General features: G+C 68.6%; 151 protein-coding genes, 3 tRNA genes, 1 other RNA gene and 1 pseudogene (1 of these 156 cut by a window edge). 83 read left to right on the top strand and 73 right to left on the bottom strand.

The window, feature by feature from the left end; translation table 11 throughout:
- Positions 1 to 119: 119 nt before the first annotated feature.
- Together ACWDOP_RS08145 and ACWDOP_RS08140 are read right to left on the bottom strand one after the other, a co-directional pair.
- The gene (locus ACWDOP_RS08145; protein WP_456344482.1) at positions 120 to 1,115 is read right to left on the bottom strand and encodes an alpha/beta hydrolase; all 996 of its coding nucleotides are present in this window, start codon (positions 1,113 to 1,115) and stop codon (positions 120 to 122) included.
- Between the two features lie 121 nt (positions 1,116 to 1,236).
- Positions 1,237 to 1,857, bottom strand: a complete 621-nt coding sequence (locus tag ACWDOP_RS08140) for a TetR/AcrR family transcriptional regulator (protein WP_454201348.1) — start codon at positions 1,855 to 1,857, stop codon at positions 1,237 to 1,239.
- 170 nt (positions 1,858 to 2,027) lie between these two features.
- On the opposite strand from ACWDOP_RS08140, the gene ACWDOP_RS08135 reads away from it, so the two are divergent.
- Both ACWDOP_RS08135 and ACWDOP_RS08130 read left to right on the top strand, forming a co-directional pair.
- Complete coding sequence (locus tag ACWDOP_RS08135) at positions 2,028 to 2,963, top strand: metal-dependent hydrolase (protein ID WP_454201349.1); 936 nt, start codon at positions 2,028 to 2,030, stop codon at positions 2,961 to 2,963.
- Positions 2,963 to 4,120, top strand: a complete 1,158-nt coding sequence (locus tag ACWDOP_RS08130; protein WP_456344481.1) for a hypothetical protein — start codon at positions 2,963 to 2,965, stop codon at positions 4,118 to 4,120. Before ACWDOP_RS08135 ends, ACWDOP_RS08130 begins: the two co-directional genes overlap by 1 nt.
- Positions 4,121 to 4,159: 39 nt before the next feature.
- Here the strand turns inward: ACWDOP_RS08130 and ACWDOP_RS08125 are convergent, their stop codons facing one another.
- A complete protein-coding gene (locus tag ACWDOP_RS08125) occupies positions 4,160 to 6,208 on the bottom strand; it encodes a M3 family metallopeptidase (RefSeq protein ID WP_456344480.1) in 2,049 nt (682 codons plus the stop codon).
- A 119-nt stretch (positions 6,209 to 6,327) separates the two neighbouring features.
- On the opposite strand from ACWDOP_RS08125, the gene ACWDOP_RS08120 reads away from it, so the two are divergent.
- The 8 genes from ACWDOP_RS08120 (at position 6,328) to ACWDOP_RS08085 (ending at position 14,202) form a co-directional block, all read left to right on the top strand.
- Positions 6,328 to 6,750 carry a hypothetical protein gene (locus tag ACWDOP_RS08120; protein WP_456344479.1) on the top strand — a complete coding sequence of 141 codons (423 nt, stop codon included), beginning with the start codon at positions 6,328 to 6,330 and terminating at the stop codon, positions 6,748 to 6,750.
- A 179-nt stretch (positions 6,751 to 6,929) separates the two neighbouring features.
- Positions 6,930 to 8,315 (top strand): sensor histidine kinase, encoded by a 1,386-nt coding sequence (locus tag ACWDOP_RS08115; protein WP_454201353.1) that lies wholly within the window; start codon positions 6,930 to 6,932, stop codon positions 8,313 to 8,315.
- Positions 8,312 to 8,758, top strand: a complete 447-nt coding sequence (locus ACWDOP_RS08110) for a roadblock/LC7 domain-containing protein (RefSeq protein ID WP_454201354.1) — start codon at positions 8,312 to 8,314, stop codon at positions 8,756 to 8,758. Before ACWDOP_RS08115 ends, ACWDOP_RS08110 begins: the two co-directional genes overlap by 4 nt.
- Positions 8,755 to 9,099 (top strand): DUF742 domain-containing protein, encoded by a 345-nt coding sequence (locus ACWDOP_RS08105; protein WP_454201355.1) that lies wholly within the window; start codon positions 8,755 to 8,757, stop codon positions 9,097 to 9,099. The genes ACWDOP_RS08110 and ACWDOP_RS08105 overlap by 4 nt, the downstream gene beginning before the upstream one ends.
- The gene (locus ACWDOP_RS08100) at positions 9,074 to 9,700 is read left to right on the top strand and encodes a GTP-binding protein (RefSeq protein WP_454201356.1); all 627 of its coding nucleotides are present in this window, start codon (positions 9,074 to 9,076) and stop codon (positions 9,698 to 9,700) included. Before ACWDOP_RS08105 ends, ACWDOP_RS08100 begins: the two co-directional genes overlap by 26 nt.
- The gene (locus tag ACWDOP_RS08095; protein ID WP_456344478.1) at positions 9,697 to 10,923 is read left to right on the top strand and encodes a cytochrome P450; all 1,227 of its coding nucleotides are present in this window, start codon (positions 9,697 to 9,699) and stop codon (positions 10,921 to 10,923) included. Before ACWDOP_RS08100 ends, ACWDOP_RS08095 begins: the two co-directional genes overlap by 4 nt.
- Positions 10,924 to 10,935: 12 nt before the next feature.
- Positions 10,936 to 12,156 carry a cytochrome P450 family protein gene (locus ACWDOP_RS08090; protein ID WP_456344477.1) on the top strand — a complete coding sequence of 407 codons (1,221 nt, stop codon included), beginning with the start codon at positions 10,936 to 10,938 and terminating at the stop codon, positions 12,154 to 12,156.
- Positions 12,157 to 12,510: 354 nt separating this feature from the next.
- A complete protein-coding gene (locus ACWDOP_RS08085; RefSeq protein ID WP_456344476.1) occupies positions 12,511 to 14,202 on the top strand; it encodes a tetratricopeptide repeat protein in 1,692 nt (563 codons plus the stop codon).
- Positions 14,203 to 14,293: 91 nt separating this feature from the next.
- Here the strand turns inward: ACWDOP_RS08085 and ACWDOP_RS08080 are convergent, their stop codons facing one another.
- The 4 genes from ACWDOP_RS08080 to ACWDOP_RS08065 form a co-directional block, all read right to left on the bottom strand.
- The gene (locus ACWDOP_RS08080; protein ID WP_454201361.1) at positions 14,294 to 14,641 is read right to left on the bottom strand and encodes a hypothetical protein; all 348 of its coding nucleotides are present in this window, start codon (positions 14,639 to 14,641) and stop codon (positions 14,294 to 14,296) included.
- A 179-nt stretch (positions 14,642 to 14,820) separates the two neighbouring features.
- Positions 14,821 to 15,516, bottom strand: a complete 696-nt coding sequence (locus tag ACWDOP_RS08075; RefSeq protein WP_456344475.1) for an isochorismatase family protein — start codon at positions 15,514 to 15,516, stop codon at positions 14,821 to 14,823.
- A gap of 51 nt (positions 15,517 to 15,567) precedes the next feature.
- Positions 15,568 to 16,707, bottom strand: coding sequence for an isochorismate synthase (locus ACWDOP_RS08070; RefSeq protein ID WP_456344474.1), 1,140 nt, complete (start codon positions 16,705 to 16,707; stop codon positions 15,568 to 15,570).
- A 9-nt stretch (positions 16,708 to 16,716) separates the two neighbouring features.
- Complete coding sequence (locus tag ACWDOP_RS08065; RefSeq protein WP_456344473.1) at positions 16,717 to 17,547, bottom strand: SDR family oxidoreductase; 831 nt, start codon at positions 17,545 to 17,547, stop codon at positions 16,717 to 16,719.
- A gap of 100 nt (positions 17,548 to 17,647) precedes the next feature.
- Between ACWDOP_RS08065 and ACWDOP_RS08060 the strand changes: the two genes are divergently transcribed.
- Positions 17,648 to 19,294, top strand: a complete 1,647-nt coding sequence (locus ACWDOP_RS08060; RefSeq protein WP_456344472.1) for a (2,3-dihydroxybenzoyl)adenylate synthase — start codon at positions 17,648 to 17,650, stop codon at positions 19,292 to 19,294.
- Positions 19,295 to 19,356: 62 nt separating this feature from the next.
- Here the strand turns inward: ACWDOP_RS08060 and ACWDOP_RS08055 are convergent, their stop codons facing one another.
- The 8 genes from ACWDOP_RS08055 to ACWDOP_RS08020 all read right to left on the bottom strand — a co-directional run bounded on the left by ACWDOP_RS08055 (position 19,357) and on the right by ACWDOP_RS08020 (position 33,724).
- The gene (locus tag ACWDOP_RS08055; protein WP_454201366.1) at positions 19,357 to 19,590 is read right to left on the bottom strand and encodes a phosphopantetheine-binding protein; all 234 of its coding nucleotides are present in this window, start codon (positions 19,588 to 19,590) and stop codon (positions 19,357 to 19,359) included.
- 2 nt (positions 19,591 to 19,592) lie between these two features.
- A complete protein-coding gene (locus tag ACWDOP_RS08050) occupies positions 19,593 to 20,429 on the bottom strand; it encodes a siderophore-interacting protein (RefSeq protein ID WP_456344471.1) in 837 nt (278 codons plus the stop codon).
- Positions 20,429 to 21,658, bottom strand: coding sequence for an enterobactin transporter EntS (gene entS / locus ACWDOP_RS08045; RefSeq protein ID WP_456344470.1), 1,230 nt, complete (start codon positions 21,656 to 21,658; stop codon positions 20,429 to 20,431). The genes ACWDOP_RS08050 and entS overlap by 1 nt, the downstream gene beginning before the upstream one ends.
- Entirely contained in the window at positions 21,655 to 22,635 is a 981-nt protein-coding gene (locus tag ACWDOP_RS08040) for an ABC transporter substrate-binding protein (RefSeq protein ID WP_456344469.1), read from the bottom strand. Before ACWDOP_RS08040 ends, entS begins: the two co-directional genes overlap by 4 nt.
- A gap of 66 nt (positions 22,636 to 22,701) precedes the next feature.
- Positions 22,702 to 30,666, bottom strand: coding sequence for an amino acid adenylation domain-containing protein (locus ACWDOP_RS08035; protein WP_456344468.1), 7,965 nt, complete (start codon positions 30,664 to 30,666; stop codon positions 22,702 to 22,704).
- 149 nt (positions 30,667 to 30,815) lie between these two features.
- Positions 30,816 to 31,652 (bottom strand): ABC transporter ATP-binding protein, encoded by an 837-nt coding sequence (locus ACWDOP_RS08030; protein WP_456344467.1) that lies wholly within the window; start codon positions 31,650 to 31,652, stop codon positions 30,816 to 30,818.
- A gap of 12 nt (positions 31,653 to 31,664) precedes the next feature.
- On the bottom strand, positions 31,665 to 32,714 hold the full coding sequence (locus tag ACWDOP_RS08025) for a FecCD family ABC transporter permease (protein WP_456344466.1): 1,050 nt from the start codon (positions 32,712 to 32,714) through the stop codon (positions 31,665 to 31,667).
- Positions 32,711 to 33,724 carry an iron chelate uptake ABC transporter family permease subunit gene (locus ACWDOP_RS08020; RefSeq protein ID WP_456344465.1) on the bottom strand — a complete coding sequence of 338 codons (1,014 nt, stop codon included), beginning with the start codon at positions 33,722 to 33,724 and terminating at the stop codon, positions 32,711 to 32,713. The genes ACWDOP_RS08025 and ACWDOP_RS08020 overlap by 4 nt, the downstream gene beginning before the upstream one ends.
- Before the next feature lie 246 nt (positions 33,725 to 33,970).
- Here ACWDOP_RS08020 and ACWDOP_RS08015 point away from each other — a divergent pair, with 246 nt between their 5' ends.
- Together ACWDOP_RS08015 and ACWDOP_RS08010 are read left to right on the top strand one after the other, a co-directional pair.
- Positions 33,971 to 34,678: a hypothetical protein gene (locus tag ACWDOP_RS08015; RefSeq protein WP_456344464.1), complete on the top strand. Its 708-nt coding sequence runs from the start codon at positions 33,971 to 33,973 to the stop codon at positions 34,676 to 34,678.
- A 152-nt stretch (positions 34,679 to 34,830) separates the two neighbouring features.
- Positions 34,831 to 35,535, top strand: coding sequence for a respiratory nitrate reductase subunit gamma (locus tag ACWDOP_RS08010; protein ID WP_456344463.1), 705 nt, complete (start codon positions 34,831 to 34,833; stop codon positions 35,533 to 35,535).
- Positions 35,536 to 35,559: 24 nt separating this feature from the next.
- Here ACWDOP_RS08010 and ACWDOP_RS08005 read toward each other — a convergent pair whose 3' ends face one another.
- Positions 35,560 to 35,940, bottom strand: coding sequence for a DUF1801 domain-containing protein (locus ACWDOP_RS08005; protein ID WP_454201376.1), 381 nt, complete (start codon positions 35,938 to 35,940; stop codon positions 35,560 to 35,562).
- 63 nt (positions 35,941 to 36,003) lie between these two features.
- Positions 36,004 to 36,912 carry a 4-hydroxy-tetrahydrodipicolinate synthase gene (dapA, locus tag ACWDOP_RS08000; protein WP_456344462.1) on the bottom strand — a complete coding sequence of 303 codons (909 nt, stop codon included), beginning with the start codon at positions 36,910 to 36,912 and terminating at the stop codon, positions 36,004 to 36,006.
- A gap of 313 nt (positions 36,913 to 37,225) precedes the next feature.
- Between dapA and helR the strand changes: the two genes are divergently transcribed.
- Positions 37,226 to 39,424, top strand: a complete 2,199-nt coding sequence (gene helR / locus ACWDOP_RS07995) for an RNA polymerase recycling motor ATPase HelR (RefSeq protein ID WP_456344461.1) — start codon at positions 37,226 to 37,228, stop codon at positions 39,422 to 39,424.
- Positions 39,425 to 39,504: 80 nt separating this feature from the next.
- Positions 39,505 to 40,332, top strand: coding sequence for an NADPH-dependent oxidoreductase (locus tag ACWDOP_RS07990; RefSeq protein ID WP_456344460.1), 828 nt, complete (start codon positions 39,505 to 39,507; stop codon positions 40,330 to 40,332).
- A 103-nt stretch (positions 40,333 to 40,435) separates the two neighbouring features.
- On the opposite strand, the gene ACWDOP_RS07985 is transcribed toward ACWDOP_RS07990, so the two are convergent.
- Complete coding sequence (locus ACWDOP_RS07985) at positions 40,436 to 41,035, bottom strand: class F sortase (protein WP_456344459.1); 600 nt, start codon at positions 41,033 to 41,035, stop codon at positions 40,436 to 40,438.
- Positions 41,028 to 42,815 (bottom strand): hypothetical protein, encoded by a 1,788-nt coding sequence (locus ACWDOP_RS07980; RefSeq protein WP_456344458.1) that lies wholly within the window; start codon positions 42,813 to 42,815, stop codon positions 41,028 to 41,030. The genes ACWDOP_RS07985 and ACWDOP_RS07980 overlap by 8 nt, the downstream gene beginning before the upstream one ends.
- Before the next feature lie 705 nt (positions 42,816 to 43,520).
- On the opposite strand from ACWDOP_RS07980, the gene ACWDOP_RS07975 reads away from it, so the two are divergent.
- The 7 genes from ACWDOP_RS07975 (at position 43,521) to ACWDOP_RS07945 (ending at position 52,965) form a co-directional block, all read left to right on the top strand.
- Positions 43,521 to 43,973, top strand: a complete 453-nt coding sequence (locus ACWDOP_RS07975) for a hypothetical protein (RefSeq protein ID WP_454201382.1) — start codon at positions 43,521 to 43,523, stop codon at positions 43,971 to 43,973.
- Entirely contained in the window at positions 43,973 to 45,349 is a 1,377-nt protein-coding gene (locus ACWDOP_RS07970) for a hypothetical protein (RefSeq protein ID WP_456344457.1), read from the top strand. Before ACWDOP_RS07975 ends, ACWDOP_RS07970 begins: the two co-directional genes overlap by 1 nt.
- Positions 45,346 to 46,725, top strand: a complete 1,380-nt coding sequence (locus ACWDOP_RS07965) for a vWA domain-containing protein (RefSeq protein ID WP_456344456.1) — start codon at positions 45,346 to 45,348, stop codon at positions 46,723 to 46,725. The genes ACWDOP_RS07970 and ACWDOP_RS07965 overlap by 4 nt, the downstream gene beginning before the upstream one ends.
- A 10-nt stretch (positions 46,726 to 46,735) precedes the next feature.
- The gene (locus ACWDOP_RS07960) at positions 46,736 to 47,854 is read left to right on the top strand and encodes an ATP-binding protein (RefSeq protein WP_454201385.1); all 1,119 of its coding nucleotides are present in this window, start codon (positions 46,736 to 46,738) and stop codon (positions 47,852 to 47,854) included.
- On the top strand, positions 47,851 to 50,655 hold the full coding sequence (locus ACWDOP_RS07955; RefSeq protein WP_456344455.1) for a DUF5682 family protein: 2,805 nt from the start codon (positions 47,851 to 47,853) through the stop codon (positions 50,653 to 50,655). Before ACWDOP_RS07960 ends, ACWDOP_RS07955 begins: the two co-directional genes overlap by 4 nt.
- Before the next feature lie 206 nt (positions 50,656 to 50,861).
- The gene (locus tag ACWDOP_RS07950) at positions 50,862 to 51,659 is read left to right on the top strand and encodes an LLM class flavin-dependent oxidoreductase (protein WP_456344454.1); all 798 of its coding nucleotides are present in this window, start codon (positions 50,862 to 50,864) and stop codon (positions 51,657 to 51,659) included.
- A gap of 340 nt (positions 51,660 to 51,999) precedes the next feature.
- Positions 52,000 to 52,965, top strand: a complete 966-nt coding sequence (locus ACWDOP_RS07945; RefSeq protein ID WP_456344453.1) for an LLM class flavin-dependent oxidoreductase — start codon at positions 52,000 to 52,002, stop codon at positions 52,963 to 52,965.
- 90 nt (positions 52,966 to 53,055) lie between these two features.
- Here ACWDOP_RS07945 and ACWDOP_RS07940 read toward each other — a convergent pair whose 3' ends face one another.
- Complete coding sequence (locus tag ACWDOP_RS07940; RefSeq protein ID WP_456344452.1) at positions 53,056 to 54,357, bottom strand: acyltransferase family protein; 1,302 nt, start codon at positions 54,355 to 54,357, stop codon at positions 53,056 to 53,058.
- 153 nt (positions 54,358 to 54,510) lie between these two features.
- Between ACWDOP_RS07940 and ACWDOP_RS07935 the strand changes: the two genes are divergently transcribed.
- Positions 54,511 to 55,506, top strand: a complete 996-nt coding sequence (locus ACWDOP_RS07935; protein WP_456344451.1) for a hypothetical protein — start codon at positions 54,511 to 54,513, stop codon at positions 55,504 to 55,506.
- Between the two features lie 10 nt (positions 55,507 to 55,516).
- On the opposite strand, the gene ACWDOP_RS07930 is transcribed toward ACWDOP_RS07935, so the two are convergent.
- Positions 55,517 to 56,659, bottom strand: a complete 1,143-nt coding sequence (locus ACWDOP_RS07930) for a TY-Chap domain-containing protein (protein WP_456344450.1) — start codon at positions 56,657 to 56,659, stop codon at positions 55,517 to 55,519.
- A gap of 206 nt (positions 56,660 to 56,865) precedes the next feature.
- Between ACWDOP_RS07930 and ACWDOP_RS07925 the strand changes: the two genes are divergently transcribed.
- Positions 56,866 to 57,636, top strand: coding sequence for a hypothetical protein (locus ACWDOP_RS07925; RefSeq protein WP_456344449.1), 771 nt, complete (start codon positions 56,866 to 56,868; stop codon positions 57,634 to 57,636).
- Between the two features lie 291 nt (positions 57,637 to 57,927).
- Here ACWDOP_RS07925 and ACWDOP_RS07920 read toward each other — a convergent pair whose 3' ends face one another.
- A complete protein-coding gene (locus ACWDOP_RS07920; protein WP_456344448.1) occupies positions 57,928 to 58,071 on the bottom strand; it encodes a hypothetical protein in 144 nt (47 codons plus the stop codon).
- A gap of 151 nt (positions 58,072 to 58,222) precedes the next feature.
- Between ACWDOP_RS07920 and ACWDOP_RS07915 the strand changes: the two genes are divergently transcribed.
- Positions 58,223 to 58,621 (top strand): YunG family protein, encoded by a 399-nt coding sequence (locus ACWDOP_RS07915; RefSeq protein ID WP_456344447.1) that lies wholly within the window; start codon positions 58,223 to 58,225, stop codon positions 58,619 to 58,621.
- Between the two features lie 54 nt (positions 58,622 to 58,675).
- Here ACWDOP_RS07915 and ACWDOP_RS07910 read toward each other — a convergent pair whose 3' ends face one another.
- The 3 genes from ACWDOP_RS07910 to ACWDOP_RS07900 form a co-directional block, all read right to left on the bottom strand.
- A complete protein-coding gene (locus ACWDOP_RS07910; protein ID WP_456344446.1) occupies positions 58,676 to 59,248 on the bottom strand; it encodes a GNAT family N-acetyltransferase in 573 nt (190 codons plus the stop codon).
- Positions 59,245 to 59,511, bottom strand: a complete 267-nt coding sequence (locus ACWDOP_RS07905; RefSeq protein ID WP_456344445.1) for a hypothetical protein — start codon at positions 59,509 to 59,511, stop codon at positions 59,245 to 59,247. Before ACWDOP_RS07905 ends, ACWDOP_RS07910 begins: the two co-directional genes overlap by 4 nt.
- 91 nt (positions 59,512 to 59,602) lie before the next feature.
- Positions 59,603 to 60,829, bottom strand: a complete 1,227-nt coding sequence (locus ACWDOP_RS07900; protein ID WP_456344444.1) for a helix-turn-helix domain-containing protein — start codon at positions 60,827 to 60,829, stop codon at positions 59,603 to 59,605.
- 182 nt (positions 60,830 to 61,011) lie between these two features.
- On the opposite strand from ACWDOP_RS07900, the gene ACWDOP_RS07895 reads away from it, so the two are divergent.
- The 4 genes from ACWDOP_RS07895 (at position 61,012) to ACWDOP_RS07880 (ending at position 62,912) form a co-directional block, all read left to right on the top strand.
- Positions 61,012 to 61,188 carry a hypothetical protein gene (locus tag ACWDOP_RS07895; RefSeq protein WP_456344443.1) on the top strand — a complete coding sequence of 59 codons (177 nt, stop codon included), beginning with the start codon at positions 61,012 to 61,014 and terminating at the stop codon, positions 61,186 to 61,188.
- A gap of 6 nt (positions 61,189 to 61,194) precedes the next feature.
- Positions 61,195 to 61,452, top strand: a complete 258-nt coding sequence (locus ACWDOP_RS07890) for a helix-turn-helix domain-containing protein (RefSeq protein ID WP_456344442.1) — start codon at positions 61,195 to 61,197, stop codon at positions 61,450 to 61,452.
- On the top strand, positions 61,449 to 61,775 hold the full coding sequence (locus tag ACWDOP_RS07885) for a hypothetical protein (RefSeq protein ID WP_456344441.1): 327 nt from the start codon (positions 61,449 to 61,451) through the stop codon (positions 61,773 to 61,775). The genes ACWDOP_RS07890 and ACWDOP_RS07885 overlap by 4 nt, the downstream gene beginning before the upstream one ends.
- 312 nt (positions 61,776 to 62,087) lie before the next feature.
- Positions 62,088 to 62,912 carry a hypothetical protein gene (locus ACWDOP_RS07880; protein WP_456344440.1) on the top strand — a complete coding sequence of 275 codons (825 nt, stop codon included), beginning with the start codon at positions 62,088 to 62,090 and terminating at the stop codon, positions 62,910 to 62,912.
- 656 nt (positions 62,913 to 63,568) lie between these two features.
- Here ACWDOP_RS07880 and ACWDOP_RS07875 read toward each other — a convergent pair.
- A tRNA-Ala gene (locus ACWDOP_RS07875) sits at positions 63,569 to 63,641 on the bottom strand.
- 139 nt (positions 63,642 to 63,780) lie between these two features.
- Here ACWDOP_RS07875 and ACWDOP_RS07870 point away from each other — a divergent pair.
- The 7 genes from ACWDOP_RS07870 (at position 63,781) to ACWDOP_RS07840 (ending at position 72,187) form a co-directional block, all read left to right on the top strand.
- Positions 63,781 to 64,575 (top strand): phosphatase PAP2 family protein, encoded by a 795-nt coding sequence (locus ACWDOP_RS07870; protein WP_456344439.1) that lies wholly within the window; start codon positions 63,781 to 63,783, stop codon positions 64,573 to 64,575.
- A gap of 147 nt (positions 64,576 to 64,722) precedes the next feature.
- On the top strand, positions 64,723 to 65,817 hold the full coding sequence (locus ACWDOP_RS07865) for a serine/threonine-protein kinase (RefSeq protein ID WP_456344438.1): 1,095 nt from the start codon (positions 64,723 to 64,725) through the stop codon (positions 65,815 to 65,817).
- 3 nt (positions 65,818 to 65,820) lie between these two features.
- A complete protein-coding gene (locus ACWDOP_RS07860; RefSeq protein WP_454201412.1) occupies positions 65,821 to 65,964 on the top strand; it encodes a hypothetical protein in 144 nt (47 codons plus the stop codon).
- Between the two features lie 10 nt (positions 65,965 to 65,974).
- Positions 65,975 to 67,165: a hypothetical protein gene (locus ACWDOP_RS07855; protein WP_454201413.1), complete on the top strand. Its 1,191-nt coding sequence runs from the start codon at positions 65,975 to 65,977 to the stop codon at positions 67,163 to 67,165.
- Positions 67,162 to 69,369, top strand: coding sequence for a GAP1-M domain-containing protein (locus tag ACWDOP_RS07850; protein WP_456344437.1), 2,208 nt, complete (start codon positions 67,162 to 67,164; stop codon positions 69,367 to 69,369). Before ACWDOP_RS07855 ends, ACWDOP_RS07850 begins: the two co-directional genes overlap by 4 nt.
- Positions 69,370 to 69,611: 242 nt before the next feature.
- Positions 69,612 to 71,627 carry a TerD family protein gene (locus tag ACWDOP_RS07845; protein ID WP_456344491.1) on the top strand — a complete coding sequence of 672 codons (2,016 nt, stop codon included), beginning with the start codon at positions 69,612 to 69,614 and terminating at the stop codon, positions 71,625 to 71,627.
- A gap of 125 nt (positions 71,628 to 71,752) precedes the next feature.
- Positions 71,753 to 72,187, top strand: a complete 435-nt coding sequence (locus ACWDOP_RS07840; protein ID WP_456344436.1) for a hypothetical protein — start codon at positions 71,753 to 71,755, stop codon at positions 72,185 to 72,187.
- Between the two features lie 85 nt (positions 72,188 to 72,272).
- Here ACWDOP_RS07840 and ACWDOP_RS07835 read toward each other — a convergent pair whose 3' ends face one another.
- Entirely contained in the window at positions 72,273 to 73,451 is a 1,179-nt protein-coding gene (locus ACWDOP_RS07835) for a cytochrome P450 (RefSeq protein WP_456344435.1), read from the bottom strand.
- Positions 73,452 to 73,504: 53 nt separating this feature from the next.
- Here ACWDOP_RS07835 and ACWDOP_RS07830 point away from each other — a divergent pair, with 53 nt between their 5' ends.
- Positions 73,505 to 74,299, top strand: a complete 795-nt coding sequence (locus ACWDOP_RS07830) for an SAM-dependent methyltransferase (RefSeq protein WP_456344434.1) — start codon at positions 73,505 to 73,507, stop codon at positions 74,297 to 74,299.
- A gap of 25 nt (positions 74,300 to 74,324) precedes the next feature.
- On the opposite strand, the gene ACWDOP_RS07825 is transcribed toward ACWDOP_RS07830, so the two are convergent.
- The 3 genes from ACWDOP_RS07825 to ACWDOP_RS07815 form a co-directional block, all read right to left on the bottom strand.
- Complete coding sequence (locus tag ACWDOP_RS07825; protein ID WP_454201418.1) at positions 74,325 to 74,762, bottom strand: hypothetical protein; 438 nt, start codon at positions 74,760 to 74,762, stop codon at positions 74,325 to 74,327.
- A 32-nt stretch (positions 74,763 to 74,794) separates the two neighbouring features.
- Positions 74,795 to 75,604, bottom strand: a complete 810-nt coding sequence (locus ACWDOP_RS07820; RefSeq protein ID WP_456344433.1) for a hypothetical protein — start codon at positions 75,602 to 75,604, stop codon at positions 74,795 to 74,797.
- A gap of 240 nt (positions 75,605 to 75,844) precedes the next feature.
- On the bottom strand, positions 75,845 to 76,939 hold the full coding sequence (locus tag ACWDOP_RS07815; protein WP_456344432.1) for a polyprenyl synthetase family protein: 1,095 nt from the start codon (positions 76,937 to 76,939) through the stop codon (positions 75,845 to 75,847).
- 497 nt (positions 76,940 to 77,436) lie between these two features.
- Here ACWDOP_RS07815 and ACWDOP_RS07810 point away from each other — a divergent pair, with 497 nt between their 5' ends.
- The gene (locus ACWDOP_RS07810) at positions 77,437 to 78,645 is read left to right on the top strand and encodes a UDP-N-acetylglucosamine--N-acetylmuramyl-(pentapeptide) pyrophosphoryl-undecaprenol N-acetylglucosamine transferase (protein ID WP_456344431.1); all 1,209 of its coding nucleotides are present in this window, start codon (positions 77,437 to 77,439) and stop codon (positions 78,643 to 78,645) included.
- A gap of 22 nt (positions 78,646 to 78,667) precedes the next feature.
- Here ACWDOP_RS07810 and ACWDOP_RS07805 read toward each other — a convergent pair whose 3' ends face one another.
- Positions 78,668 to 79,198 carry a PaaI family thioesterase gene (locus ACWDOP_RS07805; RefSeq protein WP_454201422.1) on the bottom strand — a complete coding sequence of 177 codons (531 nt, stop codon included), beginning with the start codon at positions 79,196 to 79,198 and terminating at the stop codon, positions 78,668 to 78,670.
- A 54-nt stretch (positions 79,199 to 79,252) separates the two neighbouring features.
- On the opposite strand from ACWDOP_RS07805, the gene ACWDOP_RS07800 reads away from it, so the two are divergent.
- On the top strand, positions 79,253 to 79,711 hold the full coding sequence (locus ACWDOP_RS07800) for a winged helix-turn-helix transcriptional regulator (RefSeq protein WP_456344430.1): 459 nt from the start codon (positions 79,253 to 79,255) through the stop codon (positions 79,709 to 79,711).
- A gap of 167 nt (positions 79,712 to 79,878) precedes the next feature.
- Positions 79,879 to 80,232: a ribosomal subunit interface protein gene (locus ACWDOP_RS07795; RefSeq protein ID WP_454201424.1), complete on the top strand. Its 354-nt coding sequence runs from the start codon at positions 79,879 to 79,881 to the stop codon at positions 80,230 to 80,232.
- 90 nt (positions 80,233 to 80,322) lie between these two features.
- On the opposite strand, the gene ACWDOP_RS07790 is transcribed toward ACWDOP_RS07795, so the two are convergent.
- A complete protein-coding gene (locus ACWDOP_RS07790) occupies positions 80,323 to 81,186 on the bottom strand; it encodes a LuxR C-terminal-related transcriptional regulator (RefSeq protein WP_456344429.1) in 864 nt (287 codons plus the stop codon).
- A gap of 61 nt (positions 81,187 to 81,247) precedes the next feature.
- On the opposite strand from ACWDOP_RS07790, the gene ACWDOP_RS07785 reads away from it, so the two are divergent.
- The 6 genes from ACWDOP_RS07785 to ACWDOP_RS07760 all read left to right on the top strand — a co-directional run bounded on the left by ACWDOP_RS07785 (position 81,248) and on the right by ACWDOP_RS07760 (position 88,479).
- The gene (locus ACWDOP_RS07785; protein ID WP_456344490.1) at positions 81,248 to 82,897 is read left to right on the top strand and encodes an AMP-binding protein; all 1,650 of its coding nucleotides are present in this window, start codon (positions 81,248 to 81,250) and stop codon (positions 82,895 to 82,897) included.
- Positions 82,894 to 84,603, top strand: a complete 1,710-nt coding sequence (locus ACWDOP_RS07780; RefSeq protein ID WP_456344428.1) for an AMP-binding protein — start codon at positions 82,894 to 82,896, stop codon at positions 84,601 to 84,603. Before ACWDOP_RS07785 ends, ACWDOP_RS07780 begins: the two co-directional genes overlap by 4 nt.
- Before the next feature lie 41 nt (positions 84,604 to 84,644).
- The gene (locus ACWDOP_RS07775; protein ID WP_454201427.1) at positions 84,645 to 84,836 is read left to right on the top strand and encodes a hypothetical protein; all 192 of its coding nucleotides are present in this window, start codon (positions 84,645 to 84,647) and stop codon (positions 84,834 to 84,836) included.
- Positions 84,837 to 85,115: 279 nt separating this feature from the next.
- Positions 85,116 to 87,281, top strand: coding sequence for a hypothetical protein (locus tag ACWDOP_RS07770; RefSeq protein ID WP_456344427.1), 2,166 nt, complete (start codon positions 85,116 to 85,118; stop codon positions 87,279 to 87,281).
- Positions 87,282 to 87,553: 272 nt separating this feature from the next.
- Positions 87,554 to 87,745, top strand: coding sequence for a hypothetical protein (locus tag ACWDOP_RS07765; RefSeq protein ID WP_456344426.1), 192 nt, complete (start codon positions 87,554 to 87,556; stop codon positions 87,743 to 87,745).
- Between the two features lie 20 nt (positions 87,746 to 87,765).
- On the top strand, positions 87,766 to 88,479 hold the full coding sequence (locus tag ACWDOP_RS07760) for a phosphoribosyltransferase (RefSeq protein ID WP_456344425.1): 714 nt from the start codon (positions 87,766 to 87,768) through the stop codon (positions 88,477 to 88,479).
- Positions 88,480 to 88,503: 24 nt separating this feature from the next.
- On the opposite strand, the gene ACWDOP_RS07755 is transcribed toward ACWDOP_RS07760, so the two are convergent.
- Together ACWDOP_RS07755 and ACWDOP_RS07750 are read right to left on the bottom strand one after the other, a co-directional pair.
- Entirely contained in the window at positions 88,504 to 88,674 is a 171-nt protein-coding gene (locus ACWDOP_RS07755; RefSeq protein ID WP_454201458.1) for a hypothetical protein, read from the bottom strand.
- A gap of 422 nt (positions 88,675 to 89,096) precedes the next feature.
- On the bottom strand, positions 89,097 to 89,459 hold the full coding sequence (locus ACWDOP_RS07750; protein ID WP_454201431.1) for a MerR family transcriptional regulator: 363 nt from the start codon (positions 89,457 to 89,459) through the stop codon (positions 89,097 to 89,099).
- A 65-nt stretch (positions 89,460 to 89,524) separates the two neighbouring features.
- Here ACWDOP_RS07750 and ACWDOP_RS07745 point away from each other — a divergent pair, with 65 nt between their 5' ends.
- Positions 89,525 to 90,748, top strand: a complete 1,224-nt coding sequence (locus tag ACWDOP_RS07745) for an MFS transporter (protein ID WP_456344424.1) — start codon at positions 89,525 to 89,527, stop codon at positions 90,746 to 90,748.
- A 12-nt stretch (positions 90,749 to 90,760) separates the two neighbouring features.
- Here ACWDOP_RS07745 and ACWDOP_RS07740 read toward each other — a convergent pair whose 3' ends face one another.
- Positions 90,761 to 92,110, bottom strand: coding sequence for an MFS transporter (locus ACWDOP_RS07740; protein ID WP_456344423.1), 1,350 nt, complete (start codon positions 92,108 to 92,110; stop codon positions 90,761 to 90,763).
- 322 nt (positions 92,111 to 92,432) lie between these two features.
- On the opposite strand from ACWDOP_RS07740, the gene ACWDOP_RS07735 reads away from it, so the two are divergent.
- Positions 92,433 to 94,694: a CocE/NonD family hydrolase gene (locus tag ACWDOP_RS07735; protein ID WP_456344422.1), complete on the top strand. Its 2,262-nt coding sequence runs from the start codon at positions 92,433 to 92,435 to the stop codon at positions 94,692 to 94,694.
- 107 nt (positions 94,695 to 94,801) lie between these two features.
- On the opposite strand, the gene ACWDOP_RS07730 is transcribed toward ACWDOP_RS07735, so the two are convergent.
- A complete protein-coding gene (locus tag ACWDOP_RS07730; protein WP_454201435.1) occupies positions 94,802 to 95,881 on the bottom strand; it encodes an LLM class flavin-dependent oxidoreductase in 1,080 nt (359 codons plus the stop codon).
- A gap of 472 nt (positions 95,882 to 96,353) precedes the next feature.
- Here ACWDOP_RS07730 and ACWDOP_RS07725 point away from each other — a divergent pair, with 472 nt between their 5' ends.
- From ACWDOP_RS07725 to ACWDOP_RS07710, 4 genes are all read left to right on the top strand, one after another.
- On the top strand, positions 96,354 to 97,463 hold the full coding sequence (locus ACWDOP_RS07725) for a tetratricopeptide repeat protein (protein WP_456344421.1): 1,110 nt from the start codon (positions 96,354 to 96,356) through the stop codon (positions 97,461 to 97,463).
- A gap of 225 nt (positions 97,464 to 97,688) precedes the next feature.
- Complete coding sequence (locus ACWDOP_RS07720) at positions 97,689 to 97,841, top strand: hypothetical protein (protein ID WP_456344420.1); 153 nt, start codon at positions 97,689 to 97,691, stop codon at positions 97,839 to 97,841.
- Between the two features lie 107 nt (positions 97,842 to 97,948).
- On the top strand, positions 97,949 to 99,193 hold the full coding sequence (locus ACWDOP_RS07715; protein ID WP_456344419.1) for an FxsB family cyclophane-forming radical SAM/SPASM peptide maturase: 1,245 nt from the start codon (positions 97,949 to 97,951) through the stop codon (positions 99,191 to 99,193).
- Between the two features lie 45 nt (positions 99,194 to 99,238).
- The gene (locus tag ACWDOP_RS07710; protein ID WP_456344418.1) at positions 99,239 to 100,555 is read left to right on the top strand and encodes an MFS transporter; all 1,317 of its coding nucleotides are present in this window, start codon (positions 99,239 to 99,241) and stop codon (positions 100,553 to 100,555) included.
- A 242-nt stretch (positions 100,556 to 100,797) separates the two neighbouring features.
- Here the strand turns inward: ACWDOP_RS07710 and ACWDOP_RS07705 are convergent, their stop codons facing one another.
- The 3 genes from ACWDOP_RS07705 to ACWDOP_RS07695 all read right to left on the bottom strand — a co-directional run bounded on the left by ACWDOP_RS07705 (position 100,798) and on the right by ACWDOP_RS07695 (position 101,634).
- Positions 100,798 to 101,241 carry a PIN domain-containing protein gene (locus ACWDOP_RS07705; RefSeq protein WP_456344417.1) on the bottom strand — a complete coding sequence of 148 codons (444 nt, stop codon included), beginning with the start codon at positions 101,239 to 101,241 and terminating at the stop codon, positions 100,798 to 100,800.
- Positions 101,238 to 101,468 carry a ribbon-helix-helix domain-containing protein gene (locus tag ACWDOP_RS07700; protein WP_456344416.1) on the bottom strand — a complete coding sequence of 77 codons (231 nt, stop codon included), beginning with the start codon at positions 101,466 to 101,468 and terminating at the stop codon, positions 101,238 to 101,240. Before ACWDOP_RS07700 ends, ACWDOP_RS07705 begins: the two co-directional genes overlap by 4 nt.
- 93 nt (positions 101,469 to 101,561) lie before the next feature.
- A tRNA-Ala gene (locus ACWDOP_RS07695) sits at positions 101,562 to 101,634 on the bottom strand.
- A gap of 127 nt (positions 101,635 to 101,761) precedes the next feature.
- Between ACWDOP_RS07695 and ACWDOP_RS07690 the strand changes: the two genes are divergently transcribed.
- Positions 101,762 to 103,576: a DUF222 domain-containing protein gene (locus ACWDOP_RS07690; RefSeq protein ID WP_456344415.1), complete on the top strand. Its 1,815-nt coding sequence runs from the start codon at positions 101,762 to 101,764 to the stop codon at positions 103,574 to 103,576.
- A 412-nt stretch (positions 103,577 to 103,988) separates the two neighbouring features.
- Here ACWDOP_RS07690 and ACWDOP_RS07685 read toward each other — a convergent pair whose 3' ends face one another.
- The 3 genes from ACWDOP_RS07685 to pgm all read right to left on the bottom strand — a co-directional run bounded on the left by ACWDOP_RS07685 (position 103,989) and on the right by pgm (position 107,720).
- Positions 103,989 to 104,729 (bottom strand): DsbA family protein, encoded by a 741-nt coding sequence (locus ACWDOP_RS07685; protein WP_456344414.1) that lies wholly within the window; start codon positions 104,727 to 104,729, stop codon positions 103,989 to 103,991.
- 152 nt (positions 104,730 to 104,881) lie between these two features.
- The gene (locus ACWDOP_RS07680) at positions 104,882 to 106,087 is read right to left on the bottom strand and encodes an MFS transporter (RefSeq protein ID WP_456344413.1); all 1,206 of its coding nucleotides are present in this window, start codon (positions 106,085 to 106,087) and stop codon (positions 104,882 to 104,884) included.
- On the bottom strand, positions 106,080 to 107,720 hold the full coding sequence (pgm, locus tag ACWDOP_RS07675) for a phosphoglucomutase (alpha-D-glucose-1,6-bisphosphate-dependent) (RefSeq protein WP_456344412.1): 1,641 nt from the start codon (positions 107,718 to 107,720) through the stop codon (positions 106,080 to 106,082). Before pgm ends, ACWDOP_RS07680 begins: the two co-directional genes overlap by 8 nt.
- A 777-nt stretch (positions 107,721 to 108,497) precedes the next feature.
- Here pgm and ACWDOP_RS07670 point away from each other — a divergent pair.
- A complete protein-coding gene (locus tag ACWDOP_RS07670) occupies positions 108,498 to 109,670 on the top strand; it encodes a lipase family protein (protein WP_454209160.1) in 1,173 nt (390 codons plus the stop codon).
- A 150-nt stretch (positions 109,671 to 109,820) separates the two neighbouring features.
- Here ACWDOP_RS07670 and ACWDOP_RS07665 read toward each other — a convergent pair whose 3' ends face one another.
- Positions 109,821 to 111,320 carry an MFS transporter gene (locus tag ACWDOP_RS07665; RefSeq protein WP_456344411.1) on the bottom strand — a complete coding sequence of 500 codons (1,500 nt, stop codon included), beginning with the start codon at positions 111,318 to 111,320 and terminating at the stop codon, positions 109,821 to 109,823.
- A gap of 118 nt (positions 111,321 to 111,438) precedes the next feature.
- Between ACWDOP_RS07665 and ACWDOP_RS07660 the strand changes: the two genes are divergently transcribed.
- The 7 genes from ACWDOP_RS07660 (at position 111,439) to ACWDOP_RS07630 (ending at position 118,357) form a co-directional block, all read left to right on the top strand.
- The gene (locus ACWDOP_RS07660) at positions 111,439 to 112,113 is read left to right on the top strand and encodes a TetR/AcrR family transcriptional regulator (RefSeq protein ID WP_456344410.1); all 675 of its coding nucleotides are present in this window, start codon (positions 111,439 to 111,441) and stop codon (positions 112,111 to 112,113) included.
- A 125-nt stretch (positions 112,114 to 112,238) separates the two neighbouring features.
- Positions 112,239 to 113,537 carry a D-arabinono-1,4-lactone oxidase gene (locus tag ACWDOP_RS07655; protein ID WP_456344409.1) on the top strand — a complete coding sequence of 433 codons (1,299 nt, stop codon included), beginning with the start codon at positions 112,239 to 112,241 and terminating at the stop codon, positions 113,535 to 113,537.
- 182 nt (positions 113,538 to 113,719) lie between these two features.
- A complete protein-coding gene (locus tag ACWDOP_RS07650) occupies positions 113,720 to 113,968 on the top strand; it encodes a CsbD family protein (RefSeq protein ID WP_456344408.1) in 249 nt (82 codons plus the stop codon).
- 8 nt (positions 113,969 to 113,976) lie between these two features.
- Entirely contained in the window at positions 113,977 to 114,246 is a 270-nt protein-coding gene (locus tag ACWDOP_RS07645) for a hypothetical protein (RefSeq protein WP_454209155.1), read from the top strand.
- Positions 114,247 to 114,369: 123 nt separating this feature from the next.
- Positions 114,370 to 115,968 (top strand): BCCT family transporter, encoded by a 1,599-nt coding sequence (locus ACWDOP_RS07640; RefSeq protein WP_456344407.1) that lies wholly within the window; start codon positions 114,370 to 114,372, stop codon positions 115,966 to 115,968.
- Positions 115,969 to 116,150: 182 nt separating this feature from the next.
- Complete coding sequence (gene mscL, locus ACWDOP_RS07635; protein ID WP_456344406.1) at positions 116,151 to 116,678, top strand: large conductance mechanosensitive channel protein MscL; 528 nt, start codon at positions 116,151 to 116,153, stop codon at positions 116,676 to 116,678.
- A 128-nt stretch (positions 116,679 to 116,806) separates the two neighbouring features.
- Positions 116,807 to 118,357 (top strand): MFS transporter, encoded by a 1,551-nt coding sequence (locus ACWDOP_RS07630; protein WP_456344405.1) that lies wholly within the window; start codon positions 116,807 to 116,809, stop codon positions 118,355 to 118,357.
- 10 nt (positions 118,358 to 118,367) lie between these two features.
- Here the strand turns inward: ACWDOP_RS07630 and ACWDOP_RS07625 are convergent, their stop codons facing one another.
- Both ACWDOP_RS07625 and ACWDOP_RS07620 read right to left on the bottom strand, forming a co-directional pair.
- Positions 118,368 to 118,943 (bottom strand): GAF domain-containing protein, encoded by a 576-nt coding sequence (locus ACWDOP_RS07625; RefSeq protein ID WP_456344404.1) that lies wholly within the window; start codon positions 118,941 to 118,943, stop codon positions 118,368 to 118,370.
- A gap of 272 nt (positions 118,944 to 119,215) precedes the next feature.
- On the bottom strand, positions 119,216 to 120,574 hold the full coding sequence (locus tag ACWDOP_RS07620) for an ABC transporter permease (protein WP_456344403.1): 1,359 nt from the start codon (positions 120,572 to 120,574) through the stop codon (positions 119,216 to 119,218).
- A gap of 121 nt (positions 120,575 to 120,695) precedes the next feature.
- Here ACWDOP_RS07620 and ACWDOP_RS07615 point away from each other — a divergent pair, with 121 nt between their 5' ends.
- Positions 120,696 to 121,289: a TetR/AcrR family transcriptional regulator gene (locus ACWDOP_RS07615; protein ID WP_454208827.1), complete on the top strand. Its 594-nt coding sequence runs from the start codon at positions 120,696 to 120,698 to the stop codon at positions 121,287 to 121,289.
- 113 nt (positions 121,290 to 121,402) lie between these two features.
- A complete protein-coding gene (locus ACWDOP_RS07610) occupies positions 121,403 to 122,026 on the top strand; it encodes a TetR/AcrR family transcriptional regulator (RefSeq protein ID WP_454208826.1) in 624 nt (207 codons plus the stop codon).
- 9 nt (positions 122,027 to 122,035) lie between these two features.
- Here the strand turns inward: ACWDOP_RS07610 and ACWDOP_RS07605 are convergent, their stop codons facing one another.
- Positions 122,036 to 124,150, bottom strand: a complete 2,115-nt coding sequence (locus tag ACWDOP_RS07605) for a prolyl oligopeptidase family serine peptidase (RefSeq protein ID WP_456344402.1) — start codon at positions 124,148 to 124,150, stop codon at positions 122,036 to 122,038.
- Positions 124,151 to 124,292: 142 nt separating this feature from the next.
- Here ACWDOP_RS07605 and ACWDOP_RS07600 point away from each other — a divergent pair, with 142 nt between their 5' ends.
- The gene (locus tag ACWDOP_RS07600; protein WP_456344401.1) at positions 124,293 to 126,944 is read left to right on the top strand and encodes a DUF4132 domain-containing protein; all 2,652 of its coding nucleotides are present in this window, start codon (positions 124,293 to 124,295) and stop codon (positions 126,942 to 126,944) included.
- Here the strand turns inward: ACWDOP_RS07600 and ACWDOP_RS07595 are convergent.
- From ACWDOP_RS07595 to ACWDOP_RS07580, 4 genes are all read right to left on the bottom strand, one after another.
- Positions 126,920 to 128,377: an FAD-binding protein gene (locus tag ACWDOP_RS07595; protein ID WP_456344400.1), complete on the bottom strand. Its 1,458-nt coding sequence runs from the start codon at positions 128,375 to 128,377 to the stop codon at positions 126,920 to 126,922. The genes ACWDOP_RS07600 and ACWDOP_RS07595 overlap by 25 nt on opposite strands.
- On the bottom strand, positions 128,374 to 128,865 hold the full coding sequence (locus tag ACWDOP_RS07590) for a VOC family protein (RefSeq protein WP_456344399.1): 492 nt from the start codon (positions 128,863 to 128,865) through the stop codon (positions 128,374 to 128,376). Before ACWDOP_RS07590 ends, ACWDOP_RS07595 begins: the two co-directional genes overlap by 4 nt.
- Positions 128,866 to 129,003: 138 nt before the next feature.
- Complete coding sequence (locus ACWDOP_RS07585; protein ID WP_456344398.1) at positions 129,004 to 129,660, bottom strand: VC0807 family protein; 657 nt, start codon at positions 129,658 to 129,660, stop codon at positions 129,004 to 129,006.
- A gap of 118 nt (positions 129,661 to 129,778) precedes the next feature.
- Positions 129,779 to 131,107 (bottom strand): MFS transporter, encoded by a 1,329-nt coding sequence (locus tag ACWDOP_RS07580; protein WP_456344397.1) that lies wholly within the window; start codon positions 131,105 to 131,107, stop codon positions 129,779 to 129,781.
- A gap of 216 nt (positions 131,108 to 131,323) precedes the next feature.
- Between ACWDOP_RS07580 and ACWDOP_RS07575 the strand changes: the two genes are divergently transcribed.
- Entirely contained in the window at positions 131,324 to 131,740 is a 417-nt protein-coding gene (locus ACWDOP_RS07575) for a nuclear transport factor 2 family protein (RefSeq protein WP_454208819.1), read from the top strand.
- A gap of 37 nt (positions 131,741 to 131,777) precedes the next feature.
- Here the strand turns inward: ACWDOP_RS07575 and ACWDOP_RS07570 are convergent, their stop codons facing one another.
- Positions 131,778 to 132,671 (bottom strand): bile acid:sodium symporter family protein, encoded by an 894-nt coding sequence (locus tag ACWDOP_RS07570; RefSeq protein WP_456344396.1) that lies wholly within the window; start codon positions 132,669 to 132,671, stop codon positions 131,778 to 131,780.
- A 183-nt stretch (positions 132,672 to 132,854) separates the two neighbouring features.
- On the opposite strand from ACWDOP_RS07570, the gene ACWDOP_RS07565 reads away from it, so the two are divergent.
- Positions 132,855 to 133,067 carry a DUF5302 domain-containing protein gene (locus tag ACWDOP_RS07565; protein WP_454208817.1) on the top strand — a complete coding sequence of 71 codons (213 nt, stop codon included), beginning with the start codon at positions 132,855 to 132,857 and terminating at the stop codon, positions 133,065 to 133,067.
- 194 nt (positions 133,068 to 133,261) lie between these two features.
- Here ACWDOP_RS07565 and ACWDOP_RS07560 read toward each other — a convergent pair whose 3' ends face one another.
- Entirely contained in the window at positions 133,262 to 134,221 is a 960-nt protein-coding gene (locus ACWDOP_RS07560) for a DNA polymerase domain-containing protein (protein WP_456344395.1), read from the bottom strand.
- A gap of 46 nt (positions 134,222 to 134,267) precedes the next feature.
- A complete protein-coding gene (locus tag ACWDOP_RS07555) occupies positions 134,268 to 135,578 on the bottom strand; it encodes a class I SAM-dependent methyltransferase (RefSeq protein WP_456344394.1) in 1,311 nt (436 codons plus the stop codon).
- 168 nt (positions 135,579 to 135,746) lie between these two features.
- On the opposite strand from ACWDOP_RS07555, the gene ACWDOP_RS07550 reads away from it, so the two are divergent.
- Positions 135,747 to 136,430, top strand: coding sequence for a DUF899 domain-containing protein (locus ACWDOP_RS07550; protein WP_456344393.1), 684 nt, complete (start codon positions 135,747 to 135,749; stop codon positions 136,428 to 136,430).
- A gap of 252 nt (positions 136,431 to 136,682) precedes the next feature.
- A complete protein-coding gene (locus ACWDOP_RS07545) occupies positions 136,683 to 137,099 on the top strand; it encodes a hypothetical protein (RefSeq protein WP_456344392.1) in 417 nt (138 codons plus the stop codon).
- A 118-nt stretch (positions 137,100 to 137,217) separates the two neighbouring features.
- Here ACWDOP_RS07545 and ACWDOP_RS07540 read toward each other — a convergent pair whose 3' ends face one another.
- Both ACWDOP_RS07540 and ACWDOP_RS07535 read right to left on the bottom strand, forming a co-directional pair.
- A complete protein-coding gene (locus ACWDOP_RS07540; RefSeq protein ID WP_456344391.1) occupies positions 137,218 to 137,634 on the bottom strand; it encodes an NUDIX hydrolase in 417 nt (138 codons plus the stop codon).
- Between the two features lie 192 nt (positions 137,635 to 137,826).
- Positions 137,827 to 138,126, bottom strand: coding sequence for a hypothetical protein (locus ACWDOP_RS07535; RefSeq protein ID WP_456344390.1), 300 nt, complete (start codon positions 138,124 to 138,126; stop codon positions 137,827 to 137,829).
- Between the two features lie 1,040 nt (positions 138,127 to 139,166).
- Here ACWDOP_RS07535 and ACWDOP_RS07530 point away from each other — a divergent pair.
- Entirely contained in the window at positions 139,167 to 141,512 is a 2,346-nt protein-coding gene (locus ACWDOP_RS07530) for a hypothetical protein (RefSeq protein ID WP_456344389.1), read from the top strand.
- A 485-nt stretch (positions 141,513 to 141,997) separates the two neighbouring features.
- On the opposite strand, the gene ACWDOP_RS07525 is transcribed toward ACWDOP_RS07530, so the two are convergent.
- On the bottom strand, positions 141,998 to 142,132 hold the full coding sequence (locus ACWDOP_RS07525; protein ID WP_456344388.1) for a hypothetical protein: 135 nt from the start codon (positions 142,130 to 142,132) through the stop codon (positions 141,998 to 142,000).
- Between the two features lie 56 nt (positions 142,133 to 142,188).
- Between ACWDOP_RS07525 and ACWDOP_RS07520 the strand changes: the two genes are divergently transcribed.
- On the top strand, positions 142,189 to 142,311 hold the full coding sequence (locus ACWDOP_RS07520) for a hypothetical protein (RefSeq protein ID WP_456344387.1): 123 nt from the start codon (positions 142,189 to 142,191) through the stop codon (positions 142,309 to 142,311).
- A gap of 46 nt (positions 142,312 to 142,357) precedes the next feature.
- On the opposite strand, the pseudogene ACWDOP_RS07515 reads toward ACWDOP_RS07520, so the two are convergent.
- Positions 142,358 to 143,185: pseudogene (locus ACWDOP_RS07515) on the bottom strand (IS3 family transposase); the annotation flags it as partial.
- 43 nt (positions 143,186 to 143,228) lie between these two features.
- Between ACWDOP_RS07515 and ACWDOP_RS07510 the strand changes: the two are divergent.
- Both ACWDOP_RS07510 and ACWDOP_RS07505 read left to right on the top strand, forming a co-directional pair.
- Positions 143,229 to 143,441, top strand: a complete 213-nt coding sequence (locus tag ACWDOP_RS07510) for a hypothetical protein (protein ID WP_456344386.1) — start codon at positions 143,229 to 143,231, stop codon at positions 143,439 to 143,441.
- A 108-nt stretch (positions 143,442 to 143,549) separates the two neighbouring features.
- Positions 143,550 to 144,059 carry a hypothetical protein gene (locus ACWDOP_RS07505; RefSeq protein ID WP_456344385.1) on the top strand — a complete coding sequence of 170 codons (510 nt, stop codon included), beginning with the start codon at positions 143,550 to 143,552 and terminating at the stop codon, positions 144,057 to 144,059.
- 1,077 nt (positions 144,060 to 145,136) lie between these two features.
- Here ACWDOP_RS07505 and ssrA read toward each other — a convergent pair.
- Positions 145,137 to 145,508: a transfer-messenger RNA gene (ssrA, locus tag ACWDOP_RS07500) on the bottom strand.
- A 136-nt stretch (positions 145,509 to 145,644) separates the two neighbouring features.
- Positions 145,645 to 146,121 (bottom strand): SsrA-binding protein SmpB, encoded by a 477-nt coding sequence (gene smpB / locus ACWDOP_RS07495; RefSeq protein ID WP_354985538.1) that lies wholly within the window; start codon positions 146,119 to 146,121, stop codon positions 145,645 to 145,647.
- Positions 146,122 to 146,373: 252 nt separating this feature from the next.
- Between smpB and ACWDOP_RS07490 the strand changes: the two genes are divergently transcribed.
- Positions 146,374 to 146,835 (top strand): hypothetical protein, encoded by a 462-nt coding sequence (locus ACWDOP_RS07490; RefSeq protein WP_456344384.1) that lies wholly within the window; start codon positions 146,374 to 146,376, stop codon positions 146,833 to 146,835.
- A gap of 81 nt (positions 146,836 to 146,916) precedes the next feature.
- Here ACWDOP_RS07490 and ACWDOP_RS07485 read toward each other — a convergent pair.
- The 9 genes from ACWDOP_RS07485 to ACWDOP_RS07445 form a co-directional block, all read right to left on the bottom strand.
- A tRNA-Glu gene (locus tag ACWDOP_RS07485) sits at positions 146,917 to 146,989 on the bottom strand.
- A 152-nt stretch (positions 146,990 to 147,141) separates the two neighbouring features.
- Positions 147,142 to 147,501, bottom strand: coding sequence for a hypothetical protein (locus ACWDOP_RS07480; protein ID WP_454208807.1), 360 nt, complete (start codon positions 147,499 to 147,501; stop codon positions 147,142 to 147,144).
- A gap of 456 nt (positions 147,502 to 147,957) precedes the next feature.
- Positions 147,958 to 150,081: a DNA helicase RecQ gene (recQ, locus tag ACWDOP_RS07475; RefSeq protein ID WP_456344383.1), complete on the bottom strand. Its 2,124-nt coding sequence runs from the start codon at positions 150,079 to 150,081 to the stop codon at positions 147,958 to 147,960.
- Positions 150,082 to 150,245: 164 nt separating this feature from the next.
- Positions 150,246 to 151,148 carry a permease-like cell division protein FtsX gene (gene ftsX / locus ACWDOP_RS07470; RefSeq protein WP_454208806.1) on the bottom strand — a complete coding sequence of 301 codons (903 nt, stop codon included), beginning with the start codon at positions 151,146 to 151,148 and terminating at the stop codon, positions 150,246 to 150,248.
- Entirely contained in the window at positions 151,148 to 151,837 is a 690-nt protein-coding gene (ftsE, locus tag ACWDOP_RS07465; protein WP_354991224.1) for a cell division ATP-binding protein FtsE, read from the bottom strand. Before ftsE ends, ftsX begins: the two co-directional genes overlap by 1 nt.
- 56 nt (positions 151,838 to 151,893) lie before the next feature.
- Complete coding sequence (locus ACWDOP_RS07460; protein WP_454208805.1) at positions 151,894 to 152,061, bottom strand: hypothetical protein; 168 nt, start codon at positions 152,059 to 152,061, stop codon at positions 151,894 to 151,896.
- Complete coding sequence (locus ACWDOP_RS07455; RefSeq protein WP_456344382.1) at positions 152,048 to 152,911, bottom strand: mechanosensitive ion channel family protein; 864 nt, start codon at positions 152,909 to 152,911, stop codon at positions 152,048 to 152,050. The genes ACWDOP_RS07460 and ACWDOP_RS07455 overlap by 14 nt, the downstream gene beginning before the upstream one ends.
- A gap of 251 nt (positions 152,912 to 153,162) precedes the next feature.
- Positions 153,163 to 154,278 carry a peptide chain release factor 2 gene (prfB, locus tag ACWDOP_RS07450; protein ID WP_454208803.1) on the bottom strand — a complete coding sequence of 372 codons (1,116 nt, stop codon included), beginning with the start codon at positions 154,276 to 154,278 and terminating at the stop codon, positions 153,163 to 153,165.
- Positions 154,279 to 154,559: 281 nt separating this feature from the next.
- A complete protein-coding gene (locus ACWDOP_RS07445; RefSeq protein WP_456344381.1) occupies positions 154,560 to 155,486 on the bottom strand; it encodes a helix-turn-helix domain-containing protein in 927 nt (308 codons plus the stop codon).
- A gap of 247 nt (positions 155,487 to 155,733) precedes the next feature.
- Here ACWDOP_RS07445 and hisN point away from each other — a divergent pair, with 247 nt between their 5' ends.
- On the top strand, positions 155,734 to 156,519 hold the full coding sequence (gene hisN, locus ACWDOP_RS07440; protein WP_456344380.1) for a histidinol-phosphatase: 786 nt from the start codon (positions 155,734 to 155,736) through the stop codon (positions 156,517 to 156,519).
- Between the two features lie 504 nt (positions 156,520 to 157,023).
- Here the strand turns inward: hisN and ACWDOP_RS07435 are convergent.
- Positions 157,024 to 157,251: a hypothetical protein gene (locus tag ACWDOP_RS07435; RefSeq protein WP_454208800.1), complete on the bottom strand. Its 228-nt coding sequence runs from the start codon at positions 157,249 to 157,251 to the stop codon at positions 157,024 to 157,026.
- A gap of 268 nt (positions 157,252 to 157,519) precedes the next feature.
- On the opposite strand from ACWDOP_RS07435, the gene ACWDOP_RS07430 reads away from it, so the two are divergent.
- The 4 genes from ACWDOP_RS07430 to ACWDOP_RS07415 all read left to right on the top strand — a co-directional run bounded on the left by ACWDOP_RS07430 (position 157,520) and on the right by ACWDOP_RS07415 (position 162,490).
- The gene (locus ACWDOP_RS07430) at positions 157,520 to 158,914 is read left to right on the top strand and encodes an acyl-CoA dehydrogenase family protein (RefSeq protein ID WP_454208799.1); all 1,395 of its coding nucleotides are present in this window, start codon (positions 157,520 to 157,522) and stop codon (positions 158,912 to 158,914) included.
- Positions 158,915 to 158,941: 27 nt separating this feature from the next.
- Positions 158,942 to 160,168, top strand: coding sequence for an acyl-CoA dehydrogenase family protein (locus ACWDOP_RS07425; protein ID WP_454208798.1), 1,227 nt, complete (start codon positions 158,942 to 158,944; stop codon positions 160,166 to 160,168).
- A 587-nt stretch (positions 160,169 to 160,755) separates the two neighbouring features.
- On the top strand, positions 160,756 to 161,361 hold the full coding sequence (locus tag ACWDOP_RS07420) for a hypothetical protein (RefSeq protein ID WP_456344379.1): 606 nt from the start codon (positions 160,756 to 160,758) through the stop codon (positions 161,359 to 161,361).
- Positions 161,351 to 162,490: a DUF262 domain-containing protein gene (locus ACWDOP_RS07415; RefSeq protein WP_456344378.1), complete on the top strand. Its 1,140-nt coding sequence runs from the start codon at positions 161,351 to 161,353 to the stop codon at positions 162,488 to 162,490. Before ACWDOP_RS07420 ends, ACWDOP_RS07415 begins: the two co-directional genes overlap by 11 nt.
- A gap of 113 nt (positions 162,491 to 162,603) precedes the next feature.
- On the opposite strand, the gene ACWDOP_RS07410 is transcribed toward ACWDOP_RS07415, so the two are convergent.
- The 3 genes from ACWDOP_RS07410 to ACWDOP_RS07400 form a co-directional block, all read right to left on the bottom strand.
- A complete protein-coding gene (locus tag ACWDOP_RS07410) occupies positions 162,604 to 163,104 on the bottom strand; it encodes a DoxX family protein (RefSeq protein ID WP_456344377.1) in 501 nt (166 codons plus the stop codon).
- Positions 163,105 to 163,115: 11 nt separating this feature from the next.
- On the bottom strand, positions 163,116 to 163,406 hold the full coding sequence (locus ACWDOP_RS07405) for a hypothetical protein (RefSeq protein ID WP_456344376.1): 291 nt from the start codon (positions 163,404 to 163,406) through the stop codon (positions 163,116 to 163,118).
- Between the two features lie 64 nt (positions 163,407 to 163,470).
- Entirely contained in the window at positions 163,471 to 165,300 is a 1,830-nt protein-coding gene (locus ACWDOP_RS07400; protein ID WP_456344375.1) for a sensor histidine kinase, read from the bottom strand.
- 54 nt (positions 165,301 to 165,354) lie between these two features.
- On the opposite strand from ACWDOP_RS07400, the gene ACWDOP_RS07395 reads away from it, so the two are divergent.
- From ACWDOP_RS07395 to ACWDOP_RS07375, 5 genes are all read left to right on the top strand, one after another.
- Complete coding sequence (locus tag ACWDOP_RS07395; protein ID WP_456344374.1) at positions 165,355 to 165,984, top strand: response regulator transcription factor; 630 nt, start codon at positions 165,355 to 165,357, stop codon at positions 165,982 to 165,984.
- A gap of 98 nt (positions 165,985 to 166,082) precedes the next feature.
- Positions 166,083 to 167,471 carry an allophanate hydrolase gene (locus ACWDOP_RS07390; protein WP_456344373.1) on the top strand — a complete coding sequence of 463 codons (1,389 nt, stop codon included), beginning with the start codon at positions 166,083 to 166,085 and terminating at the stop codon, positions 167,469 to 167,471.
- A complete protein-coding gene (locus tag ACWDOP_RS07385; protein WP_454208791.1) occupies positions 167,468 to 168,178 on the top strand; it encodes a cysteine hydrolase family protein in 711 nt (236 codons plus the stop codon). The genes ACWDOP_RS07390 and ACWDOP_RS07385 overlap by 4 nt, the downstream gene beginning before the upstream one ends.
- A 35-nt stretch (positions 168,179 to 168,213) precedes the next feature.
- Positions 168,214 to 169,998 (top strand): regulator, encoded by a 1,785-nt coding sequence (locus tag ACWDOP_RS07380; protein WP_456344372.1) that lies wholly within the window; start codon positions 168,214 to 168,216, stop codon positions 169,996 to 169,998.
- A 271-nt stretch (positions 169,999 to 170,269) separates the two neighbouring features.
- Positions 170,270 to 171,727 (top strand): AIM24 family protein, encoded by a 1,458-nt coding sequence (locus ACWDOP_RS07375; protein WP_456344371.1) that lies wholly within the window; start codon positions 170,270 to 170,272, stop codon positions 171,725 to 171,727.
- Between the two features lie 44 nt (positions 171,728 to 171,771).
- Here the strand turns inward: ACWDOP_RS07375 and ACWDOP_RS07370 are convergent, their stop codons facing one another.
- Positions 171,772 to 171,943, bottom strand: the end of a protein-coding gene (locus ACWDOP_RS07370; protein WP_456344370.1) for an SDR family oxidoreductase. Its footprint extends 641 nt past the window's final position; only the last 172 of its 813 coding nucleotides appear in the window; the start codon falls outside the window, past its right edge; the stop codon is at positions 171,772 to 171,774.

Below are 171,943 nucleotides of genomic sequence, written 5' to 3'. Positions count from 1 at the left end.
TTCGGCTCCACCGACCGCGATGCCCGGGTCGAACACGCCTGGGCCGACACGCACTCGACGACGCGCTCCCGCGCCGGCGGGGCCGCCACCGAAGGAAAGACGATGCGCGCGTGGGCGAATCAGCTCAGACGCAGTGCGTCCAGGATCATCGGCCGCGACGTCGCCAGCGCCTGCTGCCAGTACGGCCAGGTGTGTGTACCCTGCCCGATATCCACCCGCGCGCCGATACCGAGCGCGTTCGCCCGGCCCCGGAAGATCTGGGCCGCGGCCATGGTCATGGTCTCGAGTCCCATGGCGTTGATGGTGTTGCCGAATCCGAAGCGCAGATCCGCGGGCCCGGGCACGCCGTTGCCGGACCAGACGTAGGTCGGCAGTCCGCGTAGCCGCTCGGCCTGCACGGTGGCGTCGTTGCGCGCCCACGCCGGATCACCGGCCGGGCCCCACATGTCGTCCATGTTGAACCGGCCCTCGTCCCACATGGCCGCGCGCATGCCTTCGCTCCAGGCCGGGAAGGTCGGATTCACGTATCCGGAGAACGATCCCGCGAACTTGAACTGATCGCGATGATTGGCCGCCAGGATCAGGGCGGCATTACCGCCCATGGACGCGCCCACAATGGCGTTATTGGTGCGCGAAACCCCGTACTTCGCCAGGAAATTGGGGAGTTCCTTGGTCAGGAACGTCTCCCACCGATAGGTGGCGCCCTGCTTGTTCGTGCTGCTCGGGCGGCGCCAATCGGTATAGAAGCTGGAGTGGCCGCCGACCGGGAAAACCAGGGTGACATTGTCGCCCGCGAATTGGCGCAGGGCGTCGGTGTCGCTTACCCATTGGCTGTGGTCACCGGGCGCGCGCAGGCCGTCGAGCAGATACAGCGCCGAACTGCCGCCGCGCGCGGCCCACTGCACCTGCACCTTGATCGAGCCCATGCTGGAGGGAACCCAGAGTTCCTCGTAACCACCGGCCGGGGTGCGCAGCACCGGTCCGTGCGCGGGTGCGGCCACCGCCGTGCCGATTCCGGCCGAGGAGACGAGAACGCCCGCCGCGAGCACGGTTCCGGCCCGATACGCCCACCCCCGGCCGCCGCGTGCCTTCCCGTTCCGAGTTGTCGTTCCCACCGGATTACCTCCTGCGTTATCCCCCGGTAAAAATACCGAATCCGACCGAATTGCGCTGTCGCTCAGCCCAATCTGTCTACTACACGCCAGAATTCGATAGTCCGGGGGTACCGCGGCGGCGCTATTGCACCGAGCGCTCCGACATTTGCGCCATGATCGCTGTCCCCACCCAGCGGCGCAGATATACCCGGAGTTCGTCATCGGTGCGCGGTGGATTTCCCGGGGAGACGAAGAAGGACTGCATGGTGCGCAGTGCGAATTCGACCAACCCGTTCAGCGACGGTTCGTCGTAGCCGAAACGTTCCCAGTCCACATCGAAGCGACCGATCATGTTCATGCCGAACTGCTGCGCCGCCTCGGAGGTCATCTCCTCGGGGTGCGCATTGACCGAGGTTGGCGAGAGCACGATGCCCAGGTGCGGGGTGCGGCGCACTTCGGCGAGGGTGAAGACGATCGCCTCGGTCATGGCCTCGGCGGGATCGGAGATGCCGCGCACCTGCGCGGTGAGCCGGTCCAGGAAGCCGCTGACCGAGGCGATCGCCGAAGCCTGCATGAGCGCGGCGGCACTCGGGAAGTACCGGTACACGGTCTGCCGGATGACCCCGAGCGACTCCGCCACGTCGGCGATGCTGATCTCGGCCCCCGTGCGGCCGATCAATTCCACTGCCGCAGCGACGATTCGGCGTGATGCCTCGTCGTCGTTCTCCGGCGGACTCCCGCCCCACCCGCGCCTTCTCGCCACTGCCCGACGCTACCAGGGCCGATGCCGTTCGCGGTGTCGGGGATTCTGCTCGGCCGCGCCGATTGTTATCATACACATGAGACGTTCCGTGTATGGTCGCGTTGATTCGGAGCATCCGAGCCGAACCAGCAGCCCCAGCCCACGTCGGGAAAGACGAGGTACCGCCGACAATGACCGATCTGATAGTGCGCAAGCTGACCTTCGCGTTCGAGGACCACGACGTGCCGTTCCTGTGGAATCAGGAGAACCCGGCCTTCTCCGCCATGGCGAACGCGGTCTCGTTCCTGGCCATCGGCTTCGAGAAGATGATCGTGAAGACGATCCTGCAGGCCAAGCCCAAGTTCACCGACGCCGAAGTGGCCGAGGAGGCCGATGCCTTCATGCGTCAGGAGGGCCAGCACTCGACCGCGCACCGCGGGCACGTGCGCGGGCTGATCAAGCGCTGGCCGGGCCTGCAGGAAACCCTCGACGAGGTGGTCGGCGAATTCGACCTGCTGGTCAAGAACACGCCGCTGGAATACCGGCTCGCCTACACCGCGGACCTCGAGGCCACCTTCACCTCGGTCTTCAAGCTCATGCTCGACAACGACTCGACGCTGTTCGCCCCCGGCGACGACCGCGTGTCCTCGCTGTTCATCTGGCACTTCGTCGAGGAGGTCGAGCACCGCAGTTCCGCGCTCATCATCTTCGACTCGCTGGTCGGTAGCGACGTCTACCGCATGCGCAAGGCGCCGTCGATCTTCAAGCACGTCATGGACGTCATCCGCATCGCCTGCGAGGGCTTCAACAAGCATGTGCCGCTGGAGGATCGCGGCGTCGACGCCATGGCCATGTTCGCCTCGTACCGCCACATGCAGCGCCTGCGCCGGGTGGTGCCGTGGCTCGAGGCGCACGACAACGGCCCGATGCCGCGCGCGTTCGACGACCTGAACCTGCGCGAGCAGCTCATCGCCCTGCGCGGTGTCATCCGCAGCCAGCTGCCCAAGCACAACCCCAAGTACGAGGCCCTGCCCGCGCTCGCCGACGTGTGGTTCGAGCGCTACGAGGCCGGATACGATGTGACGCAGTGGTATACGGCCGATAGCACCAAGTCCGAGGTGCGCTGATGTCCGATCGCTGTACCCCCACCTTCGACGAGCTGTCGAAGGCCCTCGGCTTCACCTGCGAGGAGGCCGGCGGGCTCTTCGAGCTGCGCAGCCCGCTGCACCTGGAGAACTGGACGCTCCCGGTGCTGGAGCTGCTCATCGTGGTCGGCTCGATCCTGGCGCTCGCGCTGGCCGTGGTTCGCCTGCGCCGCAACGGCGATCCGACCAACCTCGTGCTCTGGTTCGGCGCCACCGCGTACCTGTTCATCATCGAGCCGCCGCTGTACTTCCCCGCGGCGTTCGGCATCGAAGAGCACGTGGACACGATGTTCGCGCACAACGTGTTCACGGTGGAATTCATGTGGGGCCGACTACCGCTCTACATCATCGCCATCTATCCGTTCATGGCGACCGTGGCGTACGAGATCGTGCGCATGCTCGGGGTCTTCCATCGCTACGGCGCGTTCCTGGGCGCGGCCTGCGTCGGTTTCGTGCACCACGCGTTCTACGAGATCTTCGATCACATCGGCCCGCAATTGCGCTGGTGGGAATGGTCTCTCGACAACCCGATCAACGCGCCGTTCTTCGATTCGGTGCCGCTGCCGAGCGTGGTGGTCTTCGCCGCGCTGTGGCCGATGTCGCTGGCATTCTGCGTGCGCTGGTTCGTCGGGCGGCAGGTGGACGCGGGTCAGCACTTCACCGGCGTGCAATTGGTCTGGCGCACAGTGGTCATCGGGCTGCTGGCCTCGCTGGGCACCTTCATCCTGCCGCTGCCCGCGACGGTGCTCGGCATGGGCAGCACCACGGTCCGCGGGGTCATCTACGCGGCGGAGCTGGTGCTGATCGCGGTCGTCGCCATTCCGATCCTGTTCCGGCAGTGGCGGATTCTGCGCGGCGGCGAGTCCGGCATCCCGCCGTACACCAACCGTTTCGTGCAGGTCTACAGCGCGCTGTACCTGGTCGTCTTCGCGATCTTCTGGATCACCGCGCTGCCGGACTTCTTCGACGCGGTCGACGGCCGGACCGCCAACGGCGATCCGATCGGCAACCTGTGGTTCACCCTCGCCTGCTTCGTGGTGGCCATCGGATCCGTCGTCGCGGTGTGGACGATTCCCCGGGAGCAGACCCCCGGGGCGGTCACCGCGACGCCGGACGCCGAAAGCTCCAGCGTGGCTTGACAGTACGACCGGGCCCGGCCGTGTGCCGGGCCCGGTCGGTCAGACCGTGAGCCCGCGCCGGACCAGTAGGGGCTCGATCTCGGGCGCCCGGCCCCGGAAGGTCTCGAACGCGGCGAGCGGATCGACCGAGCCGCCGCGCGCGAGCAGTTCGCGCCGGAAGCTCTCGCCCTTCTCGCGCAGGGTGGCGGCGCCGTCCTCGAACCACTGGACGGTGTCCGCGTCCAGCACCTCGCTCCAGATGTAGGAGTAGTAGCCCGCGCCGTACCCGCCGGCGAAGATGTGCGCGAAATAGCCGGTGCGGTAGCGCGGCGGAATCGTCGAAAGCGCCAGTCCCGCTTTACGAAGCGCCTGCTCCTCGAAGGTCTCGGCGTCGATGCCCGCCTTGGCGTCGGCCTCGGGCAGCCGGTGCCACGCCCAGTCCAGCAGGGCGGCGGCGAGGTATTCGACGGTCCGGAAGCCCTCACCGAAACGCTCGGCCGCGGCCAGCCGCTCGACCAGGTCGGCCGGGATCGGAGCACCGGTCTCGACGTGCCGGGCGTAGTTGACCAGCACCGTCGGATGCGACATCCACATCTCGTTGACCTGCGACGGGAACTCGACGAAGTCGCGGGGCACCTCGGTGCCGGAGAAGAACGGGTACCGGACGTCGGAGAAGAGCCCGTGCAGGGCGTGCCCGAACTCGTGGAAGAGCGTGCGCACGTTGTCCCATGTCAGCAGTGCCGGTTCGCCTTCCGGCGGCTTGACGATGTTGAGGTTGTTCACCACGACAGGGCGCTGGTCGAGCAGTCGCGACTGGCTCACGAGCTCGTTCATCCAGGCCCCGCCGCGTTTGGAGGGCCGGGTGAAGAAGTCGCCCAGGAACAGCCCCAGCGGGGAGCCGTCCGCGTCGAACACCTCGAAAACCCGGACCTCCGGGTGATATCCGCGCAGGTCCGGACGCTCCCGCACGGTGATGCCGTAGGCGAGCCCCGCGGCGAAGAACACCCCGTCCCACAGCACCCGCTCGAGTTCGAGGTAGGGCCGCAGCGCCTCGGCGTCGACCGAGAACCGCTCGGCCCGAACCTTTTCCGACCAGAACTGCCAGTCCCACGACCGCAGCTCGGCCCGCTCGTCCGCATCGGCCCGCATGGCCGCGGCCAGGTCCCCCGCCTCCCGTTCGGCGTTGGCAACCGCCGGCGGGACCAGCCGCGCCAGCATCTCCTCGACGGCCGGGGCGGTCTTGGCGGTCTGGTCGGCGACCGCGTACGAGGCGTGGTCGCCGTACCCCAGCAGCGCGGCCCGCTCCGCGCGGATGGCGGCCATCCGGACCGCGAGCCCCGCGTTGGCCCCGTGCTCCCCGAACCCGCGCCCCAGCGACGCCGACATGACCCGCTCCCGCACGCCCGGGTCGGCCAGCTCGGCCAGGATCGGCTGGTTGGACACGTTCTGCAGGCTCAGCGCCCACTTGCCCGCGTGCCCGAGCGACCGCGCGTTCTCCGCCGCCGCCGCGACCGCCGCCGCGCCCAGTCCCGCCAGCTCCGCCTCACTGTCCAGGACGAGCGTCGCGGCGTTGGTGGCGGCCAGGTTGTTCTGCCCGAATTCGGTACTCGCGGCCGCCAATTCGGCGTTCAGCTCCCGCAACCGAGCCTGCTGCCCGGCGTCGAGGCGTGCTCCGGCCCGCACGAACCGCAGGTGATACTGCTCGATCAGCCGTACTTCCTCGGGCCCCAGCCCGAGCCGGTCCCGCTCGGCGTACAGCGCCTCGATCCGCGCGAACAATTCGGGGTCCAGGTGGATGGCGTCCCGGTGCGCGGCCAGCAGCGGCGAGATCTCCGCCTCGATCTCCTCGATACGCGGGCTCGAGTCGGAGGACGATCGGTTGAAGAACACGTTGGCCACCCGGGTCAGCACCGCCCCCGACCGCTCCAGCGCCTCGATCGTGTTGGCGAAGGTGGGCGCGTCCTCGGTCCGGGTGATGGCCGCGACCTCGACCAGCTGCACCGCCATTCCCCGCTCGAACGCGGGCAGGTAGTGCTCCTCGTCGATCACCGCGAAATCCGGAAGCTCGTACGGGAGCGTGCTGCGCTCGAAGAACGGGTTGATCGTCATGGTTTCCACCTTAGGGTGCGAGTGGGGCGCGGCCGGGACAGTGATAACGGCGGCGGGGTAATCGCCCATACCAGTTGCGGGCGTCGATCGCCGTCAATTCACCCGAAGTCAGGAGCATCGTGCACAGACCGTTCGAACTCTGCTCGATCGACATCGCGGTCGGAAAGCTCAGTCTGCGAGAGATCGAAATCGGCATGACCTACGGCGGCCTGATCGAAGGCCGGCCCAGCCGAACGGTGAACGACAGCTTGATCGAACGGCTGGCTCGGTCGAGGAGTCACCGGGAGGACAGAATTCACGTCGTGCCACCCGAGCGGACAATCGAGGACGGCCGGGAGTATCTGCCGCCCGTGCGCTGCGTGGCCTACTTCGAGGGGCCCTGTACCTCGAACAACACCGAAGATTGGGTCTACAGCCACCTGACGGTCGGCTGGTTCCAGCAACCGTGCGGCACAGCGCTGATCAGTCCGGAGGCCGTCACCCGGATGTACAACCTGCCGTGGCTCACGCTGGCGACCGATGTGCTGTGGCACGACCTGTAGCCGCGCCCCGCGACGCGACTCCGGTACCCGATCCACGTGCGTCGCGAGGCCCCACTTTGCGGGGGTTGCATTTGAAAGTGTCGCTTGGATAACGAAATAGGTATGTTGTCAGCTACGGTCGCCCTGCGAAGTGGGCGCGTCCGCCCCCGGTATAGCCGACAGGATTGACGAAAACCTCTATGGCCGTGTTGTTTCTATGGATTTTGGCGCCTCTGCTAGTACTCGCCGTCGGGGCGGCGGCCTATGTGGCGGTGCGATGGCGTGGTGAGACGGCGCGCGCGGATGAACTGGAAGCGCGTACCGCTGAGTGGGAAAATCTGCTGGATCAGGTTGCCCGCAAGACTCTTCCGTCCGTCACCGAGGCCATCCGCCGCCCGGGTCTGCCGATCACCGCACCGGAAATCGGTCCCAACCTGGAGAATTCCACCTTCATCGGCACGCTGCGCCAAGCCGTGCAGTATCACGCCGATGACCTCCGTATGCTCTGCGCCGAAGTCGCCGATCAGGCGCGGCGCGAGATCGAAGTTCAAGCTCAGCAAGCCATCACCAACGCCGAGCACTCCGTTCGCGCTCAGGCGCAGCAGGCTTCGCAGGATGTGACGGGCGCCGCCGTGCGCTCGTTCGGCACGTCCGTCGTGAGCCTCGGCGCCGACGTCGGCAAGGTGGTGAGTGCCGCGCTGCGCGAACACCGTGATGACGCGGTGTACGAGACGCTCATTCGCATCGATCACAGTGTGCAGCAGATGATTCGCCAGGCGCAGTCCTACGTGATCGTCAGCGGTGGTCTCCCCGGCCGGCGCTGGCCGCAGCAGTCCGTCACCGATGTCGTCGGCGGCGCGACCGGTCGCGTACGCGATTACCTGCGTGTACGCACCGCGCATGCCGATCGCGTGGTGGCGAGTCGCGTGGTCGAACCGCTGGTGCACACCGTGGCCACGCTGCTCGACAACGCGCTGCGCTATTCGCCTCCGACGTCGTTCGTGGACGTCAGTTTTCAAGAAGGCCACCACGGCGTCACCATTCTGATCGACGACGCCGGCGTGCGCATGAATCCCGAACAGCTCGAGGATGCCCGCCGCGTGCTCGCGGGCGAACGGGCCGTGGACATTCTCGAATTGGGCCCCGCGCCCAAGATCGGTTTCCCCAGCATCGCGGCACTGGCGCGACGCTATGGATTCAACGTCTACGTGGACGCCCCCAACGCGTACGGCGGTGTGCGGGCGATGGTCTACATCCCCGAAACCCTGTTGGTGGCACCGCAGGACGTCAAGGAGCAGCCGGTGGCGATCCCGCAGGCTGCCGTGCAGGTGGACGAGCAACTCGTCGAGGATGCCGAGATCGCGGCGGCGCTGACCGCCAGCGGGCTGACTCGCCGGCGGCGGCGCACGGTGGTGCAGTCGGGTACCCAGACGCCCGTGCTGCATTCCGCTCCCGCTCCCGCGCCCACTCCCGCTCCCACCTTGCAACTCGCCCGGCCCGATATCGCGGTGGCGTGGCACAACGGTTCGGTCAGCGGCCGGGTCGCCGCGGCCGAAGCCGACCAGACCGAAGGGAAGATCTCGTGAATTCACCGATAGTGACCGATGCGCACGCAGTTGTCGCGGACCCCGTCGACGGCTCCAATCGGCTGGGCTGGCTACTAGCCGAACTCGATATCCCCGGTGTGCGTTTCGGGGTGCTGCTGTCCGAGGACGGCCTGCGCATCGCGCACTCGGGCAATATCACCAAGGACAATGCCGAGCGCTTCGCCGCCGCGGCGTCGGGTCTGCGGTCGCTCGGTAAGGCGCTCTCCGAATTCTGCGGTGGCCCACAGGACAACGTGCGCCAGAACGTCACCGAGTACGACGAGGGCATGATCTTCATTACCGCTGCCGGCGAGGGCGCGGTCATCGGCGTTTCCGCCACCCTCGAAGTCGATGTGGCGCTGGTCGCCCACCGGCTCAACGAGCTCGCCGCGCGGGTCGGGCACGAGCTCGGCGCGATACCGCGCGGCGCCGCCCGGCCATGACCGGATCGCGGCGTGATCCGGATCTGGTCCGGGCTTACGTGCGCACGGGTGGGCGCTCGCGTCCCACCCGGGTCCTGGACCTGGTGACGGTGATCGTCGCCGCCGACAGTCCCCTGCAGGGCGGTTCGCCCGATGCCCGGCGCATCTTCGCGCTGTGCCGCAGTGCGTTGTCGCTGGCGGAGATCGCCGCCCATCTCGACCTGCCGCCCTCGGTGGTGAAGATCGTCGTCGCGGATCTGCTCGACAGCGGTCACCTGATAACCCGGACGCCCGCACACACCCTGCCGGACGTCAGCCTTCTAGAAGAGGTACTGAATGGGCTTCGCGCCCTTGCGGTCTGAGTCCGCTCAACCGCACGAGTCGGGCATTGATTATCTGCCCAGCACCGTCGTCAAGTCGGTGAAGCTCCTGGTGGCAGGAAGCTTCGGCGTCGGCAAGACGACCTTCGTCGGCAGCGTGTCGGAGATCAAGCCGCTACGCACCGAGGAGACCATCACCGAAGCCAGTGTCGGCGTGGACGATCTGGCCGGACTACGGAACAAGTCGACAACGACGGTGGCCATGGATTTCGGCCGCGTCACGCTCAATCCGCAACTGGCCCTGTATCTCTTCGGTACGCCGGGCCAGCAGCGCTTCGTCCCGCTCTGGGAGGAATTGGCCCTCGGCGCGCTCGGCGCGCTGGTGCTGGTGGATACCCGGCGCATCGAACAGTCCGACGAGGTGCTCTCGGTGCTGGAACAGCGCGGGGTGCCCTACGCGGTGGCGGTCAATCAATTCGAAGGCGCACAGCGCTTTCCGCTCGCCGAGGTGCGCGACGCGCTCGATCTCGCCGATGAAACTCCGTTGACCTCGCTGGATGCCCGCGATCGGCGCACCTGCGTGGAGGCGCTCATCACCCTCGTCGAATACCTGTTCCACTCGCGTCAGGAGTCACGCATTTGACCACGTCGACCGGTCCGGCCCCGCTCATCGACGGTGCTCGTTTCGCGCTGTACGACCCGGAGTTCGCCGCCGATCCGCATCGCTGGTACCGCGAAATGCGCAGTCGCTTCGGCTCTCTGGTGCCGGTGGAATTGGCGCCCGGAATCACCGCCACGCTGGTGATCGGCTATCACGACGCGGTCCGGATTCTCAACGATCCCGATCACTTCCCCGCCGATCCACGCATCTGGCAGCAGGACATTCCCGCGGACTGCCCCGTCAAGCCGATGATGGAGTGGTATCCCAACGTGCTGCGCAATGCCGGTGCGGCGCACTGGCGTTACCGCCAGGCCAATGTAAGCGCCGTGGACGGCGTGGATCTGCACGGCCTGCACGCCATCGTCGAGCGCGAGGCGATTCCGCTCATCAATACCTTCTGCGAGACCGGCGCAGCCGAGTTGATCAGCCAGTACGCCTTCCCGCTGGTGTTCGCCGGCTTGAACGAAATGCTGGGCTGCCCACCGGAAATCGGTCAGCGGGTGGCGGCGGGCATGGCGGCGCTGTTCGATTCGGTGGACGAGAACGCCGAACTCGGTATGCAGATGCTCAGCGGGGCGCTGCTGGAACTCATCGATCTCAAGCGCCGCGAGCCCGGCAACGACATGGTGACCCGGCTGCTGCAGCACGACGCCGGTCTCGACGACACCGAGATGCTGGCGAACATCATCAGCATCTACGGCGCCGGCCTCGAGCCGCAGCAGAATCTGATCATCAACACCCTGCGCCTGATCCTCACCGACGACCGCTTCGCCGGTGACGTGCTCGGCGGAAGTCTCTCCACGCGTGACGCTTTGGACGAGGTGCTCTTCAACGATCCGCCCATGGCGAACTTCGCCATCTCCTATCCGCGCCAGCCGATGTTGGTCAACGGCATCTGGCTGCCCGCGCACCAGCCGGTCGTCATCAGTCTCGCCGGATGCAACAACGATCCCGCCATCGCGGGCGGTGAGCGCATCGGAAATCGCTCTCATCTGGCCTGGAGCCTGGGAGCGCATGCCTGCCCGGCGAAATCGGTGGCGTCGCTGGTCGCCCAGGAGGCCATCGATCAGCTGCTCGATGCGCTCCCCGAGTTGCGCTTGGCCGTTCCGGTTGATGAATTGTCTTGGCGGCCCGGTCCTTTCCATCGGGCGCTGGCGGGTCTGCCGGTCACGTTCCCGGCGTGCCCGCCGTTGAACGTGAAGTAGGAGAACAACCTAGTGACGATCGAACCCCTGGCGCTGGATCTGACCGGTGTCGACATTCAAGGCGAGAACGCCCGCATTCGTGCGCGCGGACCGGTGACCCTGGTCGAGCTCATGGGCGTGCCCGCCTGGTCGGTGACCGATGCCGATATCCTCCGGCGCCTGCTGGCCGATCCCCGCGTGTCCAAGGATCCGGCGCAGCACTGGGCGGCGTTCATCAACGGCGAGGTCACCCCGGAGTGGCCGCTGTTCCCGTGGGTGGCCGCGACCAACATGTTCACCGCCTACGGCGCCGATCATCGTCGCCTGCGCAAGCTCGTGTCCCCCGCGTTCACGCACCGCCGCACCGTGGCGCTGCGCCCGCGCATCGAGGAGCTGGTGACCACGCTGCTGGATCGGCTCGCCGAGACGCCCGCCGGTGAGATCGCGGATCTGCGTGAGGGTTTCGCCTACCCGGTGCCGATCCAGGTGCTCACCGAGCTGATGGGCGTGCCCGAGGATCGCGAGCCCGCGCTGCGCGTCTGCGTGGCGCGCTTCTTCGACACCGAGATCACGCCCGAGGCGGCCGGGGCGAACTACGTCGAAATGTTCGGTCTCATCGAGGATCTCGTCGCGCACAAGCGGGACAATCCCGGTGACGACATGATCAGCGTGCTGATCGCGACGCGGGACGAGGACGGCGAGCGGCTGACCGAGAAGGAGATGGTCGACACGCTCATGCTCGTCATCAACGCCGGGCACGAGACGACGGTGAATCTGCTCGATCAGGCGATCTATTCGCTGCTCACCCATCCCGAGCAACTGGCCGCGGTGCTGGACGGCACGGTGAGCTGGGACGACGTCATCGAGGAGACCCTGCGCTACGAGTCCCCGGTGGCGCACCTGCCGCTGCGCTACGCGGTGGAGGACATCGAGATCGACGGGTTCCACATCGCCAAGGGCGAGGCCATTCTCGCCTCCTACGCCGCGGCGGGCCGCGATCCGAAGGTGCACGGCGACAGCGCAGAAGCCTTCGACATCACCCGGGTGAACAAGGATCACGTGGCCTTCGGGCACGGCGCGCACCACTGCATCGGCGCGCCCCTGGCGCGCCTGGAGGCGGCCATCGCGCTGCCCGCGCTCTTCGCGCGCTTCCCGGAGTTGCGCTTCGCCACCGATCCGGCCGAACTGGCCCCGGTGATCGGCTTCATCTCCAACGGTCACCGCGCATTGCCGGTGCACCTGAGCGCGAACTGATCCGCGTGATCGACCGCTGACGCGACTCGGGCCCGGCAACCTGCCGGGCCCGAGTCGTCTGCGCGGGTGGTGCGTCAGGCCACGAAGAGCTTTCCGATCAGGGAGTTCACGGCCGAGACGAGGTCACCGATGAAATTCGGGATCATGTTCTGCTCCTTCACGACGAGGGGTACGGGTTACGAACGACGTGGCCCGGCGATGGCGACATCACCGGACCGACTGTTTCCTATTCGTTGCCGAACCCGGGAAGGATGTCGGTCGGTTCGCACACCCGGTGTGCTAGCCGATACCGCTGGTCAGCGGGGTTTCGGATTACCAGCGCGGCGTGCGCGCGCTGATGGCACGATTTCGACCATGACCGTGGACTACTACGACCTCGGGAACTATTCACGTCCGGTGACCACCACCGCCCCCGGCGCGCAGCTCTGGTTCGATCGCGGCCTGGTGTGGACCTACGCCTTCAATCACGAAGAGGCCGTGCGCTGTTTCGAGCGCGCCCTCGATCACGATCCCGGCTGTGCCATGGCGTACTGGGGCATCGCCTACGCGTCGGGACCCAATTACAACAAGCCGTGGGAATTCTTCGACGAGAAAGAACTCGCCGATACCGTCGAGCGCACCCACGCCGCTGCACAGCGCGCGGTCGCGCTGGCGGCCTCGGCGGCTCCGGTGGAGCGCGCGCTCATCGGCGCGCTGGCCGCGCGCTATCCCGGTAGCGTGCCCGAGGGCGACGGCTCGGTGTGGAATCTCGGCTACACCGATGCCATGCGCACCGTATACCGGGAATTCCCGGACGATCTCGACGTGGCCGCGCTGTTCGCGGACGCGCTGATGAACCTGACGCCGTGGGGCCTGTGGGTACGGGACGCCGGCGCCGACCCGGGCCCACACACCCTGGTCGCGGGCCCGAATACGCTGGAGGCCAGGGCCGCCCTCGACGCGGCGCTCGCCACCGCGGCCGGGCACACCCATCCCGGCGCGCTGCACCTGTACCTGCATCTGATGGAGATGTCCCCGATGCCGGAAGCCGCGCTCACGGTGGCGGATCGGCTGCGCGGGCTGGTGCCCGATGCCGGTCACCTCGAGCACATGCCGTCGCACCTGTACGTGCTGTGCGGTGATTACCGAGCGGTGGTGGCGGCGAACGAGTCGGCCTACCGCGCGGACGAGAAATTCGTGCGCGCGGCCGGGGCGGTCAATTTCTACACCCTCTATCGCGCGCACAATCTGCACTTCCAGATCTACGGCGCGATGTTCCTGGGGCAGTCGGCGACCGCGCTGGCCGCTGTCACACGGCTCGAGGACGCCATCCCCGAGGAGTTGCTGCTGGTCCCCTCGCCCCCGATGGCGGATTGGCTCGAGGGCTTTCTCGGGATGCGCGTGCACGTGCTGATCCGGTTCGGGCTCTGGGAGCAGCTGATCGACCTGCCGCTGCCCGCCGATCCGGACCTGTACCGCGTGAGCACCGCGATGCTGCACTACGGCAAGGGAATCGCGTACGCGGCCACCGGCGATCTGCCCGCCGCCCTGGACCAGCAGCGGCACCTGCGCGCGGCCACCGCGCGCGTCCCCGCCACCCGGACCCTGTTCAACAACACCTGCCAGGATCTGCTCACCATCGCCGCCGCCATGCTCGAGGGCGAACTGCGGTACCGGGAAGGCGACCACGACAGCGCTTTTCGCGCGCTGCGCCGTTCGGTCGAGCTCGACGACGCCCTGCCGTACGACGAGCCCTGGGGCTGGATGCAGCCGACCAGGCATGCCCTGGGCGCCCTGCTCCTGGAACAGGGCCACGTCACCGAGGCCGAGGCGGTCTATCGCGCCGATCTCGGCCTGGACGACACCCTGCCCCGCGCCTGCCAGCATCCAGGCAACGTCTGGAGTCTGCACGGATATCACGAATGCCTCACCCGCCTGGGCAAATCCGGTGAAGCGCGCATAGTCGCCCAGCAACTGCGACTGGCCGCCGCGGTGGCGGATGTCCCCATCGAGGCGTCCTGCTTCTGCCGCACGGCCGACCCCGGCGAACCCTGCTGCTCGAGCTAGCACCGGTACCGCGTGTGTTCCACGTGAATCCCCAAGGCCCGCCGCGCTCGACGAGTGCGGCGGGCGGGTGGGGTGGTGTGGGGGCCGGCGGTCAGGCCGCCGCGGCGGACTTCAGGGCGCGCAGGGCCTCGTCCGGATTCTCGATGTCGATGACCAGGCGGGTGAACTCGTTGCCCGCCAGATCGATGCGCAGGGCGTGGCCGCCGAAGAGGGTGTCCCAGAACTCCTTGCGGCCCTTGCCCCGGAAGGTCCCGGCGGCGATGACGCCGGGGAAGAAGGCGCCGACGCGGAACCACGGGGGCCGCATGTCGACGCCGGCCAGGTCTATCGAAGTGATCTGCGAGAGGTCGAAGGTGACCTCTTCACGGAGCGCGAGCACGCGGTGGGCTCCGGTTACGTGGACCGTCACGGTGGTTCCGGTGAGTTCCAGCTCGACCATGTCGCAACCTCTTTCGCCGACGTCTTCAACCTCCCTCCACAGTGCCGTGCGGTCCTTGTCAAAGCCTGAGCGTTTACTGGGAGTTCTCTCAGGTTCGGCACGGATTCGGGCAAATCCACCGTCGCAGTGCCCGAATCCGACTGATCGGTCGCTGAAAATGCTCGGTCGCCCGGGCGTGTTCACCCGTGCCGAGCGGTCTCGGATTCGCGTGCGGAATCCACCTCTGCCAGCGGTAACGGCGCGCCGCCCAACTGCCGCAACAGATCCGCCGTGGTTTCCACGGTGCCGCAGCGGCGGGCCACGTAGTTCAGGGCCATGAGGTGTTCGTCACGGCTGAAATCGGCGGTCGCGTCCAGGGCCAGGAACGGGCGGACATCGGTCATGAACGCCTCGGCGGCGCTGAGCATGCACCCCATGTGGGTGTACACGCCGGTGATCATCAGGTGGTCGCGGTGGTAGTAGCCGAGCAGCTCGCGCAGATCGGTGCGCTGGAACGCGGAGTACCGCCACTTGGTGACCTGGATGTCGCGGGGGTCCGGCGGCAGCTCGGCCACCACCTCGGTCTCCGGGCCGTCGCTCATCCCGCTGCCCCAGAAGTCGGCGAGAATGCCGCGCCGCGAAGGGTGCTGATCACCGGGCTGCATGGTGTACACCACGGGAATGCCCAGCTCGTGACAGCGCCGGCGCAGCGCGTCGATATTGCGGACGAGGGTGCTCGCCGGTTCCTGGTCGGCGTCGTAGGCCGAGAGGAAGTACTGCTGCATATCGTGAATGAGCAGGGCCGAGCGGGTGGGATCGAGGAGCCAGTCCACCCGGTTGGGTTCCACCTCGTCGGCGGTGGGCATGGCGTAGGGCGCGATCGGTGGGATGGGCAAGACAGCCTCCGGGTCGTCGGGTGCGTGCGTGCTGGTGACTGATGCGCGGGGTCAGGCGACGGACAAGGGCAGATCCGAGATGCCGAGCGGGCCCAGGATGCGCCCGAATTTGCCGGTGGTCTCGGCCAATTCGGCGGCCGGATCGGATTCGGCGACGATGCCGCCGCCCGCGTGCGCGAGCAGGCTGCGGCCGTCCGCGGCCAGTTCCGCGCAGCGAATGCTGACCATCCACTCGCCGTCGCCGGCGGCGTCGCACCAGCCCAGCGTTCCGGCGTAGAAGCCCCGATCGCCTTCGAGTTCGGCGATCAGCCGGGCGGCCGGCGCGGTGGGGGTGCCGCAGATGGCGGGGGTGGGATGCAGGGCGGCGGCCAGCTCCAGCGCGGAGGGACCGTCGGCGGGGACGACGGCGGTGATCGGGGTGCCCAGGTGCCACATCTCCGGGGTGCCGGTCAGTTCGGGCGTCTCGGGGGTGTGCACGGCGGTGCAGCGGTCGCGCAGGACACCACCCACCTGGTCCACCACGTAGCGATGCTCGTGCCGATCCTTCGACGAGGCGAGCAGGGTGTCGGCCGCGATCCGGTCGGCGCCGGGATCGCCCGCGCGCCGGGCGGATCCGGCCAGCGGGTGACTCAGGACGGCATCGCCGACGCGTTCGATGAGCACCTCCGGGCTCGAGCCCACCAGGTGCCTACCCCGGTACGCCGCCCCCGCCGCGGACAGATCCACCAGGAAGCCGTTGCCCACCGGATCGGTCGACACCAGCAGGTCGAGCAGTTCTCCCGGCGTGATCGGCCGGTCCGAGCGTGCGCGAATCGCCCTGGCCAGCACCACCTTCGACAGCGGATGCGCGGGATCGGCGAGCAGCCGCACGGCCGCGGCCACATGCCGCACATGGGTCTCCGGCGACGGGAAGGCGGCGTCGATCTCGAAGTCCGGCAGCGCGTTCGGGGCCTGGGCCGGATACGGGGTCGCGGTGATCGAGATCGATTCCGGCGCGAACAGCGCGGCGGGCGCGCCCACCGCGAACGGCAGCGCGCCCACGATATGACTCACCTCCCCCGCGCGCAGTGCCGCCGCCGCGTCGCCCGCCGTGTGGAACACGCGGCCGACGCCGTGCGCGATCACCGTGCGATGTGGTCTGGCCAGCACGAAGGCGGGCTCCGAAGCTGAGATGGCAGAAATGGCAATCATCCTCTCGAATCACATGTCGAGCGTGGCTCCGCCGTCGACCCGCAGGTCGTGCATGGTGATGTGGCGGGCGTCCTCGGAGACCAGAAAGCGGACCGCCGCGGCGATATCGGCGGGTGCGGCGATGCGCCGCAGGGGAATTCCGAGGCGGTAGGCCCCGGGATCGCCGTCGAGCAGGCTCGCTCGGGCGGCAGTGCTCAGGGGGGACGGGCCGGCCGGGGCCGCCGGATCGAGCGGGTCGCCCGGATACAGCCCGCGCAGCATGTCGGTGTCGGTGGAGCCCGGGGAGACCAGATTCACCCGGACGCCGTGCGGGGCCACCTGCAGGGCCAGGGCCCGGGTGAAGGCGGTGGCCGCGGCCTTGGACGCGCAGTAGGCGGCCATGCCCGACCGCGGGGTGCTCGCGGCGTTGGAGGACACGACGACGATGGAACCGCGCCCGGCGGCGACCATCTCGCGGGCCGCGCGCTGGGTGACGTGCACGGTGCCACCGGCGTTGACCGCGAGCGAGCGCTCCCAGTCCTCGGGTGAGATGTCCAGTGCGGAACCGGCGTGCATGACTCCCGCCGCGTGCACGAGAACGTCGGGCACCCCGACATCGGCGATCAGCCGATCGAAGGCCACGCCCACCGCCGCGCGATCGGTGATGTCGATCCGCGCGGACCGCACGATCGCCTCGTGCGCGGCGTCCAGATCACCGGCGATCTCGTGCACGCGGGCGTCGCGGTCCCACAGCGCGATGGCCCGGGCCCCGGGCGCGAGCGCGGTCGCCACGGCCGCCCCGATACCCGCCGCGGCGCCGGTGACCACGACCAATGGCGCACCCGATTCGATCATGAACATAAGGTTAGCCTAACCTGATAAGAATGTGGGGCGCTCGTCTTCGGTGCGCTCCGGGCCACCCGGCGCACCGCCCGTTCTTCACGAAAAGAGGTGCACCACAATGCCATCGACCGTGCTCAACGGCTTCACCCCGTGGCCTCCGGCCGCCGCGCACCGGTACCGGGAACAGGGTTGCTGGACCGGCGAGACCTTCGGCGACGTGCTCACCGCCCGCGCCGCCGCCACCCCGGACGCCGTGGCCGTACTCGATGCCGGCAATCGCTGGACCTACGCCGAACTCGACCACCGGTCGCGCACGCTGGCGACGGGCTTGGCGCGTCTCGGAATCGCCCGGGACGACCGGGTTCTCGTGCAGCTGCCGAACCGCGCCGAGTTCGTGGAGGTGATCTTCGCGCTGTTCCGGCTCGGCGCGCTGCCGGTGTTCTGCCTGCCCGCGCATCGGCAGGCGGAGCTGACCCCCATCGCCGTCGCGAGCGGCGCGACCGCCATGATCACCGCCGGTACCCACCAGCGTTTCGACCATGCGGCCCTGGCGGATTCGATCCGCGCGGAGGTCGGCACCCTGCGTCACGTCCTCGCGGTCACCGACGAGTCGGACACCCTGCCCGCCGGGGTACACGACCTCGCCGACTTCCGGGACGAACCGGGCCCGCTGCCCGTACTCGACGCGAGCGCCGTCGCCTTCCTGCAGCTCTCCGGAGGTAGCACCGGGATTCCGAAACTCATCCCGCGCACCCACGACGACTACCTCTACAGCGTGCGGCGCAGCGCCGAGATCTGCGAACTCGGTTCGGACACCGTGTATCTCGCCACCCTGCCGGTGGCCCATAACTTCCCGATGAGCTCGCCGGGCATCCTGGGCGCGCTCTGGGCGGGCGGCGCGGTGGCCATGACGCCCGACCCCACCCCCGCCACCGCGTTCGCGGCCGTCGAACGGTTCGGGGTGACCATCACCGGCCTGGTCCCGCCGCTGGCGCGGCTGTGGGTGGAACGGGCCGAAGCCGGTGCGACGCCCGAACTTTCGACCTTGCGGGTGGTCCAGGTCGGCGGCGCCCGCTGCCAGGAGGAGCTGGCCCGGCGTATCGGGCCCGCGCTGGGGGCGACCCTGCAGCAGGTCTTCGGCATGGCCGAGGGGCTGGTCTGCTACACCCGCCTGAATGATCCGATCGACGTGGTGATCGGCACCCAGGGCCGGCCGATGTCCGAGCTCGACGAGGTGCGGGTTGTCGACGAGTCCGGGGCCGACGTCCCGGCGGGCACCGACGGACATCTGATCACGCAGGGGCCGTACACGATTCGCGGCTACTTCGACAACGCCGACGCCGATGCCCGAAGCTTCACCCCCGACGGCTGGTACCGCACCGGCGACGTGGTGCGACTGCGGCCCGACGGCAACATCGTCGTGCAGGGCCGGGCCGGCGACTGGGTCAACCGGGGCGGGGAGAAGGTCTCCGCGGAAGAGCTCGAGGCACAGCTGCTCGACCATCCGGGAATTCGCGATGCCGTGATCATCGGCATGCCCGATCCGGTACTGGGACAGCGCATCTGCGCGTTCGTGCGACCGGCCGACCCGGAGCGGGCGCCGTCGCTGCTGTCGGTGCGATCGTTCGTGCGCGAGCGCGGCGTGGCGGCCTGGAAGATGCCCGACGCCGTGGTGGTGGTCGAGGACTTCCCCGAGACCGGCGTGGGCAAGACCAGTCGCAAGGAACTGCGGCGGCTGCTGGCCGAGGGCGCGCGGGGGCGGTGAGCCGGGCGGTGGCGCGGAACGCCCGGCTCGGTGACCGAGCCCGGCCACCGCGCCGCCGGCGTTCACGACAGGGCTTCGAACCAGGACGCCAGGACCGGATCCGAAGCGAGCGTGGGGAAGTCGATGTGCGCGTGCCCGTCCGCGCGCCACTTCTCCACCAGCGACATGATCCGCACCGAATCCAGGCCGGCGTCCAGGAGATTGGTCTCGGGGGTCAGCTCGGCCGGGTCGATGCCCAGTACCGTTGCCACATCGTCGATCACGTACTGCCGCAGGGCGGTCGTCTCGTTGGTCATCGTCACTCGTCCCGGTCGTAGTCGGCCACGCCGCGCTTCCAATAGCCGGCGATGAGATAATCCTTCGGTCCCACGGTCAGTTCGGTGCGCACCCAGCGGCGCAGCGGGCGCAGGACGCCCGACTCACCGGCCAGCCAGAGGTAGAGCCGTTGTCCGGCGGGCACTTTCACGGTGCGCAGCGCCTGTTCCAGGGCGTCCCCGGTACCCGGCTCGGCCGCGCCGCGATGCACCCAGGTCACCCGCACACCGGCGGGCGCGTCCAGGGGAATCTCCTCCTCGGGGCCGGTGACCTCGATGAAAGCCCAGCCGGTCGCCGCGCGCGGCAGCCATTCCAGCCAGCGGGCGATGGCGGGCAGCGCGGTGATGTCGCCCGCGAACAGGTAGGCGTCGTACGTCTTGGGCACCACGACCCCGCCGGGCGGGCCCGCGATGTGCATGGGCGTGCCCGGGGTGGCGGCCAGCGCCCACTCCGAGGCCAGGCCGCCGGGGTGAACGGCGAAGTCGATGTCGAGTTCGCGGTCCGCGGCGCTGAAGCGGCGCACCGTGTACTCGCGCGAGACCGGTCGCGGGTTGCCCCATTCCAGGGACAGCCCGTCCCGGTTCGGCAGCCGCAGCTCACCGGTCTCGTCCGGGAAGATCAGGCGCACGTGCTCGTCCGGCACGTAGCTGTGGAATCCGGCGAGATCCGCGCCGCCGAAGGTGATGCGGAGCAGGCCCGCGCCCACCGGCGCCGTGCGGATCACCTCCACCGCGCACAATCCGATCGGGTAGCCGACCTTGGCTCCGTGTTCGCCCGCGAGCACCTCGTCGATGCGTTCGGCGTAGGCGGCTCGATCCATCAGCTCGCCTCCTTTCTCCACAGGGGCGCGGCGGCCAGGGCCGTGACCGCGCCGAGTACCAGTACGACGAGCCCGTACACCACGAGAGCGGTTCCGGGCGTCCAGAATTGGCCGGCCACACCGGCCGCCATGGACCCGATGGCGGTGCCGGTGACGGCCTGCACCATGAGCAGTCCGGACAGCCGCCCGCGCAGTTCGTCCGGCGCGTGCTGCTGCAGGACGGTGAACCGCAGCACGATGCCGATCGCGCGGGCCATACCGAACGCGGCCAGGCCGAGGAACACGCCCGCGACGTGCGGGAACAGTCCGGCGGCGATCACGCCGAGGGGCATGAGCGCCAGCGTGATCAGCAGGCCGCGGCCCGGCGTGCTCGTTCGCCCCATCCAGCCGCTGGTCAGCGAGCCCAGCACCGCGCCCGCGCCGGGCGCGGCGTACAGGATGCCCAGGGTGCTTGTGCTGCCGTCGAATTCGTCGGCGACGAGGGCCGGGAGCAGCACCAGCGGGCCGCTAACCAGCATGGCGATCACACCGGTGAGCAGGGTCGCGCGAATGACGCTGTGCCGCAGAGCGAAACGTATCCCCTCGCCGAGTTCGCGCAGGGGATTGCGGATCTCCCGGGCCGGGACCGGTTGCGGGCCGATCGCGCGAATGAGGCTGACGGTCGCCACGGTCGCGGCGGCGGTGAGGAAGTAGGCCGGGCCGACTCCCGCCTGCGCGATGAGCACCCCGGCCAGGGCGGGGGTGATCATGGTGCCCAGGTCGGTGGTGAGCGCGGTGAGAGCGCCGGCGGCCGCCATCTTCTCCCGGCCGACCAGCGCGGGAATCAAGGCCATGAGCGCGGATCCACTCACCCCGCCCGCCAGGCCGTCCACGACGCCCGCGGCGTAGATGACGGCCAGCAGCGGATCCGGGAGCAGGGCGTTCACGCCGAGCGCCAGGAAGCCGACGCCCGCCGCGGTGCGGGCCCACCCGATGGTGTCGCGCCGGTCGTACCGGTCCGCGATCACCCCGCCCGCCAGGCTTCCGGCGAACAGGGCGACCGCGGTGACCGTGGTGACGCCGGCGACGTGCAGGGAGGATCCGGTGAGCTGGTAGACCTGCACCGGCAGGGCCACCATGAGCAGTCCGATCCCGAGCACCGAAATCAGCCGGGCCGCGAAGGCGCAGCGGAATTCCCGGCTCGCCCGCAGGGGTGAGAGATCGATGAGCAGGCCGCCGACGGCTGTCACTTGAAGGTCGCTCCCAGCAGGTCGAGGGTGCTCATGGCGTTGCGGTAGTCGGGCCGCTGGGCGGTGGCGGGCAGGTCGTAGACCTTGCCGGCCTGGAAGGACGGCAGCTTGGAGAGCATGGCGTCCTCCTTGAGCTGGGCGATGGTGCGCCCGCCCTCGAGCTGCACCACGAACAGCACCGGGGCGTCCACGACGGTGGTGGTCACCTCGGGGCTGAAGGACACCCAGTCGGCGGCGGCGGGCCGGGAGAGGTTGCCCGCCTTGGCTTCCACCTTGTCGTCGATGGTGAAGCCGACCGCGCTGAGCAGCGAGGCGATGGGGGTGCCGGGCGCGATGACGGACGGCTTCTGGTCCTTGCGGGACTGGAACACCGCGACGGCGCCCTGCGGCACCTTGATGGTGGACTTCACCTGCGCGACCTTGTCGTTGTACGAGGTGATGATGGCGTCGACCCGGTCGGCCCGGTCGACCGCGTTCGCGACGGCCTTCAGGTGGTCCTGCCAGTTCGAGCTGTTGGAGGGGATCAGCACGGTCGGCGCGATGGCGGCGAGCTTGTCGTAGGCGTCGATGGACTGCTGGCCCGGGTAGCCCTGGCCGCCGCCGATGATCAGGTCCGGCTGTTGCGCGGCAATGAATTCCAGGTTGATGTTGTCGCCCGACGGCAGCACCTCGGTGCCCTGCTTCTTCGCGTCCTCGGACCAGGCGGCCGGGAACTCGCCGGGCTTCAGGGTCACCCCGAGTACGCGCGGGTCGGCGGCCTTCACCTTCGCGCCCAGATCGAAGAGGTATCCGGCGAGTGAGCCGTTGACCACCACGATGCGCTGGGGGTCGGCGGGCACGGTGATCGCGCCCTTGTCGGTCTGGACCTCGCGGGTGCCCGATCCGCTCGCGTCGTCGGAGCCGGAACTACAGCCCGCGACGAGCGCGACCAGCGCCAGGACGAGCAGGGCGACGGCGGCGCGCAAACGGGCCGTCATGCGGTACAGCGTCATTGGATGGGTGTTCTTTCTTCTTCGGGGGGTGGGTCTGTTCGGGCACGGGGGTCAGCCGCGCAGCGCCGGGTCGGCGTCGAGCAGCGCGGCGACCTCGGTCCAGCCGGGCGGGGACACGATGTCGAAGTGCGAATAGGGCAGGCGGCGCACGGTCACCCGGGCCCCGGCCGCCCGCCAGCCCGCGATCTGGGCGTCGGTACGGGCGGGTTCGGCCCCGGTGTCGGCGGCGTACAGCGCCATCTCTCCGCCGTAGTGCGGGGCGGTGGATCGGGTGACCATGCCGAGCAGCCCGGTGGCCGAGGTACGGATGGCGTGCGCGAGTTCCGGTGCGTCCCTGGGCAGTTCGGGAAGCAGCCGGTCCAGTTCGTCGGGATCGGCAAGTGCGCGGGTGGCGCGGTCGACCAGGTTCGCGAGCGGATGGGAGTCGATCAACCCGACGTAGGCGATGGCCTCCCCTGACCGCTCGAGCAGCGCGGCGACGGCCTGCGCGATCACTCCGCCGAGGGAGTACCCCAGCAGGTGGTACGGGCCGTGCGGCTGGACCTGGCGGATGGACGCGAGGTAGTGCCGCGCCAGCTCGTCGAGCGTGTCCGCCCGGAACTCGCTGTCCCGCAACGTCGGACACTGCACGCCGACGATCGCGCGGTCGGCCCGCAGCAGCCGGGCCAGCGGCCCGAACTGCCAGGCGGTGCCGCCGACGGGGTGGATGCAGAACAGCGGCTCGGCGTTCCCGGCGCCGCGCAACTCGAGCACGTGGTCGAGACGGCTGCCGAGCATGGCGAGCCCTGTGCCGGAGGGCTCCGGTTCGCTCGCCACCGGTGCGCCGGTTCGCGTCACCCCGGCGTCCATGGCGACATGCCCTGTCCCGGGGACGAGTCGCGGTCGCTCGTCATCGGCACCGTCAGCGGTGGTCACTGCCGGTACGTGATCGGCAGGACCCCTGTCGGCGGCGGGGCCGCCCCGGCCGGGCGCAGCGGAGCGTGAATCACGCTGCGGTGACCAGGTTTCGATGTGCTCGGCATCGGATGCCGCCGGTAGCCGGGCACCGAATGCGGCCCGCTCCTCGACGAGCGCGGCCAGTCCGACGGCGGTGGGCGCGGCGAAGATGTCGTCCAGCACGACGTCCAAACCCGCGCGGCGCAGCCTGCCGGTCAGCCGGACCGCGGTGAGCGAATGCCCGCCGGTGGCGAAGAAGTCCGCGTCCGGCGCGAGATCGGTGAGCGAGAGCACAGTGGCCATAGCGGCGCGGATATCGGCGACGGATCGGCCGGAAGACCCCGTGCCCGCGGACTGTGGCTGGGTCCGCGCGGCGTCCGATCCGATGCCGGTCGTGTCCGTACAGGCCGCGCCTTCGTCGGGTTCCCCGGCAGCTGCCGAGGCGGGGGTCACGGTGCCCGCGTACGCGTTACCGGTTTTCGCCGAGTCCGACGCGGCGGCAGATGCCCCCGCCGCGAGGCCGTCGGCCGGGCCCGCGGCGGTGTCGGCCGGGTTCTCCTGCGGGACTTTCGAGGGCGTCTCGTGGGCCGAGGCGGCATGCGCGGAAGGGGCGGGCAGGGCCTTGCGGTCTATCTTCTCGCTGGGGGTGCGGGGGATCCTGTCCAGGACGACGTAGGCGGCGGGGAGCATGTGAGCGGGGAGCACGGTGCGTAGGCGAGCGGCCACCTCGTCGATGTCGAGAGTTGTTGCGGCGGCGGGGATCAGGTAGGCGACCAGGCGTTGGTCGCCGGGGGTGTCCTCGCGGAGCAGGACCACGGCCTGGGCCACGCCGGGGCAGCGCAGGAGGGCGGACTCTATGTCGCCCAGTTCTATGCGCTGGCCGCGGAGTTTGATCTGGGTGTCGGACCTGCCCAGGTAGTCGAGTTCGCCGTGCGGGCCCCAGCGCACCAGATCGCCGGTGCGGTACATGCGGTCGCCGACGCCGGCGGGATCGGCGACGAACGTGGCGGCGGTCAGGCCGGGGCGGGCCAGGTAGCCGCGGGCCAGTTGGACGCCGGTCAGGTAGAGGTCGCCGAGGGTGCCGGGCGGGACCGGGTGCAGGGTCTCGTCGAGAACGCGGACCCCGGCGCCGGTCGCGGGGACGCCGATCGGCACCGAATCCACGTCGGCGTCGGCGGTTTCGTGATGGGTGATGCAGACGGCGGCCTCGGTGGGGCCGTACAGGTTGAACACCCGCGTGCCGGTCAGCGCGCGCATGCGATGGGCGGTTGCGGGCGGGAGCGCCTCACCGCCGGTCCAGACGCTGCGCAGGGTCGTCGCACCGGACAGGTCGGCTTCCTCGCTCAGGACCGTCAGCATGGAGGTCGTCATCTGGATGGCGTTCACCCGCTCGGCGCGAATGAGCCCGGCCTGGTAGTACGGGTCGCGGTGCCCGCCGGGCCGGGTCAGCACGATGCGCGCGCCGACGAGCAGCGGTAGATAGAGCTCGAGGAGCGAGGCGTCGAAGGTGGGCGGGGTGCGGTACAGCACGGTGTCCCCCGCGCCGAAACGCTGTTGGCGCTGCAGCCATTCGAAGGTGTTCACGATGGCGGCGTGCGGAACGGTCACGCCCTTGGGGACGCCGGTCGAGCCCGAGGTGAAGAGGAGATAGGCGGCGTTGCTCGCGTGCAGTGGCGCGCGGCGGTCGGCATCGGTGATCGGGGAGGCCGCGAAACCGGCGGTATCGAGGGTGTCCAGCGTGACGACGGGCGCGCGGCCAGTCGTGAAGTCGTCGGCTCTGCGGGTGAGAACCAGCGCCGGACCGGCCGTTTCGAGAATGACGTCGATGCGCTCGGCCGGTTGCGTGTGGTCGATCGGCAGGTAGACGCCGCCGGAGCGGCTGATGGCGTGGGCGGCGATCACGGACTCCACGCCGCGTTCCATGGCGACCACGACCACCGTCTCGGGCGCGACGCCGCGCCCGATGAGCCAGCGCGCCAGGCGATTGACGCGCGCGTGGAACTCGCCGTAGGTCAGGGTGTGGTCGCCCGCGGTGACGGCGGGTTCGTGCGGGCCGATCGGTGTCGTGGACTCCCAGCAGGCCAGGGTCGACCCGCGGGTGTCGGAGGCGGGTGCGGACTCGAGGATCGACGCGACCGTCGCCGCGGAGTTCAGGGTCAGCGCGGTGAGCATTCCGCTCAGCCGGGCGGCCAGATGCGTTGCCAGGGACGCGGATACCGCCGCCGGGTCGTGGTGCAGCACCAGTTCGAAGGCGTCACCGGGAAGTGCGGTGACGATGACCGGGTAGTGGGTGAGGCTGTGCACCTCGACGTCCGCGACTCGCAGATCGTGGGATTCGGGTTGGCGCAAGCCGGTTTTGGGGAAGTTCTGATACACCACGAGGCTGTCGAAGAGCTGTCCGAGCCCGGCGGCGCGTTCGAGCGTGGCCAGGCCGAGGTGGCCCAGGGCCTGCATGTCGAAGCTGTCGCGCTGGAATTCGGCGAGCTGGGCGACGGGCGGCCGGTCCGAGTCCCAGTGCAGCCGAACCGGAACCGTGTTGCTGAACAGGCCGACGGTGGACTCGACGCCCGGCAGTTCGGCGGGGCGGCCGGACACCACCGTGCCGAAGACGACGTCGTCGCAACCCAGGTGCTCCGCCAGGGTCAGGGCCCACGCGGCCTGCAACAGGGTGTTCATCGTCAGGCCGTGTTCGCGGCCCAGCGCCTTCAGGGCGGCGGAGACGTTGTCCGGCAACGGCACTCGCAGCGCCACGGGTTCCGAGCGCTGTCCGGGCCGGCCCAGGAGCGATCCCCGCGCCAGGCCGCCCAGGTAGGTCCGCCACCGTTCGATGGCGCCCGCGGTGTCGCGGGCGGCGAGCCAGGCCAGGTAGTCGCCGTAATAGTTTGGCGCGGTGAGCTTTTCGCTCTCGTTCGCGTGGTAGAGCGTGAGCGCTTCGCGCAGGATGATCGGCACCGACCATCCGTCCGTGAGCAGATGGTGGGCGGTGAGGATCAGCCGATGCGCCGAGTCGGTCAGGTGGATCAGCTGGACGCGCAGCAGCGGCGGCCGGGCGATGTCGAAGGGTTCGACTCCGGCCCGGCGGGCCAGCTCCGCGGCCTCCTGCTCGGCTTCGACCGGCGCCAGGTCACGCAGATCCGCGGTACGCCAGCGCACGCGCGGGTCGCGCGGAATCACCTGCACCGGTTGATCGAACCGCTCATAGCAGAACGCCGCGCCCAGGTTCGGATGCCGGGTGAGCACCCGGTCGAACGCCGCCGCCAGCCGCGCCGCATCGGCCGGACCGGCCAGGTCGAAGCGCGCGGTCATGGTGTAGACGTCCGCCGCGCCGTCCCGGAGGGCATGGTAGAGCAGGCCCTCCTGGAGCGGAGACAGCGGCAGCACGTCGGCGATCGGGCCGTATTCGGCGGTCAGGTCATCGATCTCGCGCCGCGATAGCGCGATCGAAGCGGAGCGGTGGTCGTCAGGCGCGGTGGAGCGTTCGGTGAACCGCCCGTCCGTGCTTGCGACGGGCGCCGCGCCAACCCGGTCCCGGCCGACATCGCGCCCGTTCCAGGGCTGTGCCTGCGCGGTGGCGACAGCACCGGCCCCCGGCAGCGAACTCGTCTCGGGCGTAATCGGATTCGATTCCCCGCCGCCCGCTGCAGCCACCGCCGCCGACCCGGCCAGGGCCGCCAGCTCACCCAGCCCGCGCCGGGTCAGCAGTTCCTGCGGGGTCAGCAGCAGCCCGCGCTCACGCAGGCGGCTGCTGACGGTGATCGCGGTGATGCTGTCGCCGCCGGCCCCGAAGAAGTCGTCGTCGACACTCACCGCGTCGTGACCCAGTGCGGCGGAGACGATCTCGCAGAGCACGGCCTCGGCCGGGCTGGTCGCCGCACGTCCGGCCGCGAGCGCATCCGGCTCCGGCAGCGCCGCCCGATCCACCTTGCCGTTGACGGTGAACGGCAGTGCGGCGAGCACGACTACCCGCGCGGGCACGAGGTGATCCGGCACCGAATCGGCCATCCGCGAACGCAATTCGAGCACATCGGGTTCACCGCTCCGCTCGGCCACCACGTAGCCGACGAGCGTGGCCCGCCCCGCGATCTCGCGAATGTCCGCCGCGGCGGCCCGGACCCCCGGCAGCGCGCCGAGCGCGGCCTCCACCTCGCCCAACTCGACGCGGTGCCCGCGGATCTTCACCTGGTTGTCGACCCGGCCCAGGTATTCGTAGCCGCGCCCGGCGATCCAGCGGGCCCGGTCACCGGTGCGGTACATGCGCGCACCCGGCGGGCCGAACGGGTCGGGCACGAATCGCTCCCCCGTGGCCCCCGGCCGCCCGAGGTAGCCCCGCGCGATGTTCGGCCCCGCGAGGTACAGCTCCCCCACCCGCGCGTTGTCGACCACCTGCAAGGCGTTGTCGAGCAGATACATTCGCGTACCCGGCAGGGGATGCCCGATCACCGGCGCGTCTCCGGCGACGACCGCCCGGCTGGCGTCCACGGCGCCCTCGGTCGGCCCGTACAGGTTGACCGCGTTCACCCCCTCGGCCCGGATTCGCCGCCACAGCTCCGGCGGGCACCCCTCGCCCCCGAGCGCGACCAGTCGCGGCGCGATGTCCGCCAGCCCGTGTTCGAACAGGGCCCCGGCGAACCCCGGCGTCCCGTCGACGACGTCGATCCCGTCCCGCTCGAACGCGGCGACCAGCGCTGCCGGATCCCGCCGGATCACGCTGTCGTACAACCGAACCCGATGACCGTCCAGCAGCCACAGCAGCGGGTCCAGGGCGGCGTCGAACGCGAACGACGTGGTGTGCGCGACCCGCAACGGCCGGTCACACCCCCGCGCGGCCGCGAACATCCCGTCCCGGTGCGCGGCGAGCAACTGCCCCAGGGCCCCGTGCTCGACCAGCACGCCCTTGGGCCGGCCGGTGGATCCCGAGGTGTAGATCAGGTACGCGCCACTGTTCGACTCGTCCACCGCGCCGAGGTCCCCCGCCGCACCGTCGTGCCGCGCCAGTTCGGCACCGAATTCCGGCCCGTCGACGGCGACCACGTCCGGCCAGGCCCGACCTGCCGTCGCTCGCACAACCTGCGGCAACGGCGCTGAATCCGGCTCCCTTACACAGCGAACCGGCTCGGGCCCCATCGCCTCGTGGCCGGTCCTTGTCGCAACACCTGCGATCTCCGGCGGGGTTGCCACGACGTCGGAATCGCCGTATCGCAGCGGGTCGGCGATGAATCCGGGGTGGGCATCGGCGAGCGTCGATCCATCGCTCGACCTTGAATTGGACTGCTTTACAGCGCGATTCGCCGGGTCTTCCAGATCGCCCACCTGCGATATGGCCCTCAAGGCCGGGAAATCCGCCTCGCCACCGGCGGTCTCAGCCGCTCGAGCGGCTGTATTCGTGATCAGTTCGGAAGCTGTGTCGCCCGTGCTCAACACCAACAACGGTGCGGCATCGGCGATCATGTCGCGCAGGCGGGCGGCCGGATACTCGGGATCGAGCGGCAGGTAGATGCCGCCTGCGCGCCAGATCGCGAAGGCGGCCATCACGAACTCGGCGGTGCGCGGGAGGGCTACGCCGACGACGACCTCGGGGCCGACGCCGCGTGCGCGCAGCAGGTGGGCGAGCTGGTTCACGCGGGCGTCGAATTCCGCCGCGGTCCAGCGCACCCGGTCGTCCTCGAGGACGACCGTGTCCGGCTGGGAAGCGGCCAGGCGGGTGAGGGCGGCGGGGACCGACTCGGGGCGTCCGGGCGGGGGCGGGACGGATCGAGCCGTCAGGAGGTCGGACCGGCGCCGGTGATCCAGCAGTTCCAGTGCGCCGACCCCGGGCTTGTCCGGCCCCGTAAAGGCTTCCAGGACCCGGACCAGGCCGTCGAGGCGGGCGCGGACCGACTCCGGATCATTGTTCCGCGCATCGGATTCGAAGCCGAGCAGCAGCGTCCCGTCGGCCAGCGGGGTCACCGTCAGGCCGAGATCCTCGGGCGGTCCGCCCGCCACATTGCGCAGAATGCCCTGCGCGCCATCGAAATCGAGGGCGAAGTCGAAGACCTTCAGGTTGACCCCGACACCGTGCAGCAGCTCGCCCGCGCCCCGGCCGTGGAAGTCGCGGGCCAGATCGTCACCGCTGTAGCGCTGATGCGCGCGTATCTCGCCCAGGGTGGCGGCGACGCGCGGGCCGAGTTCCTCGAGGCGGTCACCCGCGGCGACCCCGACCCGCAACGGCAGGACGTTGACCGCCATGGCCGGGGTGGTCAGGGCGGCGCGGCCGACGCGGCCCATGAGCAGCATGGAGATCACCACATCGGAAGTACCCAGGTGCCTGCTCAGGAACGCGGCGTAGGCGGCGACGAAGACATCGGCCCAGGTGATGCCCAGCCGTTCGGCGCATTCCCGCAGGGCGGCAAGGGTTTCGGCCGGCAGCGCGGCCTCGGCGCGAATCGTGCGCTCCACCGCACCGCCCACGTGGGTGCCGCGCCCGTCCAGATCCGGCCACGGCGTGAGCTGCGCGCGCCAGAAGTCGCGGTCACGGGTGAACTGCTCCCCCGCGCGATACTCCCGTTCCTCGGCGACCAGCGCCTCGATCGTGCCGAAGGTGTTCCCGCGCACCGCCGTTCCGCGCCGCAGCGCCGTGTAGTGCGCCGCGACCCGGCGCGAGAGCAGCGCCGCGCTGTACCCGTCCACGATGAGGTGGTGATAGAGCTGCACGCACCAGACCCGGTTCTCGCCGAGCCGGATGATCGTGTAGCTGTAGAGCTGCCGATCCACCATGCCCCGGCAGAACTCCGCGGCCCGCTGCCGCTCGAGCGCGACGGCCTCGTGGGCCAGCGCCGTCGGATCCGCCGCGGCCCGCAAGTCGATCAGGGGCCGCAGTTCGCCCACGCCGTCGAGCACGGACTGCCGCGGGCCGTCCCCGGTGTCGTGGAACCGCAGCCGCATGTTCTCGGCTTCAGCAATTGTTCGGCGAATGGCCCCGGCCAGCGCATCCACCCCGATCGGCGCGGTTCCGGAGATCTCCAGCACCTCGCCGACCAGGTAGCGGCCCGACTCCGGATCGAAGCGCTGTGCGTTCCAGATGCCCAGCTGTGGTCCAGTCAACGGCAACACGGCAACTCCCCTCACCTACAACGAGATTCGAATTCGGTGGCGGGCGTATCCGGTTCGACCGGAGACGCCGGCGCAGCAGAAGGTAGGTTAGCCTACGTTTACTTAGCGTGGGGAACCTTCGATTCGCGCCGGTCAGCGCCCTACCCGGCCTGCGCCGCGTTCTCGGCCCACGGAATCACCAGCGGTGCACCGGTTTCCGGATCGTCGATGATCCGGCAGCCGAGCGCGAACACCTCGCTGACCAGTTCGGCGGTGACGATGCGCCGCGGCGGTCCGGCCGCGACCACGGCGCCGTCCTTCATGGCGATGAGGTGATCGGCGTACCGGAACGCGTGATTCAGATCGTGCAGCACCGCGACAACGGTCCGCCCCGACTCCCGATTCAAGTTCCGGCACAGATCCAGCAACTGGATCTGGTGGGCGATGTCCAGGTACGTGGTGGGTTCGTCCAGCAGCACCACGGGCGTGTCCTGCGCCAGCACCATCGCGATCCACACCCGCTGCCGCTGCCCGCCGGACAGCTCGTCCACCGCCCGCGCGGACAGCTCACCGACCCCGGTGGCCGCCATCGCCGCGGTCACCGCCTCCTCGTCGGCCCGCGACCACTGGCGCAGCAGCGACTGGTGCGGATAGCGCCCGCGCGCCACCAGATCCGCCACCCGAATCCCCTCGGGCGCGGTGGAAGTCTGTGGCAGCAAACCGATTCGGCGCGCCACCTCCTTGGCCGGATACGAGCCGATCGCCTTCCCGTCCAGCAGCACCGTGCCGCTCTCGGGCGCGAGCAACCGGGCCAGCGCGCGCAGCAGGGTCGATTTGCCGCAGGCGTTCGGCCCGATGATTACCGTGAACGCGCCGTCCGGCACGTCCACCGAGAGCTGATCGCTGATCGTGCGCCCGCGATACCCCAGCCGCACCCGGTCCGCGCGCAATCGCGCGCCGGCGACCGCTTCCGCGACGGCATCCTGTTTGTCGAGCATCGTCCCGTCCTCCTAAGTCCGCCGGGCCTCGGCCAGCAGCAGATACACCAGATACAGCCCACCGATCGAGACGGTGACCACGCCGACCGGCAGCGGGGTGGGCGCGAACAAGCGCTGTGCGATCCAGTCGCAGGTCACCAGCAGCAGCGACCCCATGGCGGCGGCCGGGGCGAGCGCGACCGAGGGCGTACGCGCCAGTTTCCGGCCCAGTTGCGGTGCGGCCAGCGCCACGAACGCGATCGGCCCGGCGACAGCGGTGGCCACGGCGGTGAGCGCGACGCTCAGCACGATGAGCGACAGGCGGGCCCGCCCCACCCGGATGCCGAACGAACTCGCCTGATCGTCACCGAGTTCCAGCACCGGCAGCCACCGCACCACCGGACCGAGCGTCAGGGCGAGCAGCGCGAGAATGATCAGCGCGGGCGCGACCTGCGGCCAGGACAGCCCGTTGAGCGACCCCGCACCCCAGGCCGCGGCCGACATGGCCGCGTGCAGATCCGCCCGCAGAATCAGCCAGGTGTTGACCGCCGACAGCATGGCGCTCACCCCGATACCCACGATGATCAGACGGAAGCCGGAGACGTTGTGCCGGAACGCCAGCAGCTGGATTGCGAGCGCGGTCACCACGCCGCCGACGAAAGCGCCGGTGGCGGTTTGGAATCCACCGCCGCCCAGGCTCAGCATGACGATCAGGGCCCCGGTGTAGGCGCCGGTGTTGAAGCCGATGATGTCGGGGCTGCCCAGCGGATTGCGGGTCACCGACTGCAGAATGGCGCCGCTCACCCCGAGCGCGGCGCCCAGCGCCAGTGCCAGGATCACGCGCGGAAAACGCCACTCCCACACCACGAGTCGATCGAAGCGGTGATCGCCGACGAACAGCGCCCGCACCACCCGGTCGGGGGCGATGGCGTAGTCGCCGGTGCCCAGCGCCACCACGCCCATGAGCAGGGCCGCGATCACCAGCACCGCGCACACCACCGTGGTGCGCAACCCCACCCGCGCGGTCACCCGCCGGGTGCGCACCGTCAGCAGCGACCGGCCGAAGTCGATGGTCGAGCTCATGCCGCACTCACCCGGTCCCGGCGCGCCAGCCAGATCAGCACGGGTGCGCCGAGGAAGGCGGTGACCAGCCCGGCGGGTACCTCGTCGGGCCGAATGAGCAGGCGGCCGATCACATCCGAGCCCAGCACCAGAATCGGCGCGAGCAGCATGGAGTAGGCGACGATCCACCGCTGGTCCGGCCCGACCAGCCGGCGCGCGATGTGCGGCACCGCCAGGCCGATGAAGGTGATCGGGCCGACCGCGGCGGTCGCGGTACCGCACAGCAGGGTGAGCGCGGTGGCGGTGAGCAGGCGGGTGCGGCCCACGTGCACGCCCAGCGCATGCGCCAGGTCATCGCCGAGCGCCAGCGCGTTGAGCGAGCGGGCGGCGATCACCGCGAGCACCAGACCGAGTCCGATGAACGGCGCGGCGCCGGCGATGACGTCGTAGCCGCGGCCGGTGAGCGACCCCGAATCCCACTCCCGCATCTCTTCGAAAGCCTTGGTGTTCAACAGGATCAAACCCTTGGTCAGGCCGGTGAGAACCGCGGTCACCGCGACCCCGGCGAGGGTGAGCCGAATCGGATCGGCACCCTGTCTACCCGCTGTACCGAGCCGGTAAACCATGAGAGATACCACCGCGGCTCCGGCGAAGCCGAACCAGACGTACGAGGTGATCTCGGTCGCGCCGAGAAAAGCGACCGCGAGCGCGATGGCGAAAGCGGCTCCGGCGTTGATGCCGAGCAGGCCCGGATCAGCCAGGGGATTGCGGGTCAGGCCCTGCATGAGGCAGCCCGCGACGCCGAGCGCGAGGCCCGCGAGCAGGCCGAGCAGGGTGCGCGGCACCCGGTACCCGGTGATGATCAGATGGTCCGGTGAGCCGTCGGCCCACCACAGCGCCTGCCAGACCTCGCCGACCGGAATAGATTTGGCGCCGATCAGCAGGCTGAGCAGGCATGTTGCCGCCAGTATCACCACCGTCAGCAGCCAGCCCGGCCAGTGCCGGGGCCGTGCGCGCGGGCTCGCATCCATGTTTTCGTTCTCTCCGGATTTCTCGTGAGGGACGGTAACGAAGGTCTTGAAAGGTAAGGCTTGCCTACCCTAGTGTGTCGCTTGTCCGATTCACAGCAACTGCTCAGGAAATTCGCAGCAGTCGCGAGTGTTGAGATCCGGTCGGACGAGATCGAAATATGCAGCCCCGCAACGCAATCGAACGCGTCCGTGCCGGGGCTGACCCGAGCACGCCCTGATGAGGGAATGGAAAGAGGTTCACCCGCAGTGAGATTCACCAAGGTCGCCCTACTCGCCGCCACCCTGAGCACCGCATCCGTGATCGCGGCGGGAACGAGTAGTGCTGCACCGCAGGCAGATTCGACCGAGTCAACCGCGATCAACTACACCACTACCACCACCCAGACCAATACCGTCATCACCACCGATGCCGGCTCCATGGTCGTCGAGGATGGTGTCTTCAAGGTCAAGGCCGCCAATGGCGTCACCGTCGCGGGCACCGAACTCGCCTTCCGCGTCGACGATTTCGTGTTCCCGATCGCCGCCGACATCACCGACCGCACCGCGACCCTGACGCCCCGATTCGATCTGGCGCACGCGGTCTACCAGCCGGTCGCCCTGCCCTACGAGAACCAGGCGCCCTGGAAGACCGAGTACGACCGCGAGGTCGCGGCCTGGAGCCGGCTGGGCTCCACCATCAGCCTCGGCGCCAGCATCGCCACCGTCGTCGGCGGCATCGGCGGCGCGGCCTTCGGCTGCCTGGTCGGCGCCGGCGTCGCCTTCGCCGCGACGACCCCGCTGCTCGCCCTGTTCGGCGCGGGACCGCTGGGCGGCTGCATCGTCGGCGCGAGCCTGGTCGGCTTCCTCGGCACGCTCGCCGGTCAGATTCTGATCACCGCCCCGGTCGCCATTCTGGCCGCGGTGCAGTACTTCACCACCATCAACCAGCCGTTCACTCCCCCGGCCACCAAGTAACCTCGCGCAGGACTCAGACATAAAGGTCAGGCCCGGCTTTTCAGTCGGGCCAGGCTTCGTGCGGACACTCCCGCTGCCCTCTTTTCCCGGCACCGCGTTCGTGCAAGAGTGGTGCGACAACGCGGTAGCTGCTCGGGCAAGGAAGTCACGCCATGATGTACCTGGTATGGGTCTTCCTGCCCTGTGCCGCTTTGCTTTCCTGCGTCGCGGGCCATATCTGGCGCTATCGGCGCGATCGTTTCCTGGCCTACCTGTACGGGCCCCGGATCGATCGTGCGCAATGGCTGGGCAGCTTGGCATTTCGCACCGGGGTGCCGCTGCTGGCCGCGGTGCGATTCGTCGAAATGGTTGTCTCCGGTCCGCATTCACGGCCGGAGGGGACGGTGTACGTGATTCTGATGATCGGTCAGTTCGTCGCCGTTCCGCTCGCGATCGTGGGCGCCGGACTGATTCTGGTGCCGCCGCTCATCGCGGCCGAATCCCGGCCGCGGGTGACCCCGATCGATCGGATCACGCTGCCGGTGCTGGTCGCCACCATGGTCAGCGCGGTGCTGATCACCTTCGATCCGAACTCGAGCGATGACCGGTATCGCACCGCCGAAACGCTTTTCACCTGGATACGCTCGCTGCTGACGCTGCAGCCCAATCCCGAGGTCATGCAGCACGCGCCCGCGCTCTACCAGATTCGCGGGCTGATCGTCATGATGCTCATCGCGATCTGGCCGTACACCCGGCTCGCCGGGATCTTCACCGTGCCGGCGCTGCGACTGCTGCGGGGCACGGTCCGCGCGGTCCGGACGCTGCCGGTCCCGCCGCGCCGCGAACTGCGGCCGGACCGCGATCTCACCTCGCGGTAGGGAAACGTCCCGGATAAACCGAACCTATCGGGCGGTATTGAGCGCGACCGCGGCCGCGATCAGCGCTTTGAACGCATGCTCGTCGAGGGTGTCCTCGGCCCGAATATCGATGGCGCGCCGGGTATTGCCGTCGAGGCTGGAATTGAACAGCCCCTGCGGGTCGGGCAGCAGCGCGCCTTTGGCGAAGGTGACCTTCACGTAATCCTTGTAGGTCTCGCCCGTGCAGATCATCCCGTCGTGCGACCACACCGGAACGCCGCGCCACTTCCATTCCTCCACGACCTCCGGATCGGCGCGCCGCACCAGGGCGCGAATCCGAGCCAGGGTCTCGCCACGCCAATCGCCCAATTCCTCGATCCGCGCGTCGATCAGTCGCGACGGCGAATTCGCATCATCGGTGGCCATTCCCGAATTCTTACCGACCGCTCGGTTCTCATCGGGAATTGCCAGCGCGTACTGCGTGTCGCGTCAGACGCGAACGCCGATGGTGGACAGGGCCGCACCCAGGGCGAGCAGATCCGCCGCCGGCGCTTCGACCAGCGGGAGCCGCACGGTCGGGTGCTCGATGATGCCGAGTTCGGACAGCGCGGCCTTGGCCATGATCGCGCCGCCGGTGGTCCGCATCAGCGAGTCTATGATCGGGATGAGCGAAACATGCAGGGCGCGAGCGGAATCCAGATCGCCGCGGCGAACCGCCGCGATGAGTTCGGCGTTGCGGTCGGCGACGGCGTTGCCCACCACGCTGAGCACACCGGCCGCCCCGGCCGCCAGGTACGGCAGATTCAGCTCGTCGATGCCGCAGTAGTAGGCCAGCGAGGTGCGGTTCATCACCGTCATCGCCTCGTACAGATCGCCTTTCGCGTCCTTCACCGCGCGGATCCGCGGATGGCCGGAGAGCTCGACGATCGTGGCCGCGGTCAGCTCCATGGCGGTGCGCGCGGGGACGTCGTAGAGCATGACGGGCAGTTCGGTGGCGTCGGCCACCGCCAGGCAATGCCGGATCACGCCGGCCTGCGGCGGGCGGGAGTAGTACGGGCACACCAGCAGCAGCGCGTCCGCGCCGGCCGCCTCGGCCTCGCGGGCCTTGCGCACGGTCGAGGCCGTGTCGTACGTGCCGACACCGGCGATCACGCGGGCGCGGCCCCCGGCTCGGTCCGAGACCGCGCGCACGAGGCCTGCCACTTCGGTGTCGGTGAGGGTCGGTGATTCGCCGGTGGTGCCGCCGACGACGAGTCCGTCACAGCCGGTGGCGAGCAGGTGGTCGACGAGGGTGTCGAGGTCGGGTCGGCTGATCGTGCCGCCGGGCTGCATGGGGGTCACCATCGCGACCAGATTGGTGCCGAAGAGCAGCTCAGCGGGGTGCAGGGGCGCGGTCATGGTTCTATGGTGCGCGGCCCGATAGACCGGGTCCAGCGATGGTTTCTTGCCGATATTGCGAAACAGCGCTTAATGGTCGAGCGGGGCGGGGCACGTGCTCGGCGAGCGAGCGGCTCTCTCTTCCCCTTCCAATCTATAGCGCACCCCGGGGCTTGCGGCAAGGCCCGGGGGCGGGGGCATACTCGCTCACCTGAGCCTGGAACCAGCGAAAACAGGAGACGACACGATGCGTGGACCGAGACCGGCGGGCGGTCCGGTCCGCGCCGACGGGACGGTGGTGGCCGCGATGCCATCGCCCGGAAGGCAGGGACGAATGTCGGTACGGGGATATGACGAGGAACTGCGGTCCGAACGCGAGTACGTGACCGGGCTGTACGCGCGACTCGACGCCGAGCGCGCACGGGTGAAAGGACAGTACGCGGCGGCACTGCGGGGCGAGGCCGGATCGCCCATGGAACGGGAATTCGAGGTGCGCGCACTGGCCAAGCAGGCCAAACGGCTCGACGTGGCCGACAACGGCCTGTGCTTCGGGCGACTGGACACGATCGACGGCGAGCACTCGTACATCGGCCGCATCAGCATCCTGGACGAGAACGACGAATTCGAACCGCTGCTGCTGGATTGGCGGGCGCCCGCGGCGCGCGCGTTCTACACCGCCACCGCCGCGACCCCCGAGAACATGAGCAGGCGTAGGCAATTCCACACGCGCGGGCGCATCGTGACGGATTTCACCGACGAGGTGCTGGGGCGTCCGGACGGCGCCGAACGCGGTGACGCCGCACTGCTCGCCGCGGTGAACGCCCCGCGCGGCGACGGCATGGGCGACATCGTGGCGACCATCCAGTCCGAACAGGACGAGATCATCCGCCTCGATCACCCGGGCGTCCTGGTGATCGAGGGCGGCCCGGGTACGGGCAAGACCGTGGTGGCCCTGCACCGCGTCGCGTACCTGCTGTACACCAAACGCGAGCAGATGGAACGGCACGGCGTGCTCGTGGTCGGCCCCAATCCCGCGTTCCTGCGCCACATCAGCCGCGTGCTGCCGTCGCTGGGCGAGACGAACGTCGTGTTCACAACCACCGCGGACCTGCTCCCCGGCCTGCACGCCACCGCCGAGGACGCCCCGGACGCCGCGCGGCACAAGGGTTCACTGCGCATGCTCGAGGTGCTCGCGGCGGCGATCGCCGACCGGCAGCGGGTACCGCTGGATCCGATGCCCATCGATCTGGCCGACGTCACCGTGCGCATCGACGCCGAGATCGCCGGCTGGGCCCGGCAGGAGGCGCGCGAGAGCGGACGCCCGCACAACGAGGCGCGGGCGGTCTTCCTGGAGATCCTCACCTGGGCGCTGACCGAACGGGCGATCGCGCGGATCGGCAAGGGCTGGTTGACCCGATCCGATCGCGAAGCCTGGGAGCAGCTGCGCACCGACCTGCTCGAAGAACTCGCCGAGCACCGGCCGTTCCAGGCCGCCGTCGATCAGCTCTGGCCGGTGCTGACGCCGGAAACGCTGCTGTCCGAGCTGTATTCGTCACCCGAACGATTGGCGGCGGCGGGGGGCGACCCCGCGCTCGGCCGGGACGCGGACGCACCCTGGACGGTGTCGGACGTTCCGCTGCTCGACGAGCTGGTGGATCTGCTCGGCCCGGACAAGCCCGCGGACGACGGCGCCGAACGCGAGCGCCGGGCGGAGGCGGCCTACGCGGCGACGGTGCTGGAGAACATGGTCAGCCGCGAGGACATGATGGACGACGAGGACCATCTGTTCGCCACCGACATGCTCTACGCCGAGGATCTGGCCGATCGCTTTCTCGAACGCGATACCCGGGAGCTGGCCGAACGCGCCGCGGCGGACCGGGAATGGACCTACCGGCACATCGTGGTCGATGAGGCGCAGGAACTCTCGGCGATGGACTGGCGAGTTCTCATGCGCCGCTGTCCCGGTCGTTCCTTCACCATCGTCGGCGACCTCGCGCAGCGCCGATCGGCGGCGGGCGCGAGGACCTGGGGCGAGATGCTCGAGCCGTACGTGCCCGGCCGCTGGGTCTATCGCTCGCTGACCGTCAACTACCGCACCCCGGCCGAGATCATGGCGGTCGCGGCGGCGGTGCTCGCCGAGTTCGCACCCGATGTCCGGGCGCCGGAATCGGTCCGAGCCTGCGGTGTCGAACCCTGGTCCCGGCAGCTCGAGGTCGATGAAATTCCCGGCGCCATAGCCGAATTCGTGCGCGACGAGGCGGGCCTGCCCGGCACCAGCATCGTGATCGGGCCGCCCGGCGTGCGGGGAACCGTCCCGGCCTCGGACACCAAGGGGCTGGAATTCGACGCGGTGCTGGTGGTGGATCCGGAGCGGATTCTCACCGACGGCCCGCGCGGCGCGGCCGAACTGTATGTCGCGCTGACCCGCGCCACCCAGCGTCTCGGCGTGCTGCACACCGCACCGCTGCCGCCGGTGCTGTCCGGACTCACCCCGGTCGGCGCGCATCCGGCCCCGGCCGAGTCGGTGCGGTAACCGAGAGACGGCGCCCGCAGTTCGGCTCGAGCTGCGGGCAATACCTGACGCGGCGCGGCGGGGCGGCGACGATGGCGGGCATGACGCAGACCGTTTCCGCCCCCGATCAGATCGTGGCCCAGCGCTACCGCGACCCCGCGCCGTCCGCCCCGGCGGCGTGGAACTCCGTCCTGCGGGTGCTGCACGAGCATCGATCCGTGCGCCGGTACCTGCCCGATCCGGTGTCCGATGAGGTGCTCTCGCTGCTGGTTTCGGCGGCGCAGTCCGCACCCACCTCCTCGAACCTGCAGGTGTGGAGCGTGGTCGCGGTCCGCGATCCCGAGCGCAAGGCGCGCCTGGCGGCGCTGGCCGGGGACCAGGAGCACATCCGCCAGGCCCCGGTCCTGCTGGTGTGGACCGCGGACGTGGCCCGCCTGCGCGCACTGGCCGCCGACCGCGACACCGAACTCACCGGAGCGGACTACCTGGAAACCAGCTACGTCGCCTTCCTGGACGCGGCGCTGGCCGCCCAGAACGCGCTGGTGGCCGCCGAATCCCTGGGCCTGGGCACCGTGTACATCGGCGCGATCCGCAACAATCCCGAGCAGGTCGCCGCCGAATTGGGCCTTCCCCCGGGCGTTTTCGCGGTCGTGGGCCTGGTCGTCGGTGTACCGGACCCGGCCGAGGACGCCCGCGTCAAGCCGCGCCTGCCCCGGGAAGCGGTGCTGCACAACGAAACCTACGACGCGACAGGACAACTGGGCCACATCGCCGAGTACGAGACCCGGATCGCGGAGTTCTACGCCGAGCAGAACCTCGCGCACTCCTGGACCGAGCGCGTACTGGGCCGGCTGCGTTCGGCGGCCGCCCTCAACGGCCGCCACCGGCTGCGCGAGCAGCTCGCGGCGCAGGGCTTTCCGCTGCACTGACGTACTGAAATGCCTTGAAAGCACTGTGGCACAACGACATCGCGGGCACCCGGCGTAACGAGGAAGCCGGGTGCCCGCGATCCGCGGCGGTCGCCGATCCGGTTCAGCTCGCGGGCCGTTCCAGCTGGGCGATCACCAGGTAATTGTTGTCGGTCGGTTCACCGTCCACGACATCGCAATTGGCCAGTATCAGGCGACCGGGAACGTGGTCGCGCAACTCGTTCTGGCTCAGCAGCGATCCCTTGGGCAGCGGGGTCGTGCGCTCGACCGTGTACCGCAGCACCCCGTTCGGCGTGCTCAACAGCACCAGGTCACCGGGTTGCACCACGCGCAGCGACCGGAACGGGGCGACGCGTTTGCTGTAGTTGTGTCCCGCGACCAGAACCGTCTCCTTGGTGTCGGTCCCGGGTACGCCGCTCTCGCCCCACCACACCGGCAGCTCGTTGACCGGATTCAGGCGCTGTCCCACCCGCATGAGCTTCTCGGCGTTGAGCGGGCTGCTCAGGTACGTCTCCCCGGCCGGGGAACGCAGTTCGATGGCGGTCGGCTCGGCGGGCGCGATGACGCCCGCCGCGGCGGTCGCTTCGATCCGGGACGGCACCGGCGAACGATCCGGCGGCGGCAGCGTGGCCGACTCGCTCGAGCATCCGGCGATGAGCGCGATCGCGGCCGCGCCCACCAGCCAGAGCCGTGCCCTAGGCAAGGGCGTCGTGGGTCGCACCGCGCCGGCGCCGGATGACCAGCGTGCCCGCGCCCACCGCCGCGACCAGACCGAGCGCCCCCGCGCCCAGCAGGGCGAACGGCACGCCCGAGTCGTCGGCGGGACCGTCGCCCAGCGCGAGTTCCACCGGCGGCAGGCCACCGGCGAGGGTCTCCACGCCGTTCTCACCGGTGCGGTAGTAGTCCACGACGGTGAAGGCCCCGTCGCCGTCGAAGATTCCGACCAGCTTCACCCCGGTGTCGGCGACGATCGCGGTCGTCGAGTCGATCTTGGTGATGCCGATGGCGTCGAACAGCTGTCCGCCCAGGTTCAGTGCCACCACCAGGGCGACACCGGCGGCGAGCGCGGCCGCCGCGGCGGCGGTCAGCGCGGCCTGGGCGCTCAATGCGGCGGCGAGGCCCGCATTGGCGGCGTCCAGTTGCAGCTGCAGACCGGTCACGACGCCCGCGGCGGCGTCGGCGGCCAGCTTGGCCTGCAGGGCGGTGTCCAGCAGGGCCTGCATCTGGGCGTTCGCGGCGACCACGGTGGACAGGTCCACGCCGGCCTGGACCCCGGCGGCCAACTGCGCGGCCAGCGCGGCGTCCAGCGCCGTCTGCGCGTCGAGCTTGGCGTCGTTCAGCTTCGCGGTCAGCCCGGTGGTGAGGGTCTGGGCCGCGGTGACGTCGGCGGCGAGCTTGGTCGCCAGCGCGAGGTTCGCCGCGGCCGAGGCCTGCGCCGCGCCCTTCTCGATGGTCAGCTTCTGCGCCAGCGCGGCGTCGAGCGAAGCCTGTGCGGCACTTGCCACCTGGGCCGCGGCGTCGGCCGCCAGCTGCGCCTTGGCGGCCGCGTCGGCGAGCGCCTGGGCGTCCAGCCGCGCCTGGGTGGCCAGCTGGAGCTTCGCCGAGGCTTCGGCCCCGGTGGCGGCCGCGGCCTGGGCCTCCAGGGTGGTCGCCTTGTCCGCGGCGGCGCGCGCGGCCGCGGCGGCATCGGCGGCGGCGGTCTTGGCGGCGTCGGCCGCGGTGCGCGCGGCGGTGGCGTCGGCCTGCAGCTTGGTCACGGTCTGCGCCGCGATGACGAGGTTCTGATCGGCCTGCGCCGAGGCCGCGGATGCCTGTGCCGCATCGACTTTCGCCTGTGTCGCGGCCACGGTGGCCTGGGCGGCCGCGTCATTGGACTGCGCGGCGGCGGCGACGGCGGCGTCGTGATCGCGCTGGGCGCTCGCGACCGCGTCGACGGTCGTCTTCGTGGTGGCCTCGGCCTGGGCCCGCGCCTGGATATCGGCGTCGGAGAGCGCTGCGGTCACGTCGGCCTGCACCCCGGCGGCGGCATTGCCCGCCGCCGCGGCGGCGCCGTCCACCCGCACCTCGGGCACCTGCACCTGCGGAACCTGGACCTGGGGCACCTGCACCTGGGGGACCTGCACCTGCGGGACCTGCACGTTGACGACCGGGGCCTGGACGTTCGGCGCCGCGACCGTCGGCGCCGACGCTTCGGGGATCTGCACCGGCGGCACGTTCACCTCGGGGGCTTTGACCGGGGGCACCGCGACCTCGGGCGCCCTGGTCGGCACCGCGGGCACCGCGACCGAGGGCACCGTGATCGGCGGCACCTGTACGTTCACGTTCACATCCGCCTTGGCATCGGCCGTGGCCGAGGTCGATGGCGCCGGATCGGCCGCAGCCGTGGCCGCGATGGGCCCGGTCACCGCGAGCGCCAGGGCGACCACGGCCCCGGCGGCGGCTAGTCGAGATCGCCGAGAGTTGGCGATTGAATAGTCCGACATCAGATTTCGACCTCTCATTCATCAACTTCCACCGCCGCGGGGAAGCAGTGCGGCCCGGTGCCGACGCAAAGAATCGACAGCGAACAGCCGGTGTCAACGGTGCCGTGTAGACGACTCGTCAAGTGCTTGAATGGGTGTCGCCGGTTCGCGAGGAATTGTTACGGGTGCCGGTCGGCCGTCCCGGCATGCGAGATAAACGCCGTCCACGAATCCGGGCAACATCTCACGAAGAGCACCCTGAACAGGGCTTATCTTCTTGAAAACGCGAGCATTTCAAAAATTTCAGATGGACGGATGACCAGATTTCGGCGGCGTTCGACCGGCCCCTAATCCCCCTATTGCCCCTAACCGGCGCCCGACTCCGTAGCCCGATCCCCTAACGGGATTGGCTTCGCAATTACTCCGGGAACACATCACCACTCGAACACCGGCGAAGCGTTTCCGACACCGCACAATTGCGCTGCGAGTACGAGAAATCCAGGTGGCTCACCGGTTGCCCGAGGGCTCCGCGAGCATGCGCGCGACCCCGCCCCCGCCACCGCGGGTGAGCCCGGAACCCGCCGTCCCCGTGCACTTTCCGACCCGCCCGCGGCTTGTCGGTGGGGTCACATACCTTGGGCGCATCGTGATCGACCGGGAGGGAGAACGATGGCCTCGAATACGAGTGCCACGCCGGAGGAACCGGCTTGGGAAAATGCTTCTGTAGTGCGGGTTCTGCCCGCAGTCGCACCGCGCAAGCTGAACAAGGTGCCGTTCGTGGAACTGGCCGACGGCCGGCTGCAGGGCGTGGTGTCCAGCGGCTCGGACATCGCCCGGGTCTACGTGGCCTCGGTGACCGCGGGCACGCACGGGCTCAGCTGCAGCACCAACAACAATCGGCCGTGCGGCGGGTTGAACCAGGGGTGGGCCTGCAAGCATCTGGACGCGCTCATCAGCGAGGCGGTGCTGCAGTACGGCCAGGATCGAGTGGCCCGGTACCTGCGCGTCGAGGTACCCGAGGGCGAGCGACTTTCCCGGTATCTCAACGGAACTCGCGATCCCGCGCCCGCCGCGGCGGTGTTCAGCCGCTTCCTGCGCCATCTGACCTACCTGGAACTGCCGGGTAGCACGGCGCCGATTCCGGAGCTGCACTGGTTCCCGGCGGGGGTGGGTCGCTGATGCAGGCCGTACAACTGTCCGCGCTGGCGGAGACGCCGGCCGGTGTCACCGCGGCCTTGGACGCGGTGCGCGGTTTCGACACCGCGCTGATCAACGGGCTCGCCCGAGTGTCCGAACCGCAGCACGCGGCGCTGACCGCGCTGGCGGCGGGCGTCGCGGGATCGCCTCTGGCAGAAGCGGTGTCGAACGCCGTCGCCAAGGTGAGCGCCGGGGCCATCGGTCCAGACGAACTGTCGGCGCTGGCCGCCGCCCGCGCCGCGCTGCTGGGCGCGGTGCACGACGCCCTGCTCGAACAGGCCGACAAGGCGCTGGGCCGCAACCGATCCGAGTGGACCGCCGCGGCCACGGCCGGGACCCCGAGCGCGCTGGCCGCGGGTTCGCGCGCCTGGCTCGGCGAACTCGCCATCGCGGGCTGGCGGGGTGTGGACCACGACCTGGTGTCGGCCGCCGATCGCACCGTCGAGGCCCTGCTGGCCGAACCGGCGCTGCGCCGCCTGGCGGTGCTGCTGGACGGCTTCACCGCCGAACTCGCCGCCTCGTCCCCCGTCGCGACCATGGACCGGGTGCCGGCGCGGCGCTGGGCCGACCTGTGGGCGCGCGCCCTGCTGCTGTCCTGGCGCGGCACGGAATCCCTTGCCGCCGAGACTGTTTCGGGTCGGCTTCTGCCCCTGGGCGTGGACGTGCACGAGCACGGGACCGCGGTGCAGATCCAGGTGCACGGCGTCCTGGAGGTGACCGACGCTCCGGCCCGCCTGGTGCGGGTCTCGGTGGCCGCCGCCAAGGTGGACACCATCGTGGGCCCGGCCGTCTGGCAGCTGCTGGGCACGCATCGGCAACTGCTCACCGCGCTCGCCGAGCACCGCGCGCTGGATCTCACCGAGATGGCGCTGACGGTCACCGGCGACCTGCTGTGGGACGACAATCACGCGAAGGCGGGTACGGACGCCGATCCGTTCGCCACCGCCGCCGTGCAGCTGCCGCAGGCCACGGCCCAGGCGGTGGCGCCGCTGGATCGCGACCCCGTGCACGTCGCCGTGCCGGTGCTGTTCGAGGGCTACCGAATCCACGAGGGCGCACTGGAATCGGGCGACCAGCGCATCGCGATCGATCTGGACGCGCTGCCCGCGGCCGGTCCGCTCACCGCCGCCGCGGTGACCGGCTCCGCGCTGCTGATCGGTCTGCTGCGCTGGGACGCGAGCGGCTGGTCGGTCCGGCCGCTCGCCGTGCAGCGCAAGGTCAAGACGACGCTGACCGCCCTGCACAACGGTGACTGGGCGCTGGGTCCCACCGACCCGAAAGTCGCGAAGGCGCAGGCGAAGTCGGGTGACGCCGTCGCGGTGTTGCGCGAACGCGCGGGACGGTTGCTGCGCAAATGACCGAACCCAATCACGAGGCGCGCCGCCAGGTGCTCTACTGGCGACTGCTGGCCGGGGTGTTCGCCGGTGATCAGCAGCCGACCCTGGAGCAGGCGAGCGCGGGGATCGTCGACGATCTGGGACTGCCGCTGGCCGTGCTGGATCCGGGCATCTCGATCGACAATGTGGTGCAGCGGTATCCGGACATGCGGGCCGAGTTCGACGGGCTCGATTTCACGGAGAACACCGCCGGCACGGATACGCCCGGCGGCGAGGCGGATATCACCGGCGAGACCGGCGGCGCCGAGACCGCCGAGGACGCGACCGAGCTCGTCGCCGACGCACCGGCGGCGATCGGTGCGGCCGATGTCCGCACCGCCGCACTGGTTTCCAAGCTGCTGCTCAACGTGTTCGCCACCGGCACCGGGCAGGTCAGCGCCACACAGCTGTCGGGCTGGCAGTCCGACGCCAACTGGCTGCGCCGCTGCCTCGGCGAGGAGGCCGGCAGCGTGCACGGCGTGCTGACCGGGCTCGAAGGTGAGCTGGTGTCCCGCATGCGATTGCGCGAGGTGCTGGCCGATCCGCAGCTGGCCGCACAGCTCACCCCGAGCATGTCGCTCATCGAACAACTGCTGCGGGACAAGCACAATCTGTCCGGGGTCGCGCTGGCCAACGCCAAACGCCTCATCCGCCGCTACATCGACGAGGTGGCCGAGGTGCTGCGCACCCAGGTGCAGCAGACCAGCGTCGGCACCGTCGATCGTTCGGTTCCGCCGAAGCGCATTCTGCGCAATCTCGATGTGGACCGGACGATTTGGAAGAATCTGCCCAACTGGAATCCGCGGGACGAACGGCTGTACGTCGATCGGCTCTACTATCGCCAGACCGCCAAGCGCACCGTGCCCGCCCGCATGATCGTGGTGGTGGATCAGTCCGGATCGATGGTCGACTCCATGGTGAACTGCACCATTCTGGCGTCGATCTTCGCGGGCCTGCCCAAGGTGGACGTGCACCTGATCGCCTATGACACCCGTGCCCTGGATCTGACACCGTGGGTGCACGATCCGTTCGAGGTGCTACTGCGCACCAATCTCGGCGGCGGCAACGACGGGCCGATCGCCATGGCCATGGCCCAGCCCAAGATCACCGACCCGAAGAACACGGTGCTGGTGTGGATCTCGGACTTCTACGAGTTCGACCGCTCGCAACCGCTGTTCGAATCCATGGAGGCCGTGCACCGTTCGGGGGTCAAGCTCATCCCCGTCGGCTCGGTGAACAGCTCCGGCCACCAGAGCGTCAACCCGTGGTTCCGCGAGCGCTTCAAGGCGCTGGGCACCCCGGTGCTGTCCGGACGCATCCAGAAGCTCGTGCACGAGCTCAAGAACTTCCTCGACTAGGAGACCTTCCATGAACGACGTTTTGCGCGCCCCCGCCGAGATCAAGTACGCCGAGGAGCTCGACTGGCTCGAATCCATCGACGACGGCCCCAAGCCCTTCGCGTGGCGGTTGAGCCCGAAGATGGTGCGGCTGTTCATACTCGGTTCCGAACGCGCCGACGGCCTCGATCGCGAGATCGACCAGAAGTGGTTCGGCGACCGGAGTTTCGTCGAGCGCAGCATCGTCACCCTGGCCTCCGATCGCGGGCTGCTGCTGATCGGCGATCCGGGTACGGGCAAGAGCTGGCTGGCCGAACTGCTCTCGGCGGCCATCAGCCGCAACTCCACGCTGGTGGTGCAGGGCACCGCGGGCACCACCGAGGACCACATCAAGTACTCGTGGAACATCTCCATGGTCATCGCCAAGGGGCAGTCGCGGGAGTCGATGATCCCCTCCCCGATCATGACCGCCATGGAGCAGGGCGTGATCGGGCGCTTCGAGGAGCTGACCCGGTCCACCAGCGACGTGCAGGACGCGCTGATCTCCATCCTGTCGGAGAAGTACGTCTCGATTCCCGAACTCGATGACGACAACGTGGTTTTCGCCCAGCCCGGCTTCTCGATCATCGCCACCGCCAACAGTCGCGACCGCGGCGTGAACGATCTGTCCTCGGCGCTCAAGCGACGGTTCAACTTCGTCCGCATCCCGGTGGTGTCCAACAAGAAGAGCGAGGCGGAGATCGTGCGCTTCCGCACCGCCGAACTGCTGCGCCGCCATTCGATCGAGCTGGAGGTGCCGCCCACGCTGCTGGACATTCTGCTCGAGAGCTTCGCCGATCTGCGGGCCGCCGCGGCCGCCGCCACCAGCGATGACGACAAACTCGAGTCCGCGCTGTCCACCGCCGAGCAGATCGGCGTCCTCGAGGACGCCATCCTGCACAGCCAGTTCTTCGGGGCCAGTGCGCTGAGCGCGCAGGACCTCGCGGGTTCGCTGGTCGGCTCGCTGGCCCGGCGCGCGCCCGAGGACCTGGCGATTCTGAACAAGTACCTGCACGGGGTGGTCGAGCCGCGCACCAAGGACAAGAAGGGCAAGGCGCCCTGGGGCGAGTTCCTCGAGGGCGGGCGGGCCGCGATCGCGAGGCTCTCGTGACCGTCTCCGAGACTCGGCGCGCGCCGAATACCTTTGCCGCACTGCGTGATCAGCTGACCGACGCCGCCGTGGCGTTCGCCGGCGCGCCCGGGGCGGCGGGCGACATCCTCGCGGGCATCGTCGACGACGTCGACCGGGCGCTGTCCGAACGCCTGGAGATCTTCCCGGTCTGCCACCACTCGCCCGCGTCCGGACTGGCCATGGTGCGGCGGCTGCGTGAGAAGCAGCCCGCCGTCATCTATCTGGAGCTGTGCGAGGACATGCGGCCGCTGCTGGACGAGCTGCGCAACTGCCGTCTGCCGGTGGCGTTGCAGGCGTTCGCCACCGACACCGCGGGCTTCCCGGCGGAGTGGGCGCCGCTGTCGGTGGTCGCGCCGATCACCGAGGCCTCGGCCGAGTACCAGGCCATCGCGTACGCGCTCGAGACGCCGGATGTCGAACTGGTGCTGGTGGATCGGTCGACCGATCACGTCTTCCAGTGGGCGCCGCGGGAATCCGAGGAACCGGGGTTGCCCGCAGAGAGCGAGCGTCCGGAGGAGGACGGCCTGCACGGCGCGGCGGTCGGCATCGAGATCGGCGACCTGCGACCGCGTTTCGCCGAACTGGAAGAGCATCTGCTGCATCACGGCAAGGTCCGGCACTGGTCCGAGTGGTGGGACCAGTACGTGGAGCAGCCGCTCGCGGGCGCCGACTACGACACCTACCGCCAGGTCATGGTGATGATCGGCAGCCTGTTCCGCCGACTGCGGCGCGGGAGCACGGTGGAGGACGAGGACCGCGAGCGGTACATGTGGACCCGCATGCGGGAACACCTGTCCGCCAACGCGATCGACCCGGCTCGGGCGCTGTACATCTGCGGCGCCGCGCACGCGGCGAGTCCGGTGGAGCAGTTCGGCGTCGACTCGGACGCACCGTTCGAGATCTCCCCGCGCTCGGCCACCGCCTGGCACTACGGGCTCATTCCGTCGAGCAATTCGGCGATCGAGGCGCAGTTCGGGCTGGCCGGCGGCGCGGTGTCGATCGCGGCGGCGACCTGGTCGAAGGGGTTGCGGCGCGGGAAGTTACAGCCCTTCCAGCTGGCCGGGCAGCCCGGTGCGAAGCCGCGGGCGAGCAAGCTGCCCGTCCTCGCGGGCGAGACCGAAGCGCAGGTGCGGGATCAGCTGTCGGGGTTCCTGTCCCGGCCGTCGGCGCTGGATCCGCTCGACGAGGCCGAACTGCTGGAATGGTCGGTGGACATCGTGCGGCTGGCGCGGCGCAACGGCTACCTGGCCAGCACCGCCGACGCCATCGCGATCTTCGAGACCTCGATTCTGCTGGCGGGCCTGCGCAATCGAGCGCGTCCGACCCCGTACGACTTCCAGGACGCGGCGGTCACCTGCATCGAGAAGGATCGGGTGCCGGGGCGGCGCGATGTGCGCAGGCTGTGCGAGATCTTGCTCGGCGGTGACCGTATCGGCCAGGTCGGCTACGCGGCCCTGCCGCCGCTGGCGCGCGATGTGCTGGATCGGCTGGCGCCGCTGGGTCTGGATCTGTCCAAGCGGACACTGCAGCGCGCGCTGCTGGACGTGAAGGCCACGCCCGACCTGCGGCCGTGCTCGGATCTGCTCTGGCTGCTGCGGCGGTTGCTGCCGCAGGACGCGGTGCGGCCCATCATGGGTTCGCGCGGGCTCGGCGAGACCTCCATCCAGGAGAGCTGGGATATCGGGCTGGGCAAGTACCAGCGTTCACTGGTCGAACTCGGCTACGAGGGCGTGTCGGTGGAGCAGGTGCTCGAGCAGCGGTTGCGCCGGGCGGTCTCCGCGCCGGACGCGACCGCGGCGGTGGCGCTGGGCGCGGTCGAGGACGCGCTGGTGTATCTGGGCTCGGTGCGCCTGGCGTCGGAGCTGGGCAATCGCGCGGTCGAACTGCTGGCCGCCGAACGCACGGTGGACGACGCTCCGGTGGTGCTGCGGCGTATTCGGCTGCTGCTCAACTACTTTCGGTCGACCGAGGAGGGTTTGCCGGCCTGGTGCGAGCGGTTCGTCACCGCGGGCTATTCCCACTACTGCACCCTGCTGCCCACCGCGTTCGCCGCCGAGGAGACCGGTCCGGCTCAGGTCACGGCCATGCTCGGGTTCCTGTTCGGCATGGAGAACCTGGCCCTGTCCCTGGGCTGCGATCACACGCAGCTGGAATTGGCCGTCCTGCAGTCGCATCCGGAGGCGCCGGCCAAGGTCGCGCTGCTGTGGGCGGCCCGGTTCCAGCTCGGGCTGCTGAGCCTGGCGGACCTGCGCGAGCGCTGCGACGCGATGCTCGCCAATCCCCTCGTGCTGCCCACGGTTCCGCAGTACGTCAGCGGTTTCGTCCAGGCCATCGACCCCGCTCCGGCCCTGAAACCCTTTGTGGTGGAGCTGTTGTCGAAGGCGTTCGGGTCGCTGCCGGACACGGTGCTGCTGCCCTGGCTGCCGAAGCTGATCACCACGCTGAAGGAGCAGACGGCCGACCTGATTCCCGGGCTGGTCCGGGAAGCGGCCCGCACGTTCCCCGGCGCGCTACCGGCCGTGGACGCCTTCACGCCCCCGTGGTCGGTGGAGTTCGCGACCCCTGCCGCACCGGCGTCGGCCGCACTCCCCCAGGGACCGGCCGCGGAACTGCTGGCGGCCCACCCCGCCGCCTGCGACGCGCTCGCCGCGCTCCTGGGCGTCGAGGGCGCGTGGCGGGAACTCGGTCCGGTCGGTGACCGCGAGCTGACCGAGCTGCTGGACCGTTTCCCGGCCACCGCGAGCGCGCTGGCCGAACAACTCGGCGCGGCGGCGCGCTGACGCGATACCCATCGGGCCGGACCGGGCGAACTCGCCGGGTCCGGCCCGATGCGTTGTCCGGGCTTCCCGCCGCGCCGTTGTCGACCGCCCGGAGCGGGCGGTGCGCGTTCCGGGCATGGGCCCGAGCGCATCGCACATTGGAACGGTCCCCGCGGCGTCCTAGCGTTGGTGGCACACCACTCGCTACGACTTCGGAGGTCATCCCGATGCCCGTTCAGATCGGCGTCTTCCTGCCCACCTCGGGACCGCACCACACCGGCGCCGAGCTCCGCGCCGCCGCCCGGGCCGCCGAGGATGCCGGGCTCGAATCCCTCTGGGCCACCGATCATCTGATCGCGAGCCAGCCGATGCTGGACAGCACCGTGGCGCTGACCACCGCGGCGGCGGTCACCGACCGGATCAAGGTCGGCTTCGGCGCGCTGCTGGTGGCGCTGCGACCCGTGGCCTGGGCGGCGAAGGAGATCGCCACCCTGCAGCAACTCTCGGACAACCGGGTGCTCCTGGGCATCGGCACCGGTAACCCCGCGCACGGTGACATCGGCTGGCGCGCGGCGGGCGTGCCCTTCGCCGAACGCGGCCCCCGCACCGATCGGGCCCTCACCCACCTGCCCGCCCTCATCTCGGGCGCCCCCGCACCCCTGGCCGACGATCTGCACCCCGTCCTGTCCCCGCCGTCCCCCGTTCCCCCGATTCTCGTCGCGGGCAACAGCTCCCGCGCCCGGGCCCGGGCCGCCGCCCACGGCGACGCCTGGATGCCGATCGATCCGCCCCTGGCCGACCTGCCCGCCCTGCTCACGGACCTGAAGACCCGTGCGGCCCAGCACAACCGCCCCACCCCCACGATCACCGTCGTCGCCCCCACCCTCCCCGCCGACCCGCATGCGGCCGCCGACCTGCTGACCGCCTACGAGTCCGCCGGCGTGACCCGTGTGGTCCTGGCCCCCACCCAGGAAGGCTGGCGGACCGACTACGCGAACGCCGCCGCCCTGCGCGCCTCGCAGTAGGACTGCCGTTCCGGTCGGAGCCGGGGCGCACGCCGCCCCGACGCGGCGCGAAGCCTCACATCCGAAGTGGCTGGCAAAGAACCACAGCCGCACCCAGGTAGGCGACGCGGCTGTCCACCCGGCATCCGGGAGACGATGTGGCCCGAGCCGCGCCGGCGCATCTCCGGCAGCAGGTACAGCACGAGCCGGACGGGGCCTCGCGACGCAGGCGTACTCACCCCTGCCTCTGCCGGCAACGGGGATACCGACGCGCAACGGCCGGCACCGCTCCCCGCAGGCCCGAACGCGGCGCGGTCTACGGTGGACGCGACCGAGGCAGCGGTGAGGGGATGGGTTGCGTATGAGATTCGGGTTCATCTCGCATGTGGTGAGCGACGGCGACTCCGCGACGGCATTGCGGGAGGTGGTGGAGCTCGCGGTACTGGCCGAGGAGTGCGGATTCGACTCGTTCTGGCTGGCACAGCACCACTTCGGGGCGTGGCGGGCGCACTGCCCGTCCCCGCTGGTGGTGCTGGCGGCCATCGCGCAGCGGACCGAGCGGATCCGGCTGGGGACGGCGGTGATGATCGGGTCGCTGGAGGATCCGATCCGGCTGGCCGAGGACGCGACCACGGTGGACGCGCTCAGCGGCGGCCGGGTGGAGTTGGGGCTGGGGGCGGGGGCGGATGCCGGGACCGCCGCGCGGTTCGGGCGCGAGCACGAGGAGCGGCACGCGCGGTTCGCCGAGAACCTGGCAGAGCTGTGCGCGCTGCTCGGGCAGGACGGCGATCTGGTGCCGGCGGGGAACGGGCTGCGCGAACGACTGTGGATCGGCACCGCGTCCGACGCGGGATTCGAGCTGGCCGCGGAGTTCGATCTCGGGGTGCTGACCGGCCGGACGTCGTCACCGCAGGGGCCCAGGGACGAGATCGCGGCCGAACGGGTGGCGAAATACCGTGCGGCGCAGGAAGCCGCGGGCCGGGAGCCCAGGGTGGGACTGTCCAGATCGGTCCTGTGCGCCGAGAGCGCGGCGGCGGCGTTCGAGCACATGCGACCGGGGATCGAGCGCTGGGTGTCGACTTCCATTGCGGCGGGCCGCTTTCCGGCCGGGTTCAGCGCACTGGACTACGTGGACACCGGGCACGGATATCTGGGGACGGGTGCGGCGGTGGGCGCCGCGATCCGCCGGGACCCGGGACTGCCGGGGGCGACGGAGTTCCTGTGCAACGTACAGCCGGCCGGGCCGGCCCCCGCCGCGGTGCGGATGAGCCTGCGGATGTTCGCCGACGAAGTCATGGCGCCGTGGACCGATTCGGATCGAGCCTGACAACCGCGTCGGCGAGATCGGCGAGCAGTCACTCGGAGTGCGAGACCAGGACGACGGCCACGCCTTGTCGGCCAACCGGTTTCGATACGTCTACACGGCTGCGGCAGCGGGCCGTTCGGCCGAAGGCTTGCGCGAGTCGATCCTGGCGATCACGCGGTGACCGAGAGTGTGACAGGGCTTCTCGATGAAACGGTAGGTGAGCGCGGAGATCAGCAGCGCCGACGTCACCCAGGTCAGCAGGGTCAGCCACTGAGCGGGAACGCCCAGGACCGACGTGTTCCAGCGCGGGATGGCATCGAGGATCAGCGCGTGAACCAGGTAGAGGGAGTAGCTGATTCGGCCCAGGTAGAGCAGCGGGCGGGGGAACGAGTAGCGGCGCAGCAGCAGGAAGGCCGCGAACATCACGTAGGCGGGCAGGATCGTCAGGGGCTGTTTGACCCAGGTGACCCACACGCCGGTAATCGGATCGACGACGGCCGGAACCAAGGTGCTGACGCCGAAGATCAGGCACATGGCGAAGGCGAACACCAGCCACCCGCGCGGCGCGGTGATCTCGCCGGCGGTCATGCGGTAGAGCACCGTGCCGACGAACATCGTGGCGAGGTAGCCGAAGGTCAGCACCGAGGCGCCGGGCTGATTCAGGAACAGGGGCACGGCGATCACCGAGATCAGGATCGCGGCGAGCGCGGCGCGGCGGTCGGTCGCCAGGCACGCGAAGACCGTCGCCGCGGTGATGGTCGCGACGACCACGATCGAACGGGTCAGGGCGCCGGCGTCCGCGCTCGTGAGCAGTGCGGGCGGCAACAGCGCGCCGGGCACGATCAGGACCAGCGCGCCCACCGCCAACGGCACCGACCGGCGATTGAGCCGGGCGATGAGCAGCAGCGACAGGATCAGATAGAACACCAGCTCGTAGGACAGCGACCAGGAAGCGCCGATGATCTGGATGTCCCAGCCGCCGATGAAGAACTGCATCATGGTCAGGTTCGCCAGGAAGTTCAGGACCGGCTGATCCCAGAACGGATCCGGCAGTTCATATCTGCCGAACGAGTTCAGTAGCATCGCCGCGACCAGGCAGGCCCAGAACAGCGGGAAGAGCCGGAAGAACCGGCCGGCCCAGAACGCGCCCAGCGAGCGGCCGCGTTCGAGCGAGGCCGGAATGATGAATCCGCTGACGATGAAGAAGACGAACACACCGAACTCGCCGAGTCCGAAATACGCCTGCGAGAAGCGGAAATACTCGGGCCAGAGCCGCTCGGAACAGTGCTGGACCACCACCGCCAGAGCCGCCAGGCCGCGCAACGCGTCGAGAAACTCGAATCGCCCGGAGCGACCGCGCGCCACTGGTTCCACGGGGGCGACCGCGGGCGCGATGGGGCTGTCGACTGTCATGAGGGAAAGCCGCCGAAATGTCGGGACATATTCAACGAGCTGGAACCGGGGCGGCGCACAGCTGAGATTAGTAGCACGCTGGTCGCGGTTGCACCAATCCAGACGAGACGGACATCAAATCGGGCTGCCGAACCGGCGCACACGGACGGTGGAGTGGCCGAACGTGTTCCAATCCGGGCCGGGTACTGTCTGGCATTTATGGGGTATGACGTTAGTTTTCATGCGATCGACATGCGGATGATCGAGAGCAGGGTGCTTCCGTACATCGCGGGGTACGGGGATGAACGCGATCTGGATGATCTGATCAGGTTCGGGGTGGAACAGGCGAAGGTCCGATTCCGGGCGAACGGGTGGGCACTGGGCGCTATGCAGGCGCTCGGCGGCAATGACGGCTTCGACCCGCACCTGTACGTGTGGGGCCGCCCCTATTTCATTACCGCGCAGTCGCCGGAGGATGTCGCCGAGGCGGTGCTGCAGTACAACCGGTGCACGGTCGATCAGGTGGATCAGCTCGCGACGCATCAGCTGTCGCTGCTCGATCGGCGGCTGCCCGGCCACGTGCGGCCCGATACGGAGGGCACGCTGCCCGCGGATCACCACCTCGCCGAAGAGGTCGGCGGCCATATCGTGCTGCTGCGCAACGCTGTTCGCGCACTGCGGTCCGGGCAGCCGTTCGTCAAGCCGGACGGCGAGCGCGCCGATCCGGGCGACATCCTGGTCGGGAACCTGCAATTCGTGCTGGTCGAATTTCTCTCGTACATCCTGCCCGGCTGGATTCAGCGCGGAAAGGCGTGGCCGACACTGCTCGAGCGCACCGCCGAATTGGACGGCTACTCCGGCCTGGTCGACAACTCGGCGTTGCTCGGCATGCTGCAGTCGGAATTCCCATCACTCGAATGGCAAGCCAACTACACGATTCCGGCCAACTACGAGGTCGGCGGATACGTCAGCCCCGCCGCGGTGAAGTTGACCCGCCAGTGGCTGGCGCGCAATTCCGACGAGCTGCTAGCCGAGGAGGAGGACGGCGACGATTACCTCCGGACCGCGCTGCGCAAGACCGACGAGGCTCTCGCGCTGGCGGCGCGGATCGGCGGCGGGTTCGTGGAAGCGGCGGAGATCTATATTCCGATGCAGGGGAAGATGAACTGAACCGCCGGGTCTAGAGGTACCTGTAGACCGAGTAGTCGCCGTCCTCGCGGACGGCGATCAGTTCGTATCCGATATCGACCGTCCCGGCCCGCATCGCCGCCGCCAAGGCGGGCCGGGTTTCGAGCGCGGCGGCGAAATCCGGGTCGGCGGCGAGCATCCCGTCCAGGTATTCGCGTGAGCCCTGGTAGGCGCTGTCCTCACCGAACTCCCGGAGAACCAGGTGGTCGCTCACGTCGGCGTCTGCGGGTACGTCGAGCACCACGTCCACGGCGAGCAGGCTCGCCGGGCCGGTCTGCGCGATCAGGTCCAGGGTCCGCTCCCGCGCGGCGGGCCAGCGATCGCCTTCGGCGAGTACCAGGACTTCCGCGTGCTCGGCCCGCGAGCGCGCGACCTCGATCCGGAGGTTCTGCCCGGCGGCATCGGCGGCGAGGACAACCTCCACTATCTCCCGATGGATTCCGAGTAGATTTCGCAATCGCTCCTCGGGCAGATTCGCGATGATCTCGCCGTCGACGGGCTCGGCGTCCAGCAGCCGAGTCTCGATGTCCGCGTCCGTCTCCAGATCGAAGGCGGCGCACGCGAGTTCCTGCGGCCATTCCGCGGAACTGACGAATCGGAACGCCTCCACGGTGGCGGCGGCGACCGCGCGGAATTCCGCGTACGCTCCCGGCCACGGGATCATGCGGAACCAGTTGTCCATGCCCTCTTCGGGCTGCGGTTCGGCCCATTCCCCGAAGTTCCACATGTCGACGCTCCCCCGCCGCCGCTGCGGGTCCGACTGGGCACTGTCTGCGGCCAGCGCGGTTTCGCACATCAGGAATTCGTCGAACCTGAGGAACCGCGCGAACCTGTCGGTCTCGCCGCCGACGACGTTCCCGATCATCAACCGGCTGTTCGCCGGCAAGGTGAACAGGGTGTAGGCGAGGGCGTCGGTGAACCACTCCCACAACTCGTTGCGCACCCCCGCGGTCTCCGCCATCGGGCTGCCCCCGGACGATGAGAACAGGTCCTCCATCGACATCGTCTCGACAACCGTCCGCCCGTCTTCGAAAGACGTACGGGTGACGGTGAATTGCGATGGATCGAAGTCGCTCACGTCGAAGGCTTCCTGTGCTCGAGCCTCGCGCAGGTCGTGCTTCCAGTACTTGCTCATGAACCCTCCCCGGTTCGAACCCTTCACCGACCGAGGGGTTCTCGGCATCGGTTATAGCAGGGCTCGGCAAGCCTCCCCGGAGGTACCTCGGCGGCGCCCTACGGCTGCGACTCGGCCCAGTTAACCGGGCGACGGCTGCGTCCGCCCACCGCTTCGGGGCATCCGAAGTTGACCATGGTCGGGCACCCGATGATGCTGTACGCGTTATGGATTCGACAATTGAACCGGTCCGGCGGACCCAAGAGCGCATTCATCGTCGTCGCCGGGTGATCTTCGGTGAGCTGCCCGAGCGGGAGCGGGAGGCGATCGTTGACGAGACGTTCGAAGTCTGGTCGGAGCATGTCGTCGGGAACACTCGCGCCGAGTTTCGCGAGCACCGCCTGTTCGATGACACGCGGCTGCACCTGTTCTATGGCGCCTCAGGCGAACTCGCGGCCTTCCTGAACTTCACGGTCGATCCGATACCGGTGTCGGGACGCAAGCTGCTCGTGGTGTCGTGCGCGGTGATGAGCAGACTGCACTACCGGGCCATGGTGCCGCTCGCGACCGCTCTCACGCAGGAGATACTGCGAACGCGTCTTACCTTCGCTCGCCACGAGCTCGCCTACAACGCGGTCGCGTCCTCGCCGATTTCCTTCGGTACCCTCACTCGTTTCACACCGGAGTACTACCCTCACGTCGACGGCCGGGTCGCTCCCGCATACATACTCGACGCGCTGACCGAAGTGGCACACCGCCGAGACTTGGTGATCGACGACGACGATCCGTGGATCCTGCGCAGTGATGCCGTCATCCGGCATCCGGACCGTATTCGTGCGTCCCGCACAATGCAGAACCCCGACCGATACATCCGATGGTTCCTGGATCGCGCACCCAACTGGGATACCGGCGAGCTCCTGATGATGTGGATCCCACTGACATTCGGCAACGTCTGCACGGGCCTGATGAACCTGGTGCGCCGCCGCCCGATCGGCTGATTCTCGGGCACGAGCCCCTTGCCGCTCGATCCCCGCGCACATCCGGTCGCGTCCCGAATTGGACGCGCTGCGTAATCTCCTCATGCCGGACGACCCGGCGGACCTGCGGGAGAAGAGTACAGACGTCGGGTGGCCACCCGATGGGCGATTCGACCGGTCGGTCACGGAACCGGCGGAAAGGTCCGGAAACGCAGAGACTGCTCCCCGACAGTCCGCCCGGGGGAATGTGGATTGCCGCCGAGCAGCGGCCGCTACTCGGGCAGCGGGCGCTGCCCAACGGCGGCCACCGCGCTATTTGGCGGCTTTCAGAACCGCGTTGGTGCGCGAAGGTTTCCGCTTCAGCATCTTCTCGACTTCTCGACGGCGCTCGGCGATCTGCTCCGACGTGAGTGTCACCCGCGTGACGCGGCTGGGTCCCTGTATCAACACGCCCATCACTCGCCTCCTCGCACAATTGCTCTATTGCGGGACATATTACGCGTGTCGGGGCGTCCGACACCAACGATGTGTGCGGTGGGCGCGTCTGTAACCAAAAATTCTCCAATGCCTTTCGTCGCCACGGTTCGACCGAGCTACCGTTTCGGGCATGGGAGCGGCATCCCTCGAAGCCCTGAGAAACGCTGTAGAGCAGTCGTGGTCGGCTGACACGGCCGCCGGGTCCGGCTGGTCCGAGGTCAATCGCGCGAAGGGCCAGTGCGCGGTCACCGCCTGCGTGGTTCAGGACTACCTCGGCGGAGAGATCCTCCACACAACTGCGACATTGCCCGGTGGCGAGCAGGTTTCGCACTATTTCAATAGTGTCGCCGGCAGGGTCGTCGACCTGACGCGAGCGCAGTTCCCCACGGGTACCCGGTTTTCGGATCCAAGGCCGAAAACGAAGGAATTCGCCTCGACTCGCGAGTACTGCCTGTCTTACGACAGCACGAGACGGCGGTATGAGGCGTTGCGTGAGCGCGTCACGGGCCATCTCCCCCGGCAGGATTAGTTCGGACATCCACATCCTGAGCAACTCCGCTGCCTCCGGAACGAACGAATGCGGCTACAGCTCGCGAATGAGCACGTCGAAATGCGGCGCATCAGGCCAACTCGGGCGCAAAGCACCGACCTTCCGCCACCCCCACTTGCGATATGCCTGGTAGGCGCGCTCGTTGGCCGGCTGGACGAGCAGCGTCGCACGGCGCTCCGACCGCGCAGCGAGCAGTTTGTCGTGCAGCACGCGAGCAAGTCCATGGCCGGTGTACTCCGCGCACACCATGATCTCGCTGAGGGCGAAGGTTCGTGTTCCGTCCTCGGCGATGAACTCGTCGTGATCACCCTCGTCGAGCACGAGCCCCGACCACCACCGCGCATTTACTCCGAGTGGCCAGCCCCAGGTCTGGCCCGCAGGCGCACCGTTGACATATGCGAGGACCAGTTCGAACCCGCTGCCGCGGGCGGGGTCGGTATAGGCATCGAACCTGCGCATGAATTCGGCTGGTGATTCGAACGAGTCGCCCGATGCGATGGCGTCAACGTACGACCGGCGGTAGATATCCTCGACGACCTCTCGGATTTCGCGTGCCCTCGTGGCCGAGCAGTGTTCGAATGTCAGCCCGGCCAGTGGTGTACTCATGATGCGATCGCCTTTGTGAGAGAGTCGAACCGGCCGCGGAACTCGTCACCGAGCGCGAGCCCGTCGACTGCCGATCGGACGGGCTCGAGAACCTTCAGGGTTCGCGTGGACGACACGGATGCAAGGCTCGCCAGGACCGGCAATCCCTCATCAACCGCGCCGCCGACATCACCGATCTGCGCCCGCGCTGCGGCCGACCACGCGCTGAGATGAATCGCATTGCGTGTGCTCGCTTCCTGATGGGACGCGGCACCGTAGAGCACGTCACTGTGGTTGAGAGCTGGTACCGATTCAGCCTACTCAGCTTGTGGCAGGTACCGCACCTGCCCTGACAGCTCGCTATTGCAGCCAGATTCAGGTACGGATGCCCACGCGCTGACTCAGGTCGCGAACATCGCTGCGCATACCCGTCGGCGGCTTCTTCAACAGCTCCCTAAGCATGTCGCGGGCGAAGCCGTTGTATCGGATCGTTTCGGGCGCAGTCTGTTCCGACTTCACCAGCATCGTGAGGGCGGCGGTGTCCTCGTCGCGTTGCATGTGGGCACGGGCGACCTCGATGAGGTGGCGGCCACGCCGTGGCACCGAGACTATGTGGTCGGGGGCGATCGAGCGGGACGCGCGCAGGGCCTCGCCGGGCTGGCGGAGTTCGACGCCGAGAGTTGTTGCGTGTGCGGCCATTACCGGCTGGGAGAAGCTGGTTTGTACGTGGCGGTAGGTGGGGCCGAGCTGCTGGGCAATGTGGCCGGCCTGCTCGAGGGCATGCCAGGCGTCGCCGGAGCGGCCTCGGCGGCCGTGGACGTGGGCGATCTCGAACTCCAGCGCTCCGGCTATGCCGTGCCAGTCGTCGGGGGTTTCGGGGCGGGTCAGGTAGGGAGCGAGTTGGTCGATCGCGTTGCGGGCCAGTGCGATTGCCTCCTCCCACCGGCCGGATTCGCGAAGCGCCTGCACCATCGCCCACGCGCTGCAGGCGATCACGTAGGGGTCGTCGGCCTCGTAGCCCTCGTTCACCGCGCGGTCGGCGACCATCCAGACCAGCTCGGGGGCGGGCTGGTAGGCGACGTAGAAGTCGGCCAGCTGATAGACGCCGGCCAGGGTTCGGCGGGCGGCACGACGGTCTTCGACTGTACGCGCGGCCGTCTGGGCATCTCGGATCAGGCCGGGCAGCAGCGCACCGAGTTGCGAGCGGTGGTCGGGGCTGGAGTGGCGGATCCGCCACGCTTTGCGGAGGCGCTCGGCAAGGTGCTCCGCATTGATCGGCCGGTCATCGGGGGTGATGCGGTAATCGGTCAGGGCGGCCTGTACATCGGAGAGAGCCGAATGCCGTTCCCCCGCGAAGACGGTGACCGGTACGGCGTGATCATCCCCGGTAAGGGTGGCGAGGTCGTCCAGATCGAGGACGCGCGCGACGCGCAACAGCAGTTCGAGGCTCGGCGTCCGTTGAATTCTGCCGTTCTCCAAGGCTTTCAGCCATTCGGCGGACCGGCCGATCTGCGCGGCCAGTACCGGCCGCGCCATTCCGGCGCGCTCCCGGTACAACCGGACTCGCTGACCAATTTTCGAAGGACCTTCGGAACCACTCACGGGGACCACCTCCTGGTCGTGTTCTCACGACAATCGCCAGCGTAACGGCATTGGGGGTACGTTCGTACCCCTTCGCGGCGTCGGCCGGGCATACGTTCCACAGTGCCCGACGTCGGTCAGATCACCGGTCCCCGGCGCCGGGTGCACTCCAACACCTTCCAGGGACATGGAGAACACCCGACATGGAAATCATCGTTGTCGCCACCGTCATCGCGCTAGTGCTGGTTTCTCTCCGGAGCCGAGCGCTACCCGACACCGATCGCGCTCACCGCTCGAAGCGGTTGACCGTCGCCGGTATTCAGGCAGGGCTCGCCGCCGAATCGGCACGCAACTACGTCCCGGTCTACAGGGCCGGGTGAGAATCAATGGCCTTCACCGAGCCCGAAGCGAAAGTACTTGGCGCACTCTCGATCCTGGACTCGTCACATTCACTGACGGTGCGGCAACTCTGCCGCGCGACTCAGTTGCCCGAAACATCGGTGCACCGGGCACTGCTCCGGCTGTCGCGTATCGGACTGGTGTTGGGCACCTCCCAGGGCTCCACTCGATGGCGCTGCACCGACCGCGGCCGGCGCGCGATCACGCGACCCGTCTACAGCGACTACGCGGGGACACGACCATGACCGGCTACGCGATCGGATTCCTCCGTCCTGACCTGTGCGGACCGGTACGACCCGAAGACGAGGCGCGCATCCACGCGCTTGCCGCCGAGTTCGGGCGGTCACTGATTCTGATGTACTACGGAGACCCAGGCCGACCGGGCGGCGCGATGGTCAACCGCCTGATGAATCTCGCCTACGCCGTGGACGCCAACGAGGTGATCGCACCGAGCGCGAACCACTTCACGCCCGGTGACATCGCGGCACTGGTCAAGATCACCGACGTGGTCTGCGTGGACACCGGCGCCAGATACACCGCTCGCAACACCCGTATCCCCGCCGAATGACCGACCCCCGAAACGACGTTGAGGCTGGAATCGCCTGTGCGATTCCAGCCCCAACGGAGTCGGTTCGTGTAGATACACGAGGAGTGGAGCTAAGGGGATTCGAACCCCTGACCCCCACACTGCCAGGGCGTAATCCGCTGTATCACACCGTCTAGACCGTATTGAATTGTCGACGCACACAATGCATTACGTCCAATATGTCCAATGCGTGCGAACGAGTGATCGAACGTCCTAGAACACTTCTAGGACACGGTCGAACGCTTGTTCTCCCACGTCAGACACATGTCGGACGCCCGGAATAGGGTGTGATCTGTGACGGACGAACATGGCGGCGCGACTGATGGCGGACAGCGCGTGACGCGGGGAATCACCGTCACCGACGGATCGGACCTGCGGATCGGCCCGTTCCACATCGAAGTCAACATTGACACCGGCGAGACGACCGCTGCGCCGGTCGATGTCCACCTACGAACGGACATGTGGCCCTACTGGCTCGCCGAGGGAATCGAGGCCGTGATCGACGTCCGTCAGTACGCAGCCCTGATCCCGGCGGCGGTAGCCGCCGACGACGGCCCGGCGATCGACGCCGCAATGATCCGTGAACTCCGGTCCTCCATGCGTGCGGTGTGCGCCGCAGCGTTCGCGGTGGACTCGTTCTACGCGTCAGTGAAGGCGCGGTCGCCGCAGCACCCCGACGCCGACCGATGGCGGACTAACCGGACACCCCGCCACTCGCAGGTGTTCGAGACGTTCCGATACCACCTGAAACTCGACAACGCGACGTCGAAGGAGACGAAGAAGCGGATCACGCAGCTGTTCACGATCCGGGACGCGGCGGTTCATCCGGGATCGGAGTTCAAGGAGCCGGTGTACCGCCCGGACGTCAACGCGTCCGTCGACTGGCACTTCGGGGTGTTCACCGCTGACAACGCCGTGGCGTGCGTCGCGATGATCGTTCAGATGATCGACCGGTTCGAGCCACGTCTCCAACGCGGCAGTGCGGAACTGGCCGGGTTCCGGTCGAAGGTGCGGCCCGCGATGGACCGGGTTCTCGATCAGTACGAGGCCGTGGACGGCCTTCCCGCAATCGGGCGTGCGGTGCCCCCGACAGTGGAGCCGGTACCCGCTGACGCCTGACCCGTAGACGACGGACGTCGCCCGGGCGAGTTCCGCGTCACCAGGGCGGCGTCCACCATCGGGAACACAACACCGGGATCGAGCGTACTGATCGGCCGGTGTACGTCGGTCTTCTGAAAATTCGGTCAAATTCCCTGGCGTGTCGAATTCGGATAGTGCAGGTCGTGATCGTGGCAGGGTGCGTCAGACGGACTAGCGCAGCGTCCGGCGATCGAGGGCGTTCCCGCAGCGGTGGGTCCGGGGAAGCCGCCAACCCTCGATGTCCACAACATCGCCCGTGTCCGATTCAGGTTGCAACGCCGACACCGATCCCAAGGATTGCGGGCCCGCACCCGCCGCGTTAGGAGCAATCGCGGCGGGCTGTTCGAGCCGGGCTACGGACCATCCCGCTGCGGAACGTCCGGCATTCGTCGGTGTCGCGGATGCGGCAGATGGGCGTTGCGTCGGACGTCGTGGCGGCATGGCACGGGCATTCAGAACGGATGACGCAGGCGGTCTACGGCCGCGTATCCGACGACCGACTCGCAGCCGCCGCGCTCACGATGTCAGCGGCCGTTGGTAACCGCTAGGACACATCTAGGACAAATGGTTTCGTCAGGACATCCGCCAGAACGAGAAAAACCCTGAATCCTGTTGGGATTCAGGGTTTTTCGTTGTGGAGCTAAGGGGACTCGAACCCCTGACCCCCACACTGCCAGTGTGGTGCGCTACCAGCTGCGCCATAGCCCCGAACTCTGCGCTCGGTGTCCGAGTGCGGGGATGAAGTTACACCATGACCTGGGGGTCAGGGCAAATCGCGTGGACCCGGGTGCCGGCCGTGGGGCGAGACCGCGAGCACGAGCCGGCGAGAGGGTTAATGTTGGGCTACATGGGACACGGTTGGGGCGAGAAGGTCGTGGGGGGCATTCTGCGACTGCGGTGGGTGCTCATGGGGGTCGGGCTCTTCGTCATCGTCGCCGCGCAGGTGGTTGCGGGCGGGTGGCTGACCAGGTGGGACGTGGGGGTTTTGGAGTGGTTCGTCGCGCACCGGAGTGACGGGTGGAGTACCGCGGCTCGGGAGTTCACGTTCTTCGGGAACCCGGGGCGGGCCACCGTCGTCGCAGCAGCGGTTGCCGTATTCGTGGGGTGGCGAGCCAAGGACTGGCGGGCGGCGGTCTTGATCGGAGGCACCGTCGCGGGGGCGGCGTTCGCGGGGGCGATGCTCAAGCAGGTGCTCGACCGGTCGCGGCCGCCGGCCGACACCCGGATGACGGTCGTGACCAACATGTCGTTTCCCTCGGGGCACGCGGGGGCCACCACCGCGCTGGTGGGCGTGGTGCTGCTGACGTACCTGAGCACCCGGCCGGGGCGGTTGCGGGCCTGGGGCGCAGTCGCATTGGGGGTGGTGTTGGTCATCACCATGTGCCTCACTCGGCTATACCTCGGGGTGCACTGGCTCACCGATGTGGTGGGCGGCACCATTCTCGGCGGCACCGCGGTCGCCATTGCCGCGGTGGCGCAAGCCCATTGGCGGCCGCGATACACCGCCGTGCCGGACAAGGGCGGTGCCGGAAATTCCGCAGCGCTGGAGAAACCGCAGGCCCGAACCGCGCCGAACGATGTTCGAGGCACCCGCGGGGACGATGACGCGACCAACCAAACAGACGGTTTCAATCGTCGCTGAATGGCCGTCAGATGACTTGGGGCGGAAGAAAATATCGGGGCGGCCGTTCTGACGCCCGCGTACACTCGGCGGTGATTCTGGTTCGTCCGACAAGCCGTCCAAGGAGGCCGGCCGGCGAACCATCCGGGGTGGAGGGATCGCACGCGCTTGAGGCTGATCAATAACCGTTACGAGCTCCGCGAACTCGTCGGCCGAGGGGGAATGGCCGAGGTCTGGGGAGCGTGGGACAGACAGTTGCGCCGCCAGGTCGCGGTCAAGGTGCTCGATTCCGGGAGTCTGCCGCCGCTCGAACGAGATGAGCGAATACAGCGGCAGCGCTTCGAACAGGAAGCCCATATCGCCGCGCAGATGAACTGCCGCAATATCGTGATGGTCCACGATTCCGGCATCTTCACCGAGAACGGCAGACGCTACCCGTTCCTGGTCATGGAATTCATCCACGGCAGAAACCTGCGCCAGTATTTGCGGGACCAGCAAAACACTTCCCTGCCCGCGCTCTTCCGCATTCTCACCGACGCGCTCGAGGGCCTGGTCTACGCGCACGCCAAACACGTCGTGCACCGCGACATCAAACCCGAGAACATCATGATCTGCCGCGACGGCCCGGCCAAGCTCGCCGACTTCGGCATCGCCATCGAGATGCGCGCCACCATGCGCAGACTCACCCACGATCAGCGGGCCCTGGGCACCCAGCCCTACGCCGCCCCGGAATACCTGCACCACGGCGAGATCACCCACCTCAGCGATGTCTACTCCTTCGCGGTGGTGTGCGCCGAGGCCCTCGAATTCGCCTACGGCGGTGAGCCCCTGCCCACCGATCTGCGCTTCGAACTCGATCGCGCCCGCTCGCTGGACCCGGCGCTGCGGCATCGCTCGGCGGCCGAGTTCCAGCACCTGTTCCGGCAGGCGATCGACCGGGCCATGCGCCCGGTTCGCAATCCCCCGCCCGAACTCGAGACCACCAAACGCATGCAGACCACCCTGCTGACGCCCGGCGACACCGGCCATCTCGACCCCGAGCCGCCGGCCCCGGCGCTGCCGACGCACACCACCTGGCAGTTCCTGACCGCGCCGATGATCGAATCCCGCCAGCGGATTCTCGCCGGGCTGCATCGCGACGACTTTCGCATCATCGGCGGCGTGCTGGCCACCGCCGTCACCGTGGGAATCCTCACGGGCGGACTGGCTTTCATCCTGCTCACCTGGGTGTGCGTGCAGGTCGTGAACTTCGTGGGAGGCTGAGCAGTGAATCGACCGACCGGCGCCGGGTGGCAGCTCTACGTATATCCCGGCTCCCGGGCCTCCACCTGGCTGCGCCGCGCGTTCCGCGTCGGCGCTGTCGCTTTCGGCTGCACGATCGTGCTGCTCACCATCGCCGTGCTGAGCTGAGGTGCGGCCGATGCGAACCGTGTGCCTGAACTGTCTCACCGAGTTCAAGTACGACCGCGAGCACAACCGCTGGTACACCGTGATCCGCCAGCGCAACAGCGGGCACGCCAAGCAGATCGAAACCTATTTCGACAAGCTGAATCTGCGCTGCCCGCGCGGGTGCGAACTCGATCCGGTGACCCTGGACCACCCGACGAAGGTGATCGGCTTCGTGGGCGAATCCGCCTCGTCGAAAAGCCATCTCATCGTGTCGATGATCCACTCGATGATGAACGACCCGAACCTCGCGAGCCGGTACTCGTTCATCGTCTCGCCCAAATCCGCGAGCCTGTGGACCCAGCTCGAAGCGCGGCTGCTGGACCGGCGCGCGCTCGACGCCACCGGGCCGCGGCGCATGACCATGGACATGACCCAGCGCTCGGACGGCATCACGGTGCAGACCCAGCGGCAGACCCAGGGCCACGTGTGGGCCGGGCTCGAACAGCGCAAACCCATTCTGGTGACGGCGTATTCGCTGCACTCGGCGCGCGCGGTGAACCTGGCGTTCATCGACGTCGCGGGTGAGGACATCGCCGACGGCGCGGTGGCGGCGCGGGTGAGCCCGCATCTCACGGTGGCGGACTTCCTGTGGTTCGTGGTGCCGTCCACGCTCAACAAGCAGTACCTCGCGCTCATGCGCGAGCACGCCGGCGACGAGGATCAGGAGAGTCTGACCAACGCCGTGGAGCATTCGCAGACGGTCGGGCGCACGACCCTGATGATCGATCAGATAGCCAAGCTGTGGCGGGCGGCGAACTCGTTCCCCATCGACCGCCAGATCGAACCGCCGCGCGTGCACGTGTCCACGATTATCGCCAAAACCGATCTGCTGTCGCTGATTCCGCTGCCGGAGATCAACATGGTCGCGCCGCCCGCTGATTGGGCGGACAGCCCGATCAGCGCCAACGGCGCGGGTAACTCCTACGACCCGGCGCAGATCACCCATCGGGCCGAGATCACGCGCGGGCTGGTGCGGCGACTGTTCCCGGCGGTGGATTCGGCCTTGAGCATTCACTTCCCGTGGAACATGTACTTCCCGGTGTCGGCGGTGGGCTGCGGAAAGCGCAGCGACGGAACCTATCCCGTGTTCAAGCCCTACGGAGCGGCCGACCCGGTGGTATACATGCTCGACATGATCGACGACCTGCGGATCCGCGCATGACGGGTTACGCGCAGCTGGTGTGCGGCTGGGCCCTGGTGAACCTGGAGTCCTCGGGCGCGGGGGTCGGGGTGGTCGCGCGGTCCGGGAACTGGCCCGCGGCATTGGGATCCACGGTTCGCGAGCTCGGCCAGCTGGTGTCGCCGGTCGAGAACGCGCCGGGATTCGTGCTGGAGTTCACCCTCGCGCGCGGGATCGCGGTGGCCGGGCTCAAGACGCCCTCCGAGGTGCGGCCGGGGACCTGCGTGACGCACCTGGTCGCGGGTGAGCGCGGAGCGTTCGACGGCGGTGTCGCGTTGCGGCTCTTCGAATCCGGGGCGCTGGTCACCTCGCTGCAGGACGGGGTGTCGCCGACCGAGCATTGGCCCGTGGCCGCGGCGGAGCCGGACGAGGCGTTGTTCGAGGGCGCCGCGGCGGCATCGCAGGAGCAGCCGTGGCTGCCGGTGCTGGTCGGGGCGGTACTCGCGCGGCTGGCCGGGCAGGGGCCGCCGATCGCGCTGCACGTCGAGCAGGTGCGCGACTCGGTGACGATGCTGAAGGCGCTGTACGGGGTGCTGCCGCGACATCTGCTGCGGGAGTTGACGTTCTCGACCGGGCCCGAGTATTCGCCGGAGGCGCCGACGATCAGCACGGTGGTCGGGTGGGACACGCCGCTGCCCGCGGGCCGCCATGCCATCAATCCCGACAGTTACGTGGAAGCGGACGCCGAGACCTATCCGCGCCTCGGCCGCGATATCGTCGCGCACCGCCGAGCCGGGCTGGCGGTGCCCGCGACGCTGCGCAGCGTGCACGACGTCCGGCAGTGGTGCTACCAACAGCATTTGCGCACCGTCGAACCCGCGCTGCTGGACGACGGGCAGTTGGTGCGGGTGATCACCGATCCGACCCTGGGCCCGGACTGGTTCATCGAGCAGGCCGTGGCGCGCCGGGCCGTGACGCTGGCGATCGACAACCCGGAAGTGGCCGCGGCGCTGGCCGCCATCGACCATCACACGGTGGTGCTGAACACCTTCGAGAAGACGCTGACCGACTACGTGCTGGCCGACGCGCGCGGGCACGCGCGCGCGACGCGGGTCGCCGAGCAGCTCGGGTTCGATATCAGTGCGGTGGTCGTGGAGTCCTCGTTCCGGCGGCTGGAGAACGGGTCACTGTCCGCGAGCGACGCCAAAGTCGTATGGCCGCAACTGAAGAAGGACTGGGCCACCGGGGAGACCGAGGAGCGCAACCGGATCCTGGACCAGGTGCGGCGTCATCGCGCGCTCCGTGAGCACGCCATCGCCTCGCCCGACCGTTTCCTGGTGTACGAGACCATTCGGGCCGAGATCAGCGATCCGGCGGTGCACACCGGGTCGAGCCAGCTGCTGCGCTCGGCCATGCACTCGCACCTGGCGATCGTCGCCCAGCTCCTGGTGAACGTCTCCTGCAACAGCCGTGATCGCTATGTGCTGGAACAGATCCTGGCGTGCGCCCCCGACGATCAGCTGCCCCGGCTCGTCGCCGAATGCGCCAAGTACCAGGCCGTGGACGCCTTCGAACTCATGAAGGCCGTCACCCTGGTCAAGGCCGAACCCGAGGAGCTCGTCGCCGCCCTGAAGCCCGCCTGGCGCCGGCTGCGCGGCTGCCTCGGCCTGCCCGAGGCCCTGGAGGCGGTAACGACGCTCGACGCCTCGCCCGCCGCACCCGCTGCCACCGCGAACCGATTCGGCTTGCGGCTCAACGTGTTCAACCGCAATCGCACCGACGGCCTGTGGAGCAAGGCGGAGGTGGCGGGCATCCTGCGCGCCGCCGTCGACGACCGCCTGGTCATCGAGGAGCACTTCGAGATCCTCAACGCAGCGATCGCCGCCGACATCGACTACGTCGCCGGCTGCATGGCCGAACGCTCCCAATCCACCAGCGGCGCCGCGATTCTCGCCCAGGTCCTGACCTGCGCCCCCCACGACCGCCTCCCCGCCCTGGTGACCGCCTGCGCCCGCCACGAGAACATCAATCCCCACGCCCTGATGCGCGCCACCTGCGCCCTGGACCTGGACTCCCCCGCCCTGGTGGACCTCCTGACCCCCGCCTGGCCCCACCTCCGCCGCCACCTCAACCTCCCCCACCGCGTGGCCGACATCCTGACCCTCGACCCCGCCGCCGCCCACCCCCCACGCCTCCAGCCCCTCCCCACCCCTCCCAAACCTCGCCGCAAACGCTTCAGCTTCTGAGACCGCCCGACGGAACGCTCGCCGCAGGCACACCCATCCCGGCCCGTTTTGCCCGAATCCCTTGTGCGCGAACCGGACCGGATGTGACGCCTGTAACACGCGGACGGCGGGCGTCGAAGAACAGTGCGGTGCCGCGCTCGCGCGTGGCACAGACAATCGGGGGCGGTACGGGAACCGGTCGGTTCGTCATTGCCTGCGGTTCCGAGTACCGAATTGCCGGGAGGGCGAGCGCTGTGACGTCGATGTTGGTCAAGGGTCAGAATCTGCCGCTGCCGGACGATGCGCTCCGCATCGACGTCGTGCTGGGCTGGACCGAATCGGAGATCGAGGTCGACGCCTCCGCGCTGCTGCTGGGAGCCGATCGCACGGTCGGGTCGGACGAGGATTTCGTCTTCTACAACCAGCCCGAATCCCCGGACGGCTCCGTGCGATTCCTGGGCCGCAGCGCCACCGAGGAGGGCGCCCAGGCCAGGATCTCCATCGATCTCTCCGAGGTGCCGGACAAGGTGCACACCGTCGCCCTGGTCGGCAGCCTGACCACCGGAACCTTCGGAGATCTGGGCAAGCTCGCCCTGCGGGTGGTGGACGCGGCGGGCGATTCGCTGGCCGAGTACGCCACGGCCGATGCCACCGTCGAGTCGGCCTTTCTCTTCGGTGAGGTGTACCGCCGCGACGGGGCCTGGAAGATCCGCGCCGTCGGACAGGGCTGGGACTCCGGGCTCGCCGGACTGGCAACGGATTTCGGCGTCACCGTGGACGACGACGGCGAGGAACAGGCCGAGATCACCGGCGACACCGCGAACCTGATCAAGTCGGCCGTGATCGAGGCCGGTGACACGATCGCCGCGGAACCCGTTGCGAGGCAGCCGGAGCAGCCGAGTGCTCGACCCGCCGCGAAGCCGCGCGGTGTGCGCACCGCCAAGCAACCGCCGAAGAAGGTCAAGCCGATCGAGTTCAAGTTCGCCGAGCTCGAATCCTGGCAGCCCGCCCGGCTGTTCTCGGTCGTCGGTGTCGGCGCGGGTGAGGAGCAGGAGGGACGCGCGACCTCCGCGCTGATCGCCACCATGCAGGCGGTGCGTCCCTTCGCCCGCGCGGTGTGTGCTCGAATCGGCGCTCCGGCAGGGTCTTTCGAGGGCTATGTCGAGGTTCAGTACACCAGGGGCGAATCGAAGGTCATCCCCGACGCGGTGCTCAAGGTATCCCGGGGCAGTCGCATGTGGACCGGCCTGCTCGAGGTCAAGACCGGCAACGGCAAGCTCCGGCGCGAGCAGCTCGAGAACTATCTCGATATCGCGCGCAGGCAGAAGTACGACGTGGTGGTCAGCCTGTCCAACGATGTACCCGCGAGCGCGGGCGAACTGCCGGTCCAGGTGGACCGCCGCAAGCTGACCAAGGTCGCGCTGCGCCATCTGTCCTGGGCGGAGGTGGCGCACGAGGCGCGAATGCTGCAGGCACACGGCGGTATCGACGATCCGCTGCAGGCGTGGATGCTCGGGGAGTTCCTGCGCTACCTCGATCATCCCCGGTCCGGCGCGGTGGAGTTCGTGGACATGGGGCGGCACTGGGTTGCCGTGCGCGACGCCGTCACCGCGGGCACGCTGCGCGGGGGTGATCAGAAGGCGCTCGCGGTCGCCGACACCTGGGTTTCGCTCTCCCGCCATCTGGCGCTGCGCTTGACCGCCGAACTCGGCGTCACCGTCAAACATGTACTGCCCCGCCGGCATCGCGCCGATCCCGTCGCACGCAATGCCGCGGTGGCCGAGCGGCTGGCGGCCGACGGCAGCTTCGAGGCGGTGTTCCAGATCCCCGATACCGCGGGCGATCTGACGGTGTGCGCCGATCTGCGCGTCAACAAGGTGCGCTGCCGGACCACGCTGGACGCACCGAACGAGGGCACCGCGGGCCGCCGGGTGTCCTGGTTGCTCAAGCAGCTCGAGGACGCACCCGCCGACCTGCAGGTCGAAGCGGCGTTCTCGGGGCAGAGCACCCCGGCGTGCGAGCTGCTCGGCACCCTGCGCTCGGATCCGAAGTCGTTGACGGCCGGGCGAACCGGGGACATCACCTCGTTCGTCCTGCAGCAGACCTTCACGATGGGCAAGGGCCGTTCCGGAACGGCGGCGAGCTTCATCACGAGCGTCAAGGCCGCGACCGACGCGTTCTACGGCGCGGTCGTGCAACCGCTGCGCGGGTGGGTTCCCGCCGCACCCAAGCAAAGCGAGCCGCGTGCCGCCGAGTCCGGAGACGACGAAGACGCCTGACGATCCGCCGTTTGCGGACGGTTTGCTCAAAGTTGTTCTGGGGCAGGTGGATTGGGTTGGGCGGTGGTAGAGTCCGGCGGGGTGCCGGTACTTGGGCCGGCGGGTTATCAGGAAGGGGCGGGGTCTTGTCGGACTTTCAGCCGGGCAGTGTCAAGTTTCTCGAGGTTCGGAACAAGTACCGGTCGCTGCAGATCAGGGAAGTGCTGTGGGGGCAGGAGGGGCGTGACGTCGCGTTCGGATTCGGGACCTCGCTGCGGTACGACGTGCGGTACCAGGAGGGGCAGTTCCCGGCGTTCGAGGCCGCGGGCGGACATCTCAAGCAGCTGGACCTGAACGCCGGAGGGTCCTCGGACGACATCAACTTCCCGCAGCCGGGCGATAGCGGGGACGACTCCATCGTCTACGTCGCGGGCTCGGGACGGCGCGGCGCGCTGGTGCGGCTGGCGGCCGGCACCGTCGGGTCGGTCATCGACCTCGACGGCATCGCGGGCGGAGCGCCGGGGCAGGTCGTCGCCGCGGTCGAGGACGAGACGCTGGTCATCACCCTCAGCCTGAAGTAGGCCGGTGTGGGCTCCGGCCGGCGCAGTGTGCCACTGCGCCGAACCGGGCCGTGCCGCAACATCTTCCGGGATCGACGGGCAGCCCTCAGCGCGGGGTGACCGTGGTCGGCAGACTCGCGAAACCGCGATTGTTCGAGGAGTGCACGCGCTGCAACCCGGCGGGGTCGATGTCGTAATCGGCGACCGCCGCCGCGATCTCGCCCAGTGCGATGCGCAGCTCCAGCAGCGCCAGATTCGAGCCGAGGCAGTGGTGCCGGCCGCTGCCGAACACCAGCGACGCGCTCGTGTCCCGATCCAGATCGAAGGCATCGGGGTCGGCGAAGACCTCGGGATCGCGATTCGCGGCGCCGGTGAGCAGCAGAATCCGCGCCCCGGACGGAATCGCGACGCCGTGCAACTCCAGCGCCTCGGTCGTGGTCCGCAACTGGCTCTGCGAGGACGGATCCCAGCGCATCGACTCCGCGATCCAGTCGTCCACCCGCCCGCCGAGGGCCGCCCGCCGCGCGTCCGGATGCAGCCACCCCGCGTGCCAGGTGTTGCCGAAGGTCAGCATGGCGGTCTCGATCCCCGCCCCGACCAGCAGAATCAGAATGCCGACGATCTCCTCCGGCGTGAGCCGGTCCGCCCCGTCGGCCGCGCCGAGCAACCCGGACAGCAGATCCTCGCGCGGGGATTTGGCCCGCTCGATCGTCAATTCGGTGTAGTACCCGACCAGCGCGCCGATGGCCGCCATAGCCTCGGGCCGCAGATCGGTCGACTCGGCGTCGGTGTACATGATCTCCATGCCGAGCTTGCGAATCATCTCCCGATCCGCCTCGGGCACCCCGACCAGCTCGGAGATCACATCGGTGGGGAAAGGACCGGCGAAATCGGTCATCAGATCGAAGCTGCCGCGCTCGAGCAGCGGCTGCAGAATCCCGCGCGCGATCTCCCGTAGTCGCGGCGCCAGACCCTGCACCCGATGCGCGGTGAACGCGCGCAACACCAGCCCGCGCAACCGGGTGTGCTTGGGCGCGTCCATGGCCACGAAGGAGAAGAAGTGCTCGGCCTGCGGACCCCAGAACGCGGGCTCCATTCGGATGCCGTTCACACTGGAGAAACGGTCGGAATCGCGCAGCGCGGCGAGCACATCGGCGTGCCGCGAGAACGCCCAGAAATCGTCGGTCTCGTTACGGTAGACCGGGGCCTGCGAACGGAGGCTGGCATAGTAAGGGTACGGATCGGCGTGCACATCGAAGTCGTACGGGCTGTAGCTCGGCACCATGATCGAAACAGTAGTCCAGATGGATTGGGGGCGTTGTGAACTCGGAGTCCGCAATGGATCGGATCGACACCACCAAACCGCACCCCGCGCGCCGGTACGACTACTGGCTCGGGGGCAAGGACAACTTCGCGGCCGACCGGGAGTCCGCCGACGCGGTCGCCGAGGCCTTCCCCACCGTACGCCTGGCCGCGGTCGAGAACCGCAATTTCCTGCGCCGCGCCACCGCCTACCTGGCCCGCGAGGCCGGCATCCGCCAGTTCCTCGACATCGGCGCGGGCCTGCCTACCGCGGGCAACGTGCACGAGATCGCCCAGGGCATCGCCCCGGAATCGCGCATCGTCTACGTGGACAACGACCCGATCGTGCTGGCGCACGCCCGCGCGCTGCTGCACAGCTCCCCCGCGGGCAAGACCGCGTATCTGGACGCCGATCTGCGCGATCCCGAACGCATCCTCACCCATCCCGACCTGCTGGCCACCCTGGATCTCACCCGGCCGGTGGCGCTCATGCTGGTCGCGGTCCTGCACTTCCTCCCCGACGACCAGCAGCCCTACGATCTCGTCCGGCGGCTCTGCGAGGCGCTGCCCTCGGGGAGCTACCTGGTCATGTCCCACGCGACCAGCGATCACCTCGAAGCCGAGGACCTGGCCCGCACCACCGAGGCCAATCAGCGCAGCGGGGTGCCGTTCCAGCTGCGCTCGAGCGCGGAGTTCGCGAAATTCTTCGCCGGCTTCGACATGGTCGCCCCGGGCATCAGCGCGGTGACCGAGTGGCGGCCCGAGATCTATCGCCCGCATCCGCGCGCCGAGGCCGTCTCGATGCTCGGCGCGGTCGCGCGCATTCCGTAACGCGCGCCCGGCGACACCGAGCGGTTCAGAGCCGCCCGGTGTCCTTGAGCACGCGACGGGTCTGCGCGAACAGCATCCCCACGTTCACCGCCTTGCGGCACACCACCACGATCACCACGTCGTCGCGGCTCTCGGTGCGAATGAACAGGTGGGTGAGGTTGTCGCTGTTGACCAGGATCTCCTGAAAGTAGTGCCGCTCCTGGCGAATTCCGCGGCGCTCCTTCCAAATGTCCTCGATCATCACCACATTGCGGCCCTGGAACAGATCCAGCGTCGCGGCGGCGAGCAGATCCAGCACCTCCTGCGGATGGTTGTCGACGGTCTCGACCGCCAGCAGCATGCCCGTCGACATGTCGATCGCACCCGAGGCCAGGCAATCGGGCACCTCGGTGCGCAAATCCTTGACCAGCACCCCGATTCGATCCGCCAGACTGGCCGTACCGGGTCCGTTGGGAGAATTCATGACGTCCTTTCGGGTTCGCGCGCGGTCCGCGATCAGGCGCCGATCACCGGCTGTGGAGCGCGCGGCAGCAGAGTGTCGTTGATGCCGCTGGCACCCCGCCGGCGACGCGGCAGCATGGAACGGCCGGGACCGCCCCGTGCGGGTTCGGCCTCGCGCGAGGGTTCGCGAGCCGGCGCCCGCACGGGCGGCGCTATGGCGACCAGGTCGTTGTCGAGAAGGCGAACAACTTCGACGGTCACCCCATACAGACTGCGGCACAACAGCATCGCGATATCCCGACAGCTGTGCCTGCCGTTCACCCAGAGCAGGATGTCCGCCCACTGCCCACCGTCCGGGCCGCGGAGAAGGGCGCGGCCCGGATCGGTGAGCACCAGTTGGTTGCGGTGCGGGGAGACCCGGCCGTGCGCCAGGGCGCGCAGCCGCCGCTCGGTCTCCGACAGCAACCAGCCGGGTTCCACACCGGGAACTGGCGGTACAGGGTGGTCCGGCCACCTCTGGCCGGCGGGCAGCTCCTGCCAGGTACAGTCGCCGATCCAGCCAGAGGTGAGTGCGAAGGCGCCGTCGAGCGCGGCCATCAGGGCGACCACGCGCAGGTCGGCGACGCCTCCGCAGGTACGTCCGGGGCGCGAAAGCAATTCGCGCACACCGGGAGCACCGGGTGTTTCGATGGCGACGACCTGGCCGTGCACGATATAGAGGTCGCCACCGGGTTCACCGGAGACGCGCAGAACTCCGGTGCGTGCGGTGGTGGCGGCGCGCACCAGCTCCGCCACCAATTCCCGGGTGGGCTCTCGCCCCAGTGCCAGCAATCGTCCCGACTCGGCGAATGGCCCCGTCGTCATGTTGGCGCTCCTGGGAATAACCGCACTGACACAGGCGTATTCGCGTGGGCACACGTAAGATTGCGAAAGAACTACGCCTGCTTGAACTTTCGGCGGTGTCTCGATCTTCCGAATCACCGCTCGCAAGTAATCCTGACAGCACAGCGGTTTTGGAGCAATGGACTCCGGTCAATTGAGTACCAAAGTCCCTACCGGTACCGGGCGGTCGAATTTCAATTCCGTTTTGCCCGATCTTTGGCGTCAGCACTCCCGGTCTATCGCACTGTCGGCCAGTGCGAACAGCTCACGGGGATCGGCGAATCCGGTAGTTCCGGATAATTCCGACAAATACGCCTTGGCCGCCCGCACGTGCCGCGCCGATTCCGACTGTGCCCAGCCTTTTCCGCCGGCCTGTTCGATGAGATCGGCGGCATGCGCGGCCGTCGAATCGTCCAGCGGCCGATCCGCGAAATAGAGCTCGGCGAACTCGCGGCCCGGCGGGGTGTCGGATTCCAATGCCGCCAGAATCGGCAGGGTTCGCTTGTGCCGCAACAGATCACTGCCCTTCGGCTTCCCGGTGAGCACGGGGTCGCCCCAAATGCCCAGCACGTCGTCGGCCAGTTGGAAGGCCACACCCAACTCGCGGCCGAACCCGTCCATGGCGGCGATCGTCTCCGCCGGCGCCTCGGCGCACACCGCACCCAGTGCGCACGCGCAGCCGAGCAGCGCGCCGGTCTTGTAGCGCAGGGTCTGCAGGCAGTCCTCCACCGTGAGGGCGAAACTCGTTTCGGCGCAGTCGAAATGCTGGCCCAGGCAGAGTTCGATCACCGCCTCGGCCAGGCGGCCCATCCCGGTCTGCGCCGCGCGCGGCGCGTCGGCCAGGGTCCAGATGGCCAGACCGTGCAGGGCGTCGCCGACCAGCACCGCGTCGTCCACACCCCAGACGTGCCACACCGCGGGCCGACCGCGCCGCATGACGTCCCCGTCCATGACGTCGTCGTGCACCAGGGTGAAGTTGTGCACCAGTTCGATTGCCGCGGCGGCGTGTAGCGCCGCGTCCGGACCCGCGCCCAGCGCTCGCGCGGCGGCCAGCACCAGCGCGGGCCGCAGGCCCTTCCCCGAATCCGTGGCGGCCGGAACGCCCTCCGCGTCCCACCAGCCCAGGTGATAGCCCGCCATCAGGCGTAGCTCGGCGGGCAGATTGTCCACCGCCCCGCGCAGAATCGGGGTGGTCAGGCGCTGGGCCCGCACCAGCGGATTCGTTCCCTCGCCCTCCGGGCCGATGATCGTGCCCCACCGGTCTTCCCACTCCGATCCCGAGCCGAATGCGGGATCCGCCGCGGTCGACGAACTCATGGCTACCTCCAGTGACTCGCCGGGCTATGTATCGCGACTATCGGATGCGCGCGGGTGCGCGATACGACGTCGCCAGGGTGCTGAGCACAGGGCCGAGGAGCCCGTCCGGGCCGCGGCGACAGGGCGGCGGCGCGGGGGCTGCGGAGCGGGAGAAGCACTGCCGGACAGGCGAATCGAGCGCCGGAAGGCCAGGGAGCGGCATGGCGGGCCCCTCTCCCCGGTACGACGGCGCGAACGCTCGGCGGCACACCGGTGCATTCGCACCGGCATCGGAACACGCACGGCTGCACGGTGATCCGAATCACAACCATGGTAAAGGCCCATTGGCCGATAGCCAACACCCCGCAATCATCGGCGACCGACCAGTATCGACGGCGCCGAGCCCGCCGAGCGGGCTCCCACGCCCGGCCGGCGGGCGCGCGCTAGCCTGAACCGGGCGTTGCGGCCGGACCAGGCCCCGCCCCGTCAGCCGACCGATCCACCCAGGAGGCTCGCCCATGCCACGTCCCGCCCTCGACCGCGCCACCATCCTGCGCCGGGTCGGCGCACACGCGAAGGTGCGCGTGATCGTCGCCGGCGGCGGCACCGGCGGGCACACCTACCCGGCGGTCTCGGCCATGCGCGCGCTGCGCGACCTGGTCGCCGAGGCGGGCAGCGAGGTCGAGGTGCTGTGGGTCGGTACCCCGGACAGCCTCGAACAGCGCGTGGCGGGCGAGAACGACATCGCCTTCACCGGCATCAAGGCGGGCAAGCTGCGGCGCGACCGCAACCCCCTCAAGATGCTGAACGCGGACAACGCGAAGGACGCGGTGCGGGTGCCGCTGAGCGTGTTCACCGCGCAAGCGGTGGTGCGGCGGTTCCGGCCCGACGCGGTGCTGTGCACCGGCGGCTACGTGTGCGCGCCCATCGGCATGGCGGCCGCGCTGCGCCGCCGTCCCCTGGTCATCCACGAGCAGACCACCGGCATCGGCAAGGCCAACCAGCTGCTGGCGCGCGCCGCGACGCGGATCGCCCTGAGTTCGGACGCCTCGGTCGAACTGCTGCCCGCCCGGGTCCGGGACCGAGCCGTGGTGACCGGCAACCCGATTCGGCCCGCGCTGACCACCGGCCGCGCCGAAGACGCTGTGCCCGCGCTGAATTGGGAGGGCTACACCCCGGGACTGCCGACGGTGTACATCACCGGCGGCGCCCAGGGCGCGGTGCAGATCAACGACCTGATCAACGAGTTCCTGCCCGAGCTGCTGACCGTGGCCAACGTGATTCACCAGTGCGGCGCGCGCTCCTACGACCAGGTCCGCGAGCGCGCGGCCGCGCTGCCCGCCGACCTGCGCCCCCGCTACCTGGTCCGCGATTTCCTCGGCGCCGAGCTCCCGCACGTGCTCGCGCTCACCGACGTGGTCGTATCCCGTTCCGGAGCGGGAACTCTCGCCGAACTGACCACCCTGGGCAAGCCCTCGGTGCTGATCCCCTACCCGCATTCGGTGGGCGGCGAGCAGATCCGCAACGCCCGTATCCTGGCCGAGAACGGCGCGGCCCGCGCGGTCATCGGCGACGACGCCACCGCCCCGAACCTGCGCGCGGCCCTGTTCGAACTGCTCACCGACCCCGAGGCCCGCAAGGCCGTCGGCGCGGCCGCCCACGCCATGGGCCACCCGGACGCCGCCGAACAGCTCGCCCTGACGGTCCTGGACCTCGCGGTGCCCTGAGACCGGCGCCGAGCCGCCGCGCTCAGGCGCCGATGATCAGGCAGGCGCTCGTGGCGGTCGCCAGGAGGACGCCGTCGGCGTCGCGCAGGTCGGCCTCGGCGAAGGCCACGCGTTTGCCGGGCTTGGTGACCCAGCCGTGGGCGGTGAGCTCGCCGGTGTGGCTGTGGATGGGGCGCAGGTAGTTCACCTTGATCTCTATCGAGGTGTAGCCGACGCCCGCGGCCAGGGTGGTGTGGACGGCGCAGCCCGCCACCGAATCGAGCAGGGTGCAGGCGATGCCGCCGTGCACCATGCCGATCGGGTTGTACATGGATTCGTCCGGCGTGCAGACGAATACGACATCACCGGGCCCGGCGCTGACCGGCCGCATGCCCAGCAGCCCGGAGATCGGCGGGCCGGGAATCTCGCCCGCGGCCATGGCGGTCAGGAACTCGAGTCCCGTGCGACCGGGCGCGGACTCGAGGGCGATCTTCGGGTCGTGCCAGTGCACGGTCTTGCTGCGCGCCTCGCCCCAGGATTCGGGCGCACCCGCGGGCTCGGAAGTAATCGTCATGGGCCCGACCCTAACACCCTGAGTTCATATTGTGAATGTAGATAGAATGTCGCCATGGCACGAATCTGCTCGGTGGCGAACGCGCTCGAAGTAGTCGGCGAACAGTGGGCCCTGCTCGCGCTGCGCGAGATCTTCCTCGGCGTGCGCCGCTTCGACGCCATCCAGGCGGCCACCGGCGCACCGCGCGCGGTCCTGGTGCGCCGCCTGAACACGCTCGTCGAGGCCGGGGTGCTCGAACGCCGCGACTATCGCGAGCCCGGCGCGCGCACCCGCCAGGAGTACCGGCTCACCGAGGCCGGGCGCGAACTCCAGCCGGTTCTCACCGCGCTCATGCAGTGGGGGGACAGGCACCTCGCCGGGCCCGCCGGCCCGCCGCTGGCCCTCACGCACACCGACTGCGGGGCGCCCGTGCGCGCGACGCTGTGCTGCGAGCACGGCCATCAGCTCGCGGACTCCGGCCACGAACTCACCGCGACTCCCTCACCGCCGCAGCGCAATACACGGCACGACTGAGCCCGCGCACTCATCCCGCTCTCAGAAACGGCCGCGAACAATACCTTCCGGGGGCATCGAGCGGGGGTGATCTTTCCAACCGGCTTTTGACGAGCCGATCGGTGGGAATACGGGTACTGTCGAGAATGTCAGCAAGTTCTCGGCAATCCCGAGAGATTGGAGATGCCATGCAAATCCAGGTCTTCGCCGACAAGCACGTCGGCGGTGGCGCGGCACTCATCGAGCGGGCGGAGGACGGCATCGCATCCGTCCTGGACCGCTTCGCCGAGCACCTCACACGGGTGGAAGCCCACATCACCGACGTCAACGGCCACAAGAGTGGCCACGAAGACAAGCGCTGTAGCCTCGAGGCCCGCCCCAAGGGCCAGCCTCCGGTGGCCACCAATCACAAGGCCTCCACCGTCGAAGAGGCGTATCTGGGCGCCGCGGAGAGCATGGCGCATCTCCTGGACAGCAAGTTCGGCCGCCTGCACCACGCCAAGGGCGGCGAATCCATCCGGTTCCTGCCCGTCGAAGACTGACTACGCGGTAGTGGGTACGAGAACGGCGGTCGCTCGCGCGGCCGCCGTTCCGCCATCCGAATCGGCTACGGCGCAGAGGGTTTCGAAGACCTAGGGCAGCAAGCCCGCACGACGAGCGCGGACCACGGCCTCGTGCCGGGTGCGCGCGCCGAGCTTGGTCATGGCGCTGCGCAGGTAGCTCTTCACCGTCTCCGCACGCAGCGAAAGCCGCCGGGCCGCTTCGGCATTGGTGCAGCCCAGCGCGATCTGCGCGAGCACGTCGAGCTCGCGCGGAGCCAGGGTCACCGGCGGCCCGGCCGCGGCGATACCGGAGACCAGGCCCGCGAGCCGATCGGTGACCGCGCGCAGCCGATCCCGCACCGCGGCGTCCGGGATGTTCTGGCCGATCTCGCGCAGCTCCGCGTGCATGTCCCGAAGCTGCTCGGTGCCAACGACATCCGATCCGGCCGGCCCGGGATCGCCTGCGGCGCGCAGGCGCAGCCGCCGATCCACCTCGTCCCGGATCGCCAGTTCCGTACTCAGTCGCCGCCCGGCCCGCACCATTTCCTCGGCGATGCGATCACCGATGGGACCGGACTCGCGATTGGCCGCGTACAGCACCGCCCGCGCCTGCCCGGCCACCACGACCGGCACCGCCGTCACCGCCCGCAGACCCTCCCCCAGCACCGGCCCGTCGTAGTGGTGGGTGATCGTGGACGCCGAGCGATAGTCCGCCACCGCCCGCGGCCGCCCGGTGGCCACGGCGCTGCCGCCCAGCCCGGAACTGGGCGCGACGATCAGCCCGCGCATGCTGTTCGTCCGGATCCCCACGAACTCGCTGAGCACCAGGGTGCCCGCGCTCACCTCACCGCCGAAGACCACCGGCAGGCGGGATATCGCCGCGATATGGCGCAGCTCCGCCCGCAGGGCGTCAGCGTCGCGCGGTCGCAGCAGCGGATCGGCCACAGGGGTCATCGGGTACCCCTTTCCGGGGGTAGTCGGCGGCGGGTGTGACCTGGATCCTATCGGTGTGAGCATGAGCATGGACCGGCTCCGGCCGGTGAGCTATTCCTTCGGGGTCTGGGACGCGCCGTTGCTCGGCGACACCATCGGCGCCGATCTGGACCGTACGGCCGCGGCCTTCCCCGATCGCGACGCGCTGATCGACCACCCCACGGGCCTGCGCTGGACCTATCGGGAGTTCGTGGCGGAGGTGGACGCGCTGGCGCTCGGGCTGCTGGCGACCGGGGTCGGCAAGGGCGACCGGGTCGGCATCTGGGCGCCGAACTGCCCGCAGTGGACGCTGGTGCAGTACGCCACGGCCAAGATCGGCGCGGTGCTGGTCAACATCAATCCCGCCTATCGTTCCCACGAACTGCGCTACGTGCTGCGGCAGGCCGGAATTCGCACCCTGGTGGCCGCGCCGGCGTTCAAGACCTCGGACTACGCGGCCATGATCGAGCAGGTGCGCCCCGAGTGCCCGGAACTCGAGCAGGTGGTGCTGCTCGAGAGCGACGAGTGGCGCGCACTGCTCGAGACCGGGCGGGCCGCCGATCCGGAACTACTGGCGACCGCACAGGCCGGACTCTCCGCCGACGACCCGATCAACATCCAGTACACCTCGGGCACAACGGGTTTCCCCAAGGGCGCCACGCTCAGCCATCACAACATCCTGAACAACGGCTACTTCGTCGGCGAGCTGTGCGGCTACACCGAGCACGACCGCGTGTGCGTACCGGTCCCGTTCTACCACTGCTTCGGCATGGTCATGGGAAACCTGGCGGCCACCAGCCACGGCGCGGCGATCGTCATTCCGGCGCCGTCCTTCGATCCGCGCGCGACGCTGGAAGCCGTTGCCGCCGAACGCTGCACCTCGCTCTACGGGGTGCCGACCATGTTCATCGCCGAACTCGCCGAGCCGGAGTTCGACCGCTTCGACCTGTCGAGCCTGCGCACCGGCATCATGGCCGGCTCGCCCTGCCCGGAGCAGGTGATGAAGCAGGTGATCGAGCGCATGGGCATGCGCGAGGTGAGCATCTGCTACGGCATGACCGAGACGTCGCCGGTCTCCACCCAGACCCGCGCGGACGACAGTCTCGTTCAGCGCACCGCCACCGTCGGCCGGGCCGGGCCGCACATCGAGATCAAGATCGTGGACCCGCTGACCGGGCTGACCGTGCCCCGGGGCGAGCCCGGCGAGCTGTGCACGCGCGGCTACTCGGTGATGCTCGGCTACTGGAACGACCCGGACAAGACCGCCGAGGCCATCGACGCCGCGCGCTGGATGCACACCGGCGATCTGGCCACCATGGACGACGACGGCTACGTCGCCATCACCGGGCGCATCAAGGACATGGTGATCCGCGGCGGTGAGAACATCTACCCGCGCGAGATCGAGGAGTTCCTGTACACCCACCCGGACGTGCTCGACGCCCAGGTGATCGGCGTCCCCGACGCCAAGTACGGCGAGGAGCTGATGGCCTGGGTGCGCATGCGCGAGGGCGCGCCCGCGCTCACCGCCGCGGCGCTGCGCGAGTTCTGCCTGGGGCGGCTCGCGCACTTCAAGATCCCGCGCTACGTCCACGTGGTCGACGAGTTCCCCATGACCGTCACCGGCAAGATCCGCAAGATCGAGATGCGCGAGATCGCCGCGCGCCTGCTCGACACCACCGAGGAGCAGTCATGACCGCCACCGCCAACATCGCCGCCTACCGCGCCGCCCGCGACCACCTGCTGGCCACCGCGACCGAGTACGACGCGGCCGTCGCCGGTTTCGAGTGGCCCCGCCTCACCGGCGAATTCAACTGGGCCACCGACTGGTTCGACGGCTTCGCGCGCGGCAACGACAACCTCGCACTGTGGATCACCGAGGAGGACGGCAGCGAGCGGCGCATCACCTTCGACGCCATGGCCACCCGCTCGGACCTGGTCGCGACCTGGCTGTCCGGACTGGGCGTGTGCAAGGGCGACCGGGTGATGCTCATGCTCGGCAACCAGGCCGAACTGTGGGAGGCCATGCTCGCGGTGGCCAAGCTCGGCGCGGTCATCATGCCGACCACCGCCGCCCTCGGCCCGGACGACCTGCACGACCGAATCACGCGCGGCGGTGCGGGTTTCGTCATCGTGAACACCGCCGACACCGCCAAGTTCGAACACGTTCCGGGCGAGTACACCCGAATCGTGGTGGGCGAACCCGTGATCGGCTGGCACGCGTACCGCGCGGCCGACGACGTCGTCTCCGCGGGCCCGTTCACCCCCGGCACCACGGTCGAGGATCCGCTGCTGGTGTACTTCACCTCCGGCACCACCAGCCGGCCGAAGATGGTGCAGCACTCGCAGATCAGCTACCCGGTCGGCCACCTGTCCACCATGTACTGGATCGGTGTCCGGCCCGGCGACGTGCACCTGGCCATCAGCGCGCCCGGCTGGGCCAAGCACGCCTGGAGCTGCTTCTTCACCCCGTGGCTGGCCGAGGCCACCATCTTCGTCTACAACTACGCCCGCTTCGACGCGGCCGCCCTGCTCGGGCAGCTGCGCCGCGCGGAGGTGAACACGTTCTGCGCGCCACCGACGGTGTGGCGCATGCTGATTCAGGCCGATCTCGGCGAGCGTCCGGCGGGGCTGCGCGAAATCCTCGGCGCGGGTGAGCCTCTCAACCCCGACGTGATCGCGCAGGTCGAGAAGGCGTGGGGGCTGACCATCCGGGACGGGTTCGGGCAGACCGAGACGACGCTGCAGATCGGCAATACTCCAGGCCAATCGGTCAAGCCCGGGTCGATGGGCCGCCCGGCGCCGGGAGTGCCGGTGGTACTTGTCGATCCGATCTCCGGAGATGTCGCTGACGAGGGCGAAATCTGTCTCGACCTGGGCTATGATCCGGTCAACCTGATGACCGGATATCTGGGCGATCCGGAACGCAATGCCGTTGTCACGGCGGGGGGCTTCTACCACTCCGGTGATGTGGCCGCCCGCGACGAACACGGATACATCACCTATATCGGCCGCACCGACGACGTCTTCAAGTCGTCGGACTACAAGGTGTCGCCCTTCGAGCTCGAAAGTGTGCTCATCGAACACCCGGCCGTGGTCGAAGCGGCCGTCGTACCGCAACCGGACGACACGCGTCTCGCGATTCCGAAGGCATATGTTTCGCTCGCCGCCGGCTGGGAACCCGATCGCGAAACCGCCCGAGCCATCCTCGAATACGCCCGCGATCACCTGGCGCCGTACCTGCGCGTACGCCGACTGGAGTTCACCGAGCTACCGAAGACCATTTCCGGCAAGATCCGCCGCGTCGACCTGCGTCTCCGTGAGGAGCAGGCGCACGCCGCGGGAACACCCATCTCCACCGAGTTCCGCTACGAGGACGTTTTCACCGATACCGCTTCCTGATTCGCACGCCGCCCATTCCGACGACAGATTGGAGTCCATGCGTGTCCCACACCGTGGAAACCGCCACTGCCTACGTGATCGCCGCCCTGGAGGTCAAAGGCACTGCCTCCCGTGACGATTTCGACGTGCACGGCATCGTCAGCGCGACGCACACCATCGCCGAGACATGGGATTTCCACTCGGTGGACCGCGGTCGTTTCTGGGGCATCGTGGCCAGTTTCCTGAGGCCCTGATCGGCGTCGGCCCCATCGCCACCGGCTCGCCCCGGTGGCACCCGCTGCACTCGGATTCCGGCCCGGCCCACCCCTGCGGGCCCGGCCGGAATCCGCTCGATCCGCCGGACCATTCGACGTCCGGCGGAGCCCGGCGGAAACGGGGCGAAACGGATCCCGTCATGGCAAAGCCTTGTTCCGTTCACCCGCTTGCCCTAGCCTCCGATCCTCGTGAGGACTAGCGCGGAAACCGAACCGCGAAGAGATGTACGCGTCTGGGGGACGGTTACCGCGCTCGGAGTGATCGCCGGTTATCTGGCTGTCCTGCTGGCCGATCCACGTCACTTCTACACCGACGACACCGAAGCCCAGTACGTGCCGATGTGGCAACTGCTCGGCAGCGAATTGCGCGAGGGCCGTTTCCCGGCGCTGGTGCCCTGGGAATGGATGGCGGGCAACTACTCGCTGGAAGAGGCGGCGATCTACAACCCGCCGCAACTGCTCGTGTATCTGCTCGCGCCGTCCGTGGACAACCTGGCCGTGTACGCGACGGTCGTGAAACTGGTGTTCGCGATCATCGCGGCGCTCGGCGTCTACCGCATCTGCCTGGCCTACGGCGCCAAACCCGCCTGGGGCGCGGTCGCGGGCGTGGCCTTCCCGCTCAGCGGCTGGTTCCTGTTCTTCGACCAGGCCAGCTGGTTCACCTCGCAGACCGGCACCGCGTGGCTGTTGCACGCCTGGGCCTCGGCGGTGCTGTACGCGCGCGGGCGCAGCGGACCTGTTCCGGTGTTCGTGTTCCTGTGGCTCGCGCTGACCATCCAATACGTCTTCCCCGCCGTGGAAGCGGGCCTGATGATGCTCGCGGTGATCGCCGGTGAGTACATCTACCAACAGCATTGGGCCGTGGTGCGGCGCCTGGTGCTGGTCTCGGGCTGCGCGGCGCTCGCGGCGCTGGTGGCCAATCTTCCACTGCTGCTGTCCTCCCAGGTCACCTGGCGCGGGGACGCGCGCATTCGCAACGAGCCGTTCCTGACCGTCCCGTGGTCCGAATCGCTCAACGCCAGCCTGCCCAGCACCACGCCGGCCTTCCACGCCTGGTGGGGGTACGTGCAGCCGCTGCCCATGGTCTACGTCGCGTGGTTCCTGATTCCGGCGCTCGCCTTCATCGACTGGAAGGCCGCGCGGCATTCGGTGCGCGAGTTCAGCGGAATGGCGCTGTTCGCGGGCGGCATGCTCATGTGGACCGCCGGACCGGGCGCGGTGGGACCGCTGCGCTGGCCCGCGCGCGTACTGCCCATGGTGGCCATCGGACTCCTGGTGCTGGTGTGCGTACTGCTCAGCAGGCACGGCACATTCGCGTCCTCGCGACGGCGAGCAATCGCCGGGCTGGCACTCACCGGCATCCTGTTCGTGCGCTCGTTCTCGGCCGCACCGGAATTGATCCTGCGCCACCTGCTCGCGGTGGCGACCGTGGTCGGCGTCGGCGCGGGGGTGCTGTGGCTGGCGCGCAATCGCGGTGCGGCGCTGGCCAGCGCGCTGATCATCGTGGCCATGTTCCCGATCGCCTTCGCCCAGGTGAAGGCCGCGCCGTCGACGCCCATGTCGTACAACTTCCCCGAACGCCGCTCGACCATGACCGACGCCTTCCCGCGCTTCCCCGGTCTCACACTGCAATTGGCCGATCGCGCGATCCTGCGTCCGGAGGACAAGAGCATCGAACGGGCCTGGGGATCGCTGGCCATCGGCAGCTACGCCAAGAATCTCGGGCAGCAGTACGTCAACGGGTACACCCCGGTCGGGCACGCGGCCTTCAGCGGGCTGCTGTGCATCGCCTGGGACGGCAGCACCTGCCCGGACGCGTACCGCCGCGTCTTCACCGCCGAACCTTCCACCGGGCGCACGATCGCCGACCTGATGAAGGTGGACCGGGTGGTGCTGCACGTCGCGCAGTACCCGGGCATCGACGCCAATCCGGCGCCGGAGGGCTGGAAATGGGTCGAGCAGCCCGGGCACGAGGAGTACATCCGGGTGCTCGAGCGTGAGGGCGGGCTGGCCTCCATCGTGAACGGGGCCATCGCGGACACGAGGGGCGTGAGCGCGGTGTCGACGATGGTCGACGGGGTGAGCGCCCGGGCCCGGGTGACTTCCGCCGACGGCGGCCAAGTCGTGTTCAACCGGCTGGCCTGGCCCGGTTACCGGATCACGCTGAACGGTCGGGAGCTCGACCACACCGAGATCGCCGGAACGTTTCTGGCGGTCGACATTCCGGCTGGCACCTCCGAGGCCGATCTGGAGGTGAGCTGGATGCCGCCGGGCTGGGAGATCAGCCTGGCCTCGGCCGGCATCGGCGTGACCGGGGTGGGGTTCCTGCACTGGTCGTACCTGCGCAATCGGCGGCGCGACGCCGGCGTACCGCCGTCCGAGCGGCTGCACCCGGCGCGGGATCAGAGCCTCGTCAGCAGCTAGTACGCATTGCGAAGGATGTGCGCGGCGAAAAGCCGCGCACGCCTTCGCGATTCGGTCGTTTGCCGAGCACCGTTCACGGCGAATGACCGTTTTGTCCGATGAATCGGGCGATCGGTCCGGAGATTGCCCGCAATGCGCGGCAGCACAATGGAATCCGCGCGCGACCGATCGGCGAAGCCGCAGGTCGCCCTGGCGTACACTGGTGATCTGCCTGACTGAGACGTTGTGATCAACGCTCATGAACCGCGGCAGCTCAATGGAGAGGGCATGCGATGACGATGGTTGCTGAGCAGATCATCCGTCTCGCCCGCATCCCGCTGGGCCGCCGAACCCGGCCGCACACCCCGGCCGCGCATCACCTCCGCAGCACCCCTGCGGCACTACTTCGAATTACCGGTGAGTGGCCGATGCCCGCGCCCGGCGGCGGGATGCCCGCCGCGCGCGTGCTGTCGACACCGGGCTGACACGCACAGTCGGGGACTGTATGCCGCCTTACTTGGACCGCAATGACGCGGGACGGCAGTTGGCCGGACTGCTGTCGGCCTTTCGCGGCCGCGACGTGGTGGTGCTCAGCCCACCCGGCGCGGGCGTGCCGGTCGCCTACGCGCTCGCCGCCAGGCTGCGCGTGCTGCTCGACGTCATTCTCATCCGGCCGCTGACGGTGCCGCGCCGGCCCGACCTCGTCTACGGACTGCTCGGCGAGGATCGCTCCCTGCTGATCGACACCGCGGCCCTCGCGCACGGGGCCATCGAGGATCCCGAACGCGTGCACACCGAGAAGGAGCAGGAGAACATATTGCGGCACAACGCTTTCGACCTGCGGGGCCATCGGCCGCGGGTCAGCCTGGACGATCGGACGGTCGTGATCGCCGAGGAGTTCGTCACCGACGCCACCGCGCTGCGCGACGCCTGCCGTATGGCGCGGCTGCAGGGCGCGATCCGGATCGCGGTGGCGGTCAGCGTCGGCGACCCGCGCGAGCTGGACACGCTCAGCGTCTACGCGGACAAGATCGTCTGCCTGGAGCCCGCGCCCCGGGCCGCGCCCGACACGATTCGCGAGCTGACCACCACGAACGCCGAGATCGCCGCGATGCTGGCGGACAATCACGCGGCCGAATGGTCCCGGGTCACCGAGGTGCTCGGCGATCGGAGCGTGCCGCCGATCCGGAGCTTCCCGCTGCGCGATCCCTGCGCCTGAACGGGCGTACCGGCCCGTTCGGGCTCAGTCCGCGGCGGGCGGCTCGGCCTGCTCGGGCCGGGGCGCGGGGGCGAGCCGGATCACGCCCGCGTCGAGGTCGAGTTCGACGCGCGGCTTGTGCGTCTGGCCGTCACCGTCCTGGCCGCTCTCGTCGTTCAGCTTCTGGCCCGGAAAGAGTTCACCCATGATGCCCACGCGTCCACGATAGGCGCTCGTGCGGGGTGCGCGCCGCGACGGAATCCCCGCGCGCCTGTTGACCTGGGGAGATTCACCCCCCGGACATGGGCAACGGCCCGGAAGCTGCGGACCTCCGGGCCGTTTCGTACTCCGGGCGCCATGCACGTATCCAATGTCCCGCCGACACCCGACCGGGTACACCCGCGACCGTGACCGAGCTCGAACGCCACGACCGCCGACAATTCCCGCCCGGCGTGCAGTGGCGGTACACCCATGACGCCCGGAGCAGACCGGTGCAGCTTCACGAGGAGCTTGCGAATCTCCGCCGGTCACAGCAAGTGTCGCGCGGTTGAACACACAACGTCGACACGACAAGACCAACTGGCACTCCAGGTCGCCCGGTTGGCACTCCAGGTCCGCCGGAGGGCTGTCCGGCGAGGTCAGGCGTTGGCGCGGACGGCCTCGAGGTACTCCGCGATCGCGCTGCGATTGCGAGCGAGGCAGTCGATGCGATGGGACATGCGGGCGAGTTCGGTTTCCAGGAGCTCGAGCATTTCCGGGGTGGCGTCGTCGAAGACGATGGTGCGGGGCTTGTCGAGACAGGGCAGGATCTGTTTGATGATGCGGGTGGGCAGACCGGCGTCGAGGAGTCCGCGAATCTGGACGACGCGGTCGACGAAGCGCTCGTCGTAGCTGCGGTAACCGTTTCCGCAGCGCTCGGCGGCCAGCAGGCCCTGCTCCTCGTAGTAGCGCAGCAGCCGGCGCGAGGTTCCGGTCCGTTCGGCCAGTTCTCCGATGCGCATATGCCGTACCTCACAGGTTCTCGCGTTGACCTTCACATCAATGTGAAGGTTCGAGCATACCGTTCATGAACACACCGAACACGTTCCCGCCCATCACATCTGCCGCGCCGGAAGCGGCGGCGAAGCTGCCCACCGGCGCGCTGCTGGCCCTGGCAACGGCCGTCTTCGTCACCAGTCTCACCGAGACGCTGCCCGCCGGGGTACTGCCCGCGCTCAGCGGCGACCTGGGGGTCGGCGAATCGGCCGCGGGGCAGTCGGTGACCATCTACGCGATCGGCACCGCGCTGACGGCCATCCCGCTCACCGCCGCCACCGCGGGCTGGCCGCGCAAACGACTGCTGCTGACCGCCATGACCGGATTCGCGGTCGCCAACACCGTCACCGCGCTGTCCTCGAACTACGGGCTGACCATGACCGCGCGCTTCCTGGCCGGGGTGGCGGCCGGCCTGGCCTGGGCGCTGATGGCAGGGTACGCGCGGCGGCTCGCGCCCGAGCACCTGCGAGGCAAGGCGGTCGCGATCGCCATGGCGGGCATTCCGGTCGCGCTGTCGCTCGGGGTGCCCGCGGGCGCGTTCATCGGGCAGGCGGTGGGCTGGCGCGCGGCCTTCCTGTCGATGACGGCGCTCACCGTCGTGCTGCTCGGCTGGATTCGGTTCGGAGTGCCCGATCAGCCGGGGCAGGCGGCCGGGGAACGCACGCCGATCACACGCGCGCTGAGCGTTCCCGGGGTGCGGCCGGTGCTGTTCGTGACGCTGACATTCGTTCTGGCGCACACGATTCTGTACACCTACATCGCGGCGCTCCTGGCCGACGCGGGCATGGCGGACGCGACCGGTGCGGTGCTGCTGGTGTTCGGCGCCGCGTCCCTGGCGAGCCTGTGGTTCGTGGGCGCGCACATCGACCGGCGGCTGCGGGCGCTGACCATCGCGAGCGTGCTGCTCGTCGCGGTCGCGGCGGGAATCCTTGCGGCACTTACGAGCAACCCCGCGCTGGTCTACCTGGCCGCCGTGCTGTGGGGACTCGGCTGGGGTGGGCTGCCGACCCTGCTGCAGACCGCCGCCGCCGATGCCGGCGGGGAGGCGGCCGAATCCGCGCAGGCGATGCTCGTCACGCTGTGGAACGTGGCCATGGCGTTGGGCGGCGGGGTGGGCGGGGTGTTGCTCGGCTGGTTCTCGGCGGGGGCGCTGCCGTGGGGTGTGCTGGTACTGCTGGTGCCCGTCGCGGTTGCGGTCGGAGTGGCTCGGGCGCACGGGTTTCCGGCGCGGAGAGGGGTATCGGCCGCCGCGTGATCGATGCCGAACCTACGTGTTGCGCGATCTCGCGGCGGGCGTGCGCGCGCGGCCGAAGGCGCGCAGGGCGGGGATCGAGACGAGCATGAGGAGAGCGGGGGCGGCGGTGAAACCCAGGAGCATGCCCAGTTTCGCGCCGTCCGACTGCGCCACCGGGGCATCCCAGGTGGTCGCGGCGTACCCGGAGACGGCGAGCGCCACCGAGAAGAGCGCCGGGCCGACGGCCATGCCGGCGGTCTCCCCCGCGGTCCACAGGCCGGTGAACGTCCCCGCCTGCGTCTGACCGGTGCGGTCGGCGTCCGCGAGCACGGTATCGGGCAGCAGCGCCAGCGACAGCAATTGCAGTGCCGCATAGCAGATTCCGAGCAGCGCGATCAGGATCAGCGCCGGAATCGAGCCGCCGAGGGCGACACCCGGCAGCAGCAGGGCCGCGCCCGCCGCGTAGCCCACCGTCGCGACGAGATAGCAGCGAAGCCTGCCGTACCGGCGCGCGAGCCGCTCCCAGACCGGGATGGCCAGCGCGCTCGGCGCGACCAGGCAGACGAACAGGACCGAGGTCATGCCGTGACCGCCGAGCCAGTACGTGGCGATATAGGGCGCCGCAGCCAGCATGACCGCGACCGCGACGGCCTGGATGATGTACACGGTCAGCAGCGCGAAGAAGGCCCGGTTGCCCCGGGCCGCGCGCACCGCCGCGATCAGCCCGAGCGAGTGCCCCGGACTCGATCGCACCCAGCGCGTGCCCAGCGCGGCGGTGAGCAGCGCACCCAGCATCAGCGCGCCGACCACGACGCCCATCAGCAGGTACCCGGCGCGGCCGCCACCGGCGGTGGCCGCGAGCACCGGTGCGATCCCACCGCCCAGCAGAATGCCGATCGTCAGGTAGATGACGCGGCGCGCGGTCACGCTCGTCCGGCCCGCCGCGTCCGAGGCCATCTCCGCGGGCAACCCCACGTACGGAACCTGGAACAGCGCATAGGAACTGGAGGCGAGCACGAACACCACCGCCACCCACGCCGCACCGGCGGCGCCCGTGAACGGCGAGAGGAACATCGCCGCGAACAGCACGGGCAGCGATACCGCGCCCCACAGCAGCAGCACCGTCCGGCGGCCGGTGCGCACGGCTTCGCGATCGCTGGCCGCGCCCACGATGGGATTGAGGACGACGTCCCAGAGTTTGGGCAGCGCGACCACGAGCCCGGCCACGCCCGCGGCGACACCCAGCACGTCGGTCAGGTAGTAGAGCAGCAGCAGGCCGGGAACGGTCGCGAACACCGCGGTGCCGACCGAGCCGACACCGTAGGTCGTCAGCCTGCGGCGGGTCAGGGACTCCGCCCGGCCGGGCGGGCTATCGAGCGACATGATGGCCTCCCGGAACACATTCGGCAGCACCATGCCCCGGAACGCCGCGACCGGACGAGCCGAACATGCTGTGCGACAGGAGAATATCCGGGCCGGCGGTCGGCTGCTCGGTCATCGTCCACTCCCACCCGCGAACGCCGGTCGCCCGAGTGGCGCCGGCCGGCGCCGAACTCTATGCCGGCCCCTCCCGATGACAGCGATATTGACTCAGCGTGATCGCTTCTCCTGTCGCGTCGAGTGAAACTCGATCGGGCCCAGCGGATAAGAACCGCGATGACGAGAACCGGCGTTTCCTGGTCAGTTGACTAATATCGTGTGCACGGTGTCCCCACACCGACGCCTGATCGCACCATTGCTCGCGCTCGTCCTCGCCGCGCTGGGCGCCGCGCCCGCGGCACAGGCGGCACCCGACATCGGAACCGGTCGCGGGTCGGTGACCGCGGCGTACCTCGAAGGAGCGACGCCCGGGGCACGGGTGGAACTGCTCGACGGCGACGCGCGGATCGTGGGGCGCGGCAGCGTCGATCGGCTCGGCTCGTATCTGGTGCGCGATCTGCGGCCGGGTGCGGATTACCGGTTCCGGGTCGATGGGCACAGCGGCAACGAATTTCGGGTGCTGGACGGTACCGCCCCGCCGCAGTCGCACTACGACGAGCAGCGGCTGCTGCCCGGCATGAACTACGTGCGCATGCGGGACGGCATCACGCTGGCGGCGTTCGTGCGTCTGCCGTTCGGGAAGACGCTGGCGGACGGGCCTTTTCCCACGGTGATCGAGTACTCCGGGTATCAGACCGCCGCGCCGAATCCGCTGGTGCTCGGCGCGGCCACCGGACTGCTCAAGGCCCGCGATCCGCTGGCGCCGGCGAACGGACTGGTGCTGGGCGCCGAACTCGCACCCGATATCGGCTTCGCGTCGGTGAGCGTGCAGATGCGCGGCAGTGGCTGCTCCGGCGGCGCCTACGATCTGTTCGACTATCCGACCGTCTACGACGGGTACGACACGGTGGAAACCGTTGCCGCCCAGCCCTGGGTCGCCGGGCACAAGGTCGGCCTGGTCGGCATCTCGTACTCGGGGATCTCGCAGATCGCCGTCGCCGGGACCGAGCCGCCGAGCCTGGCCGCCATCGCGCCGATGAGTCTCACCGATGATCTGCACTCCACCGGATTTCCCGGCGGGATCTTCAATACCGGTTTCGCCGACACCTGGCTCACCGAACGGCAATCCGATGCCGGGCCGGGGCCGGACGGCGGGCAACCCTATGTGCGGCAGCTGATTCAGCGGGGCGACACCGCGTGCGCGGCGAATCAGTCGCTGCGACTGCAGACTCCGAGTCTGCGGCAGCTGGTCGCCGACAATCCCGAACGCAATCCGGACGTGTTCGACCACCGGTCACCCTCGACGTGGGCTCCGAAGGTGCGGGTGCCGGTGCTGCTGACGGGTGCGCTGCAGGACGAGCAGGTCGGGCCGCAATGGACCCGGATCATCGACAGGTTCGACGCGAATCCCGATGTGTGGGTGCGAATCATCAACGGCGCGCACTTCGACTCGCTCGGGCCGCAGATCCTGAGTCAATGGTGGGAGTTCCTCAACATCTTCGTGGCGGATCGGGTTCCACCGCCGTCACCGGCGCTGGAAACGCTCAGCACCGTGATGTACGCGGCCATCACCCGGTCGCCGGCGATCCGGGTCGACAGCGCGCGGCTCTCGGGTGCGTCGTCGGTGGCGGCGGCCAGGGCGGCGTTCGCGAACTCGCCGCGGGTCGAGGTCTTCTACGACAACGGCGCGGGTGCGGCGGGGGTGGGTGGTCTCGCCGCGCCGTGGTCGCTGGGGCTGGATGGGTGGCCGTCGGCGCAGATATCGCCAGCCACATGGCATCTGAGGGACGGCGGCGTGCTGTCGACCACCCCCGGGGCCGCGGGGAGTCTCGACTTCCGGCCCGACCCGGCTGCCCGGCCGGCCGGAACGCTCGATGTGGTCGGGCCGTCCGACATTCCCTGGCAGCCGATTCCGCCGTACAACTGGGCGCCGCTACCGGGTGAGGCCGGGGTCGGATTCACCTCGCCGGTGCTGGACCGGGACGTGGTGACCGCCGGGCCCGCCAGTTTGGATCTGCGGTTGTCGAGTACCGCGCCGGTGACCGATCTGCAGGCGACGGTCACCGAGGTCCGGCCGGACGGCCGGGAGACGTACGTGGCCAGCGGCTACCTGCGATCGTCCTTCCGGGCCGTCGACGCGAATGCGACGGAGCTGCAACCGGTTCGGTCGTTCCGTGATCCCACCGACCTGGCGTCGGGCTTCAGCGAGGCGCGGATCTCGATCGATCCGCTGGCGCACGCGTTCCGCGCGGGCTCTCGAATTCGCGTCACTCTCACCGCACCCGGCGGGGATCGTACGTCGTGGCGGTTCGATACACCCGCGACGGATGGGCTCGTCGTGGACACGATTCTGCTGGGGGCGGGCGGGTCGTCCCTGGTGCTGCCGGTGATCCCGGGGGCCGTCGCGGGAGCGCCGCTGCCCGCCGACTGCGCCGGGCTGCGCGGTCAGCCGTGCCGGGCGTACGTGCCCGCGTTCAACGGCGGCTGATCGCCGCGGAAGTCCTTCCGCCGGTATTGCTTTCGACCGGCGGAAGGAACCGGCGCCGGTCCGATACAGCACCCTCGACGCGCTGTCGGCGAAAGCCGCCGGGCCGGTTACTTCTTGACCAGCGGCAGTACACCTTCGCCGAACCAGTACGCCTCCTCGATGTGCGGCTGCCCCGAGAGGATGAAGTGGTCGACGCCGACGGCGCGGTACTGCTCGATGAGGTCGGCGACCTCGGAGTGGCTGCCGACCAGGGCCGTGCCCGCGCCCGGGCGCACCAGGCCGTAACCGGCCCACAGTCCGGGGTACACCTCGAGGCTGTCGCGGTCGGCGTTCAGTTCGAGCTGGCGACGCTGCCCTTCCGACTCGCCCTGCTGCAGGCGCGCCCGCGCGAGGTCGATGATGACCGGGTCCATGCGGGACAGCAGATTTCGCGCCTCGGCCCAGGCCTGCTCGCGGGTGTCGCGGGTGATGACGTGCGCCCGGATACCGAAAGTCAGTGTCCGGCCGTGCTTCTCGGCCCGGGCACGCACGTCCTCGATCAACGCGCCGACGGCGGCGGGAGGCTCGGTCCACGTCAGATAGGTGTCGACGTTCTTGGCGGCAACCTCACGCGCCGCGTCACTCGCCCCGCCGAAGAAGACCTCCGGCACCGGCGACGGCGCGGGCAGCACCATGGCGCCGGTCACGTCGTAGTACTCGCCCTTGAAGTCGCTCGGCTGCCCGGTCCACGCCTTACGGATGACCTGCAGGAACTCGTCCGTGCGGGCGTACCGCTCTTCCTTGGACAGGTAGTCCCCGAACCGGGCCTGCTCCTCCGCGTCACCACCGGTCACCACGTTCAGCGCGATCCGCCCGCCCGACAGCTGGGCGAAGGTCGCGGCCTGCTGCGCGGCGAGCGTAGGCGTGATCAACCCCGGCCGGAACGCGACCAAGAACTTCAACCGCGAGGTCTCCGGAATCAAGGCGGCCGTGGCGATCCAGGCGTCCGCGCACCACGTGCCCGTAGGCGTCAGCACCGCCTCGAACCCCAGCTGCTCCGCGGTCTTGGCCACCAGCGCCAGATAGTCCAGGCTCGGCGCCCGGTGCGCCGAGGCGGTCCCGATCACCCCCGCCGACTGCAAAGCCCCGATCACTTCCCGCCCGTCCCCCGAAGTCGGTAGATACCAATGGAAGTGCGGATCACCCATACGCCAAACTCCTTCGTGACCGGCCGGCGAAACTCGTTCCGGCCGCAGCCCTACAGGGTTCCACGCGGGGCGTGGGTCCCGAAGGGTTACGGCGGAGCTGATCCGAATTGCGCGGCACGACGAACGATGGGGGAACCATGACGGGTACGGCACTCAGGTCACTGGTGGTCGCGGCGGTACTGATGACCACAACGTCTTGCGGATTCGTGGCGACAAGCTGACCACGGGACCTCCCGTACCGATCAAATGGGAAGAGTGACACGCCGGTCGACGACCCGGGACATCACGAGCGGAGCGGTGGGCACCCGGCCTGGATATCGGTGGTTCAGTCGCCCTGGAGCAAGAGTCGGAACGACGGATGAGCGGGCGTCTATGCCGTCCAAGCCGTAAGACTGCACATCATCCTGGCGAATTCCCACGGCAGAGAGCAACAGCGTACGAAGGCGCGGGATTGCGCCCGCATAATTCGACGATGAATCCTCCCAACGGCCTCGCCAACAGCAATACTCGATCCTCGAGACTTGCTGCCTATTCCGATCTGTGTAGCGATGCCGGTCCGATCCATGCACGAGTAGCGGCCGACCTTGGGGCAAAGCTGCTGGCCGACGAACCGCTGCCGTTCCATCAGGTCGCCTCGCCCACCTTGCTGCGGGTGCTGATCTCGCTGGAAGCTCCGGAGATTCCGTTCTTGAACGATCCGAGAGAACTGGCGCCGGGGCGGCGGTCACCACAATGGGAGTTCCTTTGTGAGCAGGTGGAGAACTGGGATGGTCTGTCTACTCGCCAGCAACTGCGGGTGGTGAAGGTCCTCGCGAAGCTGGCATTCTGGGGGTTGATCGTTGCCCTCGTCGCGCCCGGAAATCGCGATGCTTCGGGGTACGAGACGCGAGCACTGGCATACAGGCGGGACGCCGCGCTTCTGCAGCTCAATCCTGGCGATCGCGACGCCGCCACGGGAGTGCGCGACTTCACTGCTCGTACTGCGCTGGACGAGCACTTACCGGACGCTATGCGCCTCGGAGCGGCAGTGAACCTGGTTGTCCGCTATGCGCTCTCGGGTGGGCAGCTCGCCGACGTCGAGCACTGGGCGACAGTCGCGGAGTCGCTGTTCGGGTCCATTCCGGTCGAGGGTGAGGGTTTGCTGTTACAGAGCTGCTACTGGCGCGGGGTCAGCTTCGTGCCGTATCTCAAGGGCGATCACGACAGTGTCAGACGGATGCTGGACATGGCCGAGGAGGCCGCAGTCCAGGCCTGTGACGAGGCGTGCAACCCGAATTCGCTGCCTGCCCTGGAGAATCTGCATCCGCTGCTGGAGACGCGTGGCCGTGCGGCCCGGGACGCTGGTGACCTGGAGTCGGCTGAGCACTATTATCGCCGCCTCGCCGATCACGATCCACTGGACCCGAAGGGATGTGTCCGGCTGGCGGACTTCCTTTTCGGCGCCGGTCGAAAGCGTGAGGCACGAAACGAATACCTGCGCACGGTCGAACTCGGCGTGCCCATGACAACCTACGCGACGGCACGGGCAGCCCTATGTCTTGCACCGGAACAGCCCGGTGGGGCCACAGACATTCCGATTTGACAAGGCTCACTGCCGAAAGTGGTTGCTACGAGCAGGTTCTCAACGCTGGGAAGCACGATGCGGACACGTTTTCACCGAACCTAATACGATTTGCCTACCGGGATGTCCTCCATACCGGTTGAAGTCTCAAATTCCCTGTGCACCGATAGCCGCGGATAAGTGGCCGGTAGATCTGGGCTGCGCGGTTCCGGGAATCAGGAACAGATCTCGAAAGGTAGATACGTCATGGGTAATCTCCCCGAACTCGCGAACCGCAATTCGGAGGCATTGATGAGCGCCGCCGGACCCGCCCTGCGTGAGGCACTGCAGCGACACCTGCACGAAGCGCGTGCCGGCCGACGGGGCAACTTCAACTCCTTCATCGCCCCCGCCGAGTAGTCCGGACAAGTGCGTGATCCGTGGACGTGCTGACGCGCGGAGCCGTCCACGGGTTCGCCGCACCGAGTGCCAGGGGACCGCGCATCACAACGAGAGGATCAGAACTGATGGAGCAGCATCCTTGTGAATTGCCTTGGCATGGTTGGTCATCGGAGTTCTCCGCGCTACAGAGCGGCGGGTGGCGGCCATTGCCGTTCCACGAGTTCGTTGTCAAGATCCACGGCCGCTGCAACCTGGCCTGTGACTACTGCTACATGTACGAGATGGCGGATCAGAGTTGGCGATCCAAGCCGAAGGCGATGAGCCGGCAAATCTTCCTCGACGCCTGCCGGATGATCAAGGAACACGCGGTCCACTTCGGACTGCCGGTGCTCGACCTCGTTTTCCACGGCGGGGAGCCACTGCTGGTCGGACCAAGCGATCTGGAGTACTTCGCACGGACCGCCCGGGAGATCCTGGAACCGGTTGTTCAGGTGGGCTTGGGAATTCAGACGAATGGAGTCTTGATCGACGACGGTGTTCTGCGTATTTGCGACCGGTGGAACGTCAAGATCGGCGTCAGCCTCGACGGCGGAGAACCGGAGCACGACCGGCACCGGCTCGATCGTGCCGGCCGCGGTAGCTATGCCCGTGTCGTTGCCGGACTGGAGCAACTGATGCCCCCGCACCGGCGGCATCTGTTCTCCGGGCTGCTGTGCACCGTCGATGTGACGAACGACCCCGTACAGACCTACGAGGCCATGCTTCCCTTCTCGCCACCTGTAGTGGATTTCCTTCTGCCCCATGGCAATTGGACGACGCCACCGCCGGGACGCAAACCGGACTCCGCCGAGACGCCGTATGCCGACTGGCTGATCACGGTCTTCGACCGATGGTATGGCGCACCGGTACGGGAAACCAGTGTGCGGTTGTTCGGTGACATCATCGAGTTGCTGCTTGGCGGCAAGGCGGGTTCGGAATCCGTCGGACTCAGGCCGATCCGCACGGCCACCATAGAAACCGATGGCTCACTCGAACAGGTCGACCAGCTGAAGTCGGCGTTCGACGGCGCCGCGCTTATTCCGGTTCGGGGCAGCGGCAACCTATTCGATGCGGCGCTGCATGATCCGTCGATCGTGGCCCGTCAGATCGGCGCCGCCGCGCTGAGCGATACCTGTCTCGCTTGCCCAATCCACACCATCTGCGGCGGTGGGCATTACGTGCATCGCTATCGGGAAGGCGCCGGCTTCCGCAACCCGTCCGTGTACTGCGCGGACTTGACCAAGCTCATCACACACATCGAAGCGCGGGTGCGCGCCGATTTCGAAGCCGCACTGGCGATCAGTGGCACGGAAAGCCACACGCCCGCCTGACACCACCCCCTCGGCCAGCTCTCCGGACCTCACAGGAGCTCGACCATGACTGACCCCGGACTGCGCAGCAATCGGAACTTCGTCCTACTGTGGTCGGGAAACGCGTTGTCGCTGATCGGATTTCACGGGACCCGAATTGCCATTCCGTTGCTGGTCCTGGAGCTCACCCATTCCCCCACCATCGCTGGTTGGGCCGGATTCGCGCTCATTGCACCGAATCTGATCTTCCAAACCGCCGCCGGTGTGGTGGCGGACCACTACGACCGGATCCGCGTACTCCGGATCTGCCAGCTGGTCGGGTTCCTCTCGGCATGCATGGTGACGGCGGCGGTCGCCGCCGATCCACAAGGGCTCGCCCACATGATCATCGTCGCCGCGTTCCTCGAGGGCGCCGTGTACGTCTTCATCGAAGTCTGCGAGGTCGGTGCGGTGCGTGATGTCGTGCCCGAATCACAACGCCCGGCAGCTTTTTCGTTCCTCGAGTCCGAACAGCCGATCGCCTTGCTCGTCGGGCGCGCCGCGGGCGGCGCGATCTACGGACTGGCGCGCTGGCTACCGTTCGCCGTCGATGCGGCCTCCTATCTGTACTGTCTGGTCACCCTATCGTTGATCCGCCGCGAGCAGCCTTCGACGCCGGTGGCGCCCCGGGCGCGGCCGAGCGCAGGCGATATTGCCGCGGGCCTACGCGTCGTATGGAATGAACCGCTACTGCGTCTGACGACGACGGTCGCCGCACTGTCGAACATGATCATTCAGATCGTGCTTTTGCTGATCCTGTTCGAACTGACCCATGACGAACGTCCGGCTTGGACCGCAGGCGTCGTGCTCGCCGCCGCAGGCGTCGGCGGAATCCTCGGCGCTGTGATAGCAGCCCGGATCACCACGCGTTTCCCTGCCGCACTGATCTACCGCAACGGGTTGTGGGTGTGGACGGCGCTGCTCATCCCGATCGCAGTGAGCGACAACCCCTTCCTACTCGCACTGTGCTGGGGCGGCATCGGTGGCGTCGGCGTGGCGGGTAGTGTGGCGTTGACGATCTATCAAGTCGAAGTCATCCCTGAGGAAGTATTCGGCCGAGCCATCGCGGCGATGGGACTGATGACCAACGGCGCGGCGGCATTGGGCGCGCTCGCCGCCGGCTACTTGCTGTCAGTGTTGGGACCTGTTCCGACGGGGTGGATTTCGTTCGCGCTGATGTGCGGACTGGCCGGCATCGTGAACGTGAGTCGGTCTGCGCGTCCGACCGCGCTCCGTTCGGCGAATCAAGACACCACGAAGGCTGGGCGGACGACAGAATTCGGCCGTGGGGCCGATAACGGCGGAGTAGCGCCATGCGCTTCAGAGCCGCTCAGCGACCTATAGCCGTCACCCCGAACGCCGAACACGACTATCGCGTCCGCGCCGCTCAGCACCAGATCAGAGCCGTGGCCGAGACCGGCTACAGAAACTGCGTGAGATGGGCATGCTGTTCGCCTTCCCCGAATCGCTCTACGGAGGCGGCACCAGCCACACCCGCCATGCCCCCGGCTATCTCGGCGCACGCCGGTCGACGGCCCGGGACATCACGAGCGGAGCGGTGGGCACCCGACCTTGATATCGGTGGTTCAGTCGCCCTGGAGCAAGAGTCGGAACGACGGATGAGCGGGCGTCAGCGGCCGCACGGCACGAAAATCCTTCTCATCCAATGTCAGGATGTCGTTGGTGAGGTACCGCTCGGCGAAGACCACTGTGACCGCGTCGGCCAGGTCCAAGCGGAGGCCGCGATACTGCTCGATGATCTTCTGCGCGACTCGGAGATCATCGCGGTCCACCTGCGGCACGAGCACCGTGCCCTCCTCGGCCGAGGTGAGTAAGTCATCGAGTACGAGATCGGCTGTGCGGCGGTCTTTTCCGAACCGTGCCACGAGCAGATGATCGACCTCGTCCAGCACCAAGGGAGAGACAACCGCAACAGAAGTGGAGAGGAACTCGCGCGCTCGCTTGTGCAGTTCCGCGGCACGGTCGTACGCGGCGATGATTGCCGAGGTGTCGGCGATGAAGAAGCTCACTCGCCGTATGCCTCGTCGAGCAAGTCCTTACTGTTGGCGGCAAACCCCGGATCGCCGGAATCGAACGACGGCCACGGACGGGTGCGGCGGACGCGATGCGACCGCAGCAGGACCAGTTCGATCCCCTCACGGATCAAATCGGCTTCCGATCGCCCGGCAGCTTCGGCAGCCTCTTTGAGACGGGCAGCCTGCTCGGGATCCAGGTACACGCTCGTTTTGGCCTTCATAAACGTAGGGTACTACGTAGGGCATCTTCCGGGCCGCGTGTTACCGGAAAACAACAGAGCCGCAGGTCGATGACCTGCGGCTCTGCAGTGAAGTGGAGCTAAGGGGACTCGAACCCCTGACCCCCACACTGCCAGTGTGGTGCGCTACCAGCTGCGCCATAGCCCCGTGTTCAGTTCTCGCTCGCGGGGCGTGCCCCGCTTGCTTGAACGAAGTTACACGAGGTGTGTCGGACAAACCAAATCGCCTGGGTAAAGGCTGGCAATGACGATCTTCCGGGGGTAGCCTCGAACACATGTTCGACAGCAGAGAGGTGGAGGCGATGGGCGACGAAGAGCTGATCGATGCGCTGCGGCGGGCACACGGAGCGGCGGCTTTCGCGCACGCGGCGGAGGTCACGGCGGTGCGGGAGGTGTATCGACGGCATCGGGCCGAGAACGCCGAACCCGGGCCGGGCGGCACGCGGGCCGGGGAGTTCGCGGCCGCCGAGATCGCCGTCGCCGTCCGGGTCTCCGAAGGGGTGGCCGCCGCGCTCATCGACATCGGACTCGCGCTCGACTCGCTACCGCAGACCAAGCTCGCCTTCGCGGCCGGGCGCATCGACCTCTCCCGGGTGCAGGTGATCGTCGAGAGCATGCGCGGACTCTCCCGCGAGGTGCGCGACGCGCTCGAACCTCGGCTGATCGACACCGCCATCCGCTCGGACCCGGCCCGGCTGCGACAAACCGCGCGGCGCTGGCTCATCCGGCTCGACCCCGACGGCGAGCGGCGTCGCCGCGAAGCGCGCGAGGAGGACCGCGACATTCGGATCCGCGCCGTCGAGGACGGGATGGCGGTGTTCGACGGGCTGCTACCCGCGGCCGGCGCGCAGACCCTCGCCATGCGGCTGCGCGAGATGGCGCTGCAGGTCTGCGACCACGATCCGCGCACCATGCCGCAGCGGCGGTCCGACGCGCTCGTCGCGCTCGCCGAGGGCAGCACCCAGCTCGGCTGCCGGTGCGGGCGCGGCAAACTCTGCCCGGCCGCCACCGCGCCGGTCAGCACCCGACGCCCGCTCGTGCAGGTCGGTGTCTCCGCGGACACGCTGCTCGGCCTGCGCGACGATCCCGCGTTCCTCTCCGGATATGGGCCGATCGACCCGGCGCTGGCGCGCACGCTCGCCGAACACGCTCGGTTCCAGGTGATTCCGGAGTACTTCCCGGACGAACAGCAGGCCGGGGCGGAAGAACAGACAGGAGACGCGGGCAGCACACCACCGCGAGCCGATTCCGTTCCACGGCAGCGCAAATCGACCAACGTGGTCGCGGTGCGCGCCGAGATCGAGGAACCACGACCGGTCGTGAACGACACCGCTCCCCGGCCGGGTCAGGTGCATCCGAGTTCGCGGCGGCCGCAGACCGAGGCCGCGCTCTGGGCCAAGGCGAACCGGGAAAGACTGAGCGCGAGACCGATGCTCGACGACTGGTCCCGGCCCGAACGCCTGAACCCGCACGCGCCCGCCGCCCGGATCGACGACCCGGCACCCGCGGAGCCGGCGGATTCGCCACCGGTCGTGGCGTATTCGGTCGACCGGGGAAACCTGGTGCCGCGCGTGCGGCTGCGCCCCTTCACCGCCGCGCCGCCGCGCGAGGTGCGTGCCGTGGACGGACACTGCCGGTTCCCCGGCTGCACCATGCCCGCCGCCGAAACAGTTGTCGCACAGTTCAAACCGGTCCGGGCACTGCGCGCCGTTCCATCCGACCCCGCCGCGAGATCGGTGCTGTGCAGCCACCACTGCCGCCTGAAGCTGCTGGCGGACAGCGGAAAACAGCCCTGGCGCGTCTACCTCTCCGACACCGATCACATGCGCTGGATCGACCCGAGCGGCGAGTCGCACGAAACCATCCGCGAGGGCGCCCGATACCTGTTCCCGCACACCGACATCGACGCGCCCACCTGGCCGAGCGCCCTCCGCCGCGCCCTGCCCCACACCGACCTCCCCATCCCCCGCCCGTTCCCGGTGGACCTCGCCTATCCCCTGGAGTCACACCCCCTGATCCACGCCCAGCTGTCCCGCTGCACGCCGGAGAACGACATCCCCGAGCCGGCCGCCCGCACCGGAACGCACTGACCGCAGGTGACCATCGCGACAAGAGCGTCCGCGACAGCCGACGAGCGGCTGCCCACCGCGCACACGCCCGTCGAATCACCACCGCGCCGGCGGTAGCCCGGTAGCCGTCATCCCGCTCCCCCGAAACCAGGAGCCGATCGGCTACGTCGACCCGAGGTTTGTCCCGACCCTCGGTGCGATGGACGGCCGACGGCTCCCGCCAGGGGTGCGGTCCGTCCGGTGGCCCCACCGGACGGACCGCACTCCGCCTACGTCCCCGGCACTCCGGAAACCCGAGACCACGGGGCCGCATCCCGGTGCGGCCCCTCGCCCGGGGTGCGGCCCTCCTGTCCATTCGATGGGCCGCACCCCAAACGTGTTCGTCCGCAGCGGAATAGCGGCCGAGCCGCCCGCCGCCGCGAGAACCTCGGGACTACTTGCCCGCGTTCAGGACCCATTCGCTGTCGTTGACGTCGGCCTTCTTGCCGTCGACGAACACCGTCGGGGTCGCCGCCTTATCGCTGCCCAGGGCGGACTTCAGGGAGCTGATCGCGGACTCGGCGTGGCCGCGGGCAGTCTCCAGGCGGTCGCCGGTGATGATGCAGCTGACCACATCGGCCGAGGCGCCCGCGTTCTTCGCCAGGGCGGCCAGGGCCGCGTTGTCGTGGTCGGCCGCGCGCTCCTCGGGCTGGTCGGTGGTGAACAGGGCCGTGTGGAACTTCGCGTAGACGGGACCGTCGCCGGCCTGGGCGACGCACTCGTTCGCCGCCACCGCGCGGGTGGAGTAGTCCTTGCTGCGCGAGGCGTCGTCGAGGAAGTTCACGAGGCGGTAGCGCACCGCGATCTTGCCCTCGTCGACCTGCTGCGCGATCTCCTGGCCGTAGCGGCGCTCGAGCTGCCCGCAGGCGGGGCAGAGCGGATCCTCGTAGATCTCAACGGTTTTCGCGACGCCCGACTTGCCGAGCACGATCGCGCCGTCGGAGTCCAGCGCGACGCTCACCTCGGGATTGCGCGAGGAGCCGTAGCCGTCGTTGCGCACCTCGTCCCCACCACCGCTCCACTGCATGACGGCGAAGACGATCAACCCGATCACGACAACGGCGACCGCCGCGAGGGCATAGGTGGTCTTGCTCGAGACCGGCCGCGGAGTGTGTTTCGAAGACGGTGTGCTCACCCCGCCCACTCTGCACCACCGCGCGCCCGAACGCCCACCCACCCCGCCGGGAACGCCCCCACCGTTCCGCGCCCGACGCCCGGCGCCGGCCACGACGGACTCTCCTCACCACGCGAGCAGCGTCACGCCTGCCACATCGGCAAGAGCCCCGCTCACACCACCGGCGTAGGCGCGGACTCCTTGCGATGCAAGGTCTCCGGCACCGCCAGCCACGCCACGGTCGCCGAAGCCAGCAGCACACCCGTCACCCCGAGCGCCAGCCCGTACGACACCTGATCAGCGAGCAGCCCGATCAGATACGGCCCCAGGAACGTGCCCAGGTCGGCGGACATCTGATACCCCGCCAGCACCGGCCCGCCGCGGGTGTTCGGCCCGACGATATCGGCCACCGACGCCTGCAGCGCGGGCGAGAACATGCCCGACCCCAGCCCCGCCACCGCCGAGGCGACCAGGAACCACGGCAGGCTCGGCGCCAGCCCCAGCCCAGCGGTGCCCAGCGCACAGACCAGCGTGCCCGCGATCAGGAACGGCTTGCGCCCCAGCGTGTCCGACCAGCGCCCGGACAGGAACAGCACCGCCGCGTTGCCCGCCGCGAACACCGTCAGCGCCACACCCGCCATGGCCGCGCCCTCGTCGAGCACCTCCACGACGATGAGCGGCACCAGCGCCATGCGCACGCCGAACACCGCCGCGCCGTTGCCGAAATTGGACCAGAGCGCGGCCCGATACGCCGGGTTCGCCAGCCCCTCGCGGAAGGTCATGATCCGCATCGCACCGGCCGTCTCCGGGGTGACCAGCGGGGAATCCTTCAGCGCCACATACACGATCAGCGACGCGATCAGCAGCGCCACGCAGTAGATGAGGAACGGCGCGCGCAAACCCAGGAACGTCAGCGCGCCGCCGACCAGCGGCCCGCTGATCGACCCGATCAGAAAGCTGGTCGAGTACACCCCGGACACCCGCCCGCGCTCGGCGGGCGGCGACATCCGAATCACCAGCGCCAGTGAGGACACCGTGAACATGGTCGACCCGATACCGCCCAGCGACCGCAATACCAGCAGCTGCCAATAGGTCTGGGCGAACGCGCACGCCCCCGTCGACACCGCCACGATGATCAACCCGGTCAGATAGACCGGCCGCTCCCCCAGCCGCTGCATGAGCTTGCCGCTCATGGGCGCGAAGATCAGCCGCATGAGCGCGAAGGCGCTGATGATGAACGAGGCCGCCGCGACCCCGACACCGAAGCTGCGCGCGAACTGCGGCAGCGCGGGCGCGACGAGACCGAACCCGATCGCGATGGTGAACGCCGACCCCACCAGTACCCAGATCTCGACCGGCAGGGCCTTGGATCTAGCCACCGTTCAGGGCCTGTCCCACCATCTCCTCCGCGGCCGCCTGCACCTGCGCGAGATGCTCGGGCCCCTGGAACGATTCCGCGTAGATCTTGTACTTGTCCTCGGTGCCGGACGGGCGGGCGGCGAACCAGGCGTTCTCGGTGGTGACCTTCACCCCGCCCAGCGCCGCGCCGTTGCCGCGGGCCCGGGTCTGAATGCCGGTGATCGGTTCCCCGGCTATCTCCTTCGCGGTAATCATGTCCGGCGTCAACGCCGACAACCGCGCTTTCTGTTCCACGGTGGCGGCGGCGTCGATCCGGTTGTAGGCCGGGCTCCCGTATCGCTTCTCCAGCTCGGCGTAGCGTGTGGACGGGCTCTGCCCGGTGACCGCGGTGATCTCCGCGGCCAGCAGCGAGAGCAGAATCCCGTCCTTGTCGGTGGTCCACACGGTGCCGTCCATGCGCAGGAACGAGGCCCCCGCGCTCTCCTCACCGCCGAAAGCCAGGCTCCCGCTGAACAATCCGGGCACGAACCATTTGAACCCGACCGGCACCTCGTACACATCGCGGCCCAGCACCCCGACCACGCGATCGATCATCGAGGAGGTCACCACCGTCTTGCCGATCTTGGTCAGCGCGTCCCACCCCATCCGGTTCGCGATCAGGTACTCGATCGCCACCGCCAGGTAGTGGTTCGGATTCATCAGTCCCGCATCGGGAGTCACGATGCCGTGCCGATCGGCGTCGGCGTCGTTGCCGGTGGAGATGTCGTAGTCGTCGCGAATAGCCACCAGCGAGGCCATGGCGTAGCGCGAGGACGGATCCATCCGGATCTTGCCGTCGCCGTCCAGGGTCATGAAGCGCCAGGTCGGATCGACGAACGGGTTGACGACCTCGAGCTCGAGGTCGTACCGCTGCCCGATCTCCTCCCAATAGTCCACGCTCGCACCGCCCATGGGGTCCGCGCCCAGCCGGATCCCGGCCCCGCGCACCGCGTCCAGGTTCAGCACGTTCGGCAGATCGCCGATGTACCGGTCCAGGTAGTCGTAGCGCTCGACCTTGCCGGCCAGCGCGGTGGCCAGGCTGGTGCGCTTGACGTCGGCGAGCCCGCCGCGCAGCAGTTCGTTCGCGCGGGCGGCGATGGCGTCGGTGGCCACGGTGTCGGCGGGTCCGCCGTGCGGCGGGTTGTACTTGAACCCGCCGTCGCGGGGCGGATTGTGCGACGGCGTGACCACGATCCCGTCCGCCTGATGCCGGGTGCCGCCGCGATTGTGCCGCAGCACCGCGTGGCTCAAAGCCGGTGTGGGCGTGTACCTGTCCCGTGCGTCGATCATGGTGGTGACGTCGTTGGCGGCGAGCACCTCGAGCGCGGTGGTCCACGCGGGCTCGGACAGCGCGTGCGTGTCGCGGGCCAGGTACAGCGGCCCGGTGATGCCACGACTCGCCCGGTACTCCACGATCGCCTGCGTGATGGCCAGGATGTGCGCCTCGTTGAAGGCGACGTCGAGGCTGGACCCGCGATGGCCCGAGGTTCCGAAGGACACCAGCTGCGCGGGCACGGACGGATCCGGGATGCGGCTGTAATAGGCCGTCACCAGGTGGGCGATGTCCTCGAGATCCGTGGGCCGCGCGGGACGTCCCGCGCGATCGTGAGCCATGCTCGCACCGCCCTTCCGTATCGCCTGCGCCCGGCTGGTCATCAGCATCACGGTTCCACCCGCCACCCGGACCGGGCCGCGACCGGACGTGCCTCGCCGCCGATCACTACGTTCGCCACCGCATAGCTGTCAACGCTCTCCTCAGCCCATCGAATCGTTGCACAGCCGAACGTACCGAGCGCGGCCGGTGCCCCGCGAGACCCGATTCCCGCGGCGCCGAACTCCCAATGATGCGCTCCCACAGCGTCCGGCGGGCCCGCAGCCCCCGATTCGGCGGCTTTCACCCGCGGCGGGCGCGGCGTACGGACGCCGGAGGCTCGCGGAGCCTGCACCCGATCGGGCAGATAGCGGGCCGTCATGCCGACCCTATCGCCCCGTGTCACCGGTGCGGCCGTCATCGCCGAACCTCACCCATCACGTGCCCCCGTTCCGTCGAGCCGTTCCGACATCCACCGTGCCACGCCCGTCCCCGCCACGCGCCCGGCGATATCGACCACCGTCCCCCGAGGTGGCCGGGCGCGGAAGGGATCCGGCCCGTTTCCAGCAGTCTACGAACTTCCGGGCCGTCGCAGCAGGGGCGCGATGCCGCCGGCCGGGCCGAGGCGGTGACCGGCGCGTCCCCGAACTCGCGCCAGTTGTTTGCCATTTCACTGCGAAAGGGTGTGTTGCTGAAGCCGAATGAACGCCCGGAACTGCAAGGATGGGGCGGCTTGCCAGGTGTTGTCCCATCGGCCACGAGGAGAGCCAACTTTGTCGGTACGGCAGTCGATCAGAAGCATGCTGTTCCGAACCTGCGGAATTGCCGCAGTAGCGATCGCGGTGGCGACCAACGCACCCACCGCGCACGGCGCGGTGTACCCCGTTCCCGAAGCGGACGGTTTCTACTACGCCCCAGGCGATCTCGGCGCCAGCGCACCCGGCGATGTCCTGCGCTCGCGCATGGTGGGCGTCCACGGCTGGCCCGGTTCCACCGTGTGGCAGTTGCTCTTTCACTCCACCGATTCCAGCGGCGGTCCCATCGCCGCGGTGACCACGGTGATCGTGCCGCCCGGCGGCGGCAACCACCCGCTGGTCTCGTACCAGCCGTTCGTGAACTCGCTCGGCCTGCAGTGCGCGCCATCGCACGCGCTCTTCGACGGCGGGCTCAAGGAATCCGCCGCGCTGAACATGCTGCTGGCCCGCGGCTGGGCGGTGGCGGTCCCGGATCACCTGGGACCGACCAGCGCCTACGGCGCGGCCCGGCTCGGCGGCCAGATCACCCTCGACGGCATCCGCGCGGCCAAGCGTTTCGCCCCCGCGGGCCTGGGTGATTCACCGGTCGGCATGGTCGGCTACTCCGGTGGCGCGATGTCCACCGGCTTCGCGGGCGCGCTGGCCGCGGAGTACGCACCCGAACTGCCCATCGTCGGCATCGCCATGGGCGGCGTGCCGGTGAACCCGGGCAAGATGGCCATTCAGGTCGGTGACACCCCGCACCCGCTGTTCGGGCTGGGCTTCGCGGTGGCGATGGGCATGGAACGGGAGTACCCGGGCGAACTGCCGCTCGGCAACGCCCTGACCCCCGCCGGCTTCGCCATGCGCGATCGCATCGCCAATGCGTGTGTGGACGACATCATCTCGGCCGGCGCGGGCCACACCATCGGGGAGATGTTCAACCCGGGCATGGAGAACGACCCGACGCTGATCAGCACCTTCCACGCCAACGCGCTGGAGATCTACCCCGGGGTGCCGCGCGCCCCGATCTACCAGTGGCACGGCGGCAACGATCAGGTGCCGCTGGATCTGGCGATGAACACCGCCGCGAAGTACTGCGGCGCGGGCACCCCGGTGCAGTTCGACGTCATCCCGGGCACCGATCACCTCACCGCGATCGCGCCCGGCACGATGAACGCGATGGGCTGGATCGGCGATCGTTTCGCGGGCAGGCCCGCACCGTCCAACTGCCGCTGACGCTTTCGACGGTCGCTCGAATAACAGCACACGGGAACACGACAGGGGCCCACTCGCGATTCGCGAGTGGGCCCCCGTCGTACCGCGGGACGGCCGGTACCCGAGTCGCCGCGCGCTCGTTCGTGAGCCCGGCGCGCGGCTATTCGAATCTCAGTGCGCCAGAACCGGTTCACCCTCCGACGGCTGCGGGACAGTGTTGGGCATGATGAATCCGGTGATCACCGCGCCGACCACGAAGATGGCCGCCGCCCACCAGAAGGTGGTGGTGTAGCTCTGCACGGCGGCCTCGGCCAGCGTCTGCGGCGACGGAACCCGCTCGGCCACATAGTCATCGAACGAGGACGCGGCCAGCGTGCTCAGCAGCGCGGTGCCGATGGAACCGCCGACCTGCTGGCTGGTGTTCACCATGGCCGAGGCCACGCCGGCGTCGGTGTGATGCACGCCCGAGGTCGCGCCGATGAACGCGGTCGACATCGCGGTGCCGAGGCCGACGCCCATGAGGATCAGGCTGGGCAGGATGTGCGTGGCGTACGCGGTGTCGACGCCGATGTTCGTCAGCAGCGCCATGCCCACCGCGGCGATCAGGAAGCCCGCGACCACGGTCGCGCGCGGTCCGACCCGGGGCACCAGCAGCGAGGGCACCGTCGTGGAGGAGGCCACCATGCCCGCGACCATCGGCAGGAAGGCGACGCCGGTGACGATCGGCGAGTACGACAGCGACTGCTGCATGTAGTAGGTCAGGAACAGGAACATCGCGAACATGCCGATGCCGATGGCGAACACGGTGATGTAGGACGCGGCACGGGTGCGGTCCAGGACCACGCGCAGCGGCAGCAGCGGGTTCTTGACGCGCTGCTCCAGGAACACGAACACGCCGAGCAGGATCACGCCGCCGATCAGGAAGCCCAGGGTCGCCGAGTCGGTCCAGCCGTCGGTCTCGGCCTTGGAGAAGCCGTACACGATGGCGAACAGCGCGGCGGTCACCGAGAGCGTGCCGGGCAGGTCCAGTTTGGGCCGCTCGGTGGCGGTGTGCTTGGCCAGCAACAGGATCGCGCCGACCAGCGCGACGGCCGCGAAGACGAGGTTCACGTACATGACCCAGCGCCACGACGCCCATTCGGTGAGCGCGCCGCCGAGCAGCAGGCCCAGTGCGCCGCCGGCGCCCGCGATGGCGCCGAAGATGCCGAACGCCTTGGCGCGCTCACCGGGCTCGGTGAAGGTGACCGTCAGCAGCGAGAGCGCGGCGGGCGCGAGCAGCGCGCCGAACACGCCCTGCGCGACACGCGAGGCGACCAGGATCTCGAAGTTGGCCGCGGCGCCGCCTACGGCCGAGGCGACGGCGAAGCCGATGAGGCCGGCGATGAAGGTGGTCCGGCGCCCGAACAGGTCGGAGAGGCGGCCGCCCAGCAGCAGCAGACTGCCGAACGCCAGGGCGTAGCCGGTGATCACCCACTGGCGGTCGGCGTTGGAGAAGCCCAGATCGAGCTGGGCCTCGGGCAGCGCGATGTTCACGACTGTCGCGTCGAGCACGACCATCAGCTGTGCGACGCCGAGTACGGCAAGCACCCACCAGCGCATGGCGTGCGATCCGCGCCTGCCGTCACCGGCCGGCGCGGCCGCCGCGGGCTCTTTCTCGAGAGCTGTCGTCATGGTTGTTCTCCTCGTCCCCTAGGATTAACGGAGAGCCCATCTCCGTTTACCGATCAAAGCTAACAGCTAAACGGAGAAACAGCCTCCGGATAATCCCGTCTCCTGTTAGGATCTGGGTGTGAATCACGTCACCACCGCGCCCCCACCTCGGCGTTTGCGCGCGGACGCCGCCCGCAATCAACAGCGGATCATCACCGCGGCGAGCGAACTATTCGCCGAGCACGGTCTCGAGATCACGCTGGACGATGTCGCCGCCAAGGCGGGCGTGGGCGTCGGCACCGTCTACCGCCGCTTCGCGAACAAGCAGGAGCTCATCTCCGAGGTGTTCGACCAGAACGTCTCGGAGTTCGCCGCCGCCGTGGACACCGCGCTACACCACCGCGACCCATGGCAGGGCCTGGTCGAGTTGTTCGAATACGCCTGCCAGCACATGGCCGCCAACCGCGGGCTCAGCGAGGTGCTGCTGGAGATGCGCGACAGCATCGACCGCTTCACGTGCGTGCGCGATCGCATCCAGCCCGGCATGCATCAGGTCGTGCAGCGCGCCAAGGATTCCGGCGTCGTGCAGCCCGACATCGAACCCGGAGACTTCTTCGCCCTGGTGAACATGGTCGACGGCGTGGCCGGCTTCGCGCGCACGGTCAATCCCGAGGTGTGGCGGCGCTACGTCGCGGTCGTCCTCAACGGCGTACGCGGCGACTCGGTCCCGCGCCTGCCGCTGAACGTGCCCGCGCTCACCGACGACGAGGTACACGCGGCGAAAGTCGCGATCTGCGAGAAGAGCAAACGCTGACGATCACGCCCGCGGGACCGGCCCACCGGTCCCGCAGCGCGAGAAGCGGAAGAAATTCGCACTCCAGCTAGCTTTTGGTCACATTCCAGTAGCGCACATCACACTGCGGGTTTAAAGTTGGTCGCATGACCAACTCATGGGTGAACTGGGCCGGAGATCAGAGCTGTTCTCCGGCGTCCTTCGCCGCACCGGGCTCGCCCGAGGAAGTCGCCACCGTGCTGGCGCGGGCCGAGGCCGCCGGGCACACCGTCCGAGTCGCCGGATCGGGCCATTCCTTCACCGAGACCGTGCTCACCGACGGCACCCTGATGCGCCTGAACAAGCTCGACAAGATCCTCTCGGTGGATCGCGCCACCGGCCTGGTCCGCGCCGAGGCCGGCATCACGCTGAACGCCGCCAGCACCGCGCTGCACCCGCTGGGCCTGGCCTTCCCCAACCTCGGCGACATCGACGTGCAGTCCATCGCGGGCGCGACGGCCACCGGCACCCACGGCACCGGCGCCAAGCTCCAGAACCTCTCGGCCGCACTGCATTCGGTGGAGCTCATGCTCGCCGACGGCAGCCGGGTCGAACTCAACGAGCAGACCGATCCCGACGGCTGGCGCGCCGCGCGGGTGAATGTCGGCGCGCTGGGCGTGGTCACCGAGGTCACCATGCAGATGGTGCCGTCGTTCGTGCTCGAGGGCGTCGAGCGGCCCGAGCCGGTCGAGGACGTGCTGGCCGACCTGGACACCCACGTCGACGGCAACGAGCACTTCGAGTTCTACATGTTCGCGCACAGCCCGCTGGCGATGACCAAGCGCAACAACCGGGTCGAGCTGCCCGAGCAGCCCCGGCACCCGATCGTGGACTGGTTCTCCGACATCCTCATCACCAACCACACCTTCGACGCGCTGTGCAAGCTCACCCGCGCGCAGCCGAAGCTGATCCCGTACGTGCAGCGGGCCGCGGCCTACGCCGGCAGCTACCGCCGCCAGGTCGAGCGCTCGCACCGGGTCTTCGCCAGCCCCCGGCTCTTCCGCTTCACCGAGATGGAATACGCCATCCCGCGCGAGCATTCGGCCGACGCGATCCGCGAAATCAAAGAGGTCGCCGCGCACTTCGACACCGTCATGCCGATCGAGGTGCGCTGGGTCGCGCCGGACGACGCCTTCCTGTCCCCCGCCGGCGGCCGCGAGACCTGCTACATCGCGGTGCACCAGTACGCGGGCATGGAGTACGAGCCCTACTTCCGCGCCTGCGAGCGGGTGTTCGACCAATACAACGGCCGCCCGCACTGGGGCAAGCGGCACTTCCAGACCGCCGAGACTCTCGCCGAGCGGTATCCGGAGTGGGAGAAGTTCGCCGCGGTCCGGCGGCGGTTCGACCCCAAGGGCCGTTTCACCAACAACTACATCGAACGGGTCCTGGGGCCCGTGGGCTGAGTCCACGCCGCGACCTCCCCGAGCCGGGTGCGCACGCACCCGGCTCGGCGCTTTTCTGGGCACCGGGTCCGGAGCCGACTATGCTCATTTGCTGAAAGATCGCTGCAAGTGCGTTTCTGTTCGTCGGACTGTCCCGGATGCACGCCCGGTCCCCGGGTGTGACCACACGCGAGGAGGTTTCGATGTCTGAGATCAACGACAAATTCGACGAGGCGGCCGGCAAGGCCAAGGACGCCGCCCAGGATGCCGAAGCCAAGGCGCGTGAGGCCGCCGACAAGGCGAAGTCCGCGACACAGGACGCCGCGAAGGACGCCGAGGGCAAGGCGGACCAGGTCGAGGAGAAGATCAAGGACGCGGTCGAGGACGTCCGGGAGAAGGTCGGCGGGTTCGTCGACAGGGTGAAGGACAAGCTCGGCGGCGGCGCGAAGTAGCCGCCGGTATGCCGACGAATGAGGACAACGGTTTGACCGCCGCCGCCGGGCAGCTCGCCGAGAAGGCCAGCGGAGCCGCCGCCGAACTCTCCGACCGCGCGAGCACCGCCGCGGCCGACCTCGCCGATATGGCCAAGGCGTTCGCCGACAAGATCAACACCGAGGATATGCAGGGCACCCTCGAGGACGTGCGCGCCAACCTCGAGCACGCCGCCCAGGACGTCATGGCGGCGGTCAACGCGATCGTCGAGGCCTTGAAGGACCGGGTCGGAAAGTAGGCCATCGGGTGCGGGGGCACCGGTCCCCGCACCCGCCGCTCCCGGACACCCGTGCGACTCGGCGAGGTCGAGCGCGGTTGCGCTCCGGCGCGGTTCGAACCACTCGACGGAGGACGGCTGCCCGTGAGCGCACCGAAGACCACCTCGTCCGATCCGGCGCCCGTGCATCCCCGGGCGGCGGTGGCGCCCCGGGTGTTCTGGCCATCGGCGATCGTGGTCGCCGCCTTCACCGTCTACGCCATCGTGTTCCGCGATCTCGCGGCGCGCCAGGCGAAAGCGCTGCAGGACAACGTGATCGGCGGATTCGGCTGGTACTACATCGTCATCGTGACGCTGTTCGTGGTGTTCGCGATCTGGCTCGGGGTGGGGCGCTTCGGCGACATCACGCTGGGACAGGACGGTGAGCGCGCCGAATACTCCATGGGCGCTTGGCTTTCCATGCTGTTCGCGGCGGGCATGGGCATCGGCCTGGTGTTCTGGGGCGTGGCCGAGCCACTGTTCCACTACGACGATCCGCGGCCCGGCGTCGGCGACACCGCGGCCCAGCGCGCCGACGCCGCCATGGTGCAAACGTTCCTGCACTGGGGAATTCACCCCTGGGCCATCTACGTGGTGGTCGGGCTGGCCATCGGCTACTCCATTCATCGCAAGGGCAGGCCGGTCTCGATCCGCTGGTCGCTGGAATCGCTGGTGGGCGATCGGATCCGGGGCTGGCGCGGGGACGCCATCGACATCGTGGCGGTCATCGGCACCGTGTTCGGCGTGGCCACCTCACTGGGCCTGGGCATCCTGCAGATCTCGGCGGGTCTGAACTATCAGGGCTGGCTGCACGAACCCGGTAAGGGCCTGCAGGTGGTGCTGATCCTGGTGGTGACCGGCCTGGCCACCATCTCGGTGGTGACCGGCGTCGACAAGGGCATCAAGCTGCTCTCGCAGGCGAACATGGGCATCGCGGGATTGCTGATGCTCTTCATACTGGTCGCCGGGCCGACGCTGTTCATCGTCAACGACCTGGTGCAGAACATCGGGGCGTACATCCAGTCGCTGCCCAAGATCAGCCTCTATACCGGTGCGACCGAAGGCCCGACCGGCACCGCGTGGACCCAGCAGTGGACCGTCTTCTACTGGGGCTGGTGGATTTCCTGGGCGCCCTTCGTCGGGGTGTTCATCGCGCGCATCTCGCGCGGGCGCACGGTCCGCGAATTCGTGGCCGGGGTGCTGCTGGTGCCGACGCTGCTGACCTTCGTCTGGTTCGCGGTCTTCGGCGGCGCGGCCCTGAACCGCGAGATGTTCGGCGGCGGCGGCCTCGTCGGCCCGGACGGCCCCGATCGCGACAGCGCCCTGTTCGCGCTGCTGGACACCCTGCCCGGCGGCAGTCTCACCGCCGGCCTGGCGATCCTGGTGATCGTGCTGTTCTTCGTCACCTCCGCCGATTCCGGCGCGCTGGTCATGAACATGCTGTCCTCGGGCGGCAATCCGGAACCGCCGACCTGGAGCCGGGCCTTCTGGACCTTCGCGACGGGCGGTGTCGCCATCGCCCTGCTGGTGGCCAGCGGCGAGGGCGCCTCGGCGCTGACCACCCTGCAAACCGTGGCAATCCTGATCGCGCTGCCGTTCAGCGTGGTCATGCTCGCCATGTGCTGGGCCCTGGTCCGCACATTCCGGGCCGAGCAAGCCGGACGAGCCCCGAAACGGCAGGCCGAGCCAGCCCCGAAGCAGTAGCTCGCGAGACGGCCCCGCGCCCGCCGACGACCTGCGAACCGAGTTCGCGAACCGGTGCCGGGAGAGTGATAGCCCACCCCGGACTGTGTGATGTGAGCGTCGTCAAGCCGGGTGCACCGAGTTCGAATCACGTGGTCCGGAGCCTTTAGACTGCGGCGAAGTACATAACGGAGTCGTCACGGATGGGGTTACACAGCGTCATGCTCAAGGGTTTCAAAGATTTCCTGATGCGGGGCAATGTTATCGATCTCGCGGTCGCGGTGGTCATGGGTACCGCCTTCACCGCCATCGTGACCTCGGTGACCAAGGGCCTACTCGAGCCGCTGCTGGCCGTGCTCGGCGGGAACAGCGAATTCGGGCTGGGCTTCCAGATCATCGGCAGCAAGCCGGCCACCTTCGTCGCTCTCGGCCCGATCATCAGCGCGGTCATCAACTTCATCACCGTCGCCGCGGTGCTGTATTTCATCCTGATGGTCCCCATGACCCACCTGCAGCGCCGCCTGGCCCGCCAGACCGAGATCAAGGCCGATCCCACCGAGATCGAGCTGCTCGTCCAGATTCGCGATCTGCTGGTCGAGCAGAACGCGGGCAAGTCCGGCGCGGAGTCGCAGTCGGACGCGGTCACCTCCGCCGTCAATCCGGCATCGGTCCACTCCGCGGCCGTCACCCCCGGCGTCCCGGCGCGGCATCCCGAGCGCGCCGACAAATAGGCCGCGATTCTCCTCGAACCGGACGTCTTCGGTCCGCGCGCCCTGCCGCGGACCGCACACGGACTATCGTGCTAGCCAGAGTGTTGCTGCTGTCCGGCCGGTAGGCGTCTATCCGAGGAGGCTCGCACGTGGGTCGCATCCCGCCCCGGGAACTTTCGCAGGATCGACCCGACAGCAGCGCCGAGCCGATGCCCGGTCGCTGGGCCATGCTCGCCGTGCTGTGCGCGAGCCTGGGTCTGGTCGCCATGGACGCCACGATCCTGAACGTGGCCCTGCCCTCGCTGATCGATCACATGGCGCCCAGCCCGATGCAGCAGCTGTGGATCGTCGACCTCTACGGGCTGGTGCTGGGCGGTCTGCTCATCACCTGCGGCGCGATCAGCGATCGATTCGGCCGCAAACGGCTCTTCATCACCGGCTTCGTGCTGTTCGGCCTGGCCTCGGTGGTCGCCGCGACCGCGAACGATCCGGGCCAGCTCATCGCCGGGCGTGCGCTGCTGGGCGTCGGCGGGGCCATGGTCATGCCGTCCACGCTCTCGCTGATCCGCAACATCTTCACCGACGATCACGAACGCACCCAGGCCATCGGCATCTGGGCCGCGGTGGCGGGCGCGGGCGCGGCCGTGGGCCCGCTGGTCGGCGGCCACCTGGTGGAGCGCTTCGGGTGGTCGGCGGCGTTCTGGCTGAACGTCCCGGTGGTGGTGCTGACCGTGACCGCGGGCCTCTGGCTGCTGCCGGAATACCGTGCGCCACAGCACGGCAGGCTCGACTACTTCAGCGCGGTGCTCTCGGTGCTGGGCATCGTGGCACTGGCGTGGGGTATCAAACACGTGGCCAAGGGCGAGCCCGCCGCCACGGATCTGCTGATCCTGCTCGCCGCCTTCGCCCTGCTCGGGCTCTTCGCCTACCGGCAGCTGAAATCGCCGGACCCGCTACTGGACGTGCGGCTCTTCCGCAATCGCGCGTTCACCGCCGCGGCGCTGGCGACCCTGCTGGCCATGCTCGCCATCGGCGCGGCCCTGTTCCTGATCTCGTTGTGGCTGCAGTACATTCACGGCTACACCCCGTCCGAGGCGGGACTGCGCACGGTACCCGCCGCGATCGCCACGCTGCTCGGCTCCCTCTCCACGCCGTGGTTGCTGCGGCACGTCAGCGTGCGCTTCCTGATGGGTTTCGGATTGTTCACCCTCGCAGCGGGTTTCCTGCTGCTGGCCGCCATTCCGACCACCACCTATCCGCTGGTCGCGGTGATTCTCGTGGCGCTGGGCATCGGCGACGGCGTCGCCATCACCACGGCGGCGGCGGTGCTGGTCGCCTCGGTGCCGGCGGAGCGGGCCGGGCAGGCGGGCGCGGTGGAGGAGACCAACTACGAACTCGGCATCGGCCTGGGCGTCGCGCTGCTCGGCAGTATTCACGGCAGGCTCTTCGTCACCCACATGACGGATCTGCCGCTCACCGGCGATCAGCTCGACACCGCGCGCGGTTCGGTAGGCGGCGCGGCCTACGTCGCGCACGACATCGGCGGGCCGACCGGTGATCGGGTGCTCGAGATCGCCCAGCACGCCTTCGATTCCGCGCTCACCACCACCTCCTGGATCTCGGCGGCGCTGGTGGGGACGGTGGCGGTGCTGACCGTGGTCCTGGTGCCGCGCGGGTTCAAGGCCACCGCCTCGCACTAGCGAGCCGCGGTCACTCTCGATCGAGCACGATCCGGCGCTGAACAACCGCTTTGGACACCTCGACCAGGGACATCTCGTGGGTGAACGCGTAGGCGCGCAACCGGGCGCAGGCATCGGCCCTGCCGATACCCAGGCGCGCGCTCGTGAGTGCCGCAGCCTCGTGAATCCAGCGGCTGGACAACGGTTGTGACCATCGCCGCGCCTCCTGCCCGGCGGACAGCACCAGGCTCGCGGTGACCAGATCGGCGACGTGGAGGGCCGCGGCCATGAGCAGCGGTTCCGGGCGACCGGGAGCGTCGCGGTACAGGTCCATCGCGCCGAGCCGGATATGGCCGAGCCGCAGCGGAACCGCGAACATGGAACCGGCGGTGGGGAATCCGGTGAGCGCCTCGGCGAAACCCGGCCAGTGCCCGCAGCCGGCGAAGTCGCTCACCAGGACGGGAACCCCCGCCGACGCCGCCGAGACCGCGGGCCCCTCCCCCGCGGTGGCCTGCGCCGCTTCCACCCGGGACGCGAATTCGTCACTGGCACACCAGGGCTGCAGGCCGGCGTCGCGCTCCTCGAGCACGATAGCGGCACGCCGCACGGGCAGCACTCGTACGCACGCCCCGCACACCGCCGTCAATCCGCCTCCGGCGTCGCGAACCGCGCGTAGAAACTGCCCCGTCAATGGGTCGAACCGTGCCGAAACCATGCTGCGAACCGCCCCGTGATCCTCGCTCTGCCATGAGTATTCGGTGCTCGGGGCTCATGGTGCCGTCACAGCTCGGCAACAAAAAGGGCCGAAAGTCACTCCGGGCCAATGCCGCTCACGCGAGCCGCGGAGGTCTCCGCGGCTCGCGTGCCCTGGGGAAGCGGCTACTTCACCGCTGCGGCGGGCTTGTGCGACACCCCGAGCCGGTACAGCCCGCGCAGGTCGTAGGTGTGGGTCACCACCGCGCCCAGCAGGACACCGAAGGCCAGTCCGAACAGCGTCATCCAGATACCCGTGCCCAGGCCGGCGGCGAGGTGCCCGTCGAAGTAGAGCAGCGCGCGCACCGAGAGGTAGATCTGGTGCATGGGTTCGAAGTTCGCGAGCACCGCGATGTAGCGCGGGGTCGCCTCGACCGGGATGGTGCCCGAGGAGGACGGCAGGCCGAGCACCACGAACACGATCATGTTGATGAGCAGTCCGGCGGTGCCGAAGGCGGCCAGGATGGACAGCCCGGTGACGCTGACCGCCGCGACCGCGAGCGCCCCGTACAGGAACAGCGGCAGCGCGTGGTCGATGGGCATGTCGAGCAGGGTCGCGATCGCCAGGAACAACGCGGACACTATGGGCGCGGTGACCAGCGCGATGGCCCATTTCACCAGCAGGGTGCGCCAGCGGCTGATGGCCACGGGCTGCACGTCCAGGAACCAGGGCCCGTATTCGGCGGGCAGGTAGCCGAGTTTGTTGTCGACCATGCCGTGAATGAGCATGGCCCCGCTGAATCCGGCGAACAGCAGGATCAGGGTGTAGAAGAACGCGGACAGGCCCTGGCCGGTGCCCTCGGGCAGCGGGCGGAAGGGGCTGACCGAGATGTCGATCGGGGTGGCCAGCTGCAGGCGCGCCGCGCCGGTGAGTTCGGCGGGGGCCGCGCCCGGCGTGGAAGTCAGTGCGGCACGGACCTGTTCGGTGAGCTGGGCGCCGACGGTGTGGTTCACCTCGGTCATGGCGCGGTCGCTGACCCGCTGCACGATCTGCGCGGCGTAGGTGCCCGCCCGCGGGTTGGTGTGCACGGTGATGACGGGCCGCTCCACGTCGCCGGGCACCACCGCGGCCGTGCCGAGGATGCTCAGCCGCTTGGAGAAGTCGCTCGGGATGATGATGGCGCCGTAGATCCGGCCGTCGCGCAGCTGGCGCTGGGCCTCGCCGACGCCGACCAGGCGCAGGTCGACCTTGTCGGCGGGGACCTTGGCGATCAGGGCGTCCGCGATCTGGTTGCCGACGTTCACGGCCTTGCCGTCGACGATGTCGCCGTCGTCCTGGTTGACCAGGGCCACGGGGAAGTCGTGCAGGTTCTTCTCGGGGTCCGAGGTGTACCCCAGGTACATGGTGCCCAGCAGGGCGGCGAGCAGCGTGACCACGAAGATCGGCGGTATCCAGCCGCGCAGGGGCAGCCCGAGCCGGTGCCCGGCACCGCCCGCGGGGCCGCCGCTGTCCGGAATCGCCGAGGGCGCACTGTTTTTCGGCACGGGCTCACTCCCATTCGGTTCGGACGCACTCACGTTCGTCATAGCAAGGGCAAATGTAGGCACTGACAACAAAGTAGTCAATGCCAACATCGGCGGATGTGTCCGATATCCTGCTCTCACCATGTCCATCGCCAGCTCGCGCTCCTACCACCACGGCGACCTCCGCGCCGAACTGCTGCGCCGCGCCGAGGCCCTCCTGCGCCGGGCCGGGGTGGACGGACTCTCGCTACGCCAGCTCGCGCGTGACACCGGGGTCAGCCACGCCGCGCCGAGCCGGCACTTCCGCGACAAGCAGGCGCTGCTGGACGCGCTCGCCGCGGAAGGCTTCGAGCGACTCGGAACCACACTCGAAAAGGCCGCCGCCACCGGCACTTTCCTGGAGCGAATTCGCGCGGTGGCCCGGACCTACCTCAGCTTCGCCATCGAGAACCCGGCCCTGCTGGCGGTCATGTTCGCCCGCAAACAGCGCCAGACCCCGGAGATCGAGGCCGCCGTCGCGCAGGCCCTGGCCACCCCGCTGGCGATGATCGCCGACGGTCAGGCGCGCGGGGAGGTGGTCGACGGCGATCCCCGGCGCATGTGCCTGACCGCGATGGCGGCGCTGCAGGGCCTGGCCACTTTCGTGGGTTCGGGCTTCGTCGCGGCGGCCGACGCCGATGGATTATTTGAAGAGACAGTGACCCACATGTTGGACGGTTTGCGGCCCCGTCGCTGATTGTCCGCGGGTCCCCGTTACCTTTGGAACGGTTCGGACGATGACCAAGGGGCGGCCGCCGGCCGCTCCGGCCGGCATCGAGGCCACGCAACAGCGACAGTCGAGGACGGACAGTGACAATCGAGGGACGGCAGTACGGCGGGCGCGCCGTCACCGAGCGCAAAGCCGAACGCCGACAGCGCTTCCTCGACGCCGCCATCGAAATCTTCGGCGAGCGCGGGTACGCCAACTGTTCGCTCGCCGACGTGTGCGCGGCGGCCGGACTGTCCAAGCGGCAGTTCTACGAGGAGTTCGCCACGCGCGAGGACGTCCTCGTCGCGGCGTACGACCACATTCAGCAGTCCGCGGCGACCGCGCTGGCCACGGCGGTGGCCGAACTCGGGCCCGATCCGGACCCGACCGTGCGCATCACCAAGGCCATGGAGGCGTACCTGGGTTCGGTCGGCGTGGACCCGTACCGCGCCAAGGTGGCGTTCGTCGAGGTCGTCGGCGTCAGCGAGCGCATGGAAGAGCATCGCCGCGCGCGCAGGCACGAGTGGATCGCGACCATCGAACTCATTCTGGGCCCGCTGGCCGGGGCGGACTCGCGCCTGCGCAGCACTCCCGAACTGACCGGTAGCGCGCTGATCGGCGCGGTCAACGGACTCGCACACGAATGGCTGCTCTCGGATCCGCGACCGCCGGTGAGCGAACTGGTGGGCGTGCTGGTCGCGGTGTCGCTCTCGCTGATCGTCTGAGGGCGATCCCTACATGAGCTGCCGGACGAAATAGGTGTACTCGAGCGCGCTGGTGCGAGCCCGTTCGTCGATGTTGGCGCCGGCGCCGTGCCCGCCCTGGGTCGCCTCGTAGAAGAAGTACGGGGCGCCGAGTTCGGACAGCCGCGCCGCGAACTTGCGCGCGTGCTGCGGGCCGACGCGGTCGTCCTTGGTCGTGGTCCAGACGAACGGCGTGGGGTAGGCCACCCCCGAGCGCAGCTGCGCGTACGGTGAAATCGATTGCAGGAAGGCACGTTCGGTGGGATCGGCCACCGTCCCGTACTCGCCGACCCAGGACGCGCCCGCCGCGATCTGCTCGTACCGCACCATGTCCAGCAGCGGGATCTGGATGTCGACCGCGTTCCACAGTTCTGGATGCTGGGTGAACTGCACGCCCATCAGCAGGCCGCCGTTGGAGCCGCCCTGGATGCCGAGGTGCCGCGGGGTGGTGACGTCGCGGGCGATGAGATCGTCGGCGACGGCGCGGAAATCGTCGAAAGCGCGCTGCCGCTGGGTTTTCAGCGCGGCCTCGTGCCAGGCGGGACCGTACTCGCCGCCGCCGCGAATATTGGCGATGACGTAGACCCCGCCGCGTTCGAGCCACAGCCGGCCCAGCAGACCGTTGTACCCGGGCGTCGAAGTGGAACCGAAGCCGCCGTACCCGTACATGATCGTCGGGTTCTTGCCGTCGTACTTCATGCCCGCGGCGCGCACGATGAAGTACGGCACCCGGGTTCCGTCGGGCGAGGTTGCCTTGAGCTGTTCGACCACGAATCGGGAGGCGTCGAAGCGCGCCGGGGCGGCCTTGATCGGGTCCGCGCGACCGGCCGCGGTGTCGAGCCGCCACAGCGTGACCGGGGTGACCGGCGAGCTGACCGTCAGATACGCGGTGTCGCCGCGGGAATCGGCGTCCACCGCGTCGACGGTGGCGTTCTCCGGCAGCGCGACGGGGACGGCCGACCAGCCGCCGTCCGGCAGCGGGGTGTACACGGTCGCGCGCCCGCGCACGTCGTCCAGGGAGGTCGTGATCAGGTGCGATCGGGTGGTCATGACCTGCTGCAGGGTCTGGGTCGGCCCCGGCGCGTAGACCAGGGTGGCGCGCGGCTGATCCGGCGCGGACAGCACCTCGTCCGCGCGGAGCGAGATCAGCGACCCGGACGTGAAGGCCCCGCCGTCCGCGGCGGACCAGTCCTGGCGCAGCGAGACGAGGATCCGATCGCCGACCATGCCCTCCACATCGGCCTTGGGCGGCAGGGCGATCCGGACCGCCTGCCCGTCCCGGAGCACACTGACCTGCGCTTCGAAGAAGGACGGGCGGCGCACGACCATGGACACCCGCTCGCCGGGGCCGCCGTCGAGCAGGAACGGCGCGGTCCCGAGTCCGTCGGCGGGATCGCCGCGCAGCACTTCCGTCGCGTCGGCGAGCGGTTCGCCGCGCTGCCAGCGCTTGACCACGTACGGGTAGCCGGAGACGGTCTTGTCTCCCGGTGTCCACTCCCGCGAGACCAGCAGCGTGTTCTCGTCCACCCAGGACGTGTACTGCTTGCCGCGGTCCAGCACGAAGCCGTCGGCCACGAATTGTCCGGTGGACCTGTCGAATTCGCGGACGGTGACCGCGTCCTCGCCGCCCTCGGACAGCTCGACCAGGCAGCGGGTGCCCGCCCCGGGCGCGCAGTTCATCCCCTCCCACACCCAGTTGCGGCCCTCGGCGGCGGCGAGGGCGTCCAGGTCCAGGACGGTCTTCCACTCCGGTTGCGGCGCTTCGTATCCGGCGACGGTGCTCTCGCGCCAGATGCCGCGCTGATGCTCACCGTCCTGCCAGAAGTTGCCGACCGCGCCCCCGTGGAATCGCGGCAGCGGGAGCCGGTCCGGCGCCTTACCGAGTTCGACCGCGGCGGTGAGGTTTCCGGCGTAGCTCGGGTCCTTCTCCAGCACGTCCAGGGTCTTGGCGTTCTCCGCCGCCACCCACGACTGCACCCGGGGACCGTCGAGTTCCTCCAGCCACCGGTGGGGGTCGGAGTCCGGGTCCGAGCCGCCGCAGGCCGCAACGAGCGCGACCGTCAGGGCCGCCAGGGCCGTACGCCGTCCGATGCCGCCGTGTTTCATCGCTTCCCCCCGGTGAGTCGATGCGCGCCACCTCGTTCGAGCTGCCGATAGGCAAGGGTACAGCGGGTGGCCGGTGGCGGCCGGTCACGGCGGGCCGGGACCCGGGCGCGGCGCTGTCGGTGCCCGGCGGCATCATTCGGGTATGGCGGGGACCGCGCGACAGGGCGAGATGACGAGCGACGAAGACCTCTGGACCGTGCCCGCGCACTGGTGGACGCGGGCCGAACCGCTGCGCGGGCACGGGGAGTCGCGTTCGCGGGCAATAGATCCCGGTGTCACCGAGGCGCTGGACCGGCTACTCGACCGCTTCCGGCCGAGCATCGCGGCGAGCCTGGCGCACCTGCGCGCGAACGGGTTCGAGGAGATCGCCGCGGCCGCCCGGGCCTACCTGGACGCGCCCGCGACGGCGGCGGAGCCCCTCGGCGCGGCGGTCGTTCGAGCGCTGGTCGCCGTCGATCTGTGGTCCTGCTGCGGCACGGCGCCCTTCGCGCACTACGACCACGACCGGGACGAGATCGCGGACCTGTTCGCCGACAGCTGGGTGCACTCGCACGGTGTCGCGTTCGCCGCCGAAGCCGCGGTGTGGCGGCGGCGGTTCCGCGCCGATCGCAATCGGCAGCCGGACGGCGAGTGGTGCATCGAGGTGACGGTGCTGCCCGCGTCCGATTTCGGCTACACCAATCACGGCGACATGGCACGCCGGGTACGCGGGGATCTCGCGGCGGCCACCGAGGCCGACTACGAGACGGCGGTTCGGCGACTCGCGGCGCTGCGCGCGGATCCGGGCGCGGTGTGGACGCGACTGGCCACGTCGTATCTGGCTCCGACACAGCGGGATTGGGTCGACGAGGATCTTGCGGGGTTGTCCGAGACGGCGCCGGGCCACTACCCGGTGTCCCGGCTGGCGAGCGCCCTGACCACCCCGGAGCAGTTCGCTCGGTATCGCGAGATCACCTGGCCGTTGACCTACGGCGACTACTCGGTGTTCTACAACCTGCTGACCCAGGTGGGCCCGGACGCCGTTCCGATCGTCGTGACCGAATTCGAGCGTCGCACCCCTCGCGTCGCGCCGGAGGTGAAGGCGCTGGCGGGTCTGCTCGCCGAAATACCCTTCGACACCGCGTATCAGGCGCTGCTGGATCGCATGGACCACAAAGCGGTTCTGGCCGCGCTGAACAGCGCGACGGCACGCTATCCGCGCCGGGCGATGCGCCTGCTGTCCCGGCACGCGGTCGAGTCCCCGTCCCCGGCGGCGGTCCGCGCGCTGCGCCTGCACGCGGTCGATCATCCCGAGCTGGTCGCGGATCACGCTGACGAGCGGGCGATCCCGCTGCTGGAGATCGCGCAGCGGCGACCGGAGGCCGACCCCGCGGACCTGCCCGCCGTCCTCACCGCGCCCGCGCCGAAACGGGCGCCCAAGCTACCGAAATGGCTCGCTCCCCAACTGCTTCCGCAGGTGCGCCTGCGCGGGGCCGACACCGCGCTGCCCGCGGCCGCGGCCACCCGCTGGGTCACCTGGCTGCTGGCCTGGGGTCCCGACGGTGATCGGCCGGAGGCGCTCGAGGTGATCGCGGCCGTGGATCCGGTCTCGGCCGCCGAGTTCGCCTGGGCGATCTTCGACGCCTGGCACCTGGCCGCGTATCCGAGCAAGAGCGGGTGGGTGCTGCGCGCCCTGGCCCTGGTCGGCACGGACGACACCATTCGGAGGCTGGTCCCGTTCATCGCTACCTGGCCGAGCAAGTCCGGCAGCGCCCGCGCCGTGGAGGCGGTCGAGGTCATCGCCGCGATCGGCGGCGACGTCGCGCTGACCCAGTTGCACGGCATCGCCGAGCGCAGCCGCCACGAGAGTGTGCGGACCAGGGCGTCGGAGAAGGTCGAGGCGCTCTCGGCCACGCTGGGCCTGAGCGAGCAGGAGCTGGCCGACCGGGTGGTCCCCCAGCTCGGCCTGGCCGCGGGCACCCGCACGCTGGACTACGGTTCCCGCCGGTTCACCGTGTCGCTGGATCAGGAACTGCGGCCGCGGATCATGCTCGACGGCCAACCGCTGCGGACCCTGCCCCGGCCCGCCGCCACCGACGATCCCGAGCTGGCCCCCGCCGCCTACCGATCCTTCCGGGAGTTCAGTGAGGAGCTGAAAACCGCGACCGCCGAACAGATTCGGCGCTTCGAATCCGCGATGCTCGACGGACGGCGCTGGCGGGCAACCGCTTTCCGCTCCCTCATCCTCGATCATCCGGTGCTCGGTCACCTCGCGCGCCGCCTGGTGTGGGCGAGCTTCGACGACGCGGGCGCGGTGACCGGCGCGTTCCGGATCGACCAGGACCGCAGTCTCGCCGACGTGGACGACGAGCCGTACGCGCTCGCCGAGGATGCCCTGGTCGGCATCGCGCACCCGCTGCACCTGGGCGACTCACTGCCCCGCTGGCGCGAACAGTTCCGGGACTACGAACTGCTCCAGCCCTTCGAGCAGCTCGAACGCGGCGTGTACGGCTTCACCCCCGAGGAGGCCGCCGGGGAGACCCTCGACCGGTTCGCGGACCGGCGGATCTCCACCGGCCGCGTCTACGGGCTGCGCAAGTACGGCTGGGTGGTCTCGCACGACGGGATCTACCGCAAGTTCGGCACGTTCCGCGTGGTGCGGGTCGCCCTGTCCCCGGGAATCCAGGGCGGATACAGCTACGAGGCCGAGGAACAGCGGGTGACCTCGGTGCGGTTGACCGGCGGCACGTTCGGCGCCTTCGACCCGGTCACCGCCTCCGAGTTGCTGCGTCAGCTGGAGCGGCTGGCCGCGTGAGCGCCGGCGCGGCGGCCGAAGAACGACCCCGCGCCGAGCTGGGTCCCGCTGGAATAGCCCTTGCCGTCCTGGGCCAGGGTCGCGGCGGCCGCGCCCGCGGCGTACAGGCCGGGGATCGGGGAACCGTTCTCGCGCAGTACTTCTCCGTCGGCGGAGGTGTACAGCCCGCCCAGGGTGAAGCCCGCGTAGAGCGCCTTGCCCAGGGTCAGGTCGAACGCCGCCCACGGGCCGGTGTCCTGTGCGGCCAGGAACTCCGGGGACTTGCCGAAGTCCGGGTCCTCGCCGCGCGCGGCGTGCTCGTTGTAGCGGTCGAGCGTGGTTCGCAGTGCCTCGTAGGGGATTCCGAGCGCGGTCGCCATTTCCTCGACCGTCTCCCAGCCGTCGATGAACGGGGCGAGCGGGAACATGGGCCGTTCCATGTGCTCGGAGTCGACGATCAGATACGCGGCGGCATCCGGCTGTTCGAGCACGAACGCCGAAGTCCGGGCGTGGTAGGAGTCCTCGGCGACGAAGCGCTGCCCGTCGCGATTGACCACCAGGCCGGTGAGCAGCATCGCGGGCGGGTAGACCGGCGCGGTCACGAAGGCCTGCTTCATGTTTCGCGCCGCACCGCCCGCCGCCAGGCCCAGGCGCAGGCCGATGCCGTCGTCATAGGTGGTGCCGAGCACGAAGGGCTTCTCGGCCAGCCACGGCACGTTCTCCGCGACCATGTCGGCGTTCATGACGAAGCCGCCGGTGGCCAGCACCACCGACTTCGCCCGCACCGCACCGGTTTCCCCGGGGCGGCGCCACGCCACGCCGACGATGGTGCCGTCCGGTTCGGCGATCAGATCGGTCACGCCGGTCTCGTACCAGACCTCCACCGCGAGCGCGGCCGCCCGCTTGACGAGCAGGTCGATCACCAGCGCCGCGCCCTGGGTGTCGCCGGGGACCGGCACCTTGTGCCCGCGCGGGGCGGGCACGGCCTGCTCGCGGTACGGGAAGACCTTCTCGTTGCCGGTGTACATCAGCCCCTCGGTGCCGGGCTGGATGACCGCCTTCTCCGGGTAGTAGCTGCGCTCGAATTCGAAGCCCAGGCTCTCGAGCCAGGTGAAGTGCTCGACGCTGCCGTCGCAGTAGGCGCGGATCTTCTCCGGTTCGGGTTCGCGCGCAACCGAAGTGAGGTACTTGTACATCTCCTCGGCCGAGTCCGCGTGCCCGGTGGCCTGCTGGACGGGGGTGCCGCCGCCCAGGTAGAAGTGACCACCGGCGAGGGCGGTGGTGCCGCCGGCGACGGCCGCGCGCTCGAGCAGCAGCACCCGCGCGCCGCGGCTCGCGGCTTCCACCGCGGCGCAGCCCCCGGCGATGCCGAATCCGGCGACGAGCACGTCGACCTCGGCAGTCCACTCGGTAATCGTCTCCGCCGCAACAATATTGACCGGCCGTGCGCTCACTGTGCTTCCCTCTTGATCTGTTCGAAGAACTTCCGCATATTCTCGCCGACCTCGGCCACCTCGATGAAGGGCACTCCGGCCGCCGCACCGTCCAGGTAGGCGAAGCGCATCTGCCCCGCCATGTCACCGCGCTGGACGATGTCCAGGCCCTGGGCCGCGGCGTCTTTCAGTGTCTGGTCGAAGTCCTCGGGCTCCACGCAGATGTGGTGCAGTCCGGGCCCGGAGGCGCTCAGGAACTCGGTGTAGATGGAGGCACCGCGCACCGGCTGGATCAATTCGAGCTGGGTGTCGCCGTTGTAGGCCAGCGCGATGTGCGCGGTGAAGTCCGCCGGCTCGCCGCGGTAGCTGCAGTTCTCGGGCCCGAAGCGCACCTCGGGCATCCGCACCCACTTGCGCGCGCCCAGGACCGCGCCCAGGAAGCTCTCACTCCGCTCGATATCGGGAACCACCCATGCGATCTGGGTGATCGGCCCGCGCGCCACCGTCATCCGTGCTCCATTCACCGATCCTCAGGGCAGTTAATCACAACCGCTTAAATACGCAGTCTGCAAACTCACAACTCGCCCGGCCCCGGACACGACGCGGGCCCGGTCCCCAAGGGGAACCGGGCCGCCGCGCGGCGCGCGCTAGTTCGCGGTCTTCTTGATCCGCTTGATCACCAGGAACGACACGACGCCCATGATGCTCATGACACCGACCATCAGCACGCTGGACAGCCATGCCATGGTGCTCACCGGCAGCCGGTAGGCCAGCACGATCCGCAGCGCCGACTCGCTCACCAGGGCGATGCCCCAGGCCAGGGCCAGGGTCGAATGCAGCCGTCGCACCGCCGGATCGGTGCGGTACGCCTCCTCCATGACGGGCAGGTGCGGCGAGGCGGCGAACGCCTTGCGCGCGGCGGCGTAGGTCAGCGGCTTGCCGATCAGCGCGCTGATCAGGAAGGCTGCGCCGACCACCACGGTGCCGAAGGATTCCCGCACGATCACCATGCGCGCGTCCCCGCTCACCAGTGCGCCGGCCAGTCCGACCAGGAAGCCGCCGAGCACGATTCCCGCGAACAGATCGATCTTGCGCGCCCGAACCGCCTCGAACCCCACGATGGCCGCGGAGCACAGGGCCCCGCCCAGCAGGGCGATCAGATCCGAGTACCCCAGCGCGTGCAGCGCGTAGTAGGCGGCGACCGGAATCGCGATGTCGCGGGCGATGGGCGCGAGCATGCTCACGAGCGACGGGCGGTCGGTCTTGCCCTGCGGGGCGGTCACGGCGGGCGCGGTGGTGGTCATGGCTGGCACTCCTCGTATTCGACTGTGCGCTACGAGAAATGACGCTACGGACGGCGAAACCCCGGCGGACCTGCCAACCATCACGGTCCGCCCATGACAGTCGTCATGGGCGGCGCGGCTAGGACGCCGCCGATTCGAGGCTGCGGCCCTTGGTTTCCGGCGCGCCCCACAGGCAGATGAGGAAGCCGATGACCGTGATACCGGCCGCGTACAGGAACGTCGGCCCCATCCCCAGATTGTCCAGCGACCACGGCAGCAGGAAGGTACCCAGCGCCGCGCCGATCCGGCTGACCGAGGTGGTCACCCCGACCGCGGTGGCTCGAATGTGCGTCGGGAACAGCTCGTTCGGATAGGTCCAGTCCAGCACGTTCGGGCCGCCGCAGAAGAAGGCGTACAGGCACAGCATGAGGAACGCGAGCAGGGCGGGCATGGCCGGCCAGAGGCCGATGAACAGCACCGGCAGCACCATGAGCCCGAAGCACCACACGATGACCGGGCGGCGGCCGATGGTGTCGATCAGGCGCATGGCGGGCAGACAGCCGATGAGGAAGACCATGCTGATGATCGCGGTGCCCAGGGTGTCCATCCAGGTGCCCTCGGGCATGCCGAAGGAGGTCAGGATCTGCGGGCCGAAGGTCAGCATGGCGAACAGCACGGTGACCTGGCAGACGAAGAAGCCGCAGCAGAAGGCCAGGCGCTTGCGGTATTTCGTGTGCAGCAGGGCGCGAATCGAGCCGTGCTCCTCCAGGGACACATCACCCTCGATCAGATCCGCCGGATCGACCTCGACGTGCAGGTACTTCTCGATCATGCGGGCGGCCTTCTCCGGCTTGCCGTGCTGGGCCAGCCAGCGCGGCGACTCCGGGGCGGTGCTCTGCCGGATGATCAGGAAGAACGCGCACAGCACCGCGCCGCTGGCGAGCTGCCAGCGCCAACTGCCGTCGCCGATGAAGGTCAGGCAGAGGTAGCCGACCACGTAGGCCAGGACCGATCCGGCGTACCAGGCCACGATCTGGAAGCCGAGCAGTTTGCCGCGCTGCTTGAGCGGCAACCACTCTCCCAGCAATGATGTGGCGATCGGATAGTCGGCGGCGACCGCCATACCGAGCACGAACCGCAGAATGACGATGAGCCAGATGGATTCGGCCCAGAAGGACGCGATCGAACAGGCCGCCATGACGACCAGGTCGGCGGTGTACATGACCTCGCGGCCGATCTTGTCGGTCAGCACGCCGAAAAGCGCGCCGCCGACGAACATTCCGACCAGGGCGGCGGCGCCGATCAGCGAGATGTCGGCGGTGCTCAGGTCGAGTTCGGGGGTCATGCCGATGAGCGCGGTGCCGACGATGCTCAGGATGTAGCCGTCCAGCAGCGGTCCGCCCGAACACGCGATGGCGAGTCGTTTGTGGAATCCGGTGAAGGGGGCATCGTCGATGACGGTTGTCATAGCTCTCCTCGCGGACGCCTCGAACACCTCGGTTAGCTAATAACAAGCAAGCGTTGGCGAACGTACCCGCGACGCCGGGTGCCCGACCCGGCCGACACGCCGCCGATGCGGAGTTTCCTGGATCCGCGCAGCCGGGGAGCGGGCATGGCGTTCCAGCGCGCGGCCGGGTAGGGTCCCCAACGTCGTATTCAACGAGTTGCATATGCGAGGTGTTCGGTGACTACCTTCCGACAGGCCGTCGAGGCCCGCGACGCCGAGGCCATCGAGGCCCTGCTCGCCGACGACGTGGTGTTCATCAGCCCCGTCGCCTTCAAGCCCTACCCGGGCAAGGCCATCACCGCCGCCATCCTGCGCGGGGTGCTGCGTGTGTTCGAGGACTTCCACTACGTCCGGGAGATCGCCAACGAGAACGGCCGCGACCACGCGCTGCTGTTCGAGACCAAGGTGGACGGCAAGGCCGTCACCGGATGCGACTTCCTGACCTTCGACGAGCACGGCAAGATCGTCGAATTCATGGTCATGGTGCGCCCGCTCTCGGGTGCGCAGGCGCTGGCCGCAGCCATGGGCGCGCAGTTCGAGCGCATCCAGCAGGAGGCGACCGAGCAGATTCTGCGCGAAACCGCCGGGGCCTAGGCGGAATTCACCGGCCCCGGCCAACGGTCCCGGACGATCAGTCCGCGACCGGCTGCGCGAGGGCCGGTTCGGCGCCGCGCTGCCGGGTCAGCAGCCAGCCGACACCCGCGGCCAGCGGGAACATCAGAACGCCGTACACCGCCGCGGGAACCGCCATCTCGGTGCTGTCCAGCACGCTGATGGCGATCGTGATGGCGATGGTGCTGTTGTGCACCCCGACCTCCATCGAGCAGGCGATGGCCTGGCGGAAGTCGACGCCGAGCCAGCGCGGGATGAAGTAGCCGGCGGTGAGGCTGATGACGCAGAACAGTACGACAATTGCCCCGACCTGCACGAAGTAGTCGCCGAGGTTGGCTCGTTCGGCGGCGATGGTGCCCGCGACCACGATGGTGAGCACCAGCGCCGAGCCGATCCGCACCGGGCGATCCATGCGATCGGCGAACCCGACCGCGTACTTGCGGACCACCATGCCGAACACGACCGGGATGAGCACGATGGCGAAGACCTGGACCGCCTTGCCGAATTGCAGTCCGAGCGTGCCGGATCCGTCGCTCGGGTCGAAGTAGCCGATCGCGAAATTGGTGACCAGCGGGACGGTGACGACGGCGATGATCGAATTGACCGCGGTCAGTGAGACATTGAGCGCGACGTCGCCGCGGAACAGGTGGCTGAACAGGTTCGCCGTCGTCCCGCCCGGGGAGGCCGCGAGCAGCATCATGCCGACCGCGAGGATCGGCGTCAGATCGAAGAGCAGCACCAGCCCGAAGGCCACCGCGGGCAGAATCAGCAACTGGCAGGCCAGCGCCACCGCGACGGTCTTCGGCGTGCGGGCGATCCGGGTGAAGTCCTCGGCCGTGAGCGAGAGCCCGAGTCCGAACATGATCGCGGCCAGGGCCAGTGGCAGTCCCACGGAGACGAACGGTGAGTTCATGGTGTTCCTCAATCATCGAGCCGGGTCCGCCGGACCCATATCTGAGACCGACTCGTCTCAAATTGGATGGAGGGTAGCTCGAGAGTGACCCGCGTCGCAGCATATCCGGACAAATCGCCCTAATCGGAGTTGTGCTCGGTAATCGAGTGCCGCGCGGAGGCTCGGAGGTGGAAGGCTGGGCCCATGGCCGATGAACAAGAAGTCCAAGCGAATTCCGCGGACGCGGTGCAGGAGTCGCCGCAGGAGGCGACCAAGCGGAAGTTCCGGGAAGCCCTCGAGCGCAAGAACGGAACGAACGCGGCGGCGGGCGGGGCCGGCAAGAACACCGGCAAGGTGCACGGCGCCCACGCGCAGGCGGGCGGCAAACGCACCTTCCGCCGGCGCGCGGGCGGGTAGAACCGGGAAGACGCGGCCCCCGGCAGCAGCGCTGCCGGGGGCCGCTGTTATTCGATCGGCAGTCGCCGCCTCGGGCCGGGGCGTCGCGACTCGGGTTTCGCTGCCGCGCGGCTCGGGTTTCGCTGCCGCGCGGCTCGGGTGCAGCTGCCGCTCTGCCCGGGTATCTCTGCCTCGAATGTCGGTGTCGTCAGGACTCAGTCGTCGCGGCGGGCCCGGGCCCGGCGTTTGCCCTCGTGCATGGCCTGCACCCGGGCCACCGGGATGGTGTGCCCCTCCGCGATGAGATCCGCGGGCAGCGTCTGGGGCGCGGGCATGTCCTCGGCCCAGGGATCGCGGTCGCCGAGCTGCTTCACCGCCGTGCGAATCGTGAAGTCGCGCGGGTGCACATCGGGCAGGTCCGCCCAGCGCACCGGGAACGAGACCGTCGCGCCGGGCCGGATTCGGGGGCTGTACGCGGCGACCACCGTGGCCCCGCCCGCCCGGGTGGAGTCGAGAAAGACCTTGCCGCCCCGGTCTTCCCGGATGAAGGCCGTGGTCGCCAGCGCCGGATCGAGGCGCTCGGCGCGGGCCGCGATGGCGCGGGTGGCCGCCGCGGCGTCCTCCAGCCCGACGTCCGCGACCGGGACGAAGATGTGAACGCCCTTGGAGCCGCTGGTTTTCACCGCGCCCGCGAGGCCGTCGGCCGCCAGCGCTTGCCGGATCAGTTCCGCCGCGGCGACAGCCTGCGTGAACGGCTGTTCCGGCGCGGGGTCGATGTCGAGGACGAGATGCGTAGGCCCGCCGGAGTAGTCGTGCAGCTGCTCGGCGAGCAGGAGCGTGACGTGGTACTCCACCGCGCGCTGATTGCCGAACCACAGCAGCGTCCGCACGTCGTCACAGAGCGCGTAGGTGACCTCGCGTTTGGAGCTGCCCGCCCACAGGGTCACCCGCCGCATCCACTCGGGCGTGTACTTCGGCAGGTTCTTCTGCATGAACGGCTCCTGGCCCGGCCGCACCCGCACCACCGACAGCGGCCGGTCGCGCAGCGACGGCACCAGCCGCTCCCCCACCGCCTCCAGGTAGTCGATGAGATCGCCCTTGGTCGCCTCCGCTCCATCGAACAGCGGATCACCCAAACTGCTGAACTTCAGCCCGTCCCGAACCCCGTCGCCCATCGGCCCACCATGCGCCCCTTCGCCATTCGCGTCAACCGTCATCGCGCTATCCCCACGCCCGGCGGGTGCCCGGCATGCCCGAGGCGCCGTCGTCGCCGGGGACGACGCCCAGGACCTGGTGCAGGCCCAGGCCGCCGTCCTCGAAGCCCAGCGCGGAGGCGGCCATGTAGACGCGCCAGACGCGGGCGCGGCCCTCGCCAACGAGGGCGACGGCGGCGGGCCAGTCGTTCTCCAGGTTGGCGACCCAGGCCCGCAGGGTCAGGGCGTAGTGCTCGCGCAGTGATTCCACGTCGCGGACCTCGAATCCGGCTCGCTCCATGGCCGATACGACATCGCCGACGTCGCGAAGTTCGCCGTCGGGAAACACGTATCGGCCGATGAACGAGCGCGGCGGGATCCGGGATCCGCCGCGGGCCGAGATCGCGTGATTGAGCAGGCGGCCGCGGGGGCGCAGGGCGGCGCGCAGGGTGTCGAAGTACTCGGCGGTGTGCTCGGAGCCGACGTGTTCGAACATGCCGATCGAGGAGATGGCGTCGAACTGTTCGCCGCCGAGGTCGCGGTAGTCCACGAGACGGATCTCGACGTTGGCCGACAGGTTCGCGGCGGCGACGCGGCGGCGGGCGAGGTCGGCCTGTTCGCGGCTGATGGTGACCCCGACGACGTGCGCGCCGTAGGTGGCGGCCGCGTGGATGGCCATCGAGCCCCAGCCGCAGCCGACGTCGAGCAGGCGCATTCCGGGGCGGGCGGTCAGGCCGAGTTTGCGGCAGATGAGGTCGTGCTTGGCGCGCTGCGCGTCGGCGAGGCCGACGGCGGGGTCGGCGGGACCGGCGCCGTCGTCGTGGGGTGCGGTGAATCGGGCACACGAGTAGGTCATGCTCGGGCCGAGGACCAGGTCGTAGAAGTCGTTGCCGACGTCGTAGTGGTGGCTGATCGCGGCCGCGTCCCGGTCCCTGGTGTGGCGCGGGCCGCGGCGCGGGCGCGCCTCCTCGGGCGGTGGTTCCGGCCTGCGGCCGAGCGCGCCGAGCCGGGCGGCCGCGCCGACCGCCCGCCAGGCGCCGGACACGCCCAGGCGAGCGCTGCCGGGTACCGCGTTCTGCAGCGCGCGCAGCATGGCGAACAGGTCGCCGTCGAGATCGACATCGCCGGCGACGAAGGCACGGCCCAGGCCCAATTCGCCCGGGGCCCAGACCATGCGGCTCAGCGCGTCCCTGGACCGGATCCGCAGGGTTCCGGGGGCCGGGCCGGCGGCGCGCACGCGGCTGCCGTCCCAGAACTCGAAGTCCACGGGCGGGGTCGGTCCGAAGGCCAGGCGCAGCAGGGGTCCGAATGTCTCCGCGACTGTCGCGTCACCGCCCATGCGTCCACTTTGCCCCTATCGTCCCGTCTCGTCGGGGATCCGCGCCGCAGTGTCGGGGCGGCGGCGGGCGGCGCGGGAATTCGATCGGGCCGCACCGATGAATTCGCGGCGCGGACCGGGTCTACATCTTCAGCACGCACTCTGCGTCCACGGTCAAGGGAGGACCCCATGAGCCCGACAGCACTGCCGCCCATCACCGACGCCGATACCTGGCGGCACGAACTCGACGCCCTGCGCAAACGCGAGAAGGCCGCGACCCGCGAACTCGACGCCATCGCGGCGCAGCGCCGACGGCTGCCGATGGTCGAACTGCCCGACTACACGCTCGACGGCGAGCAGGGCCCGGTGCGCCTGGCCGACGTGTTCGAGGGTAGGTCCCAGCTGATTGTCTACAACCACATGTGGTCGCCGGGCCAGGAGTGGCAGTGCGGCGGCTGCACCGGTTTCACCTCGCAGTTCACCCGCCTCGAGTTCCTCGACAACTACGACGCGCGCTTCGTGATCGTGACCCAGGGCCCGATCGAGGAGGCCCTGGCCTACAAGCAGCGCGTGGGCAACAAGATGACCTGGTACTCGACCGCGAACAGCCCCTTCGGCACGGACGTCGGCGCGCCCCCCGGCGAGGGTTTCGCCGTGAACGTCTTCCTGAGCTCGGGCGACACCGTCTACCGCACCTGGCACACCAACGGCCGCGGCACCGAGCAACTGACCCACACCTTCGCCCTGGTCGACCTGCTCCCCTACGGCCGCCAGGAGGAGTGGCAGGATTCCCCCGCCGGCTGGCCCCAGTCCCCCACCTACAGCCGCTGGGTCGGGTCCGAGGATGTGGCCGCCGCCTACGGCAAAGCCTAACCCTCACAACGGTTCTCGCGGGCCGGTGAGTTCGGCATCGGCCCGTGAATTCCGTGGTCCTTGATATCCGCGCCCCGATAATTGCGGGCAGCCACACACCCGCGTAGCTATTCCCTTCCCGGCCGCTGGAAGTTAGCGTTCCTCGACCCCCTCGTCAGGGGTCCGGGATAGAGGAGTCCGGGGATGGGAACACGCAGCGGAACGGCACATCGAATTGTTTGGGGCACAACTTCTCTGGCATTTGCCTCGGCATTGACGGCGCTCACCGCCGCGCCGGCGGCCGCCCTCGACATCGAGCTGTCGCCCACCCAATCCTTCACGGTGGGAACGGCATACACGATCGGGTACCACACGGACGTGGAGCCGACCGGCCACCAGATCGTGTTCACCGACAACGGCGAGTGCTTCGTCGGCCGCTGGGTCCCCGGCCGCCCCGCCTACGGCTCCTCGAACAAGCAGCAACCCGACAACCTCTGGGTCGGCTGGACCCCCACCACCCCCGGCCCACACACGATCACCGCGACGATGAACGGCCGCACCGTCTCCCAGACGGTCTACGTGTCCCCCGCTCTCGGCGGCACCCCGCCCCTGCTCCCCAACCCCCGCACCGGCTGCGACGGCCCCAAGCCCGGCGGCCTCCGCGCGGAGCTGGAAGCAAACCTGCCCTGACCCGGGCCGGTCCGGTGCCGATGGGCACCGGGCTTCGAAGGTGCACCGGGCCTTCGCCATTCAGCGATATCGCACAGGCGGTATCCCCGGGCGACCGTCCGCGCCCGGCCCTGGCGGATCACCGTTCCAGCACGCGCTCCAACGCCAGCTGAATCATCTTCCGCGCCACCGCTCCCGTCTCCGACGCGTCCGGCGGCAGCGCGACGAACTCGCACGCGGTGACGTCCGTGCCGTTCCCCCCGACTGCCATCGTGCCGGCCACCTCACCGGCGTAGTAACGCCGCGTGGCTTCCCATCCCGCCCCGGACCGCAAATCGTAGAAGTACTCGATGAACTCACCCAGGTACACCGGCTCCCCCGCGAGCCGCAGCCCGGTCTCCTCCCCCAGTTCCCGGTCGAGCGCGTCCAGGTAGTCCTCCCCCTCTTCCAACCCACCTCCCGGCAGGTCCCACAATCCCTGCCCCGCATACCCGTCCCGCACCAGCAGAACCTCGTCCTCCCGCACGGCGACGAGGTACACCGATGTCCGCTGCACCAGTTCCCCCTCCGGTATCAGGTGCGCGTCACCCCCGATGTCCCGGCACAAATAGGTCCTGCCCGCATCACTCCCCATACCCGTGATTCGGAACCGCCGCCGCGACGGACGGCTCAGCGCCATGCAACGATACCGGAGCTCAGAGTTGTCCGCATGTTCCAGCACCTTTGCGGCGCAGCGTGAGAGGAGCACTCATGGCTTCGAGGTCAGCGTCGGCTCCCACGAGAGCGGATCAAGGACGATGAAGCCCTCGCGGTCGAAGACCAGACCCACCGCGCGGTGTCCGGTGACCGCCCGCCAGGTGCCGCCGAGGTCGAGTGTGGCGTAGCGGATCTCTCGGAGAAAAGAGTTGAGCCGCAATTCGTTACGGCGTTCCAGCATCGTGTTATCCAGTACACCATACGGATTCAACGGGTTACTGACCGCCGCGGCGATCCACGGCAGAAAGATGTCGGTCAAGATACCGAACTGCTGTGTTCCGGGAATCACCAACGACCCCAGGCTCAAGGACACGGTTCATGGCCGGCGCCGACGCTGAACGCTGATGTCGAATAGGCTTCCGCCGGTCCGAGGCGCCGGGCCGGCGTGTACACATCCGAGGCCCAGTCTTCGCCGAGCCGACCATCGGCATCCGCGAAGTACAGCAGCGTCGAGGATTTCGCATACCCGCACACCGGTTCCAGTCGATCCAGGGCGAATCCGCGTGGCAGATCGTCATCGCCGGGCCGGATGCGTTCGCAGTGTCGCGCACATAGGCAGCAAACAAACCGTCGCGGATGCATGCGTACCCGAGCACATCAGCCTCATCAACAAGCAGGATCCCGTGTCGCTCGCCTGCGCTCAGCACGATGCCCTGCCACGACGCAGCTGGGAGACCCGATTGTTTGCGCAAGGTCAGCCACCCAGTACTGATGCTCCTCGGTGTAGACGGGCGGGATCCGCTAGACGCCGTCCCGCTGCCCGAGGACTGCCTCAGGCCGAAACGGCCTACGAGGATCTTCGTGACACGCCATTATCGCGGGCGTCTGGATCCAGCCACGCCGCTCATGCCGACGATAACAATCAGAACAGTCTCGACAGTTTAGCGAAACCTGTTGCGCACCAATGCGTTATACGACATCATGGCAGAGCACGTCAGTTGTTCTAACGATCTACCAGCCTATTGCCGCCGTCGGCGGAAATGGCCGTGAGCCGTACGCTGCGAAACCTCGATCCTGATGGTCTTCTTTAGTAGCGCCCAGTCTCCAATGGTGGATTCGAAGGAATAGACGGTCTTCCCAGCCAGATGCCAGCAGGCATCAGGCGGTGACGACGGCCTTGCTGATGCTCCCGGAAGGAGTGCCTGCGTCCTTGGTGCGTGCCGTGTCGGCGTCGTCGGCGCGTACACCACACACCGGGAGTTCAATGGCACCCGGGAGAACAAGGACCGTCTTCTCATGTCTGCACGAAAAGCCCCTGAGGGACCCTTCCCGTACCCAACTCACCCCAACTGGGCAGAATCTCTGTACGCGGCGATTGTCAACACTTGCCAGATGGAGAAAGCCGCACCAGCGCCCAGGGGTGCGATCCTCGAAGCGCTTGCTCCCGCGCTCGGTCGCGGTGAGGCCAAACGCGTAATCGAGAACCGGCGCGGCGATTGGTTCCTACGCTCGACCGCGTACCAGGTCGAAGCTCGGGAGTCCGGCGATGCACTACTGATGCTTCGAGTGGACTTGCATGGCGCAGCAACCTTGCCCTGGCATCTCAATGACCGCACGCGCAGTGACTGGCTGCACCCTACCCCTGAAAACCTCTCTCGCCTTGGTGAACTCGTCGACCAGCAACAGGTGTTATACGGCCGCAAGGCGAACCTCGCTCGAGCCAAGAACGCCGACCGTGCATTGGCGACGACCGCGCCACAAACCGAGAAGGATGCGGCCGCAGCCGCGGTTCGGGACGCTGAATTTAAGCACACAAGTGCAAAAAGCGATCTCGCGTTGAAGGAGCGAGCATTAGGATTCCGTCGACCACTTCCGGCTGTTCGTGCGATCGAGGAGGATGGCGTCGCACTCACCGCACTGATCAGCGAGCCCGTCCCTGCCGCGATTGCAGCTGCGCTCCAGCAGTACACCGTCGACAAACTGCGAAAGCGCGGAAATCGCCGTACCTATGACCTAGTCGAGTCTCTAGTCAATGAGGGCCAGCGGGACTCGACTGTCGTAGTCCTGCAACAAGTACCGGCGATCGGCCAGGACGGAACTGTCACTTCGCCATGGCGTGGATTTCATGTGACTGGCAACAACCGCGCTGACGCTCGGCTCCAAATCTATGGCGTCGAAGCTGCGCAGTTGCTGATGGGCATTCCGCAATCGAGCCTACGGCTCCCCGGTGAGGAGGAGAATCGACGACTGCTCTTGGTCGGTCTACGCGAAATCCTGCGCCGAATCAGCATTCAGCTGAACACCGCGTCTACGGATTCGAACCACGAACAGGCGGACCAGGCTGAGAGGGCGCAGCGGATCGCCCAGGTTCCGGCCCGTGTGGTGGTAGGGGCCAGGACTCCGAGAAAGCTTGAGGTGGCGCTGCGACAGCTGAATGTTCACGATCACCTGCGCGGCCAGCTCGGCTACGACGACGAGGACCGCGCACTAGGATTGTGGTCGACAGTGGTCAAGGCATACCAAGCTGACGGTCTTCTCTGCGACCTTCTCGCTGAAGCGGTCACTAACGGAAGAATCGCACCAAACTCCCTGAACGAAAGTGTGATCGCTGATGCACTCGTGGGTGCCCAACCGCTAGATGTGCTCGCCATACTGCTTTCTCCTGGTGATCCAGCATGTCCGGTCACACTGCGTGATGTTGCGATTCGCTGTGCGACCGTGATGCTCTTTCCTCCGGTCCCACCGCGCCCGGACGGCATGCCGACCCGAAAACACATGCCAACTGGTCGATACTGGCCGGTGGTTCGCACTGCCCTGCAAGAGGCACCATGGAGCCAGGCAAATGGGCCGAAGGCCGATCGCCGAACAGAAATCTGGGCGGCTGTGGTCGCCCAACACTTCGTCAACAGGGGCAACCTCCTGGCCGCAAAGGGCGCCTTCAGTGCGCGGGACGTCCAGTTCGGAGTGCAAATAGACGCACGCAGCCTTGCCTCAATACTCGCAGCTTGTCATCAAGGCAACGTCGCAGCCTGGGAAACCTTGGTCCGTAGGCATCTCCTGCCCGGGCTGATCAATGCGCCCGAACCCTTTGTTACCTCTGGCCAAGGCTCCGAGGCCGGCGCGGATCGCAAAGGCGTGCGCCGCGCACCTTCGAACGCAATTCAGGCGCTGGTGAACGCCTACAGTGACCCACCTACGGGCGTAACTCGCCAGCTACTTCTGTCGTTCGCAGAAGCGGTTCTCGATGCACCGGACGCGGCTGACGGCGTTGCGGGGAAAGCACCGGGCACATTCTGGGCACTCGACGGTAGTGGCAGACCGCGCGAGAGTGTGCTGGCAGATAAGCACTGGTTCGATACGCTGTTTCCCAAAACCGCTGTGCCCAGGGCCAACCGACACTCCGCCGAGGACGGCACAGCGGCTCAGGCAGAGGCTGACACGGTCCAGGTCGATGAGGACCTTCCAGAAGACGCGCTAACGCGCATGACGCTGCTCCGATCGGAGCTGACCTTTAAGCTCAGAGCAAGTACTGATGCCGTCGAGACTGCCGCTGAACATATCGACCAGCTCCTGAAACACACTCAAGAAGCCGTGCGCGCGCGTGAGGAAGCTGGTGTCGAGGAGGAGCCAGCGGAAGTGCAGAAGCTCTACATGAAGGACGTTCGCGAGATCAAAAGGCGGTGTGCGGACGTCACGGCACAACTGGACGCGGTGATCGTAGAAATGACTGGCCTGTGACCATCGACTGCTGCGAGGAGCCGATAGCCGGACCCGCCCGCCCGAACTACCATGCCCGCGAGTCAACCGAACTCGAGCTCGATCGCCGCATGGTTCGAGTTGGCATCGACCAGCGCTGAGGCCGCAGAAACGAGAAAGGCGGTCTTGTTTGCCCCGGGTCCTTTCGGACCCCGGGCAAACAAGACCGCCGTGGTGGAGCTGCCGGAGATCGAACCCGTTCCGAGGTACTTGCCAGAAGGATAAAAGTGGTAACTACCTGGGCATATAGGTCACGACAGATCATGCGAAAATCATCCAAGATTGTGGGCAAAATGTGGGCACGGAATCGGCTTCTCCGACGGCCTCCGCACGTCGATGAGGCTGACGCCACCATGACGGCTGGAGGTGCGCCGGACGCCCGTTCGCGCTGAACCTCTCGGGGAACCTCGAGATATGTTGGCCTGTATCGCAATGCCTGGCCGTCAGCGTCCGGATAAAGAAGAGGCTCAGTCATGTTCGCTCTGGTTGTCCGATAAAACTTCGCCGATGCTGCCGCGGTCGAAGGCTTCGACGCGCTGATCGCTGAGACCGTCGAACACATTCGTGACCGCGAGCCCGGAACGCTCGTGTACGCCACGCACCCGATCGAAGGTGAGCCGCCCACGCGGGTCTTCTACGAGGTGTACGTCATCACGTGATGCGTTCGATGCACACGAGCAGCAGGAACACACTCCGGTTCCTGTCCGAGCGAGACAAGTACGTCGACAGCTTCCGCGTCGAGTTCCTCACCCCCGCCATCTCCAAGAGCCTGCCTGCCTGATCACTGACGGGACCCCGTGATTCGGTCCACCGGGTGTGAGAGCCGGTTATCGGTGGATGCAGGTTGCAGCGTATCCGGCCGGGGTGCGGTAGCCCAGTGCGGAATGTCTTCGGCGGTGGTTGTATTCGTCTTTCCAGTCATTGATCACGACGCGGGCTTGGGTCAACGACCAGAAGCTGTTGATGTTGAGGCATTCGTCGCGCAGGCGGCCGTTGAACGACTCGATGTAGCCGTTGCGCCAGGGTTGACCGGGTGGGATGAACGCCAGACCGACCCGTTCACCGGCCCAGTCCGTCATTGCCGCGCAGGCGAGCTCGGGTCCGTTGTCGCAGCGCAAGACGGCCGGGTAGCCGCGGTCGACGGCGAGGCGGTCGAGTTCGTCGATGAGCCGATCGGCGGTGATCGACCGCTCGACCAGCCCGCCGAGGCATTCGCGAGTGTGTTCGTCGACGATCGAGACGATCTTGACCGGGCGACCGTCGTCGGTGGCGTCGAATTGGAAATCCACGGCCCATACCCGGTTCGGCGCGTTGGCTTCGGCGGTCGCGGTGGTGGTGCCGAGGCGTTTTCGGCGGCGCCGCTGCGGCACTCGCAGACCTTCGTCGCGCCAGAGGCGTTGGATCTTCTTGTGGTTGACCGTCCAGCCCTCGCCGCGGGCGTCGTGGTAGGCGCGCCGGAATCCCTGCAGCGGATGGTTGCGTGCCCATGTTCGTAGCCAATCACGCAGTGCCGCATCGGGATCGGCGGGGGTCTGCGCGGTAGGAGGGTGGCGCTGGGTGCTTCGGTGTTGCCCGGTGACCCGGCAGGCGAACCGCTCGCTCACTTCGAGCACGCGCATCAGGTGCGCGACGGCTGCCCGATGCCGGCAAACTCCGGCAAACTCATCCCCGACTCCAGTCGCCCCCCTGGACCGCGTCATGACTCACGAGGACACGGACACGCCCGCCAACGCTTGGACCGGCGACGGCCCGATGGCATTCATGCACGGCGGCAACAGCCTCCGCCCGATCACAAGTACGGCTGGTAGGCCAACCGACGACGACATGACCGAACTCGACCACGACGAGCAGGACGCCCTCAGCCGGCTCGGCCATCACAGCGAAACATCGACGTCGAAGCAGAACCGGTGACCGACCCTTGACACCCGCCAGTGCCGACAAAACTTATAAGCGAGATTTCGACACCCCCACGACTGACATCTACGCAGGTCAGGCATGACAAGAACTACAGTCGACGCAATGACGAACTACTGGGGAGACGCGGTACCAGGCTGGATCTCAGCGGCTGGCACAGTAGGCACGATTATCGCACTCGGCATAGGGCTGAAGTCCTTACGCGCTGACGCCGACGAACACAAAGACAACGAGCGAAGCCAGGCCCGACTGATCACCTCAGAAGAGGTTCAGCGAGGCCACCTGGAATTTAAGGTCACGAATCAAAGCAGCGCACCGATAGTCGAGGTCGAACTCGAGAAGGTCCAGATGTCGACGGACCCCCACGCGAAATTCACCGCGGGACAGATGACCAGTCCTGGTCGCGTTGGGCCATACGAGCCAGTTCGTACGCTCTCCGCCGGCCAGTCGTTCTCCGTGAAAATCGATCTGAGCCGCAGCGATGGCAGCGCCTACGATTACGCCGAAGACCTCCGCGGGGCTGTGCAATTCACCTGCACAATCAAGTTCACCGACAGCCGAGGACTTAGGTGGCGGCGCACGGACATGCAGCTTCCGACCCGCGTCTACACCTGATGATGCTGTGGAATACGCGGCATCAGGCGATCGGTTCGGCGTCGGCAAGGGGAAGCCCCAGACCCGTACAGGACCGGAGCCGCTTCAGGTTCCGCCGCTCGTCGGGTCGGCCGAGGGGTCCCCCGCGAGGGTGCGGTGGGCGCTGTGCAAGTCGCTGGGTGCGTGGCGTGTGGTTAGGTGGGGTTGAGACTGACCCCTGATCAGGGAGAGGCGAAGGTAGTGTTCACTATTCGGCTATCGTAATAACGAGCAGGTCAGACATGTACTGCAGCGGGACCGGGGATCTCGATGCTCCAGTACTTCTTGCCGTCGCGGGTCGTGAAGGAGTCGGTCGGCGTGATGCCGTACTTGCGGAGCATGCCGAGGCTAGCCGTGTTGGTGGCGTCGACTGAGCCTGTGAAGGCGTGGATGTCGGCGAGCTTCGGGTGCGTTTGCAGGCCGTGGAGTGTGGCGGTGCCATACCCCCGTGACGGGCGGGAGTCGGTGCGGCGATGGTCTGGGTCGATTGCGAAATTGATGCCGCCGCGGTACGGGGTTCTATGGCTCCGCTCGGTCCCCGTTGCCCGACGGCCTGAACCGAAACGTAGCCGATGATGCTGCCGTCCGCGTCACGGACCATGCAGCGCAGAGTGGGACGAGCGACCACTCCGGAGGAGAAGTTAGCCCCGTTCGGGCCGTGCTCGGGTTTGAGCATCTGCTTGTCAAGAGCGCCAACGAAGGTCGCGATTTCCTGGTCTTCGAACAGTCGGCGAAGCGCCGACTTATCGGCCTCTGTGTACTCCTCGGTCAGTTCGACCGCGGGCAACCTCATGCCGCTATCTTCCAGGCGGTGTCAACGTGGACTTCGTGCCGAGCACGCACTTCCGCTACCGGATGCAGGGGGGGTCGGGGTTCGGCTCTCCTCGTCTCATCACATCGCGATGTTCTCGGAGTCGTACGTGCGGGGTGGCCGATTGGATGAGCGCCGGCATCATCCTGGCCGCTGCGAAGCGTGGGCAAAATGTGGACGCGCGGCCCGATCTGCGGGTTGTCGAGGCATGAAAAAGCCCCTCACCTGCATTGCAGGTGAGGGGCCTGTGGTGGAGCTGCCGGGAATCGAACCCGGGTCCTCCGCCGTGTCACCAGGGCTTCTCCGTGTGCAGTTCGCTTCGTCTCTACTCGGATCTCTCAGTCATGCGAACAAGCCGAGATGACGATCCCAGTCGCTGTTTGATGTTCCGTTCGACTCCGCGACCGAGCCGAACGGTAAGCCCTCTAGCTGATGCCAGTGACCGGGTCGAGGGCGAACCCGGGCTGACAGACACGCTTCGCTACTTAGGCAGCGAGAGCGTAGTCGCGCTGATTGGAATCGGCGCTTATAGGGTTGCAGCGACGCTTATACAGTGGTCTCCTGCCTGCACTGACACGCTTCCCCTGAATCAACGTACGCAGTCGAAACCGTTCAGCCCCGTCTGTGTTCACCGATTCGAGTGAACCACCCGGCTCGCACCGGGCTCAGTCATACTAACACCGCTGAAACAGCGGATCATCCCATTATCCGCGCGTCACGCGGGCGTTTCCGACCTGCGCGTTCCCGGAGGAACGTTCAGCCGCGCATGCCCTTGATCCGGCGCCCGACCTCGCGGACGACCTCCCGCTCGGCATCGCGCTTGGCCAGATCCTGGCGCTTGTCGTAGTCCTGCTTGCCCTTGGCCAGCGCCAGCTCGACCTTGACCTTGCCGTCGGAGAAGTACATGGACAGCGGAACCAGCGTCAGGCTCGATTCCTTGGTCTTGCCGAGCAGCTTGTCGATCTCGCGACGATGCAGCAGCAGTTTGCGGGTGCGTCGCGGCGCGTGGTTGGTCCACGAGCCGTGCGAGAACTCGGGCACGTGCAGGCCACGCAACCACACCTCGCCGTCATCGATGCTGGCGTAGGCGTCGACCAGCGACGCCTTACCCTCGCGCAGGCTCTTCACCTCGGTGCCCACCAGCGCGATCCCGGCCTCGTAGGTGTCGATGATCGCGTAGTTGTGCCGCGCCTTGCGGTTCGTGGCGATGACCTTGCGCCCCTTTTCCTTCATAACGACCAACAATAATCAGCCGCGCCAGCCGTTTATTCCGCGCGTGCGCGACCGCCCCGGAACCCGGCCGCCCCTACTGCCGCCGAACCCGCCCGTGACCGGTAAACCAGCAGGTAGCGGGCCGAACAACGAGCCCGTCATGCCCCAGGAATTGCTGGCACGACGGTTTTCTGAAACCAAGACCTTTCACTCACCCCGGACGTTACCGTTCCTCGACCCCGCCGACCGGGGCCACGGAACAAGGAGCGATGGATGAGTGCAAACAGCGGCCCGGCTCGCCGAATCGGCTGGGGCGTAACGGCATTGGCGGCGACCTCGGCCGCGGTGGCGCTGGCCGCACCGCAGGCCGCGGCGGGCGTCACCTGGGTCGACGTTCTCGGGACCACATACACGGTGGGCAGCGAGTACACGGTGCAGTACATGGTCGCGGCCGACCTGGGCACGATCTTCAACAACCGTGCGTATTTCCGGGACAACGGCGTCTGCCTCGGCAGCGGTACGGGGTACAGCCCTGCGGCGAAGGTCCCCAGTTTCACCTGGACCCCGACAACGGCCGGGTCGCACGTCATCACGGTGAGCGTGGGCGGGAAGAGCAAGTCCGAGACAGTCACCGTGGTGGCGGCCGCGCCCGGAACGCCGCCGGTGCAGGTCCAGGAATCCGACGACTGCGCCGGGGACACCGGAAGCTTCGGGTCGGGCAGCTCGGGCTCGTAGGCCCGTCCAGTCGGCGGCGTTGGGCAGGGCGCCGCACAGCAGAAAGGCCCCCAACCGAAACCGGTTGGGGGCCTTTCGAAGTAGTCCCGACGGGATTTGAACCCGCGCTACCGCCTTGAGAGGGCGGCGTCCTAGGCCGCTAGACGACGGGACCTTGGACTTCCCGCGATCCGTGGACCGCGGCAGCTCCGAAAGCTTATCCTGCCGGGGCTCAGCTACCAAATCCGCAGCAAGCGGGGGTTCCGCACCGTCGAAAGGGTGGTGCCGGGACGGCCGGGAAAGATCGTTCTCGACCGTCCGCGACGATCACTTCCGGCGGATCGGGACCACGTACTCGCCCGCGCGCACCCCGGCCGCGCGATCGGTCAGCATCGGAATCCCGGTGTAGCGCCACCAGTGCAGCGAGACGACGCCGTCGCTCATGCCGCTGCCGATGCGGAAGCGCTCGACGGGGAAGTGCGCGGCGTCGGTTGCCGGAACGGACAGCGGCAGTTCGGTGCCGATGATCTCGGCGATGGATTCCTCGAGGACGCGGCGCAGGTCGTACTCACCGTCGGGGATCGACCGGCTACCGAGCTTTTCGTGCAACGCTTCCCACAGCCGGGGGTCGCCGCGTAACCCCCACCGCTCGGGCCTGCGTGTGAACAGCACATCGATTTTCACCACGGTCGAATACTCACAATCACTCGTCGTCGGGTGGAGCTCGGAAGTGGTTCTGCTGTCTAACCGTTCGATACGCCGGGCACGAAGGCGTGGTTCGACACAATGACGAACCGACGGCCTAGCACCGGCTTCCCGCCCCCACACGAATCAACCTGCACCGCCGCTGATCAACCTGCCGATCAACCAACGCCACGACAGATCGGTCGGCGACCCGGCACCGCGACGATCACCCCGCGGTACTCCCGTCACGTCGATCACCCGCGACCGCGCCCGAACCGCCGCGCCCGAAAGCCCGCGCTGCACCGGCCAATCCGCAGCCGGGCCGGCCAATCCGCGCCGGCCGACCACCCCGGATCGAGCATCCCCGGGCCGACCGCCCCGGGTCGAACATTGCTGGCTTGAGCATCCCGGGCCGACCGCCCCGGTTTGGCATTCCCGGGTCGAGCATTCCCGCCGCGCCTACTCGTAGTCGGGCGGCAGCTCGTCGGGGAACCCCGGTTCCTCGTCCGGCCAGGGCACATCGTCGTAGTCCGGGGCGGGCGGCGCCGAGCGCGCGGGTTGCCTTGCCGCAGCTGCCGATTCCCGTGCGGGCGGAGCCGAGCGCGGCGCCGACGCGCGAGCCGCCGCCGGACGGGCAGCTGCCGGGCGCGCGGGCGGAGCCTCGCGAACAGGCGCGGGACTCCCCTCGAGCAGCGTGCCGGCCTGGCTTGGGGCCGCACCCGTCACCACCTCGAGCACCCCCTCGCCGTACTTGGCGCGCTTGTTCTCTCCGATGCCGGCGATCGCGCCCAGATCGGCCAGGGTGGCGGGCTTGCGGGCCGCGATCTCCCGCAGCGTCGCGTCATGGAACACGACGTACGCGGGCACGCCCTGTTCCTTGGCGGTGGCCGCGCGCCAGGCCCGCAGGCTCTCGAACAGCCCCGCGTCGCCCGGCGCGAGATCGGCCACGGCCTTGGCCGCCTTGGCGGACTTGGAGGCCCGCGCGGTCTTGGCGCGTTCGGGCTCGCGCCGCAGCATGACCTGGCGGCCGTTGAACAGCACGTCGTTGCTGGCCTCGGTGAGCGTCAGCACCCCGTAATCGCCGTGCACGGCGAGCAGCCCCTGCGCGAGCAGCTGGCGAATCGCGCCGCGCCACTCGATATCCCGCAGGTCCGCGCCGATGCCGAACACTTTGAGTTCGTGGTGCGCGTGCTGCTCCACCTTGGGATTGCGCTTGCCGATCAGGATGTCGACGATGTGCCCGGCGCCGAAGCTCTGCCCGCGTTCGCGCTTGAGCCGCAGCACCGTGGAGAGCACCTTCTGCGCGGGCACGGTGCCGTCCCACGCCTCGGGCGCGTTGAGGCAGGTGTCGCAATTGCCGCACGCCTTGCCCGCCTGCCCGAAGTAGGCCAGCAGCTGGGTGCGCCGGCACTGCACCGTTTCGCACAGCGCCAGCATGGCGTCCAGGTGCAGCTGTAGCTGGCGGCGATGGGCGGCGTCGCCCTCGGAGGAGTCGATCATCTTGCGCTGCTGCACAACGTCACTGAGGCCGTAGACCATCCAGGCCGTCGACGGCTGGCCGTCACGGCCCGCGCGACCGGTCTCCTGGTAGTACCCCTCCACCGACTTCGGCAGATCCAGGTGGGCGACGAAGCGCACGTCGGGCTTGTCGATGCCCATGCCGAAAGCGATGGTGGCGCAGACCACCAGCCCGTCCTCGCGCAGGAAGCGCGACTGGTTGGTCGCCCGCACCCGGTTGTCCAGGCCCGCGTGATACGGGACCGCGGGCACGCCGTTGGCGCTCAGGAACGCGGCGGTCTTCTCCACCGAGTTGCGCGAGAGGCAGTAGACGATGCCCGCGTCGCCGGCGTGCTCGCCCTGGATGAAGGACAGCAACTGCTGTTCGGGCCGGTTCTTGGCTTCGATGCGGTACTGGATGTTCGGCCGGTCGAAGCTGTCGACGAAGTGTTTGGCGCCGGTCAGGTCCAGCCGCTGGGCGATTTCCTTGCGGGTCGCCTCGGTGGCGGTGGCGGTGAGCGCGATGCGCGGCACGTCGGGCCAGCGCTCGTGCAGCATCGACAGCGCCAGGTAGTCGGGCCGGAAGTCGTGGCCCCACTGGGACACACAGTGCGCCTCGTCGATCGCGAACAGCGAGATCTTGCCGCGGTCGAGCAGTTGCGCGGTGGACTCGAGGCGCAGCCGTTCGGGCGCGAGGTAGAGCAGATCCAGCTCGCCGGCCACGAATTGCGCCTCGACCGTGCGCCGTTCGTCCGGGAACTGGGTGGAATTGAGGAAGCCGGCCCGCACCCCTACCGCGTTCAGCGCGTCGACCTGGTCCTGCATGAGGGCGATGAGCGGTGAGACCACCACGCCCACGCCCGGGCGCACCAGCGCCGGGATCTGATAGCAGAGCGACTTGCCGCCGCCGGTGGGCATGAGCACCAGGGCGTCGCCGCCGGAAATCACCTGTTCGACGATTGCCCGCTGCGGTCCGCGAAAACTGTCGTAGCCGAATGTCTTCCGCAGAACCTGGTGCGCCGCAACACTTCCGGCGTCCTCGAGAGACTCACTGCCGACGACGGTTTCGACCTCCGGTGCACTCACGGCAGCAATCCTACGGACAGCCTCCGACGCGCAATACTCCCTTGGCAACTTCGCACCCCCGCGCACCCGGCCCGGCGCGGGCCGTTGCGTGCGGGATCACACCGAATACCCCGGCCCGCCTCGCACGATGCGAATCCGCGAAAGACGGGCCCGGGTGCGGCAACTCATTCGCGCACGTAGTACCGCAGCGCCGCATACGCCGCCAACGCCGCGAATCCGACACCCACCGGCGTGATGATCATCGCCACGGTCGCGATGTCCTCGCTCGAGATCGGCGGCAGCACGTCGTCGTCGGCCAGCGACCCCAGCGCCTTGTTGATCACGAGCGGTTGCGCGACGAACAGCCCTGCCACCGCGAGCAGCGAGCCGACGAGCGCGGCGAGCACCGCCTCGAGCAGGAAGGGCAATTGCGTGTACCACCGTGTCGCGCCGACCAGTCGCATGATGTTGACCTCGGTCTTGCGCGCCAGCGCCGCCACCTGCACCATGTTCGCGATCAGCAGCAGCGCGGCGAGCGCCTGCAGGGCCGCGAGGCCGAAGGCGGTGTTGCGGATCCCGGTGAAGAAGCCCACCAGCCGGTCCACGATGTCGACGTCGTTGAGCACCGTCATGACCCCGGGCCGATCGTGGAAGTCGTCGTAGATGGTGCGGTACTGGGTGACATCGTTGAGCTTGACCCGGAACGAGCCCGGCAGGCCGTCCTTGCTGACCTCGTCGGCGAGCCCCGGCTGATCCTTGAAGGTCGACTCCTTGACCTCCTTGACCGCCTCCTGGCTGTTCACGTACTGCACGCTCGCGACGTACTGGTTCTGCTCCAGATCCATCATGATCGACTTGCAGGGGTCCTGCGTGCAGTCCAGATCCCGCGAGGCCGAATCGTCGAGGTACAGCCGGATGGCCACGCGCTGGACGTAGTAGTCCTGGATCTTGTCCGCCAGCCGCACCGTCAGCAGACCGCCGCCGAGCATGGTCAGCGAGACCGCGGTGGTCAGGATCATCGCGATGGTCATGGTGATGTTGCGGCGCAGGCCCGTGAAGATCTCGCCGAACAGGAATCCCGCGCGCATTACCGCCCCACCCCGTAGACGCCGGTCTCGTCGTCGCGGACCAGGCGGCCGCGATCGAGTTCGATCACCCGGCGCCGCATGGCGTCGACGATGGTGTTGTCGTGGGTGGCCATGACCACCGTTGTCCCGGTGCGATTCACCCGTTCCAGCAACGCCATGATGTCCTGACTGGTCTCGGGGTCGAGGTTGCCGGTCGGTTCGTCGGCCAGCAGCACCAGCGGCCGGTTCACGAAGGCGCGGGCCAGGGCGGCGCGCTGCTGCTCGCCACCGGAGAGCTCACCGGGCAGCCGATCGGCCTTGCCCGCCAGACCCACCAGGTCGAGGGCCTCGGGCACCGCCCGCGAGATGAATGCCGCAGGTTTGCCGATCACCTCCAGCGCGAAGGCCACGTTCTGCTCGACCGTCTTCTGCTGCAGCAGCCGGAAGTCCTGGAAGACACAGCCCATGCGCTGGCGCAGTTTGGGCACCTTGCGGCCGGGCAGTTTGTCCACTCGGAAGTCCGAGACCCAGACCTCGCCCGCGGTGGGCTTCTCCTCCTTGAGCAGCAGCCGCATGAACGTCGACTTGCCCGAACCGGAGGGTCCGATGACGAAGACGAATTCACCCTTGTCGATGTCGACCGTGACATTGTCCAGGGCGGGTCGCGTCGAGGTCTTGTAGGTCTTGGTGACGTTGCGCAGCGCTATCACGATTGGCCAGTGTAGCCAGGCGGTCGCGCCGCTCGGCCACACCGCGCGCGGGCGGGTCAGCGCGGCGTGGTAGCCGGAGCGTCCGGTAGATAGTTGCTGAGCATGGTGTTCACGATCGGCGTATAGCCCGGGTTCGCAGGTCTTTCCGGCTTGACGAACATGTAGAGCACGAACGTCGCGAGCCAGACCGTGATCAGGATCGCCGTGGACTTACGTGTTTTCACTCAAACCCTCCCGGCGGAGCGCCGCGGCCACCCGCACCCGCAGCTCGCGCCCCACTTCGAACTGTTTGCCCGGCAGTGTCCGGGCAACCATCTTGATGTTCATCTGGTCGACGGTGAGATCTTCGACACCCATGACGCTCGGCTCGTCGAGCAGCAGGGTCTTCAGCTTGCGATCGGCGAACGCCTTGGCGCCGACCTCTCGCAGGATCTCGTTGACCTTGTTGATGTCGGCGGTGGCGGGCACGGGGACGTCGATGGCCGCACGAGCCCAATCCTTCGACAGATTGGTCACTTTCACGATCTGACCGTTCGGTACCGTGATCACTTCGCCGTCCGCGCTGCGCAAGGTCGTGATCCGCAGCGTGACGTCCTCGACCGTACCCTCGGCGTCGACCCCGGATCCAGTCACCGCGATGCGCACGACATCGCCGAAACCGTACTGTCTTTCGGTGATCAGGAAGAATCCGGCGAGCAGGTCCTGCACGATGCGCTGGGCGCCGAAACCCAGCGCCGCGCCGATCACCGCGGCCGGGGCCACCAAACCACCCAGTTGGAATCCCAAGCGCTGCAACACTTCCAGCGCGACCAGGAAGTAGACCAGGGACAGCACCACCCAGGTGAGCACCTGGGCCAGCGCGTGTCTGTGCTTGGCCGCCTCGGTGCGCACCAGCGAATCGCTGCTGCGGAACGAGGCGTCGATCTTGCGGGTGATGCGGTCGCGCACGAAGGTCACCGCGCGCGCGAACAACATCGCACCGACGATCAGCAGCACGATCTCGAGCCCGCTGGACCGGAACCAGTTACCCAGATCCGACCCGGTTCCCGCGGCGAGAATCGACGCACTGCTCATACTGCCTCCGTACTGTCTTGCCTCCGTCACGCTCGGGCCGTTCGCGTCCCGCGCGGCCCGGCAGGCTCCGGCGCTCGGTGCGCGTTCGGCACCGGGTGAGCCGCGAACACCGAAGTGCGGCAAACACACCCGAGGCACCACAGTACCGACTGCCACCGCCGTGCCCGGGCGGGTCCGCGGCACACACGGCCCGGCTCCCGCGCGTCGCGATACCCCGATTCGGGCGCGTCATGAGCCCGGGGTGTCGCGTATTACGCGGTGGCTTCTCGCATGCGCCACCTGATTCCGGACTCGATGAACCCGTCGATGTCACCGTCGAGCACCGCCGACGGATTGTTGACCTCGTAGTTGGTCCGCAGATCCTTGACCATCTGGTACGGGTGCAGGACGTAGGAGCGCATCTGGTTGCCCCAGGACGCGCCCTCGTTGGTCTTGAGGGCGTCCATCTGGGCGCGCTCTTCCTGCCGCTTGCGCTCGAGCAGCTTGGCCTGCAGCACGCGCATGGCCGAAATCTTGTTCTGCAGCTGCGATTTCTCGTTCTGGCAGGTGACCACGATGCCGGTCGGGATGTGCGTCAGGCGCACCGCGGAGTCGGTGGTGTTGACCGACTGACCGCCGGGGCCCGAGGAGCGGTACACGTCGACGCGCACCTCGCCGTCCGGGATCTCGATGTGGTCGGTGGTCTCGACGACGGGCAGCACCTCGACCTCGGCGAAGGAGGTCTGGCGGCGGCCCTGGTTGTCGAAGGGGCTGATGCGCACCAGCCGGTGCGTGCCCATCTCGACCGAGAGCGTGCCGTACGCGTACGGCGACTTCACCGCGAAGGTGGCCGACTTGATGCCCGCCTCTTCCGCGTAGGAGGTGTCGTAGATCTCGACGGGGTACTTGTGCCGCTCGGCCCAGCGCACGTACATGCGCATGAGCATCTGCGCCCAGTCCGCCGCGTCCACGCCGCCGGCGCCGGAGCGAATGTTGACCAGCGCCTCGCGCTTGTCGTATTCACCGGCGAGCAGCGTGCGCACCTCCATGGCCTCGACGTCCGCGTGCAGCGCGGACCGCTCGGCGTCGGCGTCGGCGATGGCGGCCGCGCGGGCGTCGCCCTCCTCGTCCTCGGCGAGCTCGTACAGCACCGGCAAATCCTCGAGCCGCTGCCGCAGCCCCTGGACCCGGCGCAGTTCGGCCTGCGCGTGCGAGAGCTCGCTCGTGACGGCCTGGGCGTGGTCCTGGTTGTTCCACAGGTCCGGGTCGGCGGCCTGGTGCTCCAGCTCGTTGATCCGCCGGACCAGTTCGTCGATATCGAGCACCGACTCCACGGTCTTCAGGGTCGCGTCGAGTTCGGCCAGGTCAGCGGATACGTCAGGATGCACGGTGTTCAAGGCTACCGACTGCCCCGCCCACTCCACACTTCGACGCCCGGCTGCGGGTCGCGATGTACCCGCCGAGCGCGGGCGTCGGCCGCCGCGGCCGGGCGTGGATTCGCCGCCGGGCAGTCAACCGGCGGCGGGCGCGTTCCGAAACCGACTGTTCCCCACCGAGTTCGACACCGTGTTTCCCATGCCTCCAGGATAGGTAGCCGCGCAAGGGAAATTCGCTGTGCCACCGGCACTCTCACACGGCGCCGGCAGCGGTGCGACGATCGTTGCCGCGCTCAGTTCGCCGCGGCCGCGCTGAGGCGGGCCGCGCGGCCCTGTCCGCCGGACGAATCGAGCGTGCGGTCGTCCGGGCGGCGGAGGACCAGACTGTCGGACTGGCGGCCGATCAGCTCGTCCAGGGCGGTGGTGGTCGGCTCGTCGGCGGGGAGCTGGACGATCAGGCGCTGGTCGTCTTCCGCGGGGAGATCGAGGGTTTCGTGGGCCAGGCGGAGCAGCCCGGCCTCGGGGTGGCGCAGGCGGGTGATGCCGGTCGCGTCGGGCAGGCTCGTGACGCGCGCGAGCCTGCCGGTGAACTCCTCGCCGGCGGCGTCGGCGAGTTCGTCGGCGATGGCGGCGACGGCCGGGTCCGAGCGGAACGGGCCGAACTTGAGGGCGGCCACCGTCTGATCGGCGGTGTGCTGCCAGTCGGGATAGATGTGGCGGGCGCGGGCGTCGGTGAAGACGTAGCGCGGGAGGCTGGCGGGCAGGCCGTCGTCTAGCAGCCCGGTCGGGCCCATGAGGCGGCGGTAGCCCTCGGTGCAGGCCAGCACCTCCCCGGCGCGATTGTGGACCGAGGCGGGCGCGGGTTCGAGTTGATCGAGGATCGCGAGCATGGGCGCGCGCACCACCCGGGCCGGCTGCGGATTGCCCGTGCAGGTGAATCCGGGCGTCTGCGCCTTCACCAGGCGGTGCAGGTGAACGCGTTCGCTCGCGGACATGTTCAGCGCGTTCGCGATCGAGGACAACACCGCCGAGGAGGGATGCCGGTCGCGGCCCTGTTCGAGCCGGGAGATGTATTCGACGCTCACCCCGGCCAGGGCTGCGAGTTCGGAGCGACGCAGACCCGGCGTGCGACGGCGTGGACCGGCGGGTAGTCCGACATCCCCCGGTACGACCCCCTGGCGCCGAATGCGAAGAAAAAGGCCCAACTCGTTGTCGCTCACCCGAAAACGGTAGCAAGGCGCGCAAGGCGCAAAGTGGCCCTGGCACTGGGGATCTCGGCGTGTTGCACGCTCCGCGCCCGGTTCCCCGGATGCGGGTCCGGGCGAGCCGCGCGGTCGCCCGGAGTTCGCGAGCGCGGTGGCCGGAAGTTCGCGAGGGCGATGCCCGGACCTGCTCCCCCGCGCCGCCCGAAGCGGGAAGTTCGCTGCCGACGCACCCGTGTTACCCGGAGGCGCTAACGTACCCCCGGTGACCGCCTACTCCGCTGATCTCGAACTCGCCCTGCGGCTGGCCGACGCGGCCGACGCCATCACCCGCGACCGGTTCGGGGCCCTGGACCTGAAGATCGACGCCAAGCCGGATCTGACGCCGGTCTCCGACGCGGATCTGGCCGTGGAGCGCATGGTGCGCGAGGTGCTCTCCGCCGAGCGCCCCGGCGATCTGGTGCTCGGCGAGGAGTTCGGTGGCGATGCTGAATTCACCGGCCGGCAGTGGGTCATCGACCCGATCGACGGCACCAAGAACTTCGTGCGCGGCGTGCCGGTGTGGGCCTCGCTCATCTCGCTGCTGGAGGACGGCATCCCGGTGGTCGGCGTGGTCAGCGCGCCGGCCCTGGCGCGGCGCTGGTGGGCCGCGACGGGCGCGGGCGCCTGGACGAGCTTCGAAGGGGCCGAGCCGCGGGCCATCTCGGTGTCCGGCGTCGCCGAGCTCGGCGCGGCCTCGCTGGCGATCTCGAGCCTGTCCGGCTGGCGGGCGATCGGGCGGCGCGCCAAGCTCATCGCGCTCTCGGACGAGGTGTGGCGGGTGCGCGGCTACGGCGATTTCTTCGGCTACACGCTGCTGGCCGAGGGCGCGGTGGATATCTGCACCGAACCCGAACTCTCGCTGTGGGATATGGCCGCGCTCGATGTCCTGATTCGCGAGGCGGGCGGCACGTTCACCTCGCTCGACGGCAATCCCGGACCGCACGGCGGCAGCGCCGTCGCCACCAATTCGCATCTGCAGGACCAGGTTCTGGCCGCGCTGGCTGCCTGAGGCCCCACGCACGCACGAACACCCCCGCGCCGGCCACGGGGGTGTTCGTTTTCGCCTGTAATATGCTCGGGGACTAAGCCGAGCCGGTGCCGCCGCCCGTGCCGCCGATCAGCACGTCAACGAGGCCGCCGAGCAAACTGGTCACTACCGAGACGAGTCCTGACAACATAATCATTCCTCCTTTCGTCTCGCTGAAAAACGTAGTGAGACTTGAAGATTGAAGCTAGAGGAATGAATTAACCGTACGGGAATCCCGCCTATTCAAGATCCACAGTGCAGTGAATTGCATTGTGATCAACAGCTTTTCGCTGGTTTGTTGCGAATCCTATTGGGTAACCGATAGATCCGGCCAATGCGGCGGACATGAACTCGCCATCGGTAATTCGGAGCGAAAGTCGCTCCGGACAGGTGATTCGCAGGCCGATGCGGGGCTGCGGTCCCGGCATCGGGTCGCCCGAAGGCGGTGTCCTACAGGTACTGCGGGTGAAGCTGCCGGTGTCCCGCTCAGCCGCCGAGCGGGATGCGCACCGAACCGAAGTCGATGAACGCGCCGCCGGGGTTGGCCGAGCCGACGCTCACCGAGCCGAGGCCGATCTCGGTCTCGGTGTTCGGGCCGCCGGCGGACAGGCTCACGGCCACGTCCTCCAGTTCCACGGCCTCGGCCTGGGCGGCGGGAGCGGACAGGAACAGCGCGGCGGCGATCAGGCCGGTGGTGCCGAGCACGGTTTTCATGGGTTACCTCCATCAGACTTTCTGCGCACCCGAGGGCATCGGTGCCCCTGCACCCTAGCCCGCACACCGCCGCTCTGAAGCAGGTTTGTTTCACTAGACCCCAATCCGCGGGGCGGCGCCGCCGGAACCCCCGGACGACGGCCCGGAACGCACCGCATCGACCTGCCGATTCGACAACCCTCGACGGTTGTTCTTACTCTGGAGTAAGATAGTCTTACTCTGGAGTAAGATTGCTGGGCAGGATCACCCTCCACACTCAAGAAAACTGGTGATTATGAGCACTCGAGACACCGCAAAGACGCGACGTCCTGATACTTCCGCCGTCGGCCTGAACCCGGTCAAGCGCGACTGGATGGGCGCGGCCATGCGTGTCATGACGACCATTACCGGGTCCGAACTGGCGGAGAAGTACAACCTGCGCAAGCCCATCGAGCGGCTGACGTACGAGGGCACCAAGACCGGCTTCCGCAGCCTCGGCGCCGCGACCCGCGTCTTCGAGAAGGTCGCCGGCGGCGGCGCGCCCAAGCGGCTGCCCGCCAACGAGTCCAAGAAGAAGGACTACTTCGACCTCACCCCGACCGACGAGCAGCAGATGATCGTCGAGACGGTGCGCGAGTTCGCCGAGGAGATCCTGCGCCCGGCGGCCTACGACGCGGACAACGCGGCCAAGGCCCCGCGCGATCTGCTCGAGCGCGCCTCCGAGCTCGGCATCACGCTGATCAACGTGCCCGAGGAGCTCGAGGGCGCCGCCTCCGAGCGTGGCGCGGTCACCAATTCCCTTGTGGCCGAGGCGCTCGCGCACGGCGACATGGGTCTGGCGCTGCCGCTGCTCGCTCCTTCCGGCGTGGCCGTCGCGCTGTCCCAGTGGGGCACCGACGCGCAGCAGAAGACCTACCTCGGCGCGTTCGCCGGGGAGAGCGTGCCGCAGGCCTCGGTCGTCATCTCCGAGCCGCACGCGCTGTTCGACCCGTTCGCGCTACGCACCAAGGCCACCCGCTCGCCCAGCGGTTTCCGCCTCAACGGCGTGAAGAGCCTGGTTCCGGCCGCCGGTGACGCCGAACTGTTCATCGTGGCCGCCGAGCTCGACGGGCGCCCGGCGTTCTTCATCGTGGAGTCGGACACCGAGGGTGTGGTCGTGGAGGCCGATCCCAGCATGGGTCTGCGCGCCGCGGGCCTGGGCCGGCTGCTGCTGAACAACGTCGCCGTGCCGGCCAACGCCATCCTGGGCGAGGCCGAGACCGCCCAGCGCACCGAGGATTACGCCGATGCCGTGCGCCTGGCCCGCCTGGGCTGGTCGTCGCTGGCGGTCGGCACCGGTCAGGCCGTGCTGGACTACGTGATTCCGTACGTGAAGGAGCGGGAGGCGTTCGGCGAGCCGATCGCGCACCGTCAGGCGGTGGCCTTCATGGTCGCCAACATGGCCATCGAGCTCGACGGACTCCGTCTCGTGACCCTGCGGGGTGCGTCACGCGCGGAGCAGGGCCTGTCGTTCGCCCGCGAGGCGGCGCTGGCCAAGAAGCTGGCCACCGACAAGGGCATGCAGATCGGCCTGGACGGCGTGCAGCTGCTCGGCGGGCACGGCTTCACCAAGGAGCACCCGGTGGAGCGCTGGTACCGCGATCTTCGTGCCATCGGCGTTGCCGAGGGCGTAGTCCTTCTCTGACCCGACTTCTCAACGGAGAGACAAACAATGATCAATCTCGAACTCCCCAAGAAGCTCCGGGCCAGCGCGAACCAGGCCCACCAGGTCGCCGCGGAGATCTTCCGCCCGGTGTCCCGCAAGTACGACCTGGCCGAGCACGAGTACCCGGTCGAGCTCGACACCATGGCCGCCATGATCGAGGGCCTGTCCGCCTCGGGCGAGCAGGACGTCTCGGGCGCCACCGGCGGCCGCAAGGCCGACGAGAAGGACGAGCACGCCACCGAGCTGCTCGGAAACAGCAACGGCGGCAACATGTCCGCGCTGCTGAACGCCCTCGAGACCTGCTGGGGCGACGCGGGCCTGATGCTGTCCATCCCCTACCAGGGCCTGGGCAACGCCGCGATCGCCGCGGTGTCCACCGATGAGCAGCTGAAGCGTTTCGGCAAGGTGTGGGCCGCCATGGCGATCACCGAGCCGTCCTTCGGTTCGGACTCGGCCGCTGTCACCGCGACCGCTGTTCTCGACGGCGACGAGTGGGTGCTCAACGGCACCAAGATCTTCGTGACCGCCGGTTCGCGCGCCACCCACATCGTGGTGTGGGCGTCGGTGGACAAGTCCGCGGGTCGCGCGGCCATCAAGTCCTTCGTGGTGCCGCGTGATGCCAAGGGCCTGACCGTGTCTCGTCTCGAGCACAAGCTGGGTATCAAGGCCTCGGACACCGCCGAGATCCGGTTCGAGGATTGCCGCATTCCCGCGGACAACATCCTGGGCAGCCCGGAAGTCAACGTGGAGAAGGGTTTCGCGGGCGTCATGCAGACGTTCGACAACACCCGACCCCTCGTTGCCGCCATGGCCGTCGGCGTCGGCCGCGCCGCGCTCGAAGAGCTCCGCACGGTGCTCGAGGACGCGGGCGTGGAGATCTCCTACGACAAGCCCGCCAACAACCAGCACGCCGCCGCCGCGGAGTTCCTGCGCATGGAGGCGGACTGGGAGGCGGCGTACCTGCTGTCCCTGCGCGCCGCGTGGATGGCCGACAACAAGAAGCCGAACTCCCTCGAGGCGTCGATGTCCAAGGCCAAGGCCGGCCGGATGGGCACCGATGTGACCCTGAAGGCCGTGGAGCTGGCCGGCGTGACCGGCTACTCCCAGCGCACCCTCCTGGAGAAGTGGGGCCGCGACTCGAAGATCCTCGACATCTTCGAAGGCACCCAGCAGATCCAGCAGCTGATCGTCGCCCGCCGGATCCTCGGCCTGGGCTCGGACAAGCTGAAGTAAGTACTGGCACAACGGGAAACCGGTGCGACGCCTCCACGGCGTCGCACCGGTTTTCTCGTTCCCGGATACCTCCGTAAAATCAACTTCACCACCCAGGCCGTCAGCTGGCAACGACCACGCCGACGAGACGAGCCCTCTACGGCCAGCCAGGCGGTCTTGCAGACTGTATGAGGCAGAGGCAACCGTTGATCGCCCGCCTCGATGCTCCTAAGCTGATTCCTACACTTGCTTCGTAAACCCGCTTGTGACACACATCAGCATGCGGCGGCCGCAGTCTCAAAAAGGAAGCGTAAACCTGAACAGAGTAGTGCCCTATCAGTTTAGGCCCGCCCAACGTCGAGCGCGATACTCGATCCACCCACATCGGGCTTATCCGCTTACCGACGCCTGGACATGGACTGTCGACCGGCAAGCTGCGCTAGCTCAACGTGCCAGAGAGAGTTTGCTTCTGGCGATCACCCTCAACCCGGCTTGTCCAGCAACCGAATCCTTACAACACCTGGCCAAGGGGTAGGATCCGAAGGCGTTGGGGGCCGGGCTTTTTGAAGGCAGCACGGTCCAGTTAGGCCGCGACGAGAGGGAGCACTGTGTCGAGCAACGAAGGGCTGACTAGGTTCTGGAGCGACTTTTGCGCCCTGGACAAGAACGTCAGCTATTTCGTGACAGCTCGCCTGTTCGAGGGCACCCCCGCCATCTGGCCGGAAGAGGTTGAGTACGTTCGATGGCGCCACATTGTAGCTGATCGACTGGATGTCGACCCGGTCGGCGTACAGCTCGTAGGAAGCGCCCGATTAGGCTATTCCCTAAATCCCGATAAAGAGTTTCGAGTATTTCACGAAAATTCCGATCTAGATATTGCCATAGTTTCGCCAGAAATATTTGAAACTACATGGATTGAACTAAAAAAGTTACTCGAAACCGAAGAGTTTCGCAACCAAAAAGGCAATCTGCGCAAACTAGTATTTGAAGAATGCATTGGCACAGATATCGTGCTGCCTAGATTGTCATCAATAGGTGAAAAGTGGTCAAAAGCTAGGGATATGATCACCGAATTGCTCGGAAGAGAATTTCGTGGTCGCGAGGTAAACTATCGAATCTACCGCAACCATAGAGCCCTTCGCGAGTATCACATTTCTGGCGTCGAAAAGGCCCGCGATCGTGCGATCGAGGATGGAGTAGCAAATGCAGAGTGATTCTCTCAAGTTCGAGATAGAATCGAAGGTTGTCGCGGAATTTCGAAAAATGAGCAACTCGGGAGAGTTAATACTCCAGCCAGAGTACCAACGCAAGGCGGTGTGGCCCAATCGCGCCAAGGTATCACTGATGGAGACCATTCTCCTTGGATATCCGATCCCAGAAATCTATCTGTCGTACGAGACAAGCGCAGATGGCGATCAGCAGGTATCGGTTGTCGATGGTCAGCAGAGGCTGACCGCATTACTGGAGTTTCTCGATAATAAATACCCACTGGATGGGCTCGAAGACGAAACGCTCCGAGACCAATTCGAAGGCTGCGTATTCCGCGAACTGCCAGATGACGTGCGGCAAAAATTCTTTCAGTATCGCTTTCCCATTCGACGGCTCTCAAACCTAGGAGATGACTTCGTGCGGGCTGTATTCGCCCGTGTAAACCGGGTTAACATGGTTCTCACAGACCAAGAACTCCGCAACGCGCTCCTCCCCGGGGAATTCACTGATTTCCTCAAAGACTGTGCTGCCCATAACATAAACTCGGTATCAGGTGTGTTTAGCGGAGAACGCCGAAAGCGAGGCGGAGACCTTGAGTTCTATGCCGAAATTTTCGGAACCTGCATCTTCGGCGTGTCAAACAAGAAAGCAGAGCTCGACGAGAGGTACAATTTCTTCGCCAGCGACTTCTCTGCCTATAGCGACGAGTCCATCAAATTTCTCGATCTCCTGACGAAGCTGGAGAAGATTGTAAAATGGGAAGGTCGTACGCGTTGGTCTAACATTGTCGATTTGTACAGCTTGATCAATGTTGGATGGAATCATTTCGATCTCTTGGAGAGCTTATCTCCGCGGGAGGCTCGTTCATATCGCGAGCTCTTAGATCAATTTCAGCGCGCAGTTTCTTCATTCCGACGAGATCTTTCCCAAGGGAAAAAATCTGCTGAGTCGTCGTCTCTCATCTCAACGCTCTCCGGATCACTCAGCATATCAGAGGATCGCACCTCACAAATTGTCACTGATTATCTTCTGGGGATCCGGAACTCATCAGATCTAGGCTCTCGCCGGTCGCGGCTCGCAGCACTAACCGAAATAATCGAACACTGGAAGCCGATCAAGGGGCAGTCGTCGTAGCTGCGTCAGATAGTGTCGCTAGCCTAACGACGCTGCCCCGTCCGATACGTCGTACGTGCACCCAGCTCGGTACCGAACGAGCGGTAGGTGCTGGGTGCTCGATTTAGCCGAGCTCAGGCGCGGCGGAACAGGCGGCGTAGGGCCTGCGGGAGGGGTCTCGGATCGCGTTGGGCGGGGGCGCGGAGCGACCAGGAGACCAGGGTCAGGGCCGTGAACACCAGGGGGCTGATCCAGCGGGCCGGTGGGTCGGAGACGGCCAGGTGGGAGGCGGACGCGCCGGCGTAGACGAAGACCAAGCCCGCGTAGGCCCATTCCTTCAGGCGGGGGAAGCCGGGGACCACCACCGCGCCTACCGCGAGGACCTTGGCCGCGCCGAGGATCGTGGCGAAGTACATGGGGTACTGGATCTCGGCGAACGTGTCCTGGACGTAGGGGACGCGGGCCAGGTCCCAGTACGCGCCGACCACGGACTCGGTCAGGACCACGCCGGTGGTCGCGACGAAGGCGGCGAAGCGCAGGCGTTCGGGGGTGGTGCTGCCCGCCCACGAATTCAGCAGGCCGGTACGGGTTTCGGGGGCGGGCCCGGCGGGGCGGGACAGCTGCTCGGTGCTCATGCTCATCTCTCCTAGCGCTCGTCGACGATCTCGCCGGTCTCGACGACGGCGTCGACGGTCAGCGCCATGGTCGCGTCGACCAGCGGAAAGCCCTGGGACGCACCGATCGCCGTGAGCATCTGCTCCGCCGAGTCCCAGCGCCAGGTGTCGGAGTAGCTGCCGTCCTCCAGCCGGGTCAGGCGGGTTTCGGTCAGGCCCGGGTTGTTCATGCGGATGCCGTTGATGAGGGTCGCGCGCTGCGCGATCAGGGCGTCGAGCCGATCGTCCTCGACGCGGTAGTGGTGAATTCTGATGACGGGCATGGAGATTCCTCGCTGTGCGCACGATGCTCCGGGAGATTCCTTCTCCCGCAACCTATTTGACAGCTCAATCCTGTTCCGACACAGACGCGGCGGGTAGTGCCGCGCGCACCTGTCCGGTATGCGATCGCACCGCCGGCACCGTGCAATCTGCATACCCGGGCACCGGAACCGCCGCGGTGAGCCGGAATTCGCCCGCCACGACGGCCGTGGCGAACTCCCCGCCCGCCTCGGTCACCCGCGCCCGCATGTTCCGCAGACCCTGCCCCGCGCCGACACTGCCCGCACTGACGCCGTCGTTGCACACGGTCAGCACCAGCCGGTCCCCGCGCACCCGGCACTCGATCCGGACCCGGGCGGCCGCGCTGTGCCGCAGGATATTGGTGACCGCCTCCCGCACCACCGGCGCGAGCACCACGCCCGCCGACTCGGGCAGCGCCTCGTCCTGCTCCAGCCGCACCCGCGCCCCGTCCACGCCGACCGCCAGTGCCGCGGAACGCAATTCCTGCCCCAGTGCGCGCCGGGAGTCCGCCATCCGGCGGGCCTCACCGCGCGCCTCCGCGGCGATCCGCAGCGCTTCCTCGATCTCGGCCGCCGCCCGCCGCGGATCCCGCGTGATCAACTCGGCGATCAGATCGCTCTTGAGCGCCAGTACCGACAGCGTCAGCCCGAGCAGGTCGTGGATGTCGCGCGCCACCCGTAATCGCTCCACCTGCAGGGTGATTCGCACCAGCTCGGCGCGCGAGTGGTCGATGTCGGTGGACAGCCGCCAGAACCGCGCCAACCCGACCAGCACGAGCGTGGCCTCCATGGCGAGGATGACCCACCCCGCCCGCATCCCCAGCCGCTCGGCCGGTTCGGTGTAGGCCGCGCGCAGCGCGAACAATCCCGCCACCGCCGCCCACGCCCACGGACCGCGCCGGGTCAGCAGCACCGAGGCCGCGAGCAGGATCAGCCACACGCACCAGGACCCGCCCAGCCAGGGCAGCGGAAGCAGCGTGATCGCCGCCTGCACCGCCAGCAGCGGCCCGGCCCGGCGCGGCCAATACAGCTGGGCCAGCACCAGCGCCGACATGACGGCGCCGCCGATCGCGATGAACGCCCGATGCTGCCCGCTCTCCAGCACCTGGTTCACCGTCCACGACGCGAGACTGACCGCGAGGGTCAGCAGCGTCAGCCGGGGCAGCAACCGGGCGACCGGCTCGTGATCGCGCGGCAGCACCGTGACATCGCGGTGCAGCGCCGCCGTCGCGCGCACGGTCTCGGTCATCGCGCGCGTGGCGCGCGCCGCCTCGAGAACAGCCGCCCGCGCCCGGCCCGGCTCCGAATCCAGCTCGCGCCCGGCCTCGTTCAGCAGCGTCATGACGGCGGTCAGCCGTCCGCCCAGCGCCGCGCGCAGTCGCCCGGCCACCTCCAGCCGCTCCCGCGCGAGGGTCACCCGCGCCAGTTCGGCCCGGGTCGCGGTCAGCCGGTCCACGAGCGCGGGCAGGCGCAGCAGGCTGTACATGACGATGGCGATGGCGCCCGTGGTGAGCACGCCGTAGACGAAGGCGTGCGAATCTCCGCGCCAGCTCTCGCGCGCGAATCCCGCCCCCGCGACGATCAGGACGAACAGCACCCAGCGCCACCGGGTCGGCACGCACCACAGCACCGTCACCGCCAGCAGACTGCCCTGGTAGGACGCCGATCCCCCGACCAGCGGAATCGGCAGGTAGGTCAGGGTGGTCTGCGCGAGCAGCACCCACTGCCGGGTCGCGGCGCGCCGCACCGCGAGTACCAGCAGGCCGGCCTGGAACGCGCAGCCGCCCAGCGCCAGTGCGTCGGCCCCACCCACGGCGAAGGACAGGGTGAACAGGATCAGGAAGAGGTATCCGATCGATTTCTGGAGCGGCGGCACGTCATTGATTGCAACCCGGGGAAGGTGTCGGGGGCAATCGGGGTTGTCGCAGAGGTGAACCAGGGTGACGAGCGACGAACGATCCGGGTGCTGGTCGCCGAGGACATGCGCCTGCTGCGCGAAACACTGGTGGCCGCCCTGGAACTGGAGGACGACATCGAGATCGTCGCCGCCCTGGACGGCGGAACGGCCATCGTGCGCACGGCGATCGCCGAGCGGGCCGACGTGGCGATCGTGGATATCGATCTGCCCGGCGTCGACGGCCTCACCGCCGCAGCGGAATTGCGCGAGCGCCACCCGGGGTGCCGGGTGCTGATCCTGACCGCGCTGGCCAATCCCGCACATCTCAAGCGCGCCATGGATATCGGCGCGGGCGGGTTCCTGCTCAAGGACAGCCCCCGGCACGAACTGGTGCGCGCGGTCCGCACGGTCGCGGCGGGCGGCCGGGTACTGGACGCGGAGCTGGCCTGTTCGGCACTGCGCATGCCCGCCAATCCGCTCACCGATCGCGAGGTCGAGGTGCTGCGCTGTTTCGCCGAGGGCGCGGACCCCCGCGACATCGCCGCGCGCCTGCACCTGTCCTACGGCACCGTCCGCAACTACCTCGCCACGACGGTCACCAAACTCCAGGCCCGCAATCGGGTGGACGCGGTCCGCCTGGCCACCGACTCGGGCTGGCTCTGAGCACGCGGCGAAAGCCGGTCGGGTAACCCGATTTTCCGCTTACCCAGCCGATACATCGGGAGAATCTCAGCTTCATACACGGTGCCCACAATCGACGGATGTTGAACCCGGGCCCCACCGTCGCGGAGATTCTGGCGTCGCACGAGAGCGGTAGCGGCTCTCCCACCACCACCGCCGCGCGCGTGGCGGACGCGATCGGGGCGCGCGGTCAGGACGGCACCTGGATCACCCCCGAGCCCCGTGATCGCCTGCTCGCGGCCGCCGCCGAGATCGAGCGCAGGCCCGGCGCCCGCACGCTGCCGCTGTACGGGGTGCCTTTCGGGGTGAAGGACAGCATCGACGTCGCGGGCAGGCCGACCACGCTGGCCTGCCCCGACTACGCCTACGTGGCCACCGAGACCGCCCCCGCGGTGCAGCGCCTGCTCGACGCGGGCGCGCTGTACGTCGGCAAGACCAACCTGGACCAGTTCGCGACCGGCCTGAACGGCACCCGCACCCCGTACCCCGTGCCGCGCAGCGTCTTCGGCGGCGACCTCATCTCGGGCGGTTCGAGTTCGGGCTCCGCGCGGGCGGTGGCGCTGGGACAGGTGCCGTTCTGCGTGGCCACCGACACCGCGGGTTCGGGCCGGGTTCCGGCCGCGCTCAACGGCATCGTGGGCTGGAAGCCGTCGCGGGGTCTGATCAGCACCGTCGGCCTGGTCCCGGCCTGTAAATCCCTGGACTGCATGACATTGATGGCCTCGAACGTCGAGGATCTGGACCGCGTCTTCGCGGTGATGGCGGACCCGGACCCCGCCGATCCCTGGAGCCGGGCCCGCGGTCCGCGCTTCACCGGGGATCGGCTGCGCGTCGGGCTGCCCGCCCCGTCGGAGCTGGAGTTCTTCGGCGACGAGGTGTTCCGGGCCGCGCACCTGGGCATGCGCGATCGCCTCGCCCGGCTCGGATTCGATTGCGCGCCAACCACCCTGACCCCGTTCCTGGATGCCGGCGCGCTGCTGTACGAGGGGCCGTGGGTGGCCGAGCGCCTGGTGGAGTTCGACGACTTCCTGACCCGCAAACCCGAATCCATCCTGCCGGTGGTGCGCGAGATCTTCACCGGCGCACGGCGCTTCGACGCGGTCGACGTCTTCCGGGCGCAGCAGCGACTGCAGGAGCTGAAGGCGATCGTGGCCCGGGTCTGGACCGACATCGACGTGGTCATGGTGCCGACCATCGGCACCACCTTCACCGTCGCCCAGGTCGAGGCCGATCCGATCGCCACGAACACCGTGCTCGGGCACTACACGCACTTCGGAAACCTGTTGGACCTCACCGCCATCGCGGTCCCGGTCGGCAGCACCGCGGACGGCAGGCCGCTCTCGGTCATGATCTTCGGCCCCGCCCTGGCCGACGACACCGTGCTCGCGGCCGCCGCCCGCATCCTCGACGAGCCGCGCCCCATTCCCGGGCACGCGGATTTCCGGCTCGCACAGAGAGAACGACGATGACAGCGGTTCAGTACATTCCGGCCCAGCCGGCGCCCTTCGAATTCACCCCGGCCGCCACCGCGCTGCTCGTCATCGACATGCAGCGAGACTTCCTGCTGCCGGGCGGATTCGGCGCGAGCCTGGGCAACGACGTCGAACTGCTGCGGACGGTGATCGACCCGCTGGCGCGACTCATCGCCGCGGCCCGCGCGGCCGACATTCCGGTGATCCACACGCGCGAGGGCCATCTGCCCGATCTCTCGGACTGCCCGCCCTCGAAACTGCTGCGCGGCAACCCGACCCAGCGCATCGGCGATCCCGGCCGGTTCGGGCGGTTGCTGGTGCGCGGCGAGTACGGCCACGACATCATCGACGAACTCGCCCCCGCCCCCGGGGAAGTGGTGATCGACAAGCCCGGCAAGGGCGCGTTCTACGCCACCGAACTCTCCGCCGTGCTCGCCGCGCGCTCGATCGACTCGCTGCTGGTCACCGGTGTGACCACCGAGGTGTGCGTGCACACCACGGTGCGCGAGGCCAACGACCGCGGCTTCGAATGCCTGGTCGTCTCCGATTGCGTCGGTTCGTATTTCCCGGAATTCCAGCGCGCCGGGCTGGAGATGATCGCCGCCCAGGGCGGGATCTTCGGCTGGGTCGCCGATTCCGCGGCCGTCATCGACGCCCTCGCGAGGACCGCACCCGCGGCGAGTCCCTCCGCCGTCGCCCCGTAGTACCGCTCGACCAGGCTCAGTGAACAGGAAACACCATGTCCGCCGATACCCGAACCCCCGACGAAACCGGTTCCACCGCAACGCTGTCGCTGCCGTGGTGGACCCGCGGCGACACCAACGCGTTCTTCGGTCTCTCCTTCAACATCCTCGTCAACGTCCTCACCCTGACCACGCTGTCCATCGCGGTGGTGAAGATTCCGAGCGGTGATGTGCTCGGCACGGTCCTGCCCGCCCTGGGTGTGGCGCTGGTGCTGGGCAACCTCTACTACATGGTGCTGGCCCGCCGCCTCGCCCGGCGGGAGCACCGGGACACGGTGACCGCGCTCCCCTACGGTCCCAGCGTCCCGCACATGTTCATCGTGGTCTTCGTGGTCATGCTGCCGATCTTCCTGAAGACCGGTGATCCGCTACAGGCCTGGTCGGCGGGCCTGGCCTGGGCGTTCATGATCGGCGTCATCGTCATGATCGGGGCCTTCGTCGGGCCCTTCATCCGCAAGATCACCCCGCGGGCGGCCATGCTCGGCACCCTGGCGGGCATCTCCATCACCTTCATCGCCATGCGCCCCGCCGCCCAGATGTGGGAGGCGGCGTGGATCGGGCTGCCGGTGCTGGCCATCATCCTGATCGGCTTCTTCACCGATGCCAAACTGCCGGGCAACATCCCGATCGGCCTCGTCGCGTTGCTGGTCGGCACCGCGATCGGCTGGATCGGCGGGTACATGTCCGCGCCGGATGTCGCCCAGGCGGCCCGGGACATCGCGCTGGGACTGCCCGACCTGCGCCTGGATCTGCTCGCGGACGGGCTCGGAAACCTGGCGCCGCTGCTGGCCACCGCGATTCCGCTGGGCGTCTACAACTTCACCGAGGCCATGAGCAACGTGGAGAGCGCGGCGGCGGCCGGGGACAACTACAACCTGCGCAGCGTGCTGCTGGCCGACGGCTTCGGCGCGATCATCGGCTCCGGCTTCGGCTCGCCGTTCCCGCCCGCGGTGTACATCGGCCACCCCGGCTGGAAGGACGCGGGCGGGCGCACCGGCTACTCCCTGGCCAGCGGCGGCATCATCGGATTGATGTGCCTGCTGGGTCTTTTCGGGCTGCTGGCGACCCTGCTGCCGATTCCGGCCATCGTCCCGATCCTGCTCTACATCGGATTGCTGATCGGCGCGCAGGCGTTCCAGGCGGTGCCGCGGCTGCACGCGGTGGCGGTGGTGGCGGCGCTGCTGCCCAATCTCGCCGAATGGGGTGTGGGACAGATAGACAACGCGCTCGCCGCGGCGGGCACCTCGGCGAGCACGGTGGGTTCCGCGGCGCTCGGGCAGGCGGGCGTGGTCTACGACGGGCTGAAGACCCTCGGCGCGGGCGCGGTGCTGGCGGGACTGGTGCTGGGCACCATCGTGACCTTCATCCTGGACAAGCGATTCCAGGCGGCGGCGCTGGCCGCGGCCGTCGGCGCGGGGCTGAGCTGGATCGGTCTCATCCATGCCGCCGAGGTCGACTGGGCGGCCGCGCCGCAGGTGGCGCTGGGCTACCTGTTCTTCGCGGTGGTGTGCCTGGGCTGGTCCGTGCTGCCCGCGGCCGCGACGCCGGACGTGGATCCGCCCGCGGCGGAGGCGGCCCCGGCGCCCACCTCGCCCACGCCGACGGTGTCCACGGCCGCCGCTCCCGATGCGTCCGCGGCCACGCCACCGCCGGACACGACCGCCGATTCCGCCGACCTGCCCCCGTCCGCCGCGACCACCGACTCCGCTCCCTCACCATCGGAGTCGGCGCCGGCGCGGGCCGCGTCCACACCGACCGAGTCCTCGTCCTCGTCGGTCTGAGCACGCCCGCGCCACCGCGACGCCGATGTCCCGCCGCGTCGGGCGGGACATCGGCGTCGCCCGGATCGCCGTTCCACCGCTCACGCACAGGCGACCTGCCGTGCCGGGCACGGCAATCCGGCACGACCGGCGAGACCATCCGCCGGCTCGGCCCAAGGGCAATTCGGCGCGCCCTCGGAGTGGATACTTTGCGGGCCGCCGGAGGGCGGGGCACACTCGGGACTGTGACACCGAATTCGTTGGGGCGGGTTTCTGAACTGGGCGGTTGGTCATGAGTGTGCTGGCGCGCGGTGAGAACCGGCCCGCGCCCGGGGAACGCATGACGATCACCGTCACCAGCGCCGCCGGGGTGGATGTCTCCGCACTGCTGCTGGGCAGCAACGGAAAGGTCCGTTCGGACGCGGACTTCGTCTTCTTCAATCAACCGGTGGGCCCGGGGGTGACCTACCGCCACGGGCGCGGCGCGGGCGACATGGTCGACGTGCAGACCGGCGCGCTGCCCCCGGACGTCGAGCGCGTGGTGATCACCGCCAGCCTGGACGGCAGCGGCCCGCCCACCTTCGCCGCGGCCGGGCCGCTCACCGCGACCATCGGATCCGATTCCGGCACTTTGAGTTTCCCCACCACCGGACTGACCACCGAGTCGGCCGTGGTGTGCGTCGAGATCTACCGGCGGGCCGGTGCGTGGAAGGTGCGCGCGGTCGGGCAGGGCTACGACGACGGGCTCGCGGGCATCGCCTCGGCGTTCGGGGTGAACATCGACGACGAACCCGAACCCGTCGCGCCGCCCGCACCACCCGCGCTGCCCGGCACCTACCTGCCGCCGAGCTCCTACCAGCCGCCGAATGCTCCCGCACAGCAACAGCATTCGCCGCCGGCGGCCCCGCAACCACCACCGTATTCCCAGCCGCCGGCGTACGCACCGCCGCAGCCCGCCCCCGCCCCGGCACGTCCGGCGCCCGCACCCGCATATCAGCAAGGAGCCAACGCCATGCAGAGCGATCTCTTCGATCCCCGTCATGCCGAGGTCGGGGGTGCGGGCATTCAGAAGCAGGGCGGCAAGATGATTCGGGTCGCGGTCAACGGCGAGGTCATGGCGCGCGCCGGTTCGATGGTGGCCTACCAGGGTGATCTGCAGTTCAAGGCACTCGGTTCGGGCGGCATCGGGCGCGCGATCCAGCAGCGCCTGACCGGCGAGGGCGTCCCGCTCATGAAGGTCACCGGGCGCGGGGATCTGTTCCTGGCCGACTCCGCCTCCGACGTGCACACCGTGGACCTGGACGGCTCGGACGGGCTCACCATCAACGGCTCCAACGTGCTGGCCTTCGAACCGTCGCTGAGCTACAACATCCGGCGGGTGGAGGGCGCGGCCGGATACGCCAGCAATGCCGGGCTTTTCAACTGCGTCTTCACCGGCCGCGGGCGGATCGCCATCACCACCCACGGCTCGCCGGTGGTGTTGCAGGTCGATCAGCCGACGTACGCGGATCCGCAGGCGGCGGTGGCCTGGTCGTCGAGCCTGCACACCGGCATCAAGCGCAACGACTCGTTCGGGTTCAGCAGGCTCATGGGCCGCAGCACCGGGGAGGGCATCACGCTGTCGTTCTCCGGGCGCGGATTCGTCATCGTGCAGCCCTCGGAGCTGCCGCCGGGCGGGCTGCTCGGCGGTACCGGCGGCGGGCAGCAGTCCGGTCAGAGCGGCGGCATGCTCGGCGGCATCCTGGGATAGCGCACGGTGGCATCGGCTGGTTCACGATCGCGCGGCGGGGCCGGTCACGGTGTGTCCGTGAACATCTTGCGCACGCCCGCGAACAACTGAGACGCGCCGCCGAGCGACCAGCCGCCGTCCACCGGGATCACCGCGCCGGTGATGTAGGTCGCCATGGGCGAGCCGAGCCACAGGCAGCTGTCGGCGATCTCGGACGCGTTGCCGAATCGGCCGAGC

The sequence above is a fragment of the Nocardia sp. NPDC003693 genome, from assembly GCF_053981095.1.
Note: the sequence above shows the minus strand (reverse complement) of the source record. Positions and strands in the feature narration are given on the sequence as shown.

Bases quoted from the DNA above. Each gene is read 5' to 3' on its own strand.
- ACWDOP_RS08135 (WP_454201349.1), top strand. From the start codon at position 2,028: ATGACCGATCTGATAGTGCGCAAGCTGACCTTCGCGTTCGAGGACCAC.
- ACWDOP_RS08130 (WP_456344481.1), top strand. From the start codon at position 2,963: ATGTCCGATCGCTGTACCCCCACCTTCGACGAGCTGTCGAAGGCCCTC.
- ACWDOP_RS08125 (WP_456344480.1), bottom strand. From the start codon at position 6,208: ATGACGATCAACCCGTTCTTCGAGCGCAGCACGCTCCCGTACGAGCTT.
- ACWDOP_RS08115 (WP_454201353.1), top strand. From the start codon at position 6,930: ATGGCCGTGTTGTTTCTATGGATTTTGGCGCCTCTGCTAGTACTCGCC.
- ACWDOP_RS08105 (WP_454201355.1), top strand. From the start codon at position 8,755: ATGACCGGATCGCGGCGTGATCCGGATCTGGTCCGGGCTTACGTGCGC.
- ACWDOP_RS08100 (WP_454201356.1), top strand. From the start codon at position 9,074: ATGGGCTTCGCGCCCTTGCGGTCTGAGTCCGCTCAACCGCACGAGTCG.
- ACWDOP_RS08085 (WP_456344476.1), top strand. From the start codon at position 12,511: ATGACCGTGGACTACTACGACCTCGGGAACTATTCACGTCCGGTGACC.
- ACWDOP_RS08080 (WP_454201361.1), bottom strand. From the start codon at position 14,641: ATGGTCGAGCTGGAACTCACCGGAACCACCGTGACGGTCCACGTAACC.
- ACWDOP_RS08070 (WP_456344474.1), bottom strand. From the start codon at position 16,707: ATGATTGCCATTTCTGCCATCTCAGCTTCGGAGCCCGCCTTCGTGCTG.
- ACWDOP_RS08065 (WP_456344473.1), bottom strand. From the start codon at position 17,547: ATGTTCATGATCGAATCGGGTGCGCCATTGGTCGTGGTCACCGGCGCC.
- ACWDOP_RS08060 (WP_456344472.1), top strand. From the start codon at position 17,648: ATGCCATCGACCGTGCTCAACGGCTTCACCCCGTGGCCTCCGGCCGCC.
- ACWDOP_RS08055 (WP_454201366.1), bottom strand. From the start codon at position 19,590: ATGACCAACGAGACGACCGCCCTGCGGCAGTACGTGATCGACGATGTG.
- ACWDOP_RS08050 (WP_456344471.1), bottom strand. From the start codon at position 20,429: ATGGATCGAGCCGCCTACGCCGAACGCATCGACGAGGTGCTCGCGGGC.
- ACWDOP_RS08040 (WP_456344469.1), bottom strand. From the start codon at position 22,635: ATGACGGCCCGTTTGCGCGCCGCCGTCGCCCTGCTCGTCCTGGCGCTG.
- ACWDOP_RS08030 (WP_456344467.1), bottom strand. From the start codon at position 31,652: ATGCTCGACAAACAGGATGCCGTCGCGGAAGCGGTCGCCGGCGCGCGA.
- ACWDOP_RS08025 (WP_456344466.1), bottom strand. From the start codon at position 32,714: ATGAGCTCGACCATCGACTTCGGCCGGTCGCTGCTGACGGTGCGCACC.
- ACWDOP_RS08020 (WP_456344465.1), bottom strand. From the start codon at position 33,724: ATGGATGCGAGCCCGCGCGCACGGCCCCGGCACTGGCCGGGCTGGCTG.
- ACWDOP_RS08010 (WP_456344463.1), top strand. From the start codon at position 34,831: ATGATGTACCTGGTATGGGTCTTCCTGCCCTGTGCCGCTTTGCTTTCC.
- ACWDOP_RS08005 (WP_454201376.1), bottom strand. From the start codon at position 35,940: ATGGCCACCGATGATGCGAATTCGCCGTCGCGACTGATCGACGCGCGG.
- dapA (WP_456344462.1), bottom strand. From the start codon at position 36,912: ATGACCGCGCCCCTGCACCCCGCTGAGCTGCTCTTCGGCACCAATCTG.
- helR (WP_456344461.1), top strand. From the start codon at position 37,226: ATGTCGGTACGGGGATATGACGAGGAACTGCGGTCCGAACGCGAGTAC.
- ACWDOP_RS07990 (WP_456344460.1), top strand. From the start codon at position 39,505: ATGACGCAGACCGTTTCCGCCCCCGATCAGATCGTGGCCCAGCGCTAC.
- ACWDOP_RS07980 (WP_456344458.1), bottom strand. From the start codon at position 42,815: ATGTCGGACTATTCAATCGCCAACTCTCGGCGATCTCGACTAGCCGCC.
- ACWDOP_RS07970 (WP_456344457.1), top strand. From the start codon at position 43,973: ATGCAGGCCGTACAACTGTCCGCGCTGGCGGAGACGCCGGCCGGTGTC.
- ACWDOP_RS07965 (WP_456344456.1), top strand. From the start codon at position 45,346: ATGACCGAACCCAATCACGAGGCGCGCCGCCAGGTGCTCTACTGGCGA.
- ACWDOP_RS07960 (WP_454201385.1), top strand. From the start codon at position 46,736: ATGAACGACGTTTTGCGCGCCCCCGCCGAGATCAAGTACGCCGAGGAG.
- ACWDOP_RS07950 (WP_456344454.1), top strand. From the start codon at position 50,862: ATGCCCGTTCAGATCGGCGTCTTCCTGCCCACCTCGGGACCGCACCAC.
- ACWDOP_RS07945 (WP_456344453.1), top strand. From the start codon at position 52,000: ATGAGATTCGGGTTCATCTCGCATGTGGTGAGCGACGGCGACTCCGCG.
- ACWDOP_RS07940 (WP_456344452.1), bottom strand. From the start codon at position 54,357: ATGACAGTCGACAGCCCCATCGCGCCCGCGGTCGCCCCCGTGGAACCA.
- ACWDOP_RS07930 (WP_456344450.1), bottom strand. From the start codon at position 56,659: ATGAGCAAGTACTGGAAGCACGACCTGCGCGAGGCTCGAGCACAGGAA.
- ACWDOP_RS07925 (WP_456344449.1), top strand. From the start codon at position 56,866: ATGGATTCGACAATTGAACCGGTCCGGCGGACCCAAGAGCGCATTCAT.
- ACWDOP_RS07920 (WP_456344448.1), bottom strand. From the start codon at position 58,071: ATGGGCGTGTTGATACAGGGACCCAGCCGCGTCACGCGGGTGACACTC.
- ACWDOP_RS07915 (WP_456344447.1), top strand. From the start codon at position 58,223: ATGGGAGCGGCATCCCTCGAAGCCCTGAGAAACGCTGTAGAGCAGTCG.
- ACWDOP_RS07910 (WP_456344446.1), bottom strand. From the start codon at position 59,248: ATGAGTACACCACTGGCCGGGCTGACATTCGAACACTGCTCGGCCACG.
- ACWDOP_RS07895 (WP_456344443.1), top strand. From the start codon at position 61,012: ATGGAAATCATCGTTGTCGCCACCGTCATCGCGCTAGTGCTGGTTTCT.
- ACWDOP_RS07890 (WP_456344442.1), top strand. From the start codon at position 61,195: ATGGCCTTCACCGAGCCCGAAGCGAAAGTACTTGGCGCACTCTCGATC.
- ACWDOP_RS07885 (WP_456344441.1), top strand. From the start codon at position 61,449: ATGACCGGCTACGCGATCGGATTCCTCCGTCCTGACCTGTGCGGACCG.
- ACWDOP_RS07870 (WP_456344439.1), top strand. From the start codon at position 63,781: ATGGGACACGGTTGGGGCGAGAAGGTCGTGGGGGGCATTCTGCGACTG.
- ACWDOP_RS07855 (WP_454201413.1), top strand. From the start codon at position 65,975: ATGCGAACCGTGTGCCTGAACTGTCTCACCGAGTTCAAGTACGACCGC.
- ACWDOP_RS07850 (WP_456344437.1), top strand. From the start codon at position 67,162: ATGACGGGTTACGCGCAGCTGGTGTGCGGCTGGGCCCTGGTGAACCTG.
- ACWDOP_RS07845 (WP_456344491.1), top strand. From the start codon at position 69,612: ATGTTGGTCAAGGGTCAGAATCTGCCGCTGCCGGACGATGCGCTCCGC.
- ACWDOP_RS07835 (WP_456344435.1), bottom strand. From the start codon at position 73,451: ATGGTGCCGAGCTACAGCCCGTACGACTTCGATGTGCACGCCGATCCG.
- ACWDOP_RS07830 (WP_456344434.1), top strand. From the start codon at position 73,505: ATGGATCGGATCGACACCACCAAACCGCACCCCGCGCGCCGGTACGAC.
- ACWDOP_RS07825 (WP_454201418.1), bottom strand. From the start codon at position 74,762: ATGAATTCTCCCAACGGACCCGGTACGGCCAGTCTGGCGGATCGAATC.
- ACWDOP_RS07820 (WP_456344433.1), bottom strand. From the start codon at position 75,604: ATGACGACGGGGCCATTCGCCGAGTCGGGACGATTGCTGGCACTGGGG.
- ACWDOP_RS07815 (WP_456344432.1), bottom strand. From the start codon at position 76,939: ATGAGTTCGTCGACCGCGGCGGATCCCGCATTCGGCTCGGGATCGGAG.
- ACWDOP_RS07810 (WP_456344431.1), top strand. From the start codon at position 77,437: ATGCCACGTCCCGCCCTCGACCGCGCCACCATCCTGCGCCGGGTCGGC.
- ACWDOP_RS07805 (WP_454201422.1), bottom strand. From the start codon at position 79,198: ATGACGATTACTTCCGAGCCCGCGGGTGCGCCCGAATCCTGGGGCGAG.
- ACWDOP_RS07800 (WP_456344430.1), top strand. From the start codon at position 79,253: ATGGCACGAATCTGCTCGGTGGCGAACGCGCTCGAAGTAGTCGGCGAA.
- ACWDOP_RS07795 (WP_454201424.1), top strand. From the start codon at position 79,879: ATGCAAATCCAGGTCTTCGCCGACAAGCACGTCGGCGGTGGCGCGGCA.
- ACWDOP_RS07790 (WP_456344429.1), bottom strand. From the start codon at position 81,186: ATGACCCCTGTGGCCGATCCGCTGCTGCGACCGCGCGACGCTGACGCC.
- ACWDOP_RS07785 (WP_456344490.1), top strand. From the start codon at position 81,248: ATGAGCATGGACCGGCTCCGGCCGGTGAGCTATTCCTTCGGGGTCTGG.
- ACWDOP_RS07780 (WP_456344428.1), top strand. From the start codon at position 82,894: ATGACCGCCACCGCCAACATCGCCGCCTACCGCGCCGCCCGCGACCAC.
- ACWDOP_RS07765 (WP_456344426.1), top strand. From the start codon at position 87,554: ATGACGATGGTTGCTGAGCAGATCATCCGTCTCGCCCGCATCCCGCTG.
- ACWDOP_RS07760 (WP_456344425.1), top strand. From the start codon at position 87,766: ATGCCGCCTTACTTGGACCGCAATGACGCGGGACGGCAGTTGGCCGGA.
- ACWDOP_RS07750 (WP_454201431.1), bottom strand. From the start codon at position 89,459: ATGCGCATCGGAGAACTGGCCGAACGGACCGGAACCTCGCGCCGGCTG.
- ACWDOP_RS07745 (WP_456344424.1), top strand. From the start codon at position 89,525: ATGAACACACCGAACACGTTCCCGCCCATCACATCTGCCGCGCCGGAA.
- ACWDOP_RS07740 (WP_456344423.1), bottom strand. From the start codon at position 92,110: ATGTCGCTCGATAGCCCGCCCGGCCGGGCGGAGTCCCTGACCCGCCGC.
- ACWDOP_RS07730 (WP_454201435.1), bottom strand. From the start codon at position 95,881: ATGGGTGATCCGCACTTCCATTGGTATCTACCGACTTCGGGGGACGGG.
- ACWDOP_RS07725 (WP_456344421.1), top strand. From the start codon at position 96,354: ATGAATCCTCCCAACGGCCTCGCCAACAGCAATACTCGATCCTCGAGA.
- ACWDOP_RS07720 (WP_456344420.1), top strand. From the start codon at position 97,689: ATGGGTAATCTCCCCGAACTCGCGAACCGCAATTCGGAGGCATTGATG.
- ACWDOP_RS07715 (WP_456344419.1), top strand. From the start codon at position 97,949: ATGGAGCAGCATCCTTGTGAATTGCCTTGGCATGGTTGGTCATCGGAG.
- ACWDOP_RS07710 (WP_456344418.1), top strand. From the start codon at position 99,239: ATGACTGACCCCGGACTGCGCAGCAATCGGAACTTCGTCCTACTGTGG.
- ACWDOP_RS07700 (WP_456344416.1), bottom strand. From the start codon at position 101,468: ATGAAGGCCAAAACGAGCGTGTACCTGGATCCCGAGCAGGCTGCCCGT.
- ACWDOP_RS07690 (WP_456344415.1), top strand. From the start codon at position 101,762: ATGTTCGACAGCAGAGAGGTGGAGGCGATGGGCGACGAAGAGCTGATC.
- pgm (WP_456344412.1), bottom strand. From the start codon at position 107,720: ATGGCTCACGATCGCGCGGGACGTCCCGCGCGGCCCACGGATCTCGAG.
- ACWDOP_RS07670 (WP_454209160.1), top strand. From the start codon at position 108,498: ATGCTGTTCCGAACCTGCGGAATTGCCGCAGTAGCGATCGCGGTGGCG.
- ACWDOP_RS07665 (WP_456344411.1), bottom strand. From the start codon at position 111,320: ATGACGACAGCTCTCGAGAAAGAGCCCGCGGCGGCCGCGCCGGCCGGT.
- ACWDOP_RS07655 (WP_456344409.1), top strand. From the start codon at position 112,239: ATGACCAACTCATGGGTGAACTGGGCCGGAGATCAGAGCTGTTCTCCG.
- ACWDOP_RS07650 (WP_456344408.1), top strand. From the start codon at position 113,720: ATGTCTGAGATCAACGACAAATTCGACGAGGCGGCCGGCAAGGCCAAG.
- ACWDOP_RS07645 (WP_454209155.1), top strand. From the start codon at position 113,977: ATGCCGACGAATGAGGACAACGGTTTGACCGCCGCCGCCGGGCAGCTC.
- mscL (WP_456344406.1), top strand. From the start codon at position 116,151: ATGGGGTTACACAGCGTCATGCTCAAGGGTTTCAAAGATTTCCTGATG.
- ACWDOP_RS07615 (WP_454208827.1), top strand. From the start codon at position 120,696: ATGTCCATCGCCAGCTCGCGCTCCTACCACCACGGCGACCTCCGCGCC.
- ACWDOP_RS07605 (WP_456344402.1), bottom strand. From the start codon at position 124,150: ATGAAACACGGCGGCATCGGACGGCGTACGGCCCTGGCGGCCCTGACG.
- ACWDOP_RS07600 (WP_456344401.1), top strand. From the start codon at position 124,293: ATGGCGGGGACCGCGCGACAGGGCGAGATGACGAGCGACGAAGACCTC.
- ACWDOP_RS07590 (WP_456344399.1), bottom strand. From the start codon at position 128,865: ATGACGGTGGCGCGCGGGCCGATCACCCAGATCGCATGGGTGGTTCCC.
- ACWDOP_RS07585 (WP_456344398.1), bottom strand. From the start codon at position 129,660: ATGACCACCACCGCGCCCGCCGTGACCGCCCCGCAGGGCAAGACCGAC.
- ACWDOP_RS07580 (WP_456344397.1), bottom strand. From the start codon at position 131,107: ATGACAACCGTCATCGACGATGCCCCCTTCACCGGATTCCACAAACGA.
- ACWDOP_RS07570 (WP_456344396.1), bottom strand. From the start codon at position 132,671: ATGAACTCACCGTTCGTCTCCGTGGGACTGCCACTGGCCCTGGCCGCG.
- ACWDOP_RS07565 (WP_454208817.1), top strand. From the start codon at position 132,855: ATGGCCGATGAACAAGAAGTCCAAGCGAATTCCGCGGACGCGGTGCAG.
- ACWDOP_RS07560 (WP_456344395.1), bottom strand. From the start codon at position 134,221: ATGGGCGACGGGGTTCGGGACGGGCTGAAGTTCAGCAGTTTGGGTGAT.
- ACWDOP_RS07555 (WP_456344394.1), bottom strand. From the start codon at position 135,578: ATGGGCGGTGACGCGACAGTCGCGGAGACATTCGGACCCCTGCTGCGC.
- ACWDOP_RS07550 (WP_456344393.1), top strand. From the start codon at position 135,747: ATGAGCCCGACAGCACTGCCGCCCATCACCGACGCCGATACCTGGCGG.
- ACWDOP_RS07530 (WP_456344389.1), top strand. From the start codon at position 139,167: ATGGAGAAAGCCGCACCAGCGCCCAGGGGTGCGATCCTCGAAGCGCTT.
- ACWDOP_RS07520 (WP_456344387.1), top strand. From the start codon at position 142,189: ATGCGTTCGATGCACACGAGCAGCAGGAACACACTCCGGTTCCTGTCC.
- ACWDOP_RS07510 (WP_456344386.1), top strand. From the start codon at position 143,229: ATGACTCACGAGGACACGGACACGCCCGCCAACGCTTGGACCGGCGAC.
- ACWDOP_RS07505 (WP_456344385.1), top strand. From the start codon at position 143,550: ATGACGAACTACTGGGGAGACGCGGTACCAGGCTGGATCTCAGCGGCT.
- smpB (WP_354985538.1), bottom strand. From the start codon at position 146,121: ATGAAGGAAAAGGGGCGCAAGGTCATCGCCACGAACCGCAAGGCGCGG.
- ACWDOP_RS07490 (WP_456344384.1), top strand. From the start codon at position 146,374: ATGAGTGCAAACAGCGGCCCGGCTCGCCGAATCGGCTGGGGCGTAACG.
- ftsX (WP_454208806.1), bottom strand. From the start codon at position 151,148: ATGCGCGCGGGATTCCTGTTCGGCGAGATCTTCACGGGCCTGCGCCGC.
- ACWDOP_RS07455 (WP_456344382.1), bottom strand. From the start codon at position 152,911: ATGAGCAGTGCGTCGATTCTCGCCGCGGGAACCGGGTCGGATCTGGGT.
- ACWDOP_RS07435 (WP_454208800.1), bottom strand. From the start codon at position 157,251: ATGAAAACCGTGCTCGGCACCACCGGCCTGATCGCCGCCGCGCTGTTC.
- ACWDOP_RS07425 (WP_454208798.1), top strand. From the start codon at position 158,942: ATGATCAATCTCGAACTCCCCAAGAAGCTCCGGGCCAGCGCGAACCAG.
- ACWDOP_RS07415 (WP_456344378.1), top strand. From the start codon at position 161,351: ATGCAGAGTGATTCTCTCAAGTTCGAGATAGAATCGAAGGTTGTCGCG.
- ACWDOP_RS07410 (WP_456344377.1), bottom strand. From the start codon at position 163,104: ATGAGCACCGAGCAGCTGTCCCGCCCCGCCGGGCCCGCCCCCGAAACC.
- ACWDOP_RS07405 (WP_456344376.1), bottom strand. From the start codon at position 163,406: ATGCCCGTCATCAGAATTCACCACTACCGCGTCGAGGACGATCGGCTC.
- ACWDOP_RS07390 (WP_456344373.1), top strand. From the start codon at position 166,083: ATGTTGAACCCGGGCCCCACCGTCGCGGAGATTCTGGCGTCGCACGAG.
- ACWDOP_RS07385 (WP_454208791.1), top strand. From the start codon at position 167,468: ATGACAGCGGTTCAGTACATTCCGGCCCAGCCGGCGCCCTTCGAATTC.
- ACWDOP_RS07380 (WP_456344372.1), top strand. From the start codon at position 168,214: ATGTCCGCCGATACCCGAACCCCCGACGAAACCGGTTCCACCGCAACG.
- ACWDOP_RS07375 (WP_456344371.1), top strand. From the start codon at position 170,270: ATGAGTGTGCTGGCGCGCGGTGAGAACCGGCCCGCGCCCGGGGAACGC.